The 225692-nt window shown below is 65.5% G+C and carries 215 protein-coding genes and 3 tRNA genes (1 of these 218 running past the window's edge); 130 read left to right on the plus strand and 88 right to left on the minus strand.

Annotated elements, in window-relative coordinates:
- Nucleotides 1-366 precede the first annotated feature (366 nt).
- The 3 genes from ACQR1B_RS19310 to ACQR1B_RS19320 all read left to right on the plus strand — a co-directional run bounded on the left by ACQR1B_RS19310 (nucleotide 367) and on the right by ACQR1B_RS19320 (nucleotide 1268).
- Nucleotides 367-699 (plus strand): type II toxin-antitoxin system RelE/ParE family toxin, encoded by a 333-nt coding sequence (locus ACQR1B_RS19310; protein WP_434833385.1) that lies wholly within the window; start codon nucleotides 367-369, stop codon nucleotides 697-699.
- A gap of 2 nt (nucleotides 700-701) precedes the next feature.
- Complete coding sequence (locus ACQR1B_RS19315; RefSeq protein ID WP_434833384.1) at nucleotides 702-1025, plus strand: DNA-binding protein; 324 nt, start codon at nucleotides 702-704, stop codon at nucleotides 1023-1025.
- A gap of 105 nt (nucleotides 1026-1130) precedes the next feature.
- Nucleotides 1131-1268, plus strand: a complete 138-nt coding sequence (locus ACQR1B_RS19320) for a hypothetical protein (protein ID WP_434833383.1) — start codon at nucleotides 1131-1133, stop codon at nucleotides 1266-1268.
- 116 nt (nucleotides 1269-1384) lie between these two features.
- Here ACQR1B_RS19320 and ACQR1B_RS19325 read toward each other — a convergent pair whose 3' ends face one another.
- Complete coding sequence (locus tag ACQR1B_RS19325) at nucleotides 1385-2293, minus strand: amino acid ABC transporter substrate-binding protein (RefSeq protein WP_434833382.1); 909 nt, start codon at nucleotides 2291-2293, stop codon at nucleotides 1385-1387.
- A gap of 166 nt (nucleotides 2294-2459) precedes the next feature.
- The gene (locus ACQR1B_RS19330) at nucleotides 2460-3359 is read right to left on the minus strand and encodes a LysR family transcriptional regulator (RefSeq protein WP_434833381.1); all 900 of its coding nucleotides are present in this window, start codon (nucleotides 3357-3359) and stop codon (nucleotides 2460-2462) included.
- Between the two features lie 131 nt (nucleotides 3360-3490).
- Between ACQR1B_RS19330 and ACQR1B_RS19335 the strand changes: the two genes are divergently transcribed.
- The gene (locus ACQR1B_RS19335; protein WP_434833380.1) at nucleotides 3491-4123 is read left to right on the plus strand and encodes an RraA family protein; all 633 of its coding nucleotides are present in this window, start codon (nucleotides 3491-3493) and stop codon (nucleotides 4121-4123) included.
- 112 nt (nucleotides 4124-4235) lie between these two features.
- Nucleotides 4236-4730, plus strand: a complete 495-nt coding sequence (locus ACQR1B_RS19340) for a hypothetical protein (protein WP_434833379.1) — start codon at nucleotides 4236-4238, stop codon at nucleotides 4728-4730.
- Between the two features lie 64 nt (nucleotides 4731-4794).
- Here the strand turns inward: ACQR1B_RS19340 and ACQR1B_RS19345 are convergent, their stop codons facing one another.
- Nucleotides 4795-5130 carry a hypothetical protein gene (locus ACQR1B_RS19345; protein WP_434833378.1) on the minus strand — a complete coding sequence of 112 codons (336 nt, stop codon included), beginning with the start codon at nucleotides 5128-5130 and terminating at the stop codon, nucleotides 4795-4797.
- A gap of 206 nt (nucleotides 5131-5336) precedes the next feature.
- Between ACQR1B_RS19345 and ACQR1B_RS19350 the strand changes: the two genes are divergently transcribed.
- A complete protein-coding gene (locus ACQR1B_RS19350) occupies nucleotides 5337-5642 on the plus strand; it encodes a hypothetical protein (protein ID WP_434833377.1) in 306 nt (101 codons plus the stop codon).
- A gap of 346 nt (nucleotides 5643-5988) precedes the next feature.
- Here the strand turns inward: ACQR1B_RS19350 and ACQR1B_RS19355 are convergent, their stop codons facing one another.
- The 3 genes from ACQR1B_RS19355 to ACQR1B_RS19365 all read right to left on the minus strand — a co-directional run bounded on the left by ACQR1B_RS19355 (nucleotide 5989) and on the right by ACQR1B_RS19365 (nucleotide 8948).
- The gene (locus ACQR1B_RS19355; RefSeq protein ID WP_434833376.1) at nucleotides 5989-7272 is read right to left on the minus strand and encodes an O-acetylhomoserine aminocarboxypropyltransferase; all 1284 of its coding nucleotides are present in this window, start codon (nucleotides 7270-7272) and stop codon (nucleotides 5989-5991) included.
- A gap of 228 nt (nucleotides 7273-7500) precedes the next feature.
- A complete protein-coding gene (locus tag ACQR1B_RS19360) occupies nucleotides 7501-8085 on the minus strand; it encodes a CoA-binding protein (protein ID WP_434833375.1) in 585 nt (194 codons plus the stop codon).
- A gap of 41 nt (nucleotides 8086-8126) precedes the next feature.
- A complete protein-coding gene (locus tag ACQR1B_RS19365; protein ID WP_434833374.1) occupies nucleotides 8127-8948 on the minus strand; it encodes an enoyl-CoA hydratase in 822 nt (273 codons plus the stop codon).
- A gap of 70 nt (nucleotides 8949-9018) precedes the next feature.
- On the opposite strand from ACQR1B_RS19365, the gene ACQR1B_RS19370 reads away from it, so the two are divergent.
- The 3 genes from ACQR1B_RS19370 to rpsI all read left to right on the plus strand — a co-directional run bounded on the left by ACQR1B_RS19370 (nucleotide 9019) and on the right by rpsI (nucleotide 10554).
- Entirely contained in the window at nucleotides 9019-9447 is a 429-nt protein-coding gene (locus ACQR1B_RS19370; RefSeq protein ID WP_434833373.1) for a PaaI family thioesterase, read from the plus strand.
- A 158-nt stretch (nucleotides 9448-9605) separates the two neighbouring features.
- Nucleotides 9606-10070, plus strand: coding sequence for a 50S ribosomal protein L13 (gene rplM, locus ACQR1B_RS19375; RefSeq protein WP_015666486.1), 465 nt, complete (start codon nucleotides 9606-9608; stop codon nucleotides 10068-10070).
- A gap of 1 nt (nucleotide 10071) precedes the next feature.
- Nucleotides 10072-10554 (plus strand): 30S ribosomal protein S9, encoded by a 483-nt coding sequence (rpsI, locus tag ACQR1B_RS19380; RefSeq protein ID WP_172109671.1) that lies wholly within the window; start codon nucleotides 10072-10074, stop codon nucleotides 10552-10554.
- 90 nt (nucleotides 10555-10644) lie between these two features.
- On the opposite strand, the gene ACQR1B_RS19385 is transcribed toward rpsI, so the two are convergent.
- Together ACQR1B_RS19385 and ACQR1B_RS19390 are read right to left on the minus strand one after the other, a co-directional pair.
- Nucleotides 10645-12738 carry a LamG-like jellyroll fold domain-containing protein gene (locus ACQR1B_RS19385; RefSeq protein WP_434833372.1) on the minus strand — a complete coding sequence of 698 codons (2094 nt, stop codon included), beginning with the start codon at nucleotides 12736-12738 and terminating at the stop codon, nucleotides 10645-10647.
- 178 nt (nucleotides 12739-12916) lie between these two features.
- Nucleotides 12917-13087 (minus strand): hypothetical protein, encoded by a 171-nt coding sequence (locus ACQR1B_RS19390; RefSeq protein ID WP_434833371.1) that lies wholly within the window; start codon nucleotides 13085-13087, stop codon nucleotides 12917-12919.
- 39 nt (nucleotides 13088-13126) lie between these two features.
- Between ACQR1B_RS19390 and ACQR1B_RS19395 the strand changes: the two genes are divergently transcribed.
- From ACQR1B_RS19395 to ACQR1B_RS19410, 4 genes are all read left to right on the plus strand, one after another.
- Nucleotides 13127-14353, plus strand: a complete 1227-nt coding sequence (locus tag ACQR1B_RS19395; RefSeq protein WP_434833370.1) for a diguanylate cyclase — start codon at nucleotides 13127-13129, stop codon at nucleotides 14351-14353.
- Nucleotides 14354-14422: 69 nt separating this feature from the next.
- The gene (locus tag ACQR1B_RS19400) at nucleotides 14423-14725 is read left to right on the plus strand and encodes an antibiotic biosynthesis monooxygenase family protein (RefSeq protein WP_434833369.1); all 303 of its coding nucleotides are present in this window, start codon (nucleotides 14423-14425) and stop codon (nucleotides 14723-14725) included.
- 37 nt (nucleotides 14726-14762) lie between these two features.
- Nucleotides 14763-15311 (plus strand): HD domain-containing protein, encoded by a 549-nt coding sequence (locus tag ACQR1B_RS19405; RefSeq protein ID WP_434833368.1) that lies wholly within the window; start codon nucleotides 14763-14765, stop codon nucleotides 15309-15311.
- A gap of 165 nt (nucleotides 15312-15476) precedes the next feature.
- Nucleotides 15477-16646: a M20 aminoacylase family protein gene (locus ACQR1B_RS19410; protein ID WP_434833367.1), complete on the plus strand. Its 1170-nt coding sequence runs from the start codon at nucleotides 15477-15479 to the stop codon at nucleotides 16644-16646.
- Between the two features lie 19 nt (nucleotides 16647-16665).
- On the opposite strand, the gene ACQR1B_RS19415 is transcribed toward ACQR1B_RS19410, so the two are convergent.
- Nucleotides 16666-17814, minus strand: coding sequence for an AI-2E family transporter (locus ACQR1B_RS19415; protein WP_434833366.1), 1149 nt, complete (start codon nucleotides 17812-17814; stop codon nucleotides 16666-16668).
- Between the two features lie 247 nt (nucleotides 17815-18061).
- On the opposite strand from ACQR1B_RS19415, the gene ACQR1B_RS19420 reads away from it, so the two are divergent.
- The 4 genes from ACQR1B_RS19420 (at nucleotide 18062) to ACQR1B_RS19435 (ending at nucleotide 20270) form a co-directional block, all read left to right on the plus strand.
- The gene (locus ACQR1B_RS19420; protein WP_434833365.1) at nucleotides 18062-18835 is read left to right on the plus strand and encodes a gamma-glutamyl-gamma-aminobutyrate hydrolase family protein; all 774 of its coding nucleotides are present in this window, start codon (nucleotides 18062-18064) and stop codon (nucleotides 18833-18835) included.
- A gap of 67 nt (nucleotides 18836-18902) precedes the next feature.
- A complete protein-coding gene (locus tag ACQR1B_RS19425; RefSeq protein ID WP_434833364.1) occupies nucleotides 18903-19205 on the plus strand; it encodes a type II toxin-antitoxin system HigB family toxin in 303 nt (100 codons plus the stop codon).
- Nucleotides 19206-19217: 12 nt separating this feature from the next.
- Nucleotides 19218-19595, plus strand: a complete 378-nt coding sequence (locus ACQR1B_RS19430) for a helix-turn-helix domain-containing protein (RefSeq protein WP_434833363.1) — start codon at nucleotides 19218-19220, stop codon at nucleotides 19593-19595.
- A gap of 93 nt (nucleotides 19596-19688) precedes the next feature.
- A complete protein-coding gene (locus tag ACQR1B_RS19435; protein ID WP_434833362.1) occupies nucleotides 19689-20270 on the plus strand; it encodes a hypothetical protein in 582 nt (193 codons plus the stop codon).
- A gap of 817 nt (nucleotides 20271-21087) precedes the next feature.
- Here ACQR1B_RS19435 and glnA read toward each other — a convergent pair.
- Together glnA and ACQR1B_RS19445 are read right to left on the minus strand one after the other, a co-directional pair.
- Complete coding sequence (gene glnA / locus ACQR1B_RS19440) at nucleotides 21088-22497, minus strand: type I glutamate--ammonia ligase (protein WP_172109659.1); 1410 nt, start codon at nucleotides 22495-22497, stop codon at nucleotides 21088-21090.
- A 238-nt stretch (nucleotides 22498-22735) separates the two neighbouring features.
- Nucleotides 22736-23074 (minus strand): P-II family nitrogen regulator, encoded by a 339-nt coding sequence (locus tag ACQR1B_RS19445; protein ID WP_009027873.1) that lies wholly within the window; start codon nucleotides 23072-23074, stop codon nucleotides 22736-22738.
- Nucleotides 23075-23593: 519 nt separating this feature from the next.
- On the opposite strand from ACQR1B_RS19445, the gene ACQR1B_RS19450 reads away from it, so the two are divergent.
- A complete protein-coding gene (locus tag ACQR1B_RS19450) occupies nucleotides 23594-25093 on the plus strand; it encodes an NAD(P)H-hydrate dehydratase (RefSeq protein WP_434833361.1) in 1500 nt (499 codons plus the stop codon).
- A gap of 38 nt (nucleotides 25094-25131) precedes the next feature.
- On the plus strand, nucleotides 25132-25548 hold the full coding sequence (locus ACQR1B_RS19455) for a GNAT family N-acetyltransferase (protein ID WP_434833360.1): 417 nt from the start codon (nucleotides 25132-25134) through the stop codon (nucleotides 25546-25548).
- Here the strand turns inward: ACQR1B_RS19455 and ACQR1B_RS19460 are convergent.
- Both ACQR1B_RS19460 and ACQR1B_RS19465 read right to left on the minus strand, forming a co-directional pair.
- Nucleotides 25541-26623 carry an enolase C-terminal domain-like protein gene (locus tag ACQR1B_RS19460; protein WP_434833359.1) on the minus strand — a complete coding sequence of 361 codons (1083 nt, stop codon included), beginning with the start codon at nucleotides 26621-26623 and terminating at the stop codon, nucleotides 25541-25543. The two genes, ACQR1B_RS19455 and ACQR1B_RS19460, sit on opposite strands and share 8 nt — an antisense overlap.
- Nucleotides 26624-26648: 25 nt before the next feature.
- Nucleotides 26649-27959 (minus strand): multicopper oxidase domain-containing protein, encoded by a 1311-nt coding sequence (locus ACQR1B_RS19465; protein WP_434833358.1) that lies wholly within the window; start codon nucleotides 27957-27959, stop codon nucleotides 26649-26651.
- Between the two features lie 175 nt (nucleotides 27960-28134).
- Here ACQR1B_RS19465 and ACQR1B_RS19470 point away from each other — a divergent pair.
- The 7 genes from ACQR1B_RS19470 (at nucleotide 28135) to ACQR1B_RS19500 (ending at nucleotide 36119) form a co-directional block, all read left to right on the plus strand.
- Nucleotides 28135-28219: transfer RNA gene (locus ACQR1B_RS19470), tRNA-Leu, on the plus strand.
- 173 nt (nucleotides 28220-28392) lie between these two features.
- Entirely contained in the window at nucleotides 28393-29751 is a 1359-nt protein-coding gene (gene tig / locus ACQR1B_RS19475; protein ID WP_434833357.1) for a trigger factor, read from the plus strand.
- A 298-nt stretch (nucleotides 29752-30049) separates the two neighbouring features.
- Nucleotides 30050-30682, plus strand: coding sequence for an ATP-dependent Clp protease proteolytic subunit (locus tag ACQR1B_RS19480; RefSeq protein ID WP_434833356.1), 633 nt, complete (start codon nucleotides 30050-30052; stop codon nucleotides 30680-30682).
- A gap of 489 nt (nucleotides 30683-31171) precedes the next feature.
- A complete protein-coding gene (gene clpX, locus ACQR1B_RS19485; protein ID WP_015666504.1) occupies nucleotides 31172-32446 on the plus strand; it encodes an ATP-dependent Clp protease ATP-binding subunit ClpX in 1275 nt (424 codons plus the stop codon).
- Nucleotides 32447-32774: 328 nt separating this feature from the next.
- Nucleotides 32775-35198 carry an endopeptidase La gene (gene lon / locus ACQR1B_RS19490; RefSeq protein WP_434833355.1) on the plus strand — a complete coding sequence of 808 codons (2424 nt, stop codon included), beginning with the start codon at nucleotides 32775-32777 and terminating at the stop codon, nucleotides 35196-35198.
- A gap of 163 nt (nucleotides 35199-35361) precedes the next feature.
- Complete coding sequence (locus tag ACQR1B_RS19495; protein WP_434833354.1) at nucleotides 35362-35985, plus strand: ImmA/IrrE family metallo-endopeptidase; 624 nt, start codon at nucleotides 35362-35364, stop codon at nucleotides 35983-35985.
- A 57-nt stretch (nucleotides 35986-36042) separates the two neighbouring features.
- Nucleotides 36043-36119, plus strand: a tRNA-Val gene (locus ACQR1B_RS19500).
- A gap of 21 nt (nucleotides 36120-36140) precedes the next feature.
- Here ACQR1B_RS19500 and ACQR1B_RS19505 read toward each other — a convergent pair.
- A complete protein-coding gene (locus tag ACQR1B_RS19505; RefSeq protein ID WP_434833353.1) occupies nucleotides 36141-36407 on the minus strand; it encodes a hypothetical protein in 267 nt (88 codons plus the stop codon).
- A gap of 188 nt (nucleotides 36408-36595) precedes the next feature.
- Here ACQR1B_RS19505 and ACQR1B_RS19510 point away from each other — a divergent pair, with 188 nt between their 5' ends.
- Complete coding sequence (locus ACQR1B_RS19510) at nucleotides 36596-37081, plus strand: Crp/Fnr family transcriptional regulator (protein WP_434833352.1); 486 nt, start codon at nucleotides 36596-36598, stop codon at nucleotides 37079-37081.
- Here ACQR1B_RS19510 and ACQR1B_RS19515 read toward each other — a convergent pair.
- Complete coding sequence (locus ACQR1B_RS19515) at nucleotides 37020-37847, minus strand: metallophosphoesterase family protein (protein WP_434833351.1); 828 nt, start codon at nucleotides 37845-37847, stop codon at nucleotides 37020-37022. The two genes, ACQR1B_RS19510 and ACQR1B_RS19515, sit on opposite strands and share 62 nt — an antisense overlap.
- A gap of 226 nt (nucleotides 37848-38073) precedes the next feature.
- Here ACQR1B_RS19515 and ACQR1B_RS19520 point away from each other — a divergent pair, with 226 nt between their 5' ends.
- Entirely contained in the window at nucleotides 38074-38931 is an 858-nt protein-coding gene (locus tag ACQR1B_RS19520) for a class I SAM-dependent methyltransferase (RefSeq protein ID WP_434833350.1), read from the plus strand.
- Nucleotides 38932-38949: 18 nt separating this feature from the next.
- Here the strand turns inward: ACQR1B_RS19520 and pepT are convergent, their stop codons facing one another.
- A complete protein-coding gene (gene pepT / locus ACQR1B_RS19525) occupies nucleotides 38950-40206 on the minus strand; it encodes a peptidase T (protein WP_434833349.1) in 1257 nt (418 codons plus the stop codon).
- 584 nt (nucleotides 40207-40790) lie between these two features.
- On the opposite strand from pepT, the gene ACQR1B_RS19530 reads away from it, so the two are divergent.
- A tRNA-Asp gene (locus tag ACQR1B_RS19530) sits at nucleotides 40791-40867 on the plus strand.
- Nucleotides 40868-41067: 200 nt separating this feature from the next.
- Here the strand turns inward: ACQR1B_RS19530 and ACQR1B_RS19535 are convergent.
- Nucleotides 41068-41268, minus strand: coding sequence for a hypothetical protein (locus ACQR1B_RS19535; protein WP_434833348.1), 201 nt, complete (start codon nucleotides 41266-41268; stop codon nucleotides 41068-41070).
- 603 nt (nucleotides 41269-41871) lie between these two features.
- Between ACQR1B_RS19535 and ACQR1B_RS19540 the strand changes: the two genes are divergently transcribed.
- The 22 genes from ACQR1B_RS19540 (at nucleotide 41872) to mtnK (ending at nucleotide 62675) form a co-directional block, all read left to right on the plus strand.
- Nucleotides 41872-42237: an NADH-quinone oxidoreductase subunit A gene (locus ACQR1B_RS19540; protein WP_008964559.1), complete on the plus strand. Its 366-nt coding sequence runs from the start codon at nucleotides 41872-41874 to the stop codon at nucleotides 42235-42237.
- A complete protein-coding gene (locus ACQR1B_RS19545) occupies nucleotides 42228-42818 on the plus strand; it encodes a NuoB/complex I 20 kDa subunit family protein (protein ID WP_434833347.1) in 591 nt (196 codons plus the stop codon). The genes ACQR1B_RS19540 and ACQR1B_RS19545 overlap by 10 nt, the downstream gene beginning before the upstream one ends.
- A 12-nt stretch (nucleotides 42819-42830) precedes the next feature.
- A complete protein-coding gene (locus ACQR1B_RS19550; RefSeq protein ID WP_434833346.1) occupies nucleotides 42831-43436 on the plus strand; it encodes an NADH-quinone oxidoreductase subunit C in 606 nt (201 codons plus the stop codon).
- Between the two features lie 60 nt (nucleotides 43437-43496).
- Nucleotides 43497-43862 carry a four helix bundle protein gene (locus ACQR1B_RS19555; RefSeq protein ID WP_434833392.1) on the plus strand — a complete coding sequence of 122 codons (366 nt, stop codon included), beginning with the start codon at nucleotides 43497-43499 and terminating at the stop codon, nucleotides 43860-43862.
- A 55-nt stretch (nucleotides 43863-43917) separates the two neighbouring features.
- Nucleotides 43918-45114 carry an NADH-quinone oxidoreductase subunit D gene (locus ACQR1B_RS19560; RefSeq protein WP_434833345.1) on the plus strand — a complete coding sequence of 399 codons (1197 nt, stop codon included), beginning with the start codon at nucleotides 43918-43920 and terminating at the stop codon, nucleotides 45112-45114.
- Entirely contained in the window at nucleotides 45114-46073 is a 960-nt protein-coding gene (locus ACQR1B_RS19565) for an FkbM family methyltransferase (protein ID WP_434833344.1), read from the plus strand. Before ACQR1B_RS19560 ends, ACQR1B_RS19565 begins: the two co-directional genes overlap by 1 nt.
- A gap of 14 nt (nucleotides 46074-46087) precedes the next feature.
- The gene (gene nuoE / locus ACQR1B_RS19570; protein WP_434833343.1) at nucleotides 46088-46699 is read left to right on the plus strand and encodes an NADH-quinone oxidoreductase subunit NuoE; all 612 of its coding nucleotides are present in this window, start codon (nucleotides 46088-46090) and stop codon (nucleotides 46697-46699) included.
- Nucleotides 46696-46911 carry a hypothetical protein gene (locus ACQR1B_RS19575; RefSeq protein ID WP_434833342.1) on the plus strand — a complete coding sequence of 72 codons (216 nt, stop codon included), beginning with the start codon at nucleotides 46696-46698 and terminating at the stop codon, nucleotides 46909-46911. Before nuoE ends, ACQR1B_RS19575 begins: the two co-directional genes overlap by 4 nt.
- A gap of 19 nt (nucleotides 46912-46930) precedes the next feature.
- Nucleotides 46931-48256: an NADH-quinone oxidoreductase subunit NuoF gene (nuoF, locus tag ACQR1B_RS19580; RefSeq protein WP_434833341.1), complete on the plus strand. Its 1326-nt coding sequence runs from the start codon at nucleotides 46931-46933 to the stop codon at nucleotides 48254-48256.
- A 101-nt stretch (nucleotides 48257-48357) separates the two neighbouring features.
- Complete coding sequence (gene nuoG / locus ACQR1B_RS19585; protein WP_434833340.1) at nucleotides 48358-50427, plus strand: NADH-quinone oxidoreductase subunit NuoG; 2070 nt, start codon at nucleotides 48358-48360, stop codon at nucleotides 50425-50427.
- A 10-nt stretch (nucleotides 50428-50437) separates the two neighbouring features.
- Complete coding sequence (gene nuoH / locus ACQR1B_RS19590; protein WP_434833339.1) at nucleotides 50438-51508, plus strand: NADH-quinone oxidoreductase subunit NuoH; 1071 nt, start codon at nucleotides 50438-50440, stop codon at nucleotides 51506-51508.
- Between the two features lie 7 nt (nucleotides 51509-51515).
- Nucleotides 51516-52004 (plus strand): NADH-quinone oxidoreductase subunit NuoI, encoded by a 489-nt coding sequence (nuoI, locus tag ACQR1B_RS19595; RefSeq protein ID WP_006611003.1) that lies wholly within the window; start codon nucleotides 51516-51518, stop codon nucleotides 52002-52004.
- Nucleotides 52005-52013: 9 nt separating this feature from the next.
- The gene (locus ACQR1B_RS19600) at nucleotides 52014-52652 is read left to right on the plus strand and encodes an NADH-quinone oxidoreductase subunit J (protein WP_434833338.1); all 639 of its coding nucleotides are present in this window, start codon (nucleotides 52014-52016) and stop codon (nucleotides 52650-52652) included.
- Nucleotides 52649-52957 carry an NADH-quinone oxidoreductase subunit NuoK gene (gene nuoK, locus ACQR1B_RS19605; RefSeq protein WP_006611001.1) on the plus strand — a complete coding sequence of 103 codons (309 nt, stop codon included), beginning with the start codon at nucleotides 52649-52651 and terminating at the stop codon, nucleotides 52955-52957. Before ACQR1B_RS19600 ends, nuoK begins: the two co-directional genes overlap by 4 nt.
- A gap of 65 nt (nucleotides 52958-53022) precedes the next feature.
- Complete coding sequence (gene nuoL, locus ACQR1B_RS19610) at nucleotides 53023-55095, plus strand: NADH-quinone oxidoreductase subunit L (protein WP_434833337.1); 2073 nt, start codon at nucleotides 53023-53025, stop codon at nucleotides 55093-55095.
- Nucleotides 55092-56600 carry an NADH-quinone oxidoreductase subunit M gene (locus tag ACQR1B_RS19615; protein ID WP_434833336.1) on the plus strand — a complete coding sequence of 503 codons (1509 nt, stop codon included), beginning with the start codon at nucleotides 55092-55094 and terminating at the stop codon, nucleotides 56598-56600. Before nuoL ends, ACQR1B_RS19615 begins: the two co-directional genes overlap by 4 nt.
- A 26-nt stretch (nucleotides 56601-56626) precedes the next feature.
- Complete coding sequence (gene nuoN / locus ACQR1B_RS19620; protein WP_434833335.1) at nucleotides 56627-58054, plus strand: NADH-quinone oxidoreductase subunit NuoN; 1428 nt, start codon at nucleotides 56627-56629, stop codon at nucleotides 58052-58054.
- Nucleotides 58055-58858 (plus strand): biotin--[acetyl-CoA-carboxylase] ligase, encoded by an 804-nt coding sequence (locus tag ACQR1B_RS19625; RefSeq protein WP_434833334.1) that lies wholly within the window; start codon nucleotides 58055-58057, stop codon nucleotides 58856-58858.
- On the plus strand, nucleotides 58859-60529 hold the full coding sequence (locus tag ACQR1B_RS19630; protein WP_434833333.1) for a ribonuclease J: 1671 nt from the start codon (nucleotides 58859-58861) through the stop codon (nucleotides 60527-60529).
- A 48-nt stretch (nucleotides 60530-60577) separates the two neighbouring features.
- On the plus strand, nucleotides 60578-60982 hold the full coding sequence (gene mce / locus ACQR1B_RS19635; protein ID WP_434833332.1) for a methylmalonyl-CoA epimerase: 405 nt from the start codon (nucleotides 60578-60580) through the stop codon (nucleotides 60980-60982).
- 15 nt (nucleotides 60983-60997) lie between these two features.
- Complete coding sequence (locus ACQR1B_RS19640) at nucleotides 60998-61273, plus strand: DUF1467 family protein (protein WP_434833331.1); 276 nt, start codon at nucleotides 60998-61000, stop codon at nucleotides 61271-61273.
- A 100-nt stretch (nucleotides 61274-61373) separates the two neighbouring features.
- On the plus strand, nucleotides 61374-62675 hold the full coding sequence (gene mtnK / locus ACQR1B_RS19645) for an S-methyl-5-thioribose kinase (RefSeq protein WP_434833330.1): 1302 nt from the start codon (nucleotides 61374-61376) through the stop codon (nucleotides 62673-62675).
- Nucleotides 62676-63068: 393 nt separating this feature from the next.
- Here mtnK and ACQR1B_RS19650 read toward each other — a convergent pair whose 3' ends face one another.
- The 3 genes from ACQR1B_RS19650 to ACQR1B_RS19660 are packed head-to-tail and all read right to left on the minus strand — an operon-like array spanning nucleotide 63069 to nucleotide 66667.
- Entirely contained in the window at nucleotides 63069-64106 is a 1038-nt protein-coding gene (locus ACQR1B_RS19650; protein ID WP_434833329.1) for an ABC transporter permease, read from the minus strand.
- Nucleotides 64107-64115: 9 nt separating this feature from the next.
- Nucleotides 64116-65621: a sugar ABC transporter ATP-binding protein gene (locus tag ACQR1B_RS19655; RefSeq protein ID WP_434833328.1), complete on the minus strand. Its 1506-nt coding sequence runs from the start codon at nucleotides 65619-65621 to the stop codon at nucleotides 64116-64118.
- 11 nt (nucleotides 65622-65632) lie between these two features.
- Entirely contained in the window at nucleotides 65633-66667 is a 1035-nt protein-coding gene (locus tag ACQR1B_RS19660; protein ID WP_434833327.1) for a sugar ABC transporter substrate-binding protein, read from the minus strand.
- Nucleotides 66668-66953: 286 nt separating this feature from the next.
- Between ACQR1B_RS19660 and ACQR1B_RS19665 the strand changes: the two genes are divergently transcribed.
- The 10 genes from ACQR1B_RS19665 to ACQR1B_RS19710 all read left to right on the plus strand — a co-directional run bounded on the left by ACQR1B_RS19665 (nucleotide 66954) and on the right by ACQR1B_RS19710 (nucleotide 77680).
- Nucleotides 66954-67718: a metallophosphoesterase family protein gene (locus ACQR1B_RS19665; RefSeq protein ID WP_434833326.1), complete on the plus strand. Its 765-nt coding sequence runs from the start codon at nucleotides 66954-66956 to the stop codon at nucleotides 67716-67718.
- A gap of 559 nt (nucleotides 67719-68277) precedes the next feature.
- Nucleotides 68278-68652: a DUF2946 family protein gene (locus ACQR1B_RS19670; RefSeq protein ID WP_434833325.1), complete on the plus strand. Its 375-nt coding sequence runs from the start codon at nucleotides 68278-68280 to the stop codon at nucleotides 68650-68652.
- A gap of 139 nt (nucleotides 68653-68791) precedes the next feature.
- Nucleotides 68792-69310, plus strand: coding sequence for a copper chaperone PCu(A)C (locus ACQR1B_RS19675; RefSeq protein WP_434833324.1), 519 nt, complete (start codon nucleotides 68792-68794; stop codon nucleotides 69308-69310).
- 39 nt (nucleotides 69311-69349) lie between these two features.
- Nucleotides 69350-69820: a DUF2946 family protein gene (locus ACQR1B_RS19680; RefSeq protein ID WP_434833323.1), complete on the plus strand. Its 471-nt coding sequence runs from the start codon at nucleotides 69350-69352 to the stop codon at nucleotides 69818-69820.
- Nucleotides 69821-69911: 91 nt separating this feature from the next.
- Nucleotides 69912-72323, plus strand: coding sequence for a TonB-dependent receptor family protein (locus ACQR1B_RS19685; protein WP_434833322.1), 2412 nt, complete (start codon nucleotides 69912-69914; stop codon nucleotides 72321-72323).
- Nucleotides 72324-72331: 8 nt separating this feature from the next.
- Nucleotides 72332-73558, plus strand: coding sequence for a sialidase family protein (locus ACQR1B_RS19690; RefSeq protein WP_434833321.1), 1227 nt, complete (start codon nucleotides 72332-72334; stop codon nucleotides 73556-73558).
- Entirely contained in the window at nucleotides 73555-74052 is a 498-nt protein-coding gene (locus ACQR1B_RS19695; protein ID WP_434833320.1) for a TlpA family protein disulfide reductase, read from the plus strand. The genes ACQR1B_RS19690 and ACQR1B_RS19695 overlap by 4 nt, the downstream gene beginning before the upstream one ends.
- 210 nt (nucleotides 74053-74262) lie before the next feature.
- The gene (gene proS / locus ACQR1B_RS19700) at nucleotides 74263-75597 is read left to right on the plus strand and encodes a proline--tRNA ligase (RefSeq protein WP_434833319.1); all 1335 of its coding nucleotides are present in this window, start codon (nucleotides 74263-74265) and stop codon (nucleotides 75595-75597) included.
- A 93-nt stretch (nucleotides 75598-75690) separates the two neighbouring features.
- Entirely contained in the window at nucleotides 75691-76971 is a 1281-nt protein-coding gene (locus ACQR1B_RS19705) for a lipoprotein-releasing ABC transporter permease subunit (RefSeq protein WP_434833318.1), read from the plus strand.
- 7 nt (nucleotides 76972-76978) lie between these two features.
- Nucleotides 76979-77680: an ABC transporter ATP-binding protein gene (locus ACQR1B_RS19710; protein ID WP_434833317.1), complete on the plus strand. Its 702-nt coding sequence runs from the start codon at nucleotides 76979-76981 to the stop codon at nucleotides 77678-77680.
- An 11-nt stretch (nucleotides 77681-77691) separates the two neighbouring features.
- Here ACQR1B_RS19710 and ACQR1B_RS19715 read toward each other — a convergent pair whose 3' ends face one another.
- Nucleotides 77692-78771 (minus strand): alcohol dehydrogenase catalytic domain-containing protein, encoded by a 1080-nt coding sequence (locus ACQR1B_RS19715; RefSeq protein WP_434833316.1) that lies wholly within the window; start codon nucleotides 78769-78771, stop codon nucleotides 77692-77694.
- Between the two features lie 127 nt (nucleotides 78772-78898).
- On the opposite strand from ACQR1B_RS19715, the gene ACQR1B_RS19720 reads away from it, so the two are divergent.
- Both ACQR1B_RS19720 and ACQR1B_RS19725 read left to right on the plus strand, forming a co-directional pair.
- Nucleotides 78899-79669: a helix-turn-helix transcriptional regulator gene (locus tag ACQR1B_RS19720; protein WP_434833315.1), complete on the plus strand. Its 771-nt coding sequence runs from the start codon at nucleotides 78899-78901 to the stop codon at nucleotides 79667-79669.
- Between the two features lie 464 nt (nucleotides 79670-80133).
- Nucleotides 80134-80904: an outer membrane protein gene (locus ACQR1B_RS19725; protein ID WP_434833314.1), complete on the plus strand. Its 771-nt coding sequence runs from the start codon at nucleotides 80134-80136 to the stop codon at nucleotides 80902-80904.
- 121 nt (nucleotides 80905-81025) lie between these two features.
- On the opposite strand, the gene ACQR1B_RS19730 is transcribed toward ACQR1B_RS19725, so the two are convergent.
- The gene (locus ACQR1B_RS19730) at nucleotides 81026-81361 is read right to left on the minus strand and encodes a DUF3551 domain-containing protein (protein ID WP_434833313.1); all 336 of its coding nucleotides are present in this window, start codon (nucleotides 81359-81361) and stop codon (nucleotides 81026-81028) included.
- 268 nt (nucleotides 81362-81629) lie between these two features.
- Here ACQR1B_RS19730 and ACQR1B_RS19735 point away from each other — a divergent pair, with 268 nt between their 5' ends.
- The 20 genes from ACQR1B_RS19735 to lpxB all read left to right on the plus strand — a co-directional run bounded on the left by ACQR1B_RS19735 (nucleotide 81630) and on the right by lpxB (nucleotide 107027).
- Nucleotides 81630-82343, plus strand: coding sequence for an outer membrane protein (locus tag ACQR1B_RS19735; protein ID WP_434833312.1), 714 nt, complete (start codon nucleotides 81630-81632; stop codon nucleotides 82341-82343).
- A 466-nt stretch (nucleotides 82344-82809) separates the two neighbouring features.
- On the plus strand, nucleotides 82810-86337 hold the full coding sequence (gene dnaE / locus ACQR1B_RS19740; protein ID WP_434833311.1) for a DNA polymerase III subunit alpha: 3528 nt from the start codon (nucleotides 82810-82812) through the stop codon (nucleotides 86335-86337).
- Nucleotides 86338-86513: 176 nt separating this feature from the next.
- Complete coding sequence (locus tag ACQR1B_RS19745; protein ID WP_434833310.1) at nucleotides 86514-88868, plus strand: caspase family protein; 2355 nt, start codon at nucleotides 86514-86516, stop codon at nucleotides 88866-88868.
- Nucleotides 88869-88994: 126 nt separating this feature from the next.
- Entirely contained in the window at nucleotides 88995-90341 is a 1347-nt protein-coding gene (locus ACQR1B_RS19750; protein ID WP_434833309.1) for a S1C family serine protease, read from the plus strand.
- Nucleotides 90338-91300, plus strand: a complete 963-nt coding sequence (locus tag ACQR1B_RS19755; RefSeq protein WP_434833308.1) for an FHA domain-containing protein — start codon at nucleotides 90338-90340, stop codon at nucleotides 91298-91300. Before ACQR1B_RS19750 ends, ACQR1B_RS19755 begins: the two co-directional genes overlap by 4 nt.
- An 89-nt stretch (nucleotides 91301-91389) precedes the next feature.
- Nucleotides 91390-91911, plus strand: coding sequence for a hypothetical protein (locus tag ACQR1B_RS19760; protein ID WP_434833307.1), 522 nt, complete (start codon nucleotides 91390-91392; stop codon nucleotides 91909-91911).
- 153 nt (nucleotides 91912-92064) lie between these two features.
- Nucleotides 92065-93054: a 30S ribosomal protein S2 gene (locus ACQR1B_RS19765; protein ID WP_434833306.1), complete on the plus strand. Its 990-nt coding sequence runs from the start codon at nucleotides 92065-92067 to the stop codon at nucleotides 93052-93054.
- Between the two features lie 129 nt (nucleotides 93055-93183).
- Nucleotides 93184-94107: a translation elongation factor Ts gene (gene tsf, locus ACQR1B_RS19770; RefSeq protein WP_434833305.1), complete on the plus strand. Its 924-nt coding sequence runs from the start codon at nucleotides 93184-93186 to the stop codon at nucleotides 94105-94107.
- An 86-nt stretch (nucleotides 94108-94193) separates the two neighbouring features.
- Nucleotides 94194-94910: a UMP kinase gene (gene pyrH / locus ACQR1B_RS19775; RefSeq protein ID WP_434833304.1), complete on the plus strand. Its 717-nt coding sequence runs from the start codon at nucleotides 94194-94196 to the stop codon at nucleotides 94908-94910.
- Between the two features lie 157 nt (nucleotides 94911-95067).
- A complete protein-coding gene (gene frr / locus ACQR1B_RS19780; protein WP_434833303.1) occupies nucleotides 95068-95631 on the plus strand; it encodes a ribosome recycling factor in 564 nt (187 codons plus the stop codon).
- A gap of 12 nt (nucleotides 95632-95643) precedes the next feature.
- Nucleotides 95644-96402, plus strand: coding sequence for an isoprenyl transferase (locus ACQR1B_RS19785; RefSeq protein ID WP_434833302.1), 759 nt, complete (start codon nucleotides 95644-95646; stop codon nucleotides 96400-96402).
- Entirely contained in the window at nucleotides 96399-97295 is an 897-nt protein-coding gene (locus tag ACQR1B_RS19790; protein WP_434833301.1) for a phosphatidate cytidylyltransferase, read from the plus strand. Before ACQR1B_RS19785 ends, ACQR1B_RS19790 begins: the two co-directional genes overlap by 4 nt.
- A 36-nt stretch (nucleotides 97296-97331) precedes the next feature.
- Nucleotides 97332-98555, plus strand: coding sequence for a 1-deoxy-D-xylulose-5-phosphate reductoisomerase (gene dxr, locus ACQR1B_RS19795; RefSeq protein ID WP_434833300.1), 1224 nt, complete (start codon nucleotides 97332-97334; stop codon nucleotides 98553-98555).
- Nucleotides 98556-98594: 39 nt separating this feature from the next.
- The gene (gene rseP, locus ACQR1B_RS19800; RefSeq protein ID WP_434833299.1) at nucleotides 98595-99746 is read left to right on the plus strand and encodes an RIP metalloprotease RseP; all 1152 of its coding nucleotides are present in this window, start codon (nucleotides 98595-98597) and stop codon (nucleotides 99744-99746) included.
- A 174-nt stretch (nucleotides 99747-99920) separates the two neighbouring features.
- A complete protein-coding gene (gene bamA / locus ACQR1B_RS19805) occupies nucleotides 99921-102461 on the plus strand; it encodes an outer membrane protein assembly factor BamA (protein WP_434833298.1) in 2541 nt (846 codons plus the stop codon).
- A gap of 147 nt (nucleotides 102462-102608) precedes the next feature.
- The gene (lpxD, locus tag ACQR1B_RS19810; RefSeq protein WP_434833297.1) at nucleotides 102609-103673 is read left to right on the plus strand and encodes a UDP-3-O-(3-hydroxymyristoyl)glucosamine N-acyltransferase; all 1065 of its coding nucleotides are present in this window, start codon (nucleotides 102609-102611) and stop codon (nucleotides 103671-103673) included.
- Nucleotides 103673-104131: a 3-hydroxyacyl-ACP dehydratase FabZ gene (gene fabZ, locus ACQR1B_RS19815; RefSeq protein WP_172109555.1), complete on the plus strand. Its 459-nt coding sequence runs from the start codon at nucleotides 103673-103675 to the stop codon at nucleotides 104129-104131. Before lpxD ends, fabZ begins: the two co-directional genes overlap by 1 nt.
- Nucleotides 104132-104161: 30 nt before the next feature.
- Nucleotides 104162-104971 (plus strand): acyl-ACP--UDP-N-acetylglucosamine O-acyltransferase, encoded by an 810-nt coding sequence (lpxA, locus tag ACQR1B_RS19820; RefSeq protein WP_434833296.1) that lies wholly within the window; start codon nucleotides 104162-104164, stop codon nucleotides 104969-104971.
- Nucleotides 104972-104976: 5 nt separating this feature from the next.
- Nucleotides 104977-105834 carry an LpxI family protein gene (locus tag ACQR1B_RS19825; protein ID WP_434833295.1) on the plus strand — a complete coding sequence of 286 codons (858 nt, stop codon included), beginning with the start codon at nucleotides 104977-104979 and terminating at the stop codon, nucleotides 105832-105834.
- A gap of 26 nt (nucleotides 105835-105860) precedes the next feature.
- Nucleotides 105861-107027, plus strand: a complete 1167-nt coding sequence (lpxB, locus tag ACQR1B_RS19830) for a lipid-A-disaccharide synthase (protein WP_434833294.1) — start codon at nucleotides 105861-105863, stop codon at nucleotides 107025-107027.
- A 312-nt stretch (nucleotides 107028-107339) separates the two neighbouring features.
- Here lpxB and gltA read toward each other — a convergent pair whose 3' ends face one another.
- Complete coding sequence (gltA, locus tag ACQR1B_RS19835; RefSeq protein ID WP_434833293.1) at nucleotides 107340-108644, minus strand: citrate synthase; 1305 nt, start codon at nucleotides 108642-108644, stop codon at nucleotides 107340-107342.
- 320 nt (nucleotides 108645-108964) lie between these two features.
- On the minus strand, nucleotides 108965-110389 hold the full coding sequence (gltX, locus tag ACQR1B_RS19840) for a glutamate--tRNA ligase (protein ID WP_434833292.1): 1425 nt from the start codon (nucleotides 110387-110389) through the stop codon (nucleotides 108965-108967).
- Between the two features lie 136 nt (nucleotides 110390-110525).
- Here gltX and ACQR1B_RS19845 point away from each other — a divergent pair, with 136 nt between their 5' ends.
- Entirely contained in the window at nucleotides 110526-112211 is a 1686-nt protein-coding gene (locus ACQR1B_RS19845) for a glutamine--tRNA ligase/YqeY domain fusion protein (RefSeq protein WP_434833291.1), read from the plus strand.
- 30 nt (nucleotides 112212-112241) lie between these two features.
- On the opposite strand, the gene ACQR1B_RS19850 is transcribed toward ACQR1B_RS19845, so the two are convergent.
- Nucleotides 112242-112454 carry a hypothetical protein gene (locus ACQR1B_RS19850; protein WP_434833290.1) on the minus strand — a complete coding sequence of 71 codons (213 nt, stop codon included), beginning with the start codon at nucleotides 112452-112454 and terminating at the stop codon, nucleotides 112242-112244.
- Nucleotides 112455-112593: 139 nt separating this feature from the next.
- On the opposite strand from ACQR1B_RS19850, the gene ACQR1B_RS19855 reads away from it, so the two are divergent.
- Nucleotides 112594-114885: a ComEC/Rec2 family competence protein gene (locus ACQR1B_RS19855; RefSeq protein WP_434833289.1), complete on the plus strand. Its 2292-nt coding sequence runs from the start codon at nucleotides 112594-112596 to the stop codon at nucleotides 114883-114885.
- A gap of 109 nt (nucleotides 114886-114994) precedes the next feature.
- Here ACQR1B_RS19855 and ACQR1B_RS19860 read toward each other — a convergent pair whose 3' ends face one another.
- The 4 genes from ACQR1B_RS19860 to ACQR1B_RS19875 all read right to left on the minus strand — a co-directional run bounded on the left by ACQR1B_RS19860 (nucleotide 114995) and on the right by ACQR1B_RS19875 (nucleotide 118997).
- Nucleotides 114995-115435 (minus strand): hypothetical protein, encoded by a 441-nt coding sequence (locus tag ACQR1B_RS19860; protein ID WP_434833288.1) that lies wholly within the window; start codon nucleotides 115433-115435, stop codon nucleotides 114995-114997.
- 302 nt (nucleotides 115436-115737) lie between these two features.
- Nucleotides 115738-116436, minus strand: coding sequence for a transcriptional repressor LexA (gene lexA / locus ACQR1B_RS19865; RefSeq protein ID WP_434833287.1), 699 nt, complete (start codon nucleotides 116434-116436; stop codon nucleotides 115738-115740).
- Between the two features lie 207 nt (nucleotides 116437-116643).
- Nucleotides 116644-117855, minus strand: a complete 1212-nt coding sequence (locus ACQR1B_RS19870) for a molybdopterin molybdotransferase MoeA (RefSeq protein ID WP_434833286.1) — start codon at nucleotides 117853-117855, stop codon at nucleotides 116644-116646.
- Between the two features lie 188 nt (nucleotides 117856-118043).
- Complete coding sequence (locus ACQR1B_RS19875; RefSeq protein ID WP_434833285.1) at nucleotides 118044-118997, minus strand: LysR family transcriptional regulator; 954 nt, start codon at nucleotides 118995-118997, stop codon at nucleotides 118044-118046.
- An 83-nt stretch (nucleotides 118998-119080) separates the two neighbouring features.
- Between ACQR1B_RS19875 and ACQR1B_RS19880 the strand changes: the two genes are divergently transcribed.
- Both ACQR1B_RS19880 and ACQR1B_RS19885 read left to right on the plus strand, forming a co-directional pair.
- Nucleotides 119081-120013 (plus strand): MBL fold metallo-hydrolase, encoded by a 933-nt coding sequence (locus ACQR1B_RS19880; RefSeq protein ID WP_434833284.1) that lies wholly within the window; start codon nucleotides 119081-119083, stop codon nucleotides 120011-120013.
- Between the two features lie 12 nt (nucleotides 120014-120025).
- Entirely contained in the window at nucleotides 120026-121021 is a 996-nt protein-coding gene (locus ACQR1B_RS19885) for an alpha/beta hydrolase (RefSeq protein ID WP_434833283.1), read from the plus strand.
- Between the two features lie 118 nt (nucleotides 121022-121139).
- Here ACQR1B_RS19885 and ACQR1B_RS19890 read toward each other — a convergent pair whose 3' ends face one another.
- The gene (locus ACQR1B_RS19890) at nucleotides 121140-121859 is read right to left on the minus strand and encodes a glutathione S-transferase family protein (protein ID WP_434833282.1); all 720 of its coding nucleotides are present in this window, start codon (nucleotides 121857-121859) and stop codon (nucleotides 121140-121142) included.
- 43 nt (nucleotides 121860-121902) lie between these two features.
- Entirely contained in the window at nucleotides 121903-122163 is a 261-nt protein-coding gene (locus ACQR1B_RS19895) for a hypothetical protein (protein ID WP_434833281.1), read from the minus strand.
- 154 nt (nucleotides 122164-122317) lie between these two features.
- On the opposite strand from ACQR1B_RS19895, the gene ACQR1B_RS19900 reads away from it, so the two are divergent.
- Both ACQR1B_RS19900 and ACQR1B_RS19905 read left to right on the plus strand, forming a co-directional pair.
- Nucleotides 122318-123229 (plus strand): LysR substrate-binding domain-containing protein, encoded by a 912-nt coding sequence (locus ACQR1B_RS19900; RefSeq protein ID WP_434833280.1) that lies wholly within the window; start codon nucleotides 122318-122320, stop codon nucleotides 123227-123229.
- A 208-nt stretch (nucleotides 123230-123437) separates the two neighbouring features.
- Complete coding sequence (locus ACQR1B_RS19905; protein WP_434833279.1) at nucleotides 123438-123755, plus strand: hypothetical protein; 318 nt, start codon at nucleotides 123438-123440, stop codon at nucleotides 123753-123755.
- Between the two features lie 35 nt (nucleotides 123756-123790).
- Here ACQR1B_RS19905 and ACQR1B_RS19910 read toward each other — a convergent pair whose 3' ends face one another.
- From ACQR1B_RS19910 to ACQR1B_RS19930, 5 genes are all read right to left on the minus strand, one after another.
- A complete protein-coding gene (locus tag ACQR1B_RS19910) occupies nucleotides 123791-124534 on the minus strand; it encodes an SDR family NAD(P)-dependent oxidoreductase (protein WP_434833278.1) in 744 nt (247 codons plus the stop codon).
- Nucleotides 124535-124814: 280 nt separating this feature from the next.
- Complete coding sequence (gene purF, locus ACQR1B_RS19915; protein ID WP_434833277.1) at nucleotides 124815-126347, minus strand: amidophosphoribosyltransferase; 1533 nt, start codon at nucleotides 126345-126347, stop codon at nucleotides 124815-124817.
- 22 nt (nucleotides 126348-126369) lie between these two features.
- On the minus strand, nucleotides 126370-126993 hold the full coding sequence (locus tag ACQR1B_RS19920) for a CvpA family protein (RefSeq protein ID WP_434833276.1): 624 nt from the start codon (nucleotides 126991-126993) through the stop codon (nucleotides 126370-126372).
- Between the two features lie 185 nt (nucleotides 126994-127178).
- On the minus strand, nucleotides 127179-128678 hold the full coding sequence (radA, locus tag ACQR1B_RS19925; protein WP_434833275.1) for a DNA repair protein RadA: 1500 nt from the start codon (nucleotides 128676-128678) through the stop codon (nucleotides 127179-127181).
- Nucleotides 128679-128697: 19 nt separating this feature from the next.
- The gene (locus tag ACQR1B_RS19930) at nucleotides 128698-129423 is read right to left on the minus strand and encodes a sulfite exporter TauE/SafE family protein (RefSeq protein ID WP_434833274.1); all 726 of its coding nucleotides are present in this window, start codon (nucleotides 129421-129423) and stop codon (nucleotides 128698-128700) included.
- 271 nt (nucleotides 129424-129694) lie between these two features.
- Here ACQR1B_RS19930 and ACQR1B_RS19935 point away from each other — a divergent pair, with 271 nt between their 5' ends.
- Nucleotides 129695-129982, plus strand: coding sequence for a hypothetical protein (locus ACQR1B_RS19935; RefSeq protein ID WP_434833273.1), 288 nt, complete (start codon nucleotides 129695-129697; stop codon nucleotides 129980-129982).
- Here ACQR1B_RS19935 and ACQR1B_RS19940 read toward each other — a convergent pair.
- Complete coding sequence (locus ACQR1B_RS19940; protein WP_434833272.1) at nucleotides 129974-130963, minus strand: helix-turn-helix domain-containing protein; 990 nt, start codon at nucleotides 130961-130963, stop codon at nucleotides 129974-129976. The two genes, ACQR1B_RS19935 and ACQR1B_RS19940, sit on opposite strands and share 9 nt — an antisense overlap.
- A 104-nt stretch (nucleotides 130964-131067) precedes the next feature.
- Here ACQR1B_RS19940 and ACQR1B_RS19945 point away from each other — a divergent pair, with 104 nt between their 5' ends.
- Nucleotides 131068-131793 (plus strand): alpha/beta fold hydrolase, encoded by a 726-nt coding sequence (locus ACQR1B_RS19945; protein WP_434833271.1) that lies wholly within the window; start codon nucleotides 131068-131070, stop codon nucleotides 131791-131793.
- 172 nt (nucleotides 131794-131965) lie between these two features.
- The gene (locus tag ACQR1B_RS19950) at nucleotides 131966-132484 is read left to right on the plus strand and encodes a hypothetical protein (RefSeq protein ID WP_434833270.1); all 519 of its coding nucleotides are present in this window, start codon (nucleotides 131966-131968) and stop codon (nucleotides 132482-132484) included.
- Between the two features lie 63 nt (nucleotides 132485-132547).
- Here ACQR1B_RS19950 and ACQR1B_RS19955 read toward each other — a convergent pair whose 3' ends face one another.
- Nucleotides 132548-133318, minus strand: coding sequence for an exodeoxyribonuclease III (locus tag ACQR1B_RS19955; protein WP_434833269.1), 771 nt, complete (start codon nucleotides 133316-133318; stop codon nucleotides 132548-132550).
- A gap of 232 nt (nucleotides 133319-133550) precedes the next feature.
- Between ACQR1B_RS19955 and ACQR1B_RS19960 the strand changes: the two genes are divergently transcribed.
- Nucleotides 133551-134573, plus strand: a complete 1023-nt coding sequence (locus ACQR1B_RS19960; RefSeq protein ID WP_434833268.1) for an aldo/keto reductase — start codon at nucleotides 133551-133553, stop codon at nucleotides 134571-134573.
- Nucleotides 134574-134747: 174 nt separating this feature from the next.
- Here ACQR1B_RS19960 and ACQR1B_RS19965 read toward each other — a convergent pair whose 3' ends face one another.
- Nucleotides 134748-135401, minus strand: coding sequence for a hydrolase (locus ACQR1B_RS19965; RefSeq protein ID WP_434833267.1), 654 nt, complete (start codon nucleotides 135399-135401; stop codon nucleotides 134748-134750).
- 152 nt (nucleotides 135402-135553) lie between these two features.
- On the opposite strand from ACQR1B_RS19965, the gene ACQR1B_RS19970 reads away from it, so the two are divergent.
- Nucleotides 135554-136459: a LysR family transcriptional regulator gene (locus ACQR1B_RS19970; protein ID WP_434833266.1), complete on the plus strand. Its 906-nt coding sequence runs from the start codon at nucleotides 135554-135556 to the stop codon at nucleotides 136457-136459.
- 70 nt (nucleotides 136460-136529) lie between these two features.
- Here the strand turns inward: ACQR1B_RS19970 and ACQR1B_RS19975 are convergent, their stop codons facing one another.
- Nucleotides 136530-137357 (minus strand): helix-turn-helix transcriptional regulator, encoded by an 828-nt coding sequence (locus ACQR1B_RS19975; RefSeq protein ID WP_434833265.1) that lies wholly within the window; start codon nucleotides 137355-137357, stop codon nucleotides 136530-136532.
- 89 nt (nucleotides 137358-137446) lie between these two features.
- Between ACQR1B_RS19975 and ACQR1B_RS19980 the strand changes: the two genes are divergently transcribed.
- Nucleotides 137447-138337 carry an SDR family oxidoreductase gene (locus ACQR1B_RS19980; protein ID WP_434833264.1) on the plus strand — a complete coding sequence of 297 codons (891 nt, stop codon included), beginning with the start codon at nucleotides 137447-137449 and terminating at the stop codon, nucleotides 138335-138337.
- A 350-nt stretch (nucleotides 138338-138687) separates the two neighbouring features.
- Here the strand turns inward: ACQR1B_RS19980 and ACQR1B_RS19985 are convergent, their stop codons facing one another.
- From ACQR1B_RS19985 to ACQR1B_RS20000, 4 genes are all read right to left on the minus strand, one after another.
- The gene (locus tag ACQR1B_RS19985; RefSeq protein WP_434833263.1) at nucleotides 138688-139485 is read right to left on the minus strand and encodes a hypothetical protein; all 798 of its coding nucleotides are present in this window, start codon (nucleotides 139483-139485) and stop codon (nucleotides 138688-138690) included.
- 47 nt (nucleotides 139486-139532) lie between these two features.
- Complete coding sequence (locus ACQR1B_RS19990) at nucleotides 139533-140000, minus strand: hypothetical protein (protein ID WP_434833262.1); 468 nt, start codon at nucleotides 139998-140000, stop codon at nucleotides 139533-139535.
- A 1046-nt stretch (nucleotides 140001-141046) separates the two neighbouring features.
- The gene (alr, locus tag ACQR1B_RS19995) at nucleotides 141047-142234 is read right to left on the minus strand and encodes an alanine racemase (RefSeq protein WP_434833261.1); all 1188 of its coding nucleotides are present in this window, start codon (nucleotides 142232-142234) and stop codon (nucleotides 141047-141049) included.
- A gap of 45 nt (nucleotides 142235-142279) precedes the next feature.
- Complete coding sequence (locus ACQR1B_RS20000; RefSeq protein ID WP_434833260.1) at nucleotides 142280-143785, minus strand: replicative DNA helicase; 1506 nt, start codon at nucleotides 143783-143785, stop codon at nucleotides 142280-142282.
- Nucleotides 143786-144541: 756 nt separating this feature from the next.
- Between ACQR1B_RS20000 and ACQR1B_RS20005 the strand changes: the two genes are divergently transcribed.
- Complete coding sequence (locus ACQR1B_RS20005; protein WP_434833259.1) at nucleotides 144542-145321, plus strand: hypothetical protein; 780 nt, start codon at nucleotides 144542-144544, stop codon at nucleotides 145319-145321.
- A gap of 79 nt (nucleotides 145322-145400) precedes the next feature.
- On the opposite strand, the gene rplI is transcribed toward ACQR1B_RS20005, so the two are convergent.
- From rplI to rpsF, 4 genes are all read right to left on the minus strand, one after another.
- The gene (gene rplI / locus ACQR1B_RS20010) at nucleotides 145401-145991 is read right to left on the minus strand and encodes a 50S ribosomal protein L9 (protein WP_434833258.1); all 591 of its coding nucleotides are present in this window, start codon (nucleotides 145989-145991) and stop codon (nucleotides 145401-145403) included.
- A 49-nt stretch (nucleotides 145992-146040) separates the two neighbouring features.
- Nucleotides 146041-146997 (minus strand): DUF2232 domain-containing protein, encoded by a 957-nt coding sequence (locus ACQR1B_RS20015; RefSeq protein ID WP_434833257.1) that lies wholly within the window; start codon nucleotides 146995-146997, stop codon nucleotides 146041-146043.
- Between the two features lie 133 nt (nucleotides 146998-147130).
- A complete protein-coding gene (gene rpsR, locus ACQR1B_RS20020; RefSeq protein WP_008963441.1) occupies nucleotides 147131-147370 on the minus strand; it encodes a 30S ribosomal protein S18 in 240 nt (79 codons plus the stop codon).
- A 5-nt stretch (nucleotides 147371-147375) separates the two neighbouring features.
- Entirely contained in the window at nucleotides 147376-147837 is a 462-nt protein-coding gene (gene rpsF, locus ACQR1B_RS20025) for a 30S ribosomal protein S6 (protein ID WP_434833256.1), read from the minus strand.
- A gap of 372 nt (nucleotides 147838-148209) precedes the next feature.
- Between rpsF and fabD the strand changes: the two genes are divergently transcribed.
- The 7 genes from fabD to gmk all read left to right on the plus strand — a co-directional run bounded on the left by fabD (nucleotide 148210) and on the right by gmk (nucleotide 155319).
- A complete protein-coding gene (gene fabD / locus ACQR1B_RS20030; protein ID WP_434833255.1) occupies nucleotides 148210-149169 on the plus strand; it encodes an ACP S-malonyltransferase in 960 nt (319 codons plus the stop codon).
- A 34-nt stretch (nucleotides 149170-149203) separates the two neighbouring features.
- The gene (gene fabG, locus ACQR1B_RS20035) at nucleotides 149204-149941 is read left to right on the plus strand and encodes a 3-oxoacyl-[acyl-carrier-protein] reductase (RefSeq protein WP_434833254.1); all 738 of its coding nucleotides are present in this window, start codon (nucleotides 149204-149206) and stop codon (nucleotides 149939-149941) included.
- Nucleotides 149942-150379: 438 nt separating this feature from the next.
- Entirely contained in the window at nucleotides 150380-150619 is a 240-nt protein-coding gene (locus ACQR1B_RS20040) for an acyl carrier protein (RefSeq protein WP_006610957.1), read from the plus strand.
- 216 nt (nucleotides 150620-150835) lie between these two features.
- A complete protein-coding gene (gene fabF, locus ACQR1B_RS20045; RefSeq protein ID WP_434833253.1) occupies nucleotides 150836-152104 on the plus strand; it encodes a beta-ketoacyl-ACP synthase II in 1269 nt (422 codons plus the stop codon).
- Between the two features lie 260 nt (nucleotides 152105-152364).
- Nucleotides 152365-153645: an endolytic transglycosylase MltG gene (gene mltG, locus ACQR1B_RS20050; RefSeq protein ID WP_434833252.1), complete on the plus strand. Its 1281-nt coding sequence runs from the start codon at nucleotides 152365-152367 to the stop codon at nucleotides 153643-153645.
- 123 nt (nucleotides 153646-153768) lie between these two features.
- Nucleotides 153769-154656 (plus strand): YicC/YloC family endoribonuclease, encoded by an 888-nt coding sequence (locus tag ACQR1B_RS20055; RefSeq protein ID WP_434833251.1) that lies wholly within the window; start codon nucleotides 153769-153771, stop codon nucleotides 154654-154656.
- A gap of 3 nt (nucleotides 154657-154659) precedes the next feature.
- Nucleotides 154660-155319 (plus strand): guanylate kinase, encoded by a 660-nt coding sequence (gene gmk / locus ACQR1B_RS20060; protein WP_434833250.1) that lies wholly within the window; start codon nucleotides 154660-154662, stop codon nucleotides 155317-155319.
- An 8-nt stretch (nucleotides 155320-155327) separates the two neighbouring features.
- On the opposite strand, the gene ACQR1B_RS20065 is transcribed toward gmk, so the two are convergent.
- The 8 genes from ACQR1B_RS20065 to lptF all read right to left on the minus strand — a co-directional run bounded on the left by ACQR1B_RS20065 (nucleotide 155328) and on the right by lptF (nucleotide 166816).
- Nucleotides 155328-157652, minus strand: coding sequence for a hypothetical protein (locus ACQR1B_RS20065; protein WP_434833249.1), 2325 nt, complete (start codon nucleotides 157650-157652; stop codon nucleotides 155328-155330).
- 433 nt (nucleotides 157653-158085) lie between these two features.
- A complete protein-coding gene (locus tag ACQR1B_RS20070) occupies nucleotides 158086-159147 on the minus strand; it encodes an alcohol dehydrogenase (RefSeq protein ID WP_434833248.1) in 1062 nt (353 codons plus the stop codon).
- Between the two features lie 27 nt (nucleotides 159148-159174).
- Nucleotides 159175-160035: a 16S rRNA (adenine(1518)-N(6)/adenine(1519)-N(6))-dimethyltransferase RsmA gene (rsmA, locus tag ACQR1B_RS20075; protein WP_434833247.1), complete on the minus strand. Its 861-nt coding sequence runs from the start codon at nucleotides 160033-160035 to the stop codon at nucleotides 159175-159177.
- Nucleotides 160032-161033 carry a 4-hydroxythreonine-4-phosphate dehydrogenase PdxA gene (gene pdxA / locus ACQR1B_RS20080; protein ID WP_434833246.1) on the minus strand — a complete coding sequence of 334 codons (1002 nt, stop codon included), beginning with the start codon at nucleotides 161031-161033 and terminating at the stop codon, nucleotides 160032-160034. Before pdxA ends, rsmA begins: the two co-directional genes overlap by 4 nt.
- Nucleotides 161030-161971, minus strand: a complete 942-nt coding sequence (locus ACQR1B_RS20085) for a SurA N-terminal domain-containing protein (protein ID WP_434833245.1) — start codon at nucleotides 161969-161971, stop codon at nucleotides 161030-161032. Before ACQR1B_RS20085 ends, pdxA begins: the two co-directional genes overlap by 4 nt.
- A 92-nt stretch (nucleotides 161972-162063) precedes the next feature.
- On the minus strand, nucleotides 162064-164553 hold the full coding sequence (locus ACQR1B_RS20090) for an LPS-assembly protein LptD (protein ID WP_434833244.1): 2490 nt from the start codon (nucleotides 164551-164553) through the stop codon (nucleotides 162064-162066).
- A complete protein-coding gene (lptG, locus tag ACQR1B_RS20095) occupies nucleotides 164553-165650 on the minus strand; it encodes an LPS export ABC transporter permease LptG (RefSeq protein ID WP_434833243.1) in 1098 nt (365 codons plus the stop codon). Before lptG ends, ACQR1B_RS20090 begins: the two co-directional genes overlap by 1 nt.
- Nucleotides 165647-166816, minus strand: a complete 1170-nt coding sequence (lptF, locus tag ACQR1B_RS20100) for an LPS export ABC transporter permease LptF (protein WP_434833242.1) — start codon at nucleotides 166814-166816, stop codon at nucleotides 165647-165649. The genes lptG and lptF overlap by 4 nt, the downstream gene beginning before the upstream one ends.
- A gap of 339 nt (nucleotides 166817-167155) precedes the next feature.
- On the opposite strand from lptF, the gene ACQR1B_RS20105 reads away from it, so the two are divergent.
- The 3 genes from ACQR1B_RS20105 to ACQR1B_RS20115 all read left to right on the plus strand — a co-directional run bounded on the left by ACQR1B_RS20105 (nucleotide 167156) and on the right by ACQR1B_RS20115 (nucleotide 169825).
- Nucleotides 167156-168655, plus strand: a complete 1500-nt coding sequence (locus ACQR1B_RS20105) for a leucyl aminopeptidase (RefSeq protein WP_434833241.1) — start codon at nucleotides 167156-167158, stop codon at nucleotides 168653-168655.
- A 15-nt stretch (nucleotides 168656-168670) separates the two neighbouring features.
- Nucleotides 168671-169123: a DNA polymerase III subunit chi gene (locus tag ACQR1B_RS20110; protein ID WP_434833240.1), complete on the plus strand. Its 453-nt coding sequence runs from the start codon at nucleotides 168671-168673 to the stop codon at nucleotides 169121-169123.
- Between the two features lie 201 nt (nucleotides 169124-169324).
- On the plus strand, nucleotides 169325-169825 hold the full coding sequence (locus ACQR1B_RS20115) for a hypothetical protein (RefSeq protein WP_434833391.1): 501 nt from the start codon (nucleotides 169325-169327) through the stop codon (nucleotides 169823-169825).
- 43 nt (nucleotides 169826-169868) lie between these two features.
- Here ACQR1B_RS20115 and ACQR1B_RS20120 read toward each other — a convergent pair whose 3' ends face one another.
- The 3 genes from ACQR1B_RS20120 to ACQR1B_RS20130 form a co-directional block, all read right to left on the minus strand.
- Nucleotides 169869-171737 (minus strand): ABC-F family ATP-binding cassette domain-containing protein, encoded by a 1869-nt coding sequence (locus tag ACQR1B_RS20120; protein ID WP_434833239.1) that lies wholly within the window; start codon nucleotides 171735-171737, stop codon nucleotides 169869-169871.
- 81 nt (nucleotides 171738-171818) lie between these two features.
- Nucleotides 171819-172004 (minus strand): hypothetical protein, encoded by a 186-nt coding sequence (locus tag ACQR1B_RS20125; RefSeq protein ID WP_434833238.1) that lies wholly within the window; start codon nucleotides 172002-172004, stop codon nucleotides 171819-171821.
- A gap of 204 nt (nucleotides 172005-172208) precedes the next feature.
- A complete protein-coding gene (locus ACQR1B_RS20130) occupies nucleotides 172209-172478 on the minus strand; it encodes a sulfur globule protein precursor (RefSeq protein WP_434833237.1) in 270 nt (89 codons plus the stop codon).
- A 286-nt stretch (nucleotides 172479-172764) separates the two neighbouring features.
- Between ACQR1B_RS20130 and ndk the strand changes: the two genes are divergently transcribed.
- Together ndk and ACQR1B_RS20140 are read left to right on the plus strand one after the other, a co-directional pair.
- Nucleotides 172765-173187: a nucleoside-diphosphate kinase gene (gene ndk / locus ACQR1B_RS20135; protein WP_434833236.1), complete on the plus strand. Its 423-nt coding sequence runs from the start codon at nucleotides 172765-172767 to the stop codon at nucleotides 173185-173187.
- A gap of 86 nt (nucleotides 173188-173273) precedes the next feature.
- Nucleotides 173274-174137 (plus strand): TerC family protein, encoded by an 864-nt coding sequence (locus ACQR1B_RS20140; protein ID WP_434833235.1) that lies wholly within the window; start codon nucleotides 173274-173276, stop codon nucleotides 174135-174137.
- Nucleotides 174138-174228: 91 nt separating this feature from the next.
- On the opposite strand, the gene ACQR1B_RS20145 is transcribed toward ACQR1B_RS20140, so the two are convergent.
- Nucleotides 174229-175059 carry a molybdenum storage protein subunit alpha gene (locus ACQR1B_RS20145; protein ID WP_434833234.1) on the minus strand — a complete coding sequence of 277 codons (831 nt, stop codon included), beginning with the start codon at nucleotides 175057-175059 and terminating at the stop codon, nucleotides 174229-174231.
- A gap of 14 nt (nucleotides 175060-175073) precedes the next feature.
- Complete coding sequence (locus ACQR1B_RS20150) at nucleotides 175074-175886, minus strand: uridine kinase (RefSeq protein WP_434833233.1); 813 nt, start codon at nucleotides 175884-175886, stop codon at nucleotides 175074-175076.
- A gap of 568 nt (nucleotides 175887-176454) precedes the next feature.
- Between ACQR1B_RS20150 and ACQR1B_RS20155 the strand changes: the two genes are divergently transcribed.
- On the plus strand, nucleotides 176455-176835 hold the full coding sequence (locus tag ACQR1B_RS20155) for a hypothetical protein (RefSeq protein WP_434833232.1): 381 nt from the start codon (nucleotides 176455-176457) through the stop codon (nucleotides 176833-176835).
- A gap of 69 nt (nucleotides 176836-176904) precedes the next feature.
- Here the strand turns inward: ACQR1B_RS20155 and ppx are convergent, their stop codons facing one another.
- The 4 genes from ppx to ACQR1B_RS20175 all read right to left on the minus strand — a co-directional run bounded on the left by ppx (nucleotide 176905) and on the right by ACQR1B_RS20175 (nucleotide 182060).
- Nucleotides 176905-178404, minus strand: a complete 1500-nt coding sequence (gene ppx, locus ACQR1B_RS20160; RefSeq protein ID WP_434833231.1) for an exopolyphosphatase — start codon at nucleotides 178402-178404, stop codon at nucleotides 176905-176907.
- A 27-nt stretch (nucleotides 178405-178431) separates the two neighbouring features.
- The gene (locus tag ACQR1B_RS20165) at nucleotides 178432-180627 is read right to left on the minus strand and encodes an RNA degradosome polyphosphate kinase (protein WP_434833230.1); all 2196 of its coding nucleotides are present in this window, start codon (nucleotides 180625-180627) and stop codon (nucleotides 178432-178434) included.
- A gap of 139 nt (nucleotides 180628-180766) precedes the next feature.
- Nucleotides 180767-181447: a chromosomal replication initiator DnaA gene (locus ACQR1B_RS20170; protein WP_434833229.1), complete on the minus strand. Its 681-nt coding sequence runs from the start codon at nucleotides 181445-181447 to the stop codon at nucleotides 180767-180769.
- Between the two features lie 58 nt (nucleotides 181448-181505).
- Nucleotides 181506-182060, minus strand: coding sequence for a CDP-alcohol phosphatidyltransferase family protein (locus tag ACQR1B_RS20175; protein WP_434833228.1), 555 nt, complete (start codon nucleotides 182058-182060; stop codon nucleotides 181506-181508).
- Between the two features lie 156 nt (nucleotides 182061-182216).
- Between ACQR1B_RS20175 and purM the strand changes: the two genes are divergently transcribed.
- Both purM and purN read left to right on the plus strand, forming a co-directional pair.
- Nucleotides 182217-183290, plus strand: a complete 1074-nt coding sequence (gene purM / locus ACQR1B_RS20180) for a phosphoribosylformylglycinamidine cyclo-ligase (RefSeq protein ID WP_434833227.1) — start codon at nucleotides 182217-182219, stop codon at nucleotides 183288-183290.
- A gap of 14 nt (nucleotides 183291-183304) precedes the next feature.
- Nucleotides 183305-183958: a phosphoribosylglycinamide formyltransferase gene (purN, locus tag ACQR1B_RS20185; protein ID WP_434833226.1), complete on the plus strand. Its 654-nt coding sequence runs from the start codon at nucleotides 183305-183307 to the stop codon at nucleotides 183956-183958.
- Nucleotides 183959-184428: 470 nt separating this feature from the next.
- Here the strand turns inward: purN and ACQR1B_RS20190 are convergent, their stop codons facing one another.
- Nucleotides 184429-184638, minus strand: coding sequence for a cold-shock protein (locus ACQR1B_RS20190; RefSeq protein WP_434833225.1), 210 nt, complete (start codon nucleotides 184636-184638; stop codon nucleotides 184429-184431).
- Between the two features lie 353 nt (nucleotides 184639-184991).
- Here ACQR1B_RS20190 and ACQR1B_RS20195 point away from each other — a divergent pair, with 353 nt between their 5' ends.
- Nucleotides 184992-186158, plus strand: coding sequence for an autotransporter outer membrane beta-barrel domain-containing protein (locus tag ACQR1B_RS20195; RefSeq protein ID WP_434833224.1), 1167 nt, complete (start codon nucleotides 184992-184994; stop codon nucleotides 186156-186158).
- 4 nt (nucleotides 186159-186162) lie between these two features.
- On the opposite strand, the gene ACQR1B_RS20200 is transcribed toward ACQR1B_RS20195, so the two are convergent.
- Nucleotides 186163-187206, minus strand: a complete 1044-nt coding sequence (locus ACQR1B_RS20200; protein WP_434833223.1) for a LysR family transcriptional regulator — start codon at nucleotides 187204-187206, stop codon at nucleotides 186163-186165.
- Nucleotides 187207-187261: 55 nt separating this feature from the next.
- Here ACQR1B_RS20200 and ACQR1B_RS20205 point away from each other — a divergent pair, with 55 nt between their 5' ends.
- Genes ACQR1B_RS20205 through ACQR1B_RS20215 form a run of 3 tightly spaced genes read left to right on the plus strand, consistent with a single transcriptional unit; the run spans nucleotide 187262 to nucleotide 189091 of the window.
- Nucleotides 187262-187903 (plus strand): hypothetical protein, encoded by a 642-nt coding sequence (locus tag ACQR1B_RS20205; RefSeq protein ID WP_434833222.1) that lies wholly within the window; start codon nucleotides 187262-187264, stop codon nucleotides 187901-187903.
- Complete coding sequence (locus ACQR1B_RS20210; RefSeq protein WP_434833221.1) at nucleotides 187890-188513, plus strand: GNAT family N-acetyltransferase; 624 nt, start codon at nucleotides 187890-187892, stop codon at nucleotides 188511-188513. Before ACQR1B_RS20205 ends, ACQR1B_RS20210 begins: the two co-directional genes overlap by 14 nt.
- A complete protein-coding gene (locus ACQR1B_RS20215; RefSeq protein WP_434833220.1) occupies nucleotides 188513-189091 on the plus strand; it encodes an isochorismatase family protein in 579 nt (192 codons plus the stop codon). The genes ACQR1B_RS20210 and ACQR1B_RS20215 overlap by 1 nt, the downstream gene beginning before the upstream one ends.
- A gap of 21 nt (nucleotides 189092-189112) precedes the next feature.
- Here ACQR1B_RS20215 and ACQR1B_RS20220 read toward each other — a convergent pair whose 3' ends face one another.
- On the minus strand, nucleotides 189113-189289 hold the full coding sequence (locus ACQR1B_RS20220) for a hypothetical protein (protein WP_434833219.1): 177 nt from the start codon (nucleotides 189287-189289) through the stop codon (nucleotides 189113-189115).
- 28 nt (nucleotides 189290-189317) lie between these two features.
- On the opposite strand from ACQR1B_RS20220, the gene ACQR1B_RS20225 reads away from it, so the two are divergent.
- Nucleotides 189318-189485 (plus strand): hypothetical protein, encoded by a 168-nt coding sequence (locus ACQR1B_RS20225; RefSeq protein ID WP_434833218.1) that lies wholly within the window; start codon nucleotides 189318-189320, stop codon nucleotides 189483-189485.
- Nucleotides 189486-189576: 91 nt separating this feature from the next.
- Here the strand turns inward: ACQR1B_RS20225 and rnd are convergent, their stop codons facing one another.
- Nucleotides 189577-190725 (minus strand): ribonuclease D, encoded by a 1149-nt coding sequence (rnd, locus tag ACQR1B_RS20230; protein ID WP_434833217.1) that lies wholly within the window; start codon nucleotides 190723-190725, stop codon nucleotides 189577-189579.
- A gap of 412 nt (nucleotides 190726-191137) precedes the next feature.
- Nucleotides 191138-192613, minus strand: a complete 1476-nt coding sequence (locus tag ACQR1B_RS20235) for a protein adenylyltransferase SelO (protein WP_434833216.1) — start codon at nucleotides 192611-192613, stop codon at nucleotides 191138-191140.
- Between the two features lie 245 nt (nucleotides 192614-192858).
- Between ACQR1B_RS20235 and aspS the strand changes: the two genes are divergently transcribed.
- Complete coding sequence (gene aspS / locus ACQR1B_RS20240) at nucleotides 192859-194646, plus strand: aspartate--tRNA ligase (protein ID WP_434833215.1); 1788 nt, start codon at nucleotides 192859-192861, stop codon at nucleotides 194644-194646.
- 176 nt (nucleotides 194647-194822) lie between these two features.
- On the opposite strand, the gene ACQR1B_RS20245 is transcribed toward aspS, so the two are convergent.
- Nucleotides 194823-195410, minus strand: a complete 588-nt coding sequence (locus tag ACQR1B_RS20245; RefSeq protein WP_434833214.1) for a cytochrome b — start codon at nucleotides 195408-195410, stop codon at nucleotides 194823-194825.
- A gap of 559 nt (nucleotides 195411-195969) precedes the next feature.
- Between ACQR1B_RS20245 and ACQR1B_RS20250 the strand changes: the two genes are divergently transcribed.
- On the plus strand, nucleotides 195970-197526 hold the full coding sequence (locus tag ACQR1B_RS20250; protein ID WP_434833213.1) for an ABC transporter substrate-binding protein: 1557 nt from the start codon (nucleotides 195970-195972) through the stop codon (nucleotides 197524-197526).
- A 29-nt stretch (nucleotides 197527-197555) separates the two neighbouring features.
- Here ACQR1B_RS20250 and ACQR1B_RS20255 read toward each other — a convergent pair whose 3' ends face one another.
- Nucleotides 197556-198182, minus strand: a complete 627-nt coding sequence (locus ACQR1B_RS20255) for a LysE family translocator (protein WP_434833212.1) — start codon at nucleotides 198180-198182, stop codon at nucleotides 197556-197558.
- Between the two features lie 211 nt (nucleotides 198183-198393).
- On the opposite strand from ACQR1B_RS20255, the gene ACQR1B_RS20260 reads away from it, so the two are divergent.
- Nucleotides 198394-198807, plus strand: coding sequence for a GNAT family N-acetyltransferase (locus tag ACQR1B_RS20260; protein WP_434833211.1), 414 nt, complete (start codon nucleotides 198394-198396; stop codon nucleotides 198805-198807).
- Here ACQR1B_RS20260 and ACQR1B_RS20265 read toward each other — a convergent pair.
- From ACQR1B_RS20265 to ACQR1B_RS20275, 3 genes are read right to left on the minus strand one after another with little or no spacing between them, the layout of a single operon-like run.
- Nucleotides 198804-199457, minus strand: a complete 654-nt coding sequence (locus ACQR1B_RS20265; protein ID WP_434833210.1) for a TadE/TadG family type IV pilus assembly protein — start codon at nucleotides 199455-199457, stop codon at nucleotides 198804-198806. The two genes, ACQR1B_RS20260 and ACQR1B_RS20265, sit on opposite strands and share 4 nt — an antisense overlap.
- 12 nt (nucleotides 199458-199469) lie before the next feature.
- Nucleotides 199470-200030: a TadE/TadG family type IV pilus assembly protein gene (locus ACQR1B_RS20270; protein ID WP_434833209.1), complete on the minus strand. Its 561-nt coding sequence runs from the start codon at nucleotides 200028-200030 to the stop codon at nucleotides 199470-199472.
- Between the two features lie 9 nt (nucleotides 200031-200039).
- Nucleotides 200040-201446: a TadE/TadG family type IV pilus assembly protein gene (locus tag ACQR1B_RS20275; protein WP_434833208.1), complete on the minus strand. Its 1407-nt coding sequence runs from the start codon at nucleotides 201444-201446 to the stop codon at nucleotides 200040-200042.
- 548 nt (nucleotides 201447-201994) lie between these two features.
- Here ACQR1B_RS20275 and ACQR1B_RS20280 point away from each other — a divergent pair.
- Entirely contained in the window at nucleotides 201995-202300 is a 306-nt protein-coding gene (locus ACQR1B_RS20280) for a hypothetical protein (RefSeq protein WP_434833207.1), read from the plus strand.
- A 160-nt stretch (nucleotides 202301-202460) separates the two neighbouring features.
- Here ACQR1B_RS20280 and ACQR1B_RS20285 read toward each other — a convergent pair whose 3' ends face one another.
- Entirely contained in the window at nucleotides 202461-204476 is a 2016-nt protein-coding gene (locus ACQR1B_RS20285) for a hypothetical protein (RefSeq protein WP_434833206.1), read from the minus strand.
- A gap of 241 nt (nucleotides 204477-204717) precedes the next feature.
- Between ACQR1B_RS20285 and ACQR1B_RS20290 the strand changes: the two genes are divergently transcribed.
- Both ACQR1B_RS20290 and ACQR1B_RS20295 read left to right on the plus strand, forming a co-directional pair.
- A complete protein-coding gene (locus tag ACQR1B_RS20290) occupies nucleotides 204718-207030 on the plus strand; it encodes an NADP-dependent malic enzyme (protein ID WP_434833205.1) in 2313 nt (770 codons plus the stop codon).
- Between the two features lie 149 nt (nucleotides 207031-207179).
- Nucleotides 207180-207635 (plus strand): DoxX family protein, encoded by a 456-nt coding sequence (locus ACQR1B_RS20295; RefSeq protein WP_434833204.1) that lies wholly within the window; start codon nucleotides 207180-207182, stop codon nucleotides 207633-207635.
- A gap of 8 nt (nucleotides 207636-207643) precedes the next feature.
- On the opposite strand, the gene ACQR1B_RS20300 is transcribed toward ACQR1B_RS20295, so the two are convergent.
- The 4 genes from ACQR1B_RS20300 to ACQR1B_RS20315 all read right to left on the minus strand — a co-directional run bounded on the left by ACQR1B_RS20300 (nucleotide 207644) and on the right by ACQR1B_RS20315 (nucleotide 211810).
- Nucleotides 207644-208204: a dihydrofolate reductase family protein gene (locus tag ACQR1B_RS20300; RefSeq protein ID WP_434833203.1), complete on the minus strand. Its 561-nt coding sequence runs from the start codon at nucleotides 208202-208204 to the stop codon at nucleotides 207644-207646.
- A 19-nt stretch (nucleotides 208205-208223) separates the two neighbouring features.
- Nucleotides 208224-209177, minus strand: coding sequence for a polysaccharide deacetylase family protein (locus ACQR1B_RS20305; protein ID WP_434833202.1), 954 nt, complete (start codon nucleotides 209175-209177; stop codon nucleotides 208224-208226).
- A 163-nt stretch (nucleotides 209178-209340) separates the two neighbouring features.
- Nucleotides 209341-209916 carry a glutathione peroxidase gene (locus tag ACQR1B_RS20310; protein ID WP_434833201.1) on the minus strand — a complete coding sequence of 192 codons (576 nt, stop codon included), beginning with the start codon at nucleotides 209914-209916 and terminating at the stop codon, nucleotides 209341-209343.
- 154 nt (nucleotides 209917-210070) lie between these two features.
- Nucleotides 210071-211810, minus strand: coding sequence for a L,D-transpeptidase family protein (locus ACQR1B_RS20315; RefSeq protein ID WP_434833200.1), 1740 nt, complete (start codon nucleotides 211808-211810; stop codon nucleotides 210071-210073).
- A 229-nt stretch (nucleotides 211811-212039) separates the two neighbouring features.
- On the opposite strand from ACQR1B_RS20315, the gene ACQR1B_RS20320 reads away from it, so the two are divergent.
- Nucleotides 212040-212591 (plus strand): CreA family protein, encoded by a 552-nt coding sequence (locus tag ACQR1B_RS20320; protein ID WP_434833199.1) that lies wholly within the window; start codon nucleotides 212040-212042, stop codon nucleotides 212589-212591.
- A 596-nt stretch (nucleotides 212592-213187) separates the two neighbouring features.
- The gene (locus ACQR1B_RS20325; protein WP_434833390.1) at nucleotides 213188-213550 is read left to right on the plus strand and encodes a hypothetical protein; all 363 of its coding nucleotides are present in this window, start codon (nucleotides 213188-213190) and stop codon (nucleotides 213548-213550) included.
- A 61-nt stretch (nucleotides 213551-213611) separates the two neighbouring features.
- Here the strand turns inward: ACQR1B_RS20325 and ACQR1B_RS20330 are convergent, their stop codons facing one another.
- The gene (locus tag ACQR1B_RS20330) at nucleotides 213612-214391 is read right to left on the minus strand and encodes a hypothetical protein (protein WP_434833198.1); all 780 of its coding nucleotides are present in this window, start codon (nucleotides 214389-214391) and stop codon (nucleotides 213612-213614) included.
- 46 nt (nucleotides 214392-214437) lie between these two features.
- On the minus strand, nucleotides 214438-216162 hold the full coding sequence (locus tag ACQR1B_RS20335; protein ID WP_434833197.1) for a type I secretion system permease/ATPase: 1725 nt from the start codon (nucleotides 216160-216162) through the stop codon (nucleotides 214438-214440).
- Between the two features lie 170 nt (nucleotides 216163-216332).
- On the opposite strand from ACQR1B_RS20335, the gene ACQR1B_RS20340 reads away from it, so the two are divergent.
- A complete protein-coding gene (locus ACQR1B_RS20340; protein WP_434833196.1) occupies nucleotides 216333-218018 on the plus strand; it encodes a 2Fe-2S iron-sulfur cluster-binding protein in 1686 nt (561 codons plus the stop codon).
- A 9-nt stretch (nucleotides 218019-218027) separates the two neighbouring features.
- On the opposite strand, the gene ACQR1B_RS20345 is transcribed toward ACQR1B_RS20340, so the two are convergent.
- From ACQR1B_RS20345 to ACQR1B_RS20355, 3 genes are all read right to left on the minus strand, one after another.
- Complete coding sequence (locus ACQR1B_RS20345; protein WP_434833195.1) at nucleotides 218028-219374, minus strand: HlyD family type I secretion periplasmic adaptor subunit; 1347 nt, start codon at nucleotides 219372-219374, stop codon at nucleotides 218028-218030.
- Nucleotides 219375-219473: 99 nt separating this feature from the next.
- Entirely contained in the window at nucleotides 219474-219743 is a 270-nt protein-coding gene (locus ACQR1B_RS20350) for a DUF6719 family protein (RefSeq protein WP_434833194.1), read from the minus strand.
- Nucleotides 219743-219895: a hypothetical protein gene (locus ACQR1B_RS20355; protein WP_434833193.1), complete on the minus strand. Its 153-nt coding sequence runs from the start codon at nucleotides 219893-219895 to the stop codon at nucleotides 219743-219745. Before ACQR1B_RS20355 ends, ACQR1B_RS20350 begins: the two co-directional genes overlap by 1 nt.
- Before the next feature lie 156 nt (nucleotides 219896-220051).
- Here ACQR1B_RS20355 and ACQR1B_RS20360 point away from each other — a divergent pair, with 156 nt between their 5' ends.
- From ACQR1B_RS20360 to ACQR1B_RS20370, 3 genes are all read left to right on the plus strand, one after another.
- A complete protein-coding gene (locus ACQR1B_RS20360; RefSeq protein ID WP_434833192.1) occupies nucleotides 220052-221332 on the plus strand; it encodes an ArgE/DapE family deacylase in 1281 nt (426 codons plus the stop codon).
- Between the two features lie 123 nt (nucleotides 221333-221455).
- Nucleotides 221456-221854, plus strand: coding sequence for a PaaI family thioesterase (locus ACQR1B_RS20365; RefSeq protein ID WP_434833191.1), 399 nt, complete (start codon nucleotides 221456-221458; stop codon nucleotides 221852-221854).
- Between the two features lie 160 nt (nucleotides 221855-222014).
- A complete protein-coding gene (locus tag ACQR1B_RS20370) occupies nucleotides 222015-222638 on the plus strand; it encodes a GNAT family N-acetyltransferase (protein ID WP_434833190.1) in 624 nt (207 codons plus the stop codon).
- Nucleotides 222639-222747: 109 nt separating this feature from the next.
- On the opposite strand, the gene ACQR1B_RS20375 is transcribed toward ACQR1B_RS20370, so the two are convergent.
- From ACQR1B_RS20375 to ACQR1B_RS20385, 3 genes are all read right to left on the minus strand, one after another.
- Nucleotides 222748-223056: a hypothetical protein gene (locus ACQR1B_RS20375; protein WP_284416395.1), complete on the minus strand. Its 309-nt coding sequence runs from the start codon at nucleotides 223054-223056 to the stop codon at nucleotides 222748-222750.
- Between the two features lie 76 nt (nucleotides 223057-223132).
- Nucleotides 223133-223831 (minus strand): DUF2161 domain-containing phosphodiesterase, encoded by a 699-nt coding sequence (locus tag ACQR1B_RS20380; protein ID WP_434833189.1) that lies wholly within the window; start codon nucleotides 223829-223831, stop codon nucleotides 223133-223135.
- A 93-nt stretch (nucleotides 223832-223924) separates the two neighbouring features.
- Nucleotides 223925-224605, minus strand: coding sequence for an SDR family oxidoreductase (locus tag ACQR1B_RS20385; protein WP_434833188.1), 681 nt, complete (start codon nucleotides 224603-224605; stop codon nucleotides 223925-223927).
- A 71-nt stretch (nucleotides 224606-224676) separates the two neighbouring features.
- On the opposite strand from ACQR1B_RS20385, the gene ACQR1B_RS20390 reads away from it, so the two are divergent.
- Complete coding sequence (locus tag ACQR1B_RS20390) at nucleotides 224677-225438, plus strand: SGNH/GDSL hydrolase family protein (RefSeq protein ID WP_434833187.1); 762 nt, start codon at nucleotides 224677-224679, stop codon at nucleotides 225436-225438.
- Nucleotides 225439-225524: 86 nt separating this feature from the next.
- Nucleotides 225525-225692, plus strand: the 5' portion of a protein-coding gene (locus ACQR1B_RS20395) for a hypothetical protein (protein WP_434833186.1). The gene runs 51 nt beyond the window's last position; only the first 168 of its 219 coding nucleotides appear in the window; the start codon lies at nucleotides 225525-225527; the stop codon falls past the right edge of the window.

Below are 225692 nucleotides of genomic sequence, written 5' to 3' on the forward strand. Positions count from 1 at the left end.
AACGACCTTTGCCGGAAGGGACTTTCACCCTCTCAAGAACCGCGCCTTTCCACGGCGCACCTTATACGCGATCTCCCCGGGGACCGGCTGTCTTGCCCCCGTCACCTCGCGCGATGCGTTGAGCACCCACACGAGACTTGGCGCCAGCATCGGGGCGCCAGGACCACGCGATTTCGCCGTCCATGACAGGCCGCTCGTCCGCGCAGACTCTCGTCCACGCACGGCCCGCCACGTCCACCGCATTCCCAATCCCACGCAACTGGACGACCCGGAAGCGCCCCTCGGCTGGACAGGAACAGAAAGGGAACATATGCTGATTTGCCGAACTTGGCAAGGCCTTGCTTATGGTAACGTATATGGTACTTTATGGTTGAAATCCGAGAATACCTGACGGTGGAAGGTGCCAGTCCGTTCGGACGATGGTTTGAAGATCTCGATCCCCAGGCCGCTGCGATCGTGATCGCGGCGATCGGTCGTTTGGCCGAAGGAAACACGTCGAATGTCAAACCGATCGGTGAGGGCGCAGCCGAACTGCGAATCGACCGTGGCCCTGGCTATCGAATCTACTTCGGTTGGGAGGGCAGGGCGTTGGTCATTCTTCTGGGTGGCGGCACCAAGCGGCGACAGCAGAATGACATTCGGGCGGCTTTGATGCGATGGCAGGACTACAAGCGCCGGGCTGCGCCCAGAAGGACTTGAAAATGCCTTTGACGAGGGACTTTCGCGAGACGGTTCGGGCGCGCGCAATGCGCGATCCTGCATTCCGCGAGGCGATGTTTCAGGAAGCGCTGCGCGCTTTGCTCAGCGGCGACGCCGATGCGGGTCGCGCGGCGCTTCGCGAGTATATCAACGCGACCATCGGGTTCGATAGGCTAGGCGTCGTCTTGGGCCGGCCACCGAAGAGCCTGATGCGCATGTTCGGCCCGTCGGGCAATCCCACGGCCGAGAACCTGCTCGGCGTAATCGGCGTGCTGCAGGAACGCACCGGCGTGCATATCGACGTGCGCGTCGTGGCCGCGGAGTGAGTTATTGGCGCGCATCAACATGAGCACAGTTGCTTTGAACCATTGAAGGACGACTACGATTTCTCGAACGCCGAGCGCGGCAAGTTCTTCCACGAGGGAGCGCGAATGATACCGCCTGTCTATCTGGAGGCGGATTTGCTCGATCAGCTCGCCGGGCTCGCCAGCGCGCATGGCGTGTCGCTGAACGAACTGGTCAACACGCTTCTCAGGGAGGATATCGTGCGGATCAAGGCCGCGAGATAGATATCGGGAGCGTTGCCGACGGTGATCTCGGCAATATCCAAGGGCCTTCGTGTTGCAGGCCACTGCAGCGGAGGAGGCTATCTCCGCCGCTGCTGTTGGTCCTGATATCGCGAGTCTCAATTGGGCGCATACGCGTCCGGGTCGGGACTGCTGCTGGGCGACTTGAACGCGGCGCGCAAGGGGGCCGGCATCGGGTAGTTGAAGTTGATCCCGGTCGGCGGCACGGGGGATTCGAACCACTTCTTGTAGAGCGCCTCGATGGCGGGGCTCTGATAGAGCTCGGCCGTGACGCGATCTGCGATGGCCTTGAACGGCGCATCGTCCTTGCGCAGCATGATGCCGAACGGTTCGGGCTTGGAGAATGCGTCGCTGCTGATCATGTAGGCCGCCGGGTCTTTCGACCGCGCGATGGCGACGGCGAGCTGGACGTCATCGAGCACATAGGCCTGAGCCCGGTCGGTCTCCATCATCAGGAACGCCTCGGCCTGGTCCTTGGCGGGAACGATGTTGATGCCGAGCTTGCGTTCGACATTGACCTTGTTCAGCTGCGCCATGTTGGTCGATCCGGCGATCGCGACGGCGGTCTTGCCCCTGAGGTCGTCGATCGTCTGGAGCGAGAGCGACTTCTTGGCGCCATAGCGGGTGGCGCTGAGAAAGTGCGTATTGGCAAAGGCCACGAGCTTCTGACGCTCGGCGTTGTTGGTGGTGGAGGCGCACAACAGGTCGATCGTGCCGTTCGTCATCAGCGGGATGCGATTGGAGGACGTCACCGGAACGGTTTCGATCGTGAGGTTGGGCAGCCCCAGCTCCTTTTTGACCGCATCCGCGATCCGGGCGCAGATGTCGAGCGCGTAGCCCACCGGCTTCTGGTTGCCGTCGAGATAGCTGAACGGCACCGACGATTCCTGGAAGCCGATCGAGATCCTGTTCGTCTCCTTGATCTTCTGGAGCGTGCCCGTCAGTTCCTCGGCGCCGGCGGCGTTTGCAGCGAGCGCTGCCGTCAGCAGAAGTCCCCAAATGCGCATCAAGCCTCTCCTCGCAGCAATCCTCTTCGCGCGTGCAGTGCTGCACGTGCGGTGGTGGTGCAGCCTCGCTGCGTCCAGTCCGGATGAAAAGGGATAAAAGCGCCTTCTTTATCATTCCGGGAGGTGATGGATGGCTGTGCCGTGGCGCCGCTGCGCGGTTCATGCGCTACCCTTCGAGCTGACGCCCGAAATCGCAGGTCTGGCGCGCCAGATCCGCGACGGCGGCCGCGAAGGCCGAGGGCCTGTCGTTGCGATACATGGCCGCATAGGGCACGGCCGGCAGCATCGGCTTGACGGGCAGGATGACCAGCTTCTTCTGCTCGAACAGAGGACGAAAACAGCGTTGCGGAAGATAGCTGATGCCGAGGCCGGCCACGGCGAGTCCGACCAGCGCCGTCAGATTGTCGACCGAGATGGCGCGCTTGAAGGAGACGCCGTTGGCTGCGAGCCATTTGTTGACGAAGAGGCCGGAGCCCGAGCGACGGCCCTGCATCAGAATCGTATGATGACCAAGCTCGTCGAAATCGAGGCTCCGGCGCGATCTGACCAGGCCGGGGCGCGCCGTCCACACGTTCTGCACTTCAGCAAGCCGCACCGACGTCACCTCCGGATCAGAGAAGACGTCCGGGATGACGACGAGATCGAGGCTGCCCTCGATCAGCCGGTCGTAGAGGCTTCGCGAGGTGTCCACCTCGGGCTCGATCATCACCGCCGGATAGGCTTCCCGAATGGCCGAGACGAGGCGTGGCAGCCATGTCAGCGCGGACAGCTCCGTTGCGCCGAGACGGAGGCGACGGGCCGGTGCGTGCCGGCCGTCCTTCAACTCCAGGATCTGATCCTGCAGCGCGAGCATCCGTCGGCCGAGCGCGAGGATCTCCTCGCCACGTTCGGTCAGCCGGGCCCCGCGCTGGCTGCGGTCGAACAGCGGAACGCGCGCGGAGGCCTCCAGCTCCTGGATGCGCTTAGAGATCGCCGATTGCGTCGTGTTCAGCTTGGCTGCGGCGCGCTCGAACGTGCCCAGCTCTGCGATCCAGCTCAAGGCTTCAAGCTGCTTCAGCGTGACCATTCCCAGCATTCAAAAAAGCGATCGATCGATATCTCTATTTATCTGTTTTCTGAATTGATGGCGAGTCCTACACCGGCTGTCCGCGTCGCGATCCGGCGACGCCTCTGAACGGTGCAGGGCGGGGAGCACGTATGGGACAAGGACAAGCGCAGCCAGGCGCGCCGACCGATGCCGCGATCGTTGCCGCGTTCAAGAGCGTGTCTACGGCCGTGATCAGTGACAATCTGCAGCGGTTGCCTGGTGCAGTCGGCCTGAGGCCATTCCATGCGGGCGCGCCGATGGCCGGGATCGCGCTGACCGTGAACACCGCGCCGGGAGACAATCTCTTCATCCACCGCGCGCTCGATCTCATCAAGCCGGGCGACGTCCTCGTCGTCAATGGCGGCGGCGACGAGACGCGGGCATTGGTCGGCGAGATCATCGCCGCCATCGCGCAGCAACGCGGTGCGGCCGGGATTGTCGTGGACGGTGCGATCCGGGATTCCGGCGTGCTGATGAAATCCGATTTCCCCGTATTCGCGAGGGCGGCCAATCACCGCGGCCCCTACAAGAACGGTCCGGGCGCGATCAACGTGCCGGTGTCGATCGGCGGCATGATCGTCGCGCCCGGCGACATCGTGGTTGCCGACGCCGACGGCGTGGTCGCTTTTGCGCCGGCTGTCGCCTCCGAACTGCTCCAGGCCGCCCGCACGCAGGAGCAGCGTGAAGCAGAAATCCTGGCGAGCATCCGTGCGGGCCGCTATGCGGGGGCCTACGCAAAATAGAAGTCTATTGCAGATATCAACGATATATATCATGAATTGATCGGTCACATCCAGTGAGCCGATGTCACGCGATCCTTACAGAATCAATTCGATCCGTGGGAGAACGATCGCCGTGTTGGTCGTGATTTCACTGGCGCTCGTCGCCTATTGTGCGATGCCTGATCTCGATGACAAGCTGCGCCGTGATCTGGAAGCTCTCGCTTCGGGTCGGAGCCTTGCGGAGACGCAGATCATCGGCGGAGCCGATTGGGTTTGCATCGACCAGGGCGCGTTCCGCCGTGAGTTCCTTGCGGAATCCAACAGGCTCGGCGGCACCTTCACCCGATCGCTCGAAAAATGTGGGATCGAAAACAGCTGTTGCATCGAAACAAGCGATCTTCCCGGAGTGGTCGGCCTCGTCAATGACGGCGAGATCCGCTGCGTCGAAGCAAAAAGTTATGACCTCTACCTCAAGCCGGAGGAAGCGTTCTGTGTGAAGCCTGAAAGACTGGCCGTCTCAAGAAAAGTCGCCGTCGATGGCGAACATGTGCTGGGACGTCCTTGGGTCGGTCGCGCTAGTAGAACGTCGTTTGAAGTCAGCAAGAGATCGGGTGAGCAGCGACCTTAGATCCGGCGGGGCACGTAGCCGTCTCCTTGCGCCATAGCCGTGCGAACTACATTTGCAGCGCCGCTCAGCAATACCCCGTCACGCCGCAGGCATAAGGCAGGCGAAACATGTAGTTGGTATAGCCTTCGCCGCCGTAATAGGCGCCCTGATAATCGTAGGAGAAGGCGCGGCCGTAGTAGCCGGGCAGTTCCTGGCGGCCGAGCAGCAGCGGGGTCGAGGGCAGCATCGGGGAGATCAGCGTGTCCTGGTCCTCGACGACGACCGCGGGGGGCGGGGCCTTGACGGCGCGGCGCGCCTTGGTGTGCACGACCTTGTCGTGCACGGCCGGCAGGTCGGCTGCGAGCACGACGCCGTTTGCCGCGGTTGCAATCAGAAGCATCATGATCACGGTCGTTCTCATCCTGCTCTCCTCGACATCACTGTGGGGGCGGCATACGGCCGGCCGAAGCCGTCCGCGCCGGCTGCCCCCGGCGCTGCACGATTCCCTGGTCGGCAGAATGGGCCGGGTATGGTTAACGAAAACTTTCCGCGGTCGCCCCGAGGTTGCAATCATCCGTAGAACGACGGGCGTTTTCAGGTTTCGTTAAGCTCTGCTGGTGCAGGCTCATGGCCGCTGGCGATTTTGAAGGCCAGCCGGGCGGCCGCGGTTCCATCGCGCTCGGGACGAGAAAATCTCTGCTGCATTTCAACAGAGTCTCAGACCAGAAGGGTTCGAGCATGGCGGTCATCCCGTTCTCAGCGTCCGCACGCCACAAGCTTCTGTCACGCACCGCCTCATCGACATCGGCACTCACCGCCACCGACGCGGATCTGGCCTGCTGCCAGGCACTGTCGGCGCGGCGGCTGATTGCGGACTCCGCACTGCCGCTGGCCGGCCAGGCGCAGGAGAGCGTGCTGTATCTGATGAGCTAGACGACGAGTTAACGAGGGCGCGGTCCGAGAAGCCGGCAACGGCCCGGCCGTGGGACGAAAGAGAGCGCGGAAGGCCAGGGGGGCCGTCCGCGCTCTCTTTGTTTTTTTGGGGGCCGTGCCACGGAGGACGGCTACCACCGTGGCGACAGGATGGTCGGCAACGCAGGAGCGGCGGCCTCATGGTTCGAGACGCGCCGCGTTCGATGATCTGACCTGGCATCGGCCTGACCGGCGCGGCGCTCCTCACCATGAAGGTCTGACTCCGAAACCGCACTGCACGTTGACCATGAGCAGCGTGTTCGTGGAGATGTTCTGGCGCCGAGCGCGGTGCTACGCGTTCAGCGCCTTACGCCCCCAGCGCCTGCTCCAGGTCGGCGATCAAATCTTCCTTGTCCTCGATGCCGACGGAGATGCGGACGATGTCCGGACCGGCGCCGGCCTTGATCTTGGAGGCATCGTCGAGCTGGCTGTGGGTGGTCGATGCCGGGTGGATCACCAGCGAGCGGGTGTCGCCGACATTGGCGAGATGCGAGAACAGCTTCAGGTTCGACACCAGCTTGACGCCGGAATCATAGCCGCCCTTGAGCGAGAAGGTGAACACCGCGCCGGCGCCCTTAGGGCAGTATTTGCGCGCGAGCGTGTGATATTTGTCCTCGGGCAGGCCGGCATAGTTGACGGCCGCGACTGCCGGATGCCTGCTGAGAAATTCGGCGACCGCCTTGGCATTGTCGCTGTGCTTCTGCACGCGCAGCGGCAGCGTCTCGATGCCGGTCAGGATCAGGAACGCGTTGAACGGCGACAGCGCCGGTCCAAGGTCGCGCAGGCCGAGCACGCGGCAGGCGATGGCGAAGGCGAAATTGCCGAACGTTTCATGCAGCCGGATGCCGTGATATTCGGGACGGGGCTGCGTCAGCATCGGATATTTGTCGCCGCTGCCGGCCCAGTCGAAGGTGCCGGCGTCGACGATGATGCCGCCGATCGAGTTGCCATGGCCCCCTAAGAACTTGGTCAGCGAGTGCAGCACGATGTCGGCGCCGTGATCGATCGGACGGATCAGATAGGGCGAAGCCAGCGTGTTGTCGACGATCAGCGGCACGCCGGCCTTGCGCGCAACTTGCGCGATCGCCTCGATGTCGGTGATGGTGCCGCCAGGATTGGCGATCGACTCGATGAAGATGGCCTTGGTGCGCGGGCTGACCGCGGCCTCGAAGCTCGCGACGTCGTCCGTGTCGGCCCACACCACGTTCCAGCCAAAACTCTTGAACGAATGCGTGAACTGGTTGATCGAGCCGCCATAGAGTTTTCGCGCGGCGATGAACTCGTCGCCGGGGGACAGCAATTGCTGCAACGCCACCACCTGCGCGGCATGGCCCGAGGCCACCGCGAGCGCGGCGGTGCCGCCCTCCAGCGCTGCGACGCGCTCCTCCAGCACAGCGTTGGTCGGGTTGCCGATGCGGGTGTAGATGTTGCCGAACGCCTGCAGGCCGAACAGCGAGGCGGCGTGGTCGGCGTCGTTGAAGACGAACGAGGTCGTCTGATAGATCGGCGTCGCCCGCGCGCCGGTGGTCGGGTCGGGCTGGGCGCCGGCGTGAATGGCGAGGGTGGCAAATCCGGGGGCACGGTCGGTCATGGTGTTTCCTCGTGGGCTTGATCCCCCCGCGCAGCGGCGCCGGCTGATGCGGGGATCGATGATGGGAGACGGTGTCGATAGCGCGCATTTGTACGCCTCCGCGTCATTCCGGCGGAGGACATTTGCCACCGGCCGGGATGCCGTCAAGGCACCCGGCGACAATCGGTCGGATTTGAAACGCGGTGCTGTGTCGCGCCATCGTCGCGACACGTTCCTTTCGCAGATGCGTCAGGACGGATCGCTTCTGTCCTTTGCAGCGCGGTCGGCCGCTGCCGTGGTGCCGCCGCCGACGCTGGTGCGGTTGAGAGACAATCGCATGCCCTGGGTCGGGATCGGCGCGCGCTTGGCGCTAATGGTGCGGGAGTTGACGCCCATCCAGGAAATCTCCGACGATAGCCGGCCATATTCGATCTTGGGGCAGCGGTTCATGACCACCTTCATCCCGGCGGCCTCGGCCTTTTCGGCCGCGGCGTCGTCGCGCGCGCCGAGCTGCATCCAGATCACCTTGGGCAGCGGTGAGAGCTTCAGCGCCTCGTCGACCACGGGCATGATGTGTTGGGAGCTCCGGAAGATGTCGACCATGTCGAGAGGGCGGCCGATATCGGCGAGCGAGGCGACGAAGGGCCGGCCCATCAGGCTCTTGCCGACATGGCCGGGATTGACCGGGATCATGTCGTAGCCGCGCTGCACCAGATATTTGAAGGCGAAGAAGCTCGGCCGGATCTCGGACGGCGAGGCGCCGACCATCGCGATCACCTTCACGCCGTTGAGGATGCCGCGGATGTAGTCGTCGGGATAGGTGTCGTGATTCATTCTCGATGTCTCAGGATGAGGAATGGGCAGCACCGACGTTGCTACTCATCCCGCCACTGCGGCGTCCGCTTCTCGATGAAGGCGCCGATGCCTTCCTCCGCGTCGCGGGCGAGCATGTTCTCTGTCATCACCTCTGCCGCATAACGATAGGCGTCGGCAAGGCTCATCTCGGCCTGGCGGTAGAACGCCTCCTTGCCAAGCTTGATGGTATGCGCCGATTTGCGCGCGACCTGCTGGGCCAGCGCGATCGCCGTGTCGCGTTCCGTTCCGGCTGCAACCACGCGGTTGATCAGGCCGATGTCGCGGGCGCGGGCGGCGGGAACCGGCTCACCGGTCAGCAGCATCTCCATCGCCTGCTTGCGGGGGACGTTGCGCGACAGCGCCACCATCGGCGTCGAGCAGAACAGGCCGATGTCGACGCCGGGCGTGGCGAAGGCCGCCGCCTCGGAGGCGACCGCGAGATCGCAGCTCGCGACCAGCTGACAGCCGGCCGCGGTGGCGATGCCCTGCACCGAGGCGACCACCGGCTTCGGCAGCTGCACGATGGCCTGCATCATCGCGCTGCAGGCGTTCATGAGCTTGGCGAAGAAGGCGCGGCCGCGGTCGGCATCGGCGCGGTGCGCGGTGAGTTCCTTGAGATCATGCCCGGCGCAGAACGCAGGGCCGTTGGCCGCGATCACCACGGCACGCACCGCCTTATCGGCGCCGATCTCGGCCAGCGCCTGATGCAGCTCCGCGATCAAGGCCTCCGACAGGCTGTTGCGCTGCGCCGGCCGGTTCAGCGTCAGCACCGCGACGGGACCGGCCATGGCGCGCAACAGGATAGGCGCGTCGGCGTCAGGGGCGAGGGCAGGGGCGGGCATGGCGATTTCCGGATGGGCGAGGCGTCGCGGCTAATGTAACAGATGGGCAACGAAGAGAGCAGGGGGAGACATGACGGCGAAGATGACGATTGCGGAGCTGGAAGCGTTCCTGCACGCGGAATTTCCGCAGGCGTTCCGCACCGGCGGCGACATCTCGATCGAAAGCGCCGACGGCAAGAGCTGCCGGATTCGGCAGCGCTTCAACGAGCGCATGCTGCGTCCCGGCGGCACCGTCTCCGGGCCGACGCTGATGGCGCTGGCCGATTTCGCGATGTACGTGGTGCTGCTGTCGGCGATCGGCCCGGTCGGGCTCGCCGTGACCACGAATCTCAACATCAACTTCCTGCGCAAGGGCGCGGCCGGCGCCGACGTGTTCGCCGAGGCGCGGCTGCTCAAGCTCGGCAAGCGCCTCGCCGTCGGCGAAGTCACGCTGCTGTCAGGAGAATCGCCCGATCCGATCGCCCACGTCACGGCCACCTATTCCATTCCGAATGCGTGAGGTTTTCGAGGGTATTATTGTACCATATTTATAAGCTTTTGTTTTGATTGGTGTAATTTTGCGCTGGTGGCGTTGACGAATGCGGGGCGCTTCTCTAGAAGCTGCCACCAGTTCGGCGCGTCATCCGCGCCGCAATCTCCCTGTCACGGATATCTCTCATGAAAACCTTTTCGGCAAAGCCGGCCGAGGTCCAGAAGAAGTGGGTCGTGATCGACGCCAAGGGTCTGGTCGTCGGTCGTCTCGCCACGCTGGTCGCCATGCGGCTGCGCGGCAAGCACCTCCCGATCTACACGCCGCACGTCGACTGCGGCGACAACGTCATCATCGTCAACGCCGCGCATGCCGTGCTGACCGGCCGCAAGCGCGAGCAGAAGGTGTACTACAAGCACACCGGCTACGTCGGCCACGTCAAGGAGCGTACTGCGCGCCAGATCCTCGAGGGCCGCTTCCCGGAGCGCGTGATCGAGAAGGCCATCGAGCGCATGATCCCGCGCGGGCCGCTCGGCCGCGTGCAGATGGGCAATTTGCGTGTCTACGGTGGACCCGATCATCCGCACGAGGCGCAGAGCCCCGAGAAGCTCGACATCGCGAAGTTGAACCGCAAGAACACGAGGGCCGCATAAGATGGCCGAAAGCATCCAGTCTCTCGATCAGCTGTCGCAGCTCAAGGGCGCCGTCACGGCTCCGGACGCTCCGAAGTATGAGAAGAAGGTCGACAAGTTCGGCCGCGCCTATGCCACCGGCAAGCGCAAGGACGCGGTCGCCCGCGTCTGGATCAAGCCGGGCTCCGGCAAGGTCACCGTCAACACCCGCGACATCGAAGTCTACTTCGCTCGTCCGGTGCTGCGCATGATGATCGAGCAGCCGATGGTCGTCGCCGCCCGCAAGGGCCAGTACGACGTCATCTGCACGGTCGCCGGCGGCGGCCTGTCCGGTCAGGCCGGCGCGGTCCGTCACGGCCTGTCCAAGGCGCTGACCAACTTCGAGCCGGAGCTGCGCGGCGTTCTCAAGAAGGGCGGCTTCCTGACCCGCGACTCGCGCGTCGTCGAGCGTAAGAAGTACGGCAAGGCCAAGGCCCGCCGCTCCTTCCAGTTCTCGAAGCGCTGATCTCGCAGGGCTCCGGCTGCGGCCGGATTCACTGGTCTCCAATACGAACGGGCGCCCTCGCGGGCGCCCGTTTTGCTTTTGCGTGGATGATCAGGCGCTGGCGCGGCGCGCCGTCAGCCATTGGTTCGGCGCCAGCGGCTTCGACACGACGCGGACCTCGCCGATGCTGCCGATGAAGCCGTCCGACGGCGCGCGATCCCACCAGCCGCAGCCGAGCGCCCAGGGCTGGCTCGCGGCCACGCTCGCGAGGCCATTGCCGCCGATGACGCTGCGCACGACCGGCGCGCCCTCGATGTAGAGGACAGTCGAATTGTCCTTTGGATCGTTGACGATGGCGAGATGGTACCAGGTGTTGAGCATGATCTCGCCGGACCAGTCGGTCTGCGGCTGTGCGGTCGCGCTCGACGGCACGATCTCCCACTGCACCTCGCGCAGGTTCGAGATCGCGAACAGGATCGGCGGCGATTCCGGATCGCTGCCGGCATAGCCCGGCAGCCAGCCGCGGTTGCCGAAGCGGGTGAGGATGTTGCACCAGGCGTGGTCGGCCGCCTTCCAGTTAGGATCGATCTTGATGAAGGCCTCGACCGTGTAGCCCTGGGCAAAAGTCGCAGCGTTGATCGGCGCGTTGGCCGCGGTGGTGAACCAGCTGAAGCGGCCGCCGCCCTGCTTGGTGGTGTTGAGGAACTGCACGCTGCCCGGCGCCGACGACAGCCGATGCTTGTCGGCGGTGAAGACGACGTCGGCCAATTGGGCGGCACCGGCGAGCGAGGCGCGCTGCATCGGGTTGCCCGAGGTGAGATCCGGCAGCGCGGTACCCGCCGCAACCGCCTTGCCGATCGCCTGCGAGGCGATCCGCCAGTGCGCCACCGTCTCGGCGATCAGCGGGTAGTCCTGCTCGTTGGCGGGCGGCACCACCACCGGTTCGGGCTGTTCGCTGTAGTTGGCGTAGAGATCCTGCTTCACGCGCGGCAGGATCGGCGTGCCGGCAAATGCCGGCAGGTGGCAGAAATTGGTGAAGCGGGCGAAGCGCCTGCGGAAATCGATGTCGATGGTGAATTCGTGATTGTCCTCCGACAGCCAGGCGCGGTCGAACTGCTTCAGGCTGTCCTTCGGCTTCTGCACCACCCACGGCGAAAACGAGGCGACGTCGATCCGGTTGCGGGTAAAGTCGAACTCGTACAGCCGCATCAGGCCGTTGCCGCCCTGATAGGCCATCTGATAGTCGACGACCATCTCGTGCACGGGATTGTGGAAGTCGTTGATCTTCGTCAGATGCGCGCCGCCGTGATAGTGGCCGTTCAAGGTCATGAAGATCTGGTCGTTGCTGCGGATGAGCTTGTCCCAGAGATACTGGCCGTAGGCGACTTCGAGCGGGCTCACGCCGTCATTGGCGATGTTCAGGAGCTGATGGTTGGCCAGGATCACCGGCAGCATCGGATAGCGCGCGATCATGCTGCGGGCCCAGGCGATCGCATCGTCCGAGGCGCGCCAGGACAGCGACAGCACCATGAAGCTGACGCCGCAGGCGTGGAACACATGCGCCTCGTGCCAGCCGCTCGGATGGCGCTCCAGGAAGGTGCGCTGCTTGGCGGCGCGGCTGGTCGGGAACCAGGACAAATACGGCTCGGACGATCCGCGCTGCGCGTCGGTGCCCGAGTTCTGGCTCGCCGCGTTCTCGAATTCCAGCGCCGACAGCACGTCGTGATTGCCGGCGAGCACGGAATAGGGGCGGCCGGCGTTCTCCAAGAGCTTCATCGCAGCGTCGGCGACCGCCCATTGCTGCGGATGCTTGACCTGGTCGACGACGTCGCCGAGATGGATCGTGAACGGGATGTGATACTTCGCGGCATTGTCGACGATGAATTGCGTCTGCGCCGGATAGGGCGTGCTGCCATATTGGCGCTGATAGGCCTGACCTTCCTCCGACGTCGCATAGCGCGAATAGAACTGTGTGTCCGGCAGCACCGCGAGCGCGAAGCTGGTCGTAACCTGGTGATGGTGATGATGCATGCGCCAATGCGCGTGCGCCGCCTGTCCGGGCAGCAGGCCCGCGCCCAGGCCGAGCGCCGAGACGCCCATGGCGTTGCGCAGCAGCGTGCGGCGATCGACGCCATCCGCTGGGTGATCTGCTGCGGCCGTCTTGTCGTTTGCAATCTTGTCGTTTGAATCGTCGTCGAAAGACATTCTCGTCCCCACTCGTGCAGCCGCTCTGCCGCTGGCGAGCCGTGTTAGGGAGAGATGATCTCAAATTTGAGAAAGTTTCTTATCGTTTCGATGAGTTTCCGCCGGCGGATGTGAAATGGTTCATATTGCAGGCGTTCGTTCGCAACTATCAATGAGGGACGATCGGCCGCGCGCAATTTCAGCGAGCGTCGCTCAGGCGGCCCCCGGTCGTTTTTGAATCCTGTTTGCCGCATTTTTGCGCGTCAATTTGCTGACGAGTTGCGGCGAGCTTTTCGAGAAAACTTGGTATCCCAGACAAACCTCTTTCCAACAGACCGCCCGCTAGGTTGATCGCGACAGGCTGCGCCAACTCGAAACTCCCGCGCCGCCGCAGCAACCGAGGTGACGGATGGCGCTCGACAGCCTGACGCTCGACATCGTAGCGACGATGGTCGCGGCGCTGCTAGGCGCCATGTTGCTCCATTTCGGACGACAGGAGAACACGCCGGCGCTACGCTGGTGGGGCGCGGCCTACATCCTCGGCGCGGTCGCGATCGCGCTATGGACAGTGGTTTCCGATCTCTACGGCGAAGTGGTCTCGCTGTTCCTGAGCTCCATCGGGCTGATCGCCACCGCCATGGTGTGGAACGCAGCGCGCGTGTTCCATGGCAAGGCGCCGAGCGTGCCTGGCCTCGTGCTGGGCGCGATCGTCTGGATCGCGAGCGGGCTGCTGCTCGATCCCGAGGCGCAGGCGCTGCGGCTGACCATCGGCGCCGCCATCGTCGTGATCTATGCCACCTTCACCGCCGCCGAGCTGTGGCAGGAACGGCGCCGCACCCTGCAGAAGCGCTGGCCGGCGTTGATCGTGCCGGCGATGCACGGCTTCGTCCTGATGCTGCCGATCCTGCTCGGCAACATGCTGCGCGATGCCAATGGCGCCTTCGCCGCCGCCTGGGTGACGATCTTCTCGATCGAGCTCGTGCTCTACGCGGTCGGCACCGTGTTCGTGATCTTCATGCTGGTGTCCGAGCGCATCGTCAGCGCCCACAAGCGCGCGGCGACCACCGATCCTTTGACCGGGCTGCTCAACCGCCGCGGCTTTGCCGATTCCTGCGCGCTGCTGATCGATCGCGAGGCGCGCGCGCAGCGCCCGGTCAGCGTGCTGATCTTCGATATCGATCACTTCAAGTCGATCAACGACCGCTTCGGCCATGCCGAGGGCGACGAGGTCCTGAAGCTGTTCGCAAACGTCGTGGTCAACAATCTGCGCCTCACCGATCTCTCGGGGCGGATCGGCGGCGAGGAGTTCGCCGCCCTCCTGCCGTGTTCGATCGAGGAGGCGATGGTTGCGGCCGAGCGCGTCCGCGGAGCGTTCGCGGCCGCCGGTGTGGTCTACGAGGAGAAGCCGGTCGACACCACCGTCAGCATCGGCGTCGCCGGCGGGCCGGCGGGCACCGATCTCGACGTGCTGCTCGCGGCCGCCGACACCGCGCTCTACAAGGCCAAGCGCACGGGGCGCAATCGCGTCGAGGCCTCCGCCGAGCTGCCGCTGTCGCTGGACCGCTACCGCCGCCAGCGCGCGGCTGCGGCGGCGGCCCCGGAGCTGCAGCCCGGACAGGCCGCGATCTCCAACTGACGCGTGACTTTCTCTCCCCCGATGTCTGGGCTAGACAAACGGACCGACAAAAGGGGAGGCCGACAGAACATGATCACCGAAATCGCCCAGATCGACGTCAAGCCCGGCACGGAGACGGATTTCGAGGCCGCAGTCGCCAAGGCGCGCGCGGCCTTCGGCCGCTCCAAGGGCTTTCACGGCTTCGAGCTGCACAAGTCGATCGAGAAGCCGCAGCGCTACCGCCTGATGGTGAAATGGGAGACGCTCGAGAACCACACGGTGGATTTCCGCGGTTCGGACAATTTCACCGAATGGCGCGGCCTGGTCGGGCAGTATTTCGCCAGCCCTCCCGAGGTCGAGCACACCGAGACGGTGCTGACCTCGGCGGGCTGAGGAGCCCAGCGATGCTGCTGCCGGGCGGAGCGCGGCCATGACCCATGATGATCTGGTCGCGGCCTATTCCGCTGCGGGACGGCACTATCACGATCTGCGCCATATCCAGGACTGCCTGAGCCGGCTCGACGGCGTCGCGGGCCTCAGCGCCCGCGACCGCGAGATCCTGACCCTCGCGATCTGGTGGCACGACGTCGTCTATGACCCGACGCGGTCCGACAACGAGGAGCAGAGCGCCGTCCTCGCGGAGCGTCATGTCGCGCCGGAGCTGAGCTGTGAGGTCGGACGCCTGATCCGGCTGACGCGGACGCATGATGTTGCGCCGGACGACCGGCGCGGCGCGCTGCTCGTCTCGATCGATCTCGCCATTCTCGGCGCCGACGACGCCAGCTACGATGCCTACGCGGATGCGATCCGGCGCGAATATGCCCACGTTCCGGACGAAGCCTATCGCGCCGGGCGCGCTGCCGTGCTGGAGCGGTTTGCAGAGCGGCCGGTGATCTATCCGGACGGGGCCTTTGCCGCCGTGCTCGACCGGACGGCGCGGGCCAATCTCGCGCGCGAGCTGCGCGGTCTTCGATCGTAGGCGGGATCAGCAGAGCGTTCGAGCCTCCGCATCACGCCGGCAATGCAGCCTGCGCAGCATCGCATGAGCGAATGTGGCTTGTGTTTTGTTGTCGCTCGACATGCAATGAGTTGACGCGCGCGTCCTGCGCGGCGTGCTCCTCGTCCCATCATCCGGAACTCCGTCATGCCGATCATCAACCGCGCCGCCGAGCTGGCGGAAGACGCCAAGGTCTGGCGCCGTGATTTCCACCAGCATCCCGAGCTGCTCTACGAGGTTCATCGGACGGCGGCGCGCGTCGCCGAGCTGCTGACCTCGTTCGGCGTCGACGAGGTGGTGACCGGCATCGGCCGCACCGGCGTCGTCGGTGTCATTCGCGGCCGCGAACCGTCGCAGCGCGTCATCGGCCTGCGTGCCGACATGGACGCGCTGCCGCTGCAGGAGGTCAGCGACATCCCGCACAAATCCACCATTCCCGGCCGGATGCACGCCTGCGGCCATGACGGCCACACCGCGATGCTGCTCGGGGCCGCGCGCTATCTCGCCGAGACGCGTAATTTCGCCGGCACGGCGATCGTCATCTTCCAGCCGGCCGAGGAGGGCGGCGCCGGCGGCCGCGCCATGGTCGACGACGGCCTGATGGATCGCTTCGGCATCGAGGAGGTCTACGGCCTGCACAATGCGCCGGGGCTGCCGCTGGGACACGTTTCGACGCGCACCGGCGCCGTGATGGCCGCGGCCGACACCTTTGAGGTACGCCTCAAGGGTCTCGGCGGCCACGCCGCACGGCCGAACAAATGCGTCGATCCGATCATCGCCGGCGCGCAGATCGTCACCGCGCTGCAGTCGATCGTGGCGCGCAACGTCGACCCGGTCGAGAGCGCGGTGCTGTCGATCACGCGCTTCCATGCGGGCACCACGGCCGACAACATCATTCCGCAGACGGCGATCATCGGCGGCACCATTCGCACGCTGGACGAGGATGTCCGGCGCCTGATGGACGAGCGCTTCAAGAGCGTCGTGACGGGGCTGGCGAACGGCATGGGCGTCGAGGTGGAGATCGATTACGAATGGGGCTACCCGGTCGTCGTCAACCACGCCGAGCAGACCGCGTTCGCAGCCGACGTGGCGCGCAGCGTCGTCGGGCCGGATCAGGTGATCACCGACATGCCGCCCCGGCTCGGCGGCGAGGATTTCGCCTACATGCTGCAGGCGCGGCCCGGCGCGTTCGTCTTCATGGGCATCGGCGACGGGGCCGGCGTGCACCACCCCGAATATGATTTCAACGACGAGGTCATCCCGCACGGCATCAGCTATTGGGCCAAGCTGGTCGAGACCGCGATGCCGGCGGCCTGAGGAGCCCCGGCGCGCGCGCTCAGATCGCGGCCGCGGCATCCTCGGTGCTGCGGTCGCTCTTGAAATAGTCGATCATGACCTTGGCGATCGCCATCAAGGGCAGCGCCAGGCTCAGTCCCCAGACGCCGAACACGATGCCGAGCAGGATCTGGAACGCGAACAGCGTGGCCGGCGGAATGTCCAGCGCCTGGCGCTGGATCAAGGGCGTCAGCACGTAGCTCTCCATCGCGTGCACGCCGAGGAACAGCACGAAGGCGGAGACCGCGGCGACCCAGCCCGAGGCGAGGCTCGCCAGCACGACGATGACGCCGGCGATGATGGCACCGACGGTCGGAATGAAGGCCAGCAGGCCGGCCTGGATGCCCAGGATGAACGAGCTCTGCACGCCGATGACCGCAAGCCCGATCCAGGTGACCAGGAATACCGCGAACATCGTGGTGATCTGGGCGATCAGCCAGCGCTCCAGCGTATAGCTGATGCGGTCGATGATCACGGTGGCCTGGTCGCGGTATTTTGCCGGAGCGAGGAACAGCAGCCCGCTGCGGTAGACCGCGGGCTGGGCGGCGAAGGCCAGCCCCAGGAACAGCACGATGAAGAAGTTGCCGACGGCGCTGACGGTGCCGAGCAGCAGCTTGAAGGTCTGGCTGACGATGGCGCCGCCGGAGGAGGCCAGCGCGCTCGGCGAGGGCAGGCCGCTCGGCAGGCTGTGGGACGCCGGCTGGACCGGCGTCGTCGCGCCGCCATCGGGCGCCGACGTGGCCGAGGTCGCTGCGCTGAAGTCGAAGAAGCTGGTGTCGATGCCGTTGCGGTCGAGGAAGCCCTTGATATTGCCGAGCTGCGACTTGATCGTGTCGCTCAGCACCTTGGCCTGGTCGGCGATGGTGGTGCCGCCGAGGAAGACGATACCGACGAGAAGGGCGGCAAGCGCCAGGCAGACGATGGCGAGCCGCGCCGGATGCGGCCAGGGCAGCACGCGGCCAAGCAGACTCGTCATTGCGTTCAGCGCGACGCCGAGCAGAATGCCCGCGAACAGCAGGAAGATCGCCGCCGCGTAATACCAGGTGAAGGCCAGGGCGGCCATGAACAGGATGACCCCGATGCCGCCCACGGCGATGGCCCAGGCCAGGTCGCTGCGGGCCTGGAGGCGCGGGTCTGCGGGCGCGGTCATGGTTTATCCTCTGTGCTGGTCGGCTCCCACACATTGGCGAAAACCGCTGGAGGATCAAGCGCGGGCTTGCGGGATCGTTTCCCGGTCAACGCGCGCGGAGTGCCGGAATTGGCATTGGGGACCCGCGTGGTCACATGTTGATCCGGCCGTGCGACGCAGGCATGATTTGTCGAGGCATGATTTGTGCCTGCCGGTCCGGCGGACGCGGCAGTCGATGGCCGGACGAGACGGGAGAGAAACGAAGGCAATGAAACGTCCGGTGGTCGGCGTGATCGGCAACAGCCATCGCGTCGAGAACAGGTTCGCCGTGCAGATGGTGGGCGAGCGGAATTTGAGCGCGGTGGCCGAGGTCGCCGGCGCGCTGCCGCTGATGTTTGCCGGCGTGCCCGAGATCACCGACATCGCCGCGCTGCTCGACATCGTCGATGGCGTGGTGCTGACCGGCGCCCGCGCCAACGTGCATCCGACGCGCTTCAACACCGAGCCGAGCCTCAAGCACGAGCCCTACGACATCCATCGCGACGAGGTCGCCCTGCAGCTCTCTGAAGCCTGCGTGGCGCGCGGCATCCCGCTGTTCGGCATCTGCCGCGGCCTGCAGGAGATGAACGTCGCCTTCGGCGGTTCGCTGCATCCGGAGATCCGCGAGATTCCCGGCCGCATGAACCACCGCATGCCCAGGCTCGAGAACGGCGAGATCCACCCCGATCCCACCGTCGTCTTTGCCGACCGCCACGAGGTGCGCCTGACACCGGGCGGCGCCTTCGCCACGATCCTCGGCTGCGACGCGATCAAGGTGAATTCGCTGCACGGCCAGGGCATCCTGGAGCCCGGCGCGCGCGTCGTCATCGAGGGCATCGCCGAGGACGGCACCATCGAGGCCATCCGCATCGCCGACGCGTCGAGCTTTGCGCTGGGCGTGCAGTGGCACGCCGAATACGACCCGCAGAAGAACCCCATCAACCGCAAGCTGTTCGAGGCGTTCGGGGCGGCGGTGAGGAAGCGGACGGGCGCATCAGGCTGACGTCTCAGGGCGGTCATTCGGCTCGGACCTTGGTTGATCTGGCAACTGCAATCTGGGACAATCGACCGTGAGGATCATCAAGCAGTCGACGTTGGTCCGGTTCTCCGGTCAGAACCCCAAAGCTGGTCCCTCTGTCCTCAGATGGCTCAAGCTGGTGAAAGCCGCGAAATGGGGGTCAATGAACGACGTCCAGAAGGCCATCCCCGGAGCGGTCGTGCTGAATGGCGAGCGCGCAAGGTTCGAGATCGCGGGCGGTAGCTTCAGGCTGATCGCGGCTTTCTCGTTCAGGCACCAGATCGTATTCATCAAGTTTATCGGCACCCATGCCGAATACGACCAGATCGACGCACTCACCGTCGCAAGATATTGAGGAGTTCGGCTCATGGATATTCGTCCGATCCGCAATGAGGCAGACTACGACGCAGCGGTCGCGGAGATCGAGCGGCTGTGGGGAGCCGCGCCGGGTAGTGACGATGATGACAAGCTGGACATCCTCGCGACGCTGGTCGAGCGGTATGAGAACGAACGTTGGGCGATCGACCTTTCCGGCGTCGATCCTGTCGATGTCTTGAGCTACCTGATCGAAGAGGGCGGGCATACCCAGGCTGAGCTTGGCGAATTGCTCGGCTCGAATGCGCGCGCGTCGGAGGTCCTGACCCGGCAGCGGGCCCTGACTGTCGAGATGATTCACAAGCTGCACACCGAGTGGAAAGTGCCGGCTGAGCTGTTGATCACCCCATATCGGCTGCAGGCGGCTTGACTGATCGTGAGGGACAAAACGGTGCAGTCATCTGTCGTCCTTGCTGTCGCGCGCTTAGTCGCTTTGACTTGCTTGCTGCCGTTTGCGGCCGTCATGCTCGTCGCTGCTGCAGCTTCGGCCCAGACGGCACCGCCGAGCGAAGGGCCGATCACCTGCATGCTGCCCGTGACGGCGACCGACACCGTGACGAGCGTCAAACAGCGCTATGGCGACGACGCCGTGCTTCAGGATCTGCCCGGCGCCGAGGGGGAGACCCATCAAGGCCTCGTGCTGTTTCCGCGGGCGATGGATCGGCGCATCGAGGTGGCATTCATCGACGATAAGACGGCGACGGTGTCTGGGCTCACCTTGCGCGACACCGCCAAGACCAGCCGCTGGAGCGTGGCCGGCATCACCATCGGCGCCAGCCTCGCCGCGGTGCAGAAGGCCAACGGCAAGCCGTACGTCGTGAGCGGCTTCGGCTGGGACTATGGCGGCTTCGTCACCGACTTCAAGAACGGTGCCCTCGGGCGCATGCTGCCGGGCGGCTGCTCGGTGACGGTGCGGTTCGGCAAGGACGGCAATGCGCCGAAGGCGCTCTCGGGTGACGGTGTGAAGGTGTCGTCGGACAATCCGGCGCTGTTGAAGTTCGCGCCCGTCGTCACCGAGATCGGTGTCAATTTCGCCGCGAAGTGATGGCGAGGTCTTCAGTGTGGCGCCATCGCGGGCCTCATGGTTCGAGACGGCGCGCGATTATAGGTCCGTCGCTCTCACGAACTGACGGGCGCGCGCCTCCTCACCATGAGGTTCAAAAGCCGAGGCGGCACTGCACGCCGGACCATGAACACGCCGAGAGGCGTGTTCATGGAGAGCAACCTTATGAAGAAGTGGGAATCCAATCGACCTCGCCGCGGGGCGCGACGGCCGTGACTGTGCCCTCTCCCCTTGTGGGAGAGGGCATGTGCGGCAGCGCAACGACCTCGGTCGGGTGAGGGGTCTGTCTCAATGAGTTGCGCTCGTGGAGAGAACCCCGACCGAGCCTGCGGATCAGCCGGCGATGCCCTCTCCCACAAGGGGCGAGGGCACTGCATCGCGCAGCGGTGCGGAGGTTGCAGACTCGTTCGAACGAGATCATCAAAGGATCAGAGAACGAGAAGCGGGAAGAAATTCCGGTGTCGAAACCGGAACTGCACGTGAACCATCGGCAGCGTGTTCATGGAGAGGTTCAAAAGCCGAGGGCGGCACTGCACACCGGACCATGAACACGGCGAGAGGCGTGTTCACGGAGAGGGGCCGGCACCGAACACGGCTGCACATCGACCATGAGCAACGTACTCATGGAGAGGGGCCGAGCATCTTCTGCGCTAGATTCATCTCCTCATCCTGAGGAGCTCGCCGGAGGCGGGCGTCTCGAAGGACGAGGCCCCTGATCTCTCCCCACCAAACCTGCCCCACCAAACAAAAAGGCGCCCGCGAGGGGCGCCTTTCGTCGTCCGCCGATCGTCTCGGGCGATCAGCCCGAATAGTACATGTCGAACTCGACCGGATGCGGGGTCATTTCGAAGCGCTCGACTTCGGTCATTTTCAGCGCGATGTAGCTGTCGATGAAGTCGTCGTCGAACACGCCGCCGGCCTTCAGGAAGGCGCGGTCCTTGTCGAGGTTCTCGAGTGCCTCGCGCAGGCTGCCGCAGACGGTCGGGATCTGCTTCAGCTCTTCCTTCGGCAGGTCGTAGAGGTCCTTGTCCATCGCCGGGCCCGGATCGAGCTTGTTCTTCACGCCGTCGAGGCCGGCCATCAGCATCGCGGCGAAGCCGAGATAGGGGTTGGCCATCGGATCGGGGAAGCGCACTTCGACGCGCTTGGCCTTCGGCGAGGAGGTGTAGGGAATGCGGCACGAGGCCGAGCGGTTGCGCGCGGAGTAGGCGAGCAGCACCGGCGCCTCATAGCCCGGGACCAGGCGCTTGTAGGAGTTGGTCGAGGGGTTGGTGAAGGCGTTGATCGCCTTGGCGTGCTTGATGATGCCGGCGATGTAGGACAGGCAGGTCTCCGACAGGTCGGAGTACTTGTTGCCCGCGAACACCGGCTTGCCGTCCTTCCAGATCGACTGGTGGACGTGCATGCCCGAGCCGTTGTCGCCATAGACCGGCTTCGGCATGAAGGTGGCGGTCTTGCCGTAGATGTGCGCGACCTGATGGATGCAGTACTTGTAGATCTGCATCTGGTCGGCCATCAAGGTCAGCGTGTCGAACTTCATGCCGAGCTCGTGCTGGGCGGAAGCGACCTCGTGATGGTGCTTCTCGACCTTGACGCCCATGCGGGCCATCGCGCCGAGCATCTCCGAGCGCATGTCCTGCACCGAGTCCTGCGGCGGGACCGGGAAGTAGCCGGCCTTGGTGCGGATGCGGTGGCCGAGATTGCCGCCTTCATATTCGGTGTCGGAATTGGTCGGCAGCTCCGAGGAGTCGAGGCGGAAGCCGGTGTTGTAGGGCGAGGAGCTGTAGCGAACGTCGTCGAACACGAAGAACTCGGCCTCGGGGCCGACGAACACGGTGTCGCCCACGCCCATCGACTTGACCATCGCCTCGGCCTTCTTGGCGATGCCGCGGGGGTCGCGGTTGTACGGCTCGCCGGTGGTCGGCTCGAGCACGTCGCAGGTGATGATCATGGTCGTTTCGGCGAAGAACGGATCGATCGTCGCCGTGACCGGGTCGGGCATCAGGCACATGTCGGATTCGTTGATCGCCTTCCAGCCGGCGATCGAGGAGCCGTCGAACATCGTGCCTTCGGCAAAAATGTCTTCGTCGATCATGCTGACGTCGAAGGTGACGTGCTGCCACTTGCCCCGCGGATCGGTGAAGCGGAGGTCGACGTATTTGACGTCGTTGTCCTTGATTGCTTTCAAGACGTCCTTGGCGGTCTTCATGAATACCCCTCTTGGCTCATTATCGTCGGCTTGTCGTCACGACCCGGCCGCGGGACGGCGTCCGCGGGTCATGCTCCATAGCCTCGCCCGGGGGGCAACACAACATCGGAAACGGCAAAAAGGCCGCGTGCGAGCGCCTCGCTGAGGACACCCGAGCTGCCGTGGCGGCTGCTGACGCAGCACATGTTCTGTGCAGGAGGCCTGGGGCGCTATGGCCGTTCCAAGCCCCCTACGAGGGCTAGATCGCGTCCAGCCCGGATTCTCCGGTTCTGATGCGGATGGCTTCCTCGATGTTCGACACGAAAATCTTGCCGTCGCCGATGCGGCCGGTCTGGGCGGCGCGGCGGATCGCCTCGATCGCGCGCTCGACCAGATCGTCGCCGATCACGATCTCGATCTTCACTTTGGGCAGGAAGTCGACGATGTATTCGGCGCCGCGATAGAGTTCGGCATGGCCCTTCTGACGGCCAAAGCCCTTGGCTTCGGTGACGGTGATGCCCTGAAGTCCCACTTCCTGAAGCGCCTCCTTCACCTCGTCGAGCTTGAACGGCTTGATGATGGCTTCGATCTTCTTCACTGAGCGCCTCCCGGGCATTCCGCTATCAAAAACAAGTGGGTCATCGTCAGGCTGCGCCGATGCGCAGGTCGTTCGATCATTCGTTACCGGACCCGACACTCTCCGGCGGAGGCCCGGTGATTGACAGCCCGGCTGGCCCCGTGCCGAAGTGCCTCCACAAAAGCAGGGTCTATGCCAAGTCGTTAACGAGGCTGAATCGAGCGGATATCTGGGCCTTTGGTGCTGCCCGACGATTCCCTCTGGGAGAAGCCAGAATAGCGAAGCCCTCGAATTAGGCAAACGGGTTACAAGTTGTGCAAATGCGGGTTGGGCGTCCGCATGCCGGCCGAAATGCCCAGGGAAAAGGCGCTGGCACCGTGGCGCTTGGCGCCCAACCGGTGAAAGTGCTCTTGGAACTTGTCGTCATGCACGGCAATAGGATCGACGGGATTCGCCTGGGCGCCGCGGTGGGGGGCCGTCTGGGTTCGATGACGGGAATGAGCAGCCTGCCGACGGCGGCTGCCGGGGACACGAGCAGTCATGGAAGTGTTGACCACGAGCGAAATGGAGCGCGCCGACCGGCTCACGATCGCCGCCGGCACGCCGGGTTTTTCGCTGATGCTGAGCGCGGGCCAGGCGGTCGCCGCGGCCGCCATGGACCTGGTCGAGGAGGGGCCGATCCTGGTGGTCTGCGGGCCCGGCAACAATGGCGGCGACGGCTTCGTCGCGGCGGCCGAGCTGGCTGCGCAGGGCCGCGAGGTCTCGGTCATCCTGATGTGCGAGCGCGAGGCGCTGCAGGGCGATGCCGCCTCGGCGGCCAGGGGGTGGAAATGTCCAGTGCTGCCGTTCACGCCGCAGGCGATCGGCAAGCCGGCGCTGATCATCGATGCGCTGTTCGGCGCCGGACTGAGCCGTCCGGTCACCGGTGAGCCGCATGACGTGATCGCCGCGATCAACGCCAACGGCGCGCCGGTGCTCGCCGTCGACCTGCCGAGCGGCATCAACGGCACCACCGGAGCCGTCATGGGCATCGCGGTGCGCGCGACCGAGACCGTAACGTTCTTCCGCAAGAAGCCGGCGCATCTGCTGCTGCCCGGACGGCAGCATTGCGGCCAGGTCCGGCTCGCCGACATCGGCATCGAGGCCCAGGTGCTCGCCGAGATCAAGCCGCAGGCGTTCGAGAACGATCCGGAGCTGTGGCAGGGGCGCTTTCCCGTGCCCGTGATCGATGGCCACAAATACGCGCGGGGTCATGTGCTGACGGTGTCCGGCGACCTGACCGCCACCGGCGCGGCGCGCATGGCCGCGCGGGCCGCGTTGCGGGCCGGCGCCGGCCTCGTCACGCTGGCCTCGCCGCGCGACGCGCTCGTGGTCAATGCGGCGGCGCTGACGGCCGTGATGGTGCGGCCTGCGGACACTGCGATCGAGTTCGGCGAGCTGCTCGGCGACAGGCGCTACAACACCTGCATCATCGGGCCCGGTGCCGGGCTCGGCGAGCGCACGCGCGACATCGTGTTCACCGCGCTGTCGGCGCGGCGCCATTCGGTGCTGGATGCGGATGCGCTGACGAGCTTCGCCGACGCGCCCGAGCGGCTGTTCGAGCAGATCAGGGCAACGGCCGACGCGCAGATCGTGCTGACGCCGCATGAGGGCGAATTCCCGCGGCTGTTCTCCGATCTCAGCAACAAGAATCCCGGCCGCTCCAAGATCGAGCGCGTGCGCGCCGCCGCCGCGCGCTGTGGCGCCGTGGTGCTGCTGAAGGGCGCCGACACGACGGTCGCCGCGCCCGATGGCCGCGCCGCGATCGCCGCCAACGCGCCGCCCTGGCTCGCCACCGCCGGCGCCGGCGACGTGCTCGCCGGCATCATCGCGGGGCTATTGGCGCAAGGGGTGCAAGCCTTCGAGGCCGCCTGCATCGGCGTCTGGATGCATGGCGAGGCCGGCACCGAGGCGGGGCCGGGCCTGATCGCGGAGGATCTCACCGAGACGATGCCGGCAGTGTTCCGGCGGCTCTATGACCGGTTCGGGATCGAGTATTGAGCTCCGCGCACACACCGCGGCGGCTTGCGCTGTCCGACATGGACGCCGCCGCGCGCGTGCATCGTGCTTCGTTCGACCTGGCTCTGCCCTGGCTTGCCGGCTTGCATACTCCTGTCGAGGATCGCTGGTTCTACCGCGAGCGGGTCTTTCGAGATTGCGAGCTGTGGGGCGCCTTCCAAGGCGACGAACTGACTGGCTTCGTCGCATTCCGCAATGCCTGGATCGACCAGCTCTACATTCGGTCCGAAGCGCAGGGCAGAGGGATCGGCAGCAGGCTCCTCGACCTCGCCAAGGACAGCTCGGATCGGCTGCAGTTGTGGACGTTTCAGCGTAACACGGCGGCGCGCCGCTTCTATGAACGGCGCGGCTTCGTGCTGATCGAGCAGAGCGAAGGCACCCGCAATGAAGAGCGTGAACCCGACGCACTTTATTGCTGGACGCGACCGCTCACGTGACCTGATATTTCGCGACCGCGCTCTCGTTCCACGCGAGCCCGAGACCGGGGCCTTTCGCGGTGACCTTGCCATCGGTGACCTGCAGCGGATGGCTGAGGATGGCGCCGGCGAAGTCCAGCACCTCCAGCCAGTGCGCCGTCGGCGTCACCGCGAGCACGTGCGCGCTCGCTTCGGGCAGCAGGTGGCTCGACATCGGGATCGAGGCGGCGTCGGCTTGCCCCGCAACGTTGAGCCAGCCGGTGATGCCGCCGACCTTCATCAAATCGGGCATGATGAAGTCGGAGGCGCCGGCTGCGATCGCCTCGGCAAAGCCGCGCGGAAACCACCAGTTCTCGCCGGCTTGGATCGGAATTTCCGAGCGTTCGCGCACCGCGGCGTGGCCTGACAGATTCTCCTGCGGCACCGGCTCCTCGATCCAGGTCAGGTCGTAATCGGCAAGGCGCGTGATTCTGCGCGTGGCCTCAGCGGGATCGAGCGACTGGTTGAAGTCGAGCATCAGCGCGATGTCCGGGCCGAGCAGGGCACGCAGGCCCTTGATCATCGCCTCGTCGGTCGCGAGATCGCCATGGCCGCCCTTGGTCTTGATGGCGCGGAAGCCGTGCTCGTCGCGCGAACTGCGCAAGGTGCGTTCATCGGCCGCCGCATCGAGCACGCCGTAGCTGTCATAGGCCGGAATCGGCCGTGCGCTGCCGCCGAGCAGCTCGACGACGGGCTTACCCGCGAGCTGCCCCAGTGCATCCCAAAACGCCATGTCGAGGCCGGACACGGCCATGCCGACCAGCCCCTGCCAGCCGAGCAGGCGGAATTTGGCGTCCATCGCCTTCATCAGATCGAACGGCGCCAGCGCTTTGCCGGTGAGCTCGCGGCCGATCTCCTCGACCAGCAGCACCAGCGGCTTCAAGGCGAGCCTGGTGTAGGCGAAGAGATAGGAATGCCCGGTAACCCCCTGATCGGTCGAGACGTCGATCAGCACCAGCGGCCCGGCATCAATGATGCCGAAGGCGTTGCGCAAGGGACGCTTCATCGGCGTGACGACGGCGCGGGCGGTGACGCCGGTGATCGCGGCGGTGGTCATGGGGAGTTCTCCCTGGTTCGTTTCCTCACCTGATCTCATACCACCGCACGAGGCGCGGCGCCGCCCAGTTCGCGGCCATGCTCTCCATCAGGAAGCGGCCGGGCTGCTCGGTCAGAAAGGCGATCCGCTGGGTCTGTCCGGCTTCCACAGCGAGCGTGTCGAGCCAATAGGGCTTCCAGCCATCGTCGAGCCGGTCGAGCAACCGGAACGGCTGGCCATGCAGATGCACCACGGTGGTGCCGGCGGACTTGTTGGCCAGCGCCAGCACGACGACGCGGCCGGCCTTGGCCTGGAAAGCGGGAGGACTGGCCGCGCTGAACTGGGCCGGCAGGCGCCAGTCGGCGCCGTCGAGCGGAAGCTCGGCGCGGATCGCGGTGCGCAGGTCGAGCTTGTCCGGCAGGCCATTTGCGGGCAGGGGCGCCGGCGGGGGCAAGGGAGCGGCGCGGAGCGGTGGCTCGTTGGAAGGCGTCAGGCGGGCTAGCGGCCGCGCCGTCGTGCCGTCGTGCAACAGCATTTGCAGCGGCGCCTTGGCGGCGGGCATGTCGATGACCACGTCGGTGCGGCCGCCCGGCGGCAGCACCACCGCGCCGTTGCGGGCGAGAAAGGGCTCCGCCGGCTGGCTGTCGATGGCCATCACCCGGACAGTTTCGAGATCGGCGATTTTGATCGCGATCACAGCGCGGTGGCAGCCATTGATCAACCGGAGCCTGACCCGCGCCTGCGCCCGAAGCGCGATCTCCGGCTGGATCTGCCCGTTCACAGTGTAGAGCAGTTCGGACTCCTTGGCGTCCGTTCCGGGCGCGATCGCGGTCCCGTCGGGTTTGAGCCGGAAGTCCTCGACCAGGAAAACCTCGTCGCGGTCAATGGTTACCGCTGCGGCCTCATCGACGATCAGAGGCAGCGGCCGAACCGGCGCAGCGGCGCCGTCGGCCAGCAGCCTGAGGTCGAGGAGGCCGGTCCCGGCCCGCGACCCCGCGGCCGTGATGGTCGCGCGGCTGCCCGGTGCGAGCGGTTGCTGCCCGAGCAGCGGCATCGGCATGGCGAGGCCGCGGCCGGAGAGCGCGGTCGGTATCGACAGGCCGTTCGCGAGGGTGAGATCGAGCGAGCTTCCCCGCGGCAACCGAAGCACCGGGGCGCCTCCGGCCAGTCGCCAGACCGCTGCGGGCGCGCGGCCCGGCGACAGCGGCAGAGATTCGGCACGCCCCTCCAAGGCGACGGACATCCGTTCGGCGGCCGGCAAAAGCCGTGGAAACGAGGCGGTGCAGGCTGCGGCAAAGCCGCCGAGCAGGACCCGGCGGCTGATCCTCTCCACAGGCGGCCTCATGCGACAAAACATTGTGCGTTGAGGGGGATGCGGATCATCTGGTTTTCCCTTATGTGTGCCGCGAGCTTGGCCGATGGGCCGGCCGCGGGTGCCGTCGACGGCCCATTTTTTTTGCTGCGGAGAGTTTCGCGCGTGGTATAAGCCGCGCCGCCCGCGGCATCGCGGCCGGGCTATCGATGCAGTTCACGCGGGCGTGGCGGAACTGGTAGACGCGCTGGATTTAGGTTCCAGTGACGAAAGTTGTGGGGGTTCGAGTCCCTCCGCCCGCACCAAGCGCTTCCTCGGCGTTTGCCCAAGTTTTTACCGGCGACCCGGTTTTCTCGCAAAGAGAAAGCGGGGGCGCCGACCCACCGGCGCAAGGTCAATTTGCCGCGCGCCGTCCACAATTGAGTCAGATGAGTCCGGATCGCAAGGGTCCGGACCGAAGCGGAAGAAGATTGACGCCATGCAGGTCACAGAAACCTTGTCGGAAGGCTTGAAGCACGAGTTCCAGATCAGCGTTCCCGCGGCCGATCTCGACGCCAAGGCGGATGCCAAGCTGGTCGACCTGAAGGACAAGGTCCGCATCAACGGCTTCCGTCCCGGCAAGGTGCCGGTGGCGCACCTGAAGAAGATCTACGGCAAGTCGGTCATGGCTGAGACCATCGACCAGACCATCCGCGACACCAACACCCAGATCTTCACCGAGCGCGGCTTCCGTCTCGCGACCGAGCCCAAGGTGACGATGCCGACCGAGGAGGCCGAGGTCGAGAAGATCCTCAATGGCCAGTCGGACCTGACCTACACCGTGGCCGTCGAGGTCGTGCCTGCGATCGCGCTCGCCGACTTCAAGACCTTCTCGGTCGAGAAGCCGGTCGCCGACATCACCGACGCCGACGTCGACGAGGCGATCAAGCGCCTGGCGGATGCTAACCGCAGCTACGCCGCCAAGGCCGAGGGCGCCAAGGCCGAGAGCGGCGACCGCGTGAAGATCAACTTCACGGGCACGATCGACGGCGTCGCCTTCGAGGGCGGCACCGGCGAAGGCATCGATGTCGTGATCGGCTCGAACACCTTTATCCCCGGCTTCGAGGACCAGCTGACCGGCATCGCCGTCGGCGAGACCCGCACGCTGAAGGTGTCGTTCCCGCCCAACTATCTGAACAACGACCTTGCCGGCAAGGCTGCGGAGTTCGAGACCACCGCGACTGCGATCGAGGCGCCGGAGGAGAAGGTGGTGGACGACGAGTTCGCCAAGACACTCGGCCTGGAATCGCTCGACAAGCTGAAGCAGCTCATGCGCGACCGTCTCGCCGGCGAGTTCAGCCAGGCGACCCGCCAGCGTGTGAAGCGGGCGCTGCTCGATCGTCTCGACGAGACACACAAGTTCGACGCGCCGCCCTCGCTGATCGACGAGGAGTTCAACCTGATGTGGAACTCGGTCAAGGCCGAGATGGATTCCAGCGGCAAGAGCTTCGCCGACGAGAACACCACCGAGGACAAGGCGAAGGAGGAATACCGCACCATCGCCGACCGTCGCGTGCGCCTCGGCCTCGTGCTGTCGGAGATCGGCGAGAAGAACAAGATCACCGTGACCGACGACGAGGTCAGCCGCGCCGTGATCGAGCGTGCCCGCTCGATGCCGGGCCGCGAGAAGGAGGTCTGGGACTTTTATCGCAGCAACGCGCAGGCGCTCGCGCAGCTGCGCGCGCCGATCTACGAGGACAAGGTCGTCGACTTCATCCTCGAACTCGCCAACGTGACCGAGAAGAAGGTCTCCAAGGACGAGCTGTTCAAGGACGACGACAGCGACAAGGCGGCCTGATCGGGCCACCTCTGGTCGGGTTTGCGACAGAAGCGCGTGATTAAGGTTGACCGGCGAAAGCGCCGGTCAACCGGGTTCCGGCGCTGGCCGCCGCCGCGGGAATCAGCTTGAACAGGACAACGGCTTCGTCCCCGGTTGGTCAGCGGTACCGGTCTTGTCACCGGGAAATTGGTCCATATCTGTGGGCTCGGTCTTGAAGTTCTGCATCACGGGGCCCCCGTCCGTCGCTGCTCGCTGAACGAGCCTCACCTGCGGCGGCCGGTCGTCTTCAACTGCTGGTCCAAACCTTGGGTGATTCATGCGCGATCCCGTCGAAACCTATATGAACCTTGTGCCCATGGTGGTCGAACAGACCAACCGCGGTGAGCGCGCCTACGACATCTTCTCGCGTCTCCTGAAGGAGCGCATCATCTTCGTGACCGGTCCGGTCGAGGACGGCATGGCGACCCTGATCGTCGCGCAGCTGCTGTTCCTCGAGGCCGAGAATCCGAAGAAGGAAATCGCGATGTACATCAACTCGCCGGGCGGGGTGGTGACGTCGGGCCTGGCGATCTACGACACGATGCAATTCATTCGTCCGGCGGTATCGACGCTGTGCACGGGCCAGGCGGCCTCGATGGGCTCGCTGCTGCTCTGCGCCGGCCACAAGGATATGCGCTTCTCGCTGCCGAATTCGCGCATCATGGTGCATCAGCCGTCCGGCGGCTTCCAGGGCCAGGCGACCGACATCATGCTGCATGCCCAGGAAATCCTGAACCTGAAGAAGCGGCTCAACGAGATCTACGTCAAGCACACCGGCCAGTCCTACAAGGCGATCGAGGATGCGCTGGAACGCGACAAATTCCTCACGGCGGAAGCGGCCGCGGAATTCGGTCTGATCGACAAGGTCATCGACAAGCGCCCGGAAGATCCGTCGACGATGGCCAAGTGAGTGGCCGCGTGAGCCGGAAGGGCCTGGTGAGCCAGACGCGAGCGGGCCAGAGATAAGCGAGGCCGGGGCCCGAAAGTCGGGCCTCGATATGTCACGGCATCCCCTGTGCCGGCGCATGCCGGCAGAGGTACTGAGGTGGGGTCCCAAAAGGGCCGCAGCCCTGCCGTGCAACCGGCAAACAGGCGTGGCAAACACGCAACGTTCGGCCGATTTCGCGTGTTCTTACCGTGTCAAGCCCTAAAATCACGGTAATGTCACGGTCTAGGGTCTGTCCTCCGATTAGCGAATTCTTGATAGTCGGATGACAGCATGATTGGCTAGAGTGTCCAGTTATGGATCGTGGGGGATTCGCGCAGGTCGTGGTTGCACGGCGGGTGAAGAACAAGGTCTTAATTTTGGTACGAAATTTGCTCTTTCACCAGTCTGGTCCGGCCCGTGCCGGATCGGTACGAACGAGCGGACAAGAGCGAACCGCGGACGGAGACAGGAATGAGTAAGGTCGGCACGAGCGACTCGAAGAACACGCTATATTGCTCGTTCTGCGGCAAGAGCCAGCACGAAGTCCGCAAACTGATCGCAGGTCCAACCGTTTTCATCTGCGACGAGTGTGTCGAACTCTGCATGGACATCATCCGCGAGGAGAACAAGTCCTCGCTGGTCAAGTCGCGCGACGGGATTCCGACCCCGAAGGAGATCTGCAAGGTCCTGGACGATTACGTGATCGGTCAGAACCATGCGAAGAAGGTGCTGTCGGTCGCTGTCCACAACCACTACAAGCGGCTGAACCATCAGACCAAGCACTCGGACGTCGAACTCGCCAAGTCGAACATCCTGCTGATCGGTCCGACCGGCTCGGGCAAAACGCTGCTGGCGCAGACGCTGGCGCGGATTCTCGACGTGCCGTTCACGATGGCCGATGCGACGACCTTGACCGAGGCCGGTTATGTCGGTGAGGACGTCGAGAACATCATCCTGAAGTTGCTGCAGGCGGCCGACTACAATGTCGAGCGCGCGCAGCGCGGCATCGTCTACATCGACGAGATCGACAAGATCAGTCGCAAGTCGGACAATCCCTCGATCACCCGCGACGTGTCGGGCGAGGGCGTCCAGCAGGCGCTGCTGAAGATCATGGAAGGCACGGTTGCGTCGGTGCCGCCGCAGGGTGGCCGCAAGCATCCGCAGCAGGAGTTCCTGCAGGTCGACACCACCAACATCCTGTTCATCTGCGGTGGTGCATTCTCCGGCCTCGAGAAGATCATCTCGGCGCGCGGCCGGTCGACCTCGATCGGCTTCGCGGCCCAGGTTCTGGCGCCGGAAGACCGCCGCACCGGTGAGATCTTCCGTCACGTCGAGCCCGAGGATCTGCTGAAATACGGCCTGATCCCGGAGTTCGTGGGTCGTCTGCCGGTCGTGGCGACGCTCGAGGATCTCGACGAGACCTCGCTGAAGAAGATCCTGACCGAGCCGAAGAACGCGCTGGTGAAGCAGTATCAGCGGCTGTTCGAAATGGAGAACATCGAGCTGACCTTCGCCGACGAGGCGCTGGGCGCGGTGGCCCGCAAGGCGATCGAGCGCAAGACCGGTGCGCGCGGCCTTCGGTCGATCCTCGAGAGCATCCTGCTCGAGACGATGTTCGACCTGCCGGGCCTCGAAGGCGTCGAGGAAGTGGTCATCTCGCGCGAGGTGGTCGAGGGCACGGCCCGTCCGCTCTATATCTATGCCGATCGTTCCGACCGCGCGGTGGAAAGCAGCGCCAGCGCGTGATCCGCGCTGGTACGATAGACAGACGACCTCGTTTCATCAGATCGGCGACCGCTGCGGGCCTTGCGTCCGCAGCGTCGCAGTGTTTCAGCGTCCCGCCGCGTAAAGCCATTTTTGGCGGGTGTTTTCCGATACTTGACACCCCCCGGGGCGATAGCCACCTAATGCCGCGTGGCGTTACAAATCTCAATCCCGGGATTCGCCTCAACATACGATCCGAAACCAGCCGGCGATATCGACGCGCCAGTGAAGTCCGGATCAGATCGCACCTTGTGGCGGTTGCGCACGATGGCGGGCTGCGTGCAAGGGGGCAAAACAAAAGGAACAGGCCATGACGACCCCCAAACCCCGGCCGACCATCGTTTACGGCGAGAGCCACGCGTATCCGGTTCTGCCGCTTCGCGACATCGTCGTCTTCCCGCACAACATCGTTCCGCTGTTCGTCGGCCGCGAGAAGTCCATCCGCGCCCTCGAAGAGGTGATGAAGAACGACGCGCTGGTGATGCTCGCGACGCAGAAGAACGCGTCCGACGATGATCCAGCCGCGGATGCGATCTACGAGACCGGGACGCTCGCCAGCGTGCTGCAACTGCTCAAGCTGCCCGACGGCACCGTCAAGGTGCTGGTCGAGGGCCTGGAGCGCGCGCGTGTCGAGAAGTACACCGACCGTGCCGACTACTACGAAGCCACCGCCGTCGCGCTCGAAGACACCGATGCAAAATCGGTCGAAGCGGAAGCGCTCGGGCGGTCCGTCGTGTCGGATTTCGAGAGCTATGTGAAGCTGAACAAGAAGATCTCCGCGGAGGTCGTCGGCGTCGTTCAGTCGATCACGGATTTCGGCAAGCTGGCCGACACCGTCGCCTCGCATCTTGCGGTCAAGATCGCCGATCGCCAGGGCATCCTGGAGACGCTGTCCGTCACCACGCGCCTGGAGAAGGTGCTGGGCCTGATGGAGAGCGAGATCTCGGTGCTGCAGGTCGAGAAGCGGATCCGTTCGCGTGTCAAGCGCCAGATGGAGAAGACCCAGCGCGAGTACTACCTGAATGAGCAGATGAAGGCCATTCAGAAGGAGCTGGGTGACGAGGACGGCCGCGACGAACTCGCCGATCTGGAAGAGCGCATCAACAAGACCAAGCTCTCCAAGGAAGCGCGGGAGAAGGCGCAGCACGAGTTGAAGAAGCTGCGCCAGATGTCGCCGATGTCCGCGGAAGCGACCGTCGTGCGCAACTACCTGGATTGGCTGCTGTCGATCCCGTGGAACAAGAAGTCCAAGGTGAAGAAGGATCTGGAGGCCGCGCAGGCGGTTCTGGATGCGGATCACTATGGGCTGGAGAAGGTCAAGGACCGCATCGTCGAGTACCTGGCGGTGCAGTCCCGCGCCAACAAGCTGACCGGCCCGATCCTGTGCCTGGTCGGACCTCCCGGCGTCGGCAAGACCTCGCTCGGCAAGTCGATCGCCAAGGCCACGGGGCGCGAGTTCGTTCGCGTGTCGCTGGGCGGCGTGCGCGACGAAGCCGAGATCCGCGGCCATCGCCGGACCTATATCGGTTCGATGCCCGGCAAGATCATCCAGTCGATGCGCAAGGCCAAGACCTCGAACCCGCTGTTCCTCTTGGACGAGATCGACAAGATGGGCTCGGACTTCCGGGGTGACCCGTCGTCGGCGCTGCTGGAGGTCCTCGACCCCGAGCAGAACACGACGTTCAACGATCACTATCTGGAGGTCGACTACGACCTGTCGAACGTGATGTTCATCACGACCGCGAATACGCTCAATATTCCCGGACCGCTGATGGACCGCATGGAGATCATCCGCATCGCGGGTTACACCGAGACCGAAAAGCTCGAGATCGCCCGCAAGCATCTGATCCCGTCCGCGCTGTCCAAGCACGGCCTGGATTCGAAGGAATGGTCGATCGACGACGACGCGTTGCTGCTCGTGATCCGGCGCTACACCCGCGAGGCGGGCGTGCGTAACCTGGAACGTGAGATTTCGACACTGGCCCGCAAGGCCGTGAAGGAACTCATGATGTCCAAGAAGAAGTCGGTGAAGGTCACCGAGAAGGCCGTCGAGGAATTCTTGGGTGTGCCGAAGTATCGCTTCGGGGAGATCGAGCAGGACGACCAGATCGGGATCGTCACGGGTCTCGCGTGGACCGATGTCGGCGGTGAGCTGCTCACCATCGAAGGCGTCATGATGCCCGGCAAGGGCAAGATGACGGTGACGGGCAATCTGCGCGACGTCATGAAGGAATCGATCTCGGCCGCGGCGTCCTACGTCCGCTCGCGGGCGATCAACTACGGCATCGAGCCGCCGATGTTCGACCGCCGCGACATCCACGTCCACGTGCCGGAAGGGGCGACCCCGAAGGACGGTCCGTCGGCGGGTGTTGCGATGGCGACTGCGATCATCTCGGTCATGACGGGCATTCCGATCCGTCACGACGTTGCGATGACCGGCGAAATCACGCTGCGCGGCAGGGTGCTGCCGATCGGCGGTCTGAAGGAGAAGCTCCTGGCGGCTGCCCGCGGCGGCATCAAGACGGTGCTGATCCCCGAGGACAACGCCAAGGATCTCACGGAGATCTCCGATGCGATCAAGGGCGGCATGGACATCATCCCGGTGTCCCGTCTCGACGACGTCGTCGCCCGGGCCCTGGTCCGCATGCCGGTGCCGATCGTCTGGGAAGAGGACACCAAGGTGCCTGTCAAGGGCGACGGCGACGAAGCCGCCGGCGGCCTGACCGCCCACTGAGACTGAACCGATCCTTAAGGAAACGGCGCCCGAGCGGGCGCCGTTTTCGTTTACAGTGCGGAAATGCCTGAAGAACTGCCAGCCTACCATTGGAGCCACTTGATCTAGTGGGTTGAAGAGGCCATATCCCTACATAGGCGATTCGTTCTATTGGGCGGAACTCATGCCAATCTATCGCACCGACGAGGAACTTGAGGAGGTCGGCCGAAGCTTCTTGCGGCGTCTGGGGTTAGAAGGGCAGGTCCGGCCCGACCCAATGACCGTAATCGGCAAGATCAAGCACAATGATCCCCGGTTCAATTACAGGCGCGTTTCCGACCGGATGATGCCGGATGCCGAGGCTAGGTGGGATTCAGACAAGTGCGAAGTCGCTATGCGCGAGTCGATCTTCACCGGTATGCAACGGGGAGAGGCTCACGCCAGATTTGTAGTTTTTCACGAAATTTCGCATTACGTGCTCGGCCACCAGGGCACGCGAAATCGAGCCGCGACCGCTAAAACACGCTCATACTCGGTAGGTACGATAAGGCACGAAGAAGGTGAGGCTTCACGCCTAGCTGCAATCATCATGGCTCCAGAACACCTCGTTCCTGAAAACAAGTCGGCTTACGATCTGGCTGATCTTTTTGGGATGAGCGAAAAGGCTGCGATCATCCGGAAAGAGGACGTCGATCGAATTCGTCGGCAGCGTCGCGGAGAGCTTCGGCCTCTACCGGAATCCGTCAAGGAGTTATTGCGAAACGCGAAGGACAAAGGTTTCCCAATACAAACCCGCCTCGACGATTGATCAATCGTGTCCACCGTTGATTGCGCGCCGGGCAGGGGGTAAAGAGGCGCGACGTGAGGGCGGCTAGCTCAGCTGGTTAGAGCATCTCGTTTACACCGAGAGGGTCGGGAGTTCGAATCTCTCGCCGCCTACCACTTTTGAATTTTGGCGTCAGTTTATTGCTGCGTGTCAACGTAGACAATTTCTACCACACCGCGCGGATCGTTCATCCATCCTCGACCATGAGAGGAGGGAATGCCCGCACGCTTTTCCATAAAATACTTCGACTGTGGATCGCTGCTAAGTTTAAGCTGTGGGTGATCGGCATCTTTGCGACGCAGTTGCGCCATTGCCTGATTAAGCGCATCCTGGTCATCATCCGAAAGCGCATTGGCCAAGTCGCTAGTCGCGTTTGAGAAGCTCTTAAGCGTGTAGAGATTCATCTACGGCTCCCGAGGCGTGACCTGAGTTCTATAGCAGATAGGTCATCCTTTCGCTATTCGCTTGTATCGGCATCAAGAACTGTGAATCTTTGGCGTGAGCGAACTCGGGTGATCGGCTTGGCGATTTTACATGGCTAACGCCGGAGATTGGGCTAGGCTGACTGCATGAAATACAGCCCGAGCTGCCCATGACCGACTTCCTGCGTCACTGCACCGGGGGACACGACCGCACGATCGCCGCGGGCGTCGACCTGCTCGAAGAGGGTCACAGCACTGGGCATCTCTATATTCTGCTCGAGGGCCGGCTCGAAGTGATCAAGGCTGGCGCGACCGTGGCGATCGTTTCCGAGCCCGGTGCGCTGTTCGGCGAGATGTCGCTGTTGCTGGAGCAGCCGCACACGGCGACCGTGCGCGCTCTGACGGAGTGCCGCATCTATGAGATCATGGATGCGCCGCGCTTCCTGACGGAGAATCCCGAGGCGACCTTGGCGATCGCGCGGATGCTGGCGCAGCGGCTCAACGTCGCCAACACCTATCTCGCCGATCTGAAGCGGCAATATGCCGGGCATGGCACGCATCTGGCGATGGTCGGCGACGTCTTGCAGAGCATGATCAACCTGCCGCCGCAGCAGGTCGCGCCAGGAACGGATCTGGAATCCGATCCACGGCTCTGAGCCAGTCCGGCGCCACCGCGACCGGCTGCGCCGGGCGCTGCAGCGGGCCGGCGAGATCGATCCATTCGGCCTGGCCCGCCGCGAGCCAGAAGGCGCGGCCTTCGTCGGTGTCGATCACCATGTAGGTCGGTGGACGTCCGGGCTGGCGCCCGGTGTTGAACACCCAGCTCGGACCGACGCGATCGAACCAAGAGCCGTCCTTGATGAAGGGTGACTGGTGAACGTGGCCGGAGATCACCATCGCCGGCCGATGGCGCGCGATGAAGCCTTCGAGCTCGGTGTCGCCGAAGAAACGCTTGCCGCCCCAGCTCACTTGCGAGTTGGCCGGCGGCGCATGATGCACCCAGATCCAGAGCGCAGGCCGGCGTGCGGCGGCGGCTTCGAGCTGGCGTTCGATCGTAGCCTTGACGAGCGGACCGTCCCACCACGGGCAGACCGAAAACAGCGTCTCGCCGATCAGGATGTCGTCGCCGTCGGCGGCGACGCCGAGCTCGCGGACCGTGCCGATCCACGCCGCGATCTTTTCGCCCTCCGGGCTGCGCTCCTCGAGGTCATGATTGCCGGAGCAGATCATCACCCGCGTCTTGGCGGCCAGCAGCGCCAGATATTTCCTCACCACGACGATCTGGGCGCGGATGTCGACGATCGAGGCGAGGTCGAGCGCGTCGCCGGCGAACACGACCGTATCGAAATGATCGGCCGCCGCGACCAGCCAGTCGAATTGCGGCAGCGTGTAGTGAAGATCGGCAACGATGAGACAGCGCATGGGGCCCCTGATGCGGATGGTCGAAGCAAGAGAGAGACCATCGTCGCATCGCTATTGCATCTCGGCGCGATGCACGCCAGCGGGCCCTGTCTTCCATCGGTCTCTCGATCACGGCGGTATGATGGGCGTCGGTCTGCTGCAGGCCGTCGCGCGCTCGTGCCTTGACAGGCAAGACCTGCGCATGCGCGGATAGCGGCCCCGACGATGACATCAGACAAGGCGCATCATGCAATTGCCGTCCGGAGACGAGCGCAACGCCGATCAGATCGCCTATTGGAACGGGCCCGGCGGGCAGCGCTGGTCCGATCGCCAGGAGGCGCAGGACATCCTGCTCGCGCCGGTGTCGCAGATCCTGATCGACCGCATTGCGGCCAAGCCGGGCGATCGGATTCTCGACATCGGCTGTGGCTGCGGCGGCCTGTCGATCGCGCTGGCGCGGCAGGTCGCGCCGGGTGGTCACGTGCTCGGGGTCGATATTTCCGCGCCCATGCTGGAGCGGGCGCGCGCGGTGGCGCCGGCCGGGCTGCCCGCGGAATTCGTGCTGGCCGATGCCACCGTGCATCCGTTCCCGCCGGCGAGCTTCGACCTGATGGTGTCGCGCTTCGGCGTGATGTTCTTTGCCGATCCCGTGACGTCGTTCGCCAACATGCGCCGGGCGCTGAAGCCGGGCGGGCACCTCGTCTTCGCCTGCTGGCGCGAGCCGAAGGCCAATCCCTGGATGATCGCCCCGCTGCAGGCGGTCTATCGCCATGTCCCGAAGCTGCCGGAGATGGCGCCGGAGGATCCGGGCCCCTTCGCCTTCGCATCCGAGGCGCGGGTGACGCGCATCCTGGCCGAGTCCGGCTTCAGCGATGTCGCGCTGCAGGCCCAAGCGCTGTCGCTCGACATCGCGATCGGGAAGGGGCTCGAGGCGGCGGTGCAATCGGCGTTCGAGATCGGCCCCGCCAGCCGGGCGCTGGAGGGGCATCCCGCCGAGACGCGCGAGGCGGCGCGGCAATCGGTCCGCGACCTGCTCGCGCAGCATCAGGATGGCGACAACGTCACGCTGTCCGGCTCGATCTGGCTGGTGACGGCGCGCGCCTGACGCCCGCCGGAGCGGTCCTCAGGACCGCTCCTCCCAGATCATCGCCAGATGCACGATGGTCTGCACTGCCTTTTCCATGTCGCGGACGCCGACCCATTCCAGCCGCGAGTGGAAGGCATGCTCGCCGGCGAAGATGTTAGGGCAGGGCAGCCCCATGAAGGACAGCCGCGAGCCGTCGGTGCCGCCGCGAATCGAGGTCTTGACCGGCGTCAGTCCGGCGCGGCGGATCGCGTCTTCGGCGTAGGTCACGATCTGTGGATGCAGGTCGATCACTTCCTTCATGTTGCGATACTGCGCCTTGACCTGCATCGTATAGGTCGAGCGCGGATAGTCCTTGATCACGTCCTTGACGACGTCTTCGAGCAGGGCCTCCTTCTGCCGCAGGCCCTGTTCGCTGAAATCGCGCACGATGAAGTCGAGCCGGGCCTGCTCCAGCGTGCCGGAAATCCCGACCGGATGCAGAAAGCCTTCCTTGCCCTCGGTCGTTTCCGGCGAGCAGGTGTCCTTGGGAAGGCGGTCGACGATGGCGGAGGCGATCTTGATGGCGTGCTCCATCTTGCCCTTGGCGAAGCCGGGATGGGCGCTGACGCCGTTGATGATGATCGTCGCGCCGTCCGCCGAGAACGTCTCGTCCTCGATGTTCCCGGCGGTCTCGCCGTCCATGGTGTAGCCGAAGTCGGCGCCGAGCTTCTTCAGGTCGACCCGGTCGACGCCGCGCCCGATCTCCTCGTCCGGCGTGAATAGGATCTTGATCGTGCCGTGTTTGATCTGCGGATTGCTCAGCAGGACCTGCGCCGCGTCCATGATTTCGGCGATGCCGGCCTTGTTGTCGGCGCCGAGCAGCGTCGTGCCGTCCGAGGTCACGATGTCGTGGCCGATGTGGTCCTTCAGCGCCGGATGGTCGGCCGGACGGATCACCTGCGTCGGGTCGCCCGGCAGGACGATGTCGCCCCCTTGATAGCCGCGGACGATCTGCGGCTTCACATTGGCGCCGGAGCAGTCGGGCGACGTGTCCATGTGCGAGCAGAAGCAGATCACCGGCACCTTCTTGTAGGTGGTCGCCGGGATCGTTGCATAGACATAGCCGTGCTCGTCGAGATGAGCGTCCGGAAGCCCCATCGCCTGCAGTTCGGCGGCGAGCAGGCGACCGAGATTCTTCTGCTTCATGGTCGAAGGGCAGGTCGGCGACGTCGGATCCGACTGGGTGTCGATTACGACATAGCGGAGGAACCGGTCGAGGACGGAGTGGGTGAAGCGAAGCGTTGAGTCGGACATGGGCATCCATGAGACGAGAGGATTATATTACCGTAAGACGCGGAGTAACGGTATATTAGATGTAGTATTCCAGATGTCCGGTACGCGGGACGCTTTGGCGCCGGTCAGGCGGCGCGTCTGTGACGCCCCGGTTGGCCGGGTTCGTCCGCGCCCCGCGCCGACAGACCTGAAACATCCAGGGCCCGGCGATTCGGACCCTGTCACCCTTCCTGAGATGGCAGCCGATTCGGGCCATTGTCGCGGTGAAGCTCTCTTCCATCAGCGTCCTGGTCGGTCAATCGTGCGGAGCGCCCGTTTTGCCATGTCCGGCTTCCTCGGTTGCGGTGGCGCTCCGACTGGCGCCGATGTCGGAATGGAGGGCACGAAGGCTGCGGGCTCCGCAATATCTACGACCTAAACATCGATTTGGCTCAACATCGGGCAGACATTCGCAACTGAAGCGGCGCAGCCGGGCAGGGCTGCCCCTGCCGCCGCGGCCGTTCCGCGGGACCTCATCAAGGACTTCTCACCGATCTGGTTTCATTGTCCTTGACTTCGAAACATCGCCCCTTTAAGTCGCACTCCTCCGCGGATTTCGCGATCACGCGGGAGTAGCTCAGTTGGTTAGAGCGCCGGCCTGTCACGCCGGAGGTCGCGGGTTCGAGCCCCGTCTCTCGCGCCATTTTCAATGGCCTCTTCAGCTTCTCACAAAATATCGCTGGCTGTCGCGGTCCGGAGTGCGCTCCGAGTGTCGCTCGCCCTCGGCCATCCCTACATGATGCCCGGTCCAGCCGTGCCGTCGATCCCGGCAGCCATCGACGACGCAAAAGGCCGCCGAAGCGGCGGCCTGGACGGGGTCTTTGAGAAAGCGCGGCGCTGCGGTCAGCGCACCATGGGGTCGTTGGAGCTCGTCACGGCCACAGGCTTGCCGGCCTTCACGACTGCGTGCGACGCCGTCTGGCTGTAGTCGGCATTGCCTCGAGTCGCGATCCCGAAGGCGGTCACGGCGATGCCCGCAATCAGGGCCACCACCACGATCTTCAGGTGGGTCGAACGATCGGCGGAATGAAATGAGTGGTTCATGTCGGCCTCCCTGGCGTCTCAGAGCGCCACTTTGTTGCCGCCATATGTACCCCCGCATTGTTTCGATCCGGTTTCTTGGTTTCCTCAAAATGGCTTCGTCGGTTGCAGGACAAGCTGTGGCAATCGGGAGTAAGTGGCGGGGGGCGGGCACTTGGCGCAGGCCGCTTGCATCGGTTTCTCCGGCCGGCCGCGGATCTTCGTCCAAGCGCCGGACGAGCTTGATCCGCCCGCGCCGCATGCCCATCTGGTTCTATGCGGACAGCGCACGGGGCCATGATCTCGACTGCGTCGCGGGATCGCCCGACCGTCTCTTCCCGACTCCGGCCTGCGCACAATGCCGTGCGCGGTCGCTGACCACGTCAGCATCCATCGACGTCCCGCGTGCGCGACACCGTATTGGTGCGGGCCGGCGATGCCCGGCACGAAAAGTCTCCTGCAGCGGCAGCTTTTGCGCCGTGTGTCCAGGTTTCCGCAATGTGGGGAGGGATGGCGACGGCGAGACGGCTTGTCTTGCGCGGCTTGGTGCGCTGCGCTAAGGCTTCGACCAATTCCAATACAGCGAGTCTGCGGTTTGCACCGAAACCGCAGAGGAAAGTGGCGCCGATGACCGGCATCCTTCAGAATTATCTTCCCCTCGTCGTGTTCATAGGTGTCGCCGCCATCATCGGCGTGGTCCTGCTGATTGCGCCCTTCCTGGTCGCCTACCAGCAGCCCGATCCCGAGAAGCTCTCGGCCTACGAATGCGGCTTCAATGCATTCGACGACGCCCGGATGAAGTTCGACGTCCGCTTCTATCTGGTTGCCATCCTTTTCATCATCTTCGACCTCGAAGTCGCCTTCCTGTTCCCCTGGGCAGTGGCATTCGGCAAGCTCGGCGCGGCCGGCTTCTGGTCGATGCTGGTGTTCCTGGCCGTGCTGACGGTAGGGTTTGCCTACGAATGGAAGAAAGGCGCGCTTGAATGGGATTGAGCCCGACCACACCCGGGACAGGGCCGGCGATCGCGCCGGCTCCGAAGGGCATTCTCGATCCCGCGACCGGCAAGCCGATCGGCGCCAACGACCCGTATTTCCTCGAGGTCAGGCACGAGCTGTCGGACAAGGGATTTTTCGTCGCGACCGCTGACGATCTGATCACTTGGGCCCGCACCGGCTCCTTGATGTGGATGACGTTCGGCCTGGCCTGCTGTGCGGTCGAGATGATGCAGGTCTCGATGCCGCGCTATGACGTCGAGCGCTTCGGCTTTGCGCCGCGGGCCTCGCCGCGCCAGTCCGACGTGATGATCGTCGCCGGCACCCTGACCAACAAGATGGCCCCGGCGCTGCGCAAGGTCTACGACCAGATGCCCGAGCCGCGCTACGTCATCTCGATGGGCAGTTGCGCCAATGGCGGCGGCTACTATCACTATTCCTATTCGGTGGTCCGCGGCTGCGATCGCATCGTTCCCATCGACATCTACGTGCCCGGCTGTCCGCCGACCGCCGAAGCGCTGCTGTACGGCGTTCTGCTGCTGCAGAAGAAGATCCGGCGCACCGGCACCATCGAACGCTGAAGGTTTTTTCGCATGGACGACGGCAGGCTCGACGCCCTTGGGCAGACGATCGTGAGCGCGCTTCCGGGCGCGGCGATCGGCCATTCGGTCGCTTTCAATCAGCTCACGGTGAACGTGGAGCCCGGCCGGATCGTCGAGGTCGTGAAGTATCTGCGCGATGATCCGGGGTGCCGGTTCATCAACTTCACCGACATCACGGCGGTCGACTACCCCGAGCGCGCCAAGCGCTTCGAGGTCGTCTATCACTTCCTGTCGCCGACCCTGAACACCCGTGTCCGCCTCAAGGCCGAGGCCGACGAGACCACGCAGGTGCCCTCGATCATCGAAATCTTCCCGGGCGCCGACTGGTTCGAGCGCGAGGCCTATGACCTCTACGGCGTGATCTTCGTCGGTCACCCCGACATGCGCCGCCTGCTGACCGATTACGGCTTCGACGGCCACCCGCTGCGCAAGGACTTCCCGACGACCGGTTTCGTCGAGGTCCGCTACGACGACCAGGAGAAACGGGTGATCTACGAGCCCGTCCGGCTCAACCAGGAATTCCGCAAGTTCGATTTCCTCTCGCCGTGGGAAGGCGCGGACTATCCGCTGCCGGGCGATGAGAAAGCGACGAAGTGAAGATTGGGCGAATAGGGAATAGCGAGTAGCGAATAGGGACGATGGTGGACCTTGCAGCCGATAAACTCATACCGCGACCTCAGGGTTTGGCAGGATGCCATGTCCCTTGCGGAAGCGTGCTATCGGCTGACACGGCGGTTTCCTCGCGAGGAGCAGTTCGGCTTGACATCGCAGATCAGGCGATCGTCGGGTTCGATTGCCGCCAACATCGCCGAGGGACACGGGCGGGAGAACACCGGCAGCTTCGTCCAATCTTTGCGGATCGCGCAAGGCTCTCTGAAAGAACTCGAGACACATCTGATTTTGGCCGAGCGTGTTGGTTTGCTGCCGACATCCGACCTGCAAGCTCCGCTTACGCAATGCGAGAACGTCGGCAAGATGGTTCGCGCGCTCATCCGGTCGTTACAGGACAAGTCGTCGAAATGACGTTCGCCATTCGCTATTCGCCATTCGCTATTCGCCTTCAAGCGGGAGTGCGAGCATGAACGAGCAGAGCCCCGCACTTCGCAACTTCACGATCAACTTCGGACCGCAGCATCCGGCGGCGCACGGCGTGCTGCGCCTCGTGCTGGAGCTGGACGGCGAGGTGGTCGAGCGCGTCGACCCGCATATCGGCCTGCTGCACCGCGGCACCGAGAAGCTGATCGAGACCAAGACCTACATGCAGGCGATGCCCTATTTCGATCGGCTCGACTACGTCGCGCCGATGAACCAGGAGCATGCGTTCTGCCTCGCCGCCGAGCGGCTGCTCGGCATCGAGGTGCCGCGCCGCGGCCAGCTGATCCGCGTGCTCTACTCCGAGATCGGGCGGCTGCTGTCTCACCTTCTCAACGTCACCACCCAGGCGATGGACGTCGGTGCGCTGACCCCGCCTTTGTGGGGCTTCGAGGAGCGCGAGAAGCTGATGGTGTTCTATGAGCGCGCCTCCGGCTCGCGCATGCACGCCAACTACTTCCGCATCGGCGGCGTCCACCAGGACCTGCCGACGAAGCTGATCGACGACATCGACGCGTTCTGCGATCCGTTCCTGAAGGTGGTCGAAGATCTCGACCGGCTGCTCACCGGCAACCGCATCTTCAAGCAGCGCAACGTCGACATCGGCGTCGTCACCCTGAAGCAGGCCTGGGAGTGGGGCTTCTCCGGCGTGATGGTGCGCGGCTCGGGCGCGGCCTGGGATCTGCGCAAGTCGCAGCCCTATGACGTCTATGCCGAGATGGAGTTCGATGTTCCCATCGGCAAGAACGGCGATTGCTACGACCGCTATCTCATCCGCATGGAAGAGATGCGCCAGTCGGTGCGCATCATGAAGCAGTGTATCCAGAAGCTGCGCGCGCCGGACGGGCAGGGGCCGGTGCTGATTGCCGACAACAAGATCGCCCCGCCGCGCCGTGGCGAGATGAAGCGCTCGATGGAGGCGCTGATTCACCACTTCAAGCTCTACACCGAGGGCTTCCACGTTCCGGCCGGCGAGATCTATGCGGCCGTCGAGGCGCCGAAGGGCGAGTTCGGCGTCTATCTGGTCGCCGACGGCACCAACAAGCCGTACAAGTGCAAGATCCGCGCGCCGGGCTTCGCCCATCTCCAGGCGATGGATTTCCTGTGCCGCGGTCACCTGCTGGCCGACGTCTCGGCCATCCTCGGCTCGCTCGACATCGTGTTCGGAGAGGTCGACCGCTGATGGGCCACGCGCCGATCCAGTTCGATCGTGCTTCCGGAGCGCTCGAAGGGGCGAACCTCTGGGAGCGCACGGCTGCATTGGCGCTGGCCACCGGCTCGAAGATCTCCTCGCATTTCTCGCATCGCGGCTACAATCGCTGCGCCAATCTGCTGCGCATGGCGCTGCCCGAGCGCGACATCGCGGTGAGGCTCAACGGCGATGCCGTGTTCGAATTCCCCTACGGCGACGGCTATTGGAGCAAGCTGCTCAACCGCGCCTATCACTACGAGGACGAGCTCGAGCTTCTCTTCCTCGGCGCCGTCGATGTCGACTACACCTTCATCGATGGTGGCGCCAATTACGGCTACTGGTCGGTGCTGGTGTCGAGCGCGCCTTACGGATCGCACAAGGCGATCGCGATCGAGCCGTCTTCGGAGAATTTCGCCAAGCTTGCCAATAACGCCCGGATCAATGCCGGCCGCTTCGACGTGATGAAGTGCGCGATCGGCGCCAGCCGCGGTACGGCGGTTCTGTCCGGCACCAAGCATGAGGCCTTCAGCATCGCTGGCGGCAGCGCCGACGGCGAGCAGGTGCCGGTGATGGCGCTGGATGACCTCATCGACGACGGCAAGATCGCGGCTTCGGGAAAGTACCTGATCAAGCTCGACGTCGAGGGCGTGGAGATCGAGGCGATCAAGGGTGGGACGCGTCTGCTGGCGACCGACAGCATGATCCTGTGCGAGGAGCACGGCCAGGACCGCAATCATACGGTGTCGCGCTACATCCTCGATCGGACTCCGATGCAGCTGATGGTCTATGACCCCTCGAGCCGCCGGTTCGAGACGGTCACCGAGCTGTCGATCCTCGACCGCATCAAGGTGTCCGCGCATGTCGGCTATAACGTGTTCGGAACCTCGAGTGCCTTCTGGCAGAATCGCGTCGCAGCGCTCAATGCAAGTGCCGCGCGCCGCATGCAATGAAAGACTGAAGAGCCATGTCCGTCCGCCGTCTTGCCCCGAAGGAAGTCCAGCCCGCGAGCTTTGCGTTCACGGATGAAAACCTCGCCTTCGCCAAGGCCCAGATCGCGAAATACCCGGAAGGCCGCCAGGCCTCGGCGGTGATCGCCATCCTGTGGCGCGCGCAGGAGCAGAGTGAAGGCTGGGTGTCAGAGGCTGCAATTCGCGTGGTCGCCGACATGCTCGGCATGCCCTATATCCGCGTGCTCGAGGTCGCGACTTTCTACACCATGTTCCAGTTGCAGCCGGTCGGCAAGAAGGCGCATGTCCAGGTCTGCGGCACGACGCCGTGCCGCCTGCGCGGGGCCGAGGAACTGATCGAGGTCTGCAAGCACCGCATCCATCACGACCCCTTCCATCTGTCGAAGGATGGCGATTTCAGCTGGGAGGAAGTCGAGTGCCTGGGTGCCTGCGTGAATGCGCCGATGGTGCAGATCTGGAAGGACACCTATGAGGACCTGACGCCGGAAAGCTTCGGCAAGGTGCTCGATGGCTTCGCGACCGGCAATCTGCCGACGCCCGGTCCGCAGAATGGCCGCCAGTTCTCGGCGCCCGCGGGCGGGCCGACCACGCTGAAGGAGAAGACATGAGCCGCGATCGCATCCGCGTCGCGGCCCTGACCGAAGAGGGCGCCGCGATGAAGAACTGGCGCTACGTGGCGCTGCATACGATCGTAGCGGCCGCTTTCATTTTCGTGCTGCAGCGGTTCGCGCTCAACGCAACGCTTCAATCTAGTCTGCTGTGGGCCCTGGTGTTCGGCGGTTGTGCCGCGTTCATCGCCACCATGCAGTCGAACCGCTGATGTCAGAGGAAGCCGTCTGATGCTCGACGACAAGGACCGCATCTTCACCAACCTCTATGGCCTGCACGATTGGGGCCTCGAAGGCGCACGCCGGCGCGGCAGCTGGGACGGCACCAAGGCGATCATCGACAAGGGCCGCGACTGGATCATCAACGAGATGAAGGCGTCGGGTCTGCGCGGCCGCGGCGGCGCCGGCTTCCCGACCGGCCTGAAATGGTCGTTCATGCCGAAGGAATCGACCGACGGCCGGCCGAGCTATCTCGTGGTCAATGCCGACGAGTCCGAGCCCGGCACCTGCAAGGACCGCGAGATCATGCGCCACGATCCGCATCATCTCGTCGAGGGCTGCCTGCTCGCCAGCTTCGCGATGAATGCGCATGCCTGCTACATCTATGTGCGCGGCGAGTTCATTCGCGAGCGCGAGCGGCTGCAGGCGGCGATCGACCAGGCCTATGAGGCCAATCTGATCGGCAAGAACAACATCCATGGCTGGCCGTTCGATCTCTATGTCGCCCACGGCGCCGGCGCCTATATCTGCGGCGAGGAGACCGCGCTGCTCGAGAGCCTCGAGGGCAAGAAGGGCCAGCCGCGGCTGAAGCCGCCGTTTCCCGCCAATGTCGGCCTCTATGGCTGCCCGACCACCGTCAACAACGTCGAGTCGATCGCGGTGGCGCCGACCATCCTGCGCCGCGGCGCGGCGTGGTTCGCCGGTATCGGCCGGCCGAACAATGTCGGCACCAAGCTGTTCTGCATCTCCGGTCACGTCGAGCGGCCCTGCAACGTCGAAGAGGCGATGGGCATCCCGTTCCGCGAGCTGATCGAGAAGCATTGCGGCGGCATCCGCGGCGGCTGGGACAATCTGAAGGCCGTGATCCCCGGAGGATCGTCGGTGCGCATGGTGCCGGCCGACCAGATCATCGACACGCCGATGGATTTCGACAGCCTGTCCAAGCTGCGCTCCGGTCTTGGCACCGCGGCCGTGATCGTGATGGACAAGTCGACCGACCTGATCCGGGCGATTGCGCGCATCTCCTATTTTTACAAGCATGAGAGCTGCGGCCAGTGCACGCCGTGCCGCGAGGGCACCGGCTGGATGTGGCGGGTGCTGACACGCATGGCCGAGGGCCGCGCCCACAAGCGCGAGATCGACATGCTGCTGGAGGTCACCAAGCAGATCGAGGGCCACACGATCTGTGCGCTGGGCGACGCCGCGGCGTGGCCGATCCAGGGCCTGATCGCGCATTTCCGTCACGAGATCGAAGCGCGCATCGACCAGTATTCGCACAAGGCGGATATCGATGACCAAGGCGTCCGTGATCCCGTGCACATGGTCGCTGCGGAGTAGGGTGATGGCGGTCGCATCGGCCAGCAAGGTTTTCCTCCGCGCCTGCGCCCTCACGGTGCGCGACGGCGCGGTGGTTCGTGGTTTGAGAGAGATGTGAGGCAATGACCAAGATCATCATCGATGGCAAAGAGATCGATGTGCCGCCGGAGTACACGCTGCTGCAGGCGTGCGAGGCGGCCGGCGCCGAGATTCCGCGCTTCTGCTATCATGAACGGCTGTCGATCGCCGGCAATTGCCGGATGTGTTTGGTCGAGGTGAAGGGTGGACCGAAGCCGGTCGCGAGCTGCGCCTGGGGCGTGCGCGACTGCCGGCCGGGCCCGAAGGGCGAGCCGCCGGAGATCTCGACGCGGTCGCCGATGGTCAAGAAGGCACGCGAAGGCGTGATGGAATTCCTTCTGATCAACCATCCGCTGGATTGCCCGATCTGCGACCAGGGTGGCGAGTGCGACCTGCAGGACCAGGCGATGGGCTATGGTGTCGACACCAGCCGCTTCGCCGAGAACAAGCGTGCCGTCGAGGACAAGTATCTCGGCGCGCTGGTCAAGACCTCGATGAACCGTTGTATCCAGTGCACCCGTTGCGTGCGCTTCTCGGCGGAGGTCTGTGGCGTGCCGGAAATGGGCGCGACCGGCCGCGGCGAGGACATGGAGATCACGACCTATCTCGAGCAGGCGCTGAGTTCGGAGCTGCAGGGCAATCTGGTCGACATCTGCCCGGTGGGCGCGCTGACCTCGAAGCCTTATGCGTTCGCCGCGCGTCCCTGGGAGCTCGGCAAGACGCAGTCGATCGACGTGATGGACGGCGTGGGCTCGGCGATCCGAGTCGATACGCGCGGCCGCGAGGTGATGCGCATCCTGCCGCGCATCAATGACTCCGTGAACGAGGAGTGGATTTCCGACAAGACGCGCCACGTCGTCGACGGCCTGCGCACGCAGCGGCTCGACCGTCCGTATGTCCGCGAGGATGGCAAGCTCCGCGCCGCATCCTGGCCGGAAGCATTCAAGGCGATCGCAACGAAACTGTCGCGCATCGACGGCAAGCGCATCGGCGCCATCGCCGGCGATCTCGCGGCCGTCGAAGAGATGTTCGCGCTCAAGGAGCTGCTCGGTAAGCTCGGCTCGACCAATGTCGCGGTCCTGGGCGGCGACAGTTTTGACGCCAAGGCCGGACGCGCGTCCTATCTGTTCAATCCGACCATCGCCGGCATCGAGCAGGCCGATGCGATCCTGATCATCGGCGCCAACCCGCGCAAGGAAGCCGCGGTGCTGAATGCCCGCATCCGCAAGCGCTGGCGGTCGGGGCAGCTCAAGGTTGGCCTGGTCGGGCCGAAGGTCGACCTGACCTATGCCTACGAGCACATCGGCGCCGGCACCGACACGCTGAGCGACGTTGCCGCCGGCAAGCATTCCTTCGCGACCACGTTCCGCAATGCCAAGAACCCGATCGTGCTGGTCGGGGCCGGCGCGGCCGCTCGCCATGACGGCGGGGCGATCCTGTCGCTGGCCGCCAAGATCGCGATGGACGTCAACGCCGTGCGCGATGACTGGAACGGCTTTGCCGTGCTGCACGACACCGCCTCGCGCGTCGGCGCGCTCGACATCGGTTTCAACGGCACCGGACTGACCGGCGCCCAGATGACGACCTTCGGCACCATGGACGTGATGTTCCTGCTCGGCGCCGACGAGGTCGAGATCCCCGAGGGCGTGTTCACGGTCTATATCGGCACCCATGGCGACCGCGGCGCGCATCGCGCCGACGTGATCCTGCCGGGCGCGGCCTACACCGAGAAGTCCGGCCTCTACGTCAACACCGAGGGCCGGGTGCAGGTCGCCGGCCGCGCCTCGTTCCCGCCGGGCGAGGCGCGCGAGGACTGGGCGATCATCCGCGCGCTGTCAGACGTGCTCGGACGCAAGCTCGGCTATGACTCGCTGGCGGCGCTGCGCGCCGAGATCATCAAGACCGTGCCGCATCTCGGCCGCATCGACCAGATCGAGGCCGGAAAGATCGCCGACATCAAGACCCTGGCAGGCAGGGGCGGCAGCCTCGAGAAGGCGCCGTTCAAGCCGCTGATTGACGACTTCTATCTCACCAATCCGATCGCGCGCGCATCGGCGGTCATGGCGGAATGCTCCCGCCTGGCCTCCGGGCAGATGCTGACGGCAGCGGAGTGAGCGTGACCTGATGGCTGATTTCTTCGCAAGCTCGTTCTGGACCGGCTTCCTCTGGCCGCTGATCATAATGGTGGCGCAGAGTGTGCTGCTGCTGGTGGTTCTGCTGGTCGCGATCGCCTACATCCTGCTGGCCGACCGCAAGATCTGGGCGGCGGTGCAGATCCGTCGGGGGCCGAACGTGGTCGGCCCGTGGGGCCTGTTCCAGTCGTTCGCGGACCTCCTGAAGTTCGTGCTCAAGGAGCCGATCATCCCGGCCGGCGCCAACAAGGGCGTGTTCCTGCTGGCGCCGCTGGTGTCGTGCGTGCTGGCGCTGGCGGCGTGGGCGGTCATTCCGACCAATCTCGGCTGGGCGATCGCCGACATCAATGTCGGCATCCTCTTCATTTTCGCGATCTCGTCGCTGTCGATCTACGGCATCATCATGGCCGGCTGGTCGTCGAACTCGAAGTACCCGTTCCTGGCCGCATTGCGCTCCGCGGCGCAGATGGTGTCCTATGAGGTCTCGATCGGCTTCGTCATCATCACGGTGCTGCTCTGCGCCGGCACCTTGAACCTGTCGGGTGTGGTCGAGGCGCAGCATGCGCGTGGTCTCGCCAGCCTGATCGGCCTGCCGCAGCTGACGATCCTGAACTGGTACGTCTGGCCGCTGTTCCCGATGTTCGTGGTATTCTACGTCTCGGCGCTGGCCGAGACCAACCGCCCGCCGTTCGACCTCGTCGAGGCGGAGTCCGAGCTCGTCGCCGGCTTCATGGTGGAATACGGCTCGACCCCGTATTTGCTGTTCATGCTCGGCGAGTATGTCGCGATCACCACGATGTGCGCGCTCGCCACCATCCTGTTCCTGGGAGGCTGGCTGCCGCCGATCGACCTGCCGCCGTTCAACTGGGTGCCCGGCGTCATCTGGTTCGCGCTGAAGCTGTTCTTCATGTTCTTCCTGATTGCGATGGCGAAAGCGATCGTGCCGCGCTACCGCTACGACCAGTTGATGCGACTCGGTTGGAAAGTGTTCCTGCCGCTGTCGCTGGTCATGGTGGTGATTGTCGCGGGCGTGCTGCACTTCGCCGGCATCGCGCCGAAATGAGGCTGTCATGAACATCTCCGCCACTGCCCGGTCGCTGCTGCTGCAGGAGTTCGTCTCGGCGTTCTTCCTCGCCATGCGCTACTTCTTCCAGCCCAAGCCGACCTTGAACTATCCGTTCGAGAAGGGCCCGATCTCGCCGCGCTTCCGCGGCGAGCACGCGTTGCGCCGCTATCCCAACGGTGAAGAGCGCTGCATCGCCTGCAAGCTGTGCGAGGCCGTCTGCCCGGCGCAGGCGATCACCATCGAGGCCGGCCCGCGCCGCAACGACGGCACCCGCCGCACCGTGCGCTACGACATCGACATGGTGAAGTGCATCTATTGCGGCCTTTGCCAGGAAGCCTGTCCGGTGGACGCCATCGTCGAGGGACCGAACTTCGAGTTCGCGACTGAGACCCGCGAGGAGCTGTACTATGACAAGGCCAAGCTGCTCGCGAACGGCGACCGCTGGGAGCGCGAGATCTCCAAAGCCATCGCGCTCGACGCGCCGTACCGCTGAGGCCGTCCGATGATCCTTCCTGCGCTCTTCTTCTATCTCTTCGCGGCGGTCTGCGTGGCCTCGGCCGTGATGGTGATCGTCTCGAAGAACCCCGTGCACTCGGTGCTCTATCTGATCCTCGCCTTCGTCAACGCCTCCGGCCTGTTCGTGCTGATGGGCGCCGAGTTCCTGGCGATGATCCTGGTCGTCGTCTATGTCGGCGCGGTCGCGGTGCTATTCCTGTTCGTGATCATGATGCTCGACGTCGACTTCACCGAGCTGCGTGAGGGCTTCCTGCAGTACATGCCAATCGGCCTCGTCATCGGCGGCATTTTCCTGTTCGAGCTGCTGCTGACGGTGTCCTACTGGATCATCAACCCGTCGACGCCGAAGGCGATCACGGCGGCGATTCCGACCAACGTCACCAACACCGAGGCGCTCGGCCTCGTGCTCTATACGAAGTACATCCACTACTTCCAGCTCTCGGGCATGGTCCTGCTGGTGGCGATGATCGGCGCGATCGTGCTGACTTTGCGCCACAAGGCCAGCGTCAAGCGCCAGGACATCAACGTCCAGAATGCCCGCACGCCCGAGATGGCGATGGCGGTCCGCAAGGTCGCGGTCGGGCAGGGGCTGCAGGACACGGATGCCGCGGAGTGGGTGAAATGACCATCGGACTGGGACACTACCTCGCCGTCGCGGCCATGCTGTTCACGCTCGGCATCCTCGGCATCTTCCTGAACCGCAAGAACATCATCGTCATCCTGATGTCGGTCGAGCTGATCCTGCTCGCGGTCAACATCAACCTGGTGGCGTTCTCGACCTTCCTCGGCGACATCGTCGGCCAGGTGTTCGCGCTGCTGGTGCTGACGGTGGCGGCGGCGGAGGCCGCGATCGGTCTGGCCGTGCTGGTGGTCTACTTCCGCAACCGCGGCTCGATCGCGGTCGAAGACGTCAATCTGATGAAGGGCTAAGGGCGCATGATCCGCAAGAGTGGGGGCCGGCTCGCCGGCAAGGTCATGCGTAAGGGAACGGGCGAATGATCCAGGCCATTGTCTTTCTGCCGCTGCTGGGTGCGATCCTGGCCGGCCTGATCGCGCTGCTCGGGGCGCATGCGCGCCATCCGAGCGGCGATGCGGTCGAGCATCACGATCACGGCGATCACCACGCCGTCCATGCGGACCATGCGCATGATGACCACGCCCACGGTGGCCATGACGACCACCACGTCGCCGAGCCGCCGGCGGCCGGCACCTGGGCGGCGCAGGTCATCACCACGGCGCTGCTGTTCGTCGCGGCCGGCCTGTCCTGGGCGATGCTGGTCAGCGTCGGCTTCATGCATCATGAAACGGGGGTCAAGGAGCTGCTGCCCTGGATCAATTCCGGCGAGCTGCAGGTGTCCTGGGCGCTGCGCGTCGACACGCTCACGGCTGTGATGCTGGTCGTGGTGACCAGCGTGTCCTCGCTCGTGCATCTCTATTCGATCGGCTACATGGACGAGGACCCGAACCGTCCGCGCTTTTTCGCCTATCTCTCGCTGTTCACCTTCGCGATGCTGATGCTGGTGACCGCGAACAATCTGGTGCAGCTGTTCTTCGGCTGGGAGGGCGTCGGCCTCGCCAGCTACCTCTTGATCGGCTTCTGGTTCCAGAAGCCGTCGGCCAATGCCGCGGCGATCAAAGCCTTCGTCGTCAACCGCGTCGGCGATTTCGGCTTTGCGCTCGGCATCTTCGCGGTGTTCGTGCTGGCGAAGTCGACCGACTTCGAGACCATCTTCGCCGCCGCGCCGAGCTTCGCCGGCAAGACCATCAACTTCCTCGGCTGGCATGCCGACGCGCTGACGCTCACCTGCCTCTTGCTGTTCATGGGCGCGATGGGCAAGTCGGCGCAGTTCCTGCTGCACACTTGGCTGCCGGACGCGATGGAAGGTCCGACCCCGGTCTCGGCGCTGATCCATGCCGCAACCATGGTCACCGCCGGAGTGTTCATGGTGGCGCGCCTGTCGCCGCTGTTCGAGCTCGCGCCGAACGCGCAGGCCGTTGTGATGTTCTTCGGCGCCACCACCGCGTTCTTCGCCGCGACCGTTGGCCTCGTGCAAAACGACATCAAGCGCATCGTCGCCTATTCAACGTGCTCGCAGCTCGGCTACATGTTCGTTGCGATGGGAGCGGGGGCCTACTCGGTCGGCATGTTCCATCTGTTCACGCACGCCTTCTTCAAGGCGCTGCTGTTCTTGGGCGCCGGCTCGGTGATCTATGCGATGCACCACGAGCAGGACATCCGCAACATGGGCGGCCTGTGGCGCAAGATCCCCTACACCTTCGCGGTGATGACGGTCGGCACCCTGGCGCTGACAGGTTTCCCGGGTTTCGCCGGCTTCTTCTCCAAGGATGCGATCATCGAGGCCGCCTACGCGTCGCACAACCCGTTTGGAACCTACGCGTACTTCCTGACGGTCGTCGCCGCCGGCCTGACCTCGTTCTATTCCTGGCGCCTGGTGTTCAAGACGTTCTTCGGAACGCCGCACGACCAGCATCACTACGAGGCCGCCCATGAGAGCCCGATCTGGATGCTGATCCCGATCGGCGCGCTCGCCGCGGGCTCGATCCTGGCCGGCCTCCCGTTCAAGGGCGTGTTCACCGATCCTCATGGTGTCGAGCACTTCTTCGGCGAGTCGCTGAAGATGAACCCGCACATCCTGGAGGACATGGAGCACATGCCGTTCTGGCTCGCTCAACTGCCCTTCATCATGATGGTGCTGGGTTTTGCGGTGTCCTACTTCTTCTACATCAGCCGTCCGGACATCCCGGAGGAGCTCGCCGCCCAGCAGCCGCTGCTCTACAAGTTCCTGCTCAACAAATGGTACTTCGACGAGCTGTATGACATCATCTTCGTCCGCCCGGCGAAGTGGCTCGGCCGCTTCCTCTGGAAGAGGGGCGACGGCTTCGTCATCGACGGCTTCGGTCCCGACGGTGTCTCGGCGCGGGTGCTCGACGTCACGCGCAACGTCGTCAAGATCCAGACCGGATATCTCTATCACTATGCCTTTGCCATGCTGATCGGCGTCGCCGGCCTGATCACCTGGTTCATGTTCATGGGGGGCCAGCAATGACCACCTGGCCAATTCTCTCCGTCGTCACCTTCCTGCCGATCGTCGGCGCGCTGCTGATCTATCTGGTCCGCGGCGACGACGAAGCCGCCCGGCGCAATGCGCGCTGGATCGCGCTATGGACCACGCTGATCACCTTCGCGGTGTCGGTGATCCTGGTGCTGCGCTTCGACCCCGGCCAGACCGACTTCCAGTTCGTCGAGAAGTCCAACTGGCTGGCCGCCGGCATCAGCTACCACATGGGCGTGGACGGCATCTCGCTGCCGTTCGTGATCCTGACCACCGCCTTGATGCCGTTCTGCATCATGGCGAGTTGGAAGTCGGTCACCAACCGCCTGCGCGAATACATGATGGCGTTCCTGATCCTGGAAACGCTGATGGTCGGCACCTTCTCCGCGCTCGACCTCGTGCTGTTCTACCTGTTCTTCGAGGGCGGCCTGATCCCGATGTTCCTGATCATCGGCGTCTGGGGCGGTCCGCGCCGGGTCTACGCGTCGTTCAAGTTCTTCCTCTACACGCTGCTCGGCTCGGTCCTGATGCTGCTCGCCATCATGGCGCTGTACTGGAACGCCGGCACGACTGACATTCCGACCTTGATGCATACGGCGGTGCCGCGGTCGTTGCAGACCTGGGCATGGCTGGCCTTCTTCGCCTCCTTCGCGGTGAAGATGCCGATGTGGCCGGTTCACACCTGGCTGCCGGATGCGCACGTCGAGGCGCCGACGGCCGGCTCGGTGATCCTGGCCGCGATCCTCTTGAAGATGGGCGGCTACGGCTTCCTGCGTTTCTCGCTGCCGATGTTCCCGCTGGCGTCGCACGACTTCGCGCCGCTCGTCTTTACGCTCTCCGCGATCGCGATCATCTACACTTCGCTGGTCGCGCTGATGCAGGAGGATATCAAGAAGCTGATTGCCTACTCGTCGGTGGCGCATATGGGCTTCGTGACAATGGGCATCTTCGCCGGCACCATGCAGGGCGTCGCCGGCGGCGTGTTCCAGATGGTCTCGCACGGCATCGTCTCCGGCGCGCTGTTCCTCTGCGTCGGCGTGGTCTACGACCGCATGCACACCCGCGAGATTGCGGCCTATGGCGGCCTCGTCAACCGGATGCCGGTTTATGCGCTGGTGTTCATGGTGTTCACCATGGCCAATGTCGGCCTGCCCGGTACCTCCGGCTTCGTCGGCGAGTTCATGACCCTGCTCGGCACCTTCAAGGTGTCGATCCCGACCGCCTTCTTCGCCACCTTCGGCGTCATCCTGTCGGCCGGCTACGCGCTGTGGCTGTACCGCAAGGTGGTGTTCGGCGCGCTGACCAAGCCGTCGCTCGCCAGCATCAAGGACCTTACGCTGCGCGAAGGCGTGATCCTGTTTCCGCTGGTGGCGCTGACCATCCTGTTCGGCGTCTATCCGAAGCCGATCCTGGACATGTCCGCTGCCTCGGTGCAGCAGCTCGTCACCAACTACAATACCGCCGTGACGGCCGTGAAGGCCGCCGCGCTGCTCCAATGAGACCTTGAGGGGTCGGGACAAAGACGATGATCGAGAATTTTGGGGCTCAGCTTTGGGTGGTGCTGCCGGAGCTGCTGCTGGCCTTGGGGGCCATGGCGCTGTTGATGCTGGGCGCGTTTCGCGGGCAGGGGACGACGGGGCTCGTCACCGGCCTCGCGGTCGTGCTGCTGATCGTGGTCGGCATCCTCGTGCTGAGGCAGCCGGCCGGACAGACCTTCGGCGGCAGCTTCATCGCCGACGGCTACGCGCGCTTCCTGAAGATCCTGGCGCTGATCGGCTCGATCGCCACGCTGGTCATGTCGGTCGAATTCCTGTCGGCGCCGGACCGTCGCATCTTCGAATATGCGATCCTGGTGCTGCTCTCGACCTTGGGCATGCTGGTGCTGATCTCGGCCGGCGACCTGATCACGCTCTATCTCGGCCTCGAGCTGATGTCGCTCGCACTCTATGTCGTCGCCGCCAGCCATCGCGACAACGTCAAGTCGACCGAAGCCGGCCTGAAGTACTTCGTGCTCGGCGCGCTGTCGTCGGGCATGCTGCTCTACGGCGCGTCGCTGATCTACGGCTTCACCGGCACGGTCAGCTTTGCCGGAATCGCAGCCGCGACCAAGACCGGCGGTGTCGGTATCATCTTCGGGCTGGTGTTCCTGTTCGCCGGCCTCTGCTTCAAGGTCTCGGCGGTGCCGTTCCACATGTGGACGCCGGACGTCTATGAAGGTGCACCGACCCCGGTGACGGCGTTCTTCGCCTCCGCGCCGAAGGTCGCCGCGCTCGCCGTGTTCGCGCGCGTCGCGCTCACGGCCTTCCCGGGCATCACCTTCCAGTGGCAGCAGATCGTCGTGTTCGTCTCGATCGCCTCGATGGCGCTCGGCTCGTTCGCCGCGATCGGCCAGACCAACATCAAGCGGCTGATGGCCTACTCCTCGATCGGCCATATGGGTTTTGCGCTGGTCGGCCTTGCGGCCGGCACCGTCGAAGGCGCGCAGGGCGTGCTGACCTACATCGCGATCTATGTCGCGATGACGCTGGGCTCGTTCGCGGTGATCATGGCGATCAAGCGCAACGGGCAGTCGTTCGAGAAGATCAGCGACTTTTCTGGCCTGTCGCGCACCAACCCGCTGCTCGCGTTCTTCTTCGCGATGCTCTTGTTCTCGCTGGCCGGCGTGCCGCCGCTCGCGGGCTTCTTCGCCAAATGGTACGTGTTCGTTGCCGCGATCAAGGGCGGGCTGTTCACGCTGTCGGTGATCGGCGTGCTGACCAGCGTGGTCGGCGCCTACTACTATCTTCTGATCGTCAAGACGATGTATTTCGACGAGCCGCTCGCCACGCTCGATCCGGTCCGGATCGAGCTGCGGACCGTGCTTGCGATCTCCGGCGTCTTCAACATCCTGTTCTTTGCCTATCCCGGCCCGCTGGTGAGCGCTGCCGCGGCCGCGGCGAAGTCGCTGTTCTAGATGGCGTTCGTTCTTGGGTCGCGTGCTGCCAAGGCTGGTTACGGGCTTGTCGCATTCGATCAGGCGGGCTCGACCAATGCCGAGGCGCTGAAGTCGGCCCGAGAGGGCGTTCGCGCGCCGTGCTGGTTCGTCACATCCGAGCAGACGGCGGGCCGCGGGCGGCGCCAGCGCCCCTGGATTGCCCCGCGTGGCAATCTGGCCTCGAGCGTGCTGGAAGTCCTGGACGTGGCTCCCGTCGTCGCGGCCACTCTCGGCTTCGCCGCAGGACTCGCCATCCAGAGCGCGCTGCGCCAGGTCAGCCTCGCGGCTGCGCCGCCGTCGGGAAGCCGGCCGTCATTCGCGCTGAAATGGCCCAACGATGTGCTGGCTGATGGGCGCAAGATCGTCGGCATGCTGCTCGAAGCGGAGCAGGTCGCCGGCGGGCTCGCGGTGGTTGCCGGCATTGGAACCAATGTGGTGGCGGCACCGACCGATACCCCGACACCGGCCGTCTCGCTCGCGGAGCTCGGCGTCCAGGTGACCGCCGAGGACCTGTTCGCGGCACTGTCCGATGCCTGGGTCGAATATTTCGCCCTCTGGAACGAGGGGCGGGGCTTCGGCGATATCCGCAGGCTCTGGCTGGAGCGTGCGGCGGGCCTCGGCCAACCCGTCGCCATCAGGTCCGGACATGATATCATCGAGGGGATTTTCGACACGATCGACGAACAGGGTTGTATGTTGGTCAGGACCGCGGAGGGACGCTTGGAGCCGATCACGGCCGGTGATGTTCATTTCGGCTCGGTTGCATCCAAAGGAGCGGTCTAGATGGCGCGTCCAGACGAATTGACATTTGCTCCGCTCGGCGGAGTCGGCGAGATCGGCATGAACCTGTCGATCTATGGCCTCGGCAACCGCCACCAGCGCTCCTGGCTCGCCATCGATCTCGGCGTGTCCTTCGGCGATGAGGAGCATCTGCCGGGCATCGACCTGATCATGCCCGATGTCGCCTTCCTGGAGAAGGAGCGCAACAACCTCGTCGGCCTCGTGCTGACCCATGCGCATGAGGACCATTTCGGCGCCATTATCGATCTGTGGCCGCGGCTGAAATGCCCGATCTACGCCACGAAGTTCAGCGCCGCGTTGTTCGAGGCCAAATGCGAGTCCGAGCGGCTGCCGGCGAAGATCCCGGTCACGGTGATCCCGTCGGGCGGCCGGGTCGACATCGGCCCGTTCAACGTCGAGTTCATCCCGGTCGCGCATTCGATTCCGGAATCGCACGCGCTCGCGATCCACACCGAAGTCGGCACCGTCCTGCACACCGGCGACTGGAAGATCGACCCGACGCCGGTGCTGGGCGCGCCGACCGACGAGAAACGGCTGCGCGAGCTCGGCGATGCCGGGCTTCTCGCCTTGATCGGCGATTCCACCAACGCCGTGCGCGAGGGACGTTCGCCGTCGGAGGCCGAGGTCGCCAAGACGATCGCGACGCTCGTGAAGGAAGCCAAGGGCCGCGTCGCCGTCACCACTTTCGCCTCCAACGTCGCGCGCATTCGCGCCGTCGCCGATGCGGCGCGCGAGGCCGAGCGCGAGGTCGTCATCGTCGGCCGGGCCATGGAGCGCGTGGTCCAGGTCGCGCGCGAGACCGGCTATCTCGACGGCGTGCAGAATTTCCGCGGCATGGACCTTTACGGTCATTTCCCCGCCGACAAGGTGCTGGCGCTTTGCACCGGCAGCCAGGGCGAATCGCGCGCGGCGCTGGCGCGCATCGCCAATGACGACCATCCGCTGGTCACCCTGAACAAGGGCGATACGGTCATCTTCTCCTCGCGCACCATCCCCGGCAACGAGAAGGCGGTCGGCGCCGTCATCAACGGGCTGGTGCAGCAGGGCATTGAGATCATCACCGACCGCAATCATCTGGTCCATGTCTCCGGCCATCCGCGCAGAGACGAACTCCGCGACATGATCGCCTGGACTCGGCCGCAGCTCTTGATTCCCGTGCATGGCGAGGCGTTGCATCTCCACGAGCATGCCGCGCTCGCGCGCGCCTGCGGCGTGCCGAAGGTCATCACCTGCCGCAACGGCGATCTGGTCAAGCTCGGCCCCGGCGATCCCGGGATCATTGCCGAGGTGCCGGCCGGACGCCTCTACAAGGACGGCTCCATCGTCGAGGATTCGAAGTCGCGCGCCGTGGTCGAGCGACGCAAGATGGCGTTTGCCGGCTGCGTTTTCGTGGCGATGGCCGTCACCGAGAAGGGCGAGCTGGCCGACGATCCCGAAGTCGACATGGTCGGCATTCCCGAGAAGAACGCGGCCGGTGAGCAGATCGACGACATCGTATTCGACGCCGTCGTCTCGACCTTCGAGGGCCTACCGCGGGCGCGCCGGCGCGATCCCGATGCCGCTGCGGAGTCCGTGCGGCGGGCGGTGCGCTCCGCCGTCAACGAACAATGGGGCAAGAAACCGATCTGTCTCGTCCACGTCCTGGACGTTTGAACGCAGAAGGCCGATTGAACGGCCGTACAATGTATAGCGGAGGATGTCATGCTGGGCCGGCTCAATCACGTCGCCATCGCGGTGAAGGACGCGGAGAAAGCCGCGAAGATCTACGGCGCCGCGTTCGGGGCCGAGATTTCAGCCGCGGTGCCGTTGCCGGAGCACGGCGTGATCACCGTGTTCGTGACCCTGCCCAACACCAAGATCGAATTCATTCAGCCGCTCGGCGAGGCCTCGCCGATCGCCAAGTTTCTCGAGCGCAATGCCGACGGCGGCATCCACCACGTCTGCTACGAGGTGGCCGACATCATCGCCTCGCGCGACACGCTGATCAAGGAGGGCGCCCGCGTGCTCGGCGACGGCCAGCCGAAGATCGGCGCCCATGGCAAGCCGGTGCTGTTCCTGCATCCGAAGGATTTTTCCGGCGCGCTGGTCGAGATCGAGCAGGCCTGAGGCAGCGGGGCAGTCATGGCCTATACGATCTCCACCTGGCTCGCGATCTACTTCGTGCTGTGGTGGGTCATGCTGTTCGTGACCCTGCCGTTCGGGGTGCGGAGCCAGCATGAGGCGGGCGGCGCCTCGCCGGGCACTGATCCGGGGGCGCCGACCATCAGCCTGATGGGCCGCCGCCTGATCTGGACGACGCTGTTGTCGGCCGTGGTCTTCGGCCTGGGCATCGCTGCGTATCAGGCCGGCTATCTCAGCATCGAGCGGCTGTCGAAGCTGATGGGGCTGCCGTTCTAGGCCGCTTGCATCGCACAACGTCCTCCCGAAGCCGATGCGCGGACGCGCGTCGGCTTTTTTGCTATAGGAGGTCAAACAAAGATCGACAGGGAGGCTGCGCGTGACGACATCGGCCGAGGCTCGGCAGGGGACGCCCTCGGGCTATCGCATTCTCAATGAGGCTGCGCTTCGCCGCACGCTCGCGGAGACGCCGGCGGTGGCCGCCCAACTCGGCGGGTCGGCCGAGCGCTGGTCGATCACCGAGGTCGGCGACGGCAATCTCAATCTCGTCTTCATCGTCAAGGGGACGTCCGGTGGGCTCGCGGTGAAGCAGGCACTGCCTTACGTGCGGCTCGTCGGTGAGAGCTGGCCGCTGCCGCTGTCACGCGCGCACTATGAATATCTGGCACTGACGCATCAGGGCCGACTGGCGCCCGGTCTGGTCCCAGCCATCGTCCATCACGATCCGGCGCTGGCGCTGACGGCGATGGAGTTGCTCGAGCCCCACATCATCATGCGCAAGGGGCTGGTCGCGGGCACGGTCTATCCGGCCTTTGTCGATCACATCACGACCTTCATGGCGCGGACGCTGTTCTTTTCGTCGGACCTCGCGCTGTCGGCCGCGGCGAAGAAGGAGGCGATCGCAAGCTTTGCCGGCAATCATGCGCTGTGCAAGATCACCGAGGATTTGATCTTCACCGATCCCTACCGCATCGCCGAGCAGAACCGCTGGACCGCGCCATGGCTGGATGCGACGGCCGCCGACATTCGCGCCGATCTCGATCTTCATGTCACGGTCTCCAGGCTGAAGCTGAAGTTCCTGTCGAGCGCCGAAGCGCTGATCCATGGTGATCTGCATACGGGTTCGATCATGGTGACGGAGGCCGAGACGAAGGTGATCGATCCGGAGTTCGCGTTTTACGGCCCGATGGGATTTGACGTCGGTGCTATCCTGGCCAATCTGCTGATGGCGTATTTCGCCTCTGCCGGACACGAGCGGTCTCACGGCGAGAGGCTGGCCTTCGAGAGCTGGGTGCTCGGTACGGTCGATCAGGTGTGGAGCGGTTTTGCACGCAAATTCCTGGCGCTGTGGCGCAGCGAGGCCGCCGGCGATGCCTATCCGGTGTCGCTGTTTCCCGGAGAGGCGGGCGCGGCGCGGCTGGAGGCTGAGCGCCAGGCCTATATGGCGCGGCTATTCCAGGATGCCATAGGCTTTACGGCCGCCAAGATCATCCGCCGCATTCTCGGCCTCGCCCACAACATCGATTTCGAACTGATCGAAGACACGAAGCGGCGTGCGACCTGCGAGGCCCGGGCGCTGCGCCTGGCGCGCACGCTAATGGTGGAGACGGCGTCGTTCACGTCGATCGAAGCGGTGACGCGGGCTGCGCGTGAGTTGCGCGAGTGGCAGGCTGGGTTTTGACACGCCGTCCCTGTTAGTTTGTTGGCCCTGAGGGGACCGCCTTACCTCGACACACGCAGGTGCACCCTCTCCCCTTGTGGGAGAGGGTGGATCGGACGAGCGAAGCGAGTTCGAGCCGGGTGAGGGGTCTGTCTCCACGTATGAGCAAGCGGAGAGAGACCCCTCACCCGCCTGCGATGCTTCGCATCTCCGGCACCCTCTCCCACAAGGGGAGAGGGTATACCGCCGATGACGCTTAGTTGAGTGCGTAGGGTGGGCAAAGCAGCCGCCGCAGGCGGCAGCGTGCCCACCGTCGAGCGGCGATCTCGAGCAAAGATGGTGGGCAGGGCGCCATCGCGATCCCGCGTGTGGAGAGACCGCGGCTGCGCCTTTGCCCACCCTACGGCAGCATGCTCAATCCGCCGCCTTCGCGCGCAGCCGTTGCGCGTAGACGTTGATCACCAGTGCGGCGAGCAGGATCAGGCCGCGGATCAGGATCTTCAGAAAACTGTCGATGTTGACGTGGTCGAGGCCGTTGTTGAGCACGCCGAGCACGAACAGGCCGACGATGGTGTTGCCGATGCCGCCGCGGCCGCCGAACAGGCTGGTGCCGCCGACCACGACGGCGGCGATCGAGTCGAGCAGATAGGTGTCGAACTCGTTCTGCTGCGCGCTGCCGAAATGCGCCACGCCCAGCATGCCGCCGATGCCGGAGCAGACCGCCGAGATCACCATGACGCTGCCGAGGATCAGCTTGACGTTCAGGCCTGAATATTCAGCCGCCTCGCGGTTGCCGCCGACCATGTAGACGTAGCGCCCGAACCGCGTGTAGGTCAGTACGAGATGGCCGAGCAGCAGGAGCACCGCGGCCACGACCACGATCAAGGGGACGCCTCCGACCGAACCCGAGCCGAGCGTCGCAATGATCGGCGGCACCTTGTAGGCGATCTGGCCGCGCACGAGCATCGCCGAGATGCCGGCGGCGATCTGCATCATTGCCAAGGTCATGATGAAGGAGGGAATCCCGATCACTGTCAGCCCGAACGCGTTGACCGCGCCGAGCAGGGCGCACAGCGCCAGCGCCAGCATGATCGCCGCCCAGCCAGGCATCGGCAGATTGGCGATGTTGACGTAGGAATCCTGCATCGTGAAGAACGCCACCGCGATGCCGGTCACATTGGCGATGGCGGCGATCGACAGGTCGATCTCGGCGCACAGGATGACGAAGGTGAGCCCGACCGCGATGATGCCGGTGACCGACACCTGGGTCAGGATGTTGCCGACATTGTCGAGCGTCGCGAACGACGGGCTCGCGATCGCGAAGAACGCGGTGAGGCAGATCAGCGTCAGGAACGGCGCGATGTTGCGCATCTGCGAGCGCAGCAGCGAAGCGGCCCCGCCTGCGCGTCGTTGATGCGCCTCCGGCATCGGAACGGTCTCCTGTTGCGCCATGACGTCTCCCTACGCCGCCTCGAGCAGACGGTCTTTGCTGATGGTCTCGCCGACGAATTCGCGCACGACCTCGCCACGCTTGAGCACGATGACGCGGTCGGCCATCGACAGCACGGTCTCCGGCTCGGTCGACAGCACGATCACCGCGATGCCCTGGTCGCGCAGCTGGCGCACGATTCCGATCACGTCGCTCTTGGCGCCGACATCCATGCCGCGGGTCGGCTCGCACAGCACCAGAAGCCGCGGCGGATGAGTGAGCCATTTGGCCAGCGCGACCTTCTGCTGATTACCGCCGGACAGCAGGCCGAGATCGATCTCGACATCGGCAGGCCGGATCTGCAGCTGCTCGACCTGGCGCTTGGCGAGTTCGCGCTCGCGGGCCGGCTTGAGCAGCACGGCATTGATGCTGTCGAGAATGCTGATGGAGACGTTCTTGTAGACCGGCTCCTGCAGGAACAGCATGTCGCGCCGGCTCTCGGGCACGAAGGCGATGCCGGCACGGCGCGCATCCGCCGTGCTCTTGAAGCGGTTGCGCTGACCCGCAATGCGCAATTCGCCGGCGTCGGGCGCGAGCTTGCCGAACAGGATGCGCGCCAGCTCGAGCTGGCCGCAACCCATGAAGCCGTAGATGCCCAGGACCTCGCCGGCACGTACCGCAAACGACACGCGCTTCAGATTGCGCGCCAGTGACAGGCCGTCGGCTTCGACGACAACGGGCTTGCCGAGCGGCGGAGCGGGCAGGGTGATGTCGTGAGTGTAGCTGTCCTCCAGCGCGTCGCGGCCCTTGCCGATCATCGCCTCGATCAGCGCCGCCTTGCTGGTCTCCGCGGCCGGTGTCTCCATGATCTTGCGGCCGTTGCGAAACACAGTGACCTCATCGGAGACCAGCAGGATGTCTTCGATGAAGTGCGAGATGAAGATGATCCCGGTGCCCTGGTCGCGCAGCTTGCGCAAGGTCGAAAACAGCAACTCGACCTCGGGCGGTGACAGCGCCGAGGTCGGCTCGTCCAGGATGATGATGCGCGCGCCCGAGAACAGCACGCGCGCAATCTCGATCAGCTGCTGCAGGCCGATCGGCAGATCGCCGAGCCGGCTCATCGGATCGGCGTCGATGCCGAGGTTCTTCAGCTGCGCGGCGGCCTCGCGCGCCATGCGCCGCCACTGCACGATGCCCAATGCGTTGGTCGGCTGGTTACCGAGAAAGACGTTCTCCGCCACGGTGAGGTCGGGCGCGACGCTGAGCTCCTGATGCACCATGGCGATGCCGGCCGCGTGGGCGTCCCGCGCGGAGCGGAAATGGACCTCGCGGCCGTCGAGCAGAAAGCGGCCGGAGAATTCGGAATGCACGCCGGCGATGATCTTCATCAGCGTGCTCTTGCCGGCGCCGTTCTCCCCGACGAGACCATGGATCTCGCCGGGACGAAGCGTGAAGTCGACGCCGCGCAACGCGGTGACGCCGCCGAACGACTTGGTGATGTCTTGCAGTTCGAGAAGGGGACGGCGGCTGTCCGACATGGCAGGGGACTCTAGATCAGGAAGTGATCCTCCATCCATTGCATGCCGGCGGCATTGGCCTTGGTCACGACGGGCCCGTCGGTGATGACGTGCTTGGGGATGCCCTGGCCGCTCTTCTCGCCGGCCGTGACGGCAGCGACGCCCGCGACGATCGCGCCGCCATGAATGCGGCAGGAGGGATTGCGAACGGTCGCAAACATCCGGCCCTCGCTGACGGCCTGGATCGCCGGCGGCATGGCGTCGACGCCGCCGATCAGGATGTTGGTGCGGTTGCGCGCCTTCATGATGTTGTAGGCGGCCAGCGCCATGTCGTCATTGTGGAAGAACGCCGCGTCGATCTGCGGATATTTGGTGAGATAGGTCTCCCACAGCCGCGCCGCCTTCGACACGTCCCAGTCGGCCGGCTGCGTGTCGAGCACTTCGATGTTCGGAAACTGCTTGATCACCGAGGTGAAGCCCTTGGCGCGGCCTTGCGCGCCGGTGTGGCCGAGCGCGCCCTGCGTCATGATGATCTTGCCCTTGCCGCCCATCGCAGTCGCGAGCGCCTGGGTGACGGATGCGCCCATGAACTCGTTGTCGGGGGCCAGGAACGAATGCACGTTGATCTGGTCGAGCGGCGCGATCAGCGTGTCCATGTCGATCACGGGAATGCCGGCATCGATCATCTTCTGCACCGGCTGCGTCAGGGTGCCGATGCCGAATGCCTGGATGGCGACGAAATCCCATTTTTGCGAGGCCATGTTGTCGATCGCGGCGCGCTGCTTCACCGCGTCGAGCTGACCGTCGAACCAGGTCACCTCGACGTTGAGCAGCTTGCCCCACCACTCCGCCGCCTGCTTGCCCTGGGCGCACCAGGTCGCCTGCAGACCGGCGTTGGAGAAGGCCGCCTTGAGCGGCTTTTCGGAGCGGCCCATTTCGGCAGCCATGGCCGGATTGATGCCGAAGCCGGCGAGCAGGGCCGCCGCCGAGCCCGCGGCCGTCGCCGCCTGGAGAAGATCGCGCCTCGTCGTGAATGCTTTCTTGGACGTTTCGTCTGTGCCGGGCATCCCGTGCTCCCTGTCCCATTGTTGTCTGGCGGCGTCGTTGATCGCGCAGCCAAGATCCACAGTGTTTCACAACCCCAATGAACGCGCTACAGCCGGATGTTGTGCGTTGCATTCAGGGATCTCGCGGTGCACGCCCGCTGTCAGAAAACCGTGATGCGTCCATGCTACCGGCGATGACAATCTCTCACGCCATGCATTTGCTGGGGACGCGCTTTTGGCAACGACGCGTATTGCCGTGGTCGGCGACATCCATCACGGTCAGGATACACCGACGAAGCGTGGTTCGATGGCGCTCCCACTGCTGGAGCGATTTGTCGCAGAGATCAACGCCAGAAGCTTCGATGCGGTGATCGATCTCGGTGATCGGATCTCCGATGAGGACCCGGAACGGGACCGCCTGCTTCAGAGCGACGTCGCGATGTGTTTCGGCAGGCTCCTGGTGGGACACCATCACCTCAGCGGCAATCATGACGTCGCGTGTCTTACGCTCGCCGACAATGAAGCGATCTTCGATCGGCCGAGCGAATCGCGGTCGCTGATCATCGGCGACCTCCGATGTGTGTTCTGGCAGCCCGATGTCCGTCTTACCCGAGCGCGGGGCCTGCATCTTTCCGATGGCGATCTCGACGAGCTCGAAGAGTTGCTCGGACAGGACGAACGGCCGACCTTGCTCGTGAGCCACGTACCGCTGTCAGGGCATGCGCAGACTGGCAATTATTATTTCGAAGCCAATCCCGGGCATGCGGCTTATGCCGAGATCGCCGAAATCCGGAAAGTCATCGCGGCCGCGCCGTGTGCGACCGTCGCGTTGGCCGGTCATGTGCATTGGAATACGCTGACGACCGTCGACGGCACGCCGCATATCACGCTCCAATCGCTGACCGAGACCTTCATTTCCGGAGACCCGGCCGAGTCGTTCGGCGTGCTGGAGGTCGAGGCGGATCAAACGCGCTGGGTCGTGCAGGGCCGTGAACCGGTCTCCGTCACGCTGCCGTGGCGGAGGGTGAAATCGCGCTGGCGCACGCCTTTGCCGACGTTTTGCGGCTCGTGAGACGAACTCGCAAAGCGGCGAAATCGCAAAGCGGCAAGCGAACGTATTCAGGTAACGTTCATCGCCACGCGATATTGTCTTCAAGGAAGGGCTGTCGCCAAAAAAATAGAGCAGGGCAGCGGGCCCTGCTCGGAATTGTGTCGACCCTTTGAATATCCCGCAAGTTCAGATTTGATCTTGTTAAGCGGGGTGACGCTGCTTGTGCGCGTCAGGGCTCCTCCCGAGACTTGGACCACCAGACTTCCGCAAACGATAGCCTGAGGCCCAAAGTCGTAGACGATCTTTTTGCGTTTGTCATCCTTTTCGGCAACGATTGTTCAATTTTCGCGCACTTCACGAAATGATCGGTAAGTGCTTGCAATTGACGAGTTTTATTTTCGCACTTTCCCGTGACGGGTGCCGAATTACCGCAAGAACGCGTGATCCAGGATGGCCCATCGGCCCGGTGGCGCTTCTTTAAAACGATAGACGCCGGCAAATTGTGCTGACTGTGTTCCGTGCGGCCTCGACTCGGTGCGCGGGCTCGGGCACAACGGTCCAGTTCATTTGGCAGGCTCCGATGCGGCAGCGGCTGCAGGCGTTTTTTCCGATCATGCTGATCGCGCTGTGGGTGCAGATCCTGGCGCCGGTCGATGGCGCATGGGCCGCCGCCATCGCTGCATCCGATCCTTTGCGCGGTGCGCAGATCTGCCACGGCCAGCGCGAGTCTCAGCCGACATTCCCCGGAAATGACGAGTCGCAGGGCAAGCCCGGCCGGCACGTCTGCGACCTGTGCTGCGCGGCGCAGCCGGCCGCGCTGGACGGGCCCGACCCGTCCGTCTCCGCTGCTGTTCGACGCGAGTCGTGCGACGTCGTCTGGTTTGCGAATTCTCCAGGTGCCCGGCTCGCGCGCGCCTGTTCGCACCCGCAGGCCAGGGCTCCGCCCGGCGCGTGATGCGTGCGCCGCTCGGCGGCCGCTGCCTCCAAACTGTGCAGAATTATTTCGTCTGCTTGGCCGTTCGCGGCGGGCAGATACGCGCCACTGGCTGGAGCCGGGCGCATGGTGACGACCCATCGGAAAAGGGATGATGGACATGACGTTTTTCGGACGCTCTCTGCTTGCACTCGCTCTGCTGCTGCCTGTGTCGCCCGGCGCGTTCGCCGCGGATGTCAAGGCGGGTGACCTCGTGATCGTGCAGCCGTGGAGCCGCGCCACGCCAGGCGGCGCCAAAACCGGCGCCGGATATCTGACGATCGAGAACAAGGGCGCGGCGCCGGATCGCCTGGTTGCGGTCTCCGCCGAAATTGCCGGCAGGGCTGAAATCCACGAGATGGCCGTGACCAACGGCGTCATGACGATGCGGCCGCTCGACAAGGGGCTCGTGATCGATCCCGGCAAGACCGTGGCGCTGGCCCCCGGCGGCTATCATCTGATGCTGATGGATCTGAAGAGCCCGCTCAAGCAGGGCGACAAGCTGCCAGTGACGCTGGAGTTCGAGAAGGCCGGCAAGGTGGCCGTGACGCTGGAGGTCCAGCCGGTAGGTGCCAAGGGACCCGGCGGCGAGGGCGGCAGCATGATGAAGCAGCACGATCACTCGGGCATGAAGATGTAGGCCGCGCGCTCCACGACTCCGACGGAGAGGCGGGCCTCGATGAAGCAACGGGTGGTCGATGCTGCGATGACGGCTGGCGCGCTGGCGAGCCGGATGTTGGCCGTTGGCGGCACCCGACGTCGTGCCGCCCCTTTCCGCCGGAAGCCCGGCCGATATCTGCCGGTCGCGCTGCTCGCATTGCTGCTGCAGGTGCTGGCGCCGGTGGCCGCATCCGCCATGGCTGCTGCGACGGTCGCGGCCGCCGACGCGCTCGGCGGCGGGGTGATCTGTCATGCCGCGACGGACGCGGCGCCGTCGAACGGCGATGCCGACCGCGCCGCCTGCGGCCTCGACTGCGTCATGTGCTGCGTGCTGCATGCCACCGCTGCGCTCGAGGCGCCGCCCGCTCCGGTCCAGGCGGCTCCGCTCCGCCCGATGGTACGCATCGACTGGACCGCGCGTGAGCTCACGCTGGTCCATCGTTTTGTCCGGCCGCAGTCCCAACCACGAGGGCCTCCCTTCCTCTCCTGAGCACAGACATCGTCAGCGGTCCCGCGGCAGCGGGCCGATCCGTCTTGAATCAGGAAGACCGGCCGTGGTGCCGGCATTGGGGAAGTCAAACATGTTCCGTCGTCATGCCCTGGGTGGCGTGAGCGTGATCGCCCTGCAGCTGATGTTGCAGCCGGCCACGATCGCGCACGCCCAGACCGAGAAGGAATTGCCGTCCGTCACCGTCGACGCGCCGCGCGCGGCGGCACCACGAGCCGTGCGCAAGCCGGTCACGCAAGCAGCATCCGTCCGCAGCCGCGCGCCGAAACCGGCCGCCGCATCGGTCGCCGGCGCGTCCGGGCCGGGAGGAGCGGAGTCCGGCCGAGCCTCCAGCGCCGGCGCCGCACGCGACCAGCTCAGCCAGTCGCCGTCCGGCCAGACCGCCACGACCATCGACCGCAGCCGCTACGACGACCGGCCCGCGTTCTCGGTGAGCGACATCCTGCGCGAAAGTCCCGGCGTCTCGGTCAAACAGGGCAACGGCCCGCGCGATTTCGGCATCTCGATCCGCGGCTCCAATGCCCGCAACGGCTTCGCCATCCGCAACATCGCGATCTTCGAGGACGGCTTCCCGGTGACGCAGCCGGACGGCCTGTCGCGCAGCGATATCATCGATCCCCATGCCTACGGCGCTATCGACGTCATCCGCGGGCCGTCGTCGGCGCTCTATGGCAATTATGCGACCGGCGGCGCGCTCAACTTTCGCACCCGCCCGGGCGGCAGCATCGATGGCCTCGAGATCGGCAGCGAGGGCGGCAGCTTCGGCTACCTCAACAACTACATGACGTTCGGCAAGAAGGTCGGCAATTTCGAGGGATCGCTGTTCACGAGCGACGTGCGCGGAGACGGCTATCTCGGCAACAGCTGGTTCAACACCCAGACCGTCAACTTCCTCGGCACCTACAAGGCGACTCCGGACGACCGCTTCACGGTCAAGATCATCAACAACGACCTGTTCACGCGGCTGCCGATCCGCTCGTCATTGACTCAATACTACCAGAATCCTTATCAGCAGGGCTGTACGACGGGGACGCCACTGACGGCCGGCTGCGGCACCGTCACGCTCAACAACAATGGCTTCAACAATTCTGGGGGCATCGAAAAGCAGACCGCACTGCAGGCCGGACTCGGCCGCAACGATCGCCGGACCATCGTGGGCGGCCGCTGGGAGCATGATTTCGATAACAATACGACCTGGCGCAACCAGTTCGTGTTCGACGATCGCAACATCAGCCAGCCGACCGGATCGACCAGCGCCATCGGTGACTATCCGTCGTACAACTACATGAGCGACATCACCAAGAGGGGGGAGATCTTCGGGCTGGAATCGACCACCTTCTTCGGCGCCTTCTACAACACGCTGACGGCTTCAGGCGACACGCGCAACGTGATACCCGGCGGCAACGCGACGCTCGGGGCGTTGTCGGCCAACACCCTGAGCACGACCACCAACTATGGCCTGCGGGCGCGTGAGGAGATCAGGCTGACTTCGGCGCTAACAGCCGTCGCGGGCATCGGATGGGAACAGACCCATCTCAAGGGCGTGAATACCGCCTACAAATATGCGGGTTCGGCCGGGACCGTGAGCACGACCATCACGACGGCAGATCGCCAATTCGACAATCTCGCCCCCGAGCTGGCACTGCTCTACAAGGTGAACAGCGACTGGCTGCTGCGTGCCCGCGTCGCCACGGGCTACGGCACCCCGCAGGTCTCGAATCTGTTCGTCCTGTCGGACGGCTCGGCCGGAAACAACACCGGCCTGAAGTCGCAGAGCAACGTCGGCTACGATCTCGGCTTCGATTGGACGCCAAACCGCGCCGTGACGGTGAGTGCCACCGGCTTCTACGAGTTTTTCCGCAACGAGATCGTCAATCAGGCCACGCCCGTCTCGGGCGTGAGCTATTCCTTCAACGCGCCGCGGTCGGAGCATCGCGGCATCGAGCTGGCTGCGGATTGGAAGTTCCTCCCCGGATGGCAGTTCACGGCCGCGTACACCTATCTCGACGAGATCTACACCGACTATACGGAGAACTTGACCTCTCCAGCGGCAAAGGTCTTCGGCTTCAACCGCGCCGGCAACAAGATTCCGGGGATTTCCCCGAACGAGCTGACGGCCCGGTTCGGCTATGATCACGACAGCGGGAGGTTCGCCGGGCTCGGCGCTTTCGTCGAGGTCCAATGGAAGGATTCCTTCTATATGGACAATGCGAACCTGTTGAAGGCACCCGGCTATGAACTCGTCAATCTCAACGTCCACTACAAGACCGAGCTGCCGTCCGACACCTTCAAGTCGATCAACGTCTTCTTCGAGGTCAGAAACCTGTTCGACCGGACCTACATTGCTTCGGCCAACAACATCTCGAATACGGTGACGAAGGCAGGGGTTCAGGATTCGGCCAGTGTTCTGGCGAATACAACCAACTCGATCTACGCCGGTTCGCCGCGCGCGTTCCTGGCTGGCATGAAGGTGGCATTCCGATGAGGGACGACATGACGAGGACTTCATGGCTTCGGAGCGGTCTCGCTGGCCTGGCGATCGCCTTGCTCTGTCCGCTGACGGCGGGGGCCCAGATGGCGCACCAGCACGGGTCGGATGCGGCATGCGAGGGCACCGAGCTCCGATGTGCGACCAAGGTGACGCCTTTCTTCGACGCGAACGGGACGTTGTGGCTGGCCTGGATGGCCGGCGGACGGATCTCGGTCGCGAGCTCGACCGATACGGGAGGCAGCTATTCGGCCGCGGTGCCGGTCACCACGCAGCGACTCGACCTGGATTGGGGGCCGGACGCCCGGCCGAAGCTCGTGGTCGATCGGAAGGGTGGGATCGCCGTGGCGTTCTCGACGTTCCGCGACCAGGCCTTCAACGGGCAGGTGTTCTATGCGCGTTCCGGCGACGGCGGCAGCAGCTTCGCGCCGATCCAGCCGATCACGTCCAGCAACGAGAGCCAGCGCTTCGAAGCGCTGGCGCTCGACGAGGACGGGAGCATCTTCGTGGCCTGGCTCGACAAGAGGAATCGCGTGCCGGCCAGGGAGGCCGGGCGCGCCTACGACGGGGCAGGGCTGTTCTTCTCCTCGTCGCACGATGGCGGCATCACCTATGCGGAGGCGTCGCTGGCCCAGGACAACACCTGTGAATGCTGCAGGCTCGGCGTTGCCTTCGCCGGACCGGGACGCCCGGTCGTCGTCTTCCGCAACATCTTCGAGGGCGGCATTCGCGACCACGCCGTCGTGACGTTCGACGGCCTCGCAGCGCCAGGGCGGGTCTACCGGGTCAGCACCGACGACTGGCAGATCAAGGCCTGTCCGCATCACGGGCCCAGCCTGTCCGTTGCTCCCACCGGGACGTATCACGTCGCCTGGTTCACGAATGGCAGGGCGCGCAAGGGCTTGTTCTATGCGCATTCGCGCGACGGCGGACGGACCTTCTCGGAGCCGATGGCGATCGGTCAGGCCGATCGCAATCCGACCCGTCCCTATGTGCTCTCGACCAACGCCGTCACGAGCCTGGCATGGAAGGAATTCGACGGCGAGCGCACCAGCGTGATGGTGATGCAATCCCATGACGACGGCGAGACCTGGTCCAAGCCACGTGTGGTCGCGAGCACCGACAATGCGTCGGATCACCCGCTGCTCATCGCCAATGACAGGCAGATCTTCCTGTCATGGATGACCAAGGCGGACGGCTATCGGTTGCAGGCGATCGGAGACGAGTCATGAAACGCGCATTGGCGGCTCTCGCGATCCTTGGCGTCGCAGCTCTGACCGGTGCGAGCACCGTGGCTGCCCCGTCGCTGAAACCGTTCGAACGCGGCAGTTGGCGGCAGGTGCTGCGGGCTCATGCCGGCCGTCCGACCCTGATCCATTTCTGGGGTGTGACCTGCGGTCCCTGCAAGATCGAGCTGCCGCAACTCGGCAAGTTCATGGCGGATCACCCCGGGATCGACGTCGTCACCGTCAGCGCCGACCTCGTCCCCAATCTCGATACGGCGACACAGGCCATGCTGGACAAGGCCGGCCTCGCCGCGGCCGAGAACTTCATCTTCAACGACGGCTACGTCGAGCGGCTGCGGTTCGAGATCGATCCGTCCTGGCAGGGCGACATTCCACGCACCATGCTCGTCAGCCGCGACGGCACGATCTCGACCATCGAGGGCAGCGCCGAGATCAGCGATCTCGACAAATGGTCGTCGGAGCAGGGCCGTTCGCAATAGAACGGCCCGGGCAGGGGACTTGGCCGGTGCCGTAGCCACGGCCGGTCCCAGAGAGGGTGCTGCAGCCGGTTCATCCACCACCTCAGCAGAACCAGCAAAATGATTGGGAATCCGGTGGCTTAGCCGCTTTTTCTCAAACCCAGTCTTGTGTTTTGCCGCCTGATCCGGTTTGACTGCGCCAGCCCGCCCCGAATCCCGAAGGCCCATCCCATGCGTCTGACGCGGTTTTTCCTGCCCATTCTGAAAGAAAACCCGAAGGAAGCCGAGATCGTCTCGCATCGGTTGATGCTGCGCGCCGGCATGCTGCGGCAGGAGGCCGCCGGCATCTATGCCTGGCTGCCGCTGGGCTTCAAGGTCCTGAAGAAGATCGAGCAGATCGTCCGCGAGGAGCAGAACCGCGCCGGTGCGCTGGAGCTGTTGATGCCGACCCTGCAACTCGCCGACCTCTGGCGCGAGAGCGGCCGCTACGACGCCTATGGTCCGGAGATGCTACGCATCGCCGATCGCCACAAGCGTGAGTTGTTGTACGGGCCGACCAACGAGGAAATGATCACGGAAATCTTCCGTGCCTATGTGAAGTCCTACCGCAACCTGCCGCTCAATCTCTATCATATCCAATGGAAATTCCGCGACGAGCAGCGTCCGCGCTTCGGCGTGATGCGCGGCCGCGAATTCCTGATGAAGGACGCCTATTCGTTCGATCTGGACGAGGCCGGCGCGCGGCGCGCCTACAACAGGATGTTCGTCGCCTATTTGCGCACCTTCGCCCGCATGGGCCTGAAGGGCATCCCGATGCGCGCCGAGACCGGCCCGATCGGCGGCGATCTCAGCCACGAGTTCATCGTGCTGGCCGAGACCGGCGAGTCCGGCGTCTATTGCGACCGCAACGTGCTCGACCTGCCGATTCCGCCGGAATCCGTCGACTATGACGGCGACCTGACGCCGATCATCAAGGAGTGGACCTCGCTCTACGCCGCGACCGAGGACGTCCACGACGCGGCCCGCTTCGAGGCCGAGGTGCCGGCGGACCGCCGCGTCAACACCCGCGGCATCGAGGTCGGCCAGATCTTCTATTTCGGAACGAAATATTCCGAGCCGATGAAGGCGCTCGTCGCCGGGCCCGACGGGGCGGAGGTCACCGTCCATGGCGGCTCCTATGGCGTCGGTGTCTCGCGGCTGGCCGGTGCCATCATCGAGGCCTGTCACGACGATGCCGGCATCAAATGGCCGGAGGAGGTGGCGCCGTTCCGGGCCGTCATCCTCAACCTGAAGCAGGGCGGCTCCGACACCGATGCGGCCTGCGAGCAGCTCTATCGCGATCTCCTCGCCAAGGGCGTCGATGTGCTCTATGACGACACCGAGCAGCGGGCCGGCGCGAAATTCGCGACCGCCGATCTCATCGGCATTCCCTGGCAGATCATGGTGGGTCCCAAAGGCCTGGCCGAGGGCAAGGTCGAGGTGAAGACGCGCAGCGACGGCGCGCGGCAGATGATGTCGCCGGCCGATGTCGTGGCACGGCTCGGCGGCGGACCCTCGGCCGGCTGATCCGTTCGGTCGATCATCGGATTATCCACCGGGCAGCCGCCCGCCTACGGCCAATCCGGCCACAATCGGCCCGAATCATGGGATGATCGCGCAATGGATGACGCCATGACCGAACCCGTGCAGACCGCGCCCTTCGCCCCCTTCGAGTGGATGCTGTCGGGACGCTATCTCCGTGCCCGGCGCCGCGAAGGTTTCATCTCCGTGATCGCAGGGTTCTCCTTCCTCGGCATCATGCTGGGCGTCGCGACGCTGATCATCGTGATGGCCGTGATGAACGGCTTCCGCAAGGAACTGCTCGACAAGATCCTCGGTCTCAACGGCCACCTTCTGGTGCAGCCGCTGGAATCGCCATTGACCGACTGGAAGGACGTCTCCGACCGGATCTCGCAGGTGCAGGGCATCCGCCTCGCCGCGCCCGTGGTCGACGGCCAGGGGCTGGGCTCGTCGCCGTTCAATGCCTCCGGCGTGTTCATCCGCGGCATCCGCTCGCAGGACCTCGTGAACCTGACGTCGATCGCCAAGAACATCAAGCAGGGCACGCTCGAAGGCTTCGACGAAGGCCAGGGTGTCGCGATCGGCCGCCGGCTGGCGGACCTGCTGTCGCTCCATGCCGGCGACAGCATCACGCTGGTCGCGCCGAAGGGCGCGGTGACGCCGATGGGCACAACGCCCCGCATCAAGCCCTACAAGGTCGCGGCGGTGTTCGAGATCGGCATGTCGGAATATGATTCCAGCTTCGTGTTCATGCCGCTGTCGGAAGCGCAGGCCTATTTCAACCGCAACAACGACGTCACCGCGATCGAGATCTTCACCAGCAATCCCGACAAGGTGGAGCAGTTCCGCAAGACCGTGACCGAGGCGGCGGGCCGGCCGGTCTTCCTGGTCGACTGGCGACAGCGCAATTCCACCTTCTTCAACGCGCTTCAGGTCGAGCGCAACGTGATGTTCCTGATCCTCACGCTGATCGTCCTGGTCGCGGCGCTCAACATCGTCTCCGGGCTGATCATGCTGGTGAAGGACAAGGGGCAGGATATCGCCGTGCTCCGGACGATGGGCGCGTCGCAGGGCGCGATCATGCGGATCTTCCTGATCACCGGCGCCTCGATCGGCGTGGTCGGCACGCTGACCGGGTTCGTCGTCGGCTTGCTGATCTGCATGAACATCGAGACCATCCGGCTGTTTCTGTCCTGGCTGACCAACACCGACCTGTTCGATCCGACGCTCTACTTCCTGTCGAAGCTGCCGGCCGAGATCGATGCCGGTGAGACCAGCGCGGTCGTCATCATGGCCCTGACCCTGTCCTTTCTGGCCACGCTCTATCCATCCTGGCGCGCCGCCCGATTAGACCCGGTCGAAGCGCTTCGCTACGAATGAGGCGCTGATGGACGAGCAGGGGGCGGAGGACGTCCCGGTCGTTTACCTCCACGAGGTCAAGCGCCGGTACACGCAGGGTGAGAAGCAGCTGACGATCCTGGACGGCGCCAAGCTGGCGCTGTGGGCCGGGCAGTCGGTGGCGCTGGTGGCGCCGTCGGGCTCGGGCAAATCGACGCTGCTGCACATTGCGGGCCTGCTGGAGAGCCCCGACGAGGGCGAGGTCTATGTCGGAGGCGTGCCGACATCGCAGCTCACCGACATCGAGCGCACCCAGATGCGCCGCACCGACATCGGTTTCGTCTACCAGTCGCACCGGCTGCTGCCGGAATTCACGGCGCTGGAGAACGTGATGCTGCCGCAGATGATCCGCGGCCTGAAGCGTTCGGAGACGGTGAAGCGGGCGAGCGAAATCCTCGCTTATCTCGGCCTCAGCGAGCGCATCAAGCACCGCCCGGCCGAGCTCTCCGGCGGCGAGCAGCAGCGCGTCGCGATCGCGCGTGCCGTCGCCAACGCGCCGCGCGCGCTGCTGGCGGACGAGCCGACCGGCAATCTCGATCCCGGGACCGCCGATCACGTCTTCAATGCCCTGATGCAGCTCGTCAAGGCGACGCGGGTCGCGATGCTGATCGCGACCCACAACATGGAGCTGGCCGGCCGCATGGACCGGCGCGTCTCGATCGTCGGCGGCAAGGTGGTCGAGCTCGACTGAACCGGTTGTCGTCAGGGCTTGATGACCGTCATCCTGAACGGTTCGCGATGCTCGGCGGCGTGGGTGACGGCTTCGTTGGCGTGATCGAGATCGAAACAGGTCGGCTCGAACTGCGTGAGGTCGATTAGTCCGGCCTTGATCAGCCCCACCATCCTGACCGCCGCGCTCGCCGGGTACATCCAGACGCCCTGGATCGTGACGCAGTTGCGCATGATCCAGGGATAGGGGAGCTCGAGGCCGGGGCCGCCCAGCATGCCGACGCCTCCCATCAGCACGACGCGACCATAGGGACGCACCGCCATGATGGCCGGCCGCACGACGTTGGCCGTGACCGACGGCGGCATGATGTCGAGAACGCAGTCGATCGCGCCGGGCGCGGCGCGCGTCATGCGCCGGGCGTCCTCGGTTTCATCGCCGGAGAGTTTGACCGGATGGACTCGGGATCCGAACCTGCGCGTCAGCTCCGCCAGCATGGCGTCGTTGCGGCCGGGCGCTACGACGGCAGCGGCGCCCATGGCGAGCGCGACCGCGACCGCGGCGCTGCCGAACCGGCCGGTGGCGCCGCTGACCAGCACGATTTCTCCAGCCTGCAGTTTGGCGGCGAGAAAGCCGCCATAGGGCACGAGCAGGGTACCGAGCGCGCACCACCGCGCCGCGTCAGCAGGGTCGATGACACCGATCGGTTTGGCATTCTCTGTCGGCACGCGCATGCGCTCGGCAAACGAGCCGTGCCGGAAATGCCGTTGCAGCCTCAGGCCGCCCGGTCCGCGCGCGCTCAGGCCCTGCAGATTGATGTCGGGGGCGATGGCGTTGTCACGCGAGCGCACTGTCGGATCGCAGTAAACCCAGTCGCCGATCGCAAGATGCGTCGCATCGGGACCGAGCGCGCTGACACGGCCGATGCCGCCCGTCCCCGGGATGACAGGCAGCTCCAGCAGATACTGCCGTTCGCCGCTGAACACCTCGTTCGCATAGGACAGCACGCCTGCTGCGACGATGTCGACGATGATCTCGCCGGTGCCGAGCAAGGGGTCCTCGACCTCTTCGACATCGAGCGGCGATCCAAAGCGTTTCAGTACGGCGGCCTTCATGATCCTTCTCCATTCCGCTGGTGGCGAAGGCTCAGCCTGCAGGTCTATGCTTCGCGCTGGAAGGCCTGGTATTATCCTAGGATTGAGGACGCCCAGCCTCGGAACTCGGGCCTGTCGGGAACGAACCATGAGCGATCTGAGACATGTCGAACTCGGAAACTTCCTGCGATCCCGACGCGAGAAGTTGACGCCGCAGGCGGTCGGACTCGCGGCCGGGCGGCGGCGCCGCACCGCGGGTCTACGGCGAGAGGAAGTTGCAGAACTCGCCGGCATCGGTGTCGATTGGTACGTCCGCCTCGAGCAGGGCCGCGCCGTGAAGCCATCGTCCTCGACCATCGACGCGTTGGCGCGCGCCCTGCGCCTCACCCGAACGGAGCATGCTCACCTCAAGGCGCTGGCGCGCGGTCCTGCGCGCAGGCCGTTCGTGCGAGAAGAGGTCCCGGTCCGACTTCGCGAACTCGTGCAGAGTCTCAATCAGCCGGCCTACATCTCAGGACGACGATGGGACGTGCTGGCCTGGAATGCCGCGGCGGATGAGATCTTCGGGTTCTCACGGCTCGCTGACGAGGAGCGCAACACGCTGCTGCTCATGCTGTGCAGGCCGGGCGTGCGCCGGCTGTTCGGTGCGCAGTGGAAGGATCTGGCGAGACGGATGGTCGCGCAGTTTCGCGCGACGTACGATCTGTGGGCAGGCGATCCTGCTTTCGTCGACCTGGTTGCGCGGCTGCGGTCCGGCAGTCGTGAGTTCGAAGAGTTGTGGGCAGCCCACGACGTCAACGCGCTTGCTGCAGGCGAGAAGCTCCTCGAACATCCGAAGAGGGGGCGCGTGAAACTCCGGTATGCGACGTTTCAGTCCAACGACGATCCTGCGCTGAAGCTTGCGATCTACTACACGTGATCGTCGCGGCTTGCTTGCGTACAAGCGTGCGATCAGCGGCGATGACGAATCGCTGCTGGCGTGTGAGAGACCATACATTCGTCGGTTTTGCGTATGATGATGCCACGCATTCGCAAGACAGGTCGTGGTGCCCAGAAGAATTCACGACTGAGACGCAACAGGGTTCCTTCCGTGACGGGGAGTTTCTCGGTCACGATCTTGGCGTAGCCCGCATTGTGGCGCGCGATAGACAGCGGTCACGACTCCTCCATATATCTTATTAGTTGTTTGTTCATGGGGCGGCGAAGTCCCATGAAAACAGGCATTTGAGTGAAACCCCATAAAAGCCGGAAAGAATGCGTCTGATCTGCGCATCAAGTGTTCTCGATGCAGCGCGTGCGAAGGCGCGTTCGCTTCGTCGCGCTACATGTTTTTGAACGGAACAGAGGGGCTTGGGGACCTTGGGACAGCAGCTACGGAGTTCGATGATGAAAACGCTTTTCGGCGCAACGGTGGGGCTCGGCGCAATGGCCGTGGCGGCATCTGCTTTCGCAGCTGATCTTCCAATGAAGAAGGCCTACACCAAGGCTCCGCCCGCCGTCATGGCGACGGTGTACGACTGGAGCGGTTTCTATGTCGGCTTCAACGCCGGCGGCGGCTCCAGTCGCGACTGCTGGAATCTGGTCTCGAACGGCGGCGTTGCCGTCAATCCTGCCGCAAATCGCGAAGGCTGCTCCGGCGGCGGCGGAGCGGCCGTCGGTGGCCAGGTCGGCTACCGCTACCAGATGGCCAACTGGGTGTTCGGCGTCGAGGCGCAGGGCGACTGGGCCAACTTCAAGGGCACGAACCGCAACCTGATTCTTCCGAATGTCAGCGACCGCTCACGCACCAACGGATTCGGCCTGTTCACCGGCCAGGTGGGTTACGCCTTCGACAACATTCTGGGCTACGTCAAGGGCGGCGCCGCAGTCGTCGGCGATCGCTACGACACCTTCACGACCGGCACCAACGTGATGCTCGACCGCGCCAACACGACTCGTTGGGGCGCCACCATCGGTGCAGGTCTCGAATACGGCTTTGCTCCGAACTGGTCGGTCGGCGTCGAATACGACCACATCTTCCTCGGCAACAAGAACCTGAACTTCGTCGCAGCCGCAGGCCAGCCGGCGATGACCCATCGTATCAAGCAGGATGTGGATATCGGGCTCGTGAAGCTGAACTACAAGTTCGGTCCCGGATTCGGGATGATGCGCTGACGATCGTCCATTGCCGACAGCGAGCGTTCGTCGAAGTCATGACTGCGACGAACGCTCGGCTCCGTCTCTCAGCCGCATGGACGGCGGCCTGCGAAAAGGCGCACCGCAGGGCGGCTGCGCCTCAATCCTCTTCGAACTCGAACAGGTTCGGCAGCGGCGCGAACGGATTCGGCGCCGGCGGCCGCGGCTTGATGCGCTGCCTGTGCGGGTAGGGATAAGGCGTCGCGCGCGGGTCGTTGCTGACGCCTGCGAAATAGGGATTGGCGATGCAGTTCAGCAGCCGCCCCGACGCCGTCGCCTGGCACTGCGCATAGGTGTCGAACGTGCAGTTGCTCAAGCCCGGATGCTGATCACCCTGCAGACAGAAAGCATGCCGGACGCCGACGGCCTGAGCCGGGGCATGGGCTGCGACCACGAGGCCGGCCGCGGCCAGGGCCGCAAATAACACGTCACGCATCAACGATCTCCCCTTCATCCCATGACGACAGAATTCGCGCGTGGCGCAGCGAAAGCGATGCGCGAATGTCTCGTCGTGTGTAGTCGGTCGGCCTTCGATTGCAAATCGGAAAGTTCCCATCAACACACTGTGATTGCAGATTAATTTCCGGACATGTCTCGGCGCCTTTCGGAAGCCGTCTGTGACCGAGAGGCTACAGCAATTGTGGCCGACATCGTTAAGAGATGCGGCTGGCCTGGGGGCCAAATGAGACGAGACTGGACCTGTGATGAAGAAACTTGTGTTGATGACGACGGCGATCGTGGTGCTGGCCTCGCCGGCGCTTGCCGCGGATCTCGCCGCGCGTCCCTACACGAAAGCGCCGCCGCCGGTGATGGCTGCGATCTATGATTGGAGCGGCTTCTACATCGGTGCGAACGGTGGCGGTGGCTGGAGCCACAACACCTGGGATCTGGTTGGTGGCGGTCGTGAGGGCTCGCATGATTCGTCGGGCGGCACCGTCGGCGGCCAGGTCGGCTATCGCTGGCAGATGGGGCAGATCGTGTTCGGCGTCGAGGCGCAGGGCAACTGGGCCGACTTCTCCGGCGACAATGTGAGCTCGCTGTTCGCGACCCGTAACCGCACCAAGACCGATGCGTTCGGGCTGTTCACCGGCCAGGTCGGCTATGCCTGGAACAACGTGCTGCTCTATGCCAAGGGCGGTGCGGCCGTGACCAGCAACACGTACTCGATCACGAACGCGACGACCGGTGCGTCGCTCGGCTCCACCGACGACACGCGTTGGGGTGGGGTGGTCGGTGCCGGCCTCGAATACGGCTTTGCGCCGAACTGGTCGGTGGGCGTCGAATACGACCATCTGTTCATGGATCGTCAGACCGTCAGCTTTGGGGCGGCCGGCTCCGACAGCGTCAAGCAGGACGTCGACCTGTTCACGGCCCGCCTGAACTATCGGTTCGGTGGTCCGGTGGCGACGCGTTACTGATAGTCCGCCGACGATCGATCGGCGGATCGAAAGCCCCGGCGCCCTGCGCCGGGGCTTTTTTCGTGGCCGCACGGCGGATTAACCACATGACGCACCCGGCTGGACAGCACCGAACCAGCGCGCTTGACCTGAGAACGAAAAAGGAACATTGTTCTTCTTATGTTCCAGATCGGGGAGGTCTCCATGCTGAAGGTTTTCGTCGAAGAAGCCGCCGCACTGGCGTCGATCACGCTGTTCGTCGGAATGATCGCGCTCTGGGCGCAAATCATTCCGCAGCTTTGATTTTCCCAGGGATGGGTGCTGGGGAAAAGCCGGACAGCGGGAGAGCGGGCCGGACTCGCTGCCGGCCGATCCGATATCATGCGCCGGCGAGTCGGTCGGGAGATCCGGCCATGACGTCGGTCATGGGCCTTCCTCGGGCCTGCACTCCGCCTTTGGAAGCCCTCAGGGAAGTTGCAAGCCGAGCATGTCCAGCGCCGGATTCGTCCATCTCCACGTCCATTCCGCCTATTCGCTGCTGAAGGGCTCGATCAAGATCGCCAAGCTGGGCGAGCTCGCCAAGGCCGACCGGCAGCCGGCCCTGGCCCTGACCGACACCGACAACATGTTCGGCGGGCTCGAATTCTCCGACAAGATGGCGGGCTACGGCATCCAGCCGATCGTGGGCTGCGAGCTCGCGATCGATTTCGGCGACATGGACCCGAATGCGCGCAATGCGGCGGCGGTGGCGCAGCCGTCGCGCATCGTGCTGCTGGCGGCGCGTGAGGAGGGCTATCGCCACCTCATGCGGCTGAACTCGCGGGCGTTCCTGGAGACGCCGACGCATCAGGCGCCGCACATCAAGTTCGACTGGCTCAAGGACGGCGTCGACGGGGTGATCGCGCTGACGGGCGGGCCGGACGGCCCGATTTCGCTCGCGATCCAGCACGACATGGCGGCGCTGGCAGCGCAGCGCTGCGAGCAGCTGGCGAGCCAGTTCGGTGACCGACTCTACATCGAGCTGCAGCGCCACGGCGTCGAGCGCGAGCGCCGTGTCGAGAGCGGGCTGATCGACATCGCCTACGGCAAGGGCCTGCCGCTGGTCGCCACCAACGAGCCCTATTTCGCGACCGCGGACGACTACGAGGCGCATGATGCGCTGCTGTGCATCGCCGGCGGCCATCTGATCGCCGACGCCGATCGCGTGCAGTTGACGCCCGATCACCGCTTCAAGACCCGCGCCGAGATGGCGGTGCTGTTCGCCGACATCCCCGAGGCGCTGGCCTCGACGGTCGAGATCGCCGAGCGCTGCTCCTACCGGCCGCGCACGCGCAAGCCGATTCTGCCGTTCTTTACCGTCGGCGCCACCGGCAGCGACGCCATTGACGCGGCGAGCGCCGAGGCGGCCGAGCTGAAGCGGCAGGCCGAGGAGGGCCTGGAACGGCGCCTGAAGGTGCACGGCATGGCGCCGGGCATGACCGAGGAGGACTATCAGAAGCGGCTGGCGTTCGAGCTCGACGTCATCATGCGCATGAAATATGCGGGCTACTTCCTGATCGTGTCGGACTTCATCAAATGGGCCAAGGCGCACGGCATCCCGGTCGGGCCGGGCCGCGGCTCCGGCGCAGGCTCCCTTGTCGCCTGGGTCTTGACCATCACCGATCTCGACCCGATGCGGTTCGCGCTGCTGTTCGAGCGCTTCCTCAATCCTGAGCGCGTGTCGATGCCGGACTTCGACATCGACTTCTGCCAGGATCGCCGCGGCGAGGTGATCTCCTACGTGCAGCAGCGCTATGGCCGCGATCAGGTGGCGCAGATCATCACCTTCGGCACCTTGCAGGCGCGCGGCGTGCTGCGCGACGTCGGCCGCGTGCTGCAGATGCCCTATGGCCAGGTCGACAAGCTGACCAAGCTGGTGCCGCAGAATCCGGCCGCGCCCGTCACGCTCGCCGCCGCGATCGAGGGCGAGCCGAAGCTGCAGGCGTTCCGCGACGAGGACCCGGTCGTGGCGCGCGCCTTCGACATCGCGATGCGCCTCGAAGGCCTGACGCGGCACGCCTCGACCCACGCCGCGGGCATCGTCATCGGCGACCGGCCGCTCAGCGAGCTGGTGCCGATGTATCGCGATCCGAAATCCGACATGCCGGTCACCCAGTTCAACATGAAGTGGGTCGAGCCGGCGGGCCTCGTCAAGTTCGACTTCCTCGGCCTGAAGACGCTGACCGTGCTCGACGTCGCGGTGAAGCTCCTGAAGCAGCGCGACATCCATGTCGATCTGGCGACCCTGCCGATCGACGATGCGCCGAGCTATCAGATGCTGGCCCGCGGCGACGTGGTCGGCGTGTTCCAGGTTGAAAGTCAGGGCATGCGGCGGGCGCTGATCGACATGCGCCCCGACCGCTTCGAGGACATCATCGCGCTGGTCGCGCTGTATCGCCCGGGCCCGATGGCCAACATCCCGACCTATTGCGCCCGCAAGCACGGCGAGGAGGAGCCGGAATATCTGCATCCGATCCTGGAGCCGATCCTGAAGGAGACGTTCGGCGTCATCATCTACCAGGAGCAGGTGATGCAGGTCGCGCAGCAGATGTCCGGCTATTCGCTCGGCGAAGCCGACCTGCTGCGCCGGGCCATGGGCAAGAAGATCCGCGCCGAGATGGACAAGCAGCGCGTCCGCTTCGTCGACGGCGCTGTCAAGAACGGCGTGCCGAAGGACCAGGCCGACACCATCTTCGACCTGCTCGCCAAGTTCGCCGACTACGGCTTCAACAAGTCGCACGCCGCCGCCTACGCGCTGGTGTCGTATCACACCGCCTACATGAAGGCGCACTATCCCGTCGAGTTCATCGCGGCGTCGATGACGCTCGATCTCAACAACACCGACAAGCTCTCGGAATTCCGCGCCGAGGCGCAGCGCCTCGGCATCAAGGTCGAGCCGCCCTCGATCAACCGCTCAGGTCCCACCTTCGAGGTCAGCGGCAACACCATCTTCTATGCGCTCGCCGCGCTGAAGGGCGTCGGACCGCAGGCGATCGAGATGATCGTCGAGGCCCGCAACAAAGGCGGCCCGTTCACCTCGCTCGCCGACTTCGCGTCGCGCGTCAATCCGCGCGCGATCAACAAGCGCATCATCGAGACGCTGGCGGCTGCCGGCGCCTTCGACTGTCTCGACAAGAACCGCGCCCGCGTGTTCGCCGGCGCCGATGCGATCGTCGCCGCCTGCCAGCGGGCCAACGAGGCCGCGACCTCCGGCCAGAACGACATGTTCGGCAACGCCGCCGACGCGCCGGCGATCATCCTGCCGAACATCGAGAACTGGCTGCCGGCCGAGCGCCTGCGTCGCGAATATGATGCGATCGGCTTCTTCCTGTCGGGCCATCCGCTCGACGACTACGCCGCCGCGCTGAAGCGGCTGCGGGTGCAGAGCTGGGCCGAGTTCTCGCGCGCGGTGAAGACCGGCGCCACCGCGGGCAAGGTCGCGGCGACCGTGGTGTCGCGCATGGAGCGCCGCACCAAGACCGGCAACAAGATGGGCATCATGGGCCTGTCGGATCCGACCGGGCATTTCGAGGCGGTGCTGTTCTCGGAAGGGCTCGCGCAATATCGCGACGTGCTCGAGCCGGGCGCGGCGGTGCTGCTGCAGCTCGGCGCCGAGCTGCAGGGCGAGGATGTCCGCGCTCGCGTGCTGCATGCCGAGCCGCTCGACGATGCCGCCGCCAAGACGCAGCGCGGCCTGCGCATCTTCCTGCGCGACACCAAGCCGCTCGATTCCATCGTGCGGCGGCTGCAGGGACCGGAGGCCGCATCGGGCAATGGCAACGGGGCATCTGCAAAGGGCACTACCGCGCCACCGGCGCCGCGGGCCGCCGCCGGGGAGGGCGAGGTGTCGCTGGTGATGATGCTCGACCTGGAAACCGAGGTGGAGATGAAGCTGCCCGGCCGCTTCAAGGTTTCGCCACAAATTGCAGGCGCCATCAAGGCGGTGACCGGCGTGGTCGACGTGCAGCAGCTCTAGCTCACCGGCGTTCGTTTGCGGATCAGGCGGCCTCGGGGGGCCGTCCCGCGAGCCGAACGCCGGCGATGGAACAAAAAGCTGTGCGTCGGGCTGTACGGACACGCCTCCGTTCAACCGCGGTTCAGCCCTGCTCGCGCTGAATCCGGGGCGGGATGTCTCGAAGGGCTCGAACCGTCATGCGCTTGTCCAAGACCATCGTGTTGTCGAAGACCGTCCTGAGCGTCGCGCTCTGTCTGCTTGCGTTGGCGGCCTCGCTCCTGCCTGCCGCAGCGCAGCAGCCCGCGCCCGAGAAGCGCATCGCGCTGGTCATCGGCAACAGTGCCTATGCCAAGGGCCCGCTGGCGACGACGGCCAACGATGCCGGCCTGATCGCGCAGACGCTGCAAGCGGCGGGCTTCGACGTGATCGGCGCCCGCGATCTCGATGCCGACACGCTGCGCAAAAGCTTTCGCGATTTCATTCACAAGGCCCAGTCGTCCGACGGCAACACGGTCGCGATGGTCTATCTCGCCGGCTATGGCCTGCAGCTCGCGGGCGAGAACTATTTCATTCCGGTCGACGCCAACATCGGCAGCGATGTCGACATCCCCACCGAGGGCCTGCGTCTCAGCGACTACGTTCGCCAGCTTGCCGCGATCCCGCTGAAGGCCGGTGTGGTCGTGCTCGATGCGGCGCGCCAGCAGCCGTTCCTCACCGGCGGTCCGGCGATCGCGGGCGGGCTGGCGCTGGTCGAGCCCGACAACAACATGCTGATCGCCTTCAATGCCGCTCCAGGCACGATCGCCCCGGACGAGACGGGCTCCTACGGCGTCTATGCGCGCTCGCTGGCGGAGATGATCCGCGCCGGCGGCCTGTCGCTGCCGGAGATGTTCGACCGGTTGCGGCTGCGCGTCAACGAAGACACCAAGGGCGCACAGGTGCCGTGGGATGCGCAGAAGATCCAGTCGGCGTTCACGTTCTTCGAACGGGCCCCGGATGCTCCGTCCACGCAGGCCTCGCCCGAGCAGACCGCAGCGTTGCGCGCGCGGCCGATCCGCGAGTTGCCGGTGCAGGAGGCCTACGCCGCGGCGCTGGAGCGCGACTCGCTGCAGGGCTATGAGGACTTCATCGCCGCCTATCCGAACGATGCGCTCGCCCGGCGCGTGCGGGTGATCGTCGCCGCGCGACGCGAGGCGCTGACCTGGCGGCGGACCTATCGCACCGACAGCCCCGAGGCGTATTGGTCCTATCTGAAGCGCTATCCCCATGGTGCGCATGCCGAGGATGCGCGGCGTCGGCTGGCGATGCTGTCGGCTCAGCCCGCTCCGCCGCCGGCCTTTGCGATGATCGACTACGACGTGCCGCCGCCACCGCCCGACGAGGTCGTCTATGTCGAGCGCCCGGTGCTGCTGTTGTCGGATCCCGAGTTCGGCTTCGTGCCGCCGCCACCGCCACCGGTCTATTTCCTGCCGCCACCGCCGCCGGAGTTCGTCGATCTGTCGCCGCCTTACGCGCCGGTCGGCCTGTTCATCCTGCCGCGGCCGGTGTTCGTGCCGATTCCGGTCTATGTCCGGCCGCCGGCCTTCGTAGCGCCGCCGCCGAACAACATCATCTATCAGAACATCCACAACACCACGGTCATCAACACCGTGATCAACCGTCCGGCGCCGCCTGCCGGGCCCGTCGCGACCGGTCCCGCGGCCGGAACGTCTCCGGCCGTGGCGCCGGCGCCGGCATTGCCGCCCGCGGTGGCGCAGCGGGCGTCGCTGATCCAGCAGGGCAAGATCCCGGCGCCGGGACCGCTCGCCAATCCCGCCGGCAGGCCCGGCGGGCCGCAGGCCATTCAGGCCAACGCGCCTCCAGGGGGACCTTCAGGTGGACCTTCGCCCGCCTTGGGCAGGCCGGGGCAGGGGCCGGCCAATGGCAATGCGCTACCGGTGCCGGGCCGCGGCGGCCCGCCGGTCCCGCCGCCCTCCGCCCAGGTTCCCAATCCAAGGTCGCCGGCCTCTCCCTCGCCGGCGCAAGCCCCGCCTGGGCGGCCGGAACTGCGGGCGAGCCGCACCCCGCCGGGCGCACCGGCTGGGCCACCGACGCGGCCGTCCGCAACGCCATCCTCCCCGGTCATGCCGGCGGCCGTTCCGCGCGGCCCCGACGCCCGCCCGCGCATTCAGCAGGCCGCTCCACCGGTCCAGCACCGGGCGCCGCCGCCGTCGACGGCGCGGCTGAGCCCTCCGCCGCCGCCACGACCGCCGGCTGCACCCATGGTCCGGGCGGCTCCGCCGCGGCCGATGCCGCCGCCGCAAGTCATGCGCCCCGCTGCGCCGATGGCGCGGCCCGTACCGCCGCCGCAGATGGCACGTCCGGCTCCGCCGCCGCAGATGGCGCGGCCCGCGCCGCCGCCACAGATGATGCGTCCGGCTCCACCGCCGATGGCGGCCGTCGCACGGCCAGCGCCGCCGCCACAAATGGCGAGGCCCGCGCCGCCGCCGCCTCGTCCGGCGCCCGCGCCGGCCGCTGCGAAGAGGTGCCCGCCGAACGTCCCGCATTGCTGAGCCGTCGCGCATCGGCTCGGCGCGCTGGTTGCAACGCCGGTAGGTTTTCGATATTGGCCGGATCGCCGGATTGATCGATCGTGGGCGCATGACGTCGGCGGCCGACGACGTTTTGCGGGGGCCTCGGTGATATCAGCGTTGGTAGCTCGCGTGCGCGCGCTGTGTTTGCGACGTGCAATCCTCGCCGCCTTGTGCTGCGCCGTCCCGACGGCGTTCTCGCCGCCGGCGGATGCGCAGGCGCTGGTTGGGGCAGAGACCGTGTACGCGTCGGCACCGCCGCGCCTGCTGCAGATCCGCACCCTCGTCGCCGATGCCGGCCGCCAGACCTCGACCGGCTCCGGCTTTCTGGTCTCCGCCGACGGGCTTGCGGTCACCAACTATCACGTCGTCTCGGATGCCGCGCTGGAGCCGAAGACGTACCGGCTGGAATATACCGGGGCCGACGGCACGCAGGGGAGCGTGACGCTGCTCGCGGTCGACCTGCCCAACGATCTCGCGCTGGTTCGCGTCGACAAGCAGAACGCGCCGTTCTTCTCATTCGACAAGGCCGCGCTCGACGGCAGCCTGCCGAAGGGTGAGCGGCTGTATTCGCTCGGCAACCCGCTCGACCTCGGCTTCACGATCATCGAGGGCACCTATAACGGCCTCGTCGAGCACAGCTACAACGATCACATCCATTTCACCGGTGCGCTCAATCCCGGCATGAGCGGCGGTCCCGCCGTCAATGGCCAAGGGCAGGTGGTCGGCGTCAACGTCGCCACGCGCCGCGGCGGCCAGCTCATCAGCTTCCTGGTGCCGGCGCGGTTCGCCGCCGCCCTGCTGGCGCGCGGCCAGGATGCCAGGCCGGCCGCGGCCGATCTGCGCAAGGACGTGATCGCGCAGCTCACGAGCTGGCGCGGTGCTCTCTACACATCCCTGGTCGATACGGGTTTCCGCGACCGCGTGTTCGGGTCCTATCAGGCGCCGGAAACGCGCGCGGCGTGGTTCGAATGCTGGGCCAGCACCAACGCCAGCGCCTCGCCGAAGCCGCGCGCCAGCATCAACTCGACCAGCTGCAAGGCCGAGGCGAGCGTGTATGTCGCCTCCGATCTCAACACCGGCACGGTCGAGGTCAATCACTCCTACGCGAAGTCGATCGACCTCAACTCGTTCCAGTTCGCGACCGTACTGACGCAGCTCGCGCAGCCGCGGCTCACCATGGGCGGCTCGTTCCGCAAATGGTACACGCCGCAGCACTGCCACGAGGATTTCGTCGGCGTCACGCCGGCGGCGGATCATCCGCCGTTGCGGGTGATGTGGTGCGCGCAGGGCTATCGCGAGTTCGACGGACTCTATGACGTCGCGCTGGTCGCGGTGACGCAGGACCACGCCGACGAAGCGCTGGTGTCGCGGCTCAATCTGCAGGCGATCGCCTATGACGACGCGCTCCGGCTCGGCAAGAGCTTTCTCGAACGGCTCCAGGTCGCCCGATGATCTGGATCGAGATTCTTTCCAGGCATCGCGACGTCGCCGGCCGTTTCCGCGTCGATGCGGCCGAGATCACCATCGGCCGCGGCTACGACAATCACGTCATCCTCGATGATCCCTTCGTCGCGGCGCGCCACGTTCGCATCTTCCGTGACGGCGAGGGACGCCTCGTCGCCGAGGATCTCGGCAGCGCCAACGGCCTCTATCTCGACCGCAGCAAGAGCCGGAAGCCGCAACTCGTCCTCGACGGCCTCGAGCCGATCCGGATCGGGCAGACGCTGCTTCGCGTCCGCGACCCCGGCCATGCCGTCGAGCCGGAGCTGCTCGTGGGATCGGAACGCAGCGCGCTGCCGATCGTCGCCGCGATTGCGCTCGGTGGCGTGCTGCTGGCCATCAGCACGATCATGGTCTGGTTCGCGCAGACGACCGAGGCGCATCTGTCCGACTATCTCGTGCCAACGCTCACGATGGCCGGGGTGGTGCTGGCATGGGTCGGCGTGTGGGCGCTGCTGGCACGTTTGTTCTCGGGTCGGTCGCATTTCCTGCGCCATCTCCTGATCGCACAGGCGGGGCTGGTCGGGTTCTGGATCTACAGCGAGTTTGCGCAGATCGCCTCGTTCGCCCTGACGTGGACGACCGTCTTCACGTATGGCTACGTCGTCTCGTGGATCGTTCTGGCGGCGATTTGCTTCCTGCATCTGCGCGAGGTCGGACGCACGCACTTACTCGCCAAGGGCGTGGTGGTCGGTCTGCTGCTCGTCGTCGCGATCGCGGTTCAGACTGTACAGCGCTCGGAGGCGTTTGCGAATTCCGGCCGTCCCAATGTCAGCCACGTGCTGATGCCGCCATCTTTGCGCCTGGTCCCGCTGCGCGACGGGCAGGCGTTCTTCGACGGAATCGCTGATCTCAAGGCAAAGCTCGACGCCGATCGCGCCGAGATGAAGCCCGCTGCTGTGGGGCGTTGAGCACAGTTCCACTCTCTTCTTCCCCGGCGATTGCAAGTTCCCGAGGTTCCGTCCTAGCCTTGCTCCGGGTTTTTACGGGGAGTTGGGACATGAACAGGCGGGCGCTGCTGGGACTGGGTGCGGCACTATTGGTATCAGGATGCCTTACGGGAAAAGAGGGCACCGAATATGCGGTCGTATCCCAGAAGATCGGAGCGCCGCGGCCGGGTCATTCCCGCATCATCATCATGAGCCTGAAAGATTCCTGGTTGGACCGCACCAATTGCGACGCCAAGGTCGACGGCATCGCGCTGAACCGCCTGATGCCGGGAACGTATGCCTATGTCGACCGGCCGGCCGGACCGCACCACCTCACCGCGACCCAAACGCTGTTCCCGGGCGAAACCGTCCTCGACTTCAATACCGAGCCTGGACGGACGTATTTCTTCTCGATCAAGCCCAGCGAACGATCGAGGGCCATGCAGGGTGGTGCCATCATGTTCGGCCTCGTCGGGATGGGCGTCATGGCGGCGGCTTCGTCGGGAGCCGACAACAAGGGGCCCGTCGACCTGGTGCCGCTGCAGGAAAGCCAGGCCAGGACGGCCATGACCGAGCTGCTGCAGGCCGAATAGGCCCATTTTCCTTGCGTTGCGCCAAAATCCGGCTATATACCGCGCCATCTCACACGGAAACTTGGCTCTCCTAGAGGGCGTCCGGTGGCAAGCCGGGCCGTAACGGCCCGTTTTTGCTCACGCGTTTCCGGAGGAACAACCGGAGAATATCCAATGGCGCTGCCTGAATTCACGATGCGCCAGCTGCTCGAAGCTGGCGTGCACTTTGGTCACCAGTCTCACCGCTGGAATCCGAAAATGGCCGATTTCATTTTCGGAAGCCGCAACAACATCCACATCATCGACCTCGCCCAGACCGTGCCGCTGCTGCACACGGCGCTGCAGGCCGTGAGCGATACCGTCGCCAAGGGCGGCCGCATCCTGTTCGTCGGCACCAAGCGCCAGGCCCAGGACAACGTCGCCGACGCGGCCAAGCGCTGCGCGCAATATTTCGTCAATTCGCGCTGGCTCGGCGGCACGCTGACCAACTGGAAGACGATCTCGGCCTCGATCAAGCGCCTGCGCCACCTCGACGAGGTGCTGTCGTCGGGCGAAGCCAACTCCTACACCAAGAAGGAGCGGCTGACCCTGCAGCGCGAGCGCGACAAGCTCGACCGTTCGCTCGGCGGCATCAAGGACATGGGCGGTCTGCCCGACATGATCTTCGTGATCGACACCAACAAGGAAGACATCGCGATCCAGGAGGCCCAGCGCCTCAACATCCCGGTCGCCGCGATCGTCGACACCAATTGCGATCCGAAGGGCATCACTTATGTGGTGCCGGGCAATGACGACGCAGGCCGCGCCATCACGCTGTATTGCGACCTGATCGCACGCGCCGCCATCGACGGCATCTCGCGCGCCCAGGGCGAACTCGGCATCGACGTCGGCGCTTCTGCTGCCCCGCTGGAGGAAGAGCTTCCGGCTGCGGCCGCCTCGACGTTCCAGGGTCTGCCTGGTCCGCGCGGCACCGCCGACGACCTCAAGAAGCTCACCGGAGTGTCCGGCGCGATCGAGAAGAAGCTCAACGATCTCGGCATCTTCCACTTCTGGCAGCTCGCCGAGCTCACCCACGACACCGCGCACCAGATCGGCGAAGAAGTCGGTCTTCCGAGCCGGGCGGATGCCTGGGTCGCGCAGGCCAAGTCGCTCGCCGACGCGTAACACGACGCACCACCACTCTGGCCGGCGCACGGCGCCGGCCATCGCGACTGATCGAGGTATTTCCTGGCAGCGGATGGCGATGGGCCTTCCGCTGCGTCGCGCTTTGGACAGGCAAAAGGACGTTCAACGATGGCAAATATCACCGCAGCGATGGTGAAGGATCTGCGCGAGTCGACCGGCGCGGGCATGATGGATTGCAAGGCCGCGCTCACCGAGGCGGGCGGCGACATGCAGGCCGCGCAGGATTGGCTGCGCAAGAAGGGCCTGTCGAAGGCCGCCAAGAAGGCCGGCCGCGTCGCGGCCGAGGGCCTGATCGGCGCGCTGACCTCGGGCAAGAAGGGCGTGGTCGTCGAGGTCAACTCCGAGACCGACTTCGTCGCGCGCAACGAGCACTTCCAGGGCCTGGTCAAGATGATCGCCCAGGTCGCACTCGACGTCGGCGCCGACGTCGAGAAGATCAAGGCGGCCAAGGTCGGCAGCATCACGGTCGAGGCCGCGATTGCCGATTCGATCGCGACCATCGGCGAGAACCAGACGCTGCGCCGCGCGGCCGGGCTCGAAGTGAGCGAGGGCGTCGTGTCGAGCTACGTGCATGGCGCCGTCATCGAGGGCGCCGGCAAGCTCGGCGTGATCGTGGCGCTGGAGTCGCCGGGCAAGACCGACGAGCTCGCAGCCCTCGGCCGTCAGCTCGCGATGCATGTCGCCGCGGCCAACCCGCAGGCGATCGATGCCTCCGGTCTCGACCCGGAACTCGTCAAGCGGGAGAAGGACGTGCTCGCCGACAAGTACCGTCAGCAGGGTAAGCCGGAAAACGTGATCGAGAAGATCGTCGAGTCCGGCCTGAAGACCTACTACAAGGAAGTCACCCTGCTCGAGCAGGCCTTCATCCACGACAGCGGCAAGTCGGTCGCGCAGGCGCTGAAGGAGGCCGAAGGCAAGGTCGGCGGTCCGATCAAGGTCGCCGGTTTCGTTCGCTATGCCCTCGGTGAGGGCATCGAGAAGGAAGAGAGCGACTTCGCTGCCGAAGTCGCTGCCGCCAGCGGCAAGAAATGACGCACGGCGTCAACGACTGAGTTCAGTCATGATCCGGCGCATGTCTGCGCCGGATCTCAACGCGCGGGACAGGAGAGCATTGGCACATGGCTGAGCCGGTCTATCGTCGCGTCGTGGTCAAGCTGTCCGGCGAGTATCTCGCTGGCCCTCATTCCTTCGGCATCGACCAGCCGACCGTCGATCGCATCGCCGACGACCTCATTGCAGCGCAAAAACTCGGCGTCGAGATCGCCGTCGTTGTCGGAGGCGGCAACATGGTGCGTGGCGTCGAGGTGTCCTCGCAGGGGGTGTCGCGTGCGACCGGTGACACCATGGGCATGCTTGCGACCGTCATGAACTGCCTTGCGCTGGAAGCCGCAATCCAGCGTAAGGGCAAGCCGGCGCTGGCGCTGTCCGCCTTCGTCATGCCGCAGGTGTGCGAGCTGTTCACGCGCGCTGCGGCGCACAAGGCGCTGGCCGAGGGACGCATCGTCGTGCTCGGGGGCGGCACCGGCAATCCCTATTTCACGACAGATACCACGGCGGTCTTGCGGGCGGCCGAGATCGGCGCCCAGGCGGTGCTGAAGGCCACCAATGTCGATGGCGTCTACAGCGCCGATCCCAAGAAGGATCCGACCGCGAAGCGCTTCGACCGGCTGACCCATTCCCAGGCCATCGAAGGCGGCTACAAGGTCATGGACGCCACCGCATTCGCACTTGCCCGCGAAACGTCGCTGCCTATCATTGTTTTCTCGATTGCCGAACCCGCCTCCATCGGCGCGATGCTGCAGGGCGCAGGGTGCGGCACCATCGTCGCGGGGTGAGTCTCGGCGGCCGGTGTTGGACCGGTCGCGCGCCTGCGGTAGAAGCGTATTCGACATAGGAATTCGTCCGGAAGTCGTTCGAGATTGGTCGCCGGCCTTCAAGGAGGCCCGGCAGGACCGGCCGCAGAGCCCCGGTCGTTGCAGAAAGGAAAGCTTGATGTCCACGGACAAGTTCGACCTCAACGAATTGAAGCGCCGCATGCAGGGCGCGACCCAGGCGCTGAAGCACGAACTCAGCGGTCTGCGCACCGGCCGTGCCTCGGCGTCCATGGTGGAGCCGGTCCAGGTCGAGGCCTATGGCTCGCACATGCCGCTGAACCAGCTCGCGACCGTGTCGGTGCCGGAGCCGCGGCTGCTGTCGGTGCAGGTGTGGGACAAGTCGATGGTCAAGGCGGTCGAAAAGGCGATCGTCGATTCCAATCTCGGCCTGTCGCCGGCGACCGAGGGGCAGGTGATCCGGCTGCGCATTCCCGAGCTCAACCAGGAGCGGCGCAAGGAACTGGTCAAGGTCGCGCACAAATATGCCGAAGCTGCCCGTGTCGCCGTGCGCCACGTTCGCCGTGACGGTCTCGACGTCGTCAAGAAGCTCGAAAAGAACCACGAGATTTCCGAGGATGATCAGGAGCGCTTCGCGGCCGACGTGCAGAAGGCGACCGACAGCGTGATCTCGGAGATCGATCAGATGCTGGCGGCGAAGGAAAAGGAAATCCTGACCGTCTGAAGGATGCGCTGGATGTCCAATGCCGCGGCCCCGGTGACGGAGGCGCCGGACCGGTCCGATGGACCGGCCCATGTTGCCATCATCATGGATGGCAATGGCCGCTGGGCTGCGGCGCGCGGGCTGCCGCGCGCGGAAGGACACCGCCGTGGCGTCGAGGCGTTGCGCCGCGTGGTGCGCGCTTCGCATGAACTCGGCATCCGCTATCTCACCATCTTCTCATTCTCGTCCGAGAACTGGTCGCGTCCGGCGAGCGAGATCGGCGACCTGTTCGGCCTGCTGCGCCGCTTCATCCGCAACGATCTCGCCAGCCTGCATCGCGACGGCGTGCGCGTCCGGGTGATCGGTGAGCGCGACGGGCTCGAGCCAGACATCTGCGCGCTGCTCGGCGAGGCCGAGGACCTGACCCGGGGCAATACCAAGCTGACGCTGGTGGTCGCCTTCAATTACGGCTCGCGCCAGGAGATCGCGCGCGCCGCCCAGCGGCTGGCACGCGAGGTCGCCGAGGGGCGGCGCGATCCCGCCTCGATCGATGCCGACGCGATCGGCGCTCGTCTCGACGCGCCCGACATTCCCGATCCCGACCTGATCATCCGCACCAGCGGCGAGCAGCGGCTGTCGAACTTCCTGATGTGGCAGGCCGCCTATAGCGAATTGGTGTTCGTCCCGATCCATTGGCCCGATTTCGACAAGGCCGCGCTCGAAGGCGCGATTGCCGAATTCGGCCGGCGTGAACGCCGTTTCGGCGGCCTCGTGGCGAAAACCGCCTCGTGAGCAAACCCGACACCGCAGCCGCCGGAGACGCCGCCTCGCGCAACGAGGCCGCTCAGCGCAGTCCCGATGCGCAGCCGAAAAAGTCCGCGCCCAGCAATCTCGTGATGCGGGTTGCGGCTGCGCTGGTGCTGGTGCCGCTGGCGCTGGGCGCGGCCCGTGCCGGCGGCCCGTTCTGGACCGCGCTGGTCACGGTCGTTGCGGTCGGCCTGCATCTCGAATGGCTGATGGTGGTCGGCGAGCTCCGAACGGCGCGCGTCGGCACGGCCGGCGCGCTCGCCATCGCGATGGCGGGGATTTGCTGTGCGTTCGGCCTGATCGATTTTGCAATGGTCGTGCTCGCCGTCGGGCTCGTGCTGGTCACGGTCCTTGCGGCAGGCCGCCGCACCTGGGTCGCCGCCGGCTTCGTCTATGCTGCGGCGGCCGAGCTCGCCTCGGTGCTGGTGCGCTTGGATGTCTCCGAGGGATGGCACGCGCTGGTGCTGGTGTTCCTGGTGGTCTGGGCGAGCGACATCGGCGGCTATGTCGCGGGGCGCGGCATCGGCGGGCCGAAACTGGCGCCGCGGATCAGCCCGAACAAGACCTGGGCGGGTGCGATCGGCGGCTTCGCTGCGAGCCTCGCCGCCGCCGCAGCCTGGTCGCTCGCCGGTGCCGGTGGGCTGGGGGGGATGCTGATGCTGGCGGCGCTGTTGTCGATCGTGTCCCAGCTCGGCGACCTCGCCGAGTCCGCGGTCAAGCGGCGGTTTGGCGTCAAGGACTCAAGTCACATCATTCCCGGCCATGGCGGCCTACTGGACCGCCTGGACGGCTATGTCGCGGCGATCGTGTTTGCCGCGCTCGTCGGTTTGCTGCGGGGCGGCCTCGATGGTGTCGGCCGCGGACTTCTGGTTTGGTGACCGGCCCTTCTGACTGGTCGAGATTTTGGTGAAAACATGAGCGCAGTGCCATTGCGGAACAACAAGGCAGGTCTCGCGGAGGTGCGCAGCATCACCGTGCTCGGCGCGACCGGCTCGATCGGCGATTCGACCATGGACCTGTTGCGCGGCGCGCCCGAGCGCTACCGGGTCGAGGCGCTGACCGGAAACAGCAACGTCGATGGTCTGGTGAAGCTGGCGCGGGAGTTCAATCCGCGCTTCGTGGCGGTCGCCGATCCTGCGAGGCTGCAGGAGCTGCGCGATGCGCTGGCCGGCACCGGGATCGCATGCGGGGGCGGGGAGAGCGCCATCATCGAGGCCGCCGCCCGTCCCGCCGACTGGGTCATGGCCGCGGTGTCCGGCGCCGCCGGGCTGAAGCCGGCGCTGGCCGCGGTCGATCGCGGCGCCACGGTGGCGCTCGCCAACAAGGAATGCCTGGTCTGTGCCGGTGATTTCTTCATGCAGCGGGCGGCGCAGGCCGGCGCCTGCATCCTGCCGGCCGATTCCGAGCACAACGCGCTGTTCCAGGCGCTGTCGTCGGGCAATCGCGAGGAGCTGGTCCGCGTCATCATCACCGCCTCGGGCGGTCCGTTCCGCACCTGGGCGCCCGCCGATATCGAGCAGGCGACCTTGGCGCAGGCGCTGAAGCACCCGAACTGGAGCATGGGCCAGAAGATCACGATCGATTCGGCCTCGATGATGAACAAGGGCCTCGAGGTGATCGAGGCGTCGTATCTGTTCGCGCTGGCGCCCGACGAGATCGACGTGCTGGTGCATCCGCAGTCGATCGTCCATGGCATGGTCGAATTCTCCGACCGCTCGGTGGTGGCCCAGCTCGGCGCCCCGGACATGCGGATCCCGATCGCGCATTGCCTCGGCTGGCCCGACCGCATCAAGGGTCCGTCCGCGCGGCTCGATCTGGCCAAGATCGGCACCCTGACGTTCGAGGCGCCGGATTTCGAGCGCTTCCCGGGTTTGCGGCTCGCCTATGAGTCGCTGCGCACCGGACGCGGCGCGACAACGGTGTTCAACGCCGCCAACGAGGTCGCGGTGGCGGCCTTCATCGCCGGGCAGATCCGCTTCGGTGCGATTGCCCGTCTGGTCGAAGCGACTCTCGAGCAATGGACGCGATCAGGTAATCTGGCACCGCTCAGTTCGGCGGACGACGCGATCGCCATTGACCATGAGGCACGAAAAAGCGCCGCGGGCCTCTTGCCTCAAATCGCCGCAAAAGCATCTTAGTGGGTCGGACGGGCCTCCGGCCCGCGGGAAGGTAATCGGATGACCGAATTTTTCCACCATATTTTCAATACGTTGAGCAACGGCCTGCTCGGCACCATCATCCCCTTCCTGTTCGTGCTGACGATCGTGGTGTTCTTCCACGAGCTCGGCCATTTCCTGATCGCGCGCTGGGCCGGCGTGAAGGTGTTAACGTTTTCGCTCGGATTTGGTCCGGAACTGATCGGTTTCAATGACCGGCACAACACCCGCTGGAAGATCTCCGCCATTCCGCTCGGCGGCTATGTGAAGTTCTTCGGCGACGAATCCGAGGCCTCGACCCCCTCGACCGAGGCGCTGGCCAAGATGACGGCCGAGGAGCGCGCCGACAGCTTCCATCACAAGACCGTCGGACAGCGCGCGGCGATCGTCGCCGCCGGCCCGATCGCCAATTTCATCCTCGCCGTCGTCATCTTCGCCGGCATGGCGCTGTATTACGGCAAGCCGAACACGACCCCGCGGGTCGATGCGGTGCAGCCGGACAGCGTCGCGGCCGCCGCCGGCTTCAAGACCGGCGACGTCATTGCCGCGATCGACGGCCGGACGATCGAGACCTTCGCCGACATGCAGCGGGTGGTGTCGGTCAATGCCGGCTCGGAACTGTCCTTCCTGATCAAGCGCGATGGCGCGGAACTGACGCTCAAGGCGACGCCGGCGCTCAAGGAGGTCAAGGACCCATTCGGCAACAGCCACCGCATCGGCGTTCTCGGCATCCAATACAACGCCAAGCCGGACGAATCGCGGGCCATCCCGGTCGGGTTCCTCGAATCGATCAAGTTCGGCTTCGAGCAGGTCTGGTTCATCATCGCCACGACCTTCAAGTTCATCGCCTCGCTGTTCGCCGGCAGCGGCAGCGCCGGAGATCTCGGCGGACCGATTCGCATTGCCCAACTTTCGGGCCAGGCGGCGAGCCTGGGGTTCCAGGTTCTGGTCAATTGGTGTGCAATGATTTCGGTCTCGATCGGGCTTTTGAACCTGTTTCCGGTTCCGCTGCTCGATGGCGGGCACCTGCTGTTCTACGGATTCGAGGCGGTCCGCGGCCGGCCGTTGTCCGAACGGGCCCAGGAGATGGGGTTCCGAATCGGCCTGGGTCTCGTCCTGATGCTGATGGTCTTTGCGACGTATAATGACATCCTGCACCTCGCGGGGTCCTGAACGCGGCATTTTAACGACGTGGCCGTTGGGCAACGTTTTGAAACGAATTTGAAAATTGGGAGACATCCAGCGTTTGCCGCCGTGACCAAATTGGCTACAAGCGATCGACAAATGGGAATCTGTCGGTTTCGGTAGGGGTACCGGAACCGGCGTCGGAATAAGGGCGCGTAGCGCATGAACTTCGGATTGCGGGTGCGGGGGGGCTTGGCGGCCGCCTTTATCATGTTCGCCGGCTCGGCGGTTTTGCCGCTGGCGAGCGTGGTCGTTTCGTCGCCAGCTGCTGCTCAAACGGTCAACTCGATCGAAGTGGTCGGCAACCGCCGTGTCGAGCTGGAAACAATCCGCTCATATTTCAAGCCGGGTCCCGGCGGCACGTTGGACGCCGGCCGCGTCGATGACGGCCTCAAGGCGCTGATCGAGACCGGCCTGTTCTCGGACGTGAAGATCAACCGTCAGGGCGGGCGGCTGATCGTGACCGTGGTCGAGAACCCGGTCATCGGCCGTGTCGCTTTCGAGGGCAACAAGAAGGTCAAGGACGAGCAGCTCCAGTCCGAGGTCCAGTCGAAGCCGCGCGGAACCCTGTCGCGCCCGATGGTCCAGTCCGATGCCCAGCGCATCGCCGAGATCTACCGCCGCTCCGGCCGTTATGACGTCCGCGTCACGCCCGAAATGATCGAGCAGCCGAACAACCGTGTCGACCTGATCTTCACGGTCGAGGAAGGCGCGAAGACTGGCGTGAAGTCGATCGAGTTCGTCGGCAACAACGCCTTTTCGTCCTACCGCCTGAAGGACGTCATCAAGACCCACGAGACCAACCTGCTGAGCTTCCTCGGCTCCGGCGACGTCTACGACCCCGACCGCGTCGAGGCCGATCGCGACCTGATTCGCCGCTTCTACCTCAAGAACGGCTATGCCGACGTGCAGGTGGTGGCCGCGCTCACCGAATACGATCCGGAGCGCAAGGGCTTCCTCGTCACCTTCAAGATCGAGGAAGGCCAGCAGTACCGCGTCGGTTCGGTCGACTTCCAGTCGTCGATCTCGACGCTCGATGCGACCACGTTGCGCGGTTATTCGCGCGTCAGCGTCGGCTCGCTCTACAACGTCGAGAACATCGAGAAGTCGGTCGAGGAGATGCAGATCGAGGCCTCGCGGCGCGGCTATGCCTTCGCGGTGGTCCGTCCGCGCGGCGACCGCAACTTCGAGGCTCATACCGTGTCGGTGGTGTTCGCCGTCGACGAGGGCCCGCGCACCTATATCGAGCGCATCAACATCCGCGGCAACACCCGCACCCGCGACTACGTTATCCGCCGTGAGTTCGACATCTCCGAGGGCGATGCCTACAACCGCGCGCTGGTCGACCGTGCCGAGCGCCGCCTGAAGAACCTCGACTTCTTCAAGGACGTGAAGATCTCGACCGAGCCGGGCTCGTCGAGCGACCGCGTCATCCTGGTCGTCAATCTCGAGGAGAAGTCGACCGGCGACTTCTCGATCTCCGGCGGCTATTCGACCACGGACGGTGCGCTGGCCGAGGTCTCGATCTCCGAGCGCAACTTCCTCGGCCGCGGCCTGTTCGCCAAGGCGTCGGTGACCTACGGCCAGTTCGCCCGCGGCTACTCGCTCTCGTTCGTCGAGCCCTATCTGCTCGACTACCGGGTCGCGCTGGGTCTCGACCTCTATCAGCGCCAGCAGCTCGCCAACAACTTCATCTCCTACGGCACCAAGACGCTCGGCTTCAGCCCGCGGCTCGGCTTCCAGCTGCGCGAGGATCTGTCCTTGCAGCTGCGCTACTCGATCTACCGCCAGGAGATTTCGCTGCCGCAGACGCTGTCCGACTGTAACAACGTCGCCGCAGGCACCCTGATCGGCAACCGCTTCGTGCCGTTCAACCCGACGCCGGCGTTCATCAATGCCAATGGTATTGCCGATCCGAACGGCGGCCTGGGCTGTTTCGCCAATGGTGAAGCCTCGCTGCCGGTCCGCCAGGAGCTGGCGAACGGCGCGACGCTCACCTCGGCGCTCGGCTACACGCTGAACTACAACACGCTCGACAACAACAAGAACCCGACCGACGGCCTGCTGATCGACTTCAAGCAGGACTTCGCGGGTGTCGGCGGCGACGTGTCCTACCTGAAGACCGCGTTCGATGCGAAGTACTTCACCCCGCTGGTGTCGGACATCGTCAGCATCGTCCATCTGCAGGGCGGCATCCTGAACAAGATCGGCAACAACCAGCTGCGCATGCTGGACCACTTCCAGATGGGGCCGAACCTGGTTCGCGGCTTCGCCCCCAACGGCATCGGTCCGCGTGACATCAACCCGTTCGGCACCCAGGATGCGCTGGGCGGCACCAAGTACTGGGGCGCTTCGGTCGAATTCCAGATGCCGTTCTGGTTCCTGCCGAAGGAAGTGGGCCTGAAGGGTGCGGTTTATGCCGACGCGGGCGGCCTGTGGGGCTACCAGGGACCGACATCGTGGGCAGCCACGGGCGAGGTCAACCAGCCCGGCTGTGCCAAGCCGACGCGCAATCCCAACAACGCCGGCACCTGCCTTGGCTTGCAGTTCGACGACCAGAACACGGTCCGCAGCTCGGTCGGTGTGGGTCTGGTGTGGGCGTCGCCGTTCGGTCCGCTGCGCTTCGACTACGCGATCCCGCTCACCAAGGGCCAGTTCGACCGGACCCAGGAGTTCCGGTTCGGTGGCGGCACCACGTTCTAAGGCTTGATCATCGGAGCCTTGGACCAATCGGGTCTGGATTGATCGAATCCGGGTTGGCGCAGGGCAACCATGCCGGTGTAAGAGATGGGAGCTCGGTTCCGGGACACCGGAGCCGGGCTCTAACGTTTTGTCCTGAGAGTGCGACGGATGGCCCAGCCGACCTTCTTCCAACCTCCACCGCCTACGACGCTGGCGGCAATCGCGGCGGCTGCCAAGGCCACCCTGGTCGACGCCTCACGCGGAGAGCAGGTGATCAAGGGACTGGCTTCGCTGGATGAAGCCGGGCCGATGCATCTGGCGTTCTTCGACAACCTCAAATACGCCGACCAGCTCGCCGGCACCAAGGCCGGCGCCTGTCTGGTCAGCCCGCGCTTCGAGGCGCGGGTGCCGGCGCATGTCGCAGTGATCAGGGCCAACCAGCCGTTCCGCGCTTTCGTGCAGCTGGCGCGCGAATTCCACGCCGATGCGCTGCGGCCGCAGCCCTGGCTCGGTGACGACGGCATCTCGCCCCAGGCGATCATCGATCCCAGCGCGCGGCTGGAGGACGGCGTGATCGTCGAGCCGCTGGCGGTGATCGGCGCCCATGTCGAGATCGGGGCGGGGACCATCGTCGGCGCCGGCGCCGTGATCGGCCCGCACGTCAAGATCGGGCGTGACGGCAATGTCGGCGCCCGCACCGTCATCCAATGCGCGCTGATCGGCAACGACGTGCTGATCCATCCGGGCTGCAGCATCGGCCAGGACGGTTATGGCTTCATCTTCTTCGGAGCGGACGGTCACACCAAGGTGCCGCAGACCGGGCGGGTGATCATCCAGAACCATGTCGAGGTCGGTGCCGGCACGACCATCGATCGCGGCAGCCTGCGCGATACGGTGATCGGCGAGGGCACCAAAATCGACAATCAGGTCCAGATCGGCCACAATGTCACAATCGGGCGGCATTGCCTGCTGGCGGCCCAGATCGGGCTGGCAGGAAGCCTCACGATCGGCGACAACGTCGCGCTCGGGGCGAAGGTCGGCATCAACAATCACCTCACGATCGGCGATGGCGCACAGGTGACCGCGATGAGCGGCGTCAAGGACGACATCCCGCCGAACGGGCGGTGGGGCGGCTTCTTCGCCAAGCCGACCAAGCAGTGGTTCCGCGAGATCGTTGCGGTGGAACGGCTGGTACGTGATCAGGCAGCGAGCAGGGACGAAGGACGGGAGTGATGGAGGAGTCACCCATCAGGTTTGCGGACATCGACATCAACGAGATTCTCAAGACGCTGCCGCATCGTAACCCGTTTCTCCTGATCGACCGCGTGAAGAACATCCGCGCCGATTACAGCGGCATCGGCGTCAAGAACGTCTCTTTCAACGAGCCGTGCTTCCAGGGCCATTTTCCGGAGCGGCCGGTGTATCCGGGCGTGCTGATGATCGAGGGCATGGCGCAGACCGCGGGCGTCATCGGCATCAAGTCGGTCGAGGGCACGGAAAAGCCGCGAGCGGTGTATTTCCTCACCATCGACAAGTGCAAGTTCCGCAAGCCGGTGCTGCCGGGCCAGACGATCGAATATCACATGCGCTCGATCGGCCGGCGCAAGACGATGTGGTGGTTCCACGGCGACGCGAAAGTCGATGGCGTGGTGGTCGCGGAAGCCGATGTCGGCGCGATGCTGACCGACTGACGCGCGGTGAGAGAAGTTGATTGCGTCGAGATGAACAAGATTGATCCCACCGCCCGCGTCGAGGACGGCGCCGTCATCGGCGACGGCACCGTCATCGGACCCTACTGCATCATCGGCCCCAACGTCGTCATCGGGACGAATTGCCGGCTGATCAGCCACGTCCAGATCATGGGGCATACGACGCTCGGCGACGACAACGTCATCTCGCCGTTCGTCGTGCTCGGCGGCGCGCCGCAGGATCTCAGCTATCGCGGCGAGCCGCACCGGCTGGAGATCGGCTCCGGCTGCACCTTCCGCGAAGGCGTGACGATGAACATCGGCACCACCAAGGGCGGCGGCCTGACCAAGGTCGGCAATGCCGGGTTCTTCATGAACAACGCCCATGTCGCCCATGACTGCGTGGTCGGCGACAACGTGATCTTCGCGACCTCGGCGACGCTGGGCGGTCATGTCGAGGTCGGCGATGCCGTCTACATCGGCGGCCTCTCCGCCGTGCATCAGTTCACCCGCATCGGCCATGGCGTGATGGTCGGCGGTGTCTGCGGCGTGCGCGGCGACATCATTCCCTACGGTCTCGTCAACGGCCAGTACGCCGCGCTCGAAGGCCTCAACGTCATCGGCATGAAGCGCCGCAAGTTCACCCGCGAGCGGCTCGCCACGGTGCGTGCGTTCTATCAGAAGCTGTTCCACGGTCCCGGCGTGTTCGCGGATCGTATGGCCGCCGTGCGTCCGCTCGCCGGCGAGGATCCGGCCATCGCCGAAATCCTGGCCTTCATCGATGGTGGCCGCCATCGCGCTTTGTGCCTGCCCGAGATCGGCAGGCCGGCAACCGAGCATTGAGCGCCATGGCTGCGCAGGCCGCCGCGACCGACCCGCCGATCGGCTTGATCGCCGCGGGCGGAGTGCTGCCGTTCGCGGTCGCCGACGCGATCGTCGCGCGCGGCCGGACGCCGGTGCTGTTTGCGCTGAAGGGCATCTGCGATCCGAAGCCGCTGGCGCGCTTCCGTCATCACTGGATCGGCCTCGGCCAGCTCGGCAATGCCTTGCAGCTGCTGAAGGCCGAGGGCTGTCATGACCTGATGTTCATCGGCAATCTCGTGCGCCCCGCAGTGTCGGAGATCCGCTTCGACTGGGGCACCCTGCGCGAGCTGCCCTACATCTGGTCGGCGTTTCGCGGCGGCGACGATCATTTGCTGTCGGGCATCGGGCGCATCTTCGAGCGCCACGGCTACCACATGATCGGCGTCAAGGATGTCGCACCCAATCTGCTCGTTCCGGAAGGACGGCTGACCCGCAGCGGCCCGAACGATCTGGTGAGCGGCGACATCGCCAAGGGCCTTGCCGTGCTGCGCGCCATGGCGCCGTTCGATGTCGGGCAGGCGGTGGTCGTGATCGACGGCCACGTCGTGGCGCTCGAGGATATCGAGGGCACGGACGGGCTGCTGGCCCGCGTGGCGCGCCTGCGCGCCGATCGCCGCATCCGCTCGGCCGCCGGGCATGGCGTCCTGGTGAAGGCACCGAAGGCCGGCCAGGACCTGCGCTACGATCTGCCGACCATCGGCCCGCGCACCGTCGAGGGTCTCGCCGGCGCCGGCCTCGCCGGCATCGCGGTCGCCGCGGCCTATACGCTGCTGGCCGATCCGCAGGAGACGGTGTCGGCGGCCGATCGCGCCGGCGTGTTCATCACCGGTGTCACTGCGTGACGGCGCGGCCGCCGGCCGACCCGGCTATGCGCAGGATCTGCCTGGTTGCGACCGAAGAGTCCGGTGATCGTCTCGGCGCCAGCCTGATGAAGGTGCTGCGCCAGCGCCTCGGCGACGGCGTCGAATTCTCCGGCGTCGGCGGCCGCGGCATGACGCGCGAGGGGCTCACCTCGCTGTTTCCGATCGAGGAGCTCTCGCTCGTCGGCTTCACCGGCGTACTCAAACAACTGCCCAAGATCCTGCGGCTGATCCGCGGCACCGTCGATGCGATCGTCGCGGCGCAGCCCGACGTGCTCGTCATCATCGACAGCCCCGATTTCACCCAGCGCGTGGCGAAGCGCGTTCATGCCCGTGATGGCGCAATCCCGATCGTCAACTACGTCGCGCCGACGGTGTGGGCCTGGCGTCCGGGCCGGGCGCGCACGATGCGCGGCTATGTCGATCACGTGCTTGGCCTGCTGCCGTTCGAGCCGGAGGCGTTTCGCAGGCTGGGCGGGCCGCCCTGTACCTATGTCGGCCATCCCCTGATCGAACAGCTCGCGAGCCTTCGCCCCGCTGCGGCGGAGCAGGCGCGCCGCGATGCCGAGCCGCCGGTGCTGCTGGTGCTGCCCGGCAGCCGCCGCAGCGAGGTCGCGCGGCACATGGCGGTGTTCGGCGAGACGCTGGCGCGCCTGCGCGCGCAGGGCGTGGCGTTCGAAGCGGTGCTGCCGACGACGCCGCATCTCGAAGCCACCGTCAGGGCAGGTGTTGCCGATTGGCCCGTTGCGCCTGCGATCGTCATGAGCGAGGCCGACAAGCGCGCCGCCTTCAGGACCGCGCGCGCCGCGCTCGCCAAGTCCGGCACCGTGACGCTCGAACTCGCACTGTCAGGCGTGCCGATGGTCACGGCCTATCGCGTCGGCGCGGTCGAAGCCTTCATCCTCCGACGCCTCGTCAACGTGCAGTCGGTCATCCTCGCCAATCTCGTGATCGGCGACAACGTCATCCCGGAATTCCTGCAGGAAGCCTGCACTGTCGACAACCTCGCGCCCGTGCTCGTCGACCTCCTGAGCAACGGCCCGATCCGCGCCCGCCAAGTCGACGCCTTCAATCGCCTCGATACGATCATGGCGACCGGCGCGGCCTCACCGAGCGTGCGCGCCGCCGACATCGTGCTGGCGACGATGCGCGGCGGACGGCAGGGAACATCCTGATTAGTTTGCGTCGGCTGTAGGGTGGACCAAGGCGCGCCCATGCTGTCTCCCGATGCGAGATCGTGGTGGCCCCGTGCCCACCGTCTCGCGCCGCAGCGCGTAGCCCGATGGTGGGCACGCTGCCGCCTGCGGCGGCCGCTTTGCCCACCCTACGGCTGCTCCTCACTTGTTACTTCTTACTTCGATCCAAACACCGGCTGGCCACTGCAGCCGCTCGCGAGGCAAGCCTCGCGCAGTCGCATCCAACCGCAAACAAACAGGCCCGTCCAGCGTGCTGGACGGGCCTGTGATGATTGATCCGGGGTGCTCGGATCAGCCGCGCTTGTCCATGTCGACATAGTCGCGGGTCGCGACGCCGGTGTAGAGCTGGCGGGGACGGCCGATCTTCTGCTGCGGGTCCTCGATCATCTCGCTCCACTGGCTGATCCAGCCGACGGTGCGGGCGACGGCGAACAGAACGGTGAACATCGAGACCGGGAAGCCCATCGCCTTCAGCGTGATGCCCGAATAGAAGTCGACGTTCGGATAGAGCTTGCGGTCGATGAAGTACTGATCGCTGAGCGCGATCTTCTCCAGCTCCAGCGCGACCTTGAGCATGTGATCGTCCGCGTGGCCGGTCTCCTTCAGCACCGCGTGACACATCTTCTGCATGATCTTGGCGCGCGGGTCGTAGTTCTTGTAGACGCGATGGCCGAAGCCCATCAGGCGCACGTCGCTGTTCTTGTCCTTCACCTTGGCGATGAAGTCCGGAATCTTGTCGACGGTGCCGATCTGGGCCAGCATGTTCAGCGCGGCCTCGTTGGCGCCGCCATGCGCCGGGCCCCACAGGCAGGCGATGCCGGCGGCGATGCAGGCGAACGGGTTGGCGCCCGAGGAGCCCGCGATGCGCACCGTCGAGGTCGAGGCGTTCTGCTCGTGGTCGGCATGCAGGATGAAGATCTTGTCCAGCGCGTCGGCGAGCACCGGGTTCGGCTTGTACTCCTCGCACGGCACCGCGAAGCACATGTGCAGGAAGTTCTCGGCGAAGGAGAGCGAGTTCTTCGGATACACGAACGGCTGGCCGATGGTGTATTTGTAGGCCATCGCCGCCAGGGTCGGAATCTTGGCGATCATCCGCATCGACGCGATCATGCGCTGCTTCGGATCGTTGATGTCGGTGGAGTCGTGGTAGAACGCGGCGAGCGCGCCGACCGAGGCCACCATGACCGCCATCGGATGGGCGTCGCGGCGGAAGCCCTGGAAGAACCGGGCCATCTGCTCGTGCACCATCGTGTGATGGGTCACGCGATAGTCGAAATCCTGCTTCTGCGCCTTGGTGGGGAGCTCGCCGTACAGCAGGAGATAGCAGGTCTCCAGGAAGTCGCCCTTCTCGGCGAGCTGTTCGATCGGGTAGCCGCGGTATTCCAGGACGCCGGCGTCGCCGTCGATATAGGTGATCTTGGACTGGCAGCTGCCGGTGGAGGTGAAGCCGGGGTCATAGGTGAACATCCCGGCCTGGGCGTAGAGCTTGCCGATGTCGATGACGTCGGGGCCCACGGTGCCGCTCAGAATCGGAAGATCGAAATTCTTGTTGCCGACGGTGAGGGTCGCGGTCTTGCTTGCGGAGTTTGCGTCCATCGTTTGTCCCCGATGCGATCGTTAGGCTTGGCCCTTGTTCTTTGTGAGAGATGGCAGGGCGGGTGGACCTTATCCAGTCCGGTGGCTTTGACATTCGCGTCAATGATGTTCGCACCGAGTGTCGCCGCGAAGACCTTAAGCGAAGGTCAAATCCGAAACCGTACTGGAATCTTATACTTACCTACGAGTGTCCGTCGGCTCTCACAGCCGTCGACGGGGTCGCCGCGACGCGTCATGAGTGTCAGAGCCGGACACCGGTCGGTGCCGCACAGATGCGTATCGTATTGCCCTGTGCGCTGCAAGATGGGGGCGATGAGACCTTATGAGGTGGCCTGGTCCTGAAGACGGCCCAGGGATTCGTCGCGCCCCAGAATTGCCAAAACGTCGAAAATACCGGGCGACGTGGTCCGCCCCGTCAGCGCCGCGCGCAGCGGCTGGGCCACCGCGCCCAGCTTGAGATTGTTGGCCTCCGCAAACGCACGTAGTGCGGCCTCCGTGGCCGGTCCGCTCCACGGTTCGACCGCCGCCAGCGCTCCGTGCAGCCGCCCGATCAGCGCGCGGCTGTCCGGCGTCAGCAGGGCTGCGGCCTTGGCGTCGACGGCCAGCGGCCGCTCGGCGAAGATGAAGGCGGCGCCGTCGATCAGCTCCAGCAGCGTCTTGGCGCGCTCCTTCAGGCTTGGCATCGCCTGGGTGAGCTGCGCGCGGGTGGCGTCGTTGAGCTTGGCCTTCAGGGCCGCCCCGTTCGGCACGTAGTTCAGCACGTCCTCGAACTGGCGTACCAGCGCTGCATCGTCGGCGTGGCGGATATAGTGGCCGTTGAGGTTTTCCAGCTTGGCGAAGTCGAAGCGCGCCGCCGAGCGGCCGATCGCCGGCAGGTCGAACGCCGCGATCATCTCCTCGGTCGAGAAGATTTCCTGGTCGCCATGGCTCCAGCCGAGCCGCACCAGGTAATTGCGCAGCGCCGACGGCAGGTAGCCCATGGCGCGGTAGGCATCGACGCCGAGCGCGCCATGGCGCTTCGACAGCTTCGAGCCGTCGGGCCCGTGAATCAACGGGATGTGCGACATCGACGGTACCGTCCAGCCGAGCGCGTCGTAGATCTGCTTCTGGCGCGCGGCGTTGATCAGATGGTCGTCGCCGCGGATGACGTGGGTGACGCCCATGTCGTGGTCGTCGACCACCACGGCCAGCATGTAGGTCGGATTGCCGTCGCCTCGCAGCAGAACGAGATCGTCGAGGTTCTCGTTCTGCCAGACCACGCGGCCCTGCACCTGGTCCTCGATCACGGTCTCGCCGGTCAGCGGCGCGCGCAGCCGGATCGTCGGCTTGACGTCATCCGGCGCCTCCTTCGGATCGCGGTCGCGCCACAGGCCGTCATAGAGCCGGGTGCGGCCCTCCGCGCGCGCCTTCTCGCGCATGGCGGTCAATTCTTCCGCCGTGGCATAGCAGCGATAGGCCATGCCGCTGGCGAGCAGCTGCTCGGCGACCTCGCGATGGCGCGCGGCGCGGCTGTATTGGTAGATGACGTCGCCGTCCCAATCGAGCTCGAGCCATTTCAGCCCGTCGAGGATGGCCGTGATCGCCGCATCGGTCGAGCGCTCGCGGTCGGTGTCCTCGATTCTGAGCAGCATCTTGCCGCCGCGGCCGCGCGCATACAGCCAGTTGAACAGGGCCGTCCGGGCGCCTCCGATGTGGAGGAAACCGGTCGGGGAGGGGGCAAAGCGCGTGACGATCGGGGAGGTCATGGGCGGCAGCACGAAATCCAGGCAGGGGCTCAAGAGGGCGGGGGGTGTATAGCAGGCCTATCGCATAACTAAAGCCTTCCTTGGGGGAAGCGGATTTGGCAGATAGGCTTCCAGATTCCGGAGCAGGACATTCTTGATGACCACGACAGACAATGCGGCGACGGCAGAGGCAGGGCGCGACTTCATCCGCGACATCGTCCAGGCCGATCTCGACAGCGGCAAACACAAGGCGGTCGTCACCCGGTTCCCGCCGGAGCCGAACGGCTACCTGCATATCGGCCATGCCAAGTCGATCGGTCTCAATTTCGGCATCGCCAAGGAGTTCGGCGGCCGCTGCAATCTGCGTTTCGACGACACCAATCCGACCAAGGAAGAGCAGGAATACATCGACTCCATCCAGGCCGACGTGCGCTGGCTCGGCTACGACTGGGGCGACAACCTGTTCTTTGCCTCGGATTATTTCGAGCGGCTCTACGATTGGGCGGAAGGCCTGATCAAGGCCGGGCTTGCCTATGTCGACGACCAGACGCAGGAGGAGATCCGCGCATCGCGCGGCACGCTTACCGAGCCCGGCAGGAACAGCCCGTTCCGCGACCGCTCGGTGGAGGAAAATCTCGCCCTGTTCCGGCGCATGAAGGCCGGCGAATTTCCGAACGGCGCGCGCGTGCTGCGCGCCAGAATCGACATGGCCGCCGGCAACATCAACCTGCGCGACCCCGTGCTGTACCGGATCCTGCACGCCCATCACCCGCGCACCGGCGACACCTGGAAGATCTATCCGAGCTATGATTACGCTCACGGCCAGTCGGATGCGATCGAGGGCGTGACGCATTCGATCTGCACCTTGGAATTCGAGGATCACCGGCCGCTCTACGACTGGTTCCTCGACAAGCTGCCGGTGCCGTCGCATCCGCACCAGTACGAATTCGCGCGTCTCAATCTGACCTACACGCTGCTGTCGAAGCGCGTGCTGACGCGTCTCGTCCAGGACGGCCACGTCTCCGGCTGGAACGATCCGCGCATGCCGACCGTCGCGGGATTGAAGCGGCGTGGCGTGCCGCCGGCGGCGGTGCGCGAATTCATCAAGCGCATCGGCATTGCGAAAGCCAACAGCATCGTCGACGTCGGCATGCTCGAATTCTGCATTCGCGAGGAGCTGAACCGCACGGCACAGCGCCGCATGGCGGTGCTGCGTCCCTTGAAGGTCGTGATCGAGAACTATCCGGAAGGCCAGATCGAGGAGCTCGAGGCGATCAACCATCCCGACGATCCCACAGCCGGCACGCGCAGGATCGCCTTCGGCCGCGAGCTCTACATCGAGCAGGACGACTTCATGGAGAACCCGCCGAAGAAGTTCTTCCGCCTGTCGCCCGGCACCGAGGTGCGGCTGCGCTACGCCTATTTCATCAAGTGCCGCGAGGTCATCAAGAACGAGGCTGGCGAGATCGTCGAGCTGCGCTGTACCTATGATCCGGCGACCAAGGGCGGCAACGCGCCCGACGGCCGCAAGGTCAAGGCCACGATGCACTGGCTGTCGGCCGCGCAGTCGCTGAAAGCCGAGATCCGTATCTACAATCAGCTGTTCGCCAATCCGAGCCCGAACGCGGCCGACTTCACCGCCGACCTCAATCCGAACTCGCTGGAGGTGCTGACCGATGCGCGCATCGAGCCGGCGATCGCGGCGAGCAATTCGATTGAGCCGATGCAGTTCGAGCGCCAGGGCTATTTCGTCCGCGATCCGGACTCGACGCCGGACAAGCTCGTGTTCAACCGCACCATCGGCCTTCGCGACACCTTCGCGAAGGAAGTCGCAAAGGGCTGAGGCGAGCGGAGACGGCGGGACGCGTGCAGATCAGTCGATCGCGTCCTGCCCGGCGTCGGTCAGTGTCGGCACGCCGTCACTGACGTCGACGAGTCCGCGCTCGGCGAGCAGCGAGAGGTCCTCTTCGGCAACGGGGGATAGCGCAAGCCGCCGGGCCTTGATGTCCCGGAGCGCCCAGCGCAGATGAATCGCCTTCTCGAGCGCGAGATCGGCGAAAGGATTGCGATTGTCGTAGGTGTCCATGACTCGCTAACCCGCAGCGCCGCCCGGGGTTCCAGTGCACCGTGCGACGCATTGTGGTGATTCCCGTTTCGTTCCGCTAGGCGTGCTCGCGCCCGGTCCGGTAGCCTCATCCTCCTGTCGGTTGCGGGTGGTGTGGGCAATGGCGGAGCCGGTCAGGCCGCCAGGATGGCGTCGCGGGATCGTGGGCGTGATGGCCGATGTCTGGCCGCCGCGCGGCGCGCTGGCCGGCGGCTGGCCCGCGATCGGCGCCGGCGCGTGGTCGTCCTTCGCGGCCCGGCTGCAAGGCTGGGCGCGGGAGGAGGCGGGCGCCGGGCGGCTGCTCCCCTGGGTGCCCGTTGCGTTCGGTGCCGGCATCGCGCTGTACTTCGCGGCCGACCACGAGCCCGTGCTGTGGGTGAGCGCCGCCTTGGCGCTCGTGCTGGGGGCGGTGGCCGTGCTGATGCGGCGGCATGCGCTGTTTCCGGTCGTCGTGATGATCGCCGCCGCCGCGTCCGGCTTTGCGGTGGCGACGGTGAAGACGGCGCGCGTGGCGCATCCGGTGCTGGCGCGGCCGCTGTATTCGGTGGCGCTGTCCGGCTTCGTCGAGGCGCGTGACATCCGCGAGCGCAGCGACCGCATCGTGCTGCGCGTGTCATCGATGGAGAGCCAGCGCAGCAGCGTGAGCCTGGCGCGCGTGCGGCTTGCGGTGCGCAAGGGCACGGCGCCCGACGTCGGCAGCTTCGTGCAGATGAAGGCGCGGCTGCTGCCGCCGCTGGCGCCGGTGCGTCCCGGCTCCTACGATTTTGCCCGCGACATGTTCTTCCAGGGCATCGGCGCCTCCGGCTTCGTGATGGGGTCGATCGCCACCGTGACGCCGCCGCAGCAGGGCGGCTTCGGCCTGCGCTATGCGGCGGTCATGCAGGGCCTGCGCGACACGATCGATGCGCGCATCCGCGCCCGGCTCGACGGCGACGAGCGCGCCATCGCCACCGCGCTTCTGACCGGGCGGCGCGACGCCATCACGCCCGATGTCAACGACGCGATGTTCGTCTCCGGCCTCGGCCACGTGCTGTCGATCTCCGGCTATCACATGGCGGTCGTCGCCGGCGTCGTGTTCTTCGCCGTGCGTGCGCTGCTCGCGCTGATTCCCGGCCTCACCGTGAGCCACCCGATCAAGAAATGGGCGGCCGCCGCGGCGCTGGCTGCGGCGGCGTTCTATCTCCTGCTGTCGGGCGCCGAGGTCGCGACGCAGCGATCGTTCTTCATGACCGCGGTGGTGCTGATCGCCGTCATGGTCGATCGCCGCGCCGTCACGTTCCGCACGCTCGCGGTGGCCGCGATGATCGTGCTGGTCGCCGCTCCCGAAGCGCTGGTGCATCCGAGCTTCCAGATGTCGTTCGCAGCGACGCTCGGCCTCGTCGCGCTGGTGCAGTTCGGCCTGCCGAGACTGTTCGCGACGCCGGACAGTTCGACCGCGCAGCGCATGGCGCTGTGGGGCGGCCGGGAGCTTGCGATGCTGCTGCTGGCCTCGCTGATCGCGGGGCTGGCGACGACGCCCTATGCCGCGTTCCATTTCCACCGCGTCACGCCCTATGGCGTGCTGGCCAATCTTGCCGCCATGCCGGTGGTCTCGGTGCTGGTGATGCCCGCCGGCCTGCTGGGGCTGCTCGCGGCGCCGTTCGGCCTCGACGGGCCCTGGTGGACGCTGATGGGGCTCGGCATCGACTGGATGATCGCGGTGACGCGCTGGGTGGCGGCGCTGCCCGGCGCCGTCGGCCGCATCCCGGCGTTCGGCATCGGCCCGCTGATCCTGGCCAGTCTCGGGCTGATCCTGATTGGCCTGCTGCGCACGCCGCTGCGCTGGTCGGGCGCCGTCGTGCTGACCGCGGCGACGCTTTGGGCGGCCGCGACGCCGCGGCCGGACATCCTGATTTCCGGCGATGGACGCGGCGTGGCGGTGCGCGGCGGCGATGGACGGCTGCACGTGATGCGCACCGGCAAGGACGTGTTCGTTACCAGGGAATGGCTCGCCGCCGACGCAGACGCACGGCTGCCGGCCGACGCGTCGCTCGGGGACGGCGTGTCGTGCGACGAGGCCGGCTGCGTGGTGGCGATGTCAGACGGCCGCTTCGTCGCGATGGCGCTGCGCGCCGATGCGCTGGGCGATGATTGCGTCCGCGCGGCGCTGGTCGTGGCCGCGCGCGCCGCGCCGCCGTCCTGCGCCGCTGCGGTGATCGATCGCCGGCGCCTGCAGCAGCAGGGCGCGCTGATGCTGACGCGCCAGGGCCACGGCTTCGCGGTCGCGCCGGTGCGTGCGGCGAGCACCGACCGGCCATGGTGGCCGGCGCCTCAGGATGCCGGCGAGTTCGAAGCGACGCTCACGCCGCGCGCGGCACCGCCGCGCAGCCAGGACGCAACGCCGCCGGAGACGGAGCAGGGCGAGGAGGATTAATCGGTTCGAATTTCAGCCCCCGCGCGGGCGGCTCCCGGTTTCGGCAAGAGCCGGCCGCGAGTCGCTTGCGTCGTTTGCGCGATCCGAAGCGTGTGGTCCGATCAGCGCGTCAGGTGATGCTGATGCGGCGGATCGGTGATGTCCCTGTGGTCTGAACCTCGTCCGCGATGTCCGGGCGGCGGTCGGCCGGCTGCTTGGTGACCGGCAATTGCAGCACGGTGACGCGCTGGCCTTCGCAGAGCTGCGTCACCAGCACGTGGCGGCCGTCGGCGAACTCGATCGCGTCATGATGGCGATCCGGGATGTGCTTCTCGATCGTGTTGAACTTGGCGACGCGCTCGCGGATGGTCCGGGTCCACAGCCAGCGGCTGTCGTAGCGGACGTCCTCGGCAAACGCGAGCTCGGTGCCGGGCAGCATGCAGACGGCGACGGTCGGCTCGCTTTCCAGCGCGAAGCCGCGGGTCGCGGTGCCGCGGAACGTCGTCGATATCAGCGTCTCGCCGACTTTGGCAGGGCGGGACGCAACGGCATGGAGGCTGTAGTCACACATCGGATCGCTCCTCGCTGAGAGATAGCCGACCCACGCTCCCCCCGGACAGGCGCAGGCCTCTATCAGAGTGGACATCAGGAGCGATGTTAGCGCGCGCTTCGCGGCAATTCTGCGCTGATCTGCATGGCGTGTGCCCGCGCGCGATCACAAGCGTTTGAGCGTTCGGCGCTGCACATCGGGCTACACCTCATGAGGTGCATTCGCGTGACTTGATTTTGTGCGGCGGGCGAGACGTGCATACGCTCGCGCCGCCGCGCTGGCTTTGAATTGCCTTCGGACGTGCGCCGCCTGCGCGGCCGCGATCAGTACTTGCGATACAGGCCGATCAGCTTGCCCTGGATCTTGACCCGGTTGGGCGGCAGGATCCGGACCTCATAGGCGGTGTTGGCCGGCTCCAGCGCGATCGACGCGCCGCGGCGGCGGAAGCGCTTCAACGTCGCCTCCTCATCGTCGATCAGCGCCACGACGATGTCGCCGGTATCGGCGGTCTCGTTGCGCTGGATCAGCGCCATGTCGCCGTCGAGAATGCCGGCATCGACCATCGAATCGCCGCGCACCTCGAGCGCATAGTGATCGCCATTGCCGAGCATGTCGGCCGGCACGCTGATGGTGTGGCTGCGCGTCTGCAGCGCCTCGATCGGCGTACCCGCGGCGATGCGGCCCATCACTGGCACCGCGACCGGGCGTTCGCCGTCGTCGAGCGCAGGTGTCGAGGTGCGCACCTTGCCGAGATTGCCTTCGATCACCGACGGCGTGAAGCCGCGGCGGTTGCTCGCAGCCTGCGACAGCTCGGGCAGCTTGATCACCTCGATGGCGCGGGCGCGATTCGGCAGCCGGCGGATGAAGCCGCGTTCCTCCAGCGCCGTGATCAGGCGATGGATGCCGGACTTCGAGCGCAGATCGAGCGCGTCCTTCATCTCGTCGAAGGACGGCGGCACCCCGGCTTCCTTGAGCCGTTCATTGATGAACCGCAGAAGTTCGTACTGTTTGCGCGTCAGCATCTCGACTTGGTCCCCGGTTGATGTCGTCCGACTCCGTGAGCTCTGAAATCCCGGAGCGCGTGAGCGTCGGACGGACTATTCGTGTCGCCCGCAACATACTAAAAACAAATCATGAACGGACACTATCTGTTCGATGTGTGTTCCGCAATCCTTAAAATATGATAAATGGGGCCGGGCTTTGCCGGGGGGAGCCGGCTCGCGCGGCGGTCACTCGGGCAGGCGGAGAATCTCGCACGGGCTGCCGGCCGGCGCCTTCGGCGCGAAGGCCGGACGGATCACCAGCGCCTGCGATAGCGCGAGATTCCCGAGCAGCGACGAATCCTGCTGCGTCACCGGCGTTGCGATCAACGTGCCGTCGGCGCGTTCCTCGAGCTGTGCCCGCAGATAGTCCTCGCGCGAATCGTTCGCTCCGAGCTCGCGGCCGAGCAGGGCGGTCTCGCGCGGCATCCGCGCCTCGTCGCGACCGAGCAGGCGCCGAATCAGCGGCACCAGGAACAGGATCGCGCAGACATAGGACGACACCGGGTTGCCGGGCAGGCCGATCACCCTCATGCCGCCGAGCCGGCCGTGCATCATCGGCTTGCCCGGCCGCATCGCGATCTTCCAGAACGCCATCTCGGTGCCCTCGACTTCCAGCGCCTGCTTGACCAGGTCGTGATCGCCGACCGACGCTCCGCCGGTGGTGACCAGGATGTCGGCGTCGGCCTCGCGCGCGCGGCGGATGCCGGAGACGGTGGCATCGAGCGTATCGGCGGCAATGCCGAGATCGATGGCGGCGGCGCCTTCGCCGCGCACGAGCGCGCGCAAGGCGTAGCCGTTGGAATAGACGATCTGGCCCGGACCGGGCGTCGAACCCGGCATCACCAACTCGTCGCCGGTGGCGAGCAGCGCCACCTTCGGCCGCCGCCGCACCGGCAGGGCCGGATGGTTCATGCTCGCGGCCAGCGACAGGTCGCGGTCGCTGAGCCGGCGCCCGGTCTTGAGCAGCACCATGCCTTCGTGGAAGTCGACACCGGCGGGGCGGATGTGCCGGCCCTTGATCGCCGGCTCGGTGATGACGACGTGGTTGCCGTCGGCAACCGTGTTCTCCTGAATGATGACCGTATCGGCGCCCGCGGGCACGACGCCGCCGGTGAAGATGCGCGCCGCCTCGCCGGGGCCGATGGCGCGATCGAACGGCCGCCCCGCCGCGACCTCGCCGATCACCGTCAGCCGCGCCTGCGCCGTGCCGGCATCGGCCGCGCGGACTGCATAGCCGTCCATTGCCGACATCGCCTCGGGCGGCTGCGTCCGCAGCGCCGCGAGGTCACGCGCCAGCACCCGGTGAAACGCCTCGTCCAGCCCGACCTGCTCCTCGGCCAGCGGCTCGGCGCCGGCGAGCACCGCGGACAACGCATCGGACACCGGCATCAAGGCCATCAGAGTTCCTTCGGACGGAGGCGGGGGACGACTCGAAAGAGTCGCGTTCTAACCGAAGGTTCAACTCGGGGCCAAGAGGTTAGGATCCAGGACGTTAAGGCTCGCGCGTTCGAGCGTGTGCCGGCATGGGTGGAGACGCATGATTCCTGCCCTCCCTGCGATGCCGTCGGCCGGCAGCATCGGCAAGGCTATCCGGCAGCGATGCGGCAGGCGGCGCGCTCGGTCGTGTGCAGGATCTGCGCGACCGTGTTTCTGAGCCAGACCGAGGCCGCATCACGATCCAGCTGCAGCGGCCAGACCATCGACACCGCCGGCAGCCGCAGCTTCAACGGCGGAGGGCAGAGCGCCAGCTCGAAGCGCGGCCCGTACAGCCTCGCCATCCGGGTCGGGATCGTCGTGATCACGGGCGAGGCGGCCACGGTCGCCAGCACGCTCAGGAATTCCGAAGAGGCTGACACCACGTTGAGCTCGGTCTCGATCTCGTCCAGCGCCGCCTCCAGGCAGCCCTGCAGGCTGTTCGTCAGCGTCACCAGCGCGTGCGGGAGCGACAGGTAGTCGGCCAGACTGATCGGCATCTTCAGCGCGATGTGCTTGGGATTGTAGACGCAGCTCAGCGCCTGCTCGAACAGGAGCTGGGATCTGTGCCGCTGGACGACCGCCTCGAAGCAGCCGACCGCGAGATCCAGCGCCCCCTCGTCGAGCAGCCGGTGCGCCTCGTTGCGCTCCGTCGGACGGCTGATGAGCCGCAAGCCGGGCGCCGAGCGACGCAGCACCGCCGTGAGTTCGGGGATCAGCAGCAGCTCCACCTCGCTGGAAAATCCCAAGCGGACGGTGCGCTGCTCCGTTGCCGGATCGAACGCCGGGGTCGCGTGCAACGCGGCCTGCATCTGTCCCAGCGCGGCACGAACCGGGCCGGCGAGCCACGCGGCGCGCGGCGTCGGCTGCATCACGGTGCCGACGCGGACGAACAACTCGTCCTGCAGCAGCACGCGAAGCGTCGACAGCGAATGGCTCATCGCCGGCTGTCCCACCTTGAGGCGCGCAGCTGCGCGCGTGACGCTGCGTTCCTGCATCAGCGCGTCGAACGCGACCAGCAGATTGAGGTCGAAGGAACGAAGATCGAAGTGGTCGATGGACTGCATGAGCTGGATCGATTTGAGGAATGTAAGACCTAGTCCTAGATCTCGCTCGAGACAAGGTCATCGTCGGATCGAGGCAGCCAACCATGCAAGACAGCACGACCTATCGCGTCGGGGACGCCACCGTCACCAGGATCTTCGAGATCGGCCTCGATGCCGTCGAAGGCGCGTTTCTGTTTCCCGGCATCGACCCCGACAGCATCGCCCGGGAACGCAGCACGATCGGGCCGGGATCGGTCGATCCGCGAACGGGGGCGTTGCGCCTGAGCATCCATAGCTGGCTGGTGCGGACGCCGGAGCGCGTGGTCCTGATCGACACGGCGACGGGAAACGACAAGGAGCGGCCGGGTGCAGCGGTGCTGCACCGTTTGAACGAGCCGTTTCTCGACCGGCTGCGGGCGGAAGGCGTCGGCCCCGCCGATGTCGACCTCGTCCTGATGACGCATCTGCACGCCGATCACGTCGGCTGGAATACGCGCCTCGCCAATGGCCGCTGGGTGCCGGCGTTTCCGAACGCTCTCCATCTCTTCTCCGGCCGCGAGCACGCTTATCTGGCGGCGCTGTCGGCCGGCGACGGCTCGGATGCCGCGATCAGGAATGCGGCGAGGCTCGGCCCGATGCTGCATCCGCCGCTGCCGGGGGTCTACGAAGACAGCGTCCGGCCGATCGTCGAGGCAGGCCTCGCGCGGCAGGTCGTGGTGGACGGCTCGGAGGTCGCCGACGGCTTCCGCTTCCTGCCGAGCCCCGGTCACAGCATCGATCATGCCTGCATCAGCTTCACCTCGCGCGGCGAGCGCGCGCTGTTCTGGGGCGACGTGATGCATCATCCGCTGCAGGTCGCGCGTCCGGACTGGAACTCGGTCTACTGCGAATTTCCCGAAGCGGCGCCGACGTCGCGCCGATGGGCGATGAACCACGCCGCCGAGACCGGCTCCCTCGTGTTCACCACCCACTTTGCCGAATCCTCGGCCGGCCGGATCAGTCGCGACGGCGACCGGTTCGCATGGCACTTCGTTTGAGCTGACATCATCATGACCATGACCAACACCGCCTCGTCTTCACCGCGCGTCGTGTCCGAGAGCCGGCTGATCGCCGGCCCGGAGCCCGATGTGCAGATTCACCTCATCAACAAGCGCCTCGCGGATCTGCCGGGCTTCTCGGCCGAGCGCACGCTCGTGATGATGCACGGCGCGACCTTCTCGTCAGCGAGCCTGTTCGACGTGGCCGTGGCCGGCGCGTCCTTCATGGACGTGCTGGCCCGAGCCGGCTACGACGTCTGGGCCGTCGACGCGCGCGGCTATGGCGGCTCCAGCCGGCCGCCGGAGATGGCGCGGGCGCCGGAGCAGGGCGCGCCGGTGGTGACGGCGCGCACCGCGCTCCAGGATTTTGCCGCCGCCGTCGACTTCATCTGCCGGTCCCGCGACATCGTCGGCGTCAACGTGCTCGGCATGTCCTGGGGCGCCACCATCGCCGGCGCCTTCGCGAGCGCAGCCGACGCGAAGGTCGAGAAGCTGATCCTGGTCACGCCGCTCTGGCTGTCCAAGGAGCCGCTGCGCATCGATGCCGGCGGGCCGCTCGGCGCCTACCGGATCGTCATCCCGCGCGCCTTCGAAGCCGTGTGGCGTGGCGCGGCCCCGGAGCATGCGCGCCGCCAACTGATCCCGGACGGCTGGTTCGAGAGCTGGGAGCAGGCGACGCTCGCAACCGACCAAGGCTCGCCGCACGCCGGCGCAATCCGTGCACCGTCCGGCGCGGTGCAGGACGTGCGCGTCCATTGGACCGCCGACCAGCCGGTCTATGATCCCGGCACGATCGGCTGTCCGGTTCTGGTGCTGTCGGCGGAGTGGGACGCCGACGTCCGGTTCGACATGGCCCACGACCTGTTCGCGCGGCTGGTGCGCGCGCCGTACAAGCGCCTGGTCGAGATCGGGCAGGCGACCCACATGGTTCTCATGGAACGCAATCGGCGGCAGGCCTTCGATGCGGTGATCGGATTTCTCGACGAGCGCGTTACTGCGGCGAGCTGATGGTGCCCTGGAGAGATGGTCAGTGGCCATGAGCCGCCCACCGTGCCGCGGACAAGATCGTCGCGATTCCGGCCAGCGCGCACCATCTTCATATGCGCGCTGGCCAGACCACCAGAAATTATAGTTTCACGCCGACGCTCGCCAGGAAGCTTTCCATCCGGTTGTCAACCTCAGCCTTCGTCTCCGCCCACGCTGGGAACGACTGGAGAAGATTGTCGTGCCAAGCGATGAGGTTTGAGTATTCCTTGAACGGAAACTTCGCACGATCCGCCTGGGAGAAGGGCGCCGCAATATCAATGTCGGCAAAGGTCAATGCATTGCCAACCATGAACTTGCGGCCTGCAAGATGCTGGTCGAGTACCTTCGCTGCGGCGCGAATCTTGCTCTCGGCAGACTCGATCAGGGACTCGTCCTTCGGTGCTCCCATGACCGTCTTGCCGACGCGCTCATCGAAAATGGTGGTGGCAAAGGTGCGCCATTGTTCGCCCGACCAGAACATCCACTGAAGGACCTGGAAGCGCTCCTCCTGGGTGATACCGATCAGCGGCGAATTTACTTTGTTGGCGAGATACAGATTGATCGCTGAAGATTCCCAGAGAATGGTGTCTCCATCCTCCAGAACCGGAGTCAGACCGTGGGGATTGAGACGTGATTTGAACTCGTCGGTTTGGCTCTCGCCTTTGAAGAGGTCAACGTTAACGCGTTCGAGTTCGATGCCCATGATCTTCGCAGCCGTGTTCACGCGACGCAGGCTGCCCGACCCCGCATCACCATAGATCTTGATTGCCATAACTTTTGCTTTCGGTTCCGGGCCCGTGAGCGGGCGGCCGAACGCCATTTCTCATATTCGCTTGGCGAATGACATTAACGCCTGTAGAATGCTATCTATTCCTTATAGGAATGATTGAAGATTGCTTGCGTAGCGAGGCCTCATCATCCAGCTCGATCGACATTCCATCCGGATAAAGAGCGAGATAGCCGGCGATGTCGCCAACCGCTTCGAAGGGTGTCTCGTAGGTCCACACGCTGTTCAGCCCGGACTCTCCAAGGACATCTCGAACAGGCGGATGCGTTGCTTCCGCAAGCGCAAGAGCGCCCCTCGTTTCTGCGATGTGAAGCGTTCCTCTTCTGACGACAATCATCGATGACCATCCGCCGACGGTGATGGGATGATTTGCGTCGGGAGTCGATATGTTGCGGTCGACTATGAAGGTGTCCTTTCGCCCGCAGATCTACGTCATCTAAACAAGCAGGTAAGATCGGAAAGGGCTATGCCTCTAGTCCGGAATAAAAGTGATGGATAAACTCGACGCGATGCGGATGTTCGTGCGCGTCGTCGAAAGCGGAAGCTTTTCGCAGGCGGCGCGTGACCTAAACGTCAGCCAACCGACGGTCAGCAAACAGCTCGCGGCGCTTGAAGCGCGGCTCGGGACATGCCTCCTCGCGAGAAATTCCCGTGCTCTTGCCGTGACACCCGCAGGACAGGACTATTACGAGGCCACCGTCCGTATTCTTCAGGATCTCGACTTCGTCGAAGAGAGACTCCTCGAGGGGCAGTCGGCCCCTTCGGGGCTGGTCCGCGTGACCCTCTCGCCAGCCTTCGGGAGGATGTTCGTGATCCCTCGGCTATCGGATTTTCGGAATCGTTTCCCCGACGTCGCGATCGAGATGGAAGTCTCCGGGAGGCACGTCGACCTCATCGAGGAGGGAATGGACGTCGCAATCCGTATCGGTCGGCTGTCCGATTCAGCACTCGTCGCACGGCGCATCGGCGACATGCGGATGATAACCTTGGCCTCCGCCGGCTATCTTGCCCAACACGGCACGCCGCAAACGTTAGACGAGCTGCGCACTCACCAGCGTATCAGCTACGTCTACCAGGGTGATATCATTGGGTGGGGTTTCCACGTAGACGGCCGACAGGTCACGGTCGACGGTGGGGGAGCGTTCCGCACGAACGACGCCGAGCATGTCCGCGGCGCGGTCCTCGCGGGCCTCGGCATCGCCCACCATGCGAGTTGGTTGTTCACGGATGTGCTGGCCTCCGGCGAGGTTGTACGAATTCTTGACCAGCATGCGCCGCCGCCCTTTCCGATCAACGCAGTGACCGCTGCCGGACGGCGCATGCCCTCCCGGGTGCGGCAGTTCATCGACTTTCTCGCTGCGATTTGCGCCGAGGAACCGGAATTAGAGGTAGGCGGCGGCTAAAGCGTCAGGCGGATCCCAGCAATGCGAGTGGTGCAACCGGGCCGGCTTGATACCGCCGAGCCAGGCGTCCGCCGCCCCGGCGAAATTACCCTTCGCTTTTTCGGAAACATCCGCTGAGTTGATTTGGTCCCGTGCTCGACAGGAGGAGCGCGTCGCGATCGTCACGGAACGTGGAGCGCGGGATGCGATGGCCGCAGGATGCTGCAGCGTGTCGGATGGCACCCGGACAACGGCAGCCTGCGGACGTGAAGTCGCGTGGTCCCATCACGGCGCAGAGTCCTGCACGAACCATAGCGGCGGTTGCGCGACATCGGGCACGACACCCGCGTCGGATACGGCGCAGTTCGGGGCTACGTACAACTATCTGCCGGTGAACGACATGCCCCGCGACGATCCGTGCCCGGTGCTGTCGCCGGAGCAGCAGGAGAAGCTGCGCAAGGAACTGGCCGCCGCTCGCGATCGCCAGATACCTGCTTCGGCGAAGGCCGCCACGGACAAACCTGCGGCCAAGCCCGCCGCGAAATAGATTCGAACCGTGCGACCGGCCACCGCGGCAAAGGTCTAGGCCGGCGGCTGAAAACTCTTCAGCGTGCGGTTCTTGTAGTCGTAGAATTTGCCGGTCTCGGTCCAGGACGGCAGGCACATCTGTACGATGGAGTCCGCGACCTGCTCGGGAGTCTCCAAGGTCATCGGGTCCTCGCCGGGAAACACCGTGGCGCGCATGCGGGTGCGGATCGGTCCCGGGCTGAACAGGTTGACGCGGAGCGGCGTACGCTCGGTCTCGTGGGCCCAGACCCGCGCCAAGGTCTCCAGCGCCGCCTTGGTCGCGGCATAGGGCCCGAGATAGGCCTGCGCCTTGTGGGCGGCACCGGACGTGACGAACACCGCGCGGCCGGCGTCGGAGACCTTCAGCAGTGGCTCCATGCAGCGGATGAGCTGGAAGTTGGCAGTCAGGTTGACCGCGACGACGTCGTTCCACGGCTTGAGGTCGATGTGTCCGAGCGGCGAGGACGGGCCGGGCACGGCGGCATTGCCGACGAGGATGTCGAGCTTGCCATGGCGCTCGTGCAGCGCCGCGCCGAGCCGGGCGATGCCGTCGCTGTCGGTCATGCTGAGCGGCACCAGCGTGGCGCCGTTGCCGGTGTCTTTCCGGATCTCGTCGTCCAGCTCTTCCAGCCCGCCTTGCGTGCGCGCGACGGCGACGACATGCGCGCCAGCGCGGGCCAACGCCCGTGCGGTCGCATGGCCGATGCCGCGCGAGGCGCCGGTGACGAGGGCGATACGATTGGCGAGGGGAAGGGTCATCACAACATCTCTCAGGCGTCGTCCCGGCCTTGAGCCGGGATCCATCACTCCGCGGCGGTTATGAGGGAGTTGGCTGCCTGTGGCTAGTCCTGCCGGCCAACCCACGGCCGGTGGCTACGATCCCGGCGTTCGCCGGGACGCCTCTCAATACGCGTGTCATTCCGGGTCGAGGCCGCAGGCCTCGACCCCGGAATCTCGGAGTGGGACTGACATCAACAAGCCGGGGATTCCGGGTTCGATGCTGCGCATCGCCCCGGAATGACGTCGCGGGGAGAGAGCCTCAGCTCGCCTCGGCCAGCAGCGACAGCTGGTGCTGGGTCGGCTCCACCATCGCCTGGTCGGTGAGGTGGGTCGGATAGCTGCCGGTGAAGCAATGGTCGGCGTATTTCGGCGCCGCCGGGTCGCGCGCCGGCTCGCCCATCGCACGGTACATGCCGTCGATCGACAGGAACGCCAGCGAGTCGGCGCCGATCAGCTCGCGCATCTCCTCGAGCGAATGTGTTGCCGCGAGCAGGCCGCCACGGTCCGGCAGGTCGATGCCGTAGTAATCTGGGTAGAGGATCGGCGGCGACGCGAGGCGGAAATGTACCTCGGTCGCGCCGGCGTCGCGCATCATGCGCACGATCTTGCGCGAGGTGGTGCCGCGCACCAGCGAATCGTCGATCAGGATGATGCGCTTGCCTTCGATCGCGGCGCGATTGGCGGAGTGCTTCATGCGCACGCCGGACTCGCGGATCGCCTGGGTCGGCTGGATGAAGGTGCGGCCGACATAGTGATTGCGGATGATGCCGAGCTCGAACGGCACGCCGGAATGTTGGCTGTAGCCGATCGCTGCCGGTACGCCGGAATCCGGCACCGGAACGACGACGTCGACGTCAGGATGGCTCTCGCGCGCGAGCTGGGCGCCGAACGCCTTGCGCACCTCGTAGACCGAGCGGCCGCCGACCACGGAATCGGGGCGGGCGAAGTAGATGTATTCGAACACGCAAGGCCGCGCCGGCTTCGGCGGGAACGGCTTGTGGCTGTGCATGCCGGTGTCGTCGAAGATCACGACCTCGCCCGGCTCGATGTCGCGGATATAGCGGGCGCCGATCATGTCGAGCGCGCAGGTCTCGGACGCCAGGATCGGGCAGCCTTCGAGCTCGCCATAGACCAGCGGGCGGATGCCCAGTGGATCGCGGGCGCCGATCAGCTTCTTGTTGGTCATGCAGACCAGCGAATAGGCGCCTTCGATCGCACGCAGCGCTTCGATGAAGCGGTCGATGAAGTTGGTGCGGCGGGAATGCGCGACCAGATGCAGGATCACCTCGGTGTCGGTGGTCGACTGCATGATGGCGCCGGCGCGCACCAGTTCGCGACGCAGCGTGAGACCGTTGGTGAGGTTGCCGTTATGGCCGACCGCGAAGCCGCCGGCGCCGAGCTCGGCGAACAGTGGCTGCACATTGCGAAGGATGGTCGCACCGGTCGTCGCGTAGCGGACGTGGCCGATCGCGGCGTTGCCGGGCAGGCGTTCGATCACTTCGCGCCGGGAGAAGGTGTCGCCGACCAGGCCGAGGCGGCGTTCGCTGTGGAAGCGCGCGCCGTCATAGGAGACGATGCCGGCGGCCTCCTGGCCGCGATGCTGGAGCGCGTGGAGGCCGAGCGCGGTGATCGCGGCGGCATCATTGTGCCCATAAATGCCGAACACGCCGCACTCTTCGCGCAGCGTGTCTCCATCGAGGTCGGGGTCTCTGGTGTAGGCTTGAGGTCCGAAGTCCAGATCCGCGTGGGAGTCCGTATGGGCTTCGCCGGAAGAATCGTGGTGCTGGTCCATCGCGCCTCTCTTCTGGGCTGGCTTACTTGGCCGCGGGTTTCTCGATCAGCTTCTTCAAGCTGTCGCGGGCAGGCTTGCTGTACCCATCGCCGCCAGCGGGCGGCTCGGAATCAGTCTGTTCGTCGTCGGGCTTGTTCTTCTTGAATTTCTTTAAAATGGTGTTCTCGGGATCATCAGGCAAGAGCGACATCAGCCAATCCCCGGTTCCCTGCAGGACCACACGGGATTTTGCACCGGTGACCCAGTCCGGGCGCTGTTTGTCGGGCACCAGCCAGCTGAAGAACAGGAAGGCGACCACGACGATCAGCAGGCCGCGGCCCAGTCCGAACAGGAATCCGAGGGTGCGATCCAGCGCGCCGATGCGCGAATCGAGGATCATGTCGGAAATCTTGACCGTGATCACCGAGACGATCAGCAGGGTGCCCACGAAAGTACCGGCGACGACGACGACGCTGGCGACGGTATCGTTGTTGAAATAGGTCTTCGCGGTCGGCAGCAGCTTCGAGAATGAATAAAGCGTGACCAGCGCCGCCGCGCCCCAGGCGGCGATCGACAGGATCTCGCGCATGAAGCCGCGGACCATCGCAAGCAGCCCCGACACCAGCATGACACCGAGCAGGATGAGATCGAGGATCGTTATCGGCATCGGCTGCTCAGGTCCGGTTGTCAGGTCCAAGGTTCGCTTCAAGGTTCACTTCGAATTGACGGAGGACCGCCCCTCCTGGTGGAGGCGAGCAGGGTTCCCCGGCAAATCCGGATGCGGCACGATCTCGCGTGGGCGCCCGGTTGCGGCGTTGTATAGCGGCGAGTCATGCGAACGTCACGGTCCGGCTAGCCGTCCTGGCGGCGGAATCTCGCTGGTGTGGCATTTTTTTCGGCAGGGCCCGCGCCACGGCGGCCTGGGTCGCCGGCATCGCCGTCGTCCCGGCTGCTGGTGTGACGTGCGCGCGGCGTGCCGCGGGCGGCGATGTCGGCGACCAGGCTGGTCAGTCCGCCGACGGTATTGAGGCTCAGGCCGGCATCGCCGCCGGCCTCGCCGCGGGCGCGCTCCGGCAGCACCACGCGCAGAAAGCCGAGCTTGGCCGCCTCTTTCAGCCGCGCCGAAGTCTGCGCCACCGGGCGTACCGCGCCTGACAGCGAGATTTCGCCGAAATAGACCGCATCGGGCGGCAGCGGCGCGTTGACCAGCGAGGACACCAGCGCGGCTGCGGCAGCGAGATCCGCGGCTGGCTCGTGGATGCGCAGGCCGCCTGCGACGTTCAGATAGACGTCGTGGCCCGACAGCTTGACGCCGCAATGTGCTTCCAGCACCGCCAGCACCATCGACAGCCGGCTCGGATCCCAGCCGACCACGGCGCGGCGCGGCGTGCCCAATGAGGTCGGCGCCACCAGCGCCTGCATTTCGACCAGCACGGGCCGCGTGCCCTCGATACCGGCAAACACCGCCGTACCGGGGCTGCCGAGATCGCGCTCGGACAGGAACAGCTCGGATGGGTTGGTGACCTCGCGCAGGCCCAATCCGGTCATTTCGAACACGCCGATCTCGTCGGTCGGGCCGAAGCGGTTCTTGACCGCGCGCAGAATACGGAACTGCTGCGAGCCTTCGCCCTCGAACGACAGCACGGCGTCGACCATGTGTTCGACGACGCGGGGACCGGCGATCTGGCCGTCCTTGGTGACGTGGCCGACCAGGATGATGGCGGCACCGGATTTCTTGGCGAACCTGATCAGTTTCTGCGCCGAGGCGCGCACCTGGGTGACCGTGCCTGGCGCCGATTCGACGGTGTCGGTCCACATCGTCTGGATCGAATCGATCACGATCAGCCGCGGCACGCCGCCTTCCGACAACGTCGAGATGATGTCCTCGACCGAGGTCTCGGCCGCCAACTGCACCGGCGCGTCGGCAAGCCCGAGGCGCTCGGCGCGCAGTCGCACCTGGGCCACGGCTTCTTCGCCGGAGATGTAGACGGCGCGATGGCCGGCCCGCGCCATCATGCTGGTGGCCTGGGTCAGCAAGGTCGACTTGCCGATGCCGGGATCGCCGCCGACCAGCAGCACCGAGCCACGCACGAAGCCGCCGCCGGTGACGCGGTCGAGCTCGGCCATTCCGGAGGGCAGGCGCGGCGCATCGATGCTCTTGCCGGTCAGCGATTCCAGCTGAAAGGTGCGGCCCTTGCGCTTGGATCGCAGCGACACCGGTGCGGAGGTCGCACCGGTCGTGTCCTCCTCGGCCAGCGTGTTCCACTCGCCACAGGCCTCGCACTTGCCCTGCCAGCGGCCATAGGCCGCGCCGCAGTTCTGGCACACGAAGGAGAGCGTGGTCTTGGCCATGGATGGAGAATCGATGCGGTCAGGAGTGGGTGGCGTTCCATAGCATAGTTAGGCCTGCGGCCAGCATGATGCCATCCATGACCAGACGGAACACGTCCGGCTTCATGTGCAGCACGAAGCGCTTGGCGACGAAGGCGCCGGCCATCAGCGAGCCGCCCGCGATCAGGCCCTTCAGCAGGATATCTGGCGTCAGCGCGCCGAAGCGCTGGAACGTGATGGATTTCGAGACATAGAGCCCGAGCGAGCTCGCTGCCTCGGTGGCGAGGAACGCGCCCTTCGACAGGCCGTAGAACAGAAACAGGGGCACGCTGAGCGGTCCGGTCGAGACCACGATGCCGGTCAGAAATCCGATCACCGCACCGCCGAGCGCGAGATGCCAGAGATTGGCCTTGATCTCATGGCGCGTCAGCCAATGCCGCACCGGCACCATGGCCATCAGGAACAGGCCAATCGTGATGTCGACCGCCTGCGACGGCAGGATCAGCAGCGTGCGCGCGCCGAGCGCAGCCGCCGGAATGCCAGTGACCGAATAGGCCGCGCAGGCGCGCCAGTCGACCTCGCGCCACCACGCCAGGATGCGCGACAAATTCGCCATCACGGCGGCGACCGCCATGATCGGCACGGCTTCCTTCGGGCCATATTCGTAGGCGAGCACCGGCATCAGCATGATCGACGATCCGGTGCCGACGATACCCGACAAGGTGCCGGCGACGAGGCCGACCGCGAGGACGAACAGAAAGCCCAAAATGGTTCGCTCCGCATGGATGAGGCGAGATCTCTCCATCGGTCATTGCGAGGAGCGAAGCGACGAAGCAATCCAGGGTTACGCCCGCTGCCCCTGGATTGCTTCGCTGCGCTCGCAATGACGGAGGAGAGAGTTCGGTCGGTGGTTAACGAAGGGTTCGACGAGAATCGAAATCGCGGATGATTGTGCGTCTGCACCTTTAAAAGTTGAAGCGTATTCGTCGATCACGAGCCGATGTTTGCGGGGTGAAGCGACGATGAGCAGTGAGCCGATGTCCGTTTCGATCGAGCCGCAAGCGGCGGCGATGGGCGATGCCGAGTTCCCTTGGTTCGCAAGCGCGATGCTGGCGATGGAGGCGGGCGAGGTGATCCGGCTGCGGCTGGAGAAATTCGCGCGCGGCGACCAGGATTCGTCCTACGAGGCGCAACTGATGGTCGGTGAGAAGATCGCCGCGGTGTTCGAGGCCGCGGCCAGCCTGTGCTTCGGCGCATCGGCCGCCGATGTCGTCGGCCGCTACCGCGAGCACGTCGCCGCCAATGTGCGGCGCCTGTCAGCCTGAGATGGTCGTGAGCTCTGCGCGCCAGTCGCGCGGGCGCATGCCGAAGCGCTGCTTGAAGCGGCGCGAGAAGTGCGACAGATCCGAAAAACCCCAGTCGAACGCGATGCGGCCGATGTCGGATCCTGCACAGCCGGGATCGCGCAGATCACGCGCGATGCCGTCGAGCCGGCGCCCCATCACGAGCTCGGAGAAGCTGGTGCCGGCGCGTGCCAGGAGCTTGTGCACGTAGCGCTCGCTGATCCCGACCGTCGCGGCAATGGTCGCCACCGTCAGTCCCGGCTCGCGCAGGCGCTCGTGAATGGCCCGGCGCAGCGCGAGTGTCGTTGCGTCGGAGAAGGAGGCGGTGGCATGCGCCTCGCTGCGGCTGCCGCGCGACAGGCTCAGCGCGACCAGGTCGAGCAGCACGCCCAACAGCGCCGTGGCGTCATCAGGCGCGAGCCGCAGCGCGTTGGCGTTGAGCGAGCGGGCGGTCTCGACGATCAGCGCGCCGACGAAAGGATCGTCGGACAGCCGCGTTGGCGCGATGTCCAGCACCGTCGGCAGGCGGCTGAACAGCGCATCGGCCGGCACGCGAAATGAGACCACGCCGAGCAAGGGCCCGCGATCATGCTGCAGCACGAAGGTGCGGTCGCTGTCGAAGATGCCGACCTGACCAGCGGACAGGCTGACCTCGCAATCATCCTGCTGGATCGTGCAGCGGCCGGCGAGCTTGAGGTTGAGATAGAAGCAGCGCTGGCCGGAGGCTGCGATGTCCGTGCGCGAGCGGCGCACGATGTGCTCCGGAAAGGTGACGCGGTTGATCGCGCCGCGCGCCACATCGATGCTCTGCACATCAGCGGCGAAGCCGACGCCGCGCGCAGGCTCCGGCGTGAGGTTCATGAAGGCCTGGCAGATCGCCTCGCGATAGTAGGCGAACTGCTCTTGCGGCCGCACCATGGCCGTATTCCAGCTCCGCTGACGTTCCGGCTCCGCGCCCGGCATCGGTTCACTCCGAGACCAATTGGGTTCAGTTGCAGCCAAGCGCGGCGGGTGCCGTCCGGCCATCATTCCCATCACCGCCATCAACAGTGCAGGGGAACCTCAGCATGTCAACCTACGTCCTGGTCCACGGCGCCTGGCATACCGGCGCCGAGTTCGAGCCCGTCGCGGCGCCGATCCGCGCGGCGGGTCACGTCGTGCACCTGCCGACCATCCGCGGCAATCGCCCAGGCGACGTCAAGACCACCGGGCTTGACGAGGCCATCGCCTCGATCTGCGACTATTTCACCGAGCACGACATCACCGACGTCGTGCTGATGGGGCACTCCTATGGCGGCATGGTCATCACCGGCGTCGCCGACCGCATCCCGCAGCGCATCCGCCGGCTGATCTACTGGAATGCGTTCGTGCCGAATGACGGCGAATGCCTCAACGACATGGTGCCGCCGCAGTATGTCGCGCTGTTCGACGCGGTCGCGGCCGAGCGCGGCGACGGCTCGGTGGTGCTGCCGTTCCCGATCTGGCGCGAGGCCTTCATCAACGATGCCGATCTCGCCACCGCGACGCGCAGCTATGAGATCCTGAACCCGCACCCGAACAAGACCTTCACCGACCCGATCAAGCTCCGCACCAATCCGGCCGAGATGGCCATCGCGAAATCCTACATCAATTGCACCGAGGACACGGCGCTGCCGCACAGCCTGCCGTGGCATCCGCGTCTGTCCGGCAAGCTCGGCCTGTTCCGGCTGGTCCAGGTGCCCGGCAGCCACGAGCTGTGCTTCTCCGATCCCGGCCGGCTGGCGCAGGCGATCATGGTCGCGGGCCGGGACTGACAGGGCGGGCCGGTAGGGCAGGAGGACTGACCGTCAGCCGTGTAGCGGCCGCGAACGAAAATCACCGGTTGTGATCCGTCTCACATTCGCGGCGGCCGAGACCTGCAAGATTAATATCCGATGAACGGACCCGGTTGGTCAGCAATCCCTGCCGAGATCGGAGAACGCAGTCATGGCCCAGCTACATCTGACGTCGTCGTCGAAGGTTCTTGCTCCCGAGGTCATCGCCGACGAGGCGATCGGTTCGAAGCCGGCGCAGTCCGGCGTCTCCAAGAGCGGCTGGCTCGTCATGGCGGCCGGCGCGCTGACGACGGTGTTTGCGGCGATCGGCGCCGTGAACAGCGTCATTCCCGCCGCGTCGAACATCGGCGCGCTCGTGCTCGACACGCTCAACCTGCCCGCCTGCCTCACCTACGCCGACAATTTCGGCGGCACACAGAGCAGCTTCAGGAAAGAAGGCAATCTCTGGCGCGAATATCCGCGGGGATCCGAGACCTTCAGCTACGAGTTCAAGGAGATCCGGCGGACGCGCGAGGAGATCATGCTGTGGAACGTGACGCCGCGCACCAACGTGCCGGATGCCGCGAGCCTCGTCGTCCATCTGCCGGTGTGCGGCGGCACCGCCATGCTGACCGAAGGCCTGCCGGAGCGCTCGACCAAGCTGGAGGAGATCTGGCCGGATCGCGGCTGATCGTGCCGACCCCCGAAGATGCCCCGTTTTGTCGTTTGATGATTTGCCGTCCGCCGGCCCCGACTATTTCAACACGATCCAGGCCGGTGCGTGATCGCTGGCGCCGTCCTCGCCGCGGATGGCGCGGTCGACGCCGGCCTTGATCAGGCGCGGCGCCAGTTTCGGGCTCAGCAGCAGATGATCGAGCCGCAGGCCGGCATCGCGCGGCCAGCGGTTGCGCTTGTAGTCCCAGAACGTGAACATCGGCTGATCCGGATGCAGCGTGCGGATCGCGTCGCACCAGCCCTGATCGACTAGCTTTGCGAACGCCGCGCGGCTCTTCGGCTGGATCAGCGCATCCTTGTCCCATGATCTGGTCGGGTAGATGTCCAATGGCGTCGGCGCCGCGTTGTAGTCGCCGGCGAGCACGACAGGCAGATCGTCCTTGATGAACTTCGCCGCGTGCCGGTGAAGCCGTTTGAACCAGGCGAGCTTGTGGTCGAATTTCGGCCCCGGCTGCGGATTGCCGTTCGGCAGATAGAGGCAGCCGATCACGATACCGCGCACCGCGGCCTCGATGTAGCGCGCCTCCTTGTCCGCAGGATCGCCGGGCAGGGCCGTGCGGGTCAGCACCGGATCGGCCTTGCGCGCGAGGATCGCGACGCCGTTCCACGTCCTCTGGCCCTGCCACACCGCGCCATAGCCCGCCTTGCCGATCTCGTCGGCGGGGAAGTCGGCGTGGACGCATTTCAGTTCCTGCAGGCACACGATATCGGGCCTGGCCGCGCGCAGCCAGCGCACCAAGTTGGGGAGGCGGCGCCGGACGTTGTTGATGTTGAAGGTCGCGATCTTCATGAGGCCCGTGCGATGTCAATCTCGAATGTCATCGTCATCTTCGTTTCGCAGCGGCCCGACGCTACAGCTCGGCCCTTGCTGCTTCGTAGGAAATGTAAGCGCCGACGGCAGTTCCGGCGCGCAACAATGCCATGCGCAGGGCGGCATGGTCGCGAACGAGGGGCGGGAGTATTGAAGCGGTGCAGGCGCAACTCGGCGTCCGGCAACACCGAGTGAACGACGGAGCGAGATCATGGACCATCGACGTCTTGGGCATTCCGGTCTGCGGGTGCCGGTGCTCTCCTTCGGCACCGCCACCTTCGGCGGCAGCAACGACTTCTTCAAGGCCTGGGGCGCAACCGACGCGGGTGGCGCTGCCAGGCTGATCGACGTCTGCCTCGATCACGGCATCTCGATGTTCGACAGCGCCGACGTCTATTCCGACGGCATGGCCGAGAGCATCCTCGGCCAGGCCATCAAGGGCAAGCGCGACCGGCTGCTGATCTCGACCAAGGCGACGTTCCCGAGGGGGAATGGTCCGAACGACTACGGCTCGTCGCGCCAGCATCTGATCGAGGCCATCGACGGTTCGCTGAAACGGCTCGGCGTCGACCACATCGATCTGTTCCAGTTGCACGGCCAGGACTACAACACGCCGGTCGAGGAGACCCTCGCCACGCTCGACGGCTTCGTGCGCGCCGGCAAGATTCGCTACATCGGCTGCTCGAACTTCTCCGGCTGGCATTTGATGAAGTCGCTGGCGTCGTCGGCGCGCTACGGCACACAGCGCTACGTCGCGCATCAGGCCTATTACTCGCTGCTCAACCGCGACTACGAGTGGGAGCTGATGCCGCTCGGCCTCGACCAGGGCGTCGGGGCGGTGATCTGGAGCCCGCTCGGCTGGGGTAAGCTGACCGGCATGATCCGCAGGGGACAGCCGGCCAAGCCCGGCACCCGCGCGCATGACATTGCCGGCACCGGCCCGCACTTCGAGGAGGAGCGGCTCTATCGCGTCGTCGATGCGCTCGACGCTGTCGCCAAGGACACCGGCAAGACCATCCCGCAGGTTGCGCTGAACTGGCTGCTGCAGCGTCCGACCGTCTCGACCCTCATCGTCGGCGCGCGCAACGAGAGCCAGCTGATCGAAAACATCGGCGCCGTCGGCTGGAGCCTGACGCCCGAGCAGGTCGCGAGGCTCGATGCCGCCAGCGACACGCCGGCGGCCTATCCGGTCTGGCACCAGCGCGGCTTTCCGATGCTGAACGAGCGCAGCTAATTTCGGTGACAGTGCACTCAACATATTTCGGTGACAGTGCACTTAACAATGCGCCCCCCGCTGGGGGAGCCTGATTCCGCCCGAGATGAGACGAGTTTCGTACACTGTCACCGTTATTTTAATTTAGTGCACTGGCACAGTAACTTCGCGTAAATTTCGTAATTTCCGCCCCGCTCAGCGCGCGGGGGGCGGGACTGGCGTGTTGAGCAGCTGCTGCTCCCACAGGAAGGCGATGCCGCTGCCGCCGGCATGCTGGACGATCACGTCGGTCAGCGCGGCGGCCTGGTCGGTCCGGGCCCAGTCGCGCTGCCATTCGGCCGCGAGCGCCAGCCACGTCATCATGTTGGCGCCGGCGGCGAGCATGCGCTGGATGGCGACCTGATGAGCCTCGGCCGAAACCGCGCCCGACGCATCGGTGATCACGGTCACGTCCCAGCCTTCGCCGAGCGCCTGGATCGTCGGCATCGCGACACAGACCTCGGTCCACAGGCCCGCGATGATCAGCTGCTTGCGGCCGGTTGCCTCGACCACGTCCACGACCTTGCGGTCCTCCCAGGTATTGATGAAGGTCCGGTCGATCACCTCCTGGCCTGGGAATACGTCGGTGATCTGCGGGAACAGGGCGCCACCCCGCTCGGCGATCACGGTCGTCAGGATGGTGGGAACACGGAACGCCTTGGCCGCCTTCGCCAGACCGACCGTGTTGTTGATGACCATTTGCGGTTCGTGGCTGTTCACGTTCGCGAGCTGGTAGGGCTGGTGGTCGATCAGAACGAGCACCGAGTCCTCGGGACGAAGAAGGGATGCAAGGCCATTACGAAAGGTCATGAAGATATCCTTTGCTGCCGTCGGGAGCGGCATCGATTTCGACAAGACATGCGGCATAGGCGCCGCTGCCTGGGGACGATATTGTCGTTGCCATGCGGCATGGGGTAGTGACCGTCTCCGACAAGCTGTGTCGCGAAACGGGGAACGCTGCGTTGGACATCGAGGAGCTGCAGACATTCGTGGACGTGGCCGATGCCGGCGGCGTTTCGCCCGCCGCGCGCCGGCTCGGCGTCTCCAAGTCGATCATCAGCCGGCGGCTGTTCCGGCTCGAAGCGGAACTCGGCGTCCAGCTGCTCGCGCGCACCACCCGCGGCGCCGCTCTCACCGAAGCAGGGGCCACGTTCCGGGACTACGCAGCGCGCGCCTGCGCCGAGATCGACGTGGCAAGGGAAACCATCCTGCCTGCGGGCGAGCTTTGCGGCCGCCTGCGTGTGGCCGTGCCGCTGTCGTTCGGGCCGACGCACTTCGCTCCCATTCTCGCGGAAATGGCGCGGCGTCATCCCCGGCTCCAGGTCCACACCTGCTACAGCGACCGCTTCGTCGATCTCATCACGGAAGGTTATGATTGCGCGATCCGGGTCGGCTATCTTCAGGACTCCAACCTCATCGCAAGACGCATCGGGCCGATCCAAGGCAAGCTCGTCGCGAGTCCGGACTACATCAGGACGCATGGCGCGCCCGAAACGCCGGAGGAGCTCGCTGCCCATGAGGCGCTGCTGCAGGGTAGCGAAAGCTGGCAGCTGATGGATGGCGACGCGATCGTCACGGTTCGTCCGCAGGGTCGCTTCAAGGCGGACAACGGCACGGCTCTCGCCGCGGCTGCCGCCGCCGGGCTCGGCATCGCCTGCCTCCCCGACGGCATCCTGCACCACTACCTGGCGTCGGGCGAACTCGTGCCGGTCATGACGCGTCATCCGCCGGCACCGGCCGGGGCCTATGTCATCCGCCCGTCGGGGCAGCATCCCGCACGGAAGATTCGGGTCCTCACCGAATTGCTGATCGAGCATTGCGAACCGGCGCACGCCGATTTGGCTGCGCGCCGAGAGGCGCCCGTCTGATCCGTGCAGATCGGGATGCAATTTCGTGCCCTGTCACCCGTCATGCGGGGAAGGCACGGCGTGGACGCACCTATTCCGGGCGCTGCGTCAGCAGCGCGCGGATCTTGTCGGCATCGGCCGGCGTCGCCGGATTGTAGATCACCAGGGTGAGGTCGGGCCGGCCGTCGACGGCGAAGCCCGAGAATTCCAAGGAGAGTGGTCCGGCGATCGGATGCTGCAGGAGCTTCACGCCGTCGCCATGCCGTCCCTGCACGTCGTTGTCGCGCCACATCGCCGCAAATTCTGGGCTGGTCGCGCAGAGCTCGTCGACCAGCGACTGCACATCGCGGGCCGCACCGGCGCGCGCCACGTCGGCGCGGAACGACGCGACCACATAGCGCGCCACCGCCTGCCAGTTCGACTGCGCGGCGCGGACGCGACTGTCGTGGAACATCATGCGCAGCACGTTGCGCTGCCCCTCCGGCAGCGCGCCGTAGTCGGTGAGAACGGCCGCGGCGGCCCTGTTCCAGGCAAGGATGTCCCAGGTGGCCGTGCGAACGAAGGCGGGACTGTATTCCAGCGTGTCGAGCACGCGTTGCAGGCGCGGTGAGATGCCGTCGATCGCGTGATAGCGGACCTCGGGCGGCCGGCCGAGACCGAGCAGGAACAGATGCTCGCGCTCGAATTCGGTCAGCATCATGGCGCGGGCGATGCGATCCAGCACGTCGGCGGAGGGTGCGCCGCCGCGCCCTTGCTCCAGCCAAGTGTACCAGGTGGCGCTGACGTTGGCGCGCTGCGCCACCTCTTCGCGCCGCAGTCCCGGCGTGCGCCGCCGTTGCAGCGGCAGGCCGAAAGCGGTCGGATCGAGCTTGCCGCGGCGGTCCCGGAGATAGGCCCCGAGCGAGGCGGCGTTCGTCATCCTGTTAGCATTCATACCCGTATAACGTCACTACTTTACCCGTATGAGCAACGTAGCAATATCCCGGCGGTCTGAACAGGGAGTGTCTCATGCGTGTCTTCGTCACCGGCGCCGCCGGATTCATCGGCTCCGAAACCACCAGGGAGCTGATCGCCGGAGGGCACCAGGTCATCGGCCTGGCGCGCTCCGACGACAACGTCCGCACGCTCGAGCAATTGGGCGCGCAGGTGCATCGCGGCTCGCTGCAGGATCTCGACAGCCTGAAGCGCGGCGCGAGGGATGCCGACGGCGTGATCCATCTCGCCTTCATCCACGACTTCGCGAAATTCGCGGAGAACGGCGCGATCGACAAGGCCGCCATCGAGGCCATGGGCGATGTGCTGGTGGGCACGAACAAGCCGTTCATCGTCACCTCCGGAACCGGACTCGTCGCGGCCAACGTGGTGGTCACCGAAGACATGCGGCGCGAGTCGAGCGCGCAGGTTCCGCGCGTGTCCGAGCAGGCAGGCCTCGCCTATGCCTCGCGTGGCGTGCGCGCGATGGCGATCCGTCTGCCGCAGGTGCACGGCGCGCTCGGAAAGGCCGGCCTGATCTCCTATCTGGTCGAGCTTGCACGGCAGAAGGGCCGCGCCGCCTATGTTGGCGACGGCACCGAGCGCTGGGCCGCCGCGCATCGATCGGATGTTGCCCGCCTGTACCGGCTCGCCCTCGAGAAGGGCATTGCAGACGCGATCTACCACGCCGTCGGCGAGGAGGGCGTCCCGATGCGCGAGGTCATCGAGGTGATCGGTCGCGCGCTGAACGTGCCGGTCGTTTCGATCGGTCAGGAGGAGGCGAGTGAGTATTATGGACCGCTGGCGATGTTCGCGGGCCTGGACATGCCGGCCTCCAGCGTTCTGACGCAGCAGCGCCTGGGCTGGAGACCGGAGGGAATCGGCCTGATCGCCGACATCGGCCAACCGGATTACTTCCAGGCGTGAGCGCGGGACGCGACCGTGGGGTGCGCGGTCGTGCTCCGCCATGATCTGCGCGGTGGCTGGCTGACGGCCGTTGGGGCGGATTTGGTGCGGGGCGGTCACTGCTGCAAGGGGGCTTCGTCGGGCGGCAGGCCGGGGCTGGTTGTTCCAACGAGGGTGGAATTCCGGGCAAGCCCCGAAACCTTCATGGAGGAGTGCCGCTCGAACTATGAAGCCGAAGCGCACGAGCCAAGCGCAACTCGGGTAAGGTTCGTGCACTGTCACCGAAGCTGGGCGTTCGGGAAATGCTTTCCGTCCTGATGGCAGACAGTCGTCATCCCGCCTTGGATACGCAAGGAAGCGTTTCAGAGGTTTCACACGGTCCGGTCGGATCGGCGATCCTGGCGAAGCTGTTCTCCTTCCATCAGGCGGTCGTCATCCGCCAGGCTGCTCTGGTTCGATGGCGGTTCGGAGCTGGTGCCGTCGTCGGAGGCCGTTGAGGCGGCTGGCGTATCAACGTGTTGCTCCTCCGCCTGCGGTGAAGGTGGTTGCGGAGGATCGTCGTCACGATCGCCGCGCAGACGCCGATGCAATCTTTCGCCCTGGTCGAAGATGATCCCGAGCAGCCAGCCTGCGATCGGCCGCGCGATCGCACGGAACGATCGGGCGATGATGAAGCCGCCCTTGACGTTCTCGATCGGGAAGGCCAGCGCGTTGATCAGCGTATCCGCGGTTACGTGCCTGTAGTTGTTCGCCAGATGCTCGGAATTGATCAGCATCTGGATGGCCGGCTCGTCGTCGTCGCCGTTGATCAGGACCTTTGCAAAGAACCTGTTCGACCCGGTCAGCTCGTTGGCAGCCGCCGCGGGAAGGGGATACAGGCGCACCACGCTGGCTTCGGTTTCCTTGCGGTAGTGGATCGCGAGCGTGAGCTCGCCCATCTGCACGGCTGCCAGCAGCGTGTCGAGATAGCCAGCATCGATCCCGGGGCGCTCGAATTTGACGCCCGGCACCATCTCGATGATATCGAGAATCCGTCCGAGATCCGCTGCCGCCGCTGCGCGGGTCGCCAGGCTGGCGGCGAGGTCGGTAATGGCGCTGGATGCTTTCGCAAACTGCCCGCCGACACTTTTCGCAGCGCCGCTGGCGATTTCCTTGAGTTTGGAGAACACAGCCACGTCTTTCGTTGGACGAGGGACCGATCATTGACCTGAGGCGCTTAGACTCGTCGGCTTCTCCCAACTCCTGCAAAATATCGAGGCTTCGCCGTCGCAGCCTCAAGGTCCGACATCGCAATGAACGGCCAAGCCGCGAACTCGCCTGCCTCTTCGAACTCTTGCCATCGCCGAGCCTTGCGGCGTTCCCACCAACCGAAAGTCAGGATGTTCATCGGCCAGTTCACGATTTGAAGGAACGAGTATTCGGGCCAGAGATACTCACTACGACTGTGCAGGAACACGATCCACTTGGCGATCCTGCGTCGATCGCGGCGGGATATCTTGTGCCGGCCCTTTGCATAATGGCTCTTTGTATCGTCATAGAGTGTCCATGCGGCCTGCTTGACGGCAACCGCTCCGCGATCGCGCCAATCAACCTCGACCTCATACAGAGTGTCGTTGTCGATCCGTCCGGCGACGTAGCGCCGCAGAGCCAGGGCCAATCGAATTCGGGACTGCTCACAAATCATGCGCCGGTCTCGCTTGCAGGCTGGAAGACATCCATATCACATCATCCCGAACACGACATCCAGAAGCCGCTGCTGATCTGCTGGACCGGAGTCTCATGCGTGCGCGGAGAAGTCGGATTTGTCAGCGAATTCAAGGCGACTCACCCTGTCCAGTGCTGAGCAGAAAAATATTCATCTTTCGTTTTTCCGAAAATAATGATTGTATGGCTCCGTCCCGCCCCGGCACGAGGGGCGTATCGCGATCGTCACGGCACGCGGGGTGGGATGCGGTGGGCGCTTGGGGTCGCAGCATGGCTTGACGTCGTGCGGACGAACGGCTCGAGGCGCACGTTGAAAACGTATGGTCCTGGCATCTCGACGCTGATGCTACGCCGGTGGTGACGATGATCCGCCGGTTACGGGGGCAAGACAGCCGATCCCCGGGGAGAGTACGCATAAGGCGTAAGGCCATCGCGCAGGGAATGCCGGTTGACCGGCTGGACCTGTGGTGACTGCCGCCTGCTAATTTTTCTGCAGGCGGGCCATGGGTTGCGGCCAGCACCCGGCATTCCCTGCGCCCTCGCTTATCGAGAGGGTGACAACGAGATGGATAGCTCGGCGCGAAAGGCGTGCGAGGATGATGAAGCGTGTCCTTCTCATGAGACCGAACAGTCGCACCGCACACTCAGTCGTCATCCCCGCGAAAGCGGGGATCCAGTATGCCGCGGCCCATCGAGGACTCACAGCCGTCTCTGGAATACTGGATCGCCCGGTCGAGCCGGGCGATGACAGCGGAGGTTGGTGGGCTATTGCGGATCGTAGCTGTATGAGCGCAGCGAGATCCGGGTTCACCGATGGTGCGCGTGAGGTCCCGAATGTCGCTGCGCTCATCCGGGCTAAGCACGGGCGTCGTCGCGAGTTGGTGCCGATATCTACCAGCCCGTCATTGCGAGCGGAGCGAAGCAATCCAGGGTGGTGTGCGGGACTCTGGATTGCTTCGCTGCGCTCGCAATGACGATGTGGCGGTAGCTGCGGGCCTCTCAGGCCGACAACGTTGTAGCCGCCGATCAGCTCTCCGCCACCGCCGCGCCGCCCTTGTAGATGCGGTGATAGCGCCGACCGAGATTGGTCAGGACCTCATAGCCGATGGTGCCGAAATGATGCGCGAGTTCGTCGACGGTGATGCCTTCACCGAGCAGAGTGGCGAAGTGGCCGCGCCTGACGGCCTTGGGCGGCAGGTCGGTGACGTCGATCGCGATCAGGTCCATCGAGACGCGGCCGGCGACGGGGCAGCGCTGGCCGGCGATGATGACGTCGGCGCCGCGGGTGCCGTCGTTGGAAGAGGCGGCGCGGAAGTAGCCGTCGGCATAGCCGGCGGAGAGGATCGCGATCCTGGTTGGGCGGCGCGCGGTCCAGGTGCCGCCATAGCCGACGGTGTCGCCGCGGGCGAGGTCGCGCAGCTGCACGATGCGCGCCCTGATCTCGGCGACCGGCTGCATCGGGTTGTCGGCCTCCGGCGTCGGATTGATGCCGTAGAGTGCCGCACCGGGGCGCACCAAGTCGAACTGGAACGACGCGCCGAGGAAGATGCCGGAGGAGGCGGCGAGTGCCGCCGGCACGCCGGTGAAGGCGCTCGCGACCTCACGGAAGAGGCCGAGCTGGCGCGCATTCGCCGGGCTGTTGACCTGTTCGGCGGAGGCCAGATGGCTCATCACCAGGGTGATGCCGTGGTCGCCGCTCTGGATGCGCGGGATCATGCCTTGCGCATCCAGGGCGGTGAGGCCGAGCCGGTTCATGCCGGTGTCGACGTGGATGGCGGCGCCGCCCTTCCACCCGGTGCGGCGGCAGAACATGTCCCATTCGGCGAGCTCGTTGAGATCGCCGATGACAGGGCGGCAGTTGATCGCGGCGTAGTCGTCGCCGGTGTTCTGGAAGAAGCCGTCGAGCACGTAGAGCGCGGCGCTGTCGGGCAGGGCGGCGCGCGCGGCCTTGGCCTCACTGAGCGTCGCGACGAAGAAGGTCTTGCAGCCGGCGGCGGCGAGGGTGCGCGCCACCGGCGGAATGCCGCAGCCATAGGCGTCGGCCTTGATGACGCCGGCGCATTCGGCCGGCACCGCGGTCTTTTCCAATTTGCGCCAATTGGCGGCGAGGGCGTCGAGATCGATCGTCAGGACGCCGGTCGCGCCGGCGGGCACCTGGCTGTCGTTCTCAGCCGCTGCGGGCTGCTCGGCGGGCTTCTTTTCGGGAACACTCATGCGGCGCTTTTACGCGCCGCAGCGCCGCGGTTCAACCGCACACGGTCAATAGTCGTGGTTTTGCTGCACCATGCCGTCATGCGCGAGATCGCCGAAGCGGGTGACCGAGGCGTCGAAGTGCAGCTCGACCGTGCCGGTCGGGCCGTGGCGCTGCTTGCCGATGATCACCTCGGCCTTGCCGAGCGCCAGATCCATTTCCATCTGCCACTTCTGATGCTCCTCGGTGCCGGGACGCGGCTCCTTGGCGGCCAGATAGTATTCGCCGCGATACACGAACAGCACGACGTCGGCGTCCTGCTCGATCGAGCCGGATTCACGCAGGTCCGACAGTTGCGGCCGCTTGTCTTCGCGGTTTTCGACCTGGCGCGACAGCTGCGACAGCGCGATGATGGGAACGCTGAGCTCCTTGGCCAGCGCCTTCAGGCTGGTGGTGATCTCGGTGATTTCCTGCACGCGGTTGTCGTTGCCGCGCTTGCCCGAGCCCGCCAGCAGCTGGATGTAGTCGATCACCAGCAGGTCGAGCCCCTTCTGGCGTTTCAGACGACGGGCGCGCGCCATCACTTGCGAGATCGAGATGCCGCCGGTTTCGTCGACATAGAACGGCAGCGACTGCAGCTCGATCGAGCACTCGCGCAGCTTTTCGAAATCGGCCTCGGTGATGCCGCCGCGGCGGATCATGCTGGAGGGAACGCCCGAGCGCTCGGCGATGATACGGGTGGCGAGCTGTTCGCCGCTCATTTCGCACGAGAAGAACCCGACCACGCCGCCCTGGGCGGCCTTGTAGGTGCCGTCGGGCTGCAGTTCCGGAACATAGGCCTGGGCGACGTTGTAGGCGATGTTGGTCGCGAGCGAGGTCTTGCCCATGCCGGGACGGCCGGCCAGGATGATCAAGTCCGAATGCTGCAGGCCGCCCATCTTGGCGTCGAGATCGCGCAGGCCGGTGGAGATGCCGGACAGCTTGCCGTCGCGCTGGAACGCTTTCGCCGCCATGTCGAGCGCGGTCGTCAACGCCTGCGAGAATTTCTGGAAGCCGCCGTCGTAGCGGCCGGATTCGGCGAGTTCGTACAGCCGGCGCTCGGCGTCCTCGATCTGGTTGCGCGGCGCGAAGTCGACCGGCGCGTCATAGGCGACGTTGACCATGTCTTCGCCGATGCCGATCAGGTCGCGGCGCAACGACAGGTCGTAGATGGTCCTGCCATAGTCCTGGGCGTTGATGATCGTGGTCGCTTCGGCCGCGAGCCGCGCCAGATATTGCCCGACGGTCATGCCGCCGACGTCGACATCGGCGGGCAGGAACGTCTTCAGAGTGACGGGCGTCGCAATCTTGCCCATCCGGATCAGGCTCGAGGCGGTGTCGAAGATCGTCTGATGCAGCGGCTCGAAGAAATGCTTGGACTCGAGGAAGTCCGACACCCGGTAGAAGGCGTCGTTGTTGACCAGAATGGCGCCGAGCAGACCCTGCTCCGCCTCGATGTTGTGAGGAGCGCTTCGATAGGTCGGCGCCGCGGTGTCGGGCGCCAGCTTCAATACGTTCGAATCGGTCAATGCCATGGATGCGTGTTTAGCAGCTTTGCTGGGGAGGGGATAAAGCGCTCGTCGCGCATGAAGCGGAAGCGAAACGTGACCGCTATTCACCGTCCGCTAAATCTGGTGGATGAATCCGGACTCGCCAGATGCGGTGCTTGACGCGATCGCACCGAGTCAGGGCCGCAGCCGCGCATCTGGAACCCCGATGCCATCACGGGCCGGGCCGCGCCGGGCGCGGACGGGAGTCGGTGAGATGGGTTGGAGAGCGGGAACGGGCCGGCGTGCACTGGCCGCCATCCGGTCGGCGCGCGAGATCAGACCAGCAGCAGATACAGCAGAGCCAGCAGAGACGCGACCACACCGGCCGCGATCAGCGCGTAGTCGGTGCTGAAGTCGGTCTGGGGTTCCAGCATGGCTCGGGCCTGGCTCTCGATCATGCCGGGACATTACGGCCGGGCCTTCCCGGGGTCTGTGAGCCAGTTCACAGACCGCACGTTTTGTTTGGGCGGAGTCGAGACCATCGCCATCTCGCGTCCAGGACCATGATATTTCACCGATGGACATCTCCGCACAGGTCCATCTGTGCGCTTTCATTCCCTCGGCAATTCGCTAAAAAGGCGACCGCCGGTTGCAGGGTGGGCGCCGGCAGGGCTGCCGTCGCGTACGCGAAGCGGCTGCGGTTTTCGGCGGTGGCGTTCGCAGGACGACGAAGAGGAACGCGGCCGTCGATGTCGGGCAGCGACGGTGCCGTGTGGGCAAAACCATGGCTGGAGAATGAGAATGGTGGGCCGAGCGCTCAATTTGGCGACGGTGGTGGCGGTGGTCTGCATGGGCTTTGCCGGCGCCGCCGTGGCGCAGGAAAATCTCGATGCAGGCAAGACGCCGGCGCAGCTCTTCAACGGCGGCTGCGTGGTCTGCCACAAATCGCCGCGGGGGCTGCTCAAGACCACGTCGGCGAGTTCGCTGCCCGGCTTTTTGCGGCAGCACTACACGACCAGTCCCGAAATGGCCGGCGTGCTCGCCAACTACCTGATCTCGAACGGCGCCAGCGATGTCCGCGCCACGGGGCATTCGGGCAAGGACGGTAAGGAGACGCGGGCCGAGCGCCGGGCGCGGTCGGCCGCGACCGAGCCGTCCGAGGCCAAGCCTGCCGCCGATGAGGCCGCCGAGCCGCGGCGCCGCGGCCGCCATTCCAAGCGCGCGGCGCCGGCCGAGGCGAAGCCCGACACCGGGGCGGAGACCAGGGAACCGGCCGCAGCACCCGCCGACGGCGACAGCAGCGCGCCTGCCAAGAAGGGCAGGCTCGGCAAGCACAAGAAGCCGGCCCAGGAGGGCGCAGCCGCCGACGACACGCGCAGCGAGCCGACCGGCGCGACCCGGCCGGCTTTGTCGCGCGCCGACGGTGCGGCCGGCTCCGAGCCGCCGCGGGTCGAAACCCCGCAGTCGAGTGACGCCGCACCTTCGCTGCGCGCCGATCCGGTTCCTCCGGTCACGCCGGCGCCGGCCACGACCGAGTCGGTGCCGTCGGATCCTTCGGTGCCGTCGTCGCCATCGCGATGAGACAGTCAAAAAGCCCGGCTCGTTGAGCCGGGCTTTGATTTTGGTGCAAGGAGTTTGGTGTAAGGCGCAGGCGCGCCGTTTACTCCGCAGTCGGCTCGGTCGCGCCCTCGTCCTGGGCTTCCGGGTCGAAGAACTCGCCGGCGGCCGCGATCGCTTCGGCGGCGGCGTCGCGGTCCTCCTGGCGGGTCGAGATGTCCTCGCCGCGCTTGATGCGATCGGCCTCGTCGGCGCTGCGGGCCACCGTCACGGTCACCGAGGTCTCGACCTCCGGGTGGATCGCGACCGTGATCTTCTGCTGGCCGATGGTCTTGATCGGCGCGTCGAGCCAGACCTGCGGACGGCTGACGGTGATGCCGTCGGCGGCGAGCGCGACGACGATGTCACGCACCGAGACCGAGCCGAACAATTGGCCGGATTCGGAGGCCTGGCGGATGATGACGATGTCGCGGCCGTCGATCTTCTCGGCGACCTTGGCCGCCTCGCCCTTGGCCTTGATGTTGTTGGCCTCGAGCTCGGCCTTCATGCCCTCGTATTTGGCCTTGTTCTCGGCCGTGGCCCGCAGCGCCTTCTTGCGCTTCAGCAGGAAGTTGCGGGCGAACCCGTCCTTGACCTTCACGATCTCGCCCATCTGGCCGAGCTTGGCGACACGTTCCAGCAGAATGACGTCCATCGATGTTCTCCTTGTGATGTTGGAAGCGATTGATGTGAGGTTGAACTCTTTACGGTGCCGGCAACGGCGGCGGCCGCCGCGGCCCGAAGCGGTTGCGGAGGTCGAAGGCGGCGTCGGCGAGGCCGAGGACGACCATCGCCAGCACCGGCCAGACGAACAGCACGATCACGACGTAGATCGAGCCGAGCCACAGGGCGCGGCTGCGCAGCGCGAGCGTCAGCGTATGCAGCACGGCGAACCCGGTCAGCGCGTAGGCCATGAGCAACGCGGCCGCGGCGATGACGGCGACGAGGGCGAGCAGGCCGCTGCCGAACGCGAAGCCGATCGCGGCCAGCAGGGCCACCAACGTCATCGGCGGCAGCGCGATAGATCGCAAATCGGGCCAGGGCCGTCGCAGCAGTCCCGAAGTGGCGGCGATCTTGCCGGCGAGCCACAGATTGAGACTCAGCGTCAGGGTCGCGAACATCGCCGCGCCGCCGGGCGCGATCCGGATCAGTGCGTCGACCCACCGGTCGGCCTCGGGAGGAAGCGGCGAGTCGGCCGCGCTCAGGAGGCGGGTGAGTGCGCTGCGCAGGGTGTCGGTGATCGTGTCGGCGTCGGTGCCGAGCGTCAGCAGGGCGGCGAAGGTCGTAAGGGCCGCCAGCGTGGAGATCCACAGCAGGATGCGGCCGATCGGATACCACTCGATGACAGCCTGCGCGTCGGGCGCGGTCTCGGCGGTGGCGCGGCCGAGCATCGCGAGGTGCCCGAGCCACCAGGCGGGCAGCGCGACCGCGACGGCGAAGGCGATGCCGTAGGGGAAACTCACGAGCAGGCCGAGCCCAATCGCCGCGGCGATCCCGCCGATGCTGGCGTAGAGCGGACCCCAGGCGATCGCCGCCACCATCAGCGGCAGCGGCGCCAGATAGAACAGGGCAAGCGAGATCAACGCGCCCGACACGATCGAGGCGAACATCACGGCGGCGGCCGCGCCTGCCGCAAGGGCGATGAGAATCGGTGCGATCATCAGCTGTCCCGCTCCTTTCGAGCGGTTAGAGGCCCGTGGCCCCAACCATCGGCAACCGGATGACCCGGAAACCTTATGAGAGAATTCAGAAGAACGAACCGGCGGCGCGGGGCCGCCGATTCGAGGCCGCCGATCAGCGGATGACGTAGGGCAGCAGGCCGAGGAAGCGGGCGCGCTTGATGGCGCGCGCGAGCTCGCGCTGCTTCTTGGCCGACACGGCCGTGATGCGGCTCGGCACGATCTTGCCGCGCTCGGACACGTAGCGCATCAGCAGCTTCGAATCCTTGTAGTCGATCTTCGGCGCGTTCGGGCCGGAGAACGGGCAGGTCTTGCGGCGGCGGAAGAACGGGCGACGTGCGGGGGCTTCAGCCATTGATCTTACTCCTCGTCCGCAGTTTCTTCGTCACGGGGCCGGCGCGGGCCGCGATCGCCACGGTCACCGCGATCGCCACGGAAACCGCCGCCGTCGCGCTCACCACGGAAACCACCGCCACGGTCGTCGCGCTCACGGTCGCGATCGGCCTTGCGCATCATCGCCGACGGACCTTCCTCGAGCTCGTCCACGCGGACGCTCAGGTAACGGATCACGTCCTCGCTGATCCGCTCCTGACGCTCGATCTCGGCGATTGCCGCGGACGGCGCGTCGATGTTGAGCAGCACGAAGTGCGCCTTGCGGTTCTTGTTCATGCGGTAGGTGAGGGAGCGAACGCCCCAATTCTCGGTCTTGGTGATCTTGCCACCGAGACCTTCGACAATACCCGTCATCTGGGCCGTCAGTTCTTCCACCTGCTGGGTGCTCGCGTCCTGACGCGCGAGGAAAACATGCTCATAAAGAGGCATGGCTGTCCTTTCCATGTTGGCGCAGACCCCGGCGTCAAGCCCTTCGAGCCCTTTGGAAAGGACTCGCAGACGTCAGCTCAGAAGGCGGGAACACGGGACGACGGGCCGACTGGCCCTGCCACATCAAAGTCGCCTGGACATCGTGGAGATGTTAGATCCCCAAGATCGAGCAAGGTGAATTTGCTGAGACCGTCCGTTCAGCTCCCGGCTCGGGATCCACGGATGGCGCGCTATATACCGGTTTTCGGCCGCAAGGCAAGGGAAAGTGGTCGAATTGGGCCTGCCACGCGCTTGACATGACCGCCTCGGGCGGTGTCTTTCCGGCCAAAGTTACTCAATTCCAGGGATTTCGGGCGTTCAGGGGGCGTGTCCATGACGGCAGCATTCACTTTTCCGGGGCAGGGGTCCCAGGCCGTCGGCATGGGCAAGGCGCTGGCGGAGGCTTTTCCGGCAGCGCGCGCCGTGTTCGAGGAGGTCGATGCCGCCCTCGGCGAGAAGCTGACGGCCATCATCTGGGAGGGCCCGGCCGAAACCCTGCAGCTCACCGAGAATGCGCAGCCGGCGCTGATGGCGGTGTCCATGGCAACCTTGCGGGTGCTGGAAACCGAGGCGGGAATCTCGGTCGGACGTGATGCGGCCTTCGTCGCCGGTCACTCGCTGGGCGAATATTCCGCGCTGGCTGCCGCGGGCAGCCTGACGATCGCCGATACCGCCCGGCTGCTGCGGACGCGCGGCGTTGCCATGCAGAAGGCGGTTCCGGTCGGGGTCGGCGCCATGGCTGCGCTGCTCGGAATGGATTACGAGGCCGCGGTGGCCGTGGCCGAAGAGGCGGCTCAAAGCGAGGTCTGCCAGGCCGCCAACGACAATGGCGGCGGCCAGGTGGTGGTGTCCGGCAACAAGGCTGCCGTCGACCGCGCCGTCGAGATCGCCCGGGCGAAGGGCGCCAAGCGCGCCATGCTGCTGCCGGTCTCCGCGCCGTTCCATTGCCAGCTGATGCAGCCGGCGGCCGACGTGATGGCGGAGGCGCTGTCGAAAGTCACCATCAAGGCGCCGGCCTCGCCGCTGATCTCGAACGTTCTGGCGGCGCCGATCAGCGATCCCGACGAGATCCGGCGCCGGCTGGTCGAGCAGGTCACGGGGACGGTACGCTGGCGCGAATCGGTCGCCTATATGGCGAGCCAGGGTGTGACCCGATTCCTGGAGATCGGCGCCGGCAAGGTGCTGAGCGGACTGGTCAAGCGGATCGCCGACGGTGCGGTCGGCGTGGCCGTCGGCGGGCCGGCGGACATCGCGGCCGCCAAGGATGCGCTGGCCGCGGCGAAAACGGCGTAAAGGGCTGCTTGCAAGCGGCATTGAGGAGAATTGAATGTTTGATCTGAGTGGCAGGACCGCGCTGGTCACCGGCGCGACCGGCGGCATCGGCAACGCGATCGCCAAGGCCATGCATGCCCAGGGGGCGACGGTGGCAATTTCCGGCACCCGGCGCGAGGTCCTGGAGACCCTGGCAGGTGAGCTGGGCAGCCGTGTGCACGTGCTGCCATGCAACCTGTCGGATGCGGCCGAGGTCGAGGCGCTGGTGCCGGCGGCGGAGCAGGCGATGGGACAGGTCGACATTCTCGTCGCCAACGCTGGCATCACCCGTGACAACCTATTCGTGCAGTTGCGCGACGAGGATTGGGACGAGGTGATCAAGGTCAACCTCACCGCCACCTTCCGCCTGTCGCGTGCTGCGACGAAGCTGATGATGCGCAAGCGCTTCGGCCGCATCATCGCGATCACCTCGATCGTCGGCGTGACCGGCAATCCGGGGCAGGGCAATTACACCGCTTCCAAGGCGGGCATCATCGGCATGATCAAGACACTCGGCGCCGAATATGCCAAGCGCGGCGTGACCGCCAACTGCATCGCACCCGGCTTCATCAAGACGCCGATGACTGATGCGCTCAACGAAAAGCAGCGCGAGAGCATTCTGGCCAAGGTGCCGGCGGCGCGGCTAGGCACGCCAGAGGATATTGCTGCAGCTGCGGTGTACCTCGCGTCCAACGAGGCCGCCTACGTCACCGGGCAGACCATCCACGTCAACGGCGGCATGGCCATGATCTAGGTGCCTCCCGCGGCTCGGAATGCGGCGAAAAGACGTCTCGCCAACTCTTCGGGGCCGCGTGGCCCATGATTCGCGTGTATGGTAACCGGGCCGCTCATGGGGGCACGAAGAACGCCATTGCAGGATTTCCAAACCCTGTATATTGGCGGGGCGAGCTACCATCGTTCGCCGGGCCTCCGTCGGCTGGTGCTGCTGATCCGGGTTCCTGTTTGAGCGCTCTGGGTCGGAGGCGTACCGGACTCGTGGAGTCCTCAGGATTGGAGTTTGTGAGTGGCCCCGTTTCCGAAATTTTCGGACCGCATGTCGTCCGCCAGATTTCGGTAAAGGGGCGCTGCGGGGCAAATCTGGTTTTGCGCGATTGCGAAGGAAGTTTGACGGCCGGGGTGACGCGGATCATCCGGGGGTCGGGTCTTAAAGGAACAAGCACGAGGTTGAACGATGAGTGAGATTGGCGAGCGGGTTAAGAAGATCGTGGTCGAACACCTTGGTGTCGAGCCCGAGAAGGTGGTCGACAACGCGAGCTTCATTGACGACCTCGGCGCTGACAGCCTCGACACGGTCGAGCTCGTCATGGCCTTCGAGGAAGAGTTCGGCTGCGAGATTCCGGACGACGCCGCGGAGACGATCCTGACCGTGGGCGACGCCACCAAGTTCCTCGAGAAGAACGCCAAGAGCTGACGCTCCGGCGAGAGTTATGCGAAACCGGCCGATCCGTCTTGCGCGGTCGACCGGTTTCTTGCTGTTGGCGGCGCCGCGGAGAGCCGTCATCTGACGGCCGGCGAGGCACGATTCGAACGTGCGGCGATGTCAGAAATTGTTGCTCGTACAAATGACCCGAGGTGCCGCGATCAGCCGATCTGCACGCGCTGAAGGGTCGGCTCTGGAGAAACGAACATGAGGCGGGTTGTCGTCACTGGCCTTGGCATGGTTTCGCCGCTCGGCTGTGGTGTGGAAACGACCTGGCAGCGCATCCTCCAAGGCAAGAGCGGTGCGCGCTTGATCGAATCGTTCGACGTCTCCGATCTGCCAGCCAGGGTGGCCTGTCAGGTGCCGCGGGGCGATGGCTCCGACGGCACGTTCAATGCCGACCAGTGGATGGAGCCGAAGGATCAGCGCAAGGTCGACGACTTCATCATCTTCGCCATGGCCGCGGCACGTCAGGCGCTCGATGATGCCGATTGGCATCCCGCGACCGAAGAAAATCGGTGTGCGACCGGCACGCTGATCGGCTCGGGCATCGGCGGGCTGTCGGGCATCGCCGACACGGCCATCCTTCTGAAGGAGCGCGGTCCGCGCAAGGTGTCGCCGTTCTTCATTCCCGGACGTCTGATCAATCTCGCGTCGGGCTATGTCTCGATCGAGCACGGGCTGAAGGGCCCCAACCATTCGGTGGTCACGGCCTGCTCGACGGGCGCACACGCCATCGGCGATGCCAGCCGGCTGATTGCGCTCGGCGATGCCGACGTCATGGTTGCCGGAGGCACCGAATCGCCGATCTGCCGAATCGGCATGGCCGGATTCTGCGCGGCGCGCGCGCTGTCGACCGGCTTCAACGAGACGCCCACGCGGGCATCGCGTCCCTACGACAAGGATCGTGACGGCTTCGTCATGGGCGAGGGCGCCGGCGTCGTCGTGCTCGAGGCGTATGAGCACGCCAAGGCGCGCGGCGCGCGGATCTATGCCGAGGTCTCTGGCTACGGATTGTCCGGCGACGCCTATCACATCACGTCGCCCTCACCGGACGGCGACGGCGGCTTCCGCAGCATGAGCGCTGCGATGAAGCGCGCCGGCATCACCGCCGCCGACATCGACTACATCAACGCGCACGGCACCTCGACACAGGTGGGTGACGAGATCGAGCTGGGGGCCGTCGAGCGCCTGCTCGGCAATGCCGCATCGAAGATCTCGATGTCCTCGACCAAATCCTCCATCGGTCATCTGCTGGGGGCTGCCGGTGCCGTGGAAGCGATCTTCAGCATTCTCGCGATTCGGGATAACATCGCGCCGCCGACGATCAATCTCGAGAACCCGTCGGTGGAGACCGCGATCGACCTCGTCCCGCATAAGGCTCGCAAGCGCGAGATCAACGTGGCGTTGTCGAACTCGTTTGGTTTCGGCGGCACCAATGCGTCGGTGATCCTGCGGCGCGTGGTGAACGAGTGAGGACGGCCGGAATACCGCTTGGACCTGTTGCCACTTTGTCACGCGGATTTCCGACTGCAGCCACACTAGAACCCAACACTTCGCGTGTCCTTCGAAGGTTGGCCGCGCGCGTCGGCGCGGTAAATTGATGGCGGCGAGGCCCGGCGGAAACACCTTTTCGCCTTGTTCGATGACGATTCGTGGGATGGGCGTGGACTTCAGGTCGCTTGCGTGGGGTGCGCACGGCCACGACGAGAGCGACAGCACTGAAGGTTGCATCGATGAGTGAACGGCCGCCCATCTCGCCCCGTAGTCCGCGCGCAGCGCTCGAGCCCGAACGCGTGCCGCCGCCGCCGCGACGCTCGGACCGTGCCCGCAATCCATTCGTGGTGGTCGGCAACGCGATCATCACGCTGCTCCTCCTGGCCATGCTCGGGGCGGGCGCGACGTATTATTACGGACGGCAGATCCTCGAAGCGGCTGGACCGCTGCAGGAGGACAAGATCGTCAACATCCCGCAGCGCGCGGGCAAGCGCGACATCGCCGACGTGCTGGCGCGCGAAGGCGTGATCGACGTCAATCCTTGGATCTTCATCGGTGGTGTCTACGCCCTGAAGGCCAGTTCCGACCTGAAGCCCGGCGAGTATGCGTTCCAGAAGAACGCTTCGCTGCGCGACGTGATCGGTGTGATCGTCGAAGGCAAGGTCGTGCAGCACGGCGTCACGATTCCGGAAGGTCTGACCTCCGAGCAGATCGTGGCGCGGCTGTCGGACAACGAGATATTCACCGGCAGCGTTCGCGAGATTCCGCGTGAAGGAACGCTGTTGCCGGAGACCTACAAGTTCCCGCGCGGCACCAGCCGCGATCAGGTCGTCCAGCGCATGCAGCAGGCGCAGAAGCGCGTGCTGGCCGAAATCTGGGAGCGGCGCAGTCCCGATCTCCCGGTGAAAACGCCGGAGCAACTGGTCATCCTGGCCTCGATCGTCGAGAAGGAGACCGGCAAGCCCGACGAGCGCAGCCGTGTCGCCTCCGTGTTCGTGAACCGGCTGAAGCAGCGGATCAAGCTGCAGTCGGATCCGACGATCATCTATGGTCTCGTCGGCGGCAAGGGCACGCTGGGACGTCCGATCAAGCGCAGCGAGATCACCCAGCCGTCGCCCTACAACACCTATGTAATCGAAGGGCTGCCGCCGGGGCCGATCTCCAATCCCGGCCGCGCCTCGCTCGAAGCAACCGCGAATCCGGCACGGACGCGCGATCTCTATTTCGTCGCCGACGGCAGCGGCGGTCATGCCTTCACCGAGACCTACGACCTGCATCAGAAGAACGTCGCCAAGCTCAGGGCGATGGAGCGGCAAACGCAGAACGATACCGTCGAGCCGGAGGAGGCGCCGCCTGCCGTCGCCGGCGGAGCGGCTGATCCGGCAGGCGCGGCAACCGCGCCCCGTGCGCCGGCCGGGGCCAAGAAGCCGCCTGCCAATCGGGCCAATGGCGGAACTGTCCCGGCCAATGGCGCCCGCCAGGGGGCGGCGCAGCCGAGCCCGCCGGTCGTTCAGCAATAATTTTCCACGCATGCCGGCCGCGCAGAACCGGGCTTAACATTTGCCCAAAAGACCGTAAGGTTCGCGCACTTTTGGCGGGGCTGAGTCTGGCCCCGTTGCTGATTGGCCGGAGATATTGACGAAATGGCGCTGTCGAGCATGACCGGCTTTGCCCGTAGCCACGGGGCGAGCGGTCCCTACTCGTTCGAGTGGGAGTTGAAATCGGTCAACGCCAAGGGATTGGACGTCCGGGTGCGGCTGCCGCAGGGCTGGGACGAGGTCGAGGCGTTCGCCAAGAAGCGCGCCACCGAAGTGCTGTCGCGCGGCACCGTCTATGCCAATCTCACCGTCAAGCGCACCGAGACCGGGTCGACCGTCCGCATCAACGAGGACGTGCTCGCTGCGGTCCTCAAGGTTGCGAGTTCGCTCGCCGGCCGGATCGACGCGGTCGCGCCGAGCATCGATGGCCTGCTGTCGATCAAGGGCGTGATCGAGGTGGCCGAGCCCGAGAGCGATGAGGCCGAGGAGAAGGCGGCCAAGGATGCCGCGACGGCGGCGTTCGAGACCGCGCTGAAGCACCTCGTCGAGATGCGCCGGCGCGAAGGCGAGACGCTCGGCCAGATCCTCAACCTGCGTGTTGACGAGATCGAGGCCCTGGCGAAGAAGGCCGAGGCGTCGCCAGGCCGCAAGCCCGAGGCCATCAAGGCACGGCTCGCCGAGCAGGTGGCGGCCTTGCTCGAAACCTCCGACCGCTTCGATCCGGATCGCCTGGCGCAGGAGGCGCTGCTGATCGCGGCCAAGGCAGACGTCCGCGAGGAGCTCGACCGGATCGCCTCGCACATTGCGCAGGCCCGCGAGATGCTCGGCAAGGGCGGGCCGGTCGGCCGCCGGCTCGACTTCCTCGCCCAGGAATTCCATCGCGAGGTCAACACCACCTGCTCGAAGGCGAACGACATCGAGCTGACGAACACGGGCCTCGAGATGAAGACCGTGGTCGAGCAGTTTCGCGAACAGGTCCAGAATCTGGAGTGATCCATGGCGGTTCACGACGGAAGCTTCGATGGGGTCGAACGGCGCGGCCTGATGTTCGTGCTGTCGTCGCCATCCGGTGCGGGCAAGACCACGCTGTCGCGCCTGCTGATCGAGCGCATGCCGGGCCTGCAGATGTCGGTGTCGGCGACCACGCGTCCGATGCGGCCCGGCGAGGTCGACGGCCGCGACTATCACTTCGTCGACCGCGCCCGCTTCGAGGAGATGGCGAAGCGGAATGCGCTGCTCGAATGGGCGACCGTGTTCGACAACCGCTACGGCACGCCGCGCGCGCCGGTCGAAGCCGCGCTCTCGGCCGGCCAGGACGTGCTGTTCGACATCGACTGGCAAGGCACGCAGCAACTGCGTGAGAAGGCGCGGCAGGACGTCGTCAGCGTGTTCATCCTGCCGCCGTCCGCCGCCGATCTCGAGAAGCGCCTGCATACGCGGGCGCAGGATTCCGACGAGGTCATCCGGGGGCGCATGAGCCGGGCCAGCCACGAGATGAGCCACTGGGCGGAATATGACTACATCGTCATCAACCGCGACGTCGACGAGGCGTTCGCGGAGGTGCAGTCGATCCTCAAGGCCGAGCGGCTGAAGCGCGAGCGCCGGACCGGACTGACGACGTTCGTGCGCGAACTGCAGCGCCAGCTCGAGAGCTGAACGGCCTCTCAGGCGCGGCGGCCGAGACGCGCCAGGATGTCCTGGATGCCGTCCAGCGACTCGTCCTGCTGAATGTTGCGCGGCCGCGGCCGCAGCGCCGGTGGCCGCGGAATGAAGTCGAGCGGCGGGGTCGCCGGGTCCTCGTACGGCGCCGGGCCAAACGCGGGCCGTTGCTGCGACGTGCGCTGTGGTTGCTGCTGCGGCCTCTCGACAATTGCTGGTGCGGATGCGGGCGGGATCGATGACCGGGATTCCAGGAGGCCCATCAGCTGGGCGGCGGGATCGTCGTTGATGCGGGCGACGTTTTGCGGAGCTTGGGCGGCAAACGCGTCCTGGTCGTCCTGAGGCGCTTCGAGTGCGTCTTCGGGCAATGAAAAGCGCGACTGCAGAAGATTGATCAGCGCCGCCGCGGGATCGTCGAGTTCGTTATCATCCGCAGTCGCGGACATCCCCGACATGGCTGCCGGTGCGGCCGCAGGCCTGCCGTCATCCGCCTGATGGGACGGCTGCCGTGCCGCATGGGCGCGAAGCGTTTCGATCAGCGCGGCCGCTGGGTCGCGTGCCGCCGCCGATGGCGCGTCGGCGGAGGGAGATTGATCGGACGTGACGGGATCGGGCTGGGCAGCCTGCTGGCCGCGGCGCAGGCGATTCATCAGTTGCTGCGCGGGCCGAGCGGCCGCAGCCTCAGCCGGCGGGGCGAGGCCGGCCGCAACGGGGGCGTCACCGGCCTCGGCCGGATCCGGCTGCGTGTTGCGCCGCTTGGCGGCGCGCGACACCAGCAGCGCCGCTATCACCTTGGCGGCATCGATCGGTGCGGCGCCGGCAGAGGGGGACGAGGCGTCGCTCGTGCGCGCCTTGCGCAGGGCCGAGACGATTTCGCCGATGTCTACGGGCGCCGGCGGCGCGGCCGCCGCAGCATCCTGGGCCGGAGCTGGAGTGGGCAGTGGCGCAGCGACGAAGGCGGGCGCGGGAATGGCCGGCGCAGATCTCTGCGGGGCAGACCAGGACGCGGTCGGGAGCCCGGTCGGTGCGTCATGGATTGGCGCAGCCTGTGGTGCCATCGCAGCTGTGGCGGCGCTGGCCCTGGAGGCCGCGATCTTGGCGACAGCGGCCTGCGCGGCCGCCAGCTGAACAGCCGCGATCTGCTGTTGCTGAGCCGGTGCTGCCGCAGGCGCCATCATGGCGACTGGGGATGGCTGTGCGCCGGCCGAAGCCGTCTGCTCGACGGCCCCAGGCGGCGTTCGTCGCTCCGCCCCAATCTCTGCGAGCTTGTCGACCGCCTGCCAAACGGCGTCGGTGTTTTGTGGCCGCCGCATGTCAGCGGCGGCGTCGAGTTCTCGGCGGCGCGCCGAGACGGCCGCATGATCCTGACGCTGTGGCGCGGGCGCATGCGAAGGCGCCTGGCGGTATGTGCGGGACTCCATCTGCTCCGGCTGCGATGCGGACAACCGCGCGCTTGCGAGGTCGAGCGCCGAAGCCGGTTGCGCGCCGCGGCTGTTGTCGGCGTTAGAGGCGACCGGCATGCCGCCGCGCCCCGCACGTATCCCGGACGGCTGCGTCTTGGTCCGCGGTTTCATGCGAGCCCGGCGCAAGCGTGCCGCGTCCTCATGCCAGCTTCCGTTGCGCCGGCGCTGCCGTCCCATCCGGCTGAGGCGGTAGAGCGCGCTCGCCAGCAGGCCCGATATCCCGAGCGCGCCGATCACCACCAGCATCAACATGTGGATCGGCGCTTCGGGCTTGGCCGCCTTGGACACGACGGCATCGGTCGCCGGAGGCACGTTGGCATCGGCGTCGGCATTGCCGTCATCGGCCATGGCTGCAGGCGTAGGATCGGTGGTGTTCGTCTGCGGCGGTGCGGACGGCCAGGGCGAAGCATCGAGGTTGCGCGACAGGCTGGCGTCGGACGCCGTCAACGTCGTTGGGGTGATGGCGAGATTTTGCGGCTTCGGCGTGCTCCGCGTGTCCAGGCCGGCGCGCAGCCGGGATTGTGGCAGCTCCCCCATCGCATCGGAGCCAGCGCGCTGCGCCGGACCGTCGGTCCGTCGCGGCGTGAGCTTGGGCGGCGAGGGCTGGGCGAAGTCCCAGGCCGCCGGCTGTTGCACGGGGCGGCCAGGCATCGTCATCTCGCGCCCATTCGCATCCTTCAGATACCAGCAGCGGCGATTGGTTCCACGGTCGAAGCGGTAGTACCAGTGCTGCGCCTCCGACTTGTCGCCGGTCGGCTCGGTGAGACATTCCTCAGCAGCGATGGCGGCACGCGGCAGCGCGCCCAGCACGGTTCCTGCGATGCCGGCGGCAATGGCAAATGCAACTCTTGCCGTTCGGCTTGCCATTGATGACTCCGGATACGCTTACGCAACGGCGCGTTCTCGGAGACAAGTTGGGTGGCAATGAGCCGCAATTCCGGATTTATTCTGGCTCGGTCTTTTCGTTTCCCAGTGCGGCTTTTTTCCCACAATGGGACCCGCTGTGCGTTGCGACGTTGGCCCGAAATGCACGTCAAATCGGTCGCATCGGCGAGATCGACCCATGGGTTGCACCCTCGGCAGCCCCCTGCCGGTACCGAAAACCGCTGCGTTCGTGGACAAATGATCGCCGGCCGGCGGCCGCCATGGTTCGCGTGATGCGCGTCGGTGCCATTTTGCCTGGTGCAGGGGCGGCACGCTGGTCGCATCACCCGCGGTCCATCGCCGAGGCTTCACGTGACGGGACAGCAGCAACAGTCAGCAATGATGCAAGCGCCGCTGCCGTGTCCGACGAGACGAGTCATGAATTCGAGAGCACCACCCGTCCAACCACATGGCCGGCGCGCAGAGCATCGATCCACTTCTGGGCGTCGGCCATCGGTTCTTCGCGCATCGGCGGCGGCTTGATCTTGCCGGCGCGGGCCAGCGCCATCAGTTCATGGCCTTCGGCGAGCGTGCCGACCATGAATCCCTCGATGGTCATGCGCTTGTAGACCCATTGCACCATCGGCAAGGTGAACTGGCCGCCCATCAGTCCGGACACCACGATCTTGCCGCCGCGCGCGACGACCGACACCGCGAACGCCATCGACTTCTCATTGCCGGCGAAGTCGACGACCTCGTCGAAGCCGCCTTCGGTTTCCTTGAGGATGCGCTTGATCACATCCGGCTCGGCGGGATCGTAGGCGGTGGCTGCGCCATTCTGCCGCGCCGTGTCGCGTGCAGCCGCCGAAAGATCCGCCACCGAGACCGGTTGCTTGAACATGGCTTGCGCGAACGACAGGCCCATCATTCCGACGCCGCCGAGGCCGATCAGCAGCAGATTGCGCTGCCGCGGCCGGTCGACCAGGCGCTTCAGCGCGCCATAGGCGGTCACGCCCGAACACATCAGCGTCGCCGCCTGATTGACCGGCAGCGGATCATACTCCAGCAGGTATTTTGCGTCAGGCACCAGCACGTGGGTGGCGAAGCCGCCGTCGATCGAGACGCCGAGGAAGCGCTGCTTCGAACACAGGTTCTCGTCGCCATTGGCGCAGTCGCGGCACTGGCCGCAGCCGATCCACGGAAACACCGCGCGCCGGGCGCCGACCAGTTCCTTCGGCACGTCGGGCCCGACCTCGTCGACGACGCCGGCGATCTCGTGGCCCAGCGTGAACGGCAGGGTCATGCCGCGCGTGGTGTCCAGGCGCTTGCCGCCGCCGAGATCGGCATAGCCGTCCTGAATGTGCAGGTCGGAATGACACAGGCCGCAGCGTTCGATGCGGACGAGAACTTCGCGGGCCTGCGGCTTCGGTGTTTCGACGATGGTCTCGCACAGCGGTGCATCGAACTTGACGAGCGACTGACGGCGCATCAACGCCATGACGGATCTCCCTGAAATGCTTGTCGATTAATTCTTGTTGTCGTTGCGACTATTGGTCAATTCGCGGGCCATGGCAACAAAGCCCGACACCGGAATGGTCTCGGCGCGGCGGGTGGGATCGACGCCGGCCGCGGCCGCGAGACGCGCGGGATCGGACGGCAGCGACTTCAGGCTCTGTCGCAGCATCTTGCGCCGCTGGCCGAAGGCGGCGGCGGCGACCTGTTCGAGCGCGCGGCGGTCGCATGGCTCCGGCACGGGCCGCGGCACCAGCCGCACCACCGACGACGTGACCTTGGGCGGCGGCACGAAGGCCGACGGCGAGATGTCGAACAGGATCTTGGTCTCGCAGCGCCAGTTCGCGAGTACGCCGAGCCTGCCATAGGCCTCCTCGTTCTCGGTTGCGACGATGCGCTCGGCGACCTCGCGCTGGAACATCAGCACCATCATGTCGTACCAGGGCGGCCACGGTTCGGCGGACAGCCAGCCGATCAGCAGGTGCGTCGCGATGTTGTAGGGCAGGTTGGCGACGATCTTCGCCGTCGTCGAGCCGAGATAGGGCCTGACATCGAAGGTTCGGGCATCGGTGCAGACGATCTCGAGGCGTCCCGGATAGCGATCGGCGATCGCCTTGAGCGCCGGAATCGCGCGCTCATCGTGCTCGACCGCGATGACGTGGCGTGCGCCGAGCGCGAGCAGCGCCCGCGTCAGGCCTCCCGGCCCGGGGCCGATCTCGACCACGGTGGCGTCCTCGAGCGGACCTGCGGCGCGCGCGATCCGGGCGGTCAGATTGAGATCGAGCAGGAAGTTCTGGCCGAGCGCCTTGCGCGCCGACAACTGGTGTTCGCGAATGACCTCGCGCAGCGGCGGGAGGTCGTCGATCGCGCTCATGACGACTGGCTGGCCATGCGCGCGGCGAGTTGCAGGGCGGCGATGAGGCTGGCTGGACTGGCGACGCCCTTGCCGGCGATTCCGAACGCCGTGCCGTGATCCGGCGAGGTGCGGATGAAGGGCAGGCCGAGCGTCACGTTGACGCCTTCGTCGAACGCCAGCGTCTTGATCGGGATCAGCGCCTGATCGTGATACATGCAGACGGCGCAATCATAGGATTTGCGCGCGGCTTCGTGAAACATCGTGTCGGCTGGAAGCGGCCCCTGCACGTCGAGGCCGGCATTGCGCAACGTCGCGATCGCCGGCGCGATGATCGTGTCGTCCTCGGTGCCGAGCGTGCCGTCCTCGCCGGCGTGCGGATTGAGGCCGGACATGGCGATGCGCGGCCGCGCCACGCCGAAATAGCGGCGCAGGCTCGCGGCGACGATGCGCGTCGTCGACGTGATCAGCGGGCTCGTCAACTGTTCGATCGCGTCGCGCAAGGACACGTGAATCGTCACCGGCACCACCGCAAGCGTCGGCGACCACAGCATCATGACCGGTTGCGGAGCCGCGCCGCCGTCGGCGGCAAGTTCGGCGAGAAATTCGGTGTGACCGGGATGGGAGAAGCCGGCACGATAGAGCACGGCCTTGGCGATCGGGTTGGTCACGACCGCGCTGGCGCGCCCGGCCTGGACGTCGGCGACGGCCTGGCGGATCGAGCCGATCGCAGCTTCTGCGCTGGTCGCATCGGGACGACCGGGCAGGGCGGTGGTGCGATGTCCCGTGGAGACGACGGGCAGCGCGTCTGCAAAAGCCTGCGGCGCGTCCTCAGGGCTCACCTCGGCCAGGGGAATCTGCAAGTCCAGCAGTCTCGCCCGGTGCGCCAGGAAAGCGGGATCGCCGAGCACGTAGAAGGCGGGAAGTCCGAGCGCGGTCCGGCGCAGCCAGGCTTGCAGCGTGATGTCGGGTCCGATGCCTGCCGGTTCGCCCAGGGTCAGCGCGAGGGGCTTCGTCATCGGCGATATTCGATCATCGCCGCCTTGCGGACTTCCTGCAGATAGGCCTTCGACGTCGCCTCGTACTTCTTGGTGTACATCTGCTCCTTGATCTCGCGCTTCTTGGGCGTGTCGATCGTGGTCGGCGTGCGCGCGCAGAGGGCGACCATCTGGATGCCCTGCTTGGTCGCTTCCGGCGGAGTCAAATGACCGATCGGGGTGTCGTCGAGCAGCTTGCGCAGATTGGGCGGAATGTCCGCGGAGGTCTTGACGACGATCTCCTTGATGACGGCATTCGCGGTCGTCTTGAAGATGGTGTTGGCATCGGCGCAGCTCTGGATCCGCGCGCGCAGAGCCTCCGCCTCCTTCTGGCGGATTTCCATCGCGCCTTGATTGGACGCGTTTGCGACGATCAGGACGATCGGCTGCATCTTGTATTCAAAGGCCTGGCCCTGCTGATCGCCGTCGCCACCGGCCGCGGCGACGGCGGCGGCCACGTCCCTGTCGGACACGATCAGGCGCTCCTTGTAGCGGCCGCGCACGAGGCTGGTCCAGACGATCTCCGCCTTGATGCGGGCCTTGAGCGTCTCCGGCCGGACCCCCTGGCTCTCGAGCGATCTCGTCAGTTGCTCGGCGTTGAGCCGCATGCGCGAGCCCATGCCGGCATAGGACTGATCGACGTCGGCGGAGGTCGGCTCGACACCGAACTTCTTGCCTTCCTTGATCTTGACCTTGTCGTCGATCAACTCGTTGATGATCTCCTGGCGGCTCTGCTGCTTGCGGGTGCTCAGGAAGTTCAGCTTGGTGCGCTGCTCGACGTCGTAATCGGTGATGGGGTCGCCATTCACCATCACCACGATGCTCTGGGCCCGGGCGGACATCATTCCGGTGCCCCAGACCAGCACCGCAAGAGTGCAGATGATCAGGGCCCGAAGGCGAGGGGGGAACGCGATCGTCATGATCAAGCTTCGCTGTTCGCAATGGATCCAAATGGAAGCGCCGCCGCGGCTCATGCAGGCTCTGCGACAACCGGATTCTCAGCGGGAGGCTTCTAGAACCCGGTCGTCGTGTTCGCCAGTGTCCGCAGACCGATCTGCAGCATGATCGTGTTGTTGAGGACGGGCGCGCCGGTCGCGATTGTCGAATAATTATACGACCTTACATAGTTCGCGGCCAGCACGAAACAGTCGTCGACGTAGCCCGCGCCGATCACATATTGATTGATCTTGTTGGCCGCAAGATCCCAGCGCGCGGCACCGGTCACCACCCAATTGTTGGCGATCTTCACCGATCCGGACCCGAGCACGCCCTCGCGGCGGGTCAGGTAGCCGATCGCCGGATCAGCGGCATAGTTGCCGTAGGTGAGGCCGACCGACCAGCGGTCGAAATTGGCCTTTGCCTCGGCCTCGAAGCGCTGCACGTTGAGCGTCTGCTGGTCGAACCGGCTGCGCATGCTGAACGTGTAGGTCCTGTTGGGCGAATAATCGACCCTCGCCACGTAGTCGGACACCGCCTTGTCGAGGCCGGAACCGACGGCGGTGTTGTTCATGTCCTGAACGGCGAACGAGTTGAGCCCGAACAGATGGTAGGACTGGCCGAACAGCGCATTGATGGTGCCGCCGCGATCGAACTGGGTCGTCGCCTGGACGCCGACATTGGCCCGTCCGCCGCCTTCGACCCGGTCATATCCGGAGAATTTGTCGACGCTGAACAGGTTGCTGGCGTCGAACACCATGCTCTGCGCGTCCTCGTTCGGGAGTCGGCCGGCATAGCTCTCGTTGGGGCGGACGATGACCTGGGCGATCGGCTCGATCGTCGTGGTTCCCCAGGGCTGAACGTTGATGAACGGATAGCGGTATTCCAGGCCGACGGTGGGCATCAGCCGCAGCGCCTGGGTGTCGCCGGTCTGCAGGAAGTTGCCGACACCGGGCTGGTTGGTGACGTTGGCGTTGATCGCGTCGGCCCGCAGGATCGCGAACGGCGTCCAGATCTGGCCGAGGGGATCGGTATAGGAACGCCGCCATTCGGCCTGCGCCGTCAGCCGCGTATAGGTGCCCGGAGCACCGCGCAGCAGACAATTGGCCGGCAGCCGCGCCCCCGGATCGGCCGACGCGGTCGTGCACAGACCCGCCGTATTGGCCTGCGTCGTGATCGCGTCGAACGCCGCAGTCTGGCGGCTCAAATTGACGAAGTTGGTCTTGTAGCTGAACTCACCGCCAAGCACGGGGGAGTTCAGCACGTTCGAATAGTCGATCACCGGATAGACGACCGGAACCGTCTGCTGGTTGCCGGAGAAGCTCAGGTAGTAGATCGTCCGCATGTCGAAGAAGCTGCGGCTTCCCACCCCTGTCAGATAGAGCTGCGAGATCGCCTCGGTCGGCAGGTTCATGAAGGAGCTGTAGGGATCCTTGAACTGCGACAGACGGTAGTCCGACATGAAGGCGTAGTCGGACAGCAGGACGCCGTCCCAACCCGTCACCCATTTGTCGTTGAGCGCGAACTGGCCATGCGTCTCGACGCCGCCACGGAATTGCCGGTCGCCGGGCTGACCGGCCAAGGCCTTCCGATCGAGCTGGTCGATGCCGTAGAGCTTGACCTGGTAGGCTCCATTGCTCAAGCGCTGGCGGAACTCGGCCTGCAGCAGCACGCCCTGCTGGGAGGTGATGCGCGGCGAGAACGTCGCGTCGTAATCCGGCGCGATGGCCCAGTAATACGGGATGTCGACACCGTAGCCGAACGCCGTCGACGACGAATAGCTCGGCATCAGGAAGCCGCTCTTGCGCTTGACGGTCGGATCGGGCGTCGAAAAATACGGGATGTAGGCCATCGGAACGCCGAAGAATTCGAGCTGGGCGTTCTCGAAATAGAGCATCTTCTCGTTCTGGTCGTGGATGACGCGAGCACCCTTCACCTGCCACAGCGGCGGCTTCTTCGGGTCGTCCTTGCACGGCGCGCAGGCGGTGTAGACGCCGTTCTCGAACACCGTGTAGTTGCCCTTCGAGCGGTCGGCGCGGGTCGCCGCCATCCGCGTCTGGTCCTCGGTCTCGACGCGCAGCGAATCGACGAAGCCGTCGCGGTAGTCGTCCGACAGGTCGAGGCTGTTGGCGTAGGTGATCTTGCCGTCGGCGTCGGTCATGCGGATGTTGCCTTCCGCATGCAGTCGCTTGGTCTTCTGGTCGTAGATCACCCGGTCGGCCTCGACCGAGGTGCCGTTGTAGAACAACTGGACGTTGCCGACCGCCGACACGCGCGAGTTATTGTAGTCGTAATCGACCTCGGTCGCCTGCACCAGCATCTGGTTGTCGTTGGCGACGCGCGGCGGCGGCGGCTTCGGCGGACGGGGGTTGTAGGTGAAGCCCTGGGCTGCAGCCGGCGACAGGGCGGAATCGAATGCAGCGGCAAACGCGACGACGAGCGTCAGCGCGGCGACGCATGCGGAGACGGCAGACAAGGCGCGACGCGCGCGCACACGACCGGTGCACGCAACGGCATGCTGCCGAAGCGCGGCGAGCGCTGTCTGACGGACGGCAACGAACGACACTAGCCGTCCTCCTGGTAGAGCAAAGCCATGAAACCGGTGAGGCCGCCGACGAACACCGGCAGCCACGCCGCAGCGATCGGATTCATCAACTCAGCCTTGCTCAAATCTTCAGTTACTTTCGACAGGACGTAGAGCAGAAAGCCGGCGCCCACGCCACTCAAAACCATTTTTTGTACGCCGCCCATTCGGAAGAACCTGAGCGACACCGACGCGGCCAGCATGACCATCGCAGCCAGCAGAAATGGCTGCGCGATCAGCTTATGATACTGCAGTTTATATCCCGCGGTCGCGAAGCCCGAACTTTCCGACGAACGGATGTATGTCGGCAGTTGCCAAAACGACACAGTTTCGGGGGTGGAGAAGCTGTTTCTGACCTGTGCCGGCGTCAGGCTCGTGGGCAGAATGAACGTCGGTTCGTCAACCGGAGGCGCATCGAGGGAGAATCGGCGCACCGACCTGAACACCCATTGGCCGTCTTCGAGGGTTGCCTCCCGCGCTTCGATTCGGTCCTTGAAATGTTTATCCGTACCAAAACGGAACAGCGTCAGCCCGGTCAGCCGAACGCCCTGCTGCTCGCTGCGTGCCGCGTTGATGATGACCGAGCCGTCCGGGTTGATCTGGTTGAGCCAGAAGCCGGATGCGTCCTGCACGCCGCCGCCCGGAGCGGAGCCGAACAGCTCGGCCTCCATGCGCTTGGACAGCTCGCGCAGATTGGCCGACATCGGGTTGTAGAGCGTGGTCGCCATCAGCCCGAGCAGGATCGCGCTGGCCAGCGCAGGCGCAATGAACTGCCAGGCGGAGACGCCGGCGGCGCGGGCCACCACGAGCTCGAGCCGGCGCGACAGCGCGAGATAGCAGGTCATGGCGCCGATCAGCACGCAGAACGGCATCATCTTCTCGAGCAGTTGCGGCACCCGGAACAGCGAGGTCTCGGCGACCATCAGCGCCGATGCGGAGGCGAGGCCCGAGGTCTTGCGCACCATCTCGATGTAGTCGACGAGCACGAGCAGCACGAAGATGCTCGCGAACACGCCGACCGCCGAGACCAGGAAGCGGCCGGCAAAGTAGCGTCCGAGCGTGTTGGTGACCATGCTCATGCGGCGGCCGGCCTTCTGAACAGCCGCGCGATCCGCGCATTGGAACGGTTGATGGCCTCCATGAGCCGCGCCGGCGGCTCGACGACCACGCCGCCGACGATGATCCAGATGCTGATGGCGAGCACGCCGAACAGCATCAGGTACTGGATCAGCGCCGCAGCCGGCGTCTTCACCGTCATGACCGAGCAGGCGAAGCCGGCCATGCGCACGCCGAACACGGCGAGGATGGCGCTGCCAAACGAGAAATTACGGCTCTGACGGGTGGTGCGCGGCGCCCCCAGAAAGGCGAAGGTCAGGGCGGCGAACGCGAACGGATAGATCGGGGCCATGAAGCGATCATGCAATTCCTGCCGGAATTGCCCGGGGATCTGCTTGTAGATCGGATCGTCATCGGCCGGCGCCATCAGCTCCCACAGATAGCGTTCGCGGATGCCGAGCGTGACGTCGCGGCCCTGATTCGAGAATTTCGACATGTCGAAGGCGTAGCGGGCGAAGGCGACCATTGCCGGCTCGCGCTTGCCGATCTCGAACCGCTCCAGATTGCCGTCTTCGAGCACCAGGAACGAGCCGTCGGGATTCTTCACGACCGTGCCCTTCTCGGCGATGATCGTGATTCGCTCCTTGGGATCGCGGCGGTCGTCGATCAGGATGCTCTTCAACTCGCCGCCGGGCTGCCGTTCGCCGATCCTGATCGTGAGGTTCTGGTCGAGCTGGGCAAACCGCCCCGGCTGCAGGATGTTAGTGAGCACGTCGGCGGTGATCTCGGCGTCCCATTGCTTGATCCGGCGCAGCCCGTCGGGCGCGAAATAGGATGCGATGAGGGTCACCAGCATGGCGACCACGCAGGTCGCATAGGCGAACGGCACGAACAGCCGGATCGGCGACATGCCCGCCGCGTTCATGACGATGATTTCCGAATCGGTCGCGAGCTTGTTCAGCGTGTGCGAGACCGCGATCATCAGCGCGATCGGCGCGATGACGCCGAGCAGCGAGGGAATCACGAGTCCGGTGATGCCGAGGAAGGTCAGGATGGTCTGGCCCTGGCTCGTCATCAGGTCGATGCCGCGCAGCGCCTGGGTGATCCAGATCACCCCGGTGAGGCTGACCAACACCAACGCAAACGACGCGAGCGTCGTGCGAAAGATGTACTTGTCGATGGACCCCATCTTGCGCGCCCGATCCCAAATCAGCAGTCCCGGAACGAGCGCTGCAGCCACCCCTCGAAACGGGTCCCCGGGCTGTCTGCGCCGTCACGTTCCAAGAGCAGTGAATATCTTTACCATCCCTTTGATCCGTCGACAAAATGGCTGTGGCGTGGCGTCACGAAAATACGGTTAAAATTTCACTGTTGTGGCCGCCCCGCCACGGGAAGGCTTGGCAGCTCCGGCCAAGGCGGGCCATACTGTTGCCAAGTTGGGTTCCGAACCGCCGCCATCCCCGTCTGTCCGCTCGGATTTTTGGACGGTCGCTGGGGCTTCTCACGTCGAAATTTGGAGGATTGCTTGATGTCCGACACCGTCAAGGTCGGCTTCGTCCCGCTGTCGGCCGCTCCGCGCGGCATCGTGGTGGCGTTCTGCGATGATACCCTGCGACTTGGAGTCGCGACCGACAAGGCGCTCGGGGGAGCCTCCGACCTCATCAAGCGTGCGGCCGGGGCTGCCCGGTTCAAGGGCAAGGACGGTGCCGTGCTCGATCTCCTGGCACCCGAAGGAATCAAGATTCAGCGCTTGATCGTGATCGGAACGGGCAAGGGGGGCGAACATAAGGAAAAGGATTTCCTCAAATATGGCGGGATCTTAACCGGGAAACTCAATTCCGGAACTGAAGCCGTGACGGTCTTGGCCGAGCTGCCGGCTTGGCCGATGACGCCGGACCAGGTCAGCTCGCTCGCCGCCGGAATCAAGCTGCGGGCGTATCGCTTCGACCGCTACAAGACCAAGAAGAAGGACGAGGAGGGCGGCGTCAGCGCCAGCGTCTCGATCGCCGTGGCCGACGTCGCTGCGGCCAAGAAGGCGTTCATGCCTCGCGCCCATGTGACCGACGGCGTGATCCTGGCCCGCGATCTCGTGAACGAGCCGCCGAACGTGCTCTACCCGGAGGAGTTCGCCAAGCGCGCCGCCGCCTTGCGCAAGCTCGGCGTCACCGTCGAGATTCTCGACGTGCCGGCGATGACGAAGCTCGGCATGGGGGCGCTGCTCGGCGTCGGCCAGGGATCTTCACGTCCCAGTCGCACAGTCGTGATGCGCTACAATGGCGGCAAGCGCGGCGACCAGCCGGTCGCGTTCATCGGCAAGGGCGTCTGCTTCGACACCGGCGGCATCTCCATCAAGCCGGCCGGCTCGATGGAGGACATGAAGGGCGACATGGGCGGCGCCGCCTGCGTCGTCGGCCTGCTGCATGCGCTGGCGTCGCGCAAGGCCAAGGCCAACGTGATCGGCGCGATCGGCCTCGTCGAGAACATGCCGGACGGCAACGCCCAGCGTCCCGGCGACATCGTCACCTCGATGTCCGGCCAGACCATCGAGATCATCAACACCGATGCCGAAGGGCGGCTCGTGCTCGCCGACGTGCTCTGGTATGTCGCGACCAAGTTCAAGCCGAAATTCATGATCGACCTGGCGACCCTGACGGGGGCGATCATGGTCGCTCTCGGCACCGAGCATGCCGGCCTGTTCGCCAACAATGACGATCTCGCCGACAAGCTCCTGAAGGCGGGGCAGGAGACCGGCGAGAAGGTGTGGCGCATGCCGCTCGGCTCCGAATACGACAAGCTGATCGATTCGCAGTTCGCCGACATGAAGAACACCGGCGGGCGCCATGGCGGCTCGATCACGGCCGCGCAATTCCTGCAGCGTTTCGTCAACGATACGCCGTGGGCGCATCTCGACATCGCCGGCACCGCGATGGGCGCACCGAAATCCGAGATCAACCAGAGCTGGGGATCCGGCTACGGCGTGCGTTTGCTCGACCGGCTGGTCTGGGATTCCTACGAAGCGAAAGCGTAAGGGACCACGGCGCGGATGACCGAAGTCCTGTTCTATCATCTGCAGAACATGACGCTGGAAGGCGTGCTGCCGCCGCTGCTCGAGAAATCGCTCGAGCGCGGTTGGCGCGTGGTGGTGCAATCGACCTCGGAAGAACGTGCAGATGCGCTCGATGCGCATCTGTGGACCTATCGTGACGATTCGTTTCTGCCGCATGCCACCTGGCGGGTGGCCGATGCGGCCGATCAGCCGATCGTGCTGGCGATCGAGGAGAGCAATCCCAACGCGGCGAATGTCCGATTCCTGGTCGATAACGCGCCGCTGCCATCCGATGCGCACAGCTACGAGCGCATGGTGCTGGTCTTCAACGGCGACGATGCCGACGCGCTCGCTGCAGCGCGATCGGCCTGGGGCGATTGCAAAACCCGTGGATTCGAGGTCACCTATTGGCAGGCCGATGAGCGCGGGCGCTGGCAACGTCGGCAATGATGGCGTAAGTCCGGCAGGCAAGATGGCAGCGCCGCGCGATTAATGATAATCTGTCGATTTACCGGCAGAGCGTCGGCAAAGTCACGAACGTGCCGCAAAGTGATGTTGGGACAACACGTTAGAGTGTCCACAGGTTGCAATTCAGCAAGGTTCATCGTGCGAGACCACAACAAACAACTGACGCGCGTTCTGGCGTTCCTTGTGCTTGCTCCGGTCGTCTCCGGATGTTCGGGGACGCCTGATTTCCTGTCCAAGGACGCCGAATGGTTCAACCGGCCGCAGCGCCTGTTCATCAGGAATATCTCGATCGACGCGCCGCCCCTGACGCCGGACAAGCCGGTGACGGCTGAGGATTTTGTGAGTGCCGAAGGCGCATGCCCGGGCATGGTGCCGGCGGGGGGAGCGGCGGGTGCGAATGCGATGTCCAACGATGCAGCTGCTGCGCCGCCACCCACTGCAGGCGGCACCGTCGCGCTCGGCCACACCGAATGCGACGTGGTGCGCGGCATCGGCGCGCCCGACAGCGTCAACATCGGCAACAATGGCGGCGACCGCGTCGCCACCGTCACCTGGCTGCGCGGCGCACGTGCCGGCGTCTACACTTTCACAGGAGGCCGCTTGACCTCGGTTGAGCGCGCGCCTGATCCAGGTCCGTCGCCGAAGATGGCCAAGCCCGCCAAGGCGAAGAAGCGGGCGAGCTGAGCGCGCTCGAGGCTCGCTTGTTCAATCGACGACCGCGGGTTCGTCAGCCCGCCGCCTCGTCATATTGCGTGCTGGCCTCCAGCCACTGCTCCTCGGCGCGCGCCAGCGCGTCGGCGGCATTGGCCCGCGCCTTCGACAATTGCGCGGCCTGTTTCGGATCGCGCGTGAAGATGTCCGGTAGCGACAGCGCGCCGTCGATCTTGGCGATGATCTCGGTGATGCGGGCGATCTCGGCTTCGGCCGCGGAGATCTTCTGCTTCAGCCCGCTGCGTCTGTTGTCGCCGCGCGGCCGCTCCGCCTTCTCCGTGACCTGCGGACGATCCGTTTCGCGCACGCTTGCGCCGCTGCGGGACGACAGGACCATGCGCCTGTAATCGTCGAGATCGCCGTCATAGGTCTTGACGGTGCGGTCGGCGACGACCCACAGCCGGTCGGCGCAGGCCTCGATCAGATAGCGGTCGTGGGACACCATGATCACCGCGCCGGGAAACTCGTTGATCGCTTCGGCGAGCGCCGCGCGGCTGTCGATGTCGAGATGGTTGGTCGGCTCGTCCAGGATGATCATGTTCGGACCGAAGAAGGTCGCAAGGCCGAGCAGCAGCCGCGCCTTCTCGCCGCCCGACAGGCTCTTCACCAGCGTGTCCGCGGCCTTGCCGGAGAAGCCGATCGCCCCGGCGCGTGCCCGCACCTTCGACTCCGGCGCCTCGCCCATCAGCTTGCGCACATGGCTGTAGGGCGAGCCGGCTTCGTCGAGCTCGTCGAGCTGGTGCTGGGCGAAATAGGCGATCGAGAGCTTGTCGGCGCGGGTGATCTTGCCGGAGAACGGCGCGAGCCGCCCGGCGAGAAGCTTCACCAGCGTCGATTTGCCGTTGCCGTTGGAGCCGAGCAGCGCGACGCGGTCGTCATTGTCGATGCGCAGGGTGACGCGGTTGAGCACGGGCTGCGCCGGATCATAGCCGACCGTGGCGTTGTCGACGGCGATGATCGGAGGCGACAGCAGTTTCTCGGGCGCGGGGAAGGTGATCTCGTGCACGTCCTGGGTGACGAGCGCGGTGATCGGCTTCATCCGCTCCAGCATCTTGACGCGGGATTGCGCCTGGCGCGCCTTCGAGGCCTTGGCCTTGAAGCGCTCGACGAAGGCCTGCAGCCGCGCGCGCTCGGCCTCCTGGCGCTTGACCGCCTTGGCATCGAGCATCTCGCGCGTGGCGCGCTGCTCCTCGTAGGAGGAATAGCTGCCGCGGTACAGCGTGAGCTTGCTGCGGTCGAGATGCAGGATCTGGTCGACCGAGGTCTCCAGCAGGTCGCGGTCGTGGCTGATGACGATCACGGTGCGCGGATAGTGCGCGAGGTGATCCTCGAGCCACAGCGTGCCTTCGAGGTCGAGATAGTTTGTCGGCTCGTCCAGCAGCAGCAGGTCGGGCGCGGCGAACAGGGTGGCAGCGAGCGCGACGCGCATGCGCCAGCCGCCGGAGAATTCGGAGCAGGCACGGGCCTGGTCGGCGGCGGAGAAGCCGAGGCCGCTGAGGATGGCGGCGGCGCGCGCGGGCGCCGAATGCGCGTCGATGTCGACCAGCCGCGTCTGGATCTCGGCAATGCGGTCCGGATCCATGGCGGTGTCGGCCTCGCGCAGCAGCGCGTCGCGCTCCAGATCGGCCCGCAGCACCACGTCGATCAGGCTGTCGGGGCCGCTCGGAGCCTCTTGCGCGAGGCTGCCGATCCGCCACCGCGGCGGCAGGCTGATGCTGCCGTTCTCCAGCGACAGTTCGCCGCGGATGGCCTTGAACAGGGTCGATTTGCCGGTGCCGTTGCGGCCGACCAGACCGACGCGGGCGCCGGGCGGAATCTGCACCGAGCTGTGGTCGATGAGAAGCCGTCCGGCAAGGCGGATCGAGATGTCGGTGATGGAAAGCATGCGCGCCTTGTCACCGCGCGCGCGGCCAAACGCAACCGCTTTATCGCCGACCCCAAGGAGCCGGAAATTTCAGGTGAGATTTCAATCGAAACGCGCGACGGCCTCGTCCTGCTTGCGCAGCTCGTTCATCAGCTGCGCGAGCGGATCAGGCAGCTGGGAGCCGTCAGGCGGCAGGCTGCGTTGCAGCCGTTCACCCACGGCTTCGCAGATCGATCGGCTGGTCTTTCGATCGAGCGCCTCGCTGAGAACGGCGGTACGGCCAGACATGACAAAGTTCCACGAGCAGTTGCAGTACGATACCGTAACAAGTCGTGGCCCGCCGATTGGTTTCCGTGCAGGCACGAAAATGCGCCCAATCCGATTGAAAGTGCACGAAAAAAGCCCCGGCGTGGGGGAGACGCCGGGGCAATGCGAGTTCGGTGCGGCGGGGGGCGGATGCCGCGCCTAGGCTCGTAGTCTCGAAGGCTCGTATCAGTAGCAGCGGTTGATCAAGCGCCAGCGCGGTCCCCAGGGGGTCGGAACGACGCGGCGGACATAGCAGCCGCCATAGCCGTAGCCGTAGACCGGGCCGCCGACGAACACCCGCGGGCCGTAGAAGGGACGGTGCCAGCCATAGCCGCCGCCGTGCCATCCACCGTGCCAGCCGCCACCGTGCCAATGAGCCGACGCGGCGGTCGGGGCGAGGGCGGCTGCGCCCACGGTGATGGCGGCCGCCGCGATGAGGGAGAGTTTGCGCAACATGATCGTCTCCTGGATGACAGCGCTGGTGGCGCCGAAATTGTCCGACGGATGAGGCTGGGAGAAGGCGTCCACCTGAACGTTGCTGGCTCGTCTTCGCCCCGGTGACAAGCAACTTAAGACATGGCAGCTGAACGATGGTCGCACGGACCCTTCAGATTCTGTTCAGAATCGTGAAATCGTCGTAAGGCGTCGCGCCTCCGGCCGGATCCCGGTCGCTTGCCGTCGGCCAATCGCGTCGATATAAGCCCGCAACCCACCCAAATCCCCCATCTCCAAGGACGATATCATGGCGATTGAGCGCACTTTTTCCATCATCAAGCCCGACGCGACCGAGCGCAATCTGACCGGCGCGATCAACGCGCTCATCGAGAAGGCCGGCCTGCGGATCGTGGCCCAGAAGCGTATCCGCATGACGCGTGACCAGGCCGAGACCTTCTATGCCGTGCACAAGGCGCGGCCGTTCTTCGGCGAACTGGTCGATTTCATGGTTTCCGGTCCGGTCGTGGTCCAGGTGCTGGAAGGCGAGGGCGCCATCCTGAAGTACCGCGACGTGATGGGCGCGACCGATCCGGCGAAGGCGGCCGACGGCACCATCCGCAAGTCGCATGCGAAGTCGATCGGCGAGAACTCGGTGCACGGTTCGGACGCTGCCGAAACGGCCGCGATCGAGATCGCGCAGTTCTTCGCCGGCAACGAGATCGTCGGCTGAGCGGTGATCGATGCGGCGGAGCCTCGCTTCGCCGCACATCGCCCGTGCCGGCAACTCCCGGCTGATCGCATTTGAAAGGCCTGGCCGTGAACTGGCTATCGCAACTCGCCGATCCCGCCACTTACGGCCATTTGCTCGCTCAATTCGAATCCGACCTGCATAGCCCGGGCTTCTGGCTCGCGCTCGGCAAGATCGTCTGGATCAACGTGCTGCTGTCGGGCGACAACGCGCTGGTGATTGCGCTCGCCTGCCGCGGCCTGCACGGCAAGCATCGCTTCTGGGGCATGGTGGCAGGCTCCGGCATCGCGGTCGCGCTGCGGATCGCCTTCACCGGCATCGTCGCCACGCTGATGGCGCTGCCCTATCTGAAGCTGGTCGGTGGCCTGGCGCTGCTCGTGATCGCCGCCAAGCTGCTGGTGCCCGAAGACGAGAATGACGACATCGCCGCCGGCACGACGCTCTGGCACGCGGTCCGCATCGTCGCGCTCGCCGACCTCGTCATGAGCCTCGACAACGTGATCGCGGTGGCCGCGGCCGCGAACGGCCAGGCCTCGCTGCTCATCATCGGCCTTGCCATGAGCATCCCGCTGATCATCGCGGGCGCAGCCCTGATCATGCTGGTGCTCGACCGTTTTCCGCTGCTGGTCTGGCTCGGCGCAATGCTGCTCGGCTGGGTCGCCGGCGAGGTGATCGCGACCGATCCCGCGATCGAGCCGCTGCTGCATCACCTGCTCGACGGCACCGTCATCATCAACATCGAGGCGACGTCGGCGCTGTTCCCCGGCAAGACCAACCTCGCCAGCCATGTCGACGTCATGGAGACGCTGATGTCGCTGCTCGGGGCCGGTGTGGTGCTTCTCGCCGGCTCGATCTGGCGTGGCCGCGCGCTGCAGCGTCAGGCCGAGAGCGAACTGGAATCCATGCCCGCCCGCGGGGTCAATCTGCCGTAGCGCTAACCTCGGGCGAGGCCGCTGTACGCGCCGGTCGATCGGGGAAAGGGGCCACTCGTCACCGAGTGGCCTAGCGTGAAGGCTGAGGCGATCAATCGGCCTTGGCGCCGGTGGTGATGATCGACCCGACGTGATGGCCGCGCAGCGCGGCGGTGAGCCGGCCCGGCGCCAGCCCGTTGACGACCTGGACGCGGGAGATGTGACGGGCGTTGGCCATCACCTCGACCAGCGCGCGGTCGAACGGCAGCGTGCCGTCCTGCCCGGCGAGCGCATCGCAGCTGGTCTCACGCAGCAGCTTCGCCTTGGCAGCGTCAGGCCCCTTCGGGTCGGCGGTGTAGACACCATCCACGTCCTCGACGATCGTCAGCCCCGCGGCGCCGAGCGCATCGGCGATCAGGAACGCGCCGGTGTCGGCCCGATGCATGGGAATGCGCGAGGTCGGGAATTCGTGATGGTGGTAGGGCGGAAACGCGCTTCCGACCACGGCGCGCGCGGCGGTCAGATGGATCGCGAGCTGGTTGGCGATGGTCGGATGCTCGATGTAGGACACGCCCTCCGAGGCCAGCAGCGCGGCCAGGATATGGCCGTTCTGGCCGGCCTCGCTGGCTGCCAGCGGCGCCAGCGATCCGACGGGCAGGCCGAGGTCGAGGCCGACGCCATAGAGGTGGCGGGCGCGGATGCCGGCGCCGGTCAGGATCAGCAGCCGATGCTCTGGCAGCAGCTTCTTGATCTCCTCGACCAGCGGCAGGATCGCTTCGGCGCCGCGGTCCATGATCGAACGGCCGCCGATCTTGACGACCTGCAGCCAGGGCAGCAGCGCGATCGGGCGCCTGCCGGCGACGGGACGGGTGAGCTTGTCGTCGAGCAGGGTCTGGCGCGCGAGCGGCGAGGCGACGTGCTTGATGGTGTTGGTCTCAGCCATGGTGATCGCTTCTCTCAGCTCGCCGTGATGATGGTGCCGACGTGCTCGCCGGCAAGCGCGCGGGTCAGATTACCGGGCACGAGGCCGTTGACGATCTGCACCTCGCGGACGTGCCGCGCGGCTTCGAGCAGATCGAGCATCGGAAATTCCAGGATGGAGTCGGCGAGACCCTTGGCCTTCATCTCCGCCACCGAGATCTTCGGAATGAACGTGGCGGTCTTCTCGGTCTTGGGGTTGGCGGTGTAGAGGCCGTTCTCGTCCTTCACATAGATCATTGCCTTGCAGCCGAACTGCTCGGCGACCAGGAAACAGCCGGCATCGGTACGGTAGGGCGGAATGACGCCGTCGGCGGACGGGCGCATCCACAGGCCGTAGGGCGGCATGCCGCTGAACACCACCGCGTTGACCTCGGCGAGATAGAGCGGCACGGCCGAGAGGCCTGCGCCTTCCACCGCCGAGATGCCGTGCTTGGCGAGCAACTGTCCCAGCATCGCGGCGTTCTGATCGGCGACGGACGCGCCGAGCTGCGACAGCACGCCGGCCGGCAGATTGAGCCCGGCGGCGATCGAGTACAGATGACGCGCCCGCGTGCCGGCGCCGGTGCCGATCAACATCTTGTGCGCCTTGCGCGCGGCGACGATCTCCTCGACCAGCGGATAGACGGCGGCACGGCCGCGATCGATCATGCTCTGGCCGCCGACCTTGATGACGGTGGCGTCGGGGAGGATGCGGAAATCGATTGCCGTTTCCGCGGCTGCAATCAATTGGGGGTCGGTGAGCGAGCGCTGCATCATGAGCGCCTCCAACTCGGCCGTCGTAGTTGCCATCGAAAAGGTCCTCTTGCTCGTGGATGTCTGGCGCGGCGAGCCAGCTCGGCTCCGCCGCCCCGCCGGTTCCGACCGCTTCCTCGGATTCCGTGGCCGGCAGATCGACCCCCGGTGATCGATCATATGTTGAATGGAATACACGACCGTTCGCGACGCCGACAGTCTGCCGCTGATATGGTTCGATCGTCTCGCGTGCCGGCATTCGGCGCGCAGCTCTTGCGCGTCCATCCGGTCAGGGAAAATCCATCGCTATTTCAATGAGCTGTATCGAGAATCATATAATTAGTCTGGTCGGCCTGTCGCATTTCCGACAATGCACAAAGTTTCGGCAAGCGCTTTGCAGTAGCGTCGACTCGGCTGATGGATCGATCCGAGGTCGGGCCGGCGCGGCTCCGCGGATCGGAAGACGATGGTCGCTCATCGGCACCAAAGCCGACGCTTCACCACGTTATATTTGTTCGGATATCACGAGGCGCGCCCTCGCGCCGATGCCGCCCCGCGAGCTGGACGCGGCGGTATTTTCGATATATCTTCTTGGATATAACGATGGGGTGATGCGGAGCGTGTGATGGAGCTGCGGGCCAAGGCGCTGACGAGCTGCGAGGTGGTGGATGGCGGCGAGACGATCTCGCTCGGCTTCGAAGATGCCACCGGCAATGCGGCGGCGCTGAGCCTTTCGGTGAGCCAGGCAGGCGCGCTGGTCATGACGCTGCCGGGCCTGTTGGAGATGGCGCTGCGTACTCGCTATGGCGATCAGGCGCTGCGTTATGCCTATCCGCTGGCATCCTGGACCATCGAGCAGTCGACCGACGCCACCCAGCGCATCATGACCTTGGCAACGCCCGACGGCTTCAGCATACGGTTCGCGATTCCGAAGGGCGAGCAGAACGTGCTCGGGAAGGCGCTGCTGGCGCAGTACCCGGCCGCCCCGGCGATCCGGCCGAACTGAGCGTGCACCGATCCTGTCGCCGGACCGCCATTTCGGCCGGCACCGCGTGCTCGAGCACATGCTCGGCGGTTAGTTTCTCACGATCGAGCCGGAGCGTCCGACCAGCCGCGCCAGATGCTTGAAGCGGCCGCCGACGCGGTCGGCGACCAGGTCGACCATCTGGTGCTCGAACACCAGCATCAGCTTGCGGTCCTGGGTGCGGAAATGGGTGGCGGGAAGCACGCCCGGCCGCGCCGCGGAGATCAGATGCGCGACGCGAAATGCGGTGCCGAGCAGGCGCGCACGATCGATCTGGGCCGGGCTCAGTTGCTCGGTGAGAACAGGCGGCGCCGCCTCGTCGCGCAGGCCTTCGTAGCGGAAGAACACCGACAGCGCGACGAAGATGCGGCCCTCATGGCTGATCGAGCCGAAATTGCCGTTGAGGACGATGCCGTAGGTCTGCTCGCCGCGATGATCGGGATGCATGCGCCAGCCGATGTCGGACAACAGGCACGCGGCGTGGCGCAGCCGGCGCTCCTCCTCGGTCTCGCGGACATGCACCACGCGGAACAGGCGGTCGGTCCAGTCGGTCAGCTCGCGGGCGTGCTGGGCCGAGCGCGACAGCAGTTCGTTCAATCCCTGGGCGGCGCACAGCAGGCCGTCCTTGGCGCGCTCGGTATCGGCAAGCTTGGAATACAGCAGGCCCTCGCGCACGCCGAAGGTCGAGAACACCACCGTCGTCGGCCTGGCGACGCGGATGACGTGTTCGAGCACGAGCGCCGCATAGGCCAGCAGCGGCCGCCGCGCCTCGGCGATGGCCTCGATGTCGGCGAGCATGTCGGCGGCGACGAGACGGCGCAGGCGGCGGACGAAGGCCAGCGCATCGGCGGCCGGGATCGCATAGCCATGCATGACGCCGAGCGGATAGCCGCTCTGAATGATGTGGATGCGGGCCAGCGCGCGCCAGGTGCCGCCGACCGCATAGAAGGTCCGGCCCTGTCCGGCCAGCAATTGCGGCAGGTCGGTCAGTGCCTCGCTGGCGATCCGCTGCGCCTTCTTGAGCGACTTCTCCGCAAGATCCTGCAGCGCCAGGCTGCCGAGCGGCAGGGTGATGCCGCTGCGCACCTGATGGCCGCGGACGTCGATCAGCTCCAGCGAACCGCCGCCGAGATCGCCGACGATGCCGTCGGGCTTGTGGATGCCGGAGATGACGCCGAGCGCCGAATAGCGCGCCTCCTCGGGGCCGGTGAGGATCTGGATCGGCGCACCGCAGATCTTCTCGGCCTTGGCGATGAAGTCGGGGCCGTTCGAGGCGTCACGGCAGGCCGCGGTGGCGATCGCATGCACCTCGCCGACCTTCTGCACCTTGCACAGCGCGCGGAAGCGCTTCAGCGCCGTCAGCGCCTTCTCGACGGCATCGGCGGCGAGCAGGCCCGTGGTCTGGACCTCGCGGCCGAGCCCGCACAGCGACTTCTCGTTGAACACGGTGACGAGGCTGCGCTCGATCGCCTGATAGACGACGAGGCGCACCGAGTTCGAGCCGATGTCGATGACGCCAATGCTGGCGGCCGTGGTCGCGGTCCGTTTCACCGCGGCATGTCCCTTGGCGGGAGGCCGCTATGACGGATGGCGTTCGTTCCGGCGCGTGAGCCGGCGCGGTGAAGATTCCTTGAGCGACTTTCCACGGCCGGACAGACTCGGATTCGTCATGAAGTAATTGTGCAGGTTGAACGGCTCCTCGCCCTTCGCGGCCTTCATACGCGTTGACGACCCATCCGGCAACAATTGCCAGCTCTGCTCGGTATCCTTCAGGTTGGCGACCATGATCTGCTCGAGAACCTGCTGGTGCACGGTCGGATTCTGCAGCGGACACAGCACCTCGACACGGCGGTCGAGATTGCGTGGCATCATGTCGGCCGAGGAGATGTAGACCGCCGCCTTGGCGCTCGGCAGGCCCTGGCCCATCCCGAAGCAGTAGATGCGGCCGTGTTCGAGGAAGCGGCCGATCACGGACTTGACGCGGATGTTGTCGGACAGTCCGGGGATGCCGGGCCGCAGGCAGCAGATGCCGCGCACGATCAGGTCGATCGAGACGCCGGCCTGCGAGGCCTCGTACAGCGCGTCGATGATGTCGGGATCGACCAGCGAATTCATCTTCATCCAGATCACGGCCGGCTTGCCCTGGCGCGCGAAACTGGTCTCGCCGTGGATGTGCTCGATCATGCGCTTGCGAAGCGTCAGCGGCGACACCGCCATCTTCTCGATGTCGATCGGCTCGGCATAGCCGGTGATGTAGTTGAAGACGCGGGTGACGTCGCGGCCGATCACCGGATCGGAGGTGAAGTAGGACAGGTCGGTGTAGATCCGCGCCGTCACCGGGTGATAGTTGCCGGTCCCGGTGTGGACGTAGGTGGTGAGGTTGCCGCCCTCGCGGCGCACCACCATCGACAGCTTGGCATGCGTCTTCAGCTCCAGGAAGCCGTAAACCACCTGCACGCCGGCGCGCTCGAGGTCGCGTGCCCAGCGGATGTTGGCTTCCTCGTCGAAGCGCGCCTTGAGCTCGACCAGCGCCGTCACCGACTTGCCGGCTTCGGCGGCTTCCACCAGCGTGCGCACGATCGGCGAATTGTTGGAGGTGCGGTACAGCGTCTGCTTGATCGCGACCACGTCGGGGTCGCGCGCGGCCTGCTGCAGGAATTGCACGACGACGTCGAACGACTCGTAGGGGTGGTGGACGATCAGGTCCTTCTGCCGGATCGCGGCGAAGATGTCGCCGCCATGATCGCGCACCCGCTCGGGATGACGCGGCACATAGGGCGCGAATTCGAGGTCGGGCCGGTCGACGCGCGTCAGCTGCGACAGCTCGTTCATCGCCAGCACGCCGTCGACCACGAACACCTCGTCGTCGGTCGTCGACAGCGCATGCTGCACGAAGGCGCGCAGCTCCTGCGGCATGTTGGACTCGATTTCGAGCCGGATCACCGAGCCGCGGCGGCGCCGCTTCAGCGCCGTCTCGAACAGCCGCACCAGATCCTCGGCCTCTTCCTCGATCTCGATCTCGCTGTCGCGGATGATGCGGAAGGCGCCCTGGCCCTTCACGGTGTAGCCGGGGAACAGCCGGCCGATGAACAGGCCGGTGGCCTGCTCCAGCGTGATCACGCGGATCGCGCCGTCCTTGGAGCCCGGGAAGCGGATGAAGCGGTCGATCTTGCCGGGCATGCGGATCAGCGCGTTCATCGGCCGGCCGTCGGTGGTGCGCGTCAGCTGCAGCGCCACGGTGAAGCCGAGGCTCGGGATGAACGGGAACGGATGCGCCGGGTCGATCGCGAGCGGCGTCAGCAGCGGGAAGATGTTGGCGAGGAAATGGTCCTCGATCCAGGCGCGCTCGCTCTTGCTGACGTCCTGGCCGTCGACCAGCACAATGCCCAGCTCGGCCAGAAACTTGCGCAGGTCGCGCCAGATCGCCTGCTGGTCGATCGCGAGCTGCGACACGGTCTCGTTGATCAGCTTGAGCTGCTCGGTCGGGGTCAGCCCGTCGGGGCTCCGCTCGGCGATGCCCTCGCGCACCTGGGCGCGGATGCCGGCGACGCGGACCATGAAGAATTCATCAAGATTGTTGGCTGAAATCGACAGGAACCGCACCCGCTCCAGCGCCGGATGGCGCGGATTGACCGATTCCTCCAGGACGCGGCGATTGAAATGCAGCCAGGACAGTTCCCGGTTGATGAAGCGCTCGGGGCTCGACGCGATCTGCTGCTGTGGCGCCGCGACCGGCTCTTTCGGTGCAATGTCAGTAATTTGCTCGGTATCCATCAGAAATTCGATCCATATCCGGTCGCGGCAATCAAATCAGGTCGTGAAGGTCGACCGTAACCCAATCTGAGTGACCAGGGGATGACGTTGCCGGCACCATTGAGGTTCCCCGCTGAGCCGCCGTCAAGACGTCGGGCCGTCACACCGGCGCGCGCAGCAGTTCGACCGCCAGCGCCCGGGTGACCGGCCGCCCGAGCCGCAGGGATTCGCTGTCCAGCAGCGCGATGGTCTCGCGTGCGGCGGCATAGGACCGCTCGATGCGGGTCGCGAGGTAGGCGACGACCGCTTCGTCGATCGCCAGCTGCCGGTCCGCGGCCAGCTTGACGATCAGCGCGCGGAACAGCTGGTCATCCGGGGGCAGCAGCGTGACGACCGGGACGGCGCGCAGCCGTGATCTGAGATCGTTCAGCGTGATCGGCATGCCGACGGGCGCGTCCCGCGCGGTGATCAGCACGAAGGCCTCGTCCTGGCGCGCCAGGTTGAGCAGGTGGAACAGGGCGCGCTCGTCGAGATCGGCCGCCTTGAGATCCTCGAGCACCAGCGCGCCGGTGGCGAGCGCGCCTGGAACCGCGCCCGGCTCCAGCGCATGGGCGGACAGCGACCGGGCGCCGGAGCGCTCGGCCCAGATCGCGGCCAGATGGCTCTTGCCCGAGCCGTCGGGGCCGACCAGGAACATGGTCCGGGCCGGCCATTCCGGCCAGGCGTCGACCAGCGCGAGCCCAGCCGCATTGCCGGGGCCTTCGAGGAAGTTGTCCCGCGTCAGGCTCTCCGCATGCGGCAAGGCGAGGGCCAGTTGACGAGGGGGAATATGGCCGGCCAAGATTGTCGTGCTCCCGTGTCGTGTCTGCGGTGGAGGCGCGCCGCGCCCGCCAAGAGGCTCAGCGGGCCTCGAGGGTGTTCATGTGCCGCACCCATTCGACCAGATACAGCCCGACCGACACGAGCGTAAAGACCGTCACCAGCACCATCAGCACGACGTCGTAGGGCTTGGGCTCGAAGCCGAAGGCGAGAGCGGCCAGCACCAGCCCGGCGAATCCGACCTGCGCCCCGGTGTTCAGCTTCGACACCATCAATGGCTTCATTGCGACGGGACGGTCGAACAGCCAGGATACGATCACGGCGGCGACGATCATGATGTCTCGCGAGACCACCAGGATCACGATCCAGCGCGGGATCGCGCCCCAGATGCCGAGCGTGACGAAGATCGAGACCAGCAGCGCCTTGTCGGCGAGCGGGTCGAGCAGGGCGCCGAGCTCGGAGCGCAGGTTGAAGCGCCTGGCCAGGAAGCCGTCCACGGCGTCGCTCACGCCCGCGATCACGAACACGATGAACGCGATTTCCATCTCTCCGGCCGCGATGGCCCACACCACGATCGGAACCAGCAGAATTCGGCCGAGCGTGATCAGGTTGGGGATAGAGTGGGGAATGGTCACGCAGCTGGTCCTGACGACAACTCGATCAAAACACGACCCAATTCCGAAACCGGGCGAACCGGTCCGGTTCTAGATAGGATGGGGACGAGCCCCTTGCGAGCCATTGCGCGCGGCCGGATTCCGACGTAACCAGCGGCCAGATTAGGGGTTTTGACCATGACCGAGCGCAAGAACGGGCTCACTTATGCAGATTCGGGCGTCGATATCGATGCCGGCAATCGCCTGGTCGATCTGATCAAGCCGATGGTGCGGGCGACCGCGCGGCCCGGCGCGGATGCCGAGATCGGCGGCTTCGGTGGCCTGTTCGACCTCAAGGCGGCAGGCTTCAAGGACCCTGTCCTGGTGGCTGCGACCGACGGCGTCGGCACCAAGGTCAAGATCGCGATCGAGACCGGGCTGCATGGCGGCATCGGCATCGACCTGGTGGCGATGTCGGTCAACGACCTCGTGGTGCAGGGCGCCGAGCCGCTGTTCTTTCTCGACTACTTCGCCTGCGGCAAGCTCGATCCCGACGCGACGGCCTCGATCGTGGCCGGTGTCGCCGAGGGCTGCCGGGAATCCGGCTGCGCGCTGATCGGCGGCGAGACGGCGGAAATGCCCGGCCTCTACAAGGACGGCGACTACGATCTCGCGGGTTTCGCGGTCGGCGCGGCCGAGCGCGGCACCCTGCTGCCGTCGCCCGACATCGCGGCCGGCGATGTCGTGCTGGGGCTGGCCTCGTCCGGCGTGCACTCCAACGGCTATTCGCTGGTGCGCAAGATCGTCGCCCAAACCGGCCTCGGCTTCGAGGTGCCGGCGCCGTTCGCGCCGGTGCTGACCCTGGGCGCCGCGCTGCTGACGCCGACCCGCCTCTATGTGAAATCCTGCCTGCGGGCGATCCGCGAAACCGGTGCGGTAAAGGGACTGGCGCACATCACCGGCGGCGGCTTCACCGACAACATTCCGCGCGTGCTGCCGAAGCATCTCGGCGTGTCGATCGACCTGACGCGCCTGCCGGTGCTGCCGGTGTTCAAATGGCTGGCGGAGCAGGGCGGCATCGCCGAGCGCGAGCTGTTGCGCACCTTCAACTGCGGCATCGGCATGATCGCGATCGTCAAGGCCGAGGCGGCCGATGCCGTGACCGAAGTGTTCACGGCCAATGGCGAACACGTCGCCCGGCTCGGCGAGGTCGTCGCAGCCTCGGGCGACGAGCGCGTGATCTACACCGGCGCACTCGATCTGTCGCTCTGAGACGAGTTGTCACGATGAAGCGCCGTGTCGCCATCCTGATCTCCGGCCGTGGCTCCAACATGGCCGCGCTGATCCATGCCGCGGCGCAGCCGGACTTCCCGGCTGAGATCGCGGTCGTCATCTCCAACCGGTCCGACGCGGCCGGCCTGCAGAAGGCGGCGGAGAGCGGCATCGCCGTCGAAATCATCGAGAGCAAGCCGTTCGGCAAGGACCGCGCCGGCTTCGAAGCCAGGCTGCAGCAGGCGCTGGATGCGCGCGGCATCGAGATCATCTGCCTCGCCGGCTTCATGCGGCTGTTCACCGCCGAGTTCGTCCGGCGCTGGTATGGCCGGATGCTCAACATCCATCCCTCGCTGCTGCCGTCCTTTCCCGGCCTCGATCCGCATGGCCAGGCCCTTCGCGCCGGCGTGAAGCTCTCCGGTGCGACCGTGCACTTCGTCATACCGGAGACGGATGCAGGTCCCATCGTGATGCAGGGCGCCGTCGTGGTCAGGGACGACGATACGGCGGACACGTTGTCGGCGCGCATTCTCGGCGTCGAGCACCGCATCTATCCCGAGGCGCTGCGGCTGCTGGCGAAGGATCTGGTGCGGCTCGACGGCGATCTGTGCCGGACCTCGGCGACCGCGCAGGCGGAGCAGTCGCTGATCTGGCCGATGGTCTCGTAGCTCGCGCTGCAGGTCGGCGCAGAGAGACGCGTCTGCGGAGAGAATCCCTCACCCGAGTGGGCATGACTCAGACGTCGGTGTGGCTCTGTCCCGCAAGGGGCGAGGGCGTAATAACGGCCATCGAATGAACTCCACATCTTCGATCGGCTACGTCCACTGCCTCCGCTTCAAGACTGCGCGATACAGCGCCGTCACCCCTTGCGGGAGAGGGCATCGCCGGGCCATCCGCGGGATCGCTTGTGAGGGGTTCTCTCCGCCGCGATGGTCACGCCGCACGGATACGCAGCCTATCGCTCGAACGCGTGCGCGCCGTTGGTCTGCGCCGCTCGCCGCCGGATAAAAAAATCCCCGGCAAGGCCGGGGCACATCAAAGCTGACGAAGTCTGATCATGCGCGGCGGGCCAGCGTTGCGCGGTCCAGCCTGGCTCGGCGCGGGCGATGCGCCGTGGCGCCTCCTCGCGACAGAGTGCTCAAGAGAGCTTGAGGTTCTCCGCCGATGTCTTGCCGCGACTTTCCACGAGATCGTATTCGATCGCCTGGTTTTCGTTGAGCGTGCTCAGTCCGGCACGCTCGACCGCCGAGATGTGGACGAACACGTCCTTGTCTCCGCCGGTCGGTTTGATGAAGCCATAGCCCTTGGTCGGGTTGAACCATTTCACGCTGCCCTTTTGGGTCGGCATCGCTGTCTCCTCGTCTAGACGAAAAAAAGACGCGGTCACGCTTTCGCGTGCCACGCCACAAGCGGGCTTTCCGAAGTCTGCTGAATTTCAGTCGTCACGAAACGCACAGTCGAACGGCCAGATCCGATTGTTGTTCGGATTGCACCACGATTTGTTGCTGACATCAAGTTGGCAAACGAATGCAACCCGTCCCGGAGGCGTGCCGCGCCCGCACGGCGATGTTGTGGCGCTCGCACCACAATCATTCGGAGGGCGGTTCGGCCGCGGTGATCCCGATTGACCGCGCTCGGGAACTGCGCGCAAATCGTCGTCGCCATATTTAAGCAAATCCTTGCGGGCTGCGGACGGCACCGATGCGGGGGGCATTTCGGGTCACATTGGGCGATCGATCGTGCACCGCTGCTCTCGTTGCGGTGCCGCTCGTCGCCGTGCTCGCTGCCGGAGCTCTGATGCCGAGCGCGGCGGAGGCCGCCAGCCTTCCCAGCGATGCGGCAAGTCCGACCCCGAACCCGACGCCAGTGCCACCGCCGCCATCGCCTCCGCCGGGGCCGGCCCCGACCGCAGTCAGTTCCGAACTGTCGTCGGGCCGGTCGGTGCTCGATCTCGGATCGAACTTCCTCGAACGGCTCGGGAACCAGGCGACGTTCGGGGGCAGCCGGCTGCAGCGGAGCAACCCCAGCGGCGGCGGTGCCTCCGAGACGGCGGAGCAGCCCCGGTTCCGGACTTGGGGGGAAGCCTATGGCGTGACGGTGCGCTCCAGCGCGCAAGGCGACTTCGTCGGCGACAAGAGGACGACCTGGGGCGGCATTGCCGGTATCGGCATGCGTCTGGCGCCCGCTGTCAACGTCGGCGTATCGGTCGACCAGAGCCGGACCCGCGTCGATGTGCCGCTGGCGCTGCAGTCCGCGACGCTGGATCTCACTCAGTTCGGCTTCAACGCCTCGGTCGACCACGGGCCCTGGAGCTGGGCGATTGCGATCGTCCACGGATCCGGCGGCATCAACGCGCGGCGCGATACGAGTCTGGGAGCCACCACATCGGCCTATGGCGCTCATGTCACCGGCGTGCTCAGCGAGCTCGACTACTACTGGAGCTCAGGCGAAAGCCGGGTGGTGCCGAAGCTCGCCTTCGAATATGCGCGGGCCAAGACTGCGGCGTTCCAGGAGGCCGGCGGCCTCGATCCGCTGTCGGTCAGCGGCACGTCGCTGGAGCGCGGCCGCGTCCTGATCGGCGCCGAGATCGGACGCTACGTCGTCCTTGACGGCAGGATCCTCGACGTCTCGGCCTACGGCAAGTTCGTCGACAATTTTACGCAGAATCTGGGCGCTATGACCGTCAGCCTCGGCGCGCAGAGCATCACGCTCCAGGGGCTCGGCGAGGGACGCCATGGCGCCGATACCGGCGCGGCGGTGTCGCTGTCCCTGAATGGTACGACGCGTCTCTATCTCAACTATGACGCCAAGTTCCGCTCGGCGTTGCAGTCGCACCAGGGCACGCTCGGCGTCGAATTCAAGTGGTAGCCGATCAGAGCGGCTTCGGGGCGACGTAGCCCTTGAACCCGATCGCATCGCGCGCCGTTTCCATCAGCGGCACGAGGTCGAGCGGATGGATGAACTCGTCGCGGAAGCAGGCATGCACCTTCGGATCGAAGATCCGCTTCAGCCAGTCGATGACGACTTTGTGGCGGTCCGAGCTGCGAAACTCCTTGTGATAGGTCAGCCACAGATCCATGTGGTAGTTGATGCCGAGATCGACCGGAACCAGCGGTGCGCCGAGCGCGATCGCCGATGTCGGCAGGAAGCCGATGCCGGCGCCGCGTTCGACGGCGTAGAGCACGGCCACGCTGGAATTCGTGGAGATGCCGACGATGCCGTCGAGCGACTCCAGACCGAGGATGCGCGCGTAGCCGGTCTCGTCGAGCTGCACGCCGTGCTGCTTGATGATCCGGTGGTTCCTGAGATCGGCCAGCGAGGCCGGCAGGCCATGGGCCTCGCGGTAGGACTCCGACACGAAGCCGTAGATGTGCAGCCGCCCGAGCTTGCTGACGATCACGTCCGGATTGGTCGGCCTCTCGAACTGGATCGAGATGTCGGCCTCCAGCCGCGAGACGTCGGCCTGCTGCATCGCGCAGCTCAGATCGACGGTGATCTTGCGATAGGTTTTCTGAAAGTCGATCAGTCGCGGCAGGATCCAGAAATTGCCGGGGCCTTCGGTCACTGCGACGCGCACGGAGCCCTGTGTCTCGGTCGAGAGCGAGGCGCGCCGGAAGATGTTGAAGCTCAATCGTTCCATCTGCTCGACGTCGAACAGAAGCGAGCGTCCTTCATCGCTGAGCGACAGTCCCGACTGATCGCGGATGAAGAGCTTGAACCCGAGTTCGTCCTCGAGCCGGTCGATCTTGCGCATCAATGTGGTTCCGGTGAGGCCGAGGACCTCTGCCGCATTCCTGAAGCTCTGGTGCCGCGTACAAAGTAGAAATGCTCTTAAATCTTCCCATGACGCATTAAGCGTTTCGTCAGATTTCCGGCGCTGCGTAGATGCAGCACCCCGATGCAAATGTTGCCGCATACACTCCAGCCCCGATTAGTATGATGACGTCATCAAAGCCAAGCTGGAAACATAGATGCAGATGCCGCACCGCGGAAGTAAAGAATTCACATTACGACATCAGCTGGACGCATTGCCGCCGACGGACATGATTGCCGCACATGCGGTCACGCCCGACCGGCTCGGCGAGCTCGCCGCGCTGGCGCGACGGGAAATACCGGGTGTGCGCGCATCCGAGCACGAACTCGCCGAGTTCTTGCGGCACGATCCGGACTCGATTTTCGTGCTGTGCCGCGGCCGGAGCCTGCTCGGCGGCATCGCCTTTCTCTATTTGAACTGCGCCGGCCTCGACGCGTTGCTTCTGGACGAGTTCAATCTGTACGATCCGCCGCGCAGATTCCTGGCGCGGCCGGATGAGGAGGTTGCGGCGATCTACGTCTGGGCGCTGGTGGCGCAGGGGCGCGGCGCCGTCGGCCTCGGCAATGTCGCGCAGGCGCTGCGTGGACCGCGATACCACGCCGCCGATTACTATGCGCAACCGTCGAGCCCGGAAGGGCGCGCGTTTCTCGGCGCGCTCGGCTTCGCGCCGCTTCCGAGTTTTCAGCCGGATCTCTGGTGGTATCAGCGGCCATGGAACCGTCTGCCGGAGGTGATCGCGCCTTCGATCCAATCGACCAGGAAGTTCTTGAAAGGGAGTCTTGCGGATGCACGGCATTAGTCCAGCCAGGACGGCGAAATCCAACCCGCGCGCAATCACGGTGCGCATCGCGCGCGATCCGAATGATCTGATGCTCGTCACGTCGATCCGCTCGGCGGTCTATCTCACCGAGCAGGATTGTCCGATGGAGGAGGAGTTCGACGGCAACGATCTGGTCGCTGCGCATTTCCTCGGCTTCGTCGGCAATCAGCCGGCCGGATGCGTGCGCGTGCGCTTCTTTGGCGAGTTCGCCAAGGTCGAGCGTCTCGCGGTCCGCCATCAATATCGTCGTTCGCGGCTGTCGTTCAAGCTGGTGCGGGAGGCGCTCGATTACTGCAGGCGCAAGGGTTTCAAGAAGGCCTACGGACATGCGCAGGATCGCCTCGTCGATTTCTGGGCCCATTTCGGCGCCAAGCCGCTCGGTCACAATCGCAAGCTCACCTTCTCCGACTTCTCCTATACCGAAATGGTGCTGGACCTCGAGCCGTGCGACGACGCGATCACGCTCGATAGCGATCCCTATATGATCATCCGGCCGGAGGGCGATTGGGATCGGCCCGGTGTGCTCGACATCTCGGCCGGCCGGCCGGCGTCCTCGCCCTTGCGCGACTTTGCGGCGGCGCGACCGTGATGTCGGGCCGCGATCTGTTCGGCGTGACCGAGACGGAGCCGCCGGTTCTGGTGTGCGCCGATCTGCAGTGCGAATATCTCGCCGAAGGACGCAAGCACCTGATCGCGGATGGCGACATCACCATGGCGCGGTGCGGCCAATTGATCGCGCTGTGGCGCGACAATCTCTGGCCGATCATCCATCTCAAGCGGATCGCGCAGGCGGCCTGGTTCAACCCGGCCTCCAACCTGACGAACTGGCTCGATGATTTCAAGCCGAAGCCCGGCGAGATGACATTCGAGCATCCGCTGCCGTCGGCCTACAGCTCGGCGCGGTTCGCCGACTACATGTCGAACATGCGCAGCATCCGTTGCGTCGTGCTCGGCTTCTCGCTGGACGAAACGATCCTCTCGACGGTCGTCGATGGCTACCACCGCAGTCATCGCTACCAGGTGATCGGAGATGCCGTGGCCTGCCGCAAGGCCTGTGTCGGCGATGTCGCCTCCTACAAGCTGGTCGTCACGCGGGTGATCGGCAATTTCGCCGGCGTGCTCGACAGCGCCGAACTGATCGGTGCGAGCGGGCGGCTCGCGGTCTGAACCGCGCGGGCTGCGCCGGCGTTAGCCGGCTGCGAGACGTTCCGCCAGATCGATGACCATGCGGCGGTCGGACGGGTTGCTGATCCTATTGAATGCAACTACCAGGCGCAGTGCCTCGACGACGTTCAAATCAACAGGATTCTTGCTCAACAACCGCAGCAGCTTCTGTTCCGGCGGTTCGCAATCGTCTTTGCTCACGCGGTGGCTCCAGGAACGAGAATGCGACATGACCCGAGAGGAAGAGCTCAAAGAGCTGGCGAGCAGCCTTCGGGCGGCCATCGCGAAAGCGCGCCAGCTCGACCTGCCGACCAGCGCCTACATTCTTTCGATGGCTCTGGTCGAAGTGTCCCAGACAATCGAGGCGGAGTTGAGGGGGAGGGCCGGCTCCGAATGACGTGCCGGCACCCTGCCGGCGCTGGACACAGCCTGCAATCAACTGTGTGAACTTCCTGGGTGCGGCCCGTCACCGAGGCGGTCGACGCCGGTCAGGGCCGGTCGACCCTGACCACGCGGCCCTTGTCGATCGCGAGCGCGAGCTGGCCGTGCTTCAACGCCAGTGCAGCCTCGCCGAACAGCTCCCGCCGCCAGCCCTGCAGGGCCGCGACATCGGCCTCGTCGTCGGCGGCGATCTGCTCGAGATCGTCGACGGTGGCAATCACCTTGCTGGCAACGGCGTGGCGCTCCGAGGTCATGCGCAGCAGCACCTTGAGCAGCTCGACGATGGCGGCGCCGTTGGAATTGTTGCGCGGCTTGTCGAGCTTGGGCAGCGCGGCGAGGTCGCGCGCAAGCCCGCGCTGCACCGCGGCGACGATGTCGGAGCCCCATTTCGAGCGTTCGAAGCCCTTCGGCAGCGAGCGCAGATTGCCGAGCTTCTCGATCGTGGTCGGAGCGTGGGTGGCGATGTCGCCGACGGCGTCGTCCTTCATGACCCGGCTGCGCGGCACATCGCGGCTCTGCGCCTCCTGCTCGCGCCAGGCGGCGACCTCGATCAGCACCGCGAGCTCCTTCGGCTTGCGCACGCGGGTCTTCAGCCGTTCCCAGGCGCGCTCGGGATGGAAGTCGTAGGTCTTGGGCGAGGTCAGGATCTCCATCTCCTCGCTGACCCAGTCGCTGCGGCCCCGCTTCTTCAGGTCGGCGTCGAGGGCGGCGAACACGTCGCGCAGATGGGTGACGTCGGCCTCGGCGTAGTGCGCCTGTTCCTTGGTCAGCGGCCGGCGCGACCAGTCGGTGAAGCGGTGGGTCTTGTCGGGGCGGTGGCCGGTGATGCGCTCGACCAGCTGGTCATAGGCAATGCTGTCGCCGTATCCCAGCACCATCGCGGCCACCTGAGTGTCGAAGATCGGGTGCGGTACGATGCCGGCGCGGTGCCAGATGATCTCGATGTCCTGGCGTGCGGCGTGAAAGACCTTCAGCACCTTCTCGTTCGCCATCAGCGCGAAGAACGGCTTGAGATCGATACCCTCGGCGAGGGCGTCGATGACCAGCGCCTCGTCGGGGCTCGCCATCTGCACGACGCAGAGCAGGGGGTAATAGGTGGTCTCCCGCAGGAACTCGGTATCGACGGTGATGACCGGGTGCTGGGCGAGGCGGGCGCAGGCGGCCGAAAGATCGGCAGTGGTGGTGATCAAGTCCATGAACGATCCATGACGGGGCACTTACGCCGTCGTCCGAAAACGCTGACAAGTCAAGGGTGTCGGCAAAGGGTAAGGGAACAAATTCGTCCCTCGCTTTTCTGCCCAATCAGGCCGGAACGCAAGCGCCACGGCGTCCGCGGATCGCCCCATGGTTGACGGTCGGCGCGCCGCGGCTCGGGCGGTCGTGCCGCTCAGTGGTGGCGGACGCGGCCCGAGGGCCGGCGCCCGGAGGGCGAGGCGAGCACGATCAGGCACAGCGCGACCATCGCCAGGCCCATGAATTCGAATACCAGCGCGTCCACCTGTGCGACCTCCCCCGACGTGTTGTTCAACTTGTCGGGGCCGTGTTGATCGTTTCTTAAGGACCCGATCGCCGTCAGGGCGATGGTGGATGCGAGGTTAAGACGGCGTGTCAGGTGCCGCAGAAGGTCTGCAGCACGCGCTCCTCCGGCTGCGGCGGCTCGGCATAGCCGGCGAATTCCGGCTGGTCGTCATAGGGCTTGGCCAGCACCGCATGCAGCGCCTCGAACGGCCCGTAGTCGTCGTTCTCGACCGCCGCCGTGATGACCGCCTCGATGCGGTGGTTGCGCGGGATGAAGGCGGGATTGACCCTGCGCATGGCCTCGCGGCGCTCGGCCGGGGACTGCGGCTCCTCCGCGAGCCGCTGCTGCCAGCGCGGCAGCCATTCGTCGAAGCTTGCCGGGTCCTCGAACAGGGCGCGGACCTCGCGCGCGTCGCCGCTGCCGGCGGCGTCGCTCAGTCGGCGGAACGTCAGGGTGAAATCCGCCTTGCTCGCGGCCATCGCGTCGAACAGTGCCTGTGCCAGCGGCTGGTCGCCCTCGCTTCGCGTGAACAGGCCGAGCTTGCGGCGCAGCCCCGCTTGGTGCGCCTCGGTGAACTGGGCGGCAAATCCGTCCAGCGCGGCCTCAGCCTCTTTGATCGCCTGGTCCTTGTCGTCGTCGAACAGCGGCAGCAGGCATTCGGCCAGCCGGGTCAGGTTCCACATCGCGATGCGCGGCTGGTTGGCGAAGGCGTAGCGGCCGAACTCGTCGATCGAGGAGAACACCTGCTTGGGGTCGTAGCCGTCCATGAAGGCGCAGGGGCCGTAATCGATGGTCTCGCCGGACACCGACGTGTTGTCGGTGTTCATGACGCCATGGATGAAGCCGACCAGCAGCCAGTTCGCGATCAGGCTCGCCTGGCGCGCGATGACGGCGTCGAGCAGCGCGTGATAGGGGCGCTCTGTGCCCGCGAGATCGGGATAGTGCCGGCTGATGACGTGGTCGGCGAGCCGGCGCACGGCCTCGGTGTCCTGGCGGGCGGCAAAATACTGGAACGTGCCGACCCGGATGTGGCTGGTCGCGACCCGCGTCAGCACCGCGCCGGGCAGCGCCGTGCCGCGATAGACGTGTTCGCCGGTGACAACCGCCGCCAGCGACCTGGTCGTCGGAACGCCCAGGGCCGCCATCGCCTCGCTGACGATGTATTCGCGCAGGACCGGCCCGAGCGCCGCCCGGCCGTCGCCGCGGCGCGAGAACGGGGTCGGGCCGGAGCCCTTGAGCTGGATGTCGCGGCGGACGCCGTTCCGGTCGACGACCTCGCCGAGCAGGATCGCCCGGCCGTCGCCGAGTTGCGGTACGAAATGCCCGAACTGGTGGCCGGCATAGGCCATCGCGATCGGCTCGGCACCCTCCGGCACGGTCTTGCCGGCCAGGATCTCGGCGCCCTCGGGCGTCTCCAGTGCGGCCGGGTCGAGCCCGAGCTCGGCGGCCAGCGGCCGGTTCAGCTTGATCAGGCGCGGCGCGGCCACGGGCGTCGGTGCCACCCGGGCAAAGAAATTGTCCGGCAGCGCGGCGTAGGAGTTCTGGAAGGGGAAATGCACGGTCATGGCTCCCAAGATAAGCGCGACGAGGCCGCTTTTCGAGCCCAAACGGCCGTCAGATGAGCGCTTCAGCGCCAGCTCATTTCGGCGGCAGGGGCCGGTTGCCGCGGCTTTTGCCGCCTCGGAACGGAAAAGGCCCGACGCGTCGGTTGCCGCGCCGGGACGGCTCGGCTAAACCCTGCGCGCATTCGGAAAAGCGCCTTTGGGCTTGCGCCGATTCCCTTTTCCTCACGACGACATTCAGGACGACCATGCATCGCTACCGGACCCATACCTGCGGCGCGCTCCGCGAGAGCAACATCGGAGAGACGGTCCGGCTGTCCGGCTGGTGCCATCGCATCCGCGACCATGGCGGCGTGCTGTTCGTCGACCTGCGCGACCATTACGGCATCACCCAATGCGTGGTCGATCCGGACTCGCCGGCGTTTGGCCAGGCCGAGAAGCTGCGCTCGGAATGGGTGGTGCGGATGGAGGGCAAGGTGCGCCGCCGCCCGGCCGGCGCCGACAACAAGAGCACCGACAATGACGATCTGCCGACCGGCAAGATCGAGCTCTACGTCGCCGACATCGAGGTGCTCGGCCCCGCCGACGAGCTGCCGCTGCCGGTGTTCGGCGAGCAGGAGTACCCCGAGGACATCCGGCTGAAATACCGCTTCCTCGACCTGCGCCGCGAGAAGCTGCACCAGAACATCATGACCCGCGGCGCGATCATCGACGCGATGCGCAGCCGCATGAAGGCGCAGGGCTTCTTCGAATTCCAGACGCCGATCCTGACCGCGTCCTCGCCGGAGGGCGCGCGCGACTTCCTGGTGCCGTCGCGCATCCATCCCGGCAAGTTCTACGCGCTGCCGCAGGCGCCGCAGCAGTACAAGCAGCTCTTGATGATGTCGGGCTTCGACCGCTACTTCCAGATCGCGCCGTGCTTCCGTGACGAAGACCCGCGCGCCGACCGCCTGCCGGGCGAGTTCTATCAGCTCGACGTCGAGATGAGCTTCGTCACCCAGGAGGACGTGTTTGCGGCAATGGAGCCGGTCATCACCGGCGTGTTCGAGGAGTTCGCCAAGGGCAAGCCGGTCACCAAGGGCTGGCCGCGGATTCCGTTTGCCGAGGCGCTGCGCAAATACGGCACCGACAAGCCGGACCTGCGCAACCCGATCGAAATGCAGGACGTCTCCGAGCACTTCCGCGGCTCCGGCTTCAAGGTGTTCGCGCGCATGCTCGAGGACCCGAAGAACCAGGTCTGGGCGATCCCGGCGTCGGGTGGCGGCAGCCGCGCGTTCTGCGACCGCATGAACTCATGGGCGCAAGGCGAAGGCCAGCCCGGCCTCGGCTACATCATGTGGCGCGAGGGCGGCGAGGGCGCCGGCCCCCTGGCCAACAACATCGGCCCGGAGCGGACGGCCGCGATCCGCAGCCAGCTCGGCACCAAGGAGGGCGATGCCGCCTTCTTCGTGGCCGGCGATCCCGACAAGTTCTGGAAGTTCGCAGGTCTTGCCCGCACCCGGGTCGGCGAGGAGCTGAACCTGATCGACAAGGATCAGTTCAAGCTGGCCTGGATCGTCGACTTCCCGATGTACGAGTACAACGAGGACGACAAGAAGGTCGACTTCTCGCACAATCCGTTCTCGATGCCGCAGGGCGGCCTCGACGCGCTGAAGACGCAGGACCCGCTGACCATCAAGGCGTTCCAGTACGACATCGCCTGCAACGGCTACGAGATCGCCTCCGGCGGCATCCGCAATCACAAGCCGGAAGCGATGGTGAAGGCGTTCGAGATCGCGGGCTATGGCGAGCAGGAGGTGGTCGACCGCTTCGGCGGCATGTACCGCGCCTTCCAGTACGGCGCGCCGCCGCATGGCGGCATGGCCGCGGGTGTCGACCGCATCGTGATGCTGCTCTGCGGCACCACGAATTTGCGCGAGATCTCGCTGTTCCCGATGAACCAGCAGGCCATGGACCTGCTGATGGGCGCGCCGTCGGAAGCCAGCCCGAAGCAGCTGCGCGAGCTGCACATCAAGACCAACCTGCCGAACAAGTAGTTCGGCAGACGGTCTCGCTTCGTCGATGTAGGGTGGGCAAAGCAGCCGCCGTCAGGCGGTCGCGTGCCCACCGTTCATCAGCGCATTCCGCTGTGCGATGGTGGGCACGGCGCCTCCGCAGATTGCCGTGAGGAGAGTGCAGCGGAGCGCCTTTGCCTACCCTACGGTTCTCTTCCTCACGCCGCCGAACGCCCCGGCAGCATCCGCGTCAGCACGCCGTCACGGCGAACGACGTGATGAAACAGCGCGGCGGCGACGTGCAGGGCCACGACGACCCACGCGATCCACTTGCCGACGATATGATGGATTGCGTCGACCGGCGGCTCGAACGCCTCCCAACTGATCCCCCAGTGCCCCGCGATCCAGCCGAACAGCGCCGTCTCGCGAAAGCTCGGCAGTGCGAACAGTCCGAAATCAGTCGGAGCATCGGTGCCGATGTAGCCGGTCAACGGCATCACAATGAGCAGCGCGTAGAGCCCCCAATGCGCGGTGTGCGCGAGCCACGCCTCGGCTGGCGATGCATGCGGCTGATCCGGCTGCACATTGACGAGCCGCCACATCAGGCGTGGCACGACGGAGAGGCCGACGAAGATGCCCAGCACCCAGTGGACGTTGAGCACGGGCAGCGCTTCGGGCGCATTGTCGTCCATGAACCAGATGACGTAGTACACGACGGCATAGGCCGCGATGAACGCCGCCGCGCTGCTCCAATGGAAGAACTTGGCGATCCCGCCGAACTCCAGTTTGGTATTCTTCCAAGGCACGAAACATCCTTTCCAAGGTTCGCAGCACGGTGGCGGTGGCGGACTGCTGCTATCGTCAAAGCCGGCGCCAGGCCAGCGGAATGCGGCGCGCCGAACGGCTGCTCTCGTCAATTCGATCTCACCGGATTGTCATCGTCCCTGGCCGCGGTAAGGCGTCGGCGACCGGCGCAAGGTGACCCGACCCTCAAGGTCGACACCCGCATTTGATGGTCTCGCGCTAGCGACGGTTAACACTGCAAACAACTTCTCCAACCTGATTCCAAGGCGGCGCCGGGCCGGTCGCAGCCCCGCATCCATGTCGCTCGCGGCGCATGAATCCGACCGTCATGCAAAGCGGCAAACCATTGTTTCTGAGCGACAATCGATTGCCTCGGTTGTTAGTTCGACGGCCTGCGGACGCGGCGGTCAAAGCAGCTGCGCGATCCGGTTCGTCGCGCGTTTCAGGCCGTTCCGATCGAATGAAGGGAGTTGCGGTGTCATGCAACCTGTCCTTATGAAAGTACCTGTCTTGCTCATGTTGTGAACATCGCCAACCAATCAGAAGAAAACGGATAACCAAATGACCGTTCGCTGGTGCGCGCTCCTTCTCGGAACCTGTCTCTTCGTACCTACCGCCTCCGCCCTCGCCATTTCCCCCGATGCCGTTCGTGATCTCGCCTCGCGCGTCGGCCCCGTCGTCGGCCAGGCAGCGACCTGCCGGGACATCGCCCAGGGGCGGGTCCAGACCATCATCGATCAGTTCGGCGAGGTGATCCGCCAGGCCGCGACGGGCAACGGAGAGCGTGATCAGCTCATCCGCAGCTTCAACAACTACATCGCCGAGGGCCGCGGCCGGATCGCATCCTCGCAGGTGACCTGTCAGGCCGCCGAACGGCAATTGGCGGAGCTCGAGCGGTCGCTCTCGCAGCAGCAGTCGTCGGCCCCGACGATGTCCTTCGCGCTGGCGCCCTCGGCCGCCATGGCGGCGACGCAGCCCACGGCGAACCTTCCGGCACCGCTGCCGCACGGCGTCAGCGACACCGAGATCCGTTTCGGCACCGTGATCCCGTTTTCCGGAGTCCGCAAGGAGTCGGCACGCCAGATGAAGGTCGGCATCGAGACGGCGTTCAACCGCGCCAACGATGCCGGCGGGATCAACGGCCGCAAGCTGCGGCTGATCGCGGCCGACGATGGTTACGACCCGACCCGGACGCTGGGCGCGATGACGCAGCTCTACGAGAAGGACCGGGTGTTCGGCTACATCGGCAACATGGGCACCGCCAACAACGCGGTGGCGATTCCTTACGCGCTCGAGCGGCGCGCGCTGTTCTTTGCGCCTTACAGCGGCTCAGCCGTCGTCCGCCGCGATCCGCCCGACCGCTACGTCTTCAACTATCGTGCGAGCTACGCCGAAGAGACCGCGGCGATCGTGCGCTATCTGATGAAGGTCAAGCGCATTCCGGCGAAGCAGATCGCGGTGTTCGCGCAGAATGACGCCTATGGTGACGACGGCGCCAACGGTGTCGCCAAGGCGTTCCGCGCGTTCGGCATCACCGATCCGATCATCCGCTACGGCTTCCCGCGCGGCACGCTGGATGTCGATGAGGCCGTCGGCAAGCTGAAGGCTCAGACCAAGCCGGCGATCAAGGCCGTGATCATGATCGCGACCGACCGCGCGGCGGCTAAATTCATCGAAAAGACCCACGAGGCGGTTCCCGGGCTGATCTACGCCAACATCTCGGCCGTCGGATCGTCGTCGCTCGCCGCCGAGCTGAAGCTGCTCGGCAGCAAATACACCAATGGCGTCATCGTCACGCAGGGCGTTCCCTCCGTCGCCGGCTATTCGAGCCTGGTGCTCGACTACAAGACCGCGCTGGATAAGTACTTCCCGGGCGAGGCGCCGGACTATACCTCGCTCGAGGGCTTCATCTCCGCGAGCATCCTGATCCAGGCGCTGAAGCAGACGACGCCGCTCGACACCGAGCGCCTGGTCGACACGCTGGAGTCGATGAAGAGCATCGATCTCGGCCTCGGCAGCACGCTCTCGTTCGGACGCGCCGAGCACCAGGCTTCGCACAAGATCTGGGGCACCGCGCTCGACGAGACCGGCACCTACCAGGCGATCGAGCTGGAGTAGGGGTGACGTTGGGGCGCGGCGAGCAGAGTTCAGCTCGCCCGCCGCGCAAACAGCAGCGCTCCGCCGAGCCCGCAGGTAACCGCGCCGGAGGCCTGCCGCAGTCTGACCACGAGGCTCGGCCTGCTGACCAGGCCACGACGCGCCCGGGCGGCCCAGAGCGTCACGATCAGGTCGACGCCGGTGTTCAGCGTCACCGAGATCAGCCCGAGCAGGATGAACTGCGCGGCGACGTGGCCTGCGGGATCGACGAATTGCGGGATGAAGGCGAGGAAGAACGCCGCCGTCTTCGGATTGAGTGCCTCGACGATGATGCCGTCGCGAAACGCGCGCCGGCTGCCGGTGGTCGCCACCTCGGCCGGCTCGGTGACGCGCGCCTCGCGCCACGTCTTCACGCCGAGCCAGATCAGATAGACCGCGCCCGCGATCTTCAGCACCGTGAAGCCTTGCGCGCTCGCCATCACCAGCGCCGACAGCCCGAACGCGCCGGCGAACACGTGCACCAGGCCACCCAGCCCGAGGCCGACGCTGGACGCCAATCCCTCCGCTCGGCCGCCCGCGAGCGTCCGCGCCACGATGTAGAAGATGCCGGGCCCGGGCGTCAGCGCGACGACGAGGGCGGCGGCGAGGAACAGGGGAAGGGTGTGGAGGTCGGGCATGCGGCGTCTTTGTCACGAGGATGTCGTGTCTTCTAGGGCAATGGGCCGGACGAAGCAAAGAGGCCTCAGCTTGGACTGTCCTCACGCCCGCGCGGAGTCGTTCGGCCGATCCAAATGCGCTATGGTGACTCGTCGAATGATGGAGATGAGCTGTCGGCTCTGAATGTTGACGGTCTCATCAGAAGACCCCGGATCTGCCGAGGCGGACGGGTTGATCGCGGAGCTGTCGGCGACGCTCGCGCGCATCACCGGCGATAGCGGCCGGTCGTCCTTCGATCCGGACGACGTGCGCGGCGCGAGGGCATGTTTCGTGGTCGCGCGCGATGCGCAGGGGCGGGCCATTGGCTGCGGCGCATTGCGGCCGCTGGAGGCTGATATTGCGGAGGTGAAACGGATGTACGCGCGGCCGGGCACACGCGGCGTCGGCGCGGCGATCCTCACGCATCTCGAGACGGCAGCGGCCGGCTTCGGCTACGACGCGATCCGGCTGGAGACGCGACTCGTGAACGCGCGGGCCGTCGCGTTCTACGAACGAAACGGCTATTGCCGGATTCCGAACTACGGCAATTATGTCGGCCGGCCCGAAGCCGTCTGTTTCGAGACGCGGCTGGTCCGCCCTCGCTAGCAGGTCTTCAGTCGCATATGCTGGATGCAGGTGCAGGTCGCTGACGCCGGATATTTGACGTCGTAGTACGGAAAGCTCGACGTCGCCGGGCTGTTCGTCGAACAGCGCGGAAACAGGTAGTAGCTGTCGGAAATCGTCACCGGACCCGTCACGCCCGATCCGAGATTGGGCCTGTAGTTATACGACACCTCGCCCAGAATGAGGGAGATGTTGGCGTTGGTCGGACTCGTGGTGGTGAAGGCCGACAGCGTCATCTTGTCGCCTTTTTTTCGCTTGCTGGCCGCGACGGTCGACTCGCTCCATTGCACCGTTGCGTTGCCATCCTTGTCGGTCGAGATCTCGGAGACCGTGACCGTCATGAGCGAGTTGCCCTTGTCGTCCTTGACCGCGTAGGGGGCCATGATCGCCGTCGACGCCTGCAGGATGCCCAACATCTGCGTTGCGGTGATCTGTGTGTTCTGCGACACCATGTCGGCGACGCTATGCGAGGTTTCGCTGACCTTGACGCCGATCGCGAGCCCGTTCCCGAGTTCGACGCCACCGAGATACAGAGTCAGCATGAACGGCAACACGATTGCGAACTCCGTCGCGGCAACCGCATCGGTATTGGTCCGGAGATTGCGCACGCGTGGTGACAGGCGGGCGAGCATGTCCTGATCCTTCTAGGGCTCATTCTGAAATGCGGCTGAGGCCATGATCAGCCGGTTGCCGTTCGACAGATTCGACAAATTGAAGCCGAGCGGTCCGAGCATGACCGGCCAGACGTACATCACCCGGAGCACGACGATGTCGCCGGCGCTTCCGGGTTTGTATTGCCAGACGTTGGTGACGGCGCCATGGCTGTCGAACGTCAGCGTCGGCGTAGCCGTATTCGCAGACGACCATGCCGTCGCGACCTGCATGTCGACCATCAGGCCGTCGCAGGTGAAGAAGATGCGGACCTGATCGCAGACCTTCTGCTTGAAGGCGTCCTTGTCCAGGTTCTGCGCCTGCACCTGCCCGGTCATGACGAGGCGGCCCGATTGGCGTACGACGGCTTCGAGCAGCTCCTGGGCGAAGAAGACCAGGAACGTCTGCAGCAGCGCGATGATGAGCGCCAGAAACGGCGCGGCGACGAGCGCGAACTCGACCGCCGTGGCCGCCCTGCTGTCCCGGACGAAGGCGGTGAAGCCGCCCGATCCGTCCTTCGATCCGTCCTTGGCCGCCGCTTCGGTTTGAATCATGGCTGGATCTCACTGCACCAGGCTGGCCGTGTTGGATGCGACTTTCAGGAAGAGATTGGTCAGGGCCGCCGAAATGTCGCCGCCGTTCTGGACGGTCGCGTACAGGCCGGGTGAGGCACAGGATTGCAGTTGCGTTGCGATCGACCCGGTCAAGGAGGACGGCTTGTTGAACTGCGCGATGCGGCTGTTGTACCAACTGTCGTTCAACTGCAGATATTCGGTGTAGAGGATCGCGATCTTGATCTTCCTGTCCTTGATCGTTTTGCAGATCGCCGTGTTGAGCGGCTGTTGGCAGCGGACCTGAGAGCCGGCCGCCGGGAGCGGATAGGTCGCCTTCGAGTCGCAAGTATCGGTCTTTGCGATCAGCTTGTCTTCGACACCGTCGGTGACGAGGAAGATCACCTCCTGTGGCGTATCCTTTGACTGGTTTGTGCCGGTGCCCGGGTCGGGCATGATCTTGTTGACGCCGCTGAGCGCGCCGGCAATGTCCGTGCCGAAATCGGTGTTGCAGATCGCGGTCGTGACGCAGTTCTGGTGGTCGACTGTCATCAGCTGGATCTTCGAGATCTGCGTGCCGGCGGTGGAGGGCGTCGTCAGCGTCTGGATCGTGTTGAGATTGTAGTCGAAACTGTAGATGGCCGCCTTATAGGTCGTGTTGTTGATCGCGGACATGCATTGCATGACGCCGCCGGAAACGCTGGCCTGCGGGCACGACCACGGGCCGACGAGCAGCTGCTTGACGGCATTCGATACCAGATCGATCCGCAGCGTGACGTTGTTGGCGCGCGCGATACTGAGATTGTCCTGTGTCGATGCGCTTGCACCGCTGTCGAGGTTCGGATGCACCTCATGGCAGGCGAAGGCGCAGTTCTTCGAACCGCCGGGCTGCTTTGCGGTCTTGGCGGTGAGCAGATCGATGTCGTCCTGGGTTGCGGCGATCGCCATCGACGGCGAATCGTCGAGCAGCAGGTAGAAATTCATGTTGGGTGCGCTCGATGCCTGCGCCGTCGCCGCGCCCTTGACCTGCCAGGACGGGCTGCCGAGAACCGAGGGAAAATTGTTGATCGACTGCGCGGTGTAGGACACGGTGATCGTCCGCTGGAGGCCGGAGTCCGTGACCGTGATGACCGGCGTCGGCACCGCCGTGAGACCGGGCATGTTGGCCTTGGCTGCGAACACCGCGGCCGCGGTTGCCTTGACGTCGGTGATGTTCGTTTCGGTCAGCATCGCCGGCCTGACGGCCGCAATCGCCGCAGCATCGGCGGCCGCGTCGAGCTGGCTCTGCTTGCGCAAGGCCTTGGTGTAGTCGAGCGCCATGCCGAGCAGATAGATGGTCGGCACCATCGCCAGCGCGAAGATGATCGCGACGTTGGCCGAGCGGTCTCTTGCGAAGCGACGTCGCAGGCCGTTGAGCATGACCCTCACCCTTGTTTCGCCGCGGCGGCCGCTTTCGCACCCCTGGGTGAGCCCGTGACCCCGGACGGTCGATCCGACCAGGAGGCCCCTCGTTCATTTCCGATTGTTTCCCGTAGTTTCCACGATAGAGGGTATCGGGTTAAGCAAAGATTACTGTATCCCGATAATGCAGCCTGAACGTGTGGTGCATCCGTGCCGATAGGTAGCTCCCGCCAATTCCTCACGATGTTGCGTCGGGTCCTTTCGGGCCGATGATGTCCGTCGTTCGGGCCGCGCCAACCCGTCGGCCGGGATGAGGCGCGGACGTCCGTTCGAACGTTCGCCCTGGCTGGCTTGGATGAGATAAGGAGAAGCGGGCTGCGTTCGGTCGCGGAGTTTGCCCGACGGGCATTCCTCGCAATGCCGGCATGCACGCACTGCCCGTCGTGTTAGTTTGCCGCAGCAACAGGGCTTGCACCGTCGGCCAAATCACCTTCACATTTCCGGCCATCCCGCCTCGATGAAGAGGGACGGTTCGCGGTCGTCACGAGACGTGAGGTGGGGAGGCGGTGGCCGCAGTCTGTCACGGCGCGCGCAAGCGTGCGGACGAACGGCAGATTGTGGACGGTCAAGTCGTGTGGTCCTGGCACCCCGATGCTGGTGTCAAGTCTGCGCCGATGCCTTCCGGCATCGCGTGGATGACGGGGGCAAACAAGCCCGGTCCCCGGGGAGAGCGCGAAGCAGCCGAAAAGCCCACCGCGCAGGGAATGCCGGATGATCGGCTGAACCTGTGGTACCTGCCGCCTGCATTTTTTTCCGCAGGCGGGCCATGGGTGAAGCCTTCACCCGGCATTCCCTGCGCCCTCTTCGAATGATGAGGGCCGAACGACCGGAACACCTCGGGCGTTGCTGCCGCGGGAGCGCGGCTACGCGTCCTCAATCCGCGAGATGCATGCCGTGCCCCACGTTGACGTAGCTCTACGCTCCGCGCGCATCGACGGCGACCATGGGCTCGGCCTCTCGCCGCCATTCAGCTCACGGCGCGGTCTGCGCCTCGATCTTGAACTGCGCCAGCGCGCTCGGCGGGTCGATGGCGATGAGCTGGGCGAGCTGCATGGCCGGCACCTTGGCGCGCGGCGAGAGCTTCAGGGTGAAGGTCTGGCGCGGCCGCTCGACGAAGCGGCTGAGGGCGTCGACCGCAGCGGCCGCGTCGACATTGTCGGCGGCGATCTGCGCGCCGACCGCCTTGATGCTGTCGACCAGCTCCTTACGCGCGGCGTCGCGCGGGATGCCATGGCCGCGTGCGTAGTTGGCGACGAGCACGTCGACGGCGCCGAGATCGCGCAGGGTCAATTCGAGTCCGGCGGCCTCGATCTGCGCCGCCGCCGCCGTCGCCTGCTGCAGGTCGATCGTGAACACGTCGCGTGGCACCTGCGCCAGCGACGCGCTGGCGGAGGCTGCGACCAGATTGCTGACCTCGAACTTGAACGGTTGAAGCGCGAAGGTGCCCGCGCTCTCGGTCCAGCCGAGGCCGAGATCGGCATCGACAGCGGCGGTATCGATGCCGGCGACCAGCAGCGGCAGCAGCGCCGGATTGGACGGATCGAGCGGCCCGGCCATCTTGGCGACGAGACGGGCCTTGGTCGGAATGGGACCGACGAATTGGCCCCAGTCGAGGCTGATGTTGTCGATCTGCACCGGCTTGTCGCCGGCCTTGTACGGCGTCGTCAGCGCCTTCAGCTCGACGCCGTCGAGCAGCTTGAACAGCGCGACGGCATCGGCCGGGGCCGGCTTCGCACCCGACGCGGCATATTTGGCGCCGAAATGCATGAGGTTCGCGAAGTCGAAGCCCTTGAGCGCGAAGCGGCCGAGCTTGACCGGGCCGTTCGGCGCGCGGCCGTCGAAGCCTTCGACCGCGATGTCGCCCTTGCCGTCGCGCAGGTCGAAGCGGAGCGCCGCCAGCTTCACCGGCCCTTGCGGCGTCTCGATCGACAGGCCGCGCATCTCGGCGTTCTTGATCGCCATGCCCTCATAGATGCCCGCGACCTTCTCCATGAGCTCGTGCGTTTGCTCGGACGTCGGCTGTGCCGCCGGCGACGTGGGCAGGGCTGCGATCAGCGCCGGCAACTGCAGGCGCGAGGGCCGCACGCTGAACTCGTCGGCGGAGATGCCATCCATGCGCATGCGCACGCCGGCGTCGGAGCTGATCTCATAGGCGCCGGTCGTGACCCGACCATAGACGCGATAAATGCGGTCGTCCTTGGCCGCATCGGGATTGAGCACGGCCAGGATCGCATTGGCATCGATGTCCTGGTGAACGATGCTGGAGATGCGGCCCTGCATCTTCTCGACCTTTCCGGTCGGCTGCTGCGCGCTCGCCGCGAATTTGCCGGCCGGCTGCTGCAGGCTCATCGTGAAGGCGACCTCGTCGAGCTTGTAGCTCGCGATCCGGCCGGCCTTGATGCCGTCGAAGGTGAGCCCGGAATAGCTGAATTCGGCCGGGGACGCGGAGGGGCCGCCTTCCATCGTGCCGGTGGTGCGCGGCACCGTGATCGACGAAGCGCTGATCGCGACGAATTGCTGGGCGAGGGCCCGGTAAGTCTCCAGCATGCCGGCGCCGGCGGGAAGCGCGGCGAACCGGGTCGGACCGGCATAGTCCTTCACGACCACTTGCGGCAGCTTGTAGCTGAGGCGGAGCGGCGAAGGTCCGGTCAGCTGGCCCGTCATCGTGACGTCGCCGACCTCGATGCTGGCGGCGGTGACGTGCTCGGCATCAGGCTGGCTCAGCCCGGTCGCCGTGATGGTGCCGAGCGTGAGGCTGGCCGGCGGCTGCGTGGCCGATTCGATTTTGACATCGGCGATCGACAGCTTGCGGCTCCACAGGTCGAAGGCGACCTTGCCGTGGCTCGCGGTGGTGCCGTTCTGCCGGATCTGGGCGAAGCTGGCCTCGACCTCGTGTTCGGCGCGGTTCTGGGCATACCAGGGGGCGCCGATGACGCCGGCCATGCCAAGCGCAACCGCGACGAATATTCCGATCAGGACACGGGTCATTTGATGTGCTCCGCCCAAGGCTTAGGCAGCAGGAGGGTGATGGTCTCGGCAGGATCGATGGAGTAGGGATGTGCTTCTGCGAACGAGGGAATCGCTGGTCCGGGATGCCGGCGAGCATGGTTTCGGATGTTGCATGAAAGCCGCCCAACGTGCATCACATGCGCTTCCACCGGCCGGAAAAATCGGCGTCTGAACGAAACTCAAGAGACCAAAAATCCGGGTCGGAAACGCTGGAGCACGTATGTCGTCGTCCTATTCTGAAGATCTTCGTTCCGCAGCGCTGGCCTATCACCGGCTGCCACGGCCGGGCAAGCTGGAGATCCAGGCCACCAAGCCGCTCGCCAATCAGCGCGACCTGGCACTGGCCTATTCGCCGGGCGTGGCCGCCGCCTGCACCGAGATCGCCAACAATCCGGCAGAGGCGGCCACGCTGACCGCGCGCGCCAATCTGGTCGCCGTCGTCTCCAACGGTACCGCCGTGCTGGGCCTCGGCAATATTGGCCCGCTGGCGTCGAAGCCGGTGATGGAGGGCAAGGCGGTCCTGTTCAAGAAATTCGCCGGCATCGACGTGTTCGACATCGAGATCGCGGCCGACACGATCGACCGCGTGGTCGAGACGGTGGCGGCGCTGGAGCCGACCTTCGGCGGCATCAACCTCGAGGACATCAAGGGACCGGAATGCTTCGAGATCGAAGCCCGCCTCAAGGAGCGGATGAAGATCCCGGTCTTCCATGACGACCAGCACGGCACCGCGATCATCGTCGGCGCCGCGATCAAGAACGCGCTGTCGCTCGCCGGCAAGAAGATCGAAGAGGTGAAGATCGTCGCCTCCGGCGCGGGCGCCGCCGCGATCGCCTGTCTCAATCTGCTGGTGTCGATGGGCGCGCAGCGCAAGAACATCTGGGTCACCGACATCGACGGCGTCGTCCACGAAGGCCGCAACACGCTGATGGACCCCTGGAAGGCGGTCTATGCGCAGAAGACAGACAAGCGCACGCTCGCCGAGGTGATCGGCGGCGCCGACATCTTCCTGGGCGTCTCGGCCGGCGGCGTGCTGAAGCCGGACATGGTCAAGCAGATGGCCGACAGGCCGCTGGTGATGGCGCTCGCCAATCCCAATCCGGAGATCATGCCGGAGGAGGCCCGCGCGGCGCGGCCCGACGCGATGATCTGCACCGGGCGTTCTGACTTTCCGAATCAGGTCAACAACGTCCTCTGCTTCCCGTTCATCTTCCGCGGCGCGCTCGACGTCGGCGCCACCGCGATCAACGAGGCGATGAAGCAGGCCGCGGTCGACGCGATCGCACAGCTCGCCCAGGATCCGCCGTCGGATGCGGTGTCGCGCGGCTTCGATACCGGCGAGACCCAGGGCTTCGGTCCGGGCTCGCTGATCCCGTCGCCATTCGATCCGCGCCTCATCCTGCGCATTGCGCCGGCGGTGGCGAAGGCTGCGATGGACTCCGGCGTCGCGACGCGGCCGATCAAGAATTTCGACGAATACACCACCCAGCTCGAACGCTTCGCCTTCCGCTCCGGCCTGATCATGAAGCCCGTCTTTGCGAAAGCGAAGACGCAGCCGGTACGCGTGATCTATGCCGAGGGCGAGGACGAGCGCGTGCTGCGCGCCACCCAGGTCGTGCTGGAGGAGAAGCTGGCGCGGCCGATCCTGGTCGGCCGCCCCTCGGTGGTCGAGGCACGCATCAAGCGCTTCGGCCTGTCGATCCGGGCCGGCATCGATTTCGACCTCGTCAATCCCGAGGACGATCCGCGCTACCGCTCCTATGTACAGAGCTACATCGAGATCGCGGGGCGGCGCGGCGTCACGCCGGATGCGGCGCGCACCGTGGTGCGCACCAACGCCACCGTGATCGCGGCGCTCGCGGTCGTCAGGGGCGAGGCGGATGCGATGATCTGCGGCGTCGAGGGCCGCTACATGAGCCATCTGCGCCATGTGCGCGAGATCATCGGCTTCATGCCGGGGGTCAGCGATTTTGCCGCGCTGGCGCTCACCATCACCAGCAAGGGCGCCTATTTCATCGGCGATACCCAGGTGCGCCCGAACCCGACCGCCGAGGAGCTCGCCGAGATGGCCTCGCTGGCGGCCAATCACGTGATGCGCTTCAACATCAAGCCGAAGATCGCGTTCGTCTCGCACTCCGATTTCGGCGGCTACGACACCGACTCCTCGCGCAAGATGCGGCAGGCCACGGCGCTGTTGAAGCAGCATCGTCCTGATCTGGAGGCCGATGGCGAGATGCAGGGCGACACCGCGCTGTCCGCCACCGCGCGCAAGGCGATCCTGCCGCATTCGGATCTCGAAGGCTCGGCCAACGTGCTGATCATGCCGAACCTCGATGCCGCCAACGTCGCCTATCAGATGATCAAGGTGCTGGCGGATGCGGTTCCCGTCGGACCCATCCTGATCGGCCCGGCGCGGCCGGCGCACATCCTGACACCTTCGGTGACGGCGCGCGGCATCCTCAACATGACGGCGGTGGCGGCGGTCGAGGCCCAGGAGCGGGCGGGGAGGGCGCAGCCGACGCTGTTTGCGTGACCTGATCGGCGTGATCGAAGTGTGGCGGAATTCGTCCGGTTTCGGTCGTATTCCGTCCGCCTTTATTGTTGAAAAGCGTTCGCGACGTCACATATCCGGCTCCGTGGGCGGACGACGTCATCGTTTGAAGTTGATCCGTGAGGGCGAGAATGCCGGGTTTCATTACGTTCGGGCGCGTTCTGTTCGCCGTGATCTTCATCTACTCCGGCGCGACGAAGCTGTTCGGCATTCCAGCGACCGCCGATCTGATCGCGTCCAAGATCACGATTCCCGCGCTGGTCGCGCCCTATGCGGCCCAGCTCGAAGCGGCGGCGAAGCTGCCGATGCCGCAGATCCTGGCGATTGCGGCCGGCGCCTTCGAGGTGCTCGCCGGCGTCATGATCGCGCTGAACTTTCTCGGGCGCTTCTTCTCAGCTCTCATGATCGTCTTCGTCGGCGCGACGATCTTCTACTTCCACGACTTCTGGAACCAGGCCGCGCCCGACAACGCCAAGACCCTGATCGATGCGCTGAAGAATCTGTCGATCATCGGCGCGCTGTTCATGATCTTCGGCTACGGCGGCGGGCCGAAGGCGCCCGAGCAGCGCGCCTATGGCGACATCTGACGGTTCGGCTACGCGGCGCGTTTCCAGGCGGTGACGCTGACCTCGTCGGCCGGGTCGAGCATCAGCTGATTGGCCGGTGCGAAGCCGTGAGCGGTCAACACCTGCTGCGGCGAACGACCCGGTGCCACCTCCGGAAAGCAGGGCGTGCCACCGGGCAGCGAGACATGCGGCGCAAAGGACAGGAAGAACGTATCGTAGCGGTCCATGAACATCTCGAACACGACCGGACCGCCAATGACGGCCACCGTGCCGGTCGTCACGCCCGCGGCCTCGCAGGCGGCTTCGAACGAGGCGCCCGCCGGATTCCACAGCGTGGAGAGCGGTTTTTCCGGGTCCGGCGCCAGCGCCGCCACCTTGCGAGTCACGACCAGCCGCTTGCGCTTCGGCGAGTTCGGCTGGTCCTCATAGGAGTTGCGGCCGTGGACGATCAGATCGGCGCCGTCCAACGCACTGGCGAAGAACTCTGCGTCGCCCGGGAATTTGAGCGCCTGGGGCATCACATTGCCCGCATCGGCCAACATGCCGTCGGCCGATGCGATCACATAACCTTCGATACGAAGTCTGGGCACTGCCGAAAGGATTCCCGTCTCACTCGGACACTGTCGTCACAACGCTCGAGACCGGCCTCTGGCTCACCGTCGGCAGCTTCGCGACCTTGGCCAGCTGCTCGTCATATTGCGGCAGCGACTGCACCGGCGCCTTGGCGCGCATCGCGACGACTTTGTAGCCCCCGGCTTTCAGCCGGCGCAGCAGTTCTGGCAACGCCTCCGCCGTGTGCTTGTGGAAGTCGTGCATCAGGATGATGCCCTTGCCGAGCTTGTCGAGCTTCTTGAAGGTGACGTCGATCACCGCCTGCGCATTGCGCGCCTTGAAGTCGAACGAGTCGAGGTCGCAGGAGAATATGCCGATGTTGCGGGTGCCGAGATAGGTCACGATCTCCGGCGGGTGCTGCAGCGCCGGGAAGCGGAAGAACGGGGCCGGCGAGTTGCCGCCGAGCGCCCATTTCACCGCGCTGATGCCGAGCTCGATCTCTTCCTTGCGCTGGTCCTCGGTCAGCTTCTTGTTGGTCAGCGCGGCATGCGACCACGTATGCGTGCCGACCGTATGCCCCGCGTTGTAGACCTGCTTCAGGATCTCCGGATAGTAGGTCGCGTGCTTGCCGATGATGAAGAAGATGCCCGTCGTGCACTGGTCGGCCAGCGCCTTGAGCACGCCCGGGGTGTTCTCCGGCCACGGACCGTCGTCGAACGTCAGCACGACTTCGTGATCCTTCAGGAAGTCGAGATCCTTGAAGTGTTCGAAGCCGAAGCCCGGACCGCCGGTCGTGTCGATCTCGACGGTGCGGCCGACGCCGAGCGCCTCGGGGTTCATGCAGGGCGCGCGCGGGGGCTGGGTCTGGGCCGCAGCGGCCGGGGCGGGGGCTGGTACGGCAGCCGGCGTCGGCGCCGCCGCCGTGCGCTGCGCCTGCGACCAGGCTGCACCAGACGCCAACAGCGAGGCCGCCAGAGAACTTGCGAACACCAATCCAGTCGCAATCCGCATCGTGTTTCCTCGGGGGTTGTTGCAACGGGAGCGTCCGGGGATCCAGACTCGCTCCACCATCCGACTTGGGATACTAGCCCAGCGGCCGGACCGGCGCCAAAAGGAAACGCGGCAGAAGCACGGGGAAGTTGCCGGCGTCCGCCGCATTCTTGCCGGCTGTTGCTCAGCCGTCCGCCAACATCCGGGCGATTGCGGTCTTCACCCGTGTGTCGGTCGGCTCGACCGAGGAGGCGAACACGTCGGCGATATAGCCGTCGCGGCCGACGAGGTACTTGTGGAAATTCCAGCGCGGGGTCTCCTTGGGCCGCGCCTCGGCCGCCCAGCGGTAGAAGGGGTGAGCGTTGGAACCGGTGACGACCGCCTTTGCGGCCATCGGGAAGGTGACGCCGTATTGCTGGTTGGCCAGTTCGGCGATGTCGCCGGCGATCCCGGGCTCCTGGTTGAAGTCGTTGGAGGGCACCGCGATGATCGACAGTCCCCGCTGATGGAACTCGCTCCAGAGCTTCTGCAGGCCGGTATATTGCGGGGTGTAGCCGCACTGCGACGCGGTATTCACCACCAGGACCGGCTTGCCCGCGAAATCGGACAGGCGAATCGGCTCACCCGAGGGTACCGGGAAGGAAAAGCGGTAGGCCGTCGTCTTGCTCACCGCATTGTCGGCATGGGCTGCGCGCGTCGCGAGCGCCGTGCCGGACAAGGACGCGCCGATGCCGAGAAGAACCATCCTGCGATCGATCATGTGAATCTCCCTGTGCAGAGCCAGCCCCATCAGCAGATCGCGCGCGCTCTCGACCAGCCAGTTTCTGAACGGCTGCGAGGTTGCGTTGGATCAGACTGCGTTCCGGCAAGGGGGTACCCTTGCCCTGGGGCGGAAAAAGGGAGGTCGTCAGTCGTCAGCGCAGCGAAAGGATGAACTCCGTGCCCTCGCCGGTTTCGCCCTGGTTGATGCCCTGGTCCGAGACGATCAGCGAACTTCCGGTCGACAGCGCCTCGCCGAGCCAGGCCATGACATCAGCGGGAATGGTGATGCGGTCGAGCGCCTCGGTTGGCGTGCTCATCGCGACGACCGGCTTCGACTCGGAGCGGGTCTCTGCCGAAATCTTGCCGCGCCGGCCCGCTTTGTCCGCGCCCTCATTGGCCGCGACGCTGCGCGCGGAGGCAGGAAGCGAAACGACCGACCAGCGCATGGTCGAAGGATCGGCCTTGTCCGCCGTCGCGGTGAATACGTGCGTGCCGAACGGCTTGTCGCTTGGTGCGATCGTCACCGGGGTGTTGAACACCGATGCGAAGTTCTGCCGGACGTAGAGCTTCGAATCCTTGCGGCTGATGAAGATCGCGACCTGGCTGTTGCGCTTCAACTCCGGCTTGGGTGCGATCAGCTTGTCCGGTGCGGCCGCGCGGGACTGATCCTTGGTGAGGTCCGCCGGATCGACAGGCTTTGCTGGTGCGTCTGCGGTCGTGGTGGACGGCGCCGCTGGCTGGTCCGCGATCTGGGCGTCGGCGGGCTTTGCATCGGCAGGCCCGGCGTCAGCAGGCTTGATGGCGGTCGAGATGTCGGTGGAGCCGGTCGCCTCGGTCTTGCCGGCCGCTTCTGCCGGCTTGTCGGCCGCTGCCGACTGTGCCGCGCCGGCTGGCTCGCTCGCCGGCGTCGGCGCGGCGCTGCCCGCCCCGACGTCAATGTTTGCAGCCTCGCTCGTCGGCAGTTCGGCGACGCCGGGCTTCAGATCGGACGCATCGGTCCGAGTCGCGGTCGTGTCTGCCCGAACGGGGGCGGCGGTGGGCGAAGCGTCCGAGGCCATGGCCGGCAGTCCGCTGGCGTTGCTGGCATCGGCGGTGCGCATCGCGCGGACGGTTGCTTCATTGCCTGACCGGGGGCCGTCGGAATGGCCGACCGTGGAACGCAGATCGATGGTTGCGACCGTGATGGTCGGGGTCACCGCGGCACCCTTGTCCGACTTGGTCGCCGCAGGAGCGTTGGCGTCGGGTTGGACCGCAGCACTCGGCTGCGGCGCCCTCAGCGCGGCGAGCATCGGATGCGAGAAGCTGGCCGGCGCCACTTCGCCCGGCGTGACCAGAACGCGCGATCCCATCCGCGTCCAGCCATAGATTCGTGTGGCAAAGCTCGCGGGCATGCGGATGCAGCCATGCGATGCCGGATAGCCTGGGAGAACGCCGGCATGAAGTGCGACGCCGGACCAGGTGATGCGTTGCATGAACGGCATCGGCGCGCCGCTGTAGATGTTCGAGCGATGGAATTTCTGCTTCTGGATGACGCTGAACACGCCCATCGGCGTGGAGTGGCCCTTCATGCCGGTCGAGACCGGGGCTTCCGCGAACAGGCCGTTGGCATCGTAGACCTTGAGATGCTGCTTGTTGATCGAGATCGCGATCGTGACGGGCCCTTGCGGCTTGGCGGCTTCCTTGTCGATGGTTGCCGCCTTCTGGGTGCGGCGTGTCGTGGGCATGCGCGGCACGGTGGGACGTGCGGGCGGCGCAATGATGACCGGCTGCGAATCGTTCCAATAGTAATAAGGCGCTGCGTCAGCTCCGGAGGCCGCTGCGAGAACGAGCGGTATTGAAACGATTGCTGCACAACAAAACCGCCCGCTGGCGGCTGCACGAACGCAGAGCATTCCGGCAAACCCTCAAGAACCATCTGGTCTTTAGTGTCGCAGACGGAGTCTGCGTTCACCAGCTTGGGGCTTCTGCCCGGCCTGATTTTCGTTCCGATCGTAGCAGAAAAGCCTCACATCGCGTTAAACGCGCATGGGAGAACGATAGGCAGGAAGCGCCTTCCTCGCAGGCGTTTGTGTTCCTACATGGGCGGTATGTCGAGCCATCGGCAATTTAACGGAGACTGAGATGTCGTTCAGAGCCACCAACCGGTTTGATCTGTGGCTGAAAACCCTAGCATTCCTGCTGCTTATCGGACTGTTCTCGCCTGTGGTGTCAGCTTACGCCGCAGACGAGCCGGATCTGATCTTCCGTCGGTCGACAGTGTTCAAGCTGCTGAGCCCGAATGACAAGCTCGCGACCTATGGCGTTGATGATCCTGAGGTCGAGGGCGTCGCCTGCCATTTCACCGTTCCGCAGAAGGGGGGATATGCCGGCTGGCTCGGCCTTGCCGAGGAGGTCTCGGACATCTCGCTCGCGTGCCGGCAAATCGGGCCGATCCGCTTCAAGCGCAAGCTCGAACAGGCCGACGACATGTTCCGGCAGCGCCGATCGCTGTTCTTCAAGAAGATGCAGATCGTGCGCGGTTGCGACCCCAAGCGCAACGTGCTCGTCTACATGGTCTATTCCGACAGGCTGATCGAAGGCTCGCCGAAGAACTCGACTTCGTCGGTCCCGGTCATGCCCTGGGGCAGGGCCGACGACGGCGACGTGCAGAAATGCGGCGACTTCATTCAGTAAGGGACGCGCTCGGGGACGGTCGGCTGTCTGCGCGCTTGCCGGGCAATCTGCGCTTGGCCGCATCGTGGCAGCCGATCAGCTGTACCAGGCTTTGCGGCGTCGGACTGGCGTGATTTTCGACGCGCTGCTGCGCCATCGGCGTGGTGAGGGGGCTTCGCCCGAGTCGTGCCTTCGGAGTGTGCGTGCGTTTGTCGTCCATGGCGAACCCTGAGGGAGCAACGATGTCGTCAACGCACCGCGCGCTGCCGGGGCGGTGAGGAGTTGGGACGTTCGCCCAGACCGCCAGAGGTTACAGGACAGACCTTAAGAAGCCCTCCACCGACCGCGGCTTCGGGCGACGCGCGCGATCTGGTCGTGCCTGCTGTTCCGTCTTGCTTGAGGTTTGGCTCAACATCTCGTCATGGTTGCATTTGATGTCGTGAGGCGGAGCCGCACGAAACAAAGCAGAGAGGCCACGAAACCATTTTCGGCTTGGGCCGCAGACCGCATGAAACGTGAAATCGATATGAAGCGTGGATGAGCAGCAATTGCGCCCCGGTCGTGTCGTCAGCCGCGGCCAAGATGACATGACGAGAACACGAGACCAGCGGTCCATCATGCTTTTTCGACTGGGTATTGCGGCGCTTGCCGCCCTGTCCTGCCTCTCCTGGTCCTCCGCCGACGCGCGGCCTGCGGTCCGACTGCCTGATCTGCGCGGCGAGTTCGTTCGCCAATGCGCGCCTCACATGCTCGGACGATGGGCGCACCCCGAAGCCGTCTGTTCGTGCCTGCACGACCATGCGGCCGTCGTGGTCGAGGACGCCGACCTGCGCCAGGCTCTGCTGCGCGGCATCAGCGAAACCGGCGTCCCGACGATCGAGACGGATTGGGTGCCGCCCACCAAGCAGGCGGAGATCGGCCCCACCTTCACCAAAATCGCGAAGCCGGCCCTGCAGTGCATGTTCGACCCCGCCAAGTGATCGGCAAGCGGGTGAGACGTTGCACTGATCTCTGATCATGTCCGTCGTCCGGCACTCGTCTTCAGTCCAGGCCATATTGCGACATCAGCGACTGCACCTCGGGCCGGCGCATGATGCGCGAGATCTGGGTATTGATGGCCGCATCGTCGCTGCGGATCGCCGATCGCGCCGTCGATTTGCGGGCGGGGCGCGCGGCGCCGGCGTCGGCATGGGCCGGCTGACGCTTGGCATTTGGAGTCTTTTCGGCAGACGGCGCAGACGCCGCCGGCACCCGCGTTGTCTCCGCGGCTGCTGGAGCCGGCCCAGCAGGCGCCGTCGGTGCTGGGGTGGGGGCGGCCGTGGGCGCTGCGGTGGATGAGGCCGTTGTCGGAACGGGCGGCGCGGCCGGTGCGACGTGGCGGCTCTCGGTGCTGGCGGCCACCGGTGGCGTCGCGGGGATGGCCTCCGGGGCCTTGACGGTCGAAACGGTCGGCACCGCGGCCGTGAGTGAATTGGTGCGCGACTGCGGCGAGGCTGCGTCCGTTGCGACGGGAGCCGCGAGCGACGAGAGCGTCGTGGCCGGAGGCGCGATGGGGGCCGGCGGCTCGATCACCGGAAGCGGCGCCGCGATCGCGACGGCGTCCGCGGGGAGAGCCGCGGCCGCGCTGACCGGCGTTTCGCTTCGGGCACGCTCGGGCGCCGTCTTGCTGATGTCGCTGGGCACGTTGAGGGCCTGGGTCTGCGCGTGTGCCAGCATCTGCCGCGCGGTCATCGGCGTCTCCGCGAGAGCCGATATCGGCAGCAGGACGGCGGTCGCGAGCGCCAATGGCAGGGCCGTCGCGCGGGGGGAGAATCGGGTCATCGTAGGCTCCTTGGATGGGTGGTGCATCAACTGCGCCGTGTCCGCTTCAGGCCGCGGCGCTGGCGGTCGCCCGGTCGTGGGCGACGACGACGCGCTGGCCGCGCATCTTGGCGATCACCTCGTCACGCGGACCGAACGCCAGCGTCTTGCCGAAGGCCATCACCATGATGCGGTCAACATGCGCCAGAAGCTGCGGACGGTGCGTGACGACGATCACTGTGCGGCCGGCCGCCTTCGCCTGGGCCATGGCGTGGGCCAGCGCCCGCTCGCCGTCCTCGTCGAGGTTGGAGTTCGGCTCGTCCAGGATCAGCAGCCGCGGATCACCATAGAGGGCGCGGGCGAGGCCGACACGCTGGCGCATGCCGCCCGACAGCGCTACGCCGCCATCGCCGATCGGTGTGTCGTAGCCGTTGGGCAGGCGCAGGATCACCTCATGCGCGCCCGCGGCCTTGGCGGCCGCGACGACCGCGGCTTCGTCGACCTTGGCGAGGCGCGCGATATTGTCGGCGACGGTGCCGGAGAACAGCTCGATGTCCTGCGGCAGGTAACCGATATGCTTGCCGAGCCGGTTCTGGTCCCATTGGCTGTAGGCGGCACCGTCGATCCGGATCACGCCTTCGCGCAGCGGCCACACTCCGGCCATCGCGCGCGCCATGCTCGACTTGCCGCTGGCGGAGGCGCCGACGATCGCCAGGCTCTCGCCGGCCTTGAGCGCAAAGCTCACGCCCTTGACCGACGGCCGGCCGGCCGCCGGCGGCCAGACCACGGCGTTCTCGACGTCGATGTCGCCGCGCGGCGTCGGCAGGGCCGTCGGTGCAGCCGTGACCGGCAGCGCATGGAACAGCTCGTCGAGCCGGCGATAGGCGGAGCGGAACGCGATGATGCGCTTCCACTGGCCGACGACCTGCTCGACCGGCGCCAGTGCGCGGCCCATGATGATCGACGTCGCCATCATCGCGCCGGGCGAAATCTGCTGCTCGATGGCGAGCCAAGCGCCGATGCAGAGCAGCGACGTCTGCACCGCCATGCGCGCAAACTTGGTCACCGAATGCATCGCGGCACCACGCTCGACCAGCGTGCTGTGGGCATCGACCATTGCCGATTGCCGGCAGCTCCAGCGGTCCATCACGATGTCGCCCATGCCGAGCCCGCGCACGACCTCGCCATTGCGCAGCGCCGCCGCAACGAAGCGCGAGGCTTCATTGGCCAGTGCATTGGTGCGCTCGACGCTGGAGCGCGTGTAGAACTCGGTGAGCAGTGCCAGCGAGAACAGCACGATGGCGCCGAACAGGGAAAGGATGCCGAGATAGGCATGCTGCAGGAAGCACAGAGCGACGAACACCGGGGTCCACGGCAGATCGCAGGCGATGGCGGCGGTGCCGCTGGAGATGCAGTCGCGGATGGTCTCGGCGTCGCGGATGATCTGCTGGCCGAAGCGATGCCGCGGCGACAGTTCGGCCTTCATCATGGTCTCGAACAGCGGATGGCGCAGCGTGCCTTCGAACTGGACGCCGGCGCGCGCCAGCACGCCGGAGCGGGCGAATTCCAGCACGCCATAGAGCACCAGGAAGACGCCGACGATCAGGGTCAGCATGACCAGCGTGCCGAGACTGCGGCTGGTGAGGACGCGGTCATAGACCTGCATCGAATAGAGCGGCGAGGCCAGCATGCTCGCGTTGATGAAGAGGCTGAGCACGAAGGTCGCGGTAAGTGCGGGAAAGCAGGCGCGGAGCGCGGTGCCGAGCGGGCTTCGGGCGATTTTGGTGGTCATGTCGGATCCCCTTGCGATAGCGCGGGGGCAGGTTCGTCCAGCGCGGCCTCTACGACCGTGACTGACCTCACAGAGTGCGGAGGGCCTCGCGGGCGCTTGAGTTGGCCGGTGTCAGCAGCTACCGCAGGGACATTCCCGCTTGGAAATTTGCATCATCCGCCAGTGAAGACATGCGCGCCGTAACGACCCAAACCATCCGCCTCGTGTCCGGGCTCGTTCTGTTCGCGTTCGCGGCAACGCATTTCCTCAATCACGGAGTCGGTCTGTTCAGCCTGGAGGCGATGGACGAGGTGCAGGAATGGCGCCTTGCGGTAACCCGGTCATGGCCGGGGATGATCGTGCTGGTGGCCGCGCTGCTGGCGCATGCCGCACTTGCCTTCACGACGACGATCCAGCGCGGCACCTGGCGATTGCCGGCGTGGGAGGCGACCCAGATCGTCACGGGGTTTGCGATCCCGTTGCTGTTGCTGCCGCACGTCATCGAGACGCATGTCGCGCACGCGCTGTTCGGTGTTCAGGACAGCTACCTCTATGCGCTGGCGCTGATGTGGCCCGGCGCGGCATGGATGCAGACGGCGCTGCTGCTGCTGGTCTGGAGTCACGGCTGCCTCGGTCTGCACCACTGGCTGAAATTCCGTAGCTGGTATCGTCTCGCGCAGCCGCTATTGGTCGTGCTCGCTGTCGCCGTGCCGATGGCGGCGCTGATGGGCTTCGTGGTCTCGGGGCGCGCCGTCGCTGCCTTGATGACTGATCCCGGGATGGCCGAGCGCATGCGTCAGGTCACGCATTGGCCGGGCGAGCTCGACCTGAAGTGGCTCGGTCTGTTCCGGACATCGGCGCAGATCGCTGTTGCGGCGCTGCTGGTGGCCGGCGCGACCATCATCGTGTTTCGCCACATCGCAATGCTGGCGGCGCCGAAGGTGGCCATTGCGTTCACGGGCGGTGCGACGGTGCAGGCTGCGATCGGTCCGACGCTGCTCGAGATCTCCAGGACCAACGGTCTCGCGCACCCATCCGAATGCGGCGGTCGCGCCCGCTGCGGTTTGTGCCGGGTCCGTGTCGAGGACGGCGCCGAGACGCTGCCGCCGCCCGGCGCCGAGGAACGCGCCGTGCTCGCCGGCTTGGCGGCTCCCGGCAATGTCCGGCTGGCCTGCCAGATCCGCCCAGCGGCGCCGCTGACGGTCACGCGGCTCCTGGGGAGCGATCAAGGCGAGCGCGTGACCGTCGTCGCGGACGCGCAGGCCGAGCGGCGCACGGTATGCCTCGTCCATATCCGGGTCTGCGCCGTGGCCGTGATCGCGCGCGACCGGCTGGCCTCCGATCTCGGGTTCATGATGAACGAGATTTTTGGCGCCATCGGCGGGGCTGTCGAAGCCCATGCCGGGCGCATTGACCGGTTCCTCGGTGACGGTGTGCTCGCTGTGTTCGGCGAGCAGCAGGGACCGGAGCAGGGCTGCCGCAATGCGCTGCAGGCGATCAGCGCGATGGACGTTGCCATGGACCGTGTCAACGAGAGGATCGCGGCCGAGATCGGACGGCCCGTCGAACTCGCGATCGGTGCCTCGGTCGGTGAGGTCGTGGTCGGAGGGCTGGGCCTGGGACGCACGACGCAGTTGGCGGTTCTCGCGGGAGCGACGGAGTTGCCGGCACGCATGGCCGAACTGGCCTCCACCAGAGGCTGGCAGCTCGTGATGTCCGTGGGCGTGGCGACCGCGGCCGGCCTGGACGCGCCGGATGGAATGGCCCGTGAGACTCTGGCGGGCGCAGAGCAGGGCAGGGATCTCGACGTCATCGGCGTGCAGCGCGCCCGCGCCATCTCTCTCGAGGCGGGCGCCGGACCTGTGGCGCCCGCCTGAGCGTGGCCGTCATTTTTCCCGGAACGTCTTGGCGAGCGTGTTGAGCAGGGGACCGACGAGATAGTCGAGCACGGTGCGCTCGCCCGTCGAAATGATCACGTCGGCCTGCATGCCCGGCACGATCTTCTCGGAGATCTCGGGCGGCAGGGTCGAATAGTCGATCACGACCCGTGTCGAGTAGTAGCTCTGCTTGGTCGCCTCGTCCGGCATGGCGTCGGCCGAGACGCTCTGGACCTTGCCGAAGATCGTCGGCGTCGTGCGCGAAGAGAAATTGGGAAAGCGCACTTCGGCCTTCTGCCCGATGGCGACGCTCTCGATGTCGCGGGGCGAGACGTGCGCCATCACATCGACGCCTTCGCCGACCGGGACGATCTCGGCGAGCGTATCGCCGGGTTTCACGACGGCACCGACGGTGTGGACCTTCATGTTCATGACGATGCCGTCGCGCTCGGCGCGGATGTCGACGCGGCGCAGCACGTCTTCGGCAATCACGAGCTTCTCGCGCAGGTCGGACAGCTTGGCCCGGGTGCCGTCGAGCTGCTGACCGACCTCGGCGAGATATTTCTGCAAGGTCTGGTCGATCTGCAGGCGCGTCTGCGCGGCCGTCTGCGTCAGCCGCGCCACGTCGGCCTGGGCCTGGCCCAGATCGCCTTCGACGCGGGCGCGCTCGCGTTCGAGTTCGAGGAACCTGTTGCGCGCAAAGTAGCCGGCCGCGACGGCCGGCCGCACATTGTTGATCTGGGTCTCGAAGCTCGCGCGCTGCGCCGTGAGCGCGGCGCGCTGGCGGTCGCGGCCGGCGAGCTCCTGCTGCTGCTGGGCGATCTGCGAGTTGAGGATGTTGATCTGGCTGATCAGGCCGTTGCGGCGCTCGATGAAGAGGCGCTGCTGGTCGGCGATCACGAGCGCCGCTTCCGGCACGTTCTGCCGATTGAGCAGGCTGTCGGGGAAAGTGATCATGCGGGCGTTGCCGCGCTCGGCCAGGAGGCGAGCTTCCTGGGCGAGCGCCGCATCCATCTGCTTGCGCAGCAGGTCGGTGTTGGCCTGCGCCTCGGTCGGCTGCAGCCGGAACAGCAGATCGCCGCGGCGCACCGTGTGGGTTTCCTTGGCGAGGATTTCCAGGATGATTCCGCCCTCGCGGTGCTGAACCACCTTGTGATCGCCGGAGACGGACACCGTACCCGGGGCGATCGCCGCGCGGTCGAGCGGCGCATAGGCCGCCCACACGCCGAAGCCGCCGAACACCAGCGCAATCGAGAGATAGCCGAGCAGGGCGTAGCGGCTGAAATCGGCCCTGACCGGCTGCGCCCGGTCCGCGGGTTCGAAAAAGCCGTGATCCTGCACCAGTGACATCGACATCGCCGTCCCCCGTATTGCCTTACGAAACGGGATCATCGGTGATGTCGGGAGATGGCACTGTGCGACAGGTCACGCCGCGGCGATCGGACGACGGCGGCGCTATCTCTTCTTCGGCCCGAAGCGGGCCACGCATTTGGTGGTGCGGACGATGCCGGTGTCGGCCATTCTCGAGCCGGAGACCTCCTTGACCTGGCCGGCAGGACAGGTGCCGTCATCGACCAGCACGCGCTGGCCAAGCCGGAGATCGGTCACGTCCTGCTCGCGCCCGACATATTGCGCGTGGGCCGGAGCAGCAGCCAACAGCAAGACACCGAGGACACTGAAATGGCGCGTCGCGACGGCGGCGAACGACGAGGTTTGAGAACGCATCACTTTCCTTCGATCTTGAGGCCGTTGGGCCCGATATTGATCTGGACACCCTCCGGCTGCCTCTTGGCCTGATAGAAATTGTAGCCGAGCACGACGATCGCCATGCTGAGAATGCCGAGCAGGAAATAGAGGATGTTGCGGTGATCCGACATGCCAAGATCCCAAGTCTGTATCCCAAGTCTGTCACGGTCTTCGTATGCGCGAATGTACGGGCGGCCTTGCGATTCTGAAAGCAGCGGTGAATCCGGTGCAACGATGCGTGAGATTGTGATTTGCTGCGGCCGTCAGCAATTGGAACCTGGACAGGCATGACCACCCAAGACGTTACGCAACGCATCCTCGACGCCGTCGATGCCGGCTTCGACCGGCAGCTTGCGACTACCCGCGACTTCGTCGCGATCCCTTCGACCCGCGGCGCCGAGGGGCCGTGTCAGGACATGTTCGGTGATCTCCTGCGCGCGCGCGGCTACGAGGTCGACGACTGGCACATCGATCTCGATGATCTGAAGGACATGCGCGGCTACGGCCCGATCGAGCACGATTTCTCCAAGGCTCGCAGCGTCGTCGGAACCTATCGTCCCGCGACGTCGGCCGGGCGCTCGCTGATCCTGCAGGGACATTGCGACGTCGTGCCCGCCGGTCCGCTCGACATGTGGGAGACGCCGCCGTTCTCGCCGGTCATTCGGGATGGCCGGATGTATGGCCGCGGCGCCTGCGACATGAAGTCCGGCACGATCGGCGCGCTCTATGCGCTCGATGCCATCAAGGCCGCAGGCTTCAAGCCGACCGCGCGCATCCACCTTCAGTCCGTCATCGAGGAGGAGAGCACCGGGGTCGGCGCGCTGTCCACTTTGCAGCGCGGTTATCGCGCCGATGCCTGCTTCATTCCGGAGCCGACCAGCGAGAAGATGGTGCGCTCGCAGGTCGGCGTGATCTGGTTCCGCATCAAGGTGCGTGGCTTCCCGGCGCATGTGTTCGAGGCCGGCGTCGGCGCCAATGCGATCCAGGCGAGCTATCATCTCATCCATGCACTGGAGAAGCTGGAAGCCGACTGGAACGAGCGCGCCAAGAGCGACCGCTACTTCAAGACGCTCACCCATCCGATCAACTTCAATCCGGGGATCATCAGGGGTGGCGACTGGGCCTCCAGCGTGCCGGCCTGGTGCGACGTCGATTGCCGCATCGCGATCCTGCCGGGCTGGTCGGTGAAGGACTGCCAGAACGAGATCCTCGCCTGCGTGGCCTCAGCCTCGCGCGATCACCGCTTCCTCTCCAACAATCCGCCGGTCGTCGAATGGTCCGGCTTCCTGTCGGAGGGCTATGAGCTGACCAATTCCGCCGAGCCGGAGGCGGCGTTCGGGCGGGCGTTCAGCGCGGTCCATGGCGGCGAGGTGCAGGATCTCGTGTTCACGGCGCTGACCGACACGCGCTTCTACGGCCTCAACTACGACATTCCGAGCCTGTGCTTCGGCGCGACGGGGGCGGCGATGCACGGCTTCAACGAATATGTCGAGCTCGATTCGCTGCGCCAGGTGACCAAGACCATGGCGCTGTTCATCGCCGAGTGGTGTGGCGTCGAGACATCCTGATCGGCAGACTCGCTCGAAGGCAATGACCTCGCAGGTCATTGCCTTCGGTACGAGGCCCGATGCATCCAGATCCCGCACAAACACGCGAAAGACGTGCCGTTCGATCGAAGGGGAGGGACCGCCATGACGCCGCTCGAGAAGATCAATTCGCTGAAGATGCCGTTCGCGGAGTTGAAGGGCGTCGTTTTCACCGAGGCCAGCGCCGAGCGCGTGGTGGCACGGATGCCGGTCCGTCCCGATCTCTGCACGTTGCATCACACGATTCACGGCGGCGCCGTGATGGCGCTCGCCGACTCCGTGGGCGCAGCCGCGACCGTGATCAATCTGCCGGAGGATGCCAAGGGCACCACGACCATCGAGAGCAAGACCAATTTCATCGGCGGCGCCACGGAGGGGACCGTGGTGACGGCCACCGCCACGCCGGTGCATCGTGGCCGCCGCACCCAGGTATGGCAGACCCGGATCGAGACCGATGACGGGCGCCTGGTCGCGATCGTCACCCAGACTCAGCTCGTGCTGTGATGATTCGTACACAAACGAATCGTTAACGCACGCGGTCCGCGCATGCCCCGCATGATCCCTCCGTAGAGGATGGGGCTTGCAATGAATGCTGCGATGCACAATATAGCCGGGTCTAGGGAAAGACGTCTGTGGGAAGGGCTTCGAACAGGAGTCTTTGGCAGTGTCACAGGTAGATACTTTTCGTCCCCGGCCGGGCTTCGGCTATGTGCGGACGCTCAGCCAGCACGAGGAACTGCCGCTGCTGCGCGATCATTTGCTGCGGCTCGATTCGGAGAGCCGGCACGATCGATTCAACGGTTTCCTCGACGACAGTTTCATCGAACGCTACGCGGCCCGCTGTGCGGCTGACGGCACGATCATCGTCGCCTACATGGAAAACGGCATGGTGCGCGGCGCCGCCGAGCTGCATCCGCCGGAGCAGTCCGAGGACGGGCTTCCGGAGATTGCCTTCAGCGTCGAGTCCTGCGTGCGCCGCCGCGGCGTCGGCAGCCTGCTGTTCCAGCGGGTGATTTCGGAAGCGCGCTGGAAAGGCTATCGGGAGCTGCGCGTGACGACGGGCTCGCAGAACCATGCGATGCGGGCGCTGGCCGCGAAGTTCGGCGCGCATCTTGCGTTTCGTCACGGCGAATCCACCGGCACGATCGACCTGGCCCAGCACCCGCACGATGAGTTCGCAAAGCTCGTCATCGAAACGCCGATCGCGGCGGCCCGCGCGCTCTTCAACCTCAATCGCGCCTGCTGGAAGCTGGTCACGCGCATGTACGGCGATCAGCGCGCCGCCTGAGCTGGGCGCACAATCAACACGAGAGGCGCGGCAGCGATCACCGCTGCCGCGCCTTTTTTGATTCGTTGGCTGTGGCTGATCTGCGGAGCATTGATCCGCAGAATGACGCTCAGGTGCCGGTGCGCTTGTCGAAGTTGAAGCGGCGCACGGTGCGGCGCTCGACCACGACGGCGCGCTGCTGGTGGCTGCCCTGGTCCGGGGTGATGACCCGAGTGTTGGTGCGCGCGGCGACTCGGACGGCCTTCTTGACCTCGGGCAGCACCTGCTCGAGCGGCAACCCCATCAGCGCCGACGCGATCTCGGCCTGGGCCTGGACGTCGTCGGTGATGCCGGACGCCGCGAAGATCGCCTCTTCCAGAGTCGGGGGATCACGCCTGACGCGACGCGGACCGTACTTGGTGTTCCAATCTTCGCTCATGGGGGCCTCGTGGATCGTCCGGGATACCTAGAAGCAGCATTGTTGCATTGCAATATAAATCTGCGCGGCAGCCCAGTTATGCGTTCACCATGTCGCGATCGGGCAACGCTGCCTCCGTCATGTGGATATGCTGGGGCCAGCGGCGCAAGGCCGCGTGCCCGGCTTTGGTGAGGGCGTAGACGCCACGCTCGGCGCGATCGAACCAACCATAGACGTTTCGTTGCAAAATCTTCGGTGCATCCGGGATGTCCGTGCGCAGTTCGCGGACGCGCTTGGGGCCGCCCGAGAGCGCCGAAGCGCAGGCCAGCGCCTGCTGCCGATAGGCCGTCATGATGGGAGCGCGGGTCGATCCGCCGGCGACGGGGTCGCCCTTGCGCCGTTGATGCTCGATCACGAGACGCGAACGCTTCTTGGGATTCTTGCGGGGCGCCGTGGTGGGCGGCTGCACCAGCACCTCCACCTGACCGGTCGAGGTCACCGCCAGCATGCCGAAGCCCAGCCGGCGGCACAGATTGCGGTAGCGTGCATCGCTCTCGCGGCCTTTGCCGCGCACTGACAGTCTGGCCGCGACCCAGACTTCATCGCAGGCGCCAGCGCGATCGACCGCCTGCAGCAGCAGTTCGAGGTTGAAGGCCTGCTTGAGTTCGCAGATCACGACGATGGGCGGGTCCTCGCCCTTCAGCGCGACCACATCGCAGCCGCCGACTTCCCCTTTGGCCGTGAAGCCGAGGCTTTCGAGGAAGCGTTTGACGGGAAGGTAGAGCGCGGTTTCCAAGGGCCGACCACCGTTGCGACTCAGGCGCGCGAGTCTAGCCCGGTGCGTCGCGTGCTGTCAGCGCCAATTGGACGTCGAAGTGGCCGGCTGTCGCTACATGCGGCCGACCACCGGTATCAGTGCGCCGGTCACGCCGCTCGCCGCGTCGCTGGCCAGAAACAGGATCACTTCTGCGAGTTCCTGCGGCGTCACCCATTTGTCGAAATCGGCTTTGGGCATGCTGGCGCGGTTGGCGGGCGTGTCGATGGTCGAGGGCAGGACTGCGTTGACCGTGATCTTGCCCTTCCACTCGGCCGCGAGCGCTTCGGTCAGGCGATGCACGCCCGATTTGGAGGCCGCATAGGGCCCCATGCCCGCACCCGCCTGGAGCGCACCCATCGCGCCGATGTTGACGATGCGGCCGGTGCTGGAGCGCACCAGATGCGGAATCGCCGCACGGGAGGCATGCAGCGCCGTCATGAGATTGCGCGCGTGCATCTTCTCCCAGACGGAGTCGTCGCCGTCGGCGGTGTTTTCGAATGCGAACGCGCCCGCGACGTTGATCAAGGCGTCCAAAGTGCCGAAATGGGCGGCCACCGAGTCGATCGCGACCTTGGCCTGTTCAGGATCGGACAGATCGACGCCGCCCAGTTCGATCCGGTCATCACTGGCCGGGATTTCGGCTTGCGCGTGGTCGATCCCGGCCACGTGCGCTCCACGTGCCAGCGCAAGATCGGCAACGCTGCGCCCGAGCGCGCCCTGCGCCCCCGTAATGACGATCACTGATCCGTTCATTCCGTCCCCGGTCCCCGTTCAAACGCCCCGCAGCGTCCCTTTTTATACTATTGCCAAGCGGAGCAGTTGCAATGGCTGCGCAGCCGCGTCATGCAATTGCAATCAAAAGGTGTGGTGCGTCAGAGGTGACCATGACCGCGACAGGCTCTTGCGGATTTCCAGACGTTTTCGCCGCGTTTCGTCATCCGCTCGTGCATTTCAGGGGTAGTCTGGGCGCCCAGCGCAAGACCCGGGTCGCGGCGCTGGGCTCATCGTCCACGGCAGGCACCAATGACATCGTGGCGTTTCCGGCGCGGATCGAGCAGAGGCTGCGCAAGGCCAATTTCGGCTGCGTGATCGACGTCCTCAATCGCGGCGTCGGTGGCCAGGAAGCCCCGGAGGAGTTGTCGCGCTTCGAATGTGACGTGGGCGCGGAGCAGCCGTCGCTCGTGATCTGGCAGGTCGGCACCAACGCTGCCTATCGGGTGGGGGTCTACAGTCCCGACGATGTCGAGGCGGCGCTGCGCGTCGGCCTCGGCTGGCTGGCCCGAATGCCGGTCGACGTCATCGTCATGGACCTGCAATTCACCGCGGCGATCGTCGACGATCCGAAACGGCTGGCATTCGCCGAGGACATGCAGCGGCGGATCGAAAAGGTGACGTCGGCCGCTGGTGTCAACCTGTTCAGGCGCTGGGACCTGATGAAAGGCTGGCGTGACGCCGGCATTCCGTTGTCAGCCATGGATGACGCTCATGGCGATCGCCTGCATATGAGCGAATGCGCGACCGCGAAGGTCAGCGAAGTCCTTGCACACGCCATCATGGCGAGCCCGGCACCGCTGGCTGATCGATAAGATTTTCCGGTGTTTCGTAAGCAAATCGCCAGCGCCGCGGGCTAGCGTGATCCCGTGCCGCCTTTGATGCGCGTTGGAGCCTTGTCATGATGAGACATCTGCCGGACCATGGTTTACCGCTGGTGCAGCTGAAAGAGCAGCGGCGGGATCTCGTGGTCGCCTTGCAGAACCGGTCAGGCCCGGTGAGCGGCTGGGAGTTGATGCAGATTGCAGCGGTACAGCAGGCGATTTCCGCATTCGAGGAGGTCATCGCC

Source organism: Bradyrhizobium oligotrophicum (assembly GCF_051168495.1).
GTDB lineage: Bacteria > Pseudomonadota > Alphaproteobacteria > Rhizobiales > Xanthobacteraceae > Bradyrhizobium > Bradyrhizobium oligotrophicum_A.

Coding starts and splice junctions, on each gene's coding strand:
- ACQR1B_RS19945 (WP_434833271.1), top strand. CDS start 131,068: ATGTCAACCTACGTCCTGGTCCACGGCGCCTGGCATACCGGCGCCGAG.
- ACQR1B_RS19395 (WP_434833370.1), top strand. CDS start 13,127: ATGGCGCTCGACAGCCTGACGCTCGACATCGTAGCGACGATGGTCGCG.
- ACQR1B_RS19705 (WP_434833318.1), top strand. CDS start 75,691: ATGGATGACGCCATGACCGAACCCGTGCAGACCGCGCCCTTCGCCCCC.
- ACQR1B_RS19695 (WP_434833320.1), top strand. CDS start 73,555: ATGAAACGCGCATTGGCGGCTCTCGCGATCCTTGGCGTCGCAGCTCTG.
- ACQR1B_RS19665 (WP_434833326.1), top strand. CDS start 66,954: ATGGCGCTCCCACTGCTGGAGCGATTTGTCGCAGAGATCAACGCCAGA.
- ACQR1B_RS20315 (WP_434833200.1), bottom strand. CDS start 211,810: ATGCTCTGCGTTCGTGCAGCCGCCAGCGGGCGGTTTTGTTGTGCAGCA.
- ACQR1B_RS19765 (WP_434833306.1), top strand. CDS start 92,065: ATGGCGCTGCCTGAATTCACGATGCGCCAGCTGCTCGAAGCTGGCGTG.
- ACQR1B_RS19370 (WP_434833373.1), top strand. CDS start 9,019: ATGACGGCGAAGATGACGATTGCGGAGCTGGAAGCGTTCCTGCACGCG.
- ACQR1B_RS20070 (WP_434833248.1), bottom strand. CDS start 159,147: ATGGCGTTGATGCGCCGTCAGTCGCTCGTCAAGTTCGATGCACCGCTG.
- ACQR1B_RS19650 (WP_434833329.1), bottom strand. CDS start 64,106: ATGGCGCAACAGGAGACCGTTCCGATGCCGGAGGCGCATCAACGACGC.
- ACQR1B_RS20155 (WP_434833232.1), top strand. CDS start 176,455: ATGGAGCTGCGGGCCAAGGCGCTGACGAGCTGCGAGGTGGTGGATGGC.
- ACQR1B_RS19350 (WP_434833377.1), top strand. CDS start 5,337: ATGGCCGCTGGCGATTTTGAAGGCCAGCCGGGCGGCCGCGGTTCCATC.
- nuoF (WP_434833341.1), top strand. CDS start 46,931: ATGCTCGACGACAAGGACCGCATCTTCACCAACCTCTATGGCCTGCAC.
- ACQR1B_RS19825 (WP_434833295.1), top strand. CDS start 104,977: ATGGCTGCGCAGGCCGCCGCGACCGACCCGCCGATCGGCTTGATCGCC.
- purM (WP_434833227.1), top strand. CDS start 182,217: ATGACCGAGCGCAAGAACGGGCTCACTTATGCAGATTCGGGCGTCGAT.
- glnA (WP_172109659.1), bottom strand. CDS start 22,497: ATGAAGACCGCCAAGGACGTCTTGAAAGCAATCAAGGACAACGACGTC.
- ACQR1B_RS19540 (WP_008964559.1), top strand. CDS start 41,872: ATGACCGGCATCCTTCAGAATTATCTTCCCCTCGTCGTGTTCATAGGT.
- ACQR1B_RS19415 (WP_434833366.1), bottom strand. CDS start 17,814: ATGACCGCGCCCGCAGACCCGCGCCTCCAGGCCCGCAGCGACCTGGCC.
- ACQR1B_RS19625 (WP_434833334.1), top strand. CDS start 58,055: ATGGCGTTCGTTCTTGGGTCGCGTGCTGCCAAGGCTGGTTACGGGCTT.
- tsf (WP_434833305.1), top strand. CDS start 93,184: ATGGCAAATATCACCGCAGCGATGGTGAAGGATCTGCGCGAGTCGACC.
- ACQR1B_RS20065 (WP_434833249.1), bottom strand. CDS start 157,652: ATGGCAAGCCGAACGGCAAGAGTTGCATTTGCCATTGCCGCCGGCATC.
- ACQR1B_RS20375 (WP_284416395.1), bottom strand. CDS start 223,056: ATGAGCGAAGATTGGAACACCAAGTACGGTCCGCGTCGCGTCAGGCGT.
- ACQR1B_RS19360 (WP_434833375.1), bottom strand. CDS start 8,085: ATGAATCACGACACCTATCCCGACGACTACATCCGCGGCATCCTCAAC.
- ACQR1B_RS20125 (WP_434833238.1), bottom strand. CDS start 172,004: ATGTCTGGCCGTACCGCCGTTCTCAGCGAGGCGCTCGATCGAAAGACC.
- ACQR1B_RS19660 (WP_434833327.1), bottom strand. CDS start 66,667: ATGCCCGGCACAGACGAAACGTCCAAGAAAGCATTCACGACGAGGCGC.
- ACQR1B_RS19420 (WP_434833365.1), top strand. CDS start 18,062: ATGAAACGTCCGGTGGTCGGCGTGATCGGCAACAGCCATCGCGTCGAG.
- ACQR1B_RS20200 (WP_434833223.1), bottom strand. CDS start 187,206: ATGCGGCAACATTTGCATCGGGGTGCTGCATCTACGCAGCGCCGGAAA.
- ACQR1B_RS19430 (WP_434833363.1), top strand. CDS start 19,218: ATGGATATTCGTCCGATCCGCAATGAGGCAGACTACGACGCAGCGGTC.
- ACQR1B_RS19875 (WP_434833285.1), bottom strand. CDS start 118,997: ATGCAGTCCATCGACCACTTCGATCTTCGTTCCTTCGACCTCAATCTG.
- lpxB (WP_434833294.1), top strand. CDS start 105,861: ATGCGCAGGATCTGCCTGGTTGCGACCGAAGAGTCCGGTGATCGTCTC.
- clpX (WP_015666504.1), top strand. CDS start 31,172: ATGAGTAAGGTCGGCACGAGCGACTCGAAGAACACGCTATATTGCTCG.
- nuoE (WP_434833343.1), top strand. CDS start 46,088: ATGTCCGTCCGCCGTCTTGCCCCGAAGGAAGTCCAGCCCGCGAGCTTT.
- ACQR1B_RS20290 (WP_434833205.1), top strand. CDS start 204,718: ATGTCGTCGTCCTATTCTGAAGATCTTCGTTCCGCAGCGCTGGCCTAT.
- ACQR1B_RS20365 (WP_434833191.1), top strand. CDS start 221,456: ATGACGCCGCTCGAGAAGATCAATTCGCTGAAGATGCCGTTCGCGGAG.
- ACQR1B_RS19630 (WP_434833333.1), top strand. CDS start 58,859: ATGGCGCGTCCAGACGAATTGACATTTGCTCCGCTCGGCGGAGTCGGC.
- ACQR1B_RS20345 (WP_434833195.1), bottom strand. CDS start 219,374: ATGTCGATGTCACTGGTGCAGGATCACGGCTTTTTCGAACCCGCGGAC.
- ACQR1B_RS19565 (WP_434833344.1), top strand. CDS start 45,114: ATGGGCCACGCGCCGATCCAGTTCGATCGTGCTTCCGGAGCGCTCGAA.
- ACQR1B_RS20210 (WP_434833221.1), top strand. CDS start 187,890: ATGCACGGCATTAGTCCAGCCAGGACGGCGAAATCCAACCCGCGCGCA.
- dxr (WP_434833300.1), top strand. CDS start 97,332: ATGAGCGCAGTGCCATTGCGGAACAACAAGGCAGGTCTCGCGGAGGTG.
- purN (WP_434833226.1), top strand. CDS start 183,305: ATGAAGCGCCGTGTCGCCATCCTGATCTCCGGCCGTGGCTCCAACATG.
- ACQR1B_RS19845 (WP_434833291.1), top strand. CDS start 110,526: ATGACCACGACAGACAATGCGGCGACGGCAGAGGCAGGGCGCGACTTC.
- nuoL (WP_434833337.1), top strand. CDS start 53,023: ATGATCCAGGCCATTGTCTTTCTGCCGCTGCTGGGTGCGATCCTGGCC.
- tig (WP_434833357.1), top strand. CDS start 28,393: ATGCAGGTCACAGAAACCTTGTCGGAAGGCTTGAAGCACGAGTTCCAG.
- nuoI (WP_006611003.1), top strand. CDS start 51,516: ATGAACATCTCCGCCACTGCCCGGTCGCTGCTGCTGCAGGAGTTCGTC.
- ACQR1B_RS20110 (WP_434833240.1), top strand. CDS start 168,671: ATGACCGAAGTCCTGTTCTATCATCTGCAGAACATGACGCTGGAAGGC.
- ACQR1B_RS20150 (WP_434833233.1), bottom strand. CDS start 175,886: ATGGCAACTACGACGGCCGAGTTGGAGGCGCTCATGATGCAGCGCTCG.
- rpsF (WP_434833256.1), bottom strand. CDS start 147,837: ATGCCTCTTTATGAGCATGTTTTCCTCGCGCGTCAGGACGCGAGCACC.
- ACQR1B_RS19575 (WP_434833342.1), top strand. CDS start 46,696: ATGAGCCGCGATCGCATCCGCGTCGCGGCCCTGACCGAAGAGGGCGCC.
- frr (WP_434833303.1), top strand. CDS start 95,068: ATGTCCACGGACAAGTTCGACCTCAACGAATTGAAGCGCCGCATGCAG.
- ACQR1B_RS19545 (WP_434833347.1), top strand. CDS start 42,228: ATGGGATTGAGCCCGACCACACCCGGGACAGGGCCGGCGATCGCGCCG.
- ACQR1B_RS19760 (WP_434833307.1), top strand. CDS start 91,390: ATGAACAGGCGGGCGCTGCTGGGACTGGGTGCGGCACTATTGGTATCA.
- ACQR1B_RS20325 (WP_434833390.1), top strand. CDS start 213,188: ATGCTTTTTCGACTGGGTATTGCGGCGCTTGCCGCCCTGTCCTGCCTC.
- pepT (WP_434833349.1), bottom strand. CDS start 40,206: ATGTCCGACTCAACGCTTCGCTTCACCCACTCCGTCCTCGACCGGTTC.
- ACQR1B_RS19480 (WP_434833356.1), top strand. CDS start 30,050: ATGCGCGATCCCGTCGAAACCTATATGAACCTTGTGCCCATGGTGGTC.
- aspS (WP_434833215.1), top strand. CDS start 192,859: ATGCATCGCTACCGGACCCATACCTGCGGCGCGCTCCGCGAGAGCAAC.
- rplI (WP_434833258.1), bottom strand. CDS start 145,991: ATGGACGTCATTCTGCTGGAACGTGTCGCCAAGCTCGGCCAGATGGGC.
- ACQR1B_RS20355 (WP_434833193.1), bottom strand. CDS start 219,895: ATGTCGGATCACCGCAACATCCTCTATTTCCTGCTCGGCATTCTCAGC.
- ACQR1B_RS19495 (WP_434833354.1), top strand. CDS start 35,362: ATGCCAATCTATCGCACCGACGAGGAACTTGAGGAGGTCGGCCGAAGC.
- ACQR1B_RS19685 (WP_434833322.1), top strand. CDS start 69,912: ATGTTCCGTCGTCATGCCCTGGGTGGCGTGAGCGTGATCGCCCTGCAG.
- nuoK (WP_006611001.1), top strand. CDS start 52,649: ATGACCATCGGACTGGGACACTACCTCGCCGTCGCGGCCATGCTGTTC.
- ACQR1B_RS19920 (WP_434833276.1), bottom strand. CDS start 126,993: ATGCCGATAACGATCCTCGATCTCATCCTGCTCGGTGTCATGCTGGTG.
- ACQR1B_RS19735 (WP_434833312.1), top strand. CDS start 81,630: ATGAAGAAACTTGTGTTGATGACGACGGCGATCGTGGTGCTGGCCTCG.
- ACQR1B_RS20390 (WP_434833187.1), top strand. CDS start 224,677: ATGGCTGCGCAGCCGCGTCATGCAATTGCAATCAAAAGGTGTGGTGCG.
- ACQR1B_RS19600 (WP_434833338.1), top strand. CDS start 52,014: ATGATCCTTCCTGCGCTCTTCTTCTATCTCTTCGCGGCGGTCTGCGTG.
- ACQR1B_RS19510 (WP_434833352.1), top strand. CDS start 36,596: ATGACCGACTTCCTGCGTCACTGCACCGGGGGACACGACCGCACGATC.
- ACQR1B_RS19335 (WP_434833380.1), top strand. CDS start 3,491: ATGGGACAAGGACAAGCGCAGCCAGGCGCGCCGACCGATGCCGCGATC.
- dnaE (WP_434833311.1), top strand. CDS start 82,810: ATGTCCAGCGCCGGATTCGTCCATCTCCACGTCCATTCCGCCTATTCG.
- ACQR1B_RS19405 (WP_434833368.1), top strand. CDS start 14,763: ATGACCCATGATGATCTGGTCGCGGCCTATTCCGCTGCGGGACGGCAC.
- ACQR1B_RS19505 (WP_434833353.1), bottom strand. CDS start 36,407: ATGAATCTCTACACGCTTAAGAGCTTCTCAAACGCGACTAGCGACTTG.
- pdxA (WP_434833246.1), bottom strand. CDS start 161,033: ATGACGAAGCCCCTCGCGCTGACCCTGGGCGAACCGGCAGGCATCGGA.
- ACQR1B_RS19615 (WP_434833336.1), top strand. CDS start 55,092: ATGACCACCTGGCCAATTCTCTCCGTCGTCACCTTCCTGCCGATCGTC.
- ACQR1B_RS20165 (WP_434833230.1), bottom strand. CDS start 180,627: ATGGATACCGAGCAAATTACTGACATTGCACCGAAAGAGCCGGTCGCG.
- ACQR1B_RS20270 (WP_434833209.1), bottom strand. CDS start 200,030: ATGATTCAAACCGAAGCGGCGGCCAAGGACGGATCGAAGGACGGATCG.
- ACQR1B_RS19670 (WP_434833325.1), top strand. CDS start 68,278: ATGCGGCAGCGGCTGCAGGCGTTTTTTCCGATCATGCTGATCGCGCTG.
- ACQR1B_RS19655 (WP_434833328.1), bottom strand. CDS start 65,621: ATGTCGGACAGCCGCCGTCCCCTTCTCGAACTGCAAGACATCACCAAG.
- ACQR1B_RS19785 (WP_434833302.1), top strand. CDS start 95,644: ATGTCCAATGCCGCGGCCCCGGTGACGGAGGCGCCGGACCGGTCCGAT.
- ndk (WP_434833236.1), top strand. CDS start 172,765: ATGGCGATTGAGCGCACTTTTTCCATCATCAAGCCCGACGCGACCGAG.
- ACQR1B_RS19345 (WP_434833378.1), bottom strand. CDS start 5,130: ATGAGAACGACCGTGATCATGATGCTTCTGATTGCAACCGCGGCAAAC.
- ACQR1B_RS19900 (WP_434833280.1), top strand. CDS start 122,318: ATGGATAAACTCGACGCGATGCGGATGTTCGTGCGCGTCGTCGAAAGC.
- ACQR1B_RS20335 (WP_434833197.1), bottom strand. CDS start 216,162: ATGACCACCAAAATCGCCCGAAGCCCGCTCGGCACCGCGCTCCGCGCC.
- ACQR1B_RS19435 (WP_434833362.1), top strand. CDS start 19,689: ATGCTCGTCGCTGCTGCAGCTTCGGCCCAGACGGCACCGCCGAGCGAA.
- ACQR1B_RS20310 (WP_434833201.1), bottom strand. CDS start 209,916: ATGATCGATCGCAGGATGGTTCTTCTCGGCATCGGCGCGTCCTTGTCC.
- ACQR1B_RS19960 (WP_434833268.1), top strand. CDS start 133,551: ATGGACCATCGACGTCTTGGGCATTCCGGTCTGCGGGTGCCGGTGCTC.
- ACQR1B_RS19895 (WP_434833281.1), bottom strand. CDS start 122,163: ATGATTGTCGTCAGAAGAGGAACGCTTCACATCGCAGAAACGAGGGGC.
- ACQR1B_RS19975 (WP_434833265.1), bottom strand. CDS start 137,357: ATGACGAACGCCGCCTCGCTCGGGGCCTATCTCCGGGACCGCCGCGGC.
- ACQR1B_RS19560 (WP_434833345.1), top strand. CDS start 43,918: ATGAACGAGCAGAGCCCCGCACTTCGCAACTTCACGATCAACTTCGGA.
- ACQR1B_RS20320 (WP_434833199.1), top strand. CDS start 212,040: ATGTCGTTCAGAGCCACCAACCGGTTTGATCTGTGGCTGAAAACCCTA.
- ACQR1B_RS19755 (WP_434833308.1), top strand. CDS start 90,338: ATGATCTGGATCGAGATTCTTTCCAGGCATCGCGACGTCGCCGGCCGT.
- nuoH (WP_434833339.1), top strand. CDS start 50,438: ATGGCTGATTTCTTCGCAAGCTCGTTCTGGACCGGCTTCCTCTGGCCG.
- ACQR1B_RS19325 (WP_434833382.1), bottom strand. CDS start 2,293: ATGCGCATTTGGGGACTTCTGCTGACGGCAGCGCTCGCTGCAAACGCC.
- ACQR1B_RS20350 (WP_434833194.1), bottom strand. CDS start 219,743: ATGCGTTCTCAAACCTCGTCGTTCGCCGCCGTCGCGACGCGCCATTTC.
- rpsR (WP_008963441.1), bottom strand. CDS start 147,370: ATGGCTGAAGCCCCCGCACGTCGCCCGTTCTTCCGCCGCCGCAAGACC.
- ACQR1B_RS19715 (WP_434833316.1), bottom strand. CDS start 78,771: ATGAAGGCCGCCGTACTGAAACGCTTTGGATCGCCGCTCGATGTCGAA.
- ACQR1B_RS19690 (WP_434833321.1), top strand. CDS start 72,332: ATGACGAGGACTTCATGGCTTCGGAGCGGTCTCGCTGGCCTGGCGATC.
- proS (WP_434833319.1), top strand. CDS start 74,263: ATGCGTCTGACGCGGTTTTTCCTGCCCATTCTGAAAGAAAACCCGAAG.
- ACQR1B_RS20205 (WP_434833222.1), top strand. CDS start 187,262: ATGCAGATGCCGCACCGCGGAAGTAAAGAATTCACATTACGACATCAG.
- ACQR1B_RS19365 (WP_434833374.1), bottom strand. CDS start 8,948: ATGCCCGCCCCTGCCCTCGCCCCTGACGCCGACGCGCCTATCCTGTTG.
- ACQR1B_RS19675 (WP_434833324.1), top strand. CDS start 68,792: ATGACGTTTTTCGGACGCTCTCTGCTTGCACTCGCTCTGCTGCTGCCT.
- ACQR1B_RS19455 (WP_434833360.1), top strand. CDS start 25,132: ATGGACGCCGCCGCGCGCGTGCATCGTGCTTCGTTCGACCTGGCTCTG.
- ACQR1B_RS19725 (WP_434833314.1), top strand. CDS start 80,134: ATGATGAAAACGCTTTTCGGCGCAACGGTGGGGCTCGGCGCAATGGCC.
- ACQR1B_RS19640 (WP_434833331.1), top strand. CDS start 60,998: ATGGCCTATACGATCTCCACCTGGCTCGCGATCTACTTCGTGCTGTGG.
- ACQR1B_RS19310 (WP_434833385.1), top strand. CDS start 367: ATGGTTGAAATCCGAGAATACCTGACGGTGGAAGGTGCCAGTCCGTTC.
- nuoN (WP_434833335.1), top strand. CDS start 56,627: ATGATCGAGAATTTTGGGGCTCAGCTTTGGGTGGTGCTGCCGGAGCTG.
- lon (WP_434833355.1), top strand. CDS start 32,775: ATGACGACCCCCAAACCCCGGCCGACCATCGTTTACGGCGAGAGCCAC.
- ACQR1B_RS20265 (WP_434833210.1), bottom strand. CDS start 199,457: ATGCTCGCCCGCCTGTCACCACGCGTGCGCAATCTCCGGACCAATACC.
- mce (WP_434833332.1), top strand. CDS start 60,578: ATGCTGGGCCGGCTCAATCACGTCGCCATCGCGGTGAAGGACGCGGAG.
- bamA (WP_434833298.1), top strand. CDS start 99,921: ATGAACTTCGGATTGCGGGTGCGGGGGGGCTTGGCGGCCGCCTTTATC.
- ACQR1B_RS19710 (WP_434833317.1), top strand. CDS start 76,979: ATGGACGAGCAGGGGGCGGAGGACGTCCCGGTCGTTTACCTCCACGAG.
- fabD (WP_434833255.1), top strand. CDS start 148,210: ATGACGGCAGCATTCACTTTTCCGGGGCAGGGGTCCCAGGCCGTCGGC.
- purF (WP_434833277.1), bottom strand. CDS start 126,347: ATGGACCAGCACCACGATTCTTCCGGCGAAGCCCATACGGACTCCCAC.
- ACQR1B_RS19745 (WP_434833310.1), top strand. CDS start 86,514: ATGCGCTTGTCCAAGACCATCGTGTTGTCGAAGACCGTCCTGAGCGTC.
- ACQR1B_RS19880 (WP_434833284.1), top strand. CDS start 119,081: ATGCAAGACAGCACGACCTATCGCGTCGGGGACGCCACCGTCACCAGG.
- ACQR1B_RS20195 (WP_434833224.1), top strand. CDS start 184,992: ATGCGGGGGGCATTTCGGGTCACATTGGGCGATCGATCGTGCACCGCT.
- ACQR1B_RS20305 (WP_434833202.1), bottom strand. CDS start 209,177: ATGCGGATTGCGACTGGATTGGTGTTCGCAAGTTCTCTGGCGGCCTCG.
- ACQR1B_RS19460 (WP_434833359.1), bottom strand. CDS start 26,623: ATGACCACCGCCGCGATCACCGGCGTCACCGCCCGCGCCGTCGTCACG.
- ACQR1B_RS19965 (WP_434833267.1), bottom strand. CDS start 135,401: ATGACCTTTCGTAATGGCCTTGCATCCCTTCTTCGTCCCGAGGACTCG.
- ACQR1B_RS19520 (WP_434833350.1), top strand. CDS start 38,074: ATGCAATTGCCGTCCGGAGACGAGCGCAACGCCGATCAGATCGCCTAT.
- ACQR1B_RS19870 (WP_434833286.1), bottom strand. CDS start 117,855: ATGGCCTTGATGCCGGTGTCCGATGCGTTGTCCGCGGTGCTCGCCGGC.
- ACQR1B_RS19450 (WP_434833361.1), top strand. CDS start 23,594: ATGGAAGTGTTGACCACGAGCGAAATGGAGCGCGCCGACCGGCTCACG.
- ACQR1B_RS20040 (WP_006610957.1), top strand. CDS start 150,380: ATGAGTGAGATTGGCGAGCGGGTTAAGAAGATCGTGGTCGAACACCTT.
- ACQR1B_RS20340 (WP_434833196.1), top strand. CDS start 216,333: ATGCGCGCCGTAACGACCCAAACCATCCGCCTCGTGTCCGGGCTCGTT.
- ACQR1B_RS19410 (WP_434833367.1), top strand. CDS start 15,477: ATGCCGATCATCAACCGCGCCGCCGAGCTGGCGGAAGACGCCAAGGTC.
- ACQR1B_RS19850 (WP_434833290.1), bottom strand. CDS start 112,454: ATGGACACCTACGACAATCGCAATCCTTTCGCCGATCTCGCGCTCGAG.
- ACQR1B_RS20190 (WP_434833225.1), bottom strand. CDS start 184,638: ATGCCGACCCAAAAGGGCAGCGTGAAATGGTTCAACCCGACCAAGGGC.
- ACQR1B_RS20285 (WP_434833206.1), bottom strand. CDS start 204,476: ATGACCCGTGTCCTGATCGGAATATTCGTCGCGGTTGCGCTTGGCATG.
- ACQR1B_RS20055 (WP_434833251.1), top strand. CDS start 153,769: ATGGCGCTGTCGAGCATGACCGGCTTTGCCCGTAGCCACGGGGCGAGC.
- rpsI (WP_172109671.1), top strand. CDS start 10,072: ATGGCCGAAAGCATCCAGTCTCTCGATCAGCTGTCGCAGCTCAAGGGC.
- ACQR1B_RS19730 (WP_434833313.1), bottom strand. CDS start 81,361: ATGCGTGACGTGTTATTTGCGGCCCTGGCCGCGGCCGGCCTCGTGGTC.
- lptF (WP_434833242.1), bottom strand. CDS start 166,816: ATGGGGTCCATCGACAAGTACATCTTTCGCACGACGCTCGCGTCGTTT.
- ACQR1B_RS20330 (WP_434833198.1), bottom strand. CDS start 214,391: ATGACCCGATTCTCCCCCCGCGCGACGGCCCTGCCATTGGCGCTCGCG.
- ACQR1B_RS19855 (WP_434833289.1), top strand. CDS start 112,594: ATGGCGGAGCCGGTCAGGCCGCCAGGATGGCGTCGCGGGATCGTGGGC.
- ACQR1B_RS20015 (WP_434833257.1), bottom strand. CDS start 146,997: ATGATCGCACCGATTCTCATCGCCCTTGCGGCAGGCGCGGCCGCCGCC.
- ACQR1B_RS19950 (WP_434833270.1), top strand. CDS start 131,966: ATGGCCCAGCTACATCTGACGTCGTCGTCGAAGGTTCTTGCTCCCGAG.
- gltA (WP_434833293.1), bottom strand. CDS start 108,644: ATGGACGCAAACTCCGCAAGCAAGACCGCGACCCTCACCGTCGGCAAC.
- ACQR1B_RS19400 (WP_434833369.1), top strand. CDS start 14,423: ATGATCACCGAAATCGCCCAGATCGACGTCAAGCCCGGCACGGAGACG.
- ACQR1B_RS20255 (WP_434833212.1), bottom strand. CDS start 198,182: ATGCCCGACCTCCACACCCTTCCCCTGTTCCTCGCCGCCGCCCTCGTC.
- ACQR1B_RS19990 (WP_434833262.1), bottom strand. CDS start 140,000: ATGATTTGTGAGCAGTCCCGAATTCGATTGGCCCTGGCTCTGCGGCGC.
- lptG (WP_434833243.1), bottom strand. CDS start 165,650: ATGAGCATGGTCACCAACACGCTCGGACGCTACTTTGCCGGCCGCTTC.
- ACQR1B_RS20005 (WP_434833259.1), top strand. CDS start 144,542: ATGGTGGGCCGAGCGCTCAATTTGGCGACGGTGGTGGCGGTGGTCTGC.
- ACQR1B_RS19910 (WP_434833278.1), bottom strand. CDS start 124,534: ATGACCCTTCCCCTCGCCAATCGTATCGCCCTCGTCACCGGCGCCTCG.
- fabG (WP_434833254.1), top strand. CDS start 149,204: ATGTTTGATCTGAGTGGCAGGACCGCGCTGGTCACCGGCGCGACCGGC.
- ACQR1B_RS20385 (WP_434833188.1), bottom strand. CDS start 224,605: ATGAACGGATCAGTGATCGTCATTACGGGGGCGCAGGGCGCGCTCGGG.
- ACQR1B_RS20120 (WP_434833239.1), bottom strand. CDS start 171,737: ATGCTTTCCATCACCGACATCTCGATCCGCCTTGCCGGACGGCTTCTC.
- ACQR1B_RS20235 (WP_434833216.1), bottom strand. CDS start 192,613: ATGACCGTGCATTTCCCCTTCCAGAACTCCTACGCCGCGCTGCCGGAC.
- rseP (WP_434833299.1), top strand. CDS start 98,595: ATGACCGAATTTTTCCACCATATTTTCAATACGTTGAGCAACGGCCTG.
- ACQR1B_RS20085 (WP_434833245.1), bottom strand. CDS start 161,971: ATGACGATCGCGTTCCCCCCTCGCCTTCGGGCCCTGATCATCTGCACT.
- ACQR1B_RS20215 (WP_434833220.1), top strand. CDS start 188,513: ATGTCGGGCCGCGATCTGTTCGGCGTGACCGAGACGGAGCCGCCGGTT.
- ACQR1B_RS20295 (WP_434833204.1), top strand. CDS start 207,180: ATGCCGGGTTTCATTACGTTCGGGCGCGTTCTGTTCGCCGTGATCTTC.
- ACQR1B_RS19885 (WP_434833283.1), top strand. CDS start 120,026: ATGACCATGACCAACACCGCCTCGTCTTCACCGCGCGTCGTGTCCGAG.
- ACQR1B_RS19315 (WP_434833384.1), top strand. CDS start 702: ATGCCTTTGACGAGGGACTTTCGCGAGACGGTTCGGGCGCGCGCAATG.
- ACQR1B_RS20105 (WP_434833241.1), top strand. CDS start 167,156: ATGTCCGACACCGTCAAGGTCGGCTTCGTCCCGCTGTCGGCCGCTCCG.
- ACQR1B_RS19955 (WP_434833269.1), bottom strand. CDS start 133,318: ATGAAGATCGCGACCTTCAACATCAACAACGTCCGGCGCCGCCTCCCC.
- ACQR1B_RS19890 (WP_434833282.1), bottom strand. CDS start 121,859: ATGGCGTTCGGCCGCCCGCTCACGGGCCCGGAACCGAAAGCAAAAGTT.
- gmk (WP_434833250.1), top strand. CDS start 154,660: ATGGCGGTTCACGACGGAAGCTTCGATGGGGTCGAACGGCGCGGCCTG.
- ACQR1B_RS19535 (WP_434833348.1), bottom strand. CDS start 41,268: ATGAACCACTCATTTCATTCCGCCGATCGTTCGACCCACCTGAAGATC.
- ACQR1B_RS20130 (WP_434833237.1), bottom strand. CDS start 172,478: ATGTTGCGCAAACTCTCCCTCATCGCGGCGGCCGCCATCACCGTGGGC.
- pyrH (WP_434833304.1), top strand. CDS start 94,194: ATGGCTGAGCCGGTCTATCGTCGCGTCGTGGTCAAGCTGTCCGGCGAG.
- ACQR1B_RS19940 (WP_434833272.1), bottom strand. CDS start 130,963: ATGCCGGGCGCGGAGCCGGAACGTCAGCGGAGCTGGAATACGGCCATG.
- lpxD (WP_434833297.1), top strand. CDS start 102,609: ATGGCCCAGCCGACCTTCTTCCAACCTCCACCGCCTACGACGCTGGCG.
- rnd (WP_434833217.1), bottom strand. CDS start 190,725: ATGGACTTGATCACCACCACTGCCGATCTTTCGGCCGCCTGCGCCCGC.
- ACQR1B_RS19680 (WP_434833323.1), top strand. CDS start 69,350: ATGAAGCAACGGGTGGTCGATGCTGCGATGACGGCTGGCGCGCTGGCG.
- ACQR1B_RS20225 (WP_434833218.1), top strand. CDS start 189,318: ATGACCCGAGAGGAAGAGCTCAAAGAGCTGGCGAGCAGCCTTCGGGCG.
- ACQR1B_RS20000 (WP_434833260.1), bottom strand. CDS start 143,785: ATGGCATTGACCGATTCGAACGTATTGAAGCTGGCGCCCGACACCGCG.
- ACQR1B_RS19465 (WP_434833358.1), bottom strand. CDS start 27,959: ATGTTTTGTCGCATGAGGCCGCCTGTGGAGAGGATCAGCCGCCGGGTC.
- rsmA (WP_434833247.1), bottom strand. CDS start 160,035: ATGAGCGCGATCGACGACCTCCCGCCGCTGCGCGAGGTCATTCGCGAA.
- nuoG (WP_434833340.1), top strand. CDS start 48,358: ATGACCAAGATCATCATCGATGGCAAAGAGATCGATGTGCCGCCGGAG.
- ACQR1B_RS19330 (WP_434833381.1), bottom strand. CDS start 3,359: ATGGTCACGCTGAAGCAGCTTGAAGCCTTGAGCTGGATCGCAGAGCTG.
- ACQR1B_RS19980 (WP_434833264.1), top strand. CDS start 137,447: ATGCGTGTCTTCGTCACCGGCGCCGCCGGATTCATCGGCTCCGAAACC.
- ACQR1B_RS19550 (WP_434833346.1), top strand. CDS start 42,831: ATGGACGACGGCAGGCTCGACGCCCTTGGGCAGACGATCGTGAGCGCG.
- ACQR1B_RS19385 (WP_434833372.1), bottom strand. CDS start 12,738: ATGTCTTTCGACGACGATTCAAACGACAAGATTGCAAACGACAAGACG.
- fabF (WP_434833253.1), top strand. CDS start 150,836: ATGAGGCGGGTTGTCGTCACTGGCCTTGGCATGGTTTCGCCGCTCGGC.
- ACQR1B_RS20275 (WP_434833208.1), bottom strand. CDS start 201,446: ATGCTCAACGGCCTGCGACGTCGCTTCGCAAGAGACCGCTCGGCCAAC.
- alr (WP_434833261.1), bottom strand. CDS start 142,234: ATGAGTGTTCCCGAAAAGAAGCCCGCCGAGCAGCCCGCAGCGGCTGAG.
- ACQR1B_RS20360 (WP_434833192.1), top strand. CDS start 220,052: ATGACCACCCAAGACGTTACGCAACGCATCCTCGACGCCGTCGATGCC.
- ACQR1B_RS19355 (WP_434833376.1), bottom strand. CDS start 7,272: ATGACCGACCGTGCCCCCGGATTTGCCACCCTCGCCATTCACGCCGGC.
- ACQR1B_RS20145 (WP_434833234.1), bottom strand. CDS start 175,059: ATGGCTGAGACCAACACCATCAAGCACGTCGCCTCGCCGCTCGCGCGC.
- ACQR1B_RS20250 (WP_434833213.1), top strand. CDS start 195,970: ATGACCGTTCGCTGGTGCGCGCTCCTTCTCGGAACCTGTCTCTTCGTA.
- ACQR1B_RS19320 (WP_434833383.1), top strand. CDS start 1,131: ATGATACCGCCTGTCTATCTGGAGGCGGATTTGCTCGATCAGCTCGCC.
- ACQR1B_RS19515 (WP_434833351.1), bottom strand. CDS start 37,847: ATGCGCTGTCTCATCGTTGCCGATCTTCACTACACGCTGCCGCAATTC.
- ACQR1B_RS19720 (WP_434833315.1), top strand. CDS start 78,899: ATGAGCGATCTGAGACATGTCGAACTCGGAAACTTCCTGCGATCCCGA.
- ACQR1B_RS19935 (WP_434833273.1), top strand. CDS start 129,695: ATGTCCGTTTCGATCGAGCCGCAAGCGGCGGCGATGGGCGATGCCGAG.
- lpxA (WP_434833296.1), top strand. CDS start 104,162: ATGAACAAGATTGATCCCACCGCCCGCGTCGAGGACGGCGCCGTCATC.
- ACQR1B_RS19860 (WP_434833288.1), bottom strand. CDS start 115,435: ATGTGTGACTACAGCCTCCATGCCGTTGCGTCCCGCCCTGCCAAAGTC.
- lexA (WP_434833287.1), bottom strand. CDS start 116,436: ATGCTGACGCGCAAACAGTACGAACTTCTGCGGTTCATCAATGAACGG.
- fabZ (WP_172109555.1), top strand. CDS start 103,673: ATGGAGGAGTCACCCATCAGGTTTGCGGACATCGACATCAACGAGATT.
- gltX (WP_434833292.1), bottom strand. CDS start 110,389: ATGACCTCCCCGATCGTCACGCGCTTTGCCCCCTCCCCGACCGGTTTC.
- radA (WP_434833275.1), bottom strand. CDS start 128,678: ATGGCCAAGACCACGCTCTCCTTCGTGTGCCAGAACTGCGGCGCGGCC.
- mltG (WP_434833252.1), top strand. CDS start 152,365: ATGAGTGAACGGCCGCCCATCTCGCCCCGTAGTCCGCGCGCAGCGCTC.
- rplM (WP_015666486.1), top strand. CDS start 9,606: ATGAAAACCTTTTCGGCAAAGCCGGCCGAGGTCCAGAAGAAGTGGGTC.